Source organism: Pantoea sp. MBLJ3, assembly GCF_000816655.1.
Lineage (GTDB): Bacteria > Pseudomonadota > Gammaproteobacteria > Enterobacterales > Enterobacteriaceae > Pantoea > Pantoea eucalypti.
Genome location: NZ_JSUT01000001.1, coordinates 1 through 230,686, shown reverse-complemented (window position 1 = coordinate 230,686; position 230,686 = coordinate 1). Strand labels below are relative to the sequence as shown.

Sequence of the window (230,686 nt, the reverse complement as noted above, 5' to 3'; positions counted from 1 at the left end):
GCGTGACGGCAGGCAGGTGATGAATGATGGCGACAACGGCCGCTATCTGCCGTTTGAGGCGGAGCATCAGGGATTTCATGAAGGGCAGCTCACCAATGACGACGATAGCTGGCGATTTGTCTGGCTGACCACGCCCGATAAGCAGTTCCGGGTGGTGGTGGGACAGGAGTCGGAATACCGCGATGACATGACGCGGGATCTGATGAAGGCCAGCATGTTGCCCTGGCTAATCGCGCTGCCTTTAATGTTGCTTCTGCTTATCGGTCTGGTCTGGTCTGAACTGCGGCCGCTGAAGACGCTGGCAAAACAACTGGCGCAGCGTTCGGCCGATGATGATACGCCGCTAGAGGCAGACCGCGTGCCAAAAGAGGTGCAACCGCTGATGGTCGCGCTCAATGGTCTGTTCAGCCGCATTAGCGCCATGATGCAGCGTGAACGACGCTTTACCTCCGATGCCGCGCATGAACTGCGCAGTCCGCTGGCCGCGCTGCAGGTGCAAAGCGAAGTGATACAGCTGACAGCGGATGACGAAGTCATGCGAACCCATGCGCTGCAGCAGCTGGATGCCGGGATTGTCCGCGCAACGCGGCTGGTGGATCAGTTGCTGACGCTCTCGCGGGTTGAAGCCGATGATGTGCGCAGCGCCTTCGAACCTGTGTCGCTGAAACGCACGGTGCAGGAGACGCTCGCCGCACAGCTGCCTCTGGCGGACAAAAACGGTGTGACGCTGCGCCTTCTCGCAGAGGCCGATCCGCTGATTCAGGGGCATCCGCTGTTACTGTCACTGCTGGTGCGGAATCTGCTGGATAACGCCATTCGCTACACGCCAGCAGGCAGTGAAGTTGATGTGCGGTTGCAGGCAAACAGCCTGTCGGTGGAGGATAATGGCGAGGGTCTGAGTGCAGCGGATCTGCAACGGCTCGGAGAACGTTTCTGGCGACCGCCGGGCCAGGAGAAGAGTGGTAGCGGGCTGGGATTGTCGATAGTCCGCAACATTGCCCAGTTGCACGGAATGCAGGTCACCTTCAGCCAGCGATCCGGCGGCGGATTATGCGTCACGCTGCGCTGGTCAGCGCCCGCCCCGTAAGGCGGACGCTGCAGATCAAATCTCGACCTGAGTGCCCAGCTCGATCACCCGGTTTGGGGGGATCTCAAACTGGTCTGGCGCACGGAGCGCATTGCGCTGCAGCGCCAGGAAGAGTTTGCCGCGCAGGCGCAGATACCACGGACGTTTGCCGATAATCAGCGATTCATGTGACATGAAGAACGACGTCTCCATCATGCGGCAGTTAAGACCTTCCAGACCGCAGCGGTGGAAAATCTCCTCGACGTTTGGCGTTTCGCGCCAGCCGTAGCTCGCCACCACGCGCCAGAAAGTCGGCGACAGCTGCTCAATAGTGACGCGACGCACGTTGTGCACGTAAGGCGCATCTTCAGTTCGCAACGTCAGCAGCACCACCCGCTCATGCAACACTTTGTTATGCTTGAGGTTATGCAGCATGGCAAATGGAATCACATTCAGTGCACGTGACATATAGACCGCCGTGCCCGGTACGCGAACCGGCGGCGATTTCTCCAGTGACGCGATCATTGCCTCCAGGGAGTTGCCATGTTCGTGCATACGGCGCAGCAGGCGGAAACGCTCGCTTTTCCACGTCGTCATAATGATAAACATCACCAGGCCGAGACAGAGCGGCAACCAGCCACCGGAGAAGATTTTCACCAGGTTGGCGGTAAACAGCGGCACGTCAATGCAGAGCATCAATACCAGGATGACGGCAACCGCCAGCTTGTTCCAGTGCCAGTTTTTAACCGCCACGGTGCAGGAGAGCATCGCCGTCAGCACCATGGTGCCAGTCACCGCAATACCGTAGGCGGCAGCCAGATTACTTGAATGCTCAAAGCTGATAATCACAATCAGCACCGCGAAATAGAGCACCCAGTTGATTACCGGAATATAAATCTGACCCGATTCACGCTCAGAGGTGTGGATGATGCGCATACCTGGCAGATAGCCCAGTCGCACCGCCTGACGCGTCAGCGAGAAGACACCAGAGATCACCGCCTGCGAGGCGATAACGGTGGCCAGGGTCGCCAGAATCAGCATTGGGATCAGCGCCCATTCCGGCGCCAGCAGGAAGAAGGGGTTTTTAATCGCTTTAGGGTCGCTGAGTAACAGCGCACCCTGACCAAAATAGTTCAGTGCCAGCGACGGCAGTACCACCGAGAACCAGGCCAGTCGAATCGGCACTTTACCGAAGTGCCCCATATCGGCATAGAGCGCTTCAACCCCGGTAATCGCCAGCACCACCGCGCCAAGCGCGAAGAATGAGACAGATTTATAGTGCACGAAGAATTCGACCGCATAAGCGGGATTCAGCGCATGCAGCACTTCCGGATTTTTCATGATGCCGCTGACCCCAAGGATCGCCAGCACAAGGAACCAGACCAGCATCACCGGCGCGAAGAGTTTGCCCACCATGCCGGTGCCATGTTTCTGAATCGCAAACAGCAGCGTCAGCACCGCAATCGACATCGGCACGATAAAGGGATCCAGCGACGGCGCGGCAATCTCCAGGCCTTCAATAGCGGACATCACCGAAATGGCTGGCGTGATCACCACTTCCCCATAGAAGAAGCTGCCTCCAATCAGGCCCATGATCACCAGTACTGCCGTGGCCCGCGCACCGGTATGGCGTCCAGCCAGCGACATCAGTGTCAGTATCCCGCCTTCACCGGCGTTGTCGGCACGCATCACATAGCTGATGTATTTCAGTGAGACCACCAGCACCAGAAGCCAGAAAATCAGCGACAGAAAGCCAAACACCGCTTCCCGCTCAACGCCGAAGCCAAACTGTCCGGAGAGACATTCACGCAAGGTATACAGCGGACTGGTGCCGATATCCCCGTAAACAACACCAATGGCGGCCAGCGTTAATCCGCGAAGTGACTGCTTATTATCCGAGCTCATAGAGTTATCTTTTGTTGGAGTCTAAGAGGCGCGAAAACCCCTCGCTCAGGCCATCAAAAAGCGCACAGTATGCACGGTTTAGCGAAAATTCCTATACCCGCTTCGCCTCGCTGGCAGGGTAACGGGGTCACTTCTGGCGATAAAGCGTTAATTAGCGTTGCTTTTAATCCAGGCAAACCTTCTGAAACAAAAAAGCTGACAGCTATCAACGCTTTCACGCATGATGATCTATAGAGTAAAGCGCTTGCTTAAGCGCGGCGGCCCGACGATCGTAAGGACAGTGAAGTGATTATGGCTCAACCCCATCTTTTGGCAGAAAGAATTTCTCGCCTCAGCAATGCGTTAGAAAAAGGATTGTATGAGCGGCATCATGCCATACGCCTTTGCCTGCTCGCGGCGCTGAGTGGTGAAAGTGTGTTCCTGCTGGGACCGCCAGGCATCGCCAAGAGCCTGATTGCCCGTCGCCTCAAATATGCCTTTCAGCACGCCCGCGCTTTTGAATATCTGATGACCCGTTTCTCCACACCGGAAGAGGTGTTTGGTCCGCTCTCCATTCAGGCGCTGAAAGATGAAGGGCGCTATCAGCGTCTGACCAAAGGGTATCTGCCCGACGCCGAGATTGTTTTTCTGGATGAGATCTGGAAAGCGGGGCCGGCGATTCTCAATACGCTGCTGACAGCTATTAATGAGCGCCGCTTCCGCAATGGCGACAGCGAAGAGACCATCCCGATGCGGCTGCTGGTCACCGCCTCCAATGAACTGCCGGAAGCGGATAGCGGTCTTGAAGCGCTCTATGATCGGATGCTGATCCGCCTGTGGCTGGATAATGTGCATGAGAAACAGAACTTCCGCAGCATGCTGACGCACCAGCAGGATGAGCACACCAATCCGGTCGCGGAGTCCCTGCGCATCAGTGATGAAGAGTATGCACAGTGGCAGCTCGGCATCAGCCAGGTCAGTCTGCCCGATGCGGTGTTTGAGCTGATTTATCAGCTGCGTCAGCAGCTGGAGAGCCAGCCCGCCGCGCCTTACATTTCCGATCGTCGCTGGAAAAAAGCGATTCATCTGTTGCAGGCCAGCGCCTTCTATAGCGGTCGCAACACCATTGCACCGATAGACCTGATCCTGCTGAAAGATTGTCTCTGGCATGACGTGGCGTCCATGCAACTGCTGGAGCGCGAAATCGACCTGTTAATGACGCAGCACGCCTGGCAGCAGCAACCGATGCTGATGAAACTGCAGCAGATCAAAGCTCGCCGCATGGCCCTCCAGCAACAGCAGAGCATCGCGCAGGCAATCACCCTGGAAAAACACAGCGGCATGTTCAGCCGCAAACCCCATTACGATCTGCCAGAAAGCTTTACCGATGAGCAACTGACGCTGATGCTGCAAAAACCGCTGATGCTGCATGACATGCAGGTAAGTCATCTGGTGATCGCGCGTGATGCCCTGAATCAGTGGCTGCAAAAAGGCGGCGAGGTTCGCGGCAGGCTCAATGGGATTGGCTTTGCGCAGAGCCTGGATTTACACGTGGATGCACAGCATTGTCTGGCTATCCGTGATGTCAGCCTGCAATCGTCGCGCCTGACACTGCCAGGCGTCAGCAGCAGCGAGCCGCTGCCCGGTGAAATCACCGACGCGCTGGATGCACTGGAGAGTGAACTGCGGTCGCAGCGACATCAGTTCAGTCAGCATCAGCGCTGCCTGTTTATCAGTGATGACTGGCTGGCGCGGGTTGAAACCAGTCTGCAGGATGTGGCGGAACAGCTGAAACAGGCGCGTAAATGATCTCAGTGGAGACGCTCAGCACACTGCTCTCAGTGGGGGAAACCGAACTGATTGAAGAGCTGATCATTGCTCTGCTGGCGTCGCCCCAGCTTGCGCTGTTTTTTGAAAAGTTTCCCAGGCTGAAGAAAGCGCTGCTGCGCGATGTACCGCGCTGGCGAGCCGAAATCACAGCCGATCTCAAAGCCACACCGGTTCCGGCCACGCTGGCCGAAGAGTTTCAGCTGTTCCAGCGGGTACAACTTCTCAGCGATCGTGACTTCAGCCACCAGCTGAATGCCACACTTCAGGCACTTGAAAGCCTGCCGTCCCCCTTTCTGGATGAAGCTAACCGGCTGCTGCAACATACCGATATCGCTCATCTCAGCAGCGCGCAGCACCAACTTTTTCTGCAGCGCTGGCGGCTGAGCCTGACCTTACAGACGCTGACGCTGAATCAGCAGTTGCTGGAACAGCAGCGCGAACGTCTGCTGGCGGAACTGCAGCAGCGCATGGCACTGAGCGGCCAGCTGGCACCGATTCTGGGCGACGATGATGAAGCTGCCGCGGGTCGGTTGTGGGACATGAGTAAAGCGTCACTGCAGCCTGGCGACTATCAGTTGATGCTGCAATATGGTGACTTTCTGGCTCAGCAGCCGGAGCTGCTGAAACTGGCCCAGCAGCTGGGTCGCAGCCGCGAGGCAAAATCGGTGCCGTCGCAGGATGCGCCAATGGAAGCTTTTCACCATCTGGTGCAGGAGCCTGCGTCCGTGCCGGAAGAGGTCAGCGGCATTCATCAGAGCGATGACGTGCTGCGTCTGCTGCCGCCGGAGTTAGCCGCGCTGAGCATCAGCGAACTGGAGCTGGAATTTTACCGGCGGCTGGTCGAGAAACGGCTACTGACCTACAAGCTGCAGGGCGATGCCTGGCATGAAAAGGTGACGATGCGTCCGGCCAGCCACCAGCAACATGAAGAGCAGCCACGCGGGCCATTTATCGTCTGCGTTGATACCTCCGGTTCGATGGGTGGCTTCAATGAGCGCTGTGCCAAAGCGTTTTGTCTGGCGCTACTGAAGGTCGCGCTGGCCGACCGTCGTCGCTGCTACATCATGCTCTTTGCCCATGAGGTGATTGGCTATGAGCTGACCGGTGATGACGGGCTGGAACAGGCGATTCGTTTTCTCAGTCAACGTTTTCGCGGCGGCACCGATCTGGCTGCCTGTCTATCCTCTGTTGTCACCCGAATGGAAGGCGCACTGTGGCAGGAAGCCGATGCGGTGATCGTCTCCGATTTTATTGCCCAGCGTCTGCCGGAAGAGGTGATCGGGGCGATTAAAAAGCGTCAGCGACACAATCAGCAACGTTTTCATGCCGTGGCGATGTCGACCCACGGGAAACCAGGTATTCTGCGCATCTTTGACCATATCTGGCGCTTCGATACCGGCATGAAAAGCCGCCTGCTACGCCACTGGCGCCGTTAAGTCATCTGACAGAAAAGCTTCTTTGCTATAGTAAATTACCGTTTCACTTACTCAGCAATCTGGAGCTTCCTGTGACGCTTGCTCAACCTCACCGCGATTTGCCTGCCCCGACGCGGACGTTATTGCTCTCCGGCCAGAACATAGAACAAAAACGTGCCGAGTTGCTGGCCTATTTTCATCAGACCTGGGAACAGTATGAAAGTCTGTTCACCTGTCTGGCCGATTCAAAGGCCTGGTTTACGAAAGCCATTCCGCTGCGCCATCCGTTGATCTTCTATTTTGGCCACACCGCTACCTTTTACATTAATAAGCTGATGGCCGGACGCCTTATCGACGCGCGTCTGGACGATCGCATCGAAGCAATGATGGCGATTGGTGTGGATGAGATGAGCTGGGATGACCTCAACGATAGTCACTACGACTGGCCCACTATCGAAGAAGTCCGTGCATACCGCGGGCGCGTTAAAGCGCTGGTCAGCGATCTGATCCAGACCATGCCGATCACGCTGCCACTCAGCTGGGAGAGCCCGGCATGGGTGATCCTGATGGGGATTGAGCATGAGCGTATTCATCTGGAAACCTCCAGCGTGCTTATCCGCCAGCTACCCGTTGAGTGGGTCAGACCACAGGCCGCGTGGCCGGTATGTCCGATGGCACGCCACCAGCGCGAGGCTGTTCCGGCCAATACCCTGCTGCCGATGCCTGGTGGCACAATTACGCTGGGGAAAACCGACGACACCTACGGCTGGGATGTCGAGTATGGCCGCCAGCAGGTTACGCTGCAGCCGTTCCAGGCGAGCAAAATGCTGGTCAGCAACGCGGAATTTCTGGCGTTCATTGAGGCAGGCGGTTATCAGGATGCCCGCTGGTGGGATGACGAAGGCTGGGGCTGGTGTCAGTTTGCCAAAGCAGAAATGCCCACCTTCTGGGTCGGCACGCCTGCGATGCCCGATCAGCTTAAACTGCGTCTGATGTGTGAAGAGGTCGCGATGCCATGGGACTGGCCTGCCGAGGTCAATCAGCTGGAAGCGGCGGCCTTCTGCCGCTGGAAAGCGAATCAGACCGGCATGAGTGTTCAGCTCCCCTGTGAAGCGGAGTGGGCTCAGTTACGCGAACAGGTCGCGGGCGATCAGCCAGACTGGGATCGGGCGCCGGGCAACATCAACCTGGCGTACTGGGCTTCCTCCTCGCCGGTCGACCTCTTCGCCCAGGGCGAGTTCTTCGATATCGTCGGTAACGTCTGGCAGTGGACGACTACGCCGACCAATGGCTTTGAAGGCTTCAACGTTCACCCGCTGTACGATGATTTCTCCACTCCGACCTTTGATGGCAAACATTCGCTGATCAAAGGCGGCAGCTGGATCTCAACCGGCAACGAAGCGCTGAAATCAGCCCGCTATGCGTTCCGCCGCCACTTCTTCCAGCATGCCGGTTTCCGCTACGTGGTTTCCAGCCATCAGGAGACGATGGCGCCGAACCCGTATGAATCTGACGCGATGGTGTCGCAGTACCTCGACTTCCAGTATGGCCCGCGCTATTTCGGTGTGGACAACTATGCCGAAAGTCTGGTGAAGCTGGCGCTGGACTACACAACAGCACGTGGCGAAGCCCTTGATATCGGCTGTGCCACCGGACGCGCCAGTTTTGAGCTGGCTCGCCACTTTGAACGCGTCACCGGGATGGACTACTCGGCGCGCTTCATTGATGTGGCGCTGCAGCTGGCCAGCGGCGAAGACTTCCGTTATCTGCTGCCACAGGAAGGCGACCTGGTGGAGTATCGTCAGGTTCGCCTGAAAGATTTCGCACTGGAGAGCGAACTGGCGCAGCGGATTCAGTTTGTTCAGGGGGATGCCTGTAACCTCAAACCTCAGCCTGGCCGTTACGACCTGGTACTTGCCTCCAACCTGATTGATCGTCTGCGCCAGCCTGCGCGCTTCCTGCGTGATGTCACGCCGATGCTGCGTCAGGGCGGTATTCTGCTGCTCTCATCCCCTTATACCTGGCTGGAAGATTTCACACCGAAAGAGAACTGGCTGGGCGGTGTACGTGAGAACGGTGAGGCACTGACGACGCTGCAGGCACTGCAACGTCTGCTGGCGGCCGACTTCGACCTGGTCGATGAACCGCAGGATAAACCGTTTGTGATCCGCGAAACGGCCCGCAAGTTCCAGCATACGCTGGCGCAGGTCACCGTCTGGCGCAAACGCTAAGTGAACCGGCAGCGGCGCCCGTCGCTGCCGGGAGTTGCCTGAACCGTTATTTTGCTGCACATTCACCGTTGTTTACTTAAGCAGACCCATAACGAGGATGGCCATGGCCGAACATCTGCAGCTCGATAACCTGGATCGCGGCATTCTGAATGCCCTGCTGGATAATGCGCGCACCGCTTACGCCGAGCTGGCAAAACAGTTTAATGTCAGCCCGGGCACCATTCATGTGCGCGTGGAAAAAATGAAGCAGGCGGGCATCATCCTGGGAACACGGGTTGATATCGATCCGCGCCAGCTGGGGTTTGATGTCTGCTGCTTTATTGGCATTATCCTTAAGAGCGCGCGTGACTATCCGGCGGCGCTGAGCAAGCTGGATGCGCTGGATGAAGTGGTTGAAGCCTGGTACACCACCGGCCACTACAGCATTTTTATTAAAGTGATGTGCCGCTCAATTGACGCCCTGCAGCAGGTCCTGATCAATAAGATCCAGACCATCGATGAAATTCAGTCCACAGAAACGCTGATCTCACTGCAAAACCCGATCATGCGCACCATCAAGCCCTGATCCTCTATTCCTTGTGCATAATCTTATCCCTGACGAATGTGGCGGCTGACAACAGCTGCATTCGCTTCTTCTGATCTATTAACCCTGTTGTCCACAGGTGGATCACCGCTTGATCACAGCGTACAATGCTCGCCTTAATGTCCGGGAGAGCAAGATGGCCGATATTACCTTAATCAGTGGCAGTACTCTGGGTAGCGCAGAGTATGTGGCTGAACATCTCGAAGAAAAATTACAGGAAGCGGGCTTCTCAACCCAGATGCTGCATGGTCCGGCGCTGGATGAGGTGCCGCACGAGGGTATCTGGCTGGTGGTCTGCTCAACCCACGGTGCTGGCGATATTCCTGACAACCTTCTGCCCCTGTTCGAGGCCATCACGGAAAGCAAACCCGATCTCTCGCAGGTGCGGTTTGGTGCTGTCGGACTCGGCAATCATGAATATGATCTCTTTTGTGGCGCGATCCGCCAGATTACAGCGCTGTTAATTGCTCAGGGTGCCCGTCAGATCGGCGATCGCCTTGAGATTGACGTGCTGGAGCATGATATTCCTGAAGATCCCGCAGAAGCCTGGCTGGAAAGCTGGAAAAACGCGATCTGAAGGGGGCTGGGGATCGCGAAATAGTTACGATCCCCAGTGGAAGATGCTGATTTTATCCTTTTCCCTCCTTTTATTTTGTGGATAACTACCCTGTTTTGTTGCGTATAACCGGTAGTTATCCAGATAACATCGGGAGAACGATTTTTGAGCTGTGGATAACAGTCCATTTTGATCCCAGCTTATACGGATCAGGATCACCGATCACTCACAGGTAGTGATCCTCTCTATCCTGTTGTTTCTGAGGTGCTTCTGGCACATATCCACAGAAAAGCGGGATCCTAATAAGAGATCTAACAGAAAGATCATATACAGATCTAAGATCCTTTCTTTTAAAACCGGACGATCCCGCGGCTTTCACCCCAGACGGAATTTGAGTAGAATCCACGCCCCAGGACGACGATCCTGCAAGTTCATCAACCGAGGTACCACTTCATGTTTTATCAGGATCCTTTTGACGTCATCGTAATTGGTGGTGGTCATGCGGGCACCGAAGCCGCAATGGCGGCAGCCCGAATGGGTCAGCAAACCCTGTTACTCACCCATAACATTGATACGCTTGGACAAATGTCCTGTAACCCGGCGATTGGTGGTATTGGCAAAGGACATCTGGTGAAGGAAGTGGATGCCCTGGGTGGTCTGATGGCCAGCGCAATTGACCAGGCCGGTATCCAGTTTAGGATACTAAACGCCAGCAAAGGCCCGGCGGTACGGGCGACCCGTGCTCAGGCTGACCGCATGCTCTATCGGCAGGCGGTGCGAACGGCACTGGAGAACCAGCCTAATCTGATGATCTTCCAGCAGGCGGTTGACGATCTCATCGTGGAAAACGATCGTGTGGTCGGTGCCGTCACGCAAATGGGACTGAAGTTCCGTGCCAAAACGGTGGTCCTCACCGTCGGTACTTTCCTTGATGGCAAAATTCATATCGGTCTGGACAATTACAGTGGCGGTCGCGCTGGCGATCCCCCGTCCATTCCGCTGGCAAAACGACTGCGTGCGCTGCCGCTGCGGGTAAACCGCCTCAAGACCGGTACGCCACCGCGTATCGATGCGCGCACCATCGATTTTTCAGTGCTTAGCCCGCAGCATGGCGATGACCCCATGCCGGTGTTCTCGTTCATGGGCAATGCGTCTCAGCATCCACAGCAGGTGCCTTGCTGGATCACGCACACCAATGAGAAAACCCATGAAGTGATCCGCAATAACCTGGATCGCAGCCCGATGTATGCCGGGATCATCGAGGGAATCGGCCCACGCTACTGCCCGTCGATCGAAGACAAAGTTATGCGTTTTGCCGATCGTAACTCGCATCAGATCTTCCTGGAGCCGGAAGGGCTGACCAGTAATGAGATCTACCCGAACGGTATCTCAACCAGTCTGCCGTTTGATGTACAAATTCAGATCGTCCGATCGATGCAGGGCATGGAGAATGCAAAGATCGTGCGTCCGGGGTATGCCATTGAGTATGACTTCTTCGATCCGCGCGATCTAAAACCGACGCTGGAGAGCAAGTTTATTCATGGCCTGTTCTTTGCCGGACAGATCAACGGCACGACCGGTTACGAAGAAGCGGCAGCGCAGGGGATGCTGGCGGGTCTGAACGCGGCTCGTCAGTCTGCTGACAAAGAGGGCTGGGCACCGCGTCGCGATCAGGCTTATCTGGGCGTACTGGTTGACGATCTCTGCACGCTTGGCACTAAAGAGCCGTACCGGATGTTTACCTCCCGTGCTGAATACCGTCTGATGCTGCGCGAAGACAACGCCGATCTGCGTCTGACCGAAACCGGCCGTGAACTGGGTCTGGTGGATGATGCGCGCTGGGCGCGTTTCAACGAGAAGCTGGAAGCGATTGAACAGGAGCGTCAGCGTCTGCGGGATATCTGGGTTCATCCAAAGTCTGAGCACGTGACCGAAGTGAACACGGTTCTCAGCGCGCCGCTGACCAAAGAAGCCAGCGGTGAAGATCTGCTGCGCCGTCCTGAGCTGACCTATCTGAAGCTGATGACACTGGATGCCTTTGGTCCGGCTCTGGCTGATGAGCAGGCCGCTGAGCAGGTTGAGATTCAGGTCAAATATGAAGGTTATATTGCGCGTCAGCAGGAAGAGATTGATCGCCAGCTGCGTAATGAGAACACACTGTTGCCAGTGGAGCTCGACTACCGCCATGTGAACGGGCTGTCGAATGAGGTGATCGCCAAACTGAACGATCACAAACCCGTGTCAATTGGTCAGGCGACACGTATCTCCGGCATAACACCGGCGGCGATCTCAATTCTGCTTATTTATCTGAAAAAACAGGGTCTGCTGCGTAAAAGCGCCTGATCTGAAACGGGGCGTGGCGACACGCCCCCGCTGAATGGAATTATGTTGTGATCAACACACTCACATCGCTGCTAAAGGCAGCCAGTATTTCCCTCTCCGATCAACAAAAACAGCAGCTGGTTGCCTATGTCGGCCTGCTGGATAAGTGGAACAAAGCCTACAATCTGACATCTGTGCGCGATCCTGAGCAGATGCTGGTCCGTCATATCCTCGATAGCATCGTGGTGGCACCGCATCTGAAAGGCTCACGTTTTATTGATGTGGGAACCGGTCCCGGACTGCCGGGTATTCCGCTGGCAATCGTAATGCCTGATGCGCACTTTACGCTGCTCGACAGTCTGGGCAAACGGGTGCGCTTTCTGCGTCAGGTTCAGCATGAGTTAGGACTCACTAACATTACTCCGGTCCAGAGTCGGGTTGAAGCGTTCCCGGCTGAGCCGCCTTTTGATGGCGTTATCAGCCGTGCATTTGCGTCACTGACCGATATGGTGAACTGGTGTCATCACCTGCCAGGAAGGGAAGGGCGCTTCTTCGCGCTTAAAGGCGTGCGTCCGGACGATGAAATTGCGGAATTACCGGCTGGCTATGTTTCTGATGACGTCATTAAGCTGCAGGTGCCGCAGCTGGAAGGTGACCGTCATCTGGTCATCATTCGTCATCAGTAGCCCTTCAGTTAGCAGGGGCTTTTATCAGGGTTCTGATGAAAAAAGTGCAGATAATGCGCTATCGATAAAAGATTTTGTTTAAGCCCTGGCGGAATGAAGGTTAAAAACAGCGACGGAAATTATCCGAAAAGCTCTGTTACATTTAACGATTGGTTCACATTTAATTATCAGAAATATCACTTGTATAGGTGGGCCGCGGAATAAAAGTAGTCACGCCAGAAAATATATCGCGGTAATAACTTTGCGTGCGTAATATCAATTTCACGTTTCTTAAGCATACTTCGATGTCAATAGCGTGTTTTTGATGAAAATAGACTTGCACACGCAATTTTATAATTTCAAGACAATGATTTTTAAGGCTTAATCTGTTTTACAGATTGTTCTTAAATAGGTTGAAGATAAAACTCAGTGTAGTGTGAGTGCTTATTATGTGATCTAAAGCACGCTTTAAAAGCAAGTTGCGCGTGAAATTTCAGTCAGATTAGTGCGAATCTCCGCAGGGTAATCTTTGGAAAAATAGCCCTCCGGAAAGAAATTTAAATAATTGTTCACCTTTTCGCTACTTACCGATTGAAATCGCAGGTGCGGCCCGTATAATTTGCACGGCTTTTGCTGCTTGACTCAACTGCGCAAAGGCAGTCTTATACGACACGCGACATACCCCTAACGGGGCAGGAGAGTATCAGCGTCATGTCAGTGTCTCTTTACAGTTTAAAATTCGCCCGAACGGTGCTGATGATTCAGCTGGTGACGATAGTCATCATCGGCGCACTCTTTACTGTTAAAGATGTCACCTGGGGTGTCTCTGCTCTTGCGGGTGGAGCGGCAGCCTGGCTGCCAAACGTAATGTTTTTGTTTTTAGCCTGGCGCCTGCAGGGGCAATCCCCCACTTCGGGGCGAGTCGCGTGGAGCTTCGCTTTAGGTGAAATAGCTAAAGTGTTTGCGACCATCATTTTGCTCATTGTGGCGTTGGGTCTGTTCGGCGCGGTTTTCTGGCCGGTCGGAATAACCTGGTTATCGGTGCTGGTGGTACATATTCTGGCACCGGCGGTAATTAACAACAAAGGGTAAGAGGCATCATGGCTGCAGGAGAAATCTCTACTCCGCAAGAGTACATTGGTCACCACCTGACACATCTTCAGTTGGACCTGCGTACCTTCGAGTTAGTGAATCCGCACGACGCTCCCGCGACGTTCTGGGTATTAAATATCGATTCCATGTTTTTCTCTATGGTGCTGGGAATCATCTTCCTGGTGTTGTTCCGTAGCGTGGCGAAGTCTGCCACCAGCGGTGTGCCAGGGAAAATGCAGGCGGCTATCGAACTGGTTGTCGGTTTCGTTGATAGTAACGTGCGCGACATGTATCACGGTAAGAGCAAACTTATCGCCCCGCTGGCTCTGACAATTTTTGTCTGGGTCTTCCTGATGAACTTCATGGATCTGCTGCCAATCGACCTGCTGCCATATATTGGTGAGCATGTGTTGGGGTTACCGGCGCTGCGCGTCGTACCGTCTGCAGACGTGAACATCACGCTATCTATGGCGTTGGGCGTATTTATTTTGATTCTGTTCTACAGCATCAAAATGAAAGGCATTGGCGGCTTCACGAAAGAGCTGACGCTGCAGCCTTTTAACCACCCGATCTTCATCCCGATCAACCTGATTCTGGAAGGTGTGAGCCTTCTGTCTAAACCTGTATCACTGGGTTTACGACTGTTCGGTAACATGTATGCGGGTGAACTGATCTTTATCCTTATTGCCGGTCTGTTGCCGTGGTGGTCGCAGTGGGTGCTGAATGTGCCGTGGGCCATTTTCCACATCCTGATCATTTCGCTACAGGCTTTCATTTTCATGGTCCTCACGATCGTCTATCTGTCGATGGCATCTGAAGAGCATTGATTTTTTTCTCAACACTACTTTCCCGCTTGATTCCGGGTGGCAGCGCACCACGCTGAGGCCCGGAAGATTAAGGGAGCATTTAACTGAAACAAACTGGAGACTGTCATGGAAAACCTGAATATGGATCTGCTGTACATGGCTGCCGCTGTGATGATGGGCCTGGCGGCAATCGGTGCTGCGATCGGTATCGGCATCCTCGGAGGAAAATTCCTGGAAGGCGCTGCTCGTCAGCCTGACCTGATTCCTCTGCTGCGTACGCAGTTCTTTGTTGTAATGGGTCTGGTGGATGCAATCCCGATGATCGCTGTTGGTCTGGGTCTGTACGTGATGTTTGCTGTCGCCTAAAGCCCTGTGTTCACTCAGCGCACAATGTGCAAGGGTGAACGGATTCTGCCGCTTATCACGTTGATAACGGCAGAAAAGTTAAATACTCAATCTAGAGGCATTGTGCTGTGAACATTAATGCAACAATCCTCGGCCAGGCTATCGCGTTCATCCTGTTTGTCGCGTTCTGCATGAAGTACGTATGGCCGCCGCTGATGGCTGCTATCGAAAAGCGCCAGAAAGAAATTGCTGAAGGCCTTGCTTCTGCTGAACGTGCCAAGAAAGATTTGGATCTCGCGCAGGCTAATGCGACCGACCAGCTGAAAAAAGCCAAAGAAGACGCTCAGGTCATTATCGAGCAAGCGAACAAGCGTCGCGCGCAGATTCTGGATGAAGCCAAAACCGAAGCTGAAAACGAACGTAATCGCATCGTGACACAAGCGCAGGCTGAAATTGACGCCGAGCGTAAACGTGCACGTGAAGAACTGCGTAAGCAGGTTGCGTTGCTGGCTATGGCTGGCGCCGAGAAGATCATCGAACGCTCCGTGGATGAAGCTGCTAACAGCGACATCGTTGATAAACTGGTCGCTGAACTGTAAGGAGGGAGGGGCTGATGTCTGATCTGATTACTGTAGCTCGCCCCTACGCCAAAGCAGCTTTTGACTTTGCTGTTGAGCATCAAAGTATAGAACGCTGGCAACAGATGCTGGCGTTTGCCGCAGAAGTGGCTCGCAATGAACAGATGGCTGATCTTCTCTCAGGTGCATTAGCCCCTGAAGCGCTGGCAGCGTCGTTTAACGCAGTCTGTGGTGATCAACTGGATGAACCCGCACAGAACCTGATTAAGGTGATGGCGGAAAACGGACGTTTGACAGCGCTTCCGGCTGTACTGGCTCAGTATATCGAACTGCGTGACGCTCATGAAGCCACCGCTGAAGTCGATGTTATTTCCGCCAGTACGCTGAGTGACGACCAGCTGAATAAAATCAGCGCCGCGATGGAAAAACGTCTGTCACGCAAAGTTAAGCTGAATTGCAAAATTGATAAGTCTGTGATGGCAGGCGTGATCATCCGTTCGGGTGATCTGGTTATTGACGGCAGCGTACGCGGCCGTCTTGACCGTCTGGCTGACGTCTTGCAGTCTTAAGGGGACTGGAGCATATGCAACTGAATTCCACCGAAATCAGCGAACTGATCAAGCAGCGCATTGCTCAGTTCAATGTCGTGAGTGAAGCTCACAACGAAGGTACGATTGTTTCTGTAAGTGACGGTATCATCCGCGTACACGGCCTGGCCGATGTCATGCAGGGTGAGATGATTGCCCTGCCGGGTAACCGTTACGCTATCGCCCTGAACCTCGAGCGTGACTCGGTTGGTGCAGTGGTGATGGGTCCGTACGCTGACCTCGCCGAAGGCATGAAGGTTAAGTGTACTGGCCGTATTCTTGAAGTACCGGTAGGCCGTGGCCTGCTGGGCCGCGTCGTGAACACCCTGGGTGCACCTATCGACGGTAAAGGCGCAATCGACAACGACGGTTTCTCACCGGTCGAAGTGATTGCACCTGGCGTTATCGATCGTCAGTCAGTCGACCAGCCGGTTCAGACCGGTTATAAGTCGGTCGATGCGATGATTCCAATCGGCCGTGGCCAGCGTGAGCTGATCATCGGTGACCGTCAGACCGGTAAAACCGCGATGGCGATCGATGCGATCATCAACCAGCGTGACTCAGGCATCAAGTGTGTCTATGTTGCGATTGGTCAGAAAGCCTCAACCATCTCTAACGTGGTTCGTAAGCTGGAAGAGCATGGCGCACTGCAGAACACCATCGTTGTTGTGGCGTCTGCTTCTGAATCCGCTGCACTGCAGTATCTCTCTCCGTACGCAGGTTGTGCGATGGGCGAATACTTCCGTGACCGCGGTGAAGATGCGCTGATCGTATACGATGACCTCTCCAAGCAGGCTATCGCTTACCGTCAAATCTCTCTGCTGCTGCGCCGTCCACCAGGCCGTGAAGCATTCCCTGGCGACGTGTTCTATCTCCACTCTCGTCTGCTGGAACGTGCATCACGCGTAAGCGCTGATTATGTTGAGCGTTTCACTAATGGCGCAGTGACAGGTAAAACCGGTTCACTGACCGCGCTGCCGATCATCGAAACCCAGGCGGGCGACGTTTCTGCGTTCGTTCCGACCAACGTAATCTCGATTACTGATGGTCAGATCTTCCTGGAATCGAACCTGTTCAACTCCGGTATTCGTCCGGCTGTTAACCCAGGTATTTCGGTATCCCGCGTAGGTGGTGCTGCACAGACCAAGATCATCAAGAAACTGTCCGGTGGTATCCGTACCGCGCTGGCACAGTATCGTGAACTGGCGGCGTTCTCGCAGTTCGCCTCTGATCTGGACGATGCAACCCGCAAACAGCTGAGTCATGGTCAGAAAGTGACCGAGCTGCTGAAGCAGAAACAGTATGCGCCGATGTCTGTCGCGCAGCAGGGTCTGGTTCTGTTCGCTGCAGAGCGTGGCTACCTGAACGACGTTGAACTGGCAAAAATTGGCAGCTTCGAAGCTGCGCTGCTGGCCTTCGCCGATCGCGACCACGCTGAGCTGATGGCTGAAATCAACCAGTCGGGTAACTTTAACAACGATATCGAAGCGAAGCTGAAAGGCCTGATCGATACGTTTAAAGCAACCCAGTCCTGGTAATGTCTGGCGGCTTGTCTGAAAAGGCAGGCCGCAAGGCTTTGAGGAGAAGCTAATGGCCGGCGCAAAAGAGATACGAAGCAAGATTGGAAGCGTGAAAAACACGCAGAAGATCACCAAAGCGATGGAAATGGTCGCCGCCTCCAAGATGCGTAAAACGCAGGAACGCATGGCGGCCAGCCGTCCGTATGCAGACACCATGCGCAAAGTGATTGGTCACCTTGCGTTGGGTAATCTGGAATACAAGCACCCTTACCTGGAACAGCGCGACGTGAAGCGCGTCGGCTACCTGGTCGTTTCTACAGACCGCGGGCTTTGTGGTGGTTTGAACATTAACCTGTTCAAAAAATTACTGGCGGATATGAAGTCCTGGTCCGATAAAGGCGTGCAGAGCGATCTGTCGATTATCGGTTCAAAAGGGGCGTCATTCTTCAGTGCAGTAGGTGGCAACATCGTGGCGCAAGTCAGCGGCATGGGCGATAAACCTGCCCTGTCTGATCTGATTGGCCCGGTAAAAGTGATGTTGCAGGCGTATGATGAAGGCCGCATCGACAAACTGATGATCGTCAGTAACAAGTTCAATAACACCATGTCTCAGACTCCGACCATCACCCAACTGCTGCCGTTAGCGCCAGCGGAAGGTGAAGAAGAGATGAAGGCGAAGACCTGGGATTACCTGTACGAACCCGATCCGAAAGCGCTGCTGGATACCCTGCTGCGTCGTTATGTCGAATCGCAGGTTTATCAGGGTGTGGTGGAAAATCTGGCCAGTGAGCAGGCCGCACGTATGGTAGCGATGAAAGCCGCAACCGATAACGGCGGAAATCTGATCAAAGAGCTGCAGTTGGTTTACAACAAAGCTCGTCAGGCCAGCATCACCCAGGAACTTACCGAGATCGTCTCGGGGGCCTCCGCGGTTTAACCAGGTTTGGAATTAGGTAGAGGATTCAAGATGGCAACTGGAAAGATTGTCCAGATTATCGGCGCCGTTGTTGACGTCGAATTCCCTCAGGACGCGGTACCGCAAGTGTACAGCGCCCTCGAGGTTATGAATGGTGATGCGCGTCTGGTGCTGGAAGTACAGCAGCAGCTGGGCGGCGGCGTAGTACGTACCATCGCAATGGGTACGTCTGACGGCCTGAAGCGTGGTCTGAACGTCAACGACCTGCAGAAACCGATTCAGGTACCGGTCGGTAAAGCGACTCTGGGCCGTATCATGAACGTTCTCGGCGAGCCAATCGATATGAAAGGCGAGCTGAAAGAAGAAGATGGCAGCGCAGTAGAGATCGCCTCTATTCACCGCGCAGCGCCTTCTTATGAAGATCAGTCTAACTCGCAGGAACTGCTGGAAACCGGCATCAAGGTTATCGACCTGATGTGTCCGTTTGCCAAAGGCGGTAAAGTGGGTCTGTTCGGTGGTGCGGGTGTAGGTAAAACCGTCAACATGATGGAACTGATCCGTAACATCGCAGCTGAACACTCAGGTTACTCAGTGTTTGCTGGTGTGGGTGAGCGTACTCGTGAGGGTAACGACTTCTACCACGAAATGACTGACTCAAACGTTATCGACAAAGTTGCTCTGGTCTATGGCCAGATGAACGAGCCGCCGGGTAACCGTCTGCGCGTAGCCCTGACCGGTCTGACCATGGCGGAAAAATTCCGTGATGAAGGCCGCGACGTTCTGCTGTTCATCGATAACATCTACCGTTATACCCTGGCCGGTACAGAAGTCTCTGCACTGCTGGGTCGTATGCCATCTGCGGTAGGTTACCAGCCAACGCTGGCAGAAGAGATGGGTGTATTGCAGGAGCGTATTACCTCCACCAAGACCGGTTCAATCACTTCCGTACAGGCCGTTTACGTCCCTGCGGATGACCTGACTGACCCGTCACCAGCAACCACCTTTGCGCACTTAGACTCAACGGTAACGCTGAGCCGTCAGATCGCATCTCTGGGTATCTACCCGGCCGTTGACCCACTGGACTCTACCAGCCGTCAGCTGGATCCGCTGGTTGTTGGTCAGGAACACTATGATGTTGCGCGTGGCGTTCAGTCACTGCTGCAGCGTTATCAGGAACTGAAAGACATCATCGCCATCCTCGGTATGGATGAGCTGTCTGAAGAAGACAAACTGCTGGTGGCACGTGCGCGTAAGATTCAGCGCTTCCTGTCTCAGCCGTTCTTCGTTGCGGAAGTATTCACCGGTTCACCGGGTAAATACGTTACGCTGAAAGACACTATCCGTGGCTTTAAAGGCATCATGGAAGGTGAGTTTGACCACCTGCCAGAGCAGGCCTTCTACATGGTTGGCGCCATCGAAGAAGCCGTGGAAAAAGCGAAGAAACTGTAATAACGGTTTCCCGGGAGGAAGATTATGGCTATGACTTATCACCTGGATGTGGTCAGCGCAGAGGAGCAGTTGTTCTCTGGTCTGGTACAGAAGATTCAGGTGTCAGGTAGCGAAGGTGAACTGGGGATTTTCCCTGGCCATGCGCCGCTGCTGACTGCCATTAAGCCTGGAATGATCCGTATCGTGAAACAGCACGGCGAAGAGGAGTATATCTACCTCTCTGGCGGCGTGCTGGAAGTGCAACCAGGCAGCAGCACCGTTCTGGCCGATACCGCGATTCGCGGTACCGATCTGGACGAAGCGCGCGCGCTGGAAGCAAAACGCAAAGCAGAAGAGCACATGAACAGCAGCCATGGTGACGTGGACTATGCTCAGGCCTCTGCCGAGCTGGCGAAAGCCATTGCTAAACTGCGCGTGATCGAACTGACCAAAAAAGCGATGTAATCCAGCTTTATGCGTCACGAAATGCCAGCCCTCGGGCTGGCATTTTTTTTGCCTGCGGCGCCCGATCTGCCTGTCCGCCTAATTTCGGCCTGAGAAAAATGTAGTAATCTCAACCTCAAACCGTTTTACTTTCACCCGTAAAAATTCACTCAGGATAGTTATGTCTAACAGTGCGATGAGTGTGGTGATCCTTGCAGCTGGCAAGGGCACCCGTATGTATTCCGATCTGCCTAAAGTTCTGCATACGCTGGCAGGCAAACCGATGGTTCAGCACGTCATTGATGCCGCCAAAGGGCTGGGCGCACAGCATGTGCATCTGGTTTATGGTCATGGCGGCGATCGCCTGAAAGCGACCCTCACTGACAGCACGCTTAACTGGGTGCTGCAGGCCGAGCAGCTCGGCACCGGCCATGCTATGCAGCAGGCTGCACCTGCTTTTGCAGATGATGAAGATATCATGATGCTCTATGGCGACGTGCCGCTGATCACGCAGGCGACATTACAGCGTCTTCGCGAAGCAAAACCGCAGGGCGGCATCGGCTTACTCACCGTGGTACTGGATGACCCTACCGGCTATGGCCGCATTGTGCGTGAAAACGACACCATTACCGGTATTATCGAACAGAAAGATGCCAGCCCGGCGCAGCTCACTATTAAAGAGATCAACACAGGCATTCTGATCGCCAACGGGGGCGACTTAAAACGCTGGCTGGCGCAGCTCACTAACAATAATGCGCAGGGTGAGTATTACATCACCGATATTATCGCGCTGGCGCATCAGGAAGGCCGGGTGATCAACGCGGTCCATCCGGCACGCATCAGTGAAACGGATGGTGTCAATAACCGGCTGCAGCTGGCGACATTAGAACGCACTTACCAGGCTGAACAGGCGGAAAAACTGCTGCTGGCCGGTGTAATGCTGCGCGATCCGGCCCGTTTTGATCTGCGTGGAACGCTGACCCATGGACGGGATGTTGAAATCGACACCAACGTCATTATTGAAGGCCAGGTCACGCTGGGCTCGCGCGTCAAAATTGGCGCGGGCTGCATTATCAAAAACAGCGTGATTGGCGATGACTGTGAAATCAGCCCCTATACGGTGATCGAGGATGCTAATCTCGCCACCGCCTGTACCGTTGGGCCTTTTGCCCGTCTGCGTCCTGGCAGCGAGCTGGCGCAGGCCGCCCACGTGGGTAATTTCGTCGAAATGAAGAAAGCGCGTCTGGGTAAGGGTTCGAAAGCGGGTCACCTCTCCTACCTGGGTGATGCAGAGATTGGCGACAACGTGAATATCGGTGCAGGCACGATCACCTGTAACTACGATGGCGCGAATAAATTTAAAACTGTGATTGGCGATGACGTGTTTGTCGGCTCGGATACGCAGCTGGTGGCACCAGTCAATGTCGCGCCAGGCACCACCATCGCGGCAGGTACTACCGTTATGAGGGATGTGCCTCAGGCTGGTCTGGTTTACAACCGCAAAGAGCAGAATCACAAAGCGGACTGGCAGCGTCCGGTGAAGAAAAAATAAATTTTTAACGGCCCGCTGTATGCGGGCCGATGCAGTGCAGTGCCAAAACTATAATCCCCACTCTCTACAAGGCTCGGGGAACCGGCAAAGCCGGATATCAGGTCGCATGACAACAGAAGTGGCGAAAAGCCATGTAGTCAGGAAAACATCATTATGTGTGGAATTGTTGGTGCAGTAGCACAACGCGATATCGCAGAAATTCTGCTGGAAGGTCTGCGTCGTCTTGAATATCGCGGATATGATTCGGCCGGTCTGGCCGTGGTCGATCGTCAGGGACACGTCACGCGCCTGCGGCGGTTAGGAAAAGTGCAGAAACTGGCTGAAGCCGCTGAACAGCAGCCGCTGATTGGTGGCACCGGCATTGCGCACACGCGCTGGGCAACACACGGTGAGCCATCGGAAGCGAATGCGCATCCGCACATCTCAGAGCACATTATCATTGTGCACAACGGCATCATTGAAAACCATGAGCCGCTGCGCGCTGAGCTGATCGCGCGCGGCTACGTCTTTGCCTCTGAAACCGACACCGAAGTGGTGGCGCATCTGGTTCACTGGGAGCAGAAGCAGGGCGGTTCACTGCGCGAAGTGGTGTTGCGTGTGATTCCACAGCTGCGCGGTGCCTATGGCATGGTGATCATGGATAGCCGCGATCCCTCACTGCTGGTGGCGGCCCGTTCCGGCAGCCCGCTGGTTATTGGTCGTGGGATGGGTGAAAACTTTATCGCTTCGGATCAGCTGGCCCTGCTGCCAGTGACCCGCCGCTTTATCTATCTGGAAGAGGGTGATATCGCCGAGATCAGTCGTCGTGATGTCACGATTATTGACCGTGAAGGCAACACCGTGACGCGTGCCGAGATCGAATCAAACCTGCAATATGATGCCGGTGACAAAGGTATTTACCGTCACTACATGCAGAAAGAGATCTACGAACAGCCGATGGCGCTGAAAAGCACCCTCAGTGGCCGGTTCAGCCAGGGGCAGGTTGACCTCAGCGAGCTGGGCGCGGGCGCAGAAGCACTGCTGAGCCAGGTGGAGCATATCCAGATTATCGCCTGCGGCACCTCCTACAACTCCGGCATGGTATCACGCTACTGGTTTGAGTCGCTGGCTAACCTGCCCTGCGATGTGGAGATCGCCTCCGAGTTCCGCTATCGCAAGTCAGCAGTGCGCAAAAACAGCCTGCTGATCACCCTGTCGCAGTCGGGTGAAACGGCAGATACCCTGGCGGCGCTGCGTCTCTCTAAAGAACTGGGCTATCTGGGCTCGCTGGCGGTCTGTAACGTGGCCGGTTCGTCACTGGTGCGGGAATCTGACCTGGCATTGATGACCAAAGCGGGCACCGAAATTGGCGTCGCCTCCACCAAAGCATTCACTACCCAGTTAGCGGTGCTGCTGATGCTGGTGGCGAAACTGGGCCGTCTGAAAGGCATGTCTGCCGAGACTGAGCATGAGATCGTTCATGCACTGCAGGCATTGCCGAACCGGATTGAGCAGATGCTGGCGCAGGATAAGCTGATTGAGAATCTGGCAGAAGGCTTCTCTGACAAGCATCACGCGCTGTTCCTGGGACGTGGCGATCAATACCCGATTGCCATGGAAGGGGCGCTGAAGCTCAAGGAGATCTCCTACATTCATGCGGAAGCCTACGCGGCAGGCGAGCTGAAGCATGGCCCGCTGGCGCTGATTGATGCGGACATGCCGGTGATCGTGGTGGCACCTAACAATGAACTGCTGGAGAAGCTCAAATCCAACATCGAAGAGGTACGCGCTCGCGGCGGCCTGCTCTATGTGTTTGCGGATCAGGATGCGGGCTTCAGCGACAGTGACGGCATGAAGATTATTCCGTTACCGCACGTTGAAGAGGTGATTGCCCCCATCTTCTACACCGTGCCGTTGCAGTTACTCTCCTATCACGTTGCCCTGATCAAAGGGACCGACGTCGATCAGCCACGTAACCTGGCAAAATCGGTTACCGTGGAATAACCTGGTGGGCCCCGTCGCGGGCCCACTTCATTCCGGCTCTCTGTCATATAACTGTCATATTTCGTACATTTCACTGTCATCAAACTGTCCTATTTTCCCTCCTGCAGCAATCACAGACTCTTACTAAAACGGCCCCAAGCCTGACTTTTCTCCCCTGGAGGGAACATGACACTGATGCGTAGCACCGTAGCCCGAATCCTCGCCACCACCTTCGCCGTAAGCGCGGTATCTGCTTTTGCGGCCACCGATCTCACTGGCGCAGGCGGGACGTTCCCGGCGCCGGTTTATGCCAAGTGGGCAGCAGAATATCAGCAAGCCACCGGTAGCAAAATTAACTACCAGGGCATCGGTTCATCTGGCGGCGTTAAACAGATCATCGCCAAAACCGTTGATTTCGGTGCGTCCGATGCGCCAATGAAAGATGAAGATCTGCAGAAAAATGGCCTGTTCCAGTTCCCTACCGTGATCGGTGGTGTGGTACTGGCAGTTAACCTGCCCGGTATCAAGTCAGGCCAGCTGACGCTGGATGGCAAGACCGTTGGCGATATCTATCTCGGCACCATCAAAAAGTGGAACGACCCGGCGATCGCCAAACTTAACCCGGGCGTGAAACTGCCGGAAACCAACATCAACGTGGTGCGTCGCGCTGATGGTTCAGGCACCTCATTCGTCTTCACCAGCTATCTGGCGAAAGTGAACCAGGACTGGAACAGCAAAATTGGTAAAGGCAACACCGTTAACTGGCCAGTGGGTCTGGGCGGTAAAGGCAACGACGGCGTCGCCGCGTTTGTTCAGCGTCTGCCGGGTTCAATCGGTTATGTTGAATATGCCTACGCTAAACAGAACAACCTGACCTACACCAAACTGATGGATGCTGATGGTAAAGCGGTGGCACCAAGCGAAACCAGCTTCAGCAATGCCGCGAAAGGCGCAGACTGGAGCAAATCGTTCGCACAGGATTTGACCTTCCAGAAGGGCGCTGATGCCTGGCCAATCTCCTCAACCACCTTCATTCTGATCTACAAAGACCAGGCGAATGCGGCCAAAGGCGCTGAAGTACTGAAGTTCTTCGACTGGGCTTACAAGAAAGGCAGCAAAACCGCCACTGCGCTGGATTATGCTGCGCTGCCAGAGAGCGTGACCGAGCAGATTCGCGCCGCCTGGAAAGCCAACATCAAAGACAGTTCTGGTAAAGCGCTTTATCAGTAATTGACCGACCCTGACCGGGCAGCGGTCCGGTCAGACCCAACGGGCGGCTCATGCCGCCCTGATAACTTCTGAAGACTGAGACTTCTATGGCTGCAACGAAGCCGGCATTCAAAGCCCCGGGTAAACAAGGTGATAAGATTTTTGGCGCGCTGGTCAGACTGGCTGCGCTGATTGTACTGTTACTGATGGGCGGCATTATTGTTTCCCTGATCATCTCCTCGTGGCCCAGCATCCAGAAGTTTGGTTTCGCCTTTTTGTGGACCAAAACCTGGGATGCGCCCAACGAACAATTTGGTGCACTGGTACCGATCTACGGCACCCTTGTAACCTCCATCATTGCCCTGATTATTGCCGTGCCGGTGAGTTTCGGTATCGCGCTGTTCCTGACTGAACTCTCACCCGCCTGGCTGCGTCGCCCGCTGGGCACGGCTATTGAGCTGCTGGCGGCTATCCCGAGTATCGTTTACGGCATGTGGGGCCTGTTTGTTTTCGCGCCGCTGTTCGCCGAATATTTTCAGACGCCGGTTAATGACGTGATGTCGGGCATTCCGATTGTCGGCGAACTCTTCTCCGGCCCCGCTTTTGGTATCGGTATTCTTGCGGCAGGGGTGATTCTGGCAATCATGATCATCCCTTACATCGCTTCGGTGATGCGCGACGTGTTTGAACAGACCCCGGTGATGATGAAAGAGTCTGCTTACGGTATCGGCTGCACCACCTGGGAAGTGATCTGGCGCGTCGTACTGCCCTTTACCAAAAATGGCGTGATTGGTGGTGTGATGCTGGGACTGGGTCGTGCGCTGGGCGAGACCATGGCGGTCACCTTTATTATCGGCAACACCTACCAGCTCGACAGCCCGTCGCTGTTTATGCCGGGTAACAGCATTACCTCAGCACTGGCTAACGAGTTTGCAGAAGCGGAGTCGGGCGTGCATGTTGCCGCGCTGATGGAGCTGGGACTGATCCTGTTTGTGATTACCTTTATCGTGCTGGCGATTTCAAAGCTGATGATTATGCGACTGCAGAAAAGTGAAGGAGCGCGCTCATGACCACGATTGAAATTCAGGCGCGTGCCGAGCTGGACGCATCGCGCCGTAAAATGCAGTCCTGGCGCAGTACTAAAAATAAAATTGCGCTGACGCTGTCGCTGCTGACCATGGCATTTGGTCTGTTCTGGCTGGTGTGGATCCTGTTTACCACTGTCACGCGCGGCGTAGATGGGCTTTCCTGGTCCCTGTTCACTGAATCAACGCCACCGCCGAATACCGCGGGCGGCGGTCTGGCGAACGCCCTGGCGGGCAGTGGATTGCTGATTTTCTGGTCTACATTTTTTGGTACGCCGCTGGGCATCATGGCGGGTATTTACCTGGCTGAATATGGTCGCAAATCGGCGCTGTCAGAAGTGATTCGCTTTATTAACGACATTCTGCTTTCAGCACCCTCCATTGTGGTCGGCCTGTTCGTCTACACCCTGGTGGTGGCGAAGATGCAGCACTTCTCCGGCTGGGCCGGGGTGATTGCACTGGCGCTGCTGCAGGTGCCCATTGTGATTCGTACCACTGAAAACATGCTGCGTCTGGTGCCAGACAGCATGCGTGAAGCCGCTTATGCGCTCGGCACGCCCAAGTGGAAGATGATCTCGGCCATCACCCTGAAAGCCTCGGTCTCCGGCATCATTACTGGCGTGCTGCTGGCGATTGCCCGCATCGCAGGTGAAACAGCCCCGCTGCTGTTTACGGCACTGTCGAACCAGTTCTGGAGCACCGACATGATGCAGCCGCTGGCGAACCTGCCGGTCACCATCTTTAAATTCGCCATGAGCCCGTTTGCCGAATGGCAGAGCCTGGCCTGGGCGGGTGTGCTGATCATTACCCTTTGCGTGCTGTTGCTGAACATTGTCGCGCGGGTCATTTTCGCCAAAGGTAAACACGGTTAACTTCCGGCGCGGCCCTGAGCGGCGCCGTATAAGAGAGATGAATTATGAGTATCGCGACAGCATCAGCCGATAAAATTCAGGTCCGTAATCTGAACTTCTATTACGGCAAGTTTCATGCGCTGAAGAACATCAATCTGGATATCGCTAAGAATGAGGTGACCGCGTTTATCGGGCCCTCGGGCTGTGGTAAGTCTACCCTGCTGCGTACCTTCAATAAGATGTACTCACTCTATCCGGAGCAGCGGGCCGAAGGGGACATTCTGCTGGATGGCGAAAATATTCTGGCGACACAGCAGGATATCGCGCTGCTGCGCGCCCGCGTCGGCATGGTGTTTCAGAAGCCGACACCGTTCCCGATGTCGATCTATGACAACATCGCTTTCGGCGTGCGTCTGTTTGAAAAGCTGTCACGTGCCGATATGGATGAGCGCGTACAGTGGGCGCTGACCAAAGCGGCGCTGTGGAATGAAACCAAAGACAAGCTGCATCAGAGCGGTTACAGTCTTTCCGGCGGCCAGCAGCAGCGTCTGTGTATTGCCCGCGGCATCGCGATTCGTCCGGAAGTCCTGCTACTGGATGAACCCTGCTCCGCGCTGGACCCCATCTCCACCGGCCGTATCGAGGAGCTGATCACCGAGCTGAAGCAGGATTACACTGTGGTGATCGTGACGCACAACATGCAGCAGGCAGCACGCTGCTCTGACCATACCGCTTTCATGTACCTGGGCGAACTGATTGAGTTCAGCGACACCGACACGCTGTTCACCAAGCCCGCGCAGAAGCAAACCGAAGACTACATTACTGGCCGCTACGGCTGATCTGACAGGAGAACGACATGGATAATCTGAATCTGAATAAGCACATCTCCGGTCAGTTCAATGCCGAACTGGAGCATATCCGTACCCAGGTGATGATCATGGGCGGCATGGTCGAGCAGCAGCTGACTGATGCTATTACCGCGATGCATAATCTGGATGGCGAACTGGCGCAGCGGGTGATCGACGGCGACCAGAAGGTCAACATGATGGAAGTGGAGATTGATGAAGCCTGCGTGCGCATCATCGCCAAACGTCAGCCAACCGCGATCGATTTGCGTCTGGTGATGGCGATCATCAAAACGATCTCCGAGCTGGAGCGCATTGGCGATGTGGCGGAGAAGATCAGCCGCACGGCGCTGGAGAAGTTTGGTCAACAGCATCTTCCGCTGCTGGTGAGCCTTGAGTCGCTGGGACGTCACACCGTGCAGATGCTGCATGATGTGCTCGACGCCTTTGCACGTATGGATCTCAATGAAGCGATTACCATCTACCGCGAAGATAAGAAGGTGGATAAAGAGTATGAAGGCATTGTTCGTCAGCTGATGACCTACATGATGGAAGATCCGCGCACGATTCCCAGCGTGCTGACGGCACTGTTCTGCGCCCGCGCCATTGAGCGCATCGGTGATCGTTGCCAGAACATCTGCGAAATCATCTTCTATTTCGTCAAAGGTCAGGATTTTCGTCATGTGGGCGGGGATCGGCTCGATGAATTACTGTCGGGTGACGATGGCAGCAACAAACCTTCCTGATACACCTTATCCCTGTGCCAGACAGGCGCAGGGATAAGCCTTTCTGATTGGTCACCTCCTGAACTCTCTTTATAATTGCGGCACTTTACTCTCTGAGGTGCGCAATGATGTCTCCTTCTCCCCAATCAAAACCGGGCGTAACGCCGGGCAAAGCGATGCTGGCTGCGGTCAGCGGTTATGCCATGGATGGATTTGACCTGCTGATACTCGGGTTTATGCTGCCGGCTATCAGTGTTTCGCTGGCGCTCAATCCATCACAGGCAGGATCGCTGGTGACCTGGACGCTGATCGGCGCGGTCATCGGTGGCATCGTCTTTGGTCATCTCAGCGACCGTTATGGTCGCATCCGCATGCTGACCGTCACGATTCTGGTCTTCTCTATCTTTACCGGCCTGTGCGCGGTGGCGCAGGGCTACTGGGATCTGCTCGCCTGGCGAACGCTGGCAGGTGTGGGGCTGGGCGGCGAGTTTGGGATCGGTATGGCGCTGATTGCCGAAGCCTGGCCTGCGGAGAAGCGTAATCGTGCCTCAGCCTGGGTCGGTATCGGCTGGCAGCTGGGCGTGCTGATGGCGGCCTTTATCACGCCACCGCTACTGAATATTATCGGCTGGCGTGGCATGTTCCTGGTTGGTTTGTTGCCTGCGCTGGTCTCGTTCGCCATTCGTCGCGGGATGGGAGAACCTGAGGCGTATCAGCGACAGGTTAAACATGTGCCGTCACTCTCGTTTCCGGCACGCCTGAAGCTGCTGGTCCGCGATCGCGCTACCGCTAAAGCCAGCCTGGGCATTTTTATCCTCTGCTCCGTCCAGAATTTTGGCTACTACGGGCTGATGATCTGGATGCCGAGCTACCTCTCCTCCAGCTTTGGTTTCAGCCTGACAAAATCGGGCCTCTGGACCGCCGTGACCGTCGTCGGCATGACCTTTGGCATCTGGCTGTTTGGCGTGCTGGCCGATCGCTTTGCACGCTGGAAAATTTTCCTGCTCTATCAGTTTGGCGCTGTCGTGATGGTGGTGGTCTATGCGCAGCTGCGTGACCCGAACATCATGCTCTTTACCGGCGCCATCATGGGAATGTTTGTTAACGGCATGATTGGCGGCTATGGGGCGCTGATTTCAGATACCTTCCCGCCACAGGTACGTGCCACCGCGCAGAACGTCCTGTTCAACCTTGGGCGTGGCGTAGGCGGTTTTGGTCCGGTCGTGATTGGCCTGCTGGCGAGCCAGTTCTCGTTCACAGCGGCGATTACCCTGCTGGCGCTGATTTATCTGCTGGATATTGTGGCAACGCTGTTCCTGCTGCCGAAGAAACAGAGTCAGGAAGATACGCTGGGGGCCATTGGCTGATGCTCACCTGAAGCAGGAGCTGTGACTGTCATCTCAGCTATTCGGGTTCAGCAACAGGATTCACAATCGTCATCTCAGTAGATGATCAGCAAGATGAGAAAAAAATCCGCACTCTATTTCAGGATAGAGTGCGGTTGATAACATATATCAAGCGGATACAGAGGGATTTATTCAGAGAGCTTACACACTCAATTAATCTCACTGGCAATAAAATTGTCAGATTCCGATGAGATCAATTTTTGATCAGATTAATTTCTTTCTGGGTCTTGTCGCTTTTTTTAACACCAAATTTGCTTCTGACTTAACGGATTTTATATCAGACTTACTGGCACAGAATGGACATGCAATCACACCCGTATAGCTTATCCTGGCTACGCTAAGTGCCTGATTGATAGTATAGCAACTTCCTATAAACGCCCGCCTTGTCTCTGAAGGCAGCTGCGGACAATCCATCCGATGCAGCAGCAATCCTCCGGTTGAATGATCGCTGACGTAGAATTTCATGGCCTTATACATGCCATATCCTTTTGCTGTGTGTAACAAACGAAAATTTAAAAATGCGCTTTTTAAGGTTAGCCATAACCTGTAAAAGCAGCGTCTGAATCCATGTGAAATTAATATGATTGCGGTTTTCACATTAGCTCGTTTGCGTTAAATAAATTTAGCATTTAATTTTAAAGTTAAAAAACATTTTTATTTGGGCTAAATAAATACCTTGTACAGATAAATCTTTTTTTGCTTTAGAATCTAAGAAGGATAGTTCTGCTAAGTTACTGATTTATTGTTTCGTAAACACTAGTCCGTTTCATAAAACATTACGATGAGTAAGAATAAGGGCATAGAAAAAAAGCCATAAGAACCTGAGTTAAAAGAGTTCTTATTTTATACGCACTGAGGTTTGATTCAATAATTGTGATCTTAAATCGAAAATAAGATCAAAATATTTGATCAATATAACTTTGGCTGAGCCTGTAAATGTTACATTAAGGGTATGATTGATAAGCGTTATTATTACCTGTGGCAGTAAATCATTAAACAATTTTATCCAGGTCTTTTTTTTATCGTCAGATGAGCGTGGGTAATATCGTCATGCAGGGTGTGGATGTAATGCGCCGTTACCGCACAGCGTAATACCAAAAAAAAGCCGCAGGCGGAGTAATCTGCTTGCGGCATAAGTCAGCGACTTGCTTCAGGTACTTTATTCTGTTGTCAGGGGCTACTCACTCTGCCAGTGAAAGGGGGAATGTTGCACCGCAACAACCTGCAGGCCATTCTTTATCTTCACCACCCGTTGAGGACCCAATATCTGCTGGGGCTCAGGGTTTTTATTCAGCATCACCGTAGCATGTGTGATGCCAGATCTTTCAGCTAGCTGGCACGTATGGCCTGCTATCGCAGGCCTCTTCTTTGCTTTGGTCGCAGGCCTTCGAACCAGGGTGGTAGCTGGCTTCGTAAAAGATTTGATACTTCCTTCTTCTATTGCGTCAGCCTGACCATTATTGGGTTGTTTCAGGCATACCAGACATCGGCCAACTTCGTGGTGATGCTGTAAAGCTACGGTCATTGCCTGCAGCGCTGTATAAAGGGTGCCAATAAATGTCCGATCGTCGAGAGACTTCGGAATTAAATTACACCCTTCCCGATGTAACAACGTTCCGCTCTCATAATGATTGCTGATGTAGTATTTCATTGCTTTTAACATGCTAATTCCTTAAGCATTACTGGACCTGAATATATCAGGTGAAAGATAATGATATTGATTCTTATTATTATAGTTTCTATTGTCGGGCAGATAATGATTGCATAACTCGCCTGGAACTAAATGCGCGCGCCCAAAAAATCGTTTTAATTTGCGTGAAGGTATTTAACCGGTTTAACCCGCGCAATCTGAATCAACGCTGAATTTCACGTTACGTAAAACAGAAGCATTTTAGTGTAGCAGCGAAATAAGCTGGCAGTTAGCTGAGATACACTTTTCTGGTGTTGACTGATTAAGCGTCAGTGCAATGAATAGTGGGGCCAGGTGGTAAACAGTATCCGCCTGCTTCGCACACCGGCAGACAACATCGCCAGCCTGGCTTATCGGCATACGCCAGCATTAAACCTTATTATCGACGGGGGCCATTAATTGATACTGCGCCAGGAGACGCGTTAATACGGCAGCGGCTGAACAGTAAGAGGCAGTAGCAATAAGGAAGGTTGCCAGGCCAAACGGTTGCTAAACCGGGCATCCTGGACGGATTACTTCATGAGCGGCAGAAGTTGCTGATACAGAATTGAAAAGGTCTCCCGACGTGACTGGTAATGTACCCTTTTGTCCGGATCCGGTTGATGCCGCTGCACCAGAGTCGGCGTCGGGACGGTGACTTCCGGATTCAGCGCCTGCTGCGCCAGCCTTGCGGCGCCCAGAGCCGGACCCACTTCACCTCCGTGGCAATAGTCCAGCGTCTGGCCACTGATATCCGCCAGCATCTGACGCCACAGGGTGCTGCGTGCGCCGCCGCCGATCAACATAATACTCTTTGGCTGCACGCCACACTCATGCAGCACATCCATGCCCTGCGCCAGAGCAAATCCCACCCCTTCCAGCACCGATCGTGCCAGCTCAGGCCGGCCATGCTGGTGGGTAAAGCCAAAGAAGGCGCCCAGTGCATTCGGGTTGTTATGCGGCGTACGCTCACCGGAAAGATAGGGCAAAAACCATAACCCGGGTACGTCATCGCGTGCGCGCTCCGCTTCAGCCAGCAGCTCAGGAACATCTTTGCATCCGGTCAGCGTTGCTGCCCAGTCCAGACAGGAGGCTGCGCTGAGCATCACCGACATCAGATGCCAGCGCTGCGGTAACGCATGGCAGAAGCTGTGTACCGCGCGCGCCGGATTGCTGAGATAGCCGTCGCTTACCACAAAGTAGACGCCCGATGTCCCCAGCGACAGCATTCCCTGACCGGGTTCGGTCATGCCGACACCTATCGCACCTGCAGCATTGTCGCCACCGCCCGCAGCCAGCGGCACCGCGTTCATCTTCCACCGTGTTGCCAGTTCAGCATGCAGAGTGCCCGTCAGGGCATTGCCTTCATAGAGCGTCGGCATCTGCTCCCGGCGGAGATCGCAGGCGTGCAGCATCACATCGCTCCAGTCACGCTGCGCCACATCCAGCCACATTGTCCCTGCGGCATCAGACATATCAGTGGCGAAGTCGCCACTTAATCGCCAGCGCAGATAATCTTTGGGCAACAGCACGTGAGCAATCTGACTGAAGATGGCCGGTTCATGCTGCTGCACCCACAGCAGTTTGGGGGCTGTGAAGCCGGGCATCATCAGGTTGCCGGTGATAGCCCGTGAATCCGGCACCTTCCGTTCCAGCTCACGACACTGCGCCTCGCTGCGTCCGTCATTCCAGAGCATGGCCGGACGTAATACCTGGTTAGCACTGTCGAGCAGCGTGGCACCATGCATCTGTCCGCTCAGCCCGATGGCCTGCACTGCACGCAGGTCCTGCTTCGCGCTCAGCGCCTGCATAGCCAGCTCCAGCGCCTGCCACCAGCTTTCGGGATCCTGTTCACTCCACAAGGGCTGTGGACGCGAAACCTGCAGGGGCGACGTTTCTGTCGCCACCACGTTGCCCTGTGCATCCATCAGCACCACTTTGACGCCAGAGGTGCCTAAATCGATCCCGATAAACATGCTCTGCTCCTGAAGGGTTAGAAATCAAACAGGTAGTGATTCACCAGATTTTCCAGCTGCTCCTGACGTCCGCTCTGATGCTGCGGATTGAGTTGCTGCTGCTGAGCATGCGCCGCCAGTGCCTCCAGTGAAAACTCACCTTTCAAAATTTGCTGACCGAACTCACCATTCCAGCCGCTGTAGCGCTGTGCCACACGCTTATCAAGTTCACCATCGCTGATCATGCGAGCCGCCACTTTCAGCGCCAGCGCCATGGTATCCATCGCGCCAATATGACCGTAGAAGAGATCATATTTATCGGTGCTCTGACGACGCACTTTGGCATCAAAGTTTAAGCCGCCAGTGGTAAAGCCGCCCGCTTTAAGGATCTCATACATCACCAGTGCATTCTCTTCCACGCTGACCGGGAACTGATCGGTATCCCAGCCGCACTGCGGATCGCCGCGGTTGGCATCGACTGAACCAAAAATACCCAGCGCAATAGCGGTAGCGATTTCATGATGGAAAGAGTGGCCCGCCAGCGTGGCGTGGTTGGCCTCCACGTTAACCTTGATCTCTTTCTCCAGGCCGAACTGTTTCAGGAAGCCATACACCGTCGCGACATCATAATCATACTGATGCTTAGTCGGCTCCTGCGGTTTCGGTTCAATCAGCAGCGTGCCCTGGAAGCCAATTTTATGTTTGTGTTCGACCACCATTTGCATAAAGCGGCCAATCTGCTCGCGCTCCTGGCGCAGATCGGTATTCAGCAGCGTTTCATAGCCTTCCCGTCCGCCCCACAACACATAGTTTTCGCCGCCCAGGGTTTTGGTCGCCTGCATAGCACTGCAGACCTGCGTCGCGGCCCAGGCAAAGACTTCCGGATCGGGATTAGTGGCAGCGCCAGCCCCGTATCGCGGATGGGTAAAGCAGTTGGCCGTGCCCCACAACAGTTTCACGCCAGTCTCCTGCTGTTTCTCCAGCAGTTTATCGGTCATAGCGGCAAAGTTTTCTTTGTAGCTGTGCAGCGAATCACCTTCAGGTGAGACATCAACGTCATGGAAGCAGTACCACGGCACATTCAGTTTATGGAAAAACTCAAAGGCCACATCCGCCTTTAGTTTTGCCTGCTGTAGCGCATCCCCGCTTTTCTGCCATGGGCGATCAAAAGCCCCCACGCCAAACATATCTGCACCATTCCAGCAGAAGGTGTGCCAGTAACAGGCAGCAAAGCGCAGATGCTCCGCCATGGTCTTGCCGAGGATGACCTCATCGGGATTGTAGTGGCGGAAAGCAAGAGGATGCGTCGACTGGGTGCCTTCATAACGAACCCGATCGATCTGATCGAAATAAGCGTGCATGGTGTGCTCCTTAGCATCAGTACCCGAATGGTCTGCGTTGAAGCAATATTCAATAGGGGCTGTGGCTTCAGCTCAATTACGATATTTCATAACGGGCATCAGATAATTATTATTTGTGCGCTGTCTCGCAAAATAATGTTATTAACGGGATGATTTAACCTGTTCACTCTCTTGTCTTAAAAAGATGAAACCTCGATCGCGCTCATAAAAAATGAAATAAACCAAAAAACGTAATAGCCGGATAAAAATCAGTAATTGCTGTAACCGGAGAAGAAGGGCAACAATTCATCCGCCTGGTTTATAGGCCTGAAACGACAATAGCCTCAACCTACAGGATGATCACAATGAAGATGAAACATGCACTGCTCGCCGCCTGCGCGGCGCTGGCGCTGTTCAGCCAGACCAGCGTGGCAAAAGAAGTGAAGATCGGCATGGCGATTGACGATTTGCGCCTTGAGCGCTGGCAGAAAGACCGCAATATTTTCGTTAAACAGGCGGAAACACTGGGTGCTAAGGTGTTTGTTCAGTCAGCCAACGGCAACGAAGAGACACAGATGTCGCAGATTGAAAATATGATCAATCGCGGTGTCGATGTGCTGGTGATTATTCCCTACAACGGTCAGGTATTGAGTAACGTTGTCGCTGAAGCGAAACGGGAAGGCATTAAAGTGCTGGCCTATGACCGAATGATAAATAATGCCGATATCGATTTTTATATCTCTTTCGATAATGAAAAAGTGGGCGAGTTGCAGGCCGAAAGCATTGTGAAACAGGTGCCTAAGGGCAACTATTTTTTAATGGGCGGTTCGCCAGTGGATAATAACGCCCGCCTGTTCCGTGCCGGACAGATGAAAGTGTTAAAACCTTATATTGATAACGGCAGCATTAAAATTGTCGGCGATCAGTGGGTCGATGCCTGGCTGCCGGAAAACGCCCTGAAAATTATGGAAAATGCCCTGACCGCCAACAGTAACCACATTGATGCGGTCGTTGCCTCAAATGATGCCACCGCAGGCGGTGCCATTCAGGCCCTTAGCGCGCAGGGGCTGGCCGGAAAAGTGGCGATCTCCGGACAGGATGCCGATCTGGCCGCGATTAAACGTATCAAAGCGGGTACGCAGACCATGACGGTTTACAAACCGATCACGGAGCTGGCCACCGAAGCGGCGAAAATAGCCGTCGAACTGGGTGAGGGCAAAACACCCGCCAGCAACAGCACGCTGAACAATGGCCTGAAAGATGTGCCGTCACGGCTACTGAAGCCGATTCCGGTTAACAAAGACAATATCGAAAGCACCGTGGTGAAAGACGGTTTCCACAAACAGAGCGAACTCTGACCGCGCATAGCGTGAGGGAGAACAGTCGATGCTGCTGGAAATGAAAAACATCACCAAACGTTTCGGTGCTGTTAAGGCGCTGAATGATGTCAGCCTGCAACTTGAGGCGGGTGAAGTGATGTCGTTGTGCGGTGAGAATGGATCGGGCAAATCGACGCTGATGAAAATCCTGTGCGGACTCTATCCGCACGGCGATTTTGAGGGACAGATTCACTTCTCTGGCGACGACATTCAGGCACAGACCATTCGCGATACCGAACGTAAAGGCATTGTGATTATCCATCAGGAGCTGGCGCTGGTGCGGCAACTGACGGTGATGGAGAACATCTTCCTCGGCGCCGAACTGAGTCGTTTCGGCATGGTGGATGATGAAACCATGACCCTGCGCTGCCAGCAACTGCTGGCGCGGGTCGGGCTGAACGTCTCGCCTGCAACCCGCGTGGGCGAGTTAGGCCTGGGTCAGCAGCAGCTGGTGGAGATTGCCCGCGCCCTTAACAAACAGGTCCGGCTGCTGATTCTGGATGAGCCGACCTCTTCTCTGACGGAGCAGGAGACGGATGTGCTGCTGAGCATCATTCGTAATCTGCGTGAACACGGTATCGCCTGCATCTACATCTCGCACAAGCTGAACGAGGTCAAGGCGATCTCCGACACCATCTGCGTAATCCGTGACGGCCAGCATATTGCCACCCGTCCTGCGGCAGGCCTGAGCGAAGATGACATCATCACCATGATGGTCGGACGCGAGCTGACCGCGCTCTATCCCCATGCGCCGCATCAGATTGGCGATGTGATACTCAAAGTGGACAATCTCACCGCCTGGCATCCGGTTAACCGCCACATCCGCCGCGTCAACAACGTCTCGTTCACACTCAGACGCGGTGAAATCCTTGGCATTGCCGGGCTGGTCGGCGCAGGCAGGACTGAAACGGTGCAGTGCCTGTTTGGTGTCTGGCCTGGGCGCTGGCAGGGTGATATCTGGATCAACGACAAACAGGTCAACATCACTGATTGCCGTGCCGCGATTGCGCACGGCATTGCGATGGTGCCGGAAGATCGCAAAAAGGATGGCATCGTGCCGCTGATGGCGGTGGGCAAAAATATTACCCTGGCGGCACTGGATCAGTTCAGTCACCGACTCTCGACGCTGGATGAAGCGCAGGAGCAGCAAGCGATCAACGACGCGATCAGTCGGCTGCGCGTAAAAACCTCCTCATCGGAACTGCCGATTGGCCGTTTAAGCGGCGGCAACCAGCAGAAAGCGATTCTGGCGAAGTGCCTGCTGCTCAATCCAAAAATCCTGATCCTGGATGAACCGACACGCGGCATTGATGTGGGTGCCCGTCAGGAGATCTACCTGCTGATCAATGCGCTGGTTCAGCAGGGTATCGCGGTGATTGTGATTTCCTCTGAGCTGCCGGAAGTACTGGGCCTGAGCGATCGGGTTCTGGTGATGCATGAAGGGCAGATCAAAGCCGATTTGATTAACGATAATCTGACTCAGGAGCAGGTGATGGAAGCTGCCCTGCGGAGTGAACATTATGCTTAAAAGTGAAAGTACCCAAAGCCGCCTCTCAGGTACGCCGGGCAAACCGTCACCGGGCAGGTTCACGCTGCCCAACCTGCAGGTTCTGGTGATGCTGGGCGCGATTGTGCTGATTGCGCTGTTCTTTACCTGGACTACCGACGGCTCGTGGCTCAGTGCGCGTAACGTCTCCAACCTGCTGCGACAGACCGCTATCACCGGCATTCTGGCGGTCGGCATGGTGTTCGTGATTATCTCGGCGGAGATCGACCTGTCAGTGGGTTCTATGATGGGTCTGCTGGGCGGCGCGGCGGCAATCTTTGACGTCTGGCTCGGCTGGCCGCTGCCGCTGACCATCGTGGTCACACTGGTGATGGGACTGCTGCTCGGCACCTGGAATGGCTGGTGGGTGGCGTATCGCAAAGTGCCGTCGTTTATTGTGACACTGGCGGGGATGCTGGCGTTCCGCGGTATTCTGGTCGGCATTACCGATGGCACCACCGTTGCGCCGATTACACCGGGCATGTCGCAGATTGGACAGAGTTATCTGCCGGGCGGTGTCGGTTTCGGCTTTGGTGTTGCAGGTCTGGCGCTGTTTACACTCTGGCAATGGCGGCTGCGGCTGCGTCGTCAGCAACTCGGCCTGCCACAGGGCGCAGCAAGCGGCACCGTGGGGCGTCAGGCGATCACGGCTATCTTAGTGCTGGGTGCCATCTGGTTACTCAATGATTATCGTGGCGTACCTACGCCGGTGTTGTTGCTGGCTGTGCTGCTGCTGGCGGGCATGTTTATGGCAACCCGCACCGCATTCGGCCGTCGTATCTACGCTATCGGCGGCAACATAGATGCAGCCCGCCTCTCTGGCATTAACGTGGCGCGCACCAAGCTGGCGGTGTTTGCCATCAACGGTGTGATGGTGGCGATTGCCGGGCTGATCCTCAGCTCGCGGCTGGGTGCAGGCTCACCATCGGCGGGTAATATTGCGGAACTCGACGCGATTGCCGCCTGCGTCATTGGCGGCACCAGCCTGGCGGGCGGCGTGGGGTCGGTTGCGGGCGCGGTCATGGGGGCCTTTATCATGGCCTCGCTGGATAACGGCATGAGTATGATGGATGTGCCGACTTTCTGGCAGTACATCGTCAAAGGCGCGATTCTGCTGCTGGCGGTGTGGATGGATACCGCAACGCGGCGTCGGGTGTAATCGCGCGGGCGATCACATTGTGGCGCAAACAATTTTTTTGCCCCTTTCAGCCGTGTTATGCAATGCGCTGAGGATTTAAGGGAACGCGCCATCATGCATGATAAACGTTATCGTATTACGCTGTTGTTTAACGCCAATAAAGTGTATGACCGTCAGGTGGTTGAGGGCGTCGGTGAGTATTTACAGGCGTCGCAGACAGACTGGGATATCTTCATCGAAGAAGATTTTCGCTGCCGCATCGACAACATCCGTGAGTGGCTGGGTGATGGGGTGATCGCCGATTACGACGATCGCTCTATCGAAGCTCTGCTGTCGAATGTCTCTGTCCCCATTGTCGGCGTGGGTGGCTCTTATCATCGCCAGGAAGATTATCCTCCGGTGCATTACATCGCCACTGACAACGCCGCGCTGGTGGAGAAAGCTTTTCTGCATCTGAAAGAGAAGGGCATCAACCGCTTTGCCTTTTATGGTTTACCGGCCTCCAGTGGCAAGCGCTGGGCGCAGGAGCGGGAACAGGCATTTCGTCAGCTGGTAGGGCGTGAGCGTTACCAGGGCGTGGTCTATCAGGGCATGGAGACCGCGCCGGAAAACTGGCAGCACGCGCAGAACCGGCTCGCCGACTGGCTGCAGACACTGCCGCCGCAAACCGGCATTATCGCCGTGACTGACTCCCGGGCGCGACATCTGCTGCAAGCCTGTGAACACCTGAAAATACCTGTACCGGAAAAGTTAACGGTGATCGGGATTGATAATGAGGAGCTGACCCGCTATCTGTCACGCGTCGCGCTCTCGTCCGTGGCGCAGGGTTCACGGCAGATGGGTTATCAGGCGGCCAAACTGCTGCACCGGTTGCTGGATAATCAGCCTCTGCCCCTTCAGCGCATTCTGGTGCCGCCGGTGAAAGTCATCGCAAGGCGCTCAACCGACTTCCGCTCACTGCGCGATCCGGCGGTGATTCAGGCAATGCACTACATCCGCTTTAACGCCTGTAAGGGCATTAAGGTGGAACAGGTGCTGGATGCGGTCGGGCTGTCGCGATCTAATCTGGAAAAACGCTTTCGTGATGAGACCGGCGACACCATTCATGCCATGATTCATCGCGAAAAACTGGAAAAAGCGCGCGAACTGCTGGCTTCTTCATCGCTCAATATCAATGAGATCTCGCAAATGTGCGGTTACCCTTCGCTGCAATACTTCTATTCAGTGTTCCGCAAAAGCTACGACACCACTCCAAAAGAGTATCGCCAGCATTTTGGTGAGAATGTGTTGTAGCAGGAAAGGGTGAGTCTGGCGGGGATGGATATCGGGTAAAAAAGCACGGACCGGGGCACTAAAACACCCGCTGCTCCCTCTCCTCCAGCACCGCCAGTGCCAGCCCGTTAGCCGGGTCAATCCGGTTCTCCGGGAACTGCAGCTGAGTATGCGCGGCGGTAAAAGCCAGCGCGTTACCGTGTGCGGTATCGCGTACCGCCTTACAGAAGCGCTCACTGGCGTTCCACGGACAATCAATGATGATTGTGGCGGGATTGAGCAGCAGCATAATCTGACTCAGTGCCGCACCCAGATAGCCACCTGCCAGCGCCATCACCTCATCCACCACGCGTGGCGCGCTGTCGCGGTTCTGCCAGCTCAGCCCGGGCTGACGCTGTGCCAGCTGTTGTTTAATCGCAGGCTGACTGACCAGCGCTTCAAGGCAACCCCGACGACCACAACTGCAACGCGGCCCTTCGGGCTGGACAACCAGATGGCCGGCCTCGCCCGCCGTCCAGCTGTGGCCGGTAAAGACTTCGCCATGCTGTACCAGTGCGCCGCCAATCCCCTCTGAAATACGCAGATAAAAATGGCTGCTCTCCACCGATAATCCACGCTGATCAACAGCCAGCAGCGCGGCGGCTTTAACATTGTTCATAATGCGAATCGGCAGACGAACGTGCTTGCGTAGCGCGCTCAGCAGGTCAACATCCTGCCATTCAAGCGGCAATGAAATGTGCATCCAGCCGCGTCGCGGATCAACGATGCCGGGAAAGCCCAGGCCAATGCCGAGCAAATCGGGATAGTGCTCAGTCAGTTCACGGCACAGCATGGCCAGCTCAGCCAGCAGGCGGGTCGGATTACTGGTATCAGTACGTAGTGTCGCTTCAGCCAGTACCTGGGAAAAATAGTCGCAGACCCGCCAGTGGACCACGTTGCGTTCCACCATAATGCCTGCGCTCTTAAGTTTTTCTGGCCTGAGGGTAATCCCGATTTTAGGCCGTCCGGCGGCCGCCACGCTGACCGGGCCCAGCTCTTCGATCAGGCCTTGTTCAAGCAGGTCATCAATGATTAATGAGACGGTATTTTTGCTGAGTGTCAGCACCTCCGCCAGATCCTGACGCGACGTCACGCGCAGCTTACGCAGCTGACTCATCACCCGTTTCTGGTTATTCAGTCTCAGTAGTGCAGGGCCTTTGCCATTCGTTTTCATCACGGGTTCACTCAACAGAGGAGTAACAATTGAGTGTATCAGCCCATGCGGATTCTTCATCCCACACTTTGCGTGCTGTTTCACACAACCCAATCGACGGTGGCGGAGATCGTGATGATGATCGGATTGCCGGATTAACACGGGTGTTCTGTGGTACCGGCGGAGCGGGCGAGACTGCGGGTGCAGCACCGTTGTCTGCGCCGGGTAGGGGAGAAAGACAAAGCAAGGGTGGTGAATGGCAAGGATGCGGAACATCAGGCCCGATTAACGCAGTGACCCGGCACAGCCGGGTCACTGATTAATATTCGTCGCCGCGCACCCGACTGCGATAGCTTTCCCAGTCGAAACGCACCCACAGGCTGTTACCGAGCCGCATACGATCCATGACGCGTTCACCCAGCAGTGCATTCATACCTGCATGGTCGAGGTTAGATAACATGCCGGTCGGTCGTTTCGACGAAGAACGGCGATCAACTATCTGGTTGATGATCACTTTTTCGTAGCGCGATTCGCTCTGCATACCAATTTCATCAATCACCAGCAGATCAACGCTGCTGAGATCCTGAATCAGCCGTTCTTCGGTAATGCCGCTACTGCCGCTGAAGGTGCCCTTCATACTCGACATTAGATCGGCCACCGTCACGATCAGCACGCTTTTACCGCGCAGAATCAGGTCATTGCCAATCGCGGCAGCCAGATGGTTCTTACCGGTGCCGGGACGTCCTGAAAAGACAAAGCTGGCGATGCTGCCATCAAATTCGGCAGCGTACTGACGTGCCAGCTCCAGCGCTTTGCGCTGTCCCTCGTTCTCTACCCGGTAATTATCAAATGAGCAGTTCATGTGCAGCTCACGAATACCGGATCGGCCCATCACGCGCTGCATTTTCATTGCGCGGTTTTCACGCACAATCGCCTCTGAACGCAGGCGACCCTGCTCCTGATTCCACGCCAGCAGCTCTTCACCATTGGCAAATTTCGGCCGGGTGCCCTCAGGCATCATTCTTTTCAGACGGTTAAAGAGATCGTTGGGCGTTTTCATCATTCACCTCGGAAACCATCGGGAATGGTACGGTCAGGATCAGGCAACTGCGTAATATCACGCTTCGGTTGCCCGCCGTTTGCGGCGCGGTTCATCTGAATGCTGCGCGCCAGCTTTTGTTGCCACTGCACATGATGGAACATCCGGCCTTCGGCCTGCCAGTAGGCCACAAAGGCCGCCAGCTCGCTGGGCGTCACCGGTTCACTTAGCGCCACGCCCCAGATGGCGGCCTGACGGGTAAAGTCGGCATCCGGCTGCCAGCCCTGATACATGGCGAACTTGCCTGCCGGCGTATGAATCGCGGCGGGCGCGTCGTCATACAGGCTGTCATCCAGCGCCACATCATTTGGCTGCCGGGCGGCGGTTTCCAGCGCCAGCAGCTCAGCCAGACGCGTCGGTGTGATGGCGTACATCACCGGCGCATAGTTATCTAACACCGCCAGCGTGCCCTTTTCCGCCTGCTGCAGGGCAGTCAGCGGATCCTGTCGGAAGGCATCCAGGCCAATAAGCGTTGAAGTTAAGATTTTAGCTGACATGAAAAGACCTGAGGTTAACGAACACCTTGCGTCGGGAACCCATCACCGACGCAGAAGTGTTTATTGTACCTGTTTTAAGGGTGCGGATCGCTTAAAAAGCAACGCTGCGGATCAGTGTGAGGTGACCGTGGAGGTCGCGTGGCGGGCCGGTGCAGATTCGGTGATTTGTACCCGGACACCCGCAGCAGCCGGACGGGTCTGCCACAAATAGCGCACTGAGGCGAGCCAGCAGAGGCTGTATCCCAGAAGCTCGGTACCCTCTTCGGCCATGTTTTTCACCACGCGGTTGTAATCTCCCAGCATCAGATGCTGCCACAGCGCATGCACACCAAACAGGCGGGAGAAGACCAGCACCACTAAGAAGCCAGAGGCCATCACCGGCCAGCTGCGATGCAGCAGCAGATTCGCCAGCGCATGCACGGTTTTTTTTGGCGTCCGCAGCGCGACAGCCAGCGAACCCGCCGTAACGGCCAGAGCAAACCAGACCCAGCTGCCGTGCTGAAAAGTATCAAAAACAAAGTCGAGTTCGCGGATGAGCATGCAGCTGTAAAAGCCCGCCACTAAGGTCAGCGCCCCGCGCTGAGCGGGACGACGGCGAGCCGCAATAAAGAACAGTGCGGCGATCATCGCCAGCATGCATTCCTGGGTGGTTTCAGTAAAAGAGGTTTCGTGGAGCGCGTCGTTCATCCAGGCCACATCAATGTAGACAGGGACGATAGTCAACGCGAGAACCAGAGCTGCCAGAAGGAAAACCGCTATTTCGCGGCCAATAATTGTCAAATCGTTGCGCATAAGGTTACCGGTATAATGATTAGCGGACTCATTATATTTTAAACGCCCGATTCCCTTTCTCATTTTATGCCCCGCTAGAAGCTGGCACTGAATCCAAAGGTATAAAGTTGCTGCTCCTGATTATTCAGCGCCTCACTTTGTGAAAACGCAGCAAAAGCCGCCAGATTCGCGTTGAGTGGCATTTGTGCACCGATGCTCACATCAATGCCATCGGATTGATCAGAGCCGTTGGTTGCCTCGCGCCGGGGATTCTGCGATGTATCGGCCATCAGATAGTGATAACTCAGCTGCGCCCAGGGCGATATCCATCCCTGTTTCGAATCAATGCGCCAGCCGACGCTGGCGCTCTGCTCACGGCTCTGCTGATCGCTGTAATCGCATTGCAGACAGTTCATCTGCTGCGGATCGACCGCATACTGCGCCACGGGTCCGGTGGTGAGTGACGGGGCAATAGGCAGGTCAACGCCCGCCCGATAGCGTTTTCCCAGCGGCGTAGTGCCTACGCTGCCGGTTTCACTGTGCAGGGCAATGGGGGATGCGGTAGGCGAGTTAATGGCGGCTTCAAACAGGGCGCGGCTTTCATCGCTGAAGGCGAGTGGGTTCAGGGCGATCTTCTCCGCCAGGATCGTGTCGTAGTCGGGAGAGAAGACGGGATGTTGAGGCGCAGAGGTGCCACCGCGGGCAAAAGTCGGTTGCGTTAAGAGTAACAGGCATACAGCACAGCAGGTCCGCAGACCTTTCCAACCGCTTCTCGGCACCATCGCTTCTCCGGGCAAAACTGAAGTTATTATCCGGCGTCTTAATTAAATTTTCGGCCCGTCTCTGTTATTTAACCGGTGGTTGTTTAACTATCAACCGATAAATTCTAAGATCAAGCGGACCGCCAGAATTTTCACGTCATTAAAGGAAAAAAGTGATGCAACGATGTGGTTGGGTAACGCAGGATCCCCTCTATCTGGCCTATCACGACCGTGAATGGGGTGTGGTGCAAAGAGACAAGCGCGCGCTGTTTGAGATGCTTTGTCTGGAAGGGCAGCAGGCGGGATTATCCTGGATCACCGTGCTGAAAAAGCGGGAAAACTATCGGGCGGCCTTTCACCAGTTTGATCCGCAGGCCATAGCATTGATGGATTCCACAGATATTGACGCGCTGATGCTCAACAGCGGCATTATCCGCCACGCGGGTAAAATCGCGGCCATTATCGCTAACGCGCGTGCTTATCTTGAAATGGAGACGAAAGGCGAGGATTTCAGCCACTTCGTCTGGCAATTTGTCGATAACGTGCAAATCGTTCACGATTATCCTGATTACAGCCAGGCACCCACGACGTCAGAGCACGCCATTGCGCTCTCTAAGGCGTTAAAGCAGCGTGGTTTTAAATTCATCGGCCCCACAATTTGCTACTCCTTTATGCAGGCCTGTGGGCTGATAAATGATCATCAGAGCAACTGTTTTTGTCATCCTGACAATCAAAAGACGTGATTCCCGTTAAATCAGGATTTTTCCGCACTACATTCCCTGGCATCAGGCGGCATAATCGTGCCACTTATGGGAAAGGTTTTCCCCTGTGTGTCGAATGTAAGGGAACAAAAATGCAGAAAAAATTAATCGCCATCACTTTGTTATTAAGCGGCACCCTGGCCCTGCCAGGGTGTACGACCAATCCTTACACCGGCGAATCTCAGGCGGGTAAGTCAGGCGTGGGCGCGGGCCTGGGCGCACTCGTGGGTGCCGGTGTCGGCGTGCTCTCCTCGTCGAAAAAAGATCGTCGTAAAGGCGCACTGATTGGTGCCGCTGGCGGTGCTGCACTGGGCGGTGGCGTGGGCTACTACATGGATGTACAGGAAGCGAAACTGCGCGACAAAATGCGCGGCACGGGTGTCAGCGTGACCCGTAATGGCGATAACATCGTTCTGAATATGCCAAATAATGTCACCTTCGACTCTAATAGCAGCAATCTGAAACCGGCCGGTGCAAATACCCTGACCGGTGTTTCAATGGTGCTGAAAGAGTATCCGAAAACAGCGGTAAACGTCGTAGGTTACACCGACAGCACTGGCAGCCGTGCACTGAACATGCGCCTGTCTCAACAGCGTGCTGAAAGTGTTGCCAGCGCGTTGATCGTGCAGGGTGTTGCCAGCGATCGCCTGCGTACGCAGGGTGCAGGCCCGGATAATCCGGTTGCCACCAACAGCACCGAAGCAGGCAAAGCACAAAACCGTCGTGTTGAGATCACGCTCAGCCCACTGTAATAATCGCGCGCGCCCCCGACCTGGGGGCGTCTTTTTTCTGTAAAGCCTTCCGCTAAAAGAATCAGTAATGTTTCGGCGAATAGAGCCAGCAGACGCTTTATGGTAGCCTGATCAAAAATTGATCAGAGAATATTTCCTCATGTCTCTTAAAGCCATCGCTACGGTTTTAGGCCTTTCCGTGACGACGGTCAGTCGTGCCCTTAATGGTTATCAGGACGTTGCTCACGAAACGCGTAAGCGTATCGAAGAGGAAGCGCAGCGGCGCGGCTACCGACCCAATGCAGCGGCGCGGCGTCTGAAAACCGGTCGCGCTAACGCGGTGGGTCTTATCTACCCGATCAGTGCATCTTCTCTGAGTGGCAGCGACTTTAGCGACATGCTGCTGTCGCTGGATCATCACCTTGCCTGTCATGACATTAATCTGCTGTTACTGATGGATAAGCAGCAGAGTCAGTCGACACTGACACATCTGTTGCGCAGTGGGGCCGTGGATGCCCTTATCGTCGGTCACACTACGCCCGATGACAGCCGACTTCATGCGCTGCTTCAGGCTAATTTTCGCTTTCTGGCGCTGGGCCGCAGCGATCTGCCACCCACTTATGCCTGGTTTGATGTGGATCACTTCGCGGGTTCGCAGATGGCGGTGAGCTGGTCGCTGGCGCAGGGACGGCAGCGGATAGCCTGGCTCGGTAGCAACGAACACAGCACGCAGGTGCGTGAGCGTCGTCAGGGATATCTGACCGCGCTGGGCGATGTCGCACCTTATGCGATGGCGGCTGTGTCGCCGTCTCGCCGTGCCGGCTATCAGCAAACCAGGCAGTGGCTGGCAGAGGCGGCGGTACCGGAAGTGATTATCACCGACTGCGCTGTGCTGGCTGAAGGCGCAGCTCTGGCACTGCATCAGGCAGGACGGTCAGCAGGTGAGCGTGCCATTCTGCTGGCAGGCTGGGAGGGATTGCCGCGTGATGCGATTCTCGATCATCCCATTGTCGCTATTCGCCAGGCAACACCGCACCAGGCCGGAGAGCAGGTGGCTGAAATGGTCATCCAGCTGATCAATGGCGCACCACCGGAAACGTTACAGACCCTTTGGCAACCCTGGCTGCAATTACCGGTATAGCACTTTTTGCGGTGAGCTTTGCTTGTGCTAGTCTCTGCCTGGTTTCTCATTTCGCAGGATATCTCATGAAAATCAGGCCGCCTCGTGCCACCATCAGCGATGTTGCTCACGCGGCACGAACGGGCAAAACCAGCGTTTCACGCTATCTCAATGGCGAGCTGCATCTGCTTTCTGACGGTTTAAAAGCGCGGATTGAGCAGGCGATTGCCGATCTCAGCTATCGTCCAAGCCAGATGGCGCGCGGCCTGAAGCGCGGACGTACCCGCCTGATCGGGCTGATTATTGCCGATATCACCAATCCCTATTCCGTCGATGTGATGAGCGGTATTGAAGCCGCCTGCCGCGAGCAGGGTTTTACCCTGCTGATGTGTAACACCAATAATGAAGTGGATCTGGAGCAGCACTATCTGCAACTGCTTAGCAGCTATCAGGTAGAAGGCATCGTGGTTAACGCGGTCGGTATGCGTGAAGAGGTGCTGAATCATCTGCAACAATCCCTGCTGCCAATGGTGCTGATTGACCGAAAAATCCCCGATTTTCCCTGCGATGTAGTGGGACTGAATAACGCCGAAGCGGCTGAAACAGCCACGCGCCATCTGGTCGACAATGGCTATAACGCACTGCTGTTTCTGAGTGAGCCGCTGGGCAGCGTCAACACTCGCCGCGAGCGTCTGCAGGCTTTCCGCCAGCTGCTGGCAACGCATCCTCAGGTTGAGCATGAGAATACTGAAGTGGGGCTGCATCAGCCCGATGCGCTGGACCAGGCGTTGCTGGCCTTCCATCAGCGTCATACCGGCAAACGCTGCGCGGTGATGGTCGCCAACGGGGCGCTGACGCTGCAGGTGGCGCGATCGTTACAACGACTCAATCTGCACTGGGGTCGCGATATCGGCCTGCTCGGTTTTGATGAACTGGAGTGGGCGGCGCTGGCCGGTGTCGGTATCACCACGCTGAAACAACCCACCTGGCAGATTGGCTTCAGTGCACTGGAACGCCTGATTGCCCGTATTGAGGGCAGTGATGTGCCGGTTGGCGAGCAGGTCTTCTCTGGTGAACTGATTGTTCGCGGCTCAAGCCAGCCTCTGGGCTGAATTTCAGATTTAACCTTCCGTTTACGTGCTCGCTTCGTGAGCACGATCATAATTTCACAGTTTGCTCCTTTGCTTTGGAACCGGTTCCATTTAGGGTTTTTCTATTCGTTATGGGCAGAACCCTGCCATGGAGTAGAACATGAAACCTGACATCATCGTGGTGACCGCCGCTTATGGCCACGCGCAGATCGCCGCACTCGGGGGTCAGCGTGCGCTGCTGCCGATTATTCAGCAGGCGGGCGCTGACGGCGTTGAAATCCGCCGCGAACTGCTTGATGACACGGCGCTTACCGATCTGCCCGCGCTGGGCCGGGCGGTGGCGCAGCATCAGCTGCACGCCAGCTATTCGGTGCCCGATACGCTGTTTTGTGACGGCGGCGAAATCAATCCACGCCTGATCCACTACGTTGAAGAAGCACGCCAGTTAAACGCTCAGCGGCTGAAAGTGGCGCTGGGAGACTTTACCGGTGCACTCCCTCGCGAAACGTTGCAGGCGCTGCTGGCGGATCTGCCGTTTCAGCTGACCGTGGAAAATGACCAGACTGAGCATGGTCGACTGGCGCCGTCCGTCGCGTTTTTTACGGCGGTCAGGGAAGCCGATCTGCCGATCAGCATGACCTTTGATATGGGTAACTGGCGCTGGACCGGGGAAGATGCCGACCAGGCAGCGCAACAACTGGCCGCGCAGGTGGGTTATGTGCACGTCAAAGCGGCCGTGCCGCACCAGGATAGCTTCCGGGCGATTGCGCTGGATGAGGCGGATGACCACTGGCGCACGCTGCTGCAACAGCTGCCCGCACAGGCACCGCGCGGTATCGAATTTCCGCTGGAAGGCGACGATCTGACTGCGGTGACACGCCACTACGTGTCGCTGCTGCGTAACGTGTAAGGAACAGATATGACGCACATTAATCATCACAACGGTCAGCTTGATGTGGTCACCATCGGTGAAGCGATGGCGATGTTTATCGCCCGCGAGACTGGCGATCTGGCCGCAGCAGAGACCTTTGTTAAACGTTCTGCGGGCGCTGAACTCAATGTGGCGACCGGCCTGGCACGTCTTGGCCTGAAAGTGGGCTGGGTCAGCCGTATCGGCGATGACGCTTTCGGCCGGTTTATCTGCCAGCAGCTGGAAAAAGAGGGTATCGACCACGCCTGTGTGACGGTCGATAAACGCTATCCCACCGGTTTTCAGCTCAAGTCCAAAGTCGATGACGGTTCTGATCCGCTGGTGGAATATTTTCGTAAAGGCTCGGCGGCCAGCCATCTGTCGGTTGAGGATTTTGATGCAGACTATTTCGGCTCGGCGCGTCATCTGCACCTGAGCGGTGTGGCGGCGGCGCTGTCAGAGAGCTCGCTGGCGCTGCTGAAGCACACCGCCAAAGAAATGCGTGCACGCGGTAAAACTATTTCGTTTGACCCTAACCTGCGGCCGGTGTTGTGGCGCAGCGAAGAGGAGATGCGTAAGCAACTCAATCTGCTGGCGGAGTATGCCGACTGGGTGCTGCCGGGCGAAAAAGAGGGGCTGATTCTGACCGGTTATCGTCAGCCGGAAGCGATCGCCGATTTCTATCTCGACAAGGGTGTCAAAGCCGTGGTCATAAAAACCGGTTGTGACGGTGCCTGGTATAAAACGTCGCAGGGCGAAAAGGGTCAGGTTGAGGCGATAAAAGTCGATAACGTGGTGGATACCGTGGGTGCCGGTGACGGTTTTGCCGTTGGCGTTATCAGCGCCCTGCTGGAAGGTCAGTCGCTGCCGCAGGCGATTCGTCGCGGCAACAAAATTGGTTCGATGGCGATTCAGGTCATTGGTGACAGCGAAGGTCTGCCGACGCGTCAGCAACTGGGCGACGTGTAGTTCGCGCCCCTCTACAGTCACAGGAGTTCCCGATGAAAAAGCAGACAATCGCGCCAAAACGCTGGTGGTTCATCATGCCCATCGTGTTTATCACCTACAGCCTGGCGTATCTTGATCGTGCAAATTTTAGCTTCGCTTCTGCTGCCGGGATTAATGACGATCTCGGCATCACCAAAGGCATGTCCTCGCTGCTGGGTGCGCTGTTCTTCCTGGGTTACTTCTTCTTCCAGATCCCGGGTGCGATTTACGCCGAACGCCGCAGCGTCAAAAAACTGATCTTCGTTTGCCTGATTCTGTGGGGCGGCTGCGCCTCGCTGACCGGCGTGGTCAGCAACATTCCGATGCTGGCAGCCATTCGCTTTGTTCTGGGCGTGGTGGAAGCTGCGGTAATGCCTGCGATGCTGATTTATATCAGCAACTGGTTTACCAAATCGGAGCGTTCACGCGCCAACACCTTCCTGATCCTGGGGAATCCCGTCACGGTGCTGTGGATGTCGGTGGTGTCGGGCTATCTGATCGAATCCTTTGGCTGGCGTGAGATGTTTATCATCGAAGGGATTCCTGCGGTGATCTGGGCGATCGCCTGGTGGTTCCTGGTGCAGGATAAACCCGCACAGGCGCGCTGGATGAGCGATGCCGAGAAAGCGGCGTTGCAGGCTGAACTGCAGAAAGAGCAGGAAAATATCAAAGCGGTGCGCAACTACGGTGAAGCGTTCCGTAACCGCAACGTGATCATTCTCTGTCTGCAATATTTTGCCTGGAGCATCGGCGTGTATGGCTTTGTGCTGTGGCTGCCGTCGATTCTGCGTAACGGCACGCAGATGGGCATGGTCGAAGCGGGCTGGTTGTCAGCGGTGCCTTATCTGGCGGCAACCATTGCGATGGTGATTGTCTCCTGGGCGTCTGACAAAACCCAGAACCGCAAGCTGTTCGTCTGGCCACTGCTGCTGATCGGTGCGCTGGCTTTCCTCGGCTCGTACCTGGTGGGATCTAACCACTTCTGGATGTCCTACACCCTGTTGGTGATTGCCGGTGCCGCGATGTATGCGCCTTACGGACCGTTCTTTGCCATCATCCCTGAAATGCTGCCGCGTAATGTTGCCGGTGGTGCAATGGCGTTGATCAACAGCATGGGTGCGCTGGGATCGTTTATCGGTTCATGGATTGTCGGCTATCTTAATGGAGCAACCGGCAGCCCATCCGCCTCCTACATCTTTATGGGATCGGCCCTGCTGGTTTCGGTGTGGCTGACGCTGATTGTGAAGCCGGCGCAGAATAAAGCGCCACCGCTGCAGGGGGCGAAACCGGCCTGAAAGCGTAAACGTTAGCCTCTATTTCTCCGGGCGGCCTGCAAGCCGCCCGTAACTTATTGACCGGGAGCCACCGAATGAAACCCGCTGTAATTCTTTATAAAAAACTACCTGACGATCTTTATGCCCGCCTGGCTGAACAGTGTGACGTGACGGAAATCAGCGATCTCTCACCAGAGAGCCAGCAGAAGTATGCTGCGGATTTCCAGCAGGCAGAAGGTCTGCTGGGATCGGGCGGTAAAGTGAATGGCGAGCTGCTGGCGAAAATGCCCAATCTTCGCGTCTGCTCCAGCGTCTCTGTGGGCTACGATAATTTTGATGTAGACGCCCTGAATCAGCGTAACGTGGTGCTGATGCACACGCCGACCGTGCTGACCGAAACCGTGGCAGACACCATGATGGCGCTGGTGCTGAGCACGGCGCGCCGGGTGCCGGAACTGGATGCCTGGGTTAAAGCGGGTAACTGGCAGAAGAGCATCGGACCGGCGCAGTTCGGCATCGACGTACACCATAAAACGCTGGGTATTCTCGGCATGGGACGTATCGGGATGGCGCTTGCGCAGCGGGCGCACTTTGGTTTTGGCATGAAAATCCTCTATAACGCCCGCCGTGAGCATGAGGAGGCACAGTCACGCTTTGGCGCACAGCGCTGTGAACGGGAAGCGCTGCTGAAGCAGAGTGATTTCGTCTGCATTAGCCTGCCGCTGACTGAAGAGACACACCATCTGATTGGGGCCGCCGAGCTGGACCTGATGAAACCGGATGCGGTGCTGATCAACGCCGGGCGCGGACCGGTGGTGGATGAGAAGGCGCTGATCGCTGCCTTGCAGGCAGGCAAACTGCATGCCGCCGGACTGGATGTGTTTGAGCAGGAGCCGGTCTCTGCCGACTCCCCACTGCTGTCATTGCCCAATGTGGTGACGCTGCCGCACATCGGTTCTGCGACACACGAAACCCGTTACGGCATGATGCAGGATGCGGTAGAAAATCTCATCGCCGCACTTGGCGGAAGCGTCGAGAAGAACTGCGTTAACCCGCAGGCACTGAAGTAATCCCCACGCCTTCCCATTGCGCCCGCCGATGGCGGGCGTTATGGTGGACCCCCGATTCGTTATCACAAATATTTAACCGCTATGTCCTTTTCTCAGTTCGGCGACAAATTTACCCAACATTCCGGCATCTCACGTCTGATGGAAGATATGGGCGCGGGCCTCCGCACGCCCGGCACCATCATGCTGGGTGGCGGCAATCCGGCGCAAATTCCGGCCATGAACGACTACTTTCAGCAACTGCTGCAGCAGATGCACGAGGAAGGCAAACTCAGCGAAGCGCTGTGCAATTATGACGGTCCGCGTGGCAAAGCGACGCTGCTGGCGTCACTGGCTGAATTGCTGCGTGAACAGCTTGGCTGGCCGATCACCGCAGAGAATATCGCACTGACCAACGGCAGTCAGAGCGCTTTCTTCTATCTGTTTAACCTGTATGCCGGTCGCCGGGCCGATGGCAGCAAGAAGCGAGTGCTGTTCCCGCTGGCGCCTGAGTATCTTGGCTATGCGGATGCCGGTCTGGAAGAGGCGCTGTTTGTCTCGGCGAAGCCGAACATTGAGCTGCTGCCGGAAGGCCAGTTTAAATATCATGTCGATTTCGAGCATCTGCCGATGAACGATGAGGTCGGGCTGATCTGCGTCTCGCGCCCGACAAATCCTACCGGTAATGTGATCACTGATGATGAGCTGATGCAGCTCGATGCGCTGGCACAGCAGCATGACGTGCCGCTGCTGATCGACAATGCCTATGGTGTGCCGTTCCCCGGCATCATCTTCAGCGAGGTGCGCCCGCTGTGGAATCCCAACATCATTCTCTGCATGAGTCTGTCGAAGCTCGGCCTGCCGGGTGCGCGTTGCGGCATTATTATTGCTGACGAGAAGACGATTACTGCACTGAGCAACATGAACGGCATTATCAGTCTGGCACCGGGCAGCATCGGTCCGGCCATCGCCAATGAGATGATTCGTCGCGGCGATCTGTTGCGGCTCTCCGAAGAGGTGATCAAGCCGTTCTATCATCAGAAGGTGCAGCAGACCATTGCAATCCTGCGGCGCTATCTGCCGGAAGAGCGCTGTCTGATCCACAAGCCGGAAGGCGCGATTTTCCTCTGGCTCTGGTTCCGCGATCTGCCGATCACCACTGAATTGCTTTATCAGCGGCTGAAAGCGCGCGGCGTGCTGATGGTGCCGGGCCACTTCTTCTTCCCGGGCCTCGAACAGGCGTGGCCGCACACCCATCAGTGTATGCGGATGAACTACGTGCCGGATGCAGAGAATATCGAGCGGGCGGTGCAGATTCTGGCGGAAGAGGTTGAGATCGCCTGGCGCGACAGCTAATCCTGCTCTTCCTGTGGATCGGTTAATGACAGCTGGCACCACTGTGCCAGCTGCTTAATGGCCTGTTCCACCTCCGCATTCCAGCCGAAACCGGCATTCAGCCGGAAACAGTGATCGTAGCGATCATCGGTGGCAAAAATGTGGCCCGGTGCAATGCCGATACCCGCATTACGCGCTTTCAGAAACAGTTCGCGCACGTTCAGCGCCTTTCCCGGCATCTCAACCCACAGCACATAGCCTCCTTCCGGATCGGACACCCGCGTTCCCGCCGGAAATTCCCGCAGCACTGACTGACGCATTTCGCGAATTTGCCGTGCCAGCTCGCGACGCAGCTTGCGCAGATGCGCATCATAGCCGCCGCTGCGCAGCAACTCTGCCACTGCCGCCTGTGACAGCACCGAGGTGCCCATCGTCGAGGTATATTTTAGCGAGGCGATTTTGCGCATGTAGTTAACGCTGTGAACCCAGCCAATGCGAATGCCCGGTGCCACGGTTTTAGAGAAGCCGCTGCAGAGAATGGCGTTGGGGCTGAAGGCGCGCATCGGGAAGGGGCGACGCTCACCAAAGGCGGTATCGCCAAAAATATCATCCTCAATGATCACCACATCGTTTTCATCCGCCTGCCGCGCAATATAGGCTTTATGCTCGTTGGGAATGCTCTTGCCCAGCGGATTATTGACGTTGCACAGGGTCAGAAAAACCCGTACCGCCTTGCGCTGAAACAGACCGGTCAGCTTCGCCACATTCACATACCCTTCCGGCCCGGCTTCCACTTCAATCACCCGTAAATTGAGATTGTGCAGCATCTGCAGCAGCACGAAGTAGCAGGGCGACTCGACTGCCACCACATCGCCCGGCTGGGTGGTAGCACGCAGCGACAGCGAGATCGCCTCAATACAGCCGTTGGTGATCAGAATGTCGTCGGCGCTGATATTGCAGCCGTAATCGACCGCGCGACGGGCAATCTCAGTTTTCAGCGGCGCATAGCCGGTACCTTTGACCGTATTGCCGAGCAGAGCCGGTTTGCTGTAGCCCATCTGGCGCATCAGCAGGCCGATGCGCTTGACCGGATAAAGGGCGCTGTCGCCGTTAGCCAGATCGAGACGCACCCGGCAGTCTGAGCCGAGCATCGCCAGATGCAGTTCTGTCTGCTCATCCAGCGGCGCGATGGCGCGCGGCTGTTCGCTGACGGCGGGCAACTGACGCGAAGCGGGCCGCTGCGGGGCAACAAAAAAGCCCGATTTAGGGCGGGCGACGGCGTAGCGCTCATCTTCCAGCGTGCGCAGGGTTTTCAGGGCGGTGGTGAGGCTGACATTGTACTGCGTCGCCAGCGTCCGCACCGACGGCAGACGACTGTCGGGTGCCAGTGAACCGGCATGAATGGCCTGCTTAATCTGTTCTGCGATCTGGCGGTAACGACTGTTCTGACTCTCCTGTTCCCCGATAACATCGGCCATCTGTTCCACCCCATATCGCGCTGATCTGTGCATATTCAACAGAGTACATTCAAAGTACTTTAGGCTGCATCTCTTAATTATTCATGACGCTAAACGGCCCGGCTACCTCGTCAGCCGCCGGGCTTCAGGCCATAAAGTGATTCTGTTCACCTGAGGGAAACGTGAAAAATGAATAATCTGCCCGCCATGATGAAGGAGATTGAAGCGTATCTGTCACCCGCCATTATTGAGTCAGCTCAGCGCTGCTCTGGCCGCCTGATGGCGGCGTTGCCGGATCAGCAGCAACTGGAGAATAACCGTGTACTGCTCGCTTATGGCGGCGGAAAAGACAGCAGCTACATGGTGGCCTACGTGCGCTACATTCAGGGCCTCATCTGGCAGCAACAGGGCAGCACCTTTCATCTGCGGGTCAGCACCAACCGCCATGCAGCGATGAATCAGAGCGTGATGGAGAACATCCACCGCGTTTATCAGGCGCTGGCGATGCATGACGATGAACGGACAGAATGCCTGGTGGTAGATGGCCTGCTGATCCGACCGTTTGCCCGCGACCTGACGATTCCTGAGAGCGTACGGCAGCAGAACCGCAATGACGTGCTGATGAATGGCCACCGTTTTCGCGCTGATGCGCGCTCGACCTTCTGCAACGCCTGTAATCTCAGCATGGTGAACTCCTTTGGTCTGGCGGCAGACTACAACGGCGGCGTGGATCTGATTATCACCGGCGACTCGCCGCAGGAGCAGGCCGCCTATGTCGCCTGGGCGAGACACCTTTCCCGGCTGTTTGATGCGCCGGTAGCGGACAAAAGCCGGGGCTTCAGCGGATTTCTCCAGACGCTGGACGGTGTGGCAGAGCGCTACTTCTCTGACGTTTACGGGGCCGATCAGCTGACAGCCGCGCACCGCATCACCCATCAGCTCGCACGTGACCCGCTGTTTTTCAACATTTATCAGGACACCGCCTATGAAGCGGGCGCGCACTGGGCGCTGCTCAGCGAATTTATGCGCTTCCGTTTTGATGAACTGATGTTCAGCTTTTCCGAGTCCGACTGCGGTAATCCAACGCTGATGGCGCATCTGCGCGGACTGCGGGCTGAAACGCTGCTGCAGCGCCACTATGCCGAAGGGATCCGCGAGTATGTGCGCTTCGCGCTGGGGCTGATGGTGAAGAAAGATTTTCCGTCCGCGCTCATTAATGAGATGGCGGCGCGCTATCAGGACGACGACGCCATCCGGCAGCAGCGGCAGCGCGCGGCAGATTTCGCCATGCAGGCGTTTAACCTCAGTGAAGATCAGCTGATCTGCATGATTTACTCACCCTTCCTGGCGCACGGAGAGCAGCTGGGACACTGGCTGTCGCAGCAGCAGATTGCGCTGGAGGAAGCCGCTATTCGCGATCTGATTGAACAACGCAATAACGACGTCGAACTGGCTCAGCAGTTAACACAGCTCTCCGGCCTGACGCTGACGCAGATGCGCCACTGCTGGCAGAGCAGGCCGGTCAGTTCGCTGCTGGAGGGCAAAAGTACCGATCCGCTGTCGCGCGTCCTGCGTTTTGATCCTCACAAAGCGGTGATTCAGGTCAATAACGGTGTGCTCAATGACATCGTGACAGAAATCATTTCCGGGCGTTAACCCGGTAAGGCGAGGCGATGAAAAAGATTTTCCTGCAAATTGGCGCCACCCGCGACGGACAAAATCCTTATTGCGCTGTGGCGAAGCGCGACGGCTATTTTACCGTGCTGGCGGAAATGGGTGATTTTGTCGATTACCAGTCGCTCAGTCTGGCGTTGCCGTTTGATCTGATTATTCGCCTCGACCGTCCTGAGAATCCGTGGGAGCTCATGCAGGCTTATCTGCATGCCGGTTTACTGGCGCATCCGCTGGTGGTGCTGGCAGGCTTTGAAGCTTACAACGCCAGCGCCGGACGGCTGCGTGAGATGCTGGCCGGGCCAGACGCGCCTGCCGCCTTTATTCCCATGGATAAATATGCGCAGCGCATGGCGCTGAAAAAAGCCTGGCCGCGCTTCCCGCAGCCAGAGTTCCGCTTTTTCGCGTCACCGCTCAGCATTCTGGATGCGGAACAGGCGCTGATCTATCCGTGTGTCGTGAAACCAGTGGATGGCGGCGGCGGCCTGGGCATCTTTCTGATTGAACGCGCCGATCAACTGCGCAGTGTGGTGAAACAGCTGGTGCAGACCATGAACTATGGCGGTCGCGGCTTCAGCGGCTTTATTGTGGAAAGTGCGCTGACAGGCACTGAGTTTTCGTTGCAGGGTGTGGTGCATCAGGGGCATCCCCAGGCACTGACCTGCTGCCAGAAGGTGATTGAGCAGCACCGGGATAGCCAGGGATGCGTCAGTTTTTATGAGTCGGGGCATGTAGCAATGGCGGCAGCGGCCTTGCCGGCATCGTTCAGTAGCCTGATGACCTTCTGTTGTGAAACCTTTGGCTATCGTCAGGGCGCGTTTCATATCGATTTTATTGTGGTTAATGGCGTACCGCATTTCCTTGAGATGGGATTCCGGCTTTCCGGCATGGGGGTGGCAATGCTGGTGCAGGAGGCAACGGGCATCAACTGGGCGGATGTCACCTTCCGGCTGGAGGCGGGCGATCCACTGCCTGCTTTTGCTTTCACCGGATCCGGTGCGGTTGGACAGCTGCGGTTACGGCAACCGGCGCAGCTGCAGGCTGCCGAAAGCTGGATCGAACAGCATCAGCAGGGTGCGCTGTTGCCACCCCTCAGATTGCCTGCACTGCAGGTTTCGCCACGCTCCTCGCTCTATGCCGATCTGACCCGTCATGCGGGTATCCTCGCCACCTTCAGTCTGACAGATACAGCACGTGAGCCAATCATGACCACGTTTAAGCAGGTGATTGCCGCGCAATCAGTCACCGCCGGGAGAGACAAAGTATGTGCAGGATGATTCTGGCATATGGCCAGTTTGACAGCGCACAGATTCTGGAGGCAGCACGCGCCATGAGCTGCGGCGAAGGCGCCGAACACGATGGCCCGATCAAATCGCATCCCAATGGCTGGGGCTGTCTGTGGCTGGAACAGGGCGAGATTCACACCCTGCATGGCACCGGCCCGTTCGCAGACGCCCTGCCGGGTATTGACGTGGATCGTCTGCGCAGTCGGTTTCTGGCGGTTCATGTGCGTCACGCCACATTGAGCAAAAATCAGGGGATCGAGTTTTCGCATCCGCTGTGGCGCAACAGCGCCGGACATCAGTGGTACATGATGCATAACGGCTTTCTGCCGACCATTTACCGTCAGCTCGGCCTGGCGGAATCACGCTTCGATTCTGAAGAGTATCTGCGCTATTTAGTGGATCAGACCACCCCTGCTGATTTCACCCGGGACTATCTGCGCGCAAAGATGGCGCAGGTTGAGCCAGGCGGCAGCGCAGGCAATGCCATTTTCGTCACCCGCGACAAAGCCTGGGCGTGGCAGTGGTATCCGCACGACACCCCCTGGCCGGACTATTTTACGATGCATTTTCGGCAACAGGACGGTTGCACGCTGATCGCCTCTGAACCCGTGACAATACCAGGCAGCGCCGGCAGCTGGCGGCGAATGAATAATCATGAACTCTATGAAATACCGTTTAGGGAGTGATAAACATGGCAATTTTCAATCAGTTCCGCGTGATTAATCCCAACATGTTTGTGGAATCGACCTGGCTGGATGACATCGTCACTGCACGGGTGCCGCTACTGGTGCTGCGTAACTTTCTGACGCCAGACGTGCGGCAAGCGGTGGTGACTGACCTGCAGAGCTGCCGGGAAAAGATCCGTGTCTCTCACTATCCCAATGGCGCGCTGACCACGCTGGGTCCCTATCTGGCACGCCATACGGCGGCACCTGATAACTATTTCACTGAGCTGCGCGATATCCAGCCGGCGCTGCCGGCATCACTCAACACACTGCGCGAACAGATTTACCGCTGGGTGCAGCACGCGCTGCGGCTGGAGAGCTTAAACATCGCCCACGAACCGGGTTGTGGTGACTACGCCGGTTCTATCGTGCGCTTTCATGCTCATGGCGTCGCGAACCCGCTACATAACGACAATATCGTGCGCGATGCTGCAGGAACCTCCCTGGTTGTGACACAAATATTGCATCAGCTCAGCTGCGTGGTCTGCCTGCAGGAGTGCAGCGCGGGTGGTGCGCTGCGCATCTACAACAAAAAGTGGTCGCCGGAGGATGAGCAGTTCAAAACCGCAGGTGAGCTGGGCTATCGCAGTGGGGTCATTGATCACAGCGAGATCTGCGAATTTTCACCGCGCAGTGGCGATGTCTATCTGTTTAATCCCGCTTTTTATCATGAGATTGATCGGGTCGAAGGCGATACCCGTATCACGATGGGGTTCTTTTTCGGGCTGACCGATAAAAAGATGAAACATGCTATCGCCTGGAGCTAAGCCAGGTTGTGCCATTAAGTTGTGCCAGAAAAGGAGAAGGGAATGACGACGTTTGAAAAGATTACTGCGCTGCTGGATCAGCATCAGGCCAGCTACCGTGTGGTGGAGCATGAGGCGGTAGGGCAAACCGAGCAGATCAGCCAGATACGCGGCAACGCACTGGGTCAGGCGGCCAAAGCGATGGTGCTGGAGGTGAGCATGCCGGATGGTGCGCCCTCGCGACAGCTGCTGGCCATTGTGCCGGGCGACTGCCGGATCAATTTTAAAAATGCGGCGCGCGCGATCGGTGGCAAAAAATCCTCTTTCGCCGCGCCCGAGCTGGCACAGGCACTGACCGACTGTGTCATGGGCGCTGTGCCGCCATTTAGTTTTGATGACCGGCTGGCGCTGCGGGTGGATTCCCGGCTGCAACAGGTCGGCACATTATGGTTTAACGCGGGCGAACTGGAGAAGTCGATCGCGCTGGCTGCAGAGGATTATTTTCGCATCGTGGGGGACGCGTGTTGTGCTGATATCGCCACCCCGATTGCGGTCACCGCCTGACGGCGGCACAAGGAGTTTCTGATGTCGGTAAAAGATATGCTGTTAGCGCTGTGCGTGGTGGTGGCGTGGGGCGTGAATTTTGTGGTGATTAAGCTGGGGCTGCAGGGCATGCCGCCCTTTTTGCTCGCCGGACTGCGTTTCTCTCTGGTCGCCTTTCCCGCCATTTTCTTTGTGCGTCGCCCGCCGATCCCGCTGCGCTGGCTGGTCGTTTACGGCATGACCATCAGTTTTGGTCAGTTCGCGTTTCTGTTCCTGGCGATCAAACTTGGTATGCCAGCCGGTCTGGCCTCGCTGGTGCTGCAGGCGCAGGCCTTCTTTACCCTGTTGCTGGGCGCGCTGCTGCTGGCGGAAAAGCTGCGCTGGAATCATATTGTCGGGATTATCATCGCCACGCTGGGGATGTTTATGCTGGCAACAGCAGGCATGGAAGGGCAGACCAGCGCCGGTATTACGCTGACCACCATGATGCTGACACTCTCGGCGGCGCTGTCATGGGGGCTGGGCAATATCACTAATAAGATCATTATGCGGAACCGCAGTGTGCCGATCATGTCGCTGGTGGTCTGGAGTGCACTGGTACCGGTCATTCCCTTCTTTGCCTGCTCTCTGCTGTTTGATGGCGAGGCCGCCATCGTTAACAGCCTGCTGCATATCGGCCTGCAGACCGTGCTGGCGCTGTTCTATCTGGCGTTTGTCGCCACCATTGTGGGCTATGCCATCTGGGGGAATCTGCTAAGTCGCTATGAAACCTGGCGCGTCGCGCCGCTGTCGCTGCTGGTGCCGGTCGTGGGGATTGTTACCGCTGCACTGGTGCTGGATGAGCATCTCTCCGGGCAGCAGATGCTGGGCGCGGCAGTGATTATTCTGGGGTTGCTGGTCAATGTGTTTGGTGGCGTGCTGGGTCAGCGTTTAGCGATGAGAACGCAGCCGTAAAGTTAAAAAACGCCGCTGCCACGGCGTTAGAGGTTGTTGATAAAATCTGACCCGGTTAGCTGTGAGACCGAGCAAGCGCAGGAAGCACGGTCAGATCGGAAAGACGCAAAAACCGCCCTCCATGGCACGCTCGGCCCGCGCGATTACGCACCTCATCCCTGAGGTGCGCCCGTTGCCGGGCCAACGCTTCGCGTTGTTCAAAAACGCTCCCGACGTTTTTGTCCATGGCACGGGACGCTTTCCTCTTCTGCCCGTGTTTCCTGCGCGTTGAGTTTACTCGTTGCGGCCAGATTCACCCTGATTTGGGTATGCCAGCAGTCTGAAACGCCGCTGACGCTGCGTATGCTCCCTGAGCCTGCGCTCCCACTGACATCAAAAACAAAAAACGCCGCATAAGCGGCGTTTGTCATAGTTAATACAGAATCTCAATCTTACTTCAGAATCTCAATACGGCGTGGTTTCGCCTCTTCCGGCACCAGACGTTCAAGGTCGATGCTCAGCAGACCATTTTCGAGACGAGCATCGCGTACCACAATGTGGTCGGCGAGCTGGAATTTACGCTCGAAGTTGCGCTCGGCGATTCCCTGATACAGGTATTTACGCTCGGCCTGCTCTTCAGGATGGGCTCCCCGCACAATCAGCACGTTATCGTGCGCTGTAATATCCAGTTCGCTCTGAGAAAAACCGGCCACCGCAATCGTAATGCGATAGTGATTTTCATCGACCAGTTCTACGTTATAAGGAGGATAGCCGCCATTGCTCTGATTCTGATTAGATTCGAGCAGGTTAAACAGGCGATCAAAACCGATAGCAGAGCGATAAAGTGGGGTGAGATCAAAATTACGCATATTAAGACTCCTGAAGTTCAGCAAGTTTTGGCAACCTTCCACTAGTGGACAGGCTGGATACGGCACCTCACTGTCCCTTGCGGCAACCGTGAGTGCGTCCGTAAAGTAAAAATGGGTGTCAGAAGAGGATTTTCAAGAGGGTAAAATGCAATTTTTTTCGCCAATCTGAGGAAATGACATACACTCAGGACTACTTTTGCCAGACCAGAACGGACTTCGCCCCAGAGTGTTGACGTTGTCTGGCAAGCAAACTCAGCCAGGCTTATGCCATGACTGAAGGGATGATGATGATGAAATTAAAGACCTTACCTCTGGCTGGAATAGTGTGCTGCGCAATGGTGACAACCGGCTGTTCCAGCGTGATGTCTCACACCGGTGCGAGTCAGGGCTACTATCCCGGCACCCGTGCCAGCGCTGACATGCTGGCCGATGGTGATACCAGCTGGGCGCTGAAGCCGCTGGCGTTAATCGATCTTCCTTTCTCTGCCGTACTGGATACGTTGCTGCTGCCGTGGGACTACTACCGTAGCGACCAGGACAAAACTCTCGACTCCCCACGTGAACGCATCCTGCAGAGCGAAAGACTCGCGCATACCAACGAAAGCCTGGCACAGGCGCAGCCTATGCCTCCTGTGCGGTCGCAGCCGCAACCGTAAAGAGTTGCCGCCAGCCATTCACCTCACGCATATAAGCAATCTGTGTACCGTCCGGTGACCAGACCACCGTGTCACCTGACGGTGCTTCTTCCGTTCTGCCGGTCAGCCGCTGACACGCGCCGCTCTCAATGTCACATCGCATCACGCTGTTATCACAGATAAAGGCAATCGCCTGGCCCTCAGGATGCCAGCTAAAGGCGGACTGAATGCTGTGGCTGAGATGGGTGATCTGACGCGGTTCGCCGCCGTTGGGCGACACCATCCAGAGCTGGATCACCTCTCCTGCATCTGCCATCAGAAACGCGATCTGGCTGCCATCCGGTGCAGCACGCAGCCAGTGGCGCGGTTGCAGCGCCACGCCGCGGCTGTGCGTCAGGCGACGCTGCTGCACGCCAGCCGGTGGTGCAGGTAACTGCTGGCTGCTGCCCTCAAGCGGCTTCTCTCCGGCGCGGGCGTAATCCTCCAGCGCGTCAGGCAGATCAACAATAAAAACTTCAGGCCGTTTCTCGCTCTGTGCCGTCACGGTGTCGCCAATAAAAGCGATAGCCCAGCGCTGCCAGCTGCCGTCTGGTTTCTGATAACCGCGCTCACCGACCCAGCACTCCTCATAGGCACGATTGATCTGGTCGCTGCCGGGTTGTGGTTCCGCATGCGTCTGGCTCACCAGCACGCAGAAAAAAGTGCCGTCATATTCACGCGGATGCTGCTTTACAGGCGTGACAGCACACAGCGGCACGCCGACGCCGACGTTGCGCAGATCCAGACGGCTATCCAGTTCATGCATCACGTGGTCATTGTAGGTAAAACTCAGGCGTGAACCATCAGGACTAAAGACATGAACATGTGAACCGCCACGCAACGCGCCAGGGGTGAACGGCGGCGTGATATCGCAGGCATCCAGATTCACCGCCGTGCCGTTCTGAACGATCACACCGCGCCGGTGGTGGAAATCATACTGCCAGCTGGCATCAGGATGTTCCGGGCCATGAATGCAGACGTAGCGTGGCGGCAGGTCGGGACTGACCGTAACGACACCGACGTGGGCTCCGTGTCGGGCCTGATAGAGCACCTCTACCTCTCCGGTCATCACATTGACCCGCTCAATGGTCTGGCTGGTAAACGACGCGCCCGAGGGGCGGACGTCAAACGCCAGCCACTGACTGTCGGCAGTCCAGATATTGATATTGGTGAGCTGATGCTGACGGGCAGCAAAGGTGATCTGTTTTTCTGACATGATAAAACCCACGGAGACAGCGTTGCCCGACAAATTACGCGATTCTGTTTTGCGGTGCAGCTTTTTTGCCGGATGCAGGGAGCCGGGCCTGAACGACCCGGAGAAGATGACAGTCGTAGCAGACTATTAACCGACGCGTTTCACATCGCCGACCAGCAGGATGTAGGAGAGGGCACCGAGTAGGGCCACAACCGAAATATAGGTCAGCGCCGGGGCAAAACCGTAATCCTGAGCCAGATAGCCCACGACCAACGGCACGGTGATGCCGCCCAGTCCACCGACAAAGTTGAACACTCCACCGGTCAGCCCGATCAGGCGCACCGGTGCCAGTGAAGAGACCAGTGACCAGGTGATCGACGCAAATCCATTCCCAAAGAACGCCAGCCCCATCAGCACCATAATCCACACCGGATCATTAGTGTAGTTGGCACCCATGATGCAGGTTGATATCAGCAGGCCACAGATAATCGGCGTTTTACGGGCAAACCCTAGCGAACGGCCGCTGCGTACCAGACGGTCAGCCACAATGCCAGAGAGGATGACGCCAACAAAGGCAGCCAGGAAGGGCACCGTGGTCATAAAGCCTGCCGTTAGCGCGGCAATGTGCTTCTCCTGGGTGAGATAGTTAGGGAACCAGGTCAGGAAAAACCACAGAGTGGAGGTGACGGCAAACTGACCGAGATAGACGCCGCACAGCTTGCGATGAAACACCAGTTTCCAGTCGGCGGCAGTTAAACGCATCCGATCTTTTTTGGCCACCGGCGCATCGCCTTCCACCATAGCACCACCTTCACGGATATAGCTCAGCTCAGCCTGATTAATGCCTTTGCTTTTATTGGGTGCCTGATAAACTTTGATCCAGATGAATGACCAGACAATACCGACAGCGCCGGTAATGATGAAGACCCAGTGCCAGCTGAGTAGCTCCTGAACCCAAATCAGCAGCGGTGTCAGAAAAGCAAGGCCGACAAACTGACCCGACGTATAAAAGCCGACGGCTGAGGCGCGCTCCTGCTCCGGGAACCAGCTGGTTACCAGCCGGTTATTGGTCGGGAAAGCGGGGGCTTCAAAAATACCGGTAATGGCACGCAGACCGATCAGCGAGAGTAATCCGCTGGCAAAGCCCTGCAGCAATGTCGCCACTGACCAGCCGAAAATGGCAATAAAATAGGTTAATCGTGAACCGACCCGATCCAGAAACCAACCGCCGGGGATCTGGCAAAGCGTATATAACCAGGCAAAGGCAGAAAAGACATAACCCATTTGCGCTTTAGTAATACCAAATTCCTCCTGAATATGCGCAGACGCCACGGCTAAATTAGCGCGGTCCACATAACAGATCACCACAGTAATAAAGATCATTACCAGGGTTAAATAACGGCGGCGAGTCGGTTTTTCCTGTGTTGCTGAGAGATCCATAGTGCTTCTCCGTCTTCACGTAAGGAAAATTACGTGCTTTGTAGGGTATCGGACCGGCGCCAGACTGACTTTTTGGGCAAATCTGGCGCACAGAACACCACAGGCGTCTGCAAGACGCACTGGGGCGGAAGATAAGTTTTTTTATATTCCGGCTGACGCAGGCATGTGCTGACCCCTGCGCCTTATTTACCGGCACATTCTTTACAGATTTTTTTTATTTTACTCCGTCAGATAAATTACCATTCTGCGACCGAACCATCTGCTGATCGCCATAATGGATTACGCCAGTCAGGCGCATTTTTACTGCGTGCTATCACTAACTCTTCATTAATTTCCACACCCAGTCCTGGTTTATTAAGGGGATAGAAATGGCCATCATCCATTTTAAAATCATCTTTATTCAGTACATAATCGAGCAGCTCTGCGCCCTGATTGTAGTGAATGCCCATGCTCTGCTCCTGGAACACCGCATTACGTGACACAAAGTCGATGTGCAGACAGGCGGCCAGTGCAATCGGGCCCAGTGGGCAGTGCGGGGCCAGGGCCACATCATAGGATTCCGCCATTGCGGCAATTTTGTAGCATTCGGTAATGCCGCCTGCATGAGAGAGGTCAGGTTGCAGAATCGCCAGCCCGCCCGCTTCCAGCACACGCTTGAACTCAAAGCGTGAGAACATGCGCTCGCCCGCGGCAATCGGAATGTGAGTCTGTGCGGCAAGGCGCGGATAATATTCCGCCTGCTCAGCCAGTACCGGCTCTTCGATGAAGAGTGGGCGATAGGGTTCCAGCTCTTTGATCAGGACTTTTGCCATTGGTGCGCTGACGCGCCCGTGGAAATCCAGGCCAAATTCGATCTCTTTCCCAAAAGCTTCGCGGATTTGCGCCACGGTATTGACTGCGGCATCTACTTTCAGTGCGCTGTCGATAATGCCCATCTCTTCGCAGCCATTAAGCTTGAAAGTGTCAAAACCGATGGTCCGCAGTTTTGTGATGCCTTCAATCACATCAGCCGGACGATCGCCGCCTACCCAGCTGTAGGCTTTAATACGGTCACGCACCAGACCGCCCAGTAACTGATAAACCGGTACTCCCAGTGCTTTGCCTTTGATGTCCCACAGAGCCTGATCGATACCGGCAATGGCGCTCATCAGAATCGGGCCACCCCGGTAGAAGCCGCCGCGATACATTACCTGCCATAAATCATTGATGCGCGAGGGATCCTGGCCAATCAGGTACTCTGATAGTTCATGAACGGCGGCTTCCACGCTTCGCGCCCGGCCTTCAATAACCGGCTCGCCCCAGCCAACGATGCCTTCATCGGTTTCTATCTTCAGGAACATCCAGCGCGGCGGTAAGCGGTAAGTGGTCAGTCTGGTAATTTTCATCGTACAGCGTCCTTATATGCAGTAACAAAAGCCTGAGCCTTTTCTATCGTGCGTGACAGCGGCTGACCGGCGCGATAGAGATCGCTGCCTAATCCTGCGCCGACGCAGCCCGCAGCCAGAAATTCCTGCAGGTTTTCAGGTGTCACACCGCCCACGGCAAACACCGGAATGTCGGGTGGCAGCACCGCTTTCAGCGCTTTGATGTAACCGGGACCAAATGCCGAAGAGGGGAAAATTTTCAGCGCCTGCGCACCCGCCTGTAAAGCGGTAAAGGCTTCGCTGGCGGTAGCACAACCTGCCGCGACCGTCATGCCGTGAGAGACGGCCTGACGGATAACCGCCGGATCGGTATTGGGCGTGACCACCAGTTTGCTGTTGAGCTCTGCCAGCTGGTCAACCTGCTCAGGTGTCAGCACAGTACCTGCGCCAACCAGAGCCTGGTCACCAAAGGTTTTTACCATGGCGGCAATGCTGGTGGCCCAGTCTGGTGAGTTTAGCGGGATCTCGATAGCGTCAAATCCGGCCTCGATCAACGCACCAACGTGCGCCTCGGCTTCCGCCGGGGTAATGCCACGCAGAATGGCGATCAGCGGTAAGTTAGTTTGCCAGGACATTGGCGATACTCCTTATTCCATGCTGAAAGGCTCGATCGCCCTCCAGGGTGACAGATTCCAGACCGATGAACTGCAACGCCTGCTGATATCGACAGGCCAGTGCATCACCGGCAATGATAACAAGGGGCTGACGGGTGTCTGTTGTGCTCTGTTTCGTCATCAGCGCAACCTCATGTCCAATCAGGAGTCCGGAGAGAAACTCACTAACGTGGCGGCGATCGCGTGTGCCCAGAACATGGGCCGCGCGCACTTCAAATAGGCGCGACAGGATCGAAGCATCCTGAGCACCGCGTTCAATACCTTCCTGAAACGCCACGTTGTTCTCCTGCTGCTCCGGCAGGCCGGCTCCAATCAGAGAATGATTCAGCAGCAGATGATGCAGTTCGCCGGTCATCACGGTTCGGAAATCGCGCACCTCCAATCCCTCAACATCGACCCATTTTGCATGGGTGCCCGGCATGACATAAAGCGATGCTGCGTGCAGCGTGGTGGCACCTAACAGCTGTGTCTCTTCGCCGCGCATAACGTTATCGTTGTCGTCTCGTTCGATGCTCAGTCCCGGCACGATCCACGCTTTATCCGCGACGTGTGTGAGGTGGCTGGCAAGCTGGTCCAGCGCCATCGGACAGCCAAGATAGGGCACCGGTTGCCAGCCCGCGTTACTTCCCACCATGCCCGCCATGATTACCGGTACGCGGTCAACGGGCCAGCCAGCGGTGACATCGTCAAATACCTCAGCCGCAGTACGTCCGGCCAGACGCGTCACCCCCGCTTCAGACCGACGCTGGTCGACACATTCACCCTTATCGTAGTGCCAGGCACGCAGGTTGGTGGATCCCCAGTCGATGGCGATATAGCTGCTCACAAAATCTCCTTGAGTCGTGCGGTTGAACTGGCGATCATCGCTTTCGCTGCCTCTCCGGCGGCATCAGCATTCTGATGGCGAATCGCGTCAAATAATGCTTTATGCTCGGCCAGCGTACGCGGCATGTTCTCCTGATCCGGCATATAGGTGCGGGAGAAGACCGCTTTTTGCAGCTGACTGATCGCGACGTTAAGCTGCTGAAGCACCGGGTTGTGCACCGATGCCAGCACCGCTTCGTGATAGCGGATATCCGCCTCGTTAAACAGTTCGCGATCGGCATGATGTGTCACCATGTCGTTATAAGCCTGTTCGATGGCCGCCAGATCGTTGGAGGTGGCGCGCTCGGCTGACCAGCGGGCAATTTGCGGTTCAACCAGCACACGGACTTCATTCATCGCAGCGATCAGACGCGGATCCTGATCGTGCGACAGCGCCCATTGCAGCACGTCACTGTCGAGATAATTCCACTGGTTGCGGGCGGTGACGAATGCCCCCCGGTAGCGTTTCACCTCAATCAGCCTTTTTGCCATTAGCGCCCGAAAGACTTCGCGAATGATATTGCGTGAAGTAGAGAAGCGATCGCAGAGGTCGGATTCCGCCGGAAGTGCGGCGCCTGGCGCAAAGTGGCCGGCGACAATCTCCTCGCCCAGCGTCAGGATGATACGCTCCGTTTTGCTGATGTGCTGTTGCGTCATGATGATCCATTCAGTGAGAAAGCATGAGCTATCAGATTACTGCCTTCCGCTTTTCAGGCCTACAGATTGTCTTAACCTCTGCACATATTGTAGTACTTGATATTAATCTTGTACTACAATCAAGATCACAAAAACAACAATCCGCCCTTGCAGGTGGGTGGCGTTAAATCAATGGGAAAGGCGGATGGCAGGACGCCATCCGGGAAAGGCAATTAAAGCACTAACTCTTCAATGGCATGCGCCACACCATCTTCCATATTGGTTTTGGTGATAAACTGCGCGATTTTCTTAACAGAATCAATGGCATTACCCATTGCGACGCCGGTTCCGGCGTATTCAATCATCGCCAGGTCATTCTCCTGGTCGCCAATCGCCATCACCTCTTCCTGCTTAAGACCGAGCTTGTCAGCCAGCATTTTGACGCCCTGGCCTTTATTCACCCGACAATCGAGAATTTCCAGGTAGTAAGGCGCGCTCTTCAGGATGGTATAAGTCTGGTGAGCATGTTCGGGCAGACGGGCAATCGCCGCGTCGAGCAGGTCCGGGCGGTCAATCATCATCAGTTTCGGGAAGCGCATGGCGCGATCCATCTCTTCCACGGCGCGATAGCGCACCGGAATGCCGGTCAGGCTCGCTTCATGGATGGTGTATTCACTGATGTCTTTATTGGGTGTGTAGAGATGGGATTTGTCGAACGCCTGGAAATGCACGCCAAGCTCACGTGCCAGATTCTCGATGTAGAGGTAGTCGTCAAAGGTCAGCGTCACTTCCGCCACGCACTCACCATCTTCGGCCTGATGAACCAGCGCACCGTTGTTGCTTATCGCATACTGGCCGGGCGTCTGCATATCCAGCTCCATCAGATAGCGCTGGATACCCACAAATGGCCGGCCGGTGGTCAGCACAATCGACACACCTTTCTGGCGGGCGCGATCCAGGGCAGATTTCACCCCTGGTGTGATCTCATGTTGCGGGTTGAGCAGGGTGCCATCCATGTCGATAGCGATCAATTTAATAGCCATACAATCCTCGTAGCGTCTGGGTTTTATTCAATGCTAGCGCGATTCAGCGCACATTGACCAGCTTCATGGCAGGCAGGAACGGGCAGCAAACCGCTGGGTGCAGGCGATAAGGAGATCGCGGTGGATTTAAATCACGGCTTTTCGGATAGTTGCGGGTTCGCCTGGCGAACAGCAGGGGTGCGGCCTGATGGATTTCCGCCCGTACGGTACAAAAAAAAGGCCATCACCTGAGTGATGGCCTTTTACGTCCGCTGCCGGTTAGATATCGATATTGGCGGCTTTCAGCGCATTCTCTTCGATGAAGGCGCGACGCGGTTCCACCGCATCGCCCATCAACGTAGTGAACAGCTGGTCAGCGCCAATCGCATCTTTAATGGTGACGCGCAGCATACGACGGCTGTCTGGATCCATGGTGGTTTCCCACAGCTGATCCGGGTTCATCTCACCCAGACCTTTGTAGCGCTGGACGGAGAGGCCGCGACGCGACTCTTTCACCAGCCACTCAATCGCCTGTTCGAAACTTGCCACTGGCTGACGACGTTCGCCACGCTCAATGTAAGCATCTTCTTCCAGCAGACCACGCAGCTGGCTACCCAGCGCGCAGATTTTGCGATACTCAGGCCCCTGAATGAAATCCGCGTCCAGCGGATAGTCGGTATCCACACCGTGGGTACGGACGCGCAGCACCGGCTCGAACAGGTTCGTTTCGCGGTTTTCACGCACCTGTGCCAGATAGGTGCTGCCGTGCGCTTCGCGTTCGGTCAGATAGCTCACCAGACCGTTCAGCCAGGTGGTGACCTCTGCTTCGTTGCTCAGATCGCTCAGCGTGTCGTGATAAATCATCGCACGCAGCATCGCCATCGGATAACGGCGTTCCATACGCTTGATCATCTTCTGGGTACTGTTGAAGTCAGAGACCAGTGTCTCCAGCGGCTCACCGCCCAGCGCGGGTGCGCTGGCATTGGTGTGCAGCGTCGCACCATCAAGCGCGATAGCGATCTGGTATTGATCCATCGCCTCGTCATCTTTGATGTACTGCTCCTGCTTACCTTTCTTCACTTTGTAGAGTGGCGGCTGGGCGATATAAACATGGCCGCGTTCAATGATTTCAGGCATCTGACGATAGAAGAAGGTCAGCAGCAGGGTACGGATGTGGGAACCATCGACGTCGGCATCGGTCATGATGATGATGCTGTGATAACGCAGCTTGTCCGGGTTGTACTCATCGCGACCAATACCACAGCCCAGCGCGGTGATCAGCGTGGCAACTTCCTGGGAAGCAAGCATCTTGTCGAAACGCGCTTTCTCAACGTTAAGGATTTTACCTTTCAGCGGCAGAATCGCCTGGTTCTTACGGTTACGGCCCTGTTTAGCCGAGCCGCCTGCGGAGTCACCCTCCACCAGGTAGATTTCGGACAACGCCGGGTCGCGCTCCTGGCAATCCGCCAGTTTGCCTGGCAGACCTGCCAGATCCAGCGCGCCTTTACGGCGGGTCATTTCACGGGCGCGGCGGGCCGCTTCACGGGCACGGGCTGCGTCGATGATTTTGCCGACGACGATTTTGGCGTCTGATGGATTTTCCAGCAGGTATTCTGCCAGCAGCTCATTCATCTGCTGCTCAACCGCCGATTTCACCTCGGAGGAGACCAGTTTATCTTTGGTCTGCGAGGAGAATTTTGGATCCGGCACTTTCACCGACACTACGGCGATCAAACCTTCACGGGCATCATCACCGGTGGCGCTGACTTTGGCTTTCTTGCTGTAACCCTCTTTGTCCATGTAGGCATTCAGGGTACGGGTCATCGCCGCACGGAAACCGGCGAGGTGTGTACCACCGTCACGCTGCGGGATATTGTTGGTAAAGCAGTAGATGTTTTCCTGGAAACCGTCGTTCCACTGCAGTGCCACTTCCACACCGATGCCATCTTTCTCAGTAGAGAAATAGAACACGGTAGGGTGAATAGGGGTTTTGTTTTTGTTCAGGTACTCAACAAACGCCCGGATGCCGCCTTCGTAATGGAAGTGATCGTTTTTGCCATCGCGCTTATCTTCCAGACGAATAGACACGCCCGAGTTGAGGAATGAGAGTTCACGCAGGCGTTTCGCCAGAATGTCATACTCAAAATCGCGCACGTTGGTAAAGGTTTCGTGGCTCGGCCAGAAACGCACGCGGGTCCCGGTAATGTCGGTTTCACCCGTTACCGCCAGCGGTGCCTGCGGTACGCCATGGACGTAAACCTGCTGATGCACTTTGCCTTCGCGACGAATGGTCAGCTCCAGCTTCTGCGACAGGGCGTTAACCACGGAGACGCCCACGCCATGCAGGCCGCCGGAGACTTTATAGGAGTTATCATCGAACTTACCGCCAGCATGCAGCACGGTCATGATCACTTCAGCGGCAGAGATGCCCTCTTCTTCGTGAATACCGGTTGGAATGCCGCGTCCATCATCCTGCACCGAAACGGAGTTATCCGCGTGGATGGTGACCACAATGTCACTACAGTGACCAGCGAGCGCTTCGTCGATTGCGTTATCCACGACCTCGAATACCATGTGATGCAGACCGGTACCGTCATCGGTATCGCCGATATACATGCCCGGGCGTTTGCGTACCGCATCAAGTCCTTTCAGGACTTTAATACTTGAGGAGTCATAAGAATTCGACATCAACGTTTCTCGCTCATTTTAATCTTCAGGTTGAACCGCTATTTTACCCTGTTCCACGCGGAACATCTTGCCCTTTTCGTCAGTCATGTCGATTACATGCCCGGCAGAAATAGCGCTGACAAACACCTGCGCCTGAGTGGCTTTTAACCGGTCCGCCAGCAGGCGTCGTCGGCTCTCATCCAGCTCAGAAGCAAAGTCATCAATGAGGTAAATACAGCGGCGTCCGCTCTGGCTTGTCAGGAACTCGCCCTGTGCCAGACGCAATGCACACATCAGCAGTTTTAACTGCCCGCGTGAGAGTAAATCTTCCACCGGCGTCCCTTCAGCCCGAATACGAAAATCGGCTTTATGGGGGCCGCTGGCGGTATAAGTCAGCGCACGATCGCGCTCGAAGTTACGTTCCAGCAGTTCGCCGTAATCACTCTCTTTGTCCCAGCCACGCTGGAAGGAGAAGCGCAGTTCAAACTCTGGCAGAAACTGGCTACAGGTGGCGGTGATCTCTGCAGATATTGCCGCACTGTATTCCGCCCGCCACTGGCTAATCTGTTCAGCCAGCGGAACCAGCTCCTGATCCCAGGGACGAATCTGGCTGTAACGTGAGACCTGGCGAAGCGCCGCATTCCGCTGTTTAAGCAGGCGACGCATGTTGTTCCATGCGTTGAAAAAGCCGGGCGTGTTATGGAAACAGCCCCAGTCGACATAGGCCCGGCGGTATTTGGGACCGCCATTCAGCAGACTAAAACCTTCAGGCGTGATTAACTGCATCGGCAGCAGCTGCGCCAGCTCTGCGACTTTATGACCATCGCTGCCATCAATACGCACTTTGCTGTCACCGGCCCGGTTTTTGGTCAGCCCGACAGAAATTTCCCGCTCTGCGTTTTCCAGACGCCCGTGCAACACGAACGCCGCCTCGTCGTGACGAATGACGCGACCCGCCTGCAAACTGCGAAACGATCGACCATGCCCCAGCGTATGAATCGCCTCTAAAACGCTGGTTTTCCCACTGCCATTGGCACCCACCAGGAAATTAAATCCGGGGGCCAGTTGCAGGTCGGCCTGCTCGATATTACGAAAATCTTTGATAAGAAGGCGGGTTAAAGCCATGAATCAATCCAGCGTGAAGGGCAATAAAGTTTTTGGACCTGGCGATCAAGGTCGTCGGCGTCGCCGCTACGTTGCGCCTCGCCAGCGCACAGCCACCGGAGCGTACTGAAGTACGTGAGGATGGCGAGCACTGCCGGGGCACAACATAGCAAGTAAGCCAGGCCGATATATCACACCTACAAGCGCATGGGCATGACGACGTAAGCTGCTGCAGGACTCGCCACATCTTCGATCTGCACGCTCGACACTGAATCCGTCAGCAGCAGGCGGACGTTTTCGCACTTCAGCGCGTTCAGCACATCCAGCACGTAACTGACGTTAAAACCGATCTCCAGTTCCGTGCCGTTATAGCTGACATCCAGCATCTCTTCCGCTTCTTCCTGTTCAGGGTTATTGGCGGTAATTTTTAGCTGATTTTCGGTGATATAGAGGCGAACACCGCGGAACTTCTCGTTAGAAAGGATGGCAGCACGGGCAAAGGCCTGTTTGAGCAGATCGCAGCCCGCTTCCAGCACTTTATCGGGATTCTTCGGCAATACGCGGCGATAGTCAGGGAAGCGACCATCAACCAGCTTAGAGGTAAAGATATAGTCGCCGACGTGCGCGCGGATATTGCTGCCGCCAATCCGGACCTGCAGAGGCGTATCGCCGCCATCCAGCAGACGCAGCAGCTCAATGACGCCTTTACGTGGCACAATCACGGAATGACTCGGCAGTGCCTGGCCAATCGGCATGGAGCAAACGGCCAGACGGTGACCATCAGTGGCTACAGTGCGCAGCTCTTCCCCTTCGGTTTCAAACATCATGCCGTTGAGGTAGTAACGCACATCCTGATGGGCCATCGAGAACTGAGTCGCTTCGATCAGCCGTTTCAGGGTCGCCTGCGGCAGGGTGAATTCAACTTCACTCTGCCAGTCGTCGAGATTCGGGAAGTCACTGGCGGGCAGGGTCGACAGCGAAAAACGGCTGCGGCCAGAGCGAACCAGCATACGATCGCCTTCCAGCGCCAGCGTGATTTCTGCACCATCCGGCAATCCGCGACAGATATCCAAAAATTTTCGCGCCGGAACGGTGGTGGAGCCAGGCTCATGCGCCTGCGTCAGCGCCACACGTGCGACCATCTCCATTTCCAGATCGGTACCGGTCAGCAGCAGCGAACCTTCTGTAACCTGCAGCAGCAGGTTTCCGAGAATCGGCAGCGTCGGACGACCACCCAGTGGGCCACTAACTTGTTGCAGCGGCTTCAGCAGCTGCTCACGTTCAACAATAAATTTCATAGCGTCAGGAAGATAATGTTCTGATGAGATTAGAGAAATCTTCTTTGATATCGTGGCTCTCTTCACGCAGCTGCTCAATCTTGCGGCAGGCATGAAGCACCGTTGTGTGGTCGCGACCCCCAAAAGCGTCGCCAATTTCTGGCAAGCTGTGGTTCGTCAACTCTTTCGCCATCGCCATCGCCATCTGGCGCGGACGCGCTACCGAGCGCGAACGGCGTTTGGAAAGCAGATCTGCCACCTTAATCTTGTAGTACTCAGCCACGGTCTTCTGAATATTATCGATGGTGACCAGCTTTTCCTGCAGCGCCAGCAGATCGCGCAGCGCTTCACGCACGAAGTCGATGGTGATCGCCCGACCGGTAAAGTTAGCATTGGCGATGACGCGGTTCAGTGCACCTTCCAGTTCACGCACGTTAGAGCGCAAACGCTTGGCAATAAAGAAGGCAACTTCACCCGGCAGACGGATGTCGTTCTCATCCGCTTTTTTCATCAGGATCGCCACACGCGTTTCCAGCTCAGGCGGCTCGATCGCCACCGTTAAACCCCAGCCGAAGCGCGATTTAAGACGATCCTCTACACCGTTGATCTCTTTGGGATAGCGATCCGAGGTGAGGATGATCTGCTGATTGCCTTCTAATAAGGCATTAAAGGTATGGAAGAACTCTTCCTGTGAGCGCTCTTTATTCGCAAAGAACTGAATGTCATCGATCAATAGCGCATCCACAGAACGGTAGTAGCGTTTGAACTCTTCAATTGCATTGTTCTGCAGCGCTTTAACCATATCCTGTACAAAACGCTCGGAGTGCATGTAAACCACTTTTGCATTGGGTTTGCGGGCAATAATGCCGTTGCCCACCGCATGCAACAGGTGCGTTTTACCGAGACCCGTGCCGCCATACAGAAAAAGTGGGTTATAAGCGCCGCCTGGATTATCCGCCACCTGACGTGCCGCCGCGCGCGCCAGCTGGTTGGATTTACCTTCAACGAAGTTATCGAAGTTATGACGGTTATTCACATTCGAGCGGTAAGTGACGTCGGCCGGAGCCGGGACATTATCCCAGCTGGGACGCATGATCTGCGCCGGGGCCGGACGAATATGGCTCTGTACGGGCATCACGGGCGCGCTGACGCTGGCCATGACGGGCTGGCTGACCGCTGCCGCTTGCTGCTGAACCGGGCGCGTACCTACTTCAAAACGCAGTGCAGGCACGTTTGGACCACAAAATTCATTTAGCAGTGCGTTGATGCTATTAAGGTATTTGTCCCGAACCCAGTCGAGTACGAAGCGATTTGGAGCATACAAGGCAAGCGTATTGTCGTTTAACTCAGCCTGGAGTGGACGGATCCACATGCTGAATTCGGTGGCAGGAAGCTCATCCTGCAAACGGGCAAGACACTGTTGCCAAAGCGTAAGTGACACGGCGGACTCCACTCGTACAAATTCGAAAAGAATAGTAGGCGTTACTCTAAGAAACGTTCATTTTTGACACAGACACTAAGAAAGCGCCTGCGACCGCTATCAGCGGTTTTCCGTCCTGCAATCACCGGAGGATCGTCAGCGGAAGGGCGGATCATAGCGCAAAGCGAGGCAGAGATCTCCCCTTTCTACACAGTTTTGATCCTTTTTATCCACAGGCCAGAGGCGCGCAAAGAAGTTTACGCCAGTTGCGGGAAAAACCAGCAGAGATCTGACGCAATAGATGAAAATTTCGGACGTTATCTCATTTTATCCCCAGGATCCGGTGAGCCGATCGCAATAAGATCCCGCGCGATCCTTGCGCTTTAGTGCGGAGCCCGTATAATTCTCCACCCGACATTGAGCCATCAGGCGCAAAGTCGGGACTCTGCGGGCTGTATGCGGGTTTTCAGGCACTATGACACGCGAAGTAAATTGACTCGGGACTGTACAATTATTACAATCCCGCCTCTTTATTAAAGACACATTGAGGCGTAGGTCGATTTTCTGGCCCGAAACGCGTCACCCAGTGAAAATTTTCAAGTTTAGGTAGAAACCGCCATGAAACGCACTTTTCAACCGTCCGTACTGAAGCGCAACCGTTCACACGGTTTCCGTGCTCGTATGGCAACAAAAAATGGTCGTCAGGTTCTGGCACGTCGTCGTGCTAAAGGCCGTTCTCGTCTGACCGTTTCTAAGTAATAAAGCAAGCCCTGATGGGTAAGCTCGCATTTCCCAGGGAGTTACGTTTGTTAACTCCCACTCATTTCACTTTCGTCTTCCAGCAGCCACAACGGGCTGGCACGCCGCAAATTACTATTCTCGGCCGCCTTAACGCGCTGGGGCATCCCCGCATCGGTCTCACCGTCGCTAAAAAACATGTGAAACGCGCTCATGAACGCAACCGGATCAAGCGATTGACCCGCGAAAGCTTTCGTCTGCGTCAACATGAACTGCCGTCGATGGACTTCGTGGTGGTCGCGAAGAAGGGGGTTGCCGATCTGGATAACCGTATGCTGGCGGAAGCGTTGGAGAAATTATGGCGTCGTCACTGTCGCCTGGCGCGCGGCTCCTGATCGTCCTGATACGCGTCTATCAACGCGGTATCAGTCCATTACTGGGACCACACTGTCGGTTTCACCCGACCTGCTCTCATTACGGAATTGAGGCATTACGCAGGTTCGGCCTGATAAAAGGCAGTTGGTTGACATTAAAACGCGTATTAAAATGCCACCCCTTGAACCCGGGTGGTGACGATCCTGTGCCGCCAAAAACCTTTGATACCAGAGAACATTAACGATGGATTCGCAACGCAATCTCTTTCTCATCGCTTTTCTGTTCGTGACCTTTATGATCTGGCAAGCCTGGCAGACGGACCACGCTCCGCAGCCACAGCAGACGCAGACCACACAGGGCACCAACAGCGTAGCGGGTGATGCCGCCAGTCAGGGTGTACCGGCCAGCGGTCAGGGCCAGACGATCACCGTTAAGACTGATGTCCTGTCATTGAATATCAACACCCGAGGCGGTGATGTTGAACAAGCACAGCTGCTGACTTTCCCGGACAAACTGGGTTCAGACCAGCCGTTCCAGCTGCTTGAAACAACGCCAGCATTCCTTTATCAGGCTCAGAGCGGTTTAACCGGTCGTAATGGCCCGGATAACCCGAACAACGGTGCACGTCCGCTGTTCAACGCTGCACAGAATCACTTCGAGATGGCTGATGGCCAGTCCGAACTGCGTGTGCCGATGACCTATACCGCTGAAAATGGCGTGGTTTATACCAAAACCTTCATCTTCAAGCGTGGCGAATATGCCGTTAATGTCGATTATCATGTCAACAACACCACGCAGCAGCCGCTGGAAGTGTCGTTGTTTGGCCAGCTGAAGCAGACGATTGATCTGCCAAAGCATCGTGATACCGGCAGCAACAACTTTGCGCTGCACACCTTCCGTGGTGCGGCCTACTCCACCAGCGAGTCGAAATATGAGAAGTATAAATTCGACACTATCGCGGACAACGAGAACCTGAACGCGACCACCAGCAATGGCTGGGTGGCGATGCTGCAACAGTACTTTGCGACGGCATGGGTTCCGCGTACCGAAGGCACCAACACCCTTTACACCAGCAACCTGGGTAACGGCGTTGCGGCAATTGGCTATAAATCTGCACCGGTCACCATTGCCGCAGGCGCACAGCAGAATCTGGGTGCAACGCTGTGGGTCGGCCCGGAAATTCAGGACAAGATGGCCGCGATTGCGCCGCACCTTGATCTGACCGTGGATTACGGCTGGTTGTGGTTTATCTCTCAGCCGCTGTTCAAACTGCTGAAATTCATCCACAGCTTCATCGGTAACTGGGGCTTCTCCATTATCGTGATCACCTTCATCGTGCGCGGCATCATGTACCCGCTGACTAAAGCGCAGTACACCTCGATGGCCAAGATGCGCATGCTGCAGCCGAAAATTCAGGCGATGCGTGAGCGTCTGGGTGATGACAAGCAGAAGCAGAGCCAGGAAATGATGGCGCTGTATAAAGCAGAGAAAGTGAATCCGCTGGGTGGCTGTCTGCCGCTGGTGATTCAGATGCCAATCTTCCTGGCGCTCTACTATATGCTGTCAGGCTCGGTTGAACTGCGTCATGCCCCATTCGTTCTGTGGATCCATGACCTGTCAGCGCAGGACCCGTACTACATCCTGCCGATTCTGATGGGCATCACCATGTTCTTCATTCAGAAGATGTCACCGACCACCGTGACCGATCCGATGCAGCAGAAGATCATGACTTACATGCCGGTGATTTTCACCGTGTTCTTCCTGTGGTTCCCGTCAGGTCTGGTGCTGTACTACATCGTCAGCAACCTGGTCACCATTCTCCAGCAGCAGCTGATTTATCGCGGCCTGGAAAAACGTGGTCTGCATAGCCGCGACAAGAAGAAAGCGTAAGCGATTCAGCGCGGGAGTCATCCCGCCCTTAAATAGTCTATTCTCAGGCGGTCAAAGCGACCGCCTGTGTTTTTTGTAGCGAGAGAAAATTTATGAGCCACAGCGATACCATTGTTGCCCAGGCAACACCGCCTGGACGCGGCGGCGTAGGCATTCTGCGCGTCTCTGGCGCCCAGGCGGCAGAGGTTGCCCGCCAGCTGCTGGGTAAACTGCCTAAGCCGCGTTACGCCGATTATCTGCCGTTTACCGATAGTGACGGCAGCGTGCTGGATCAGGGCATTGCGCTGTGGTTTCCTGGCCCCAACTCCTTTACCGGCGAAGATGTGCTGGAGCTGCAGGGGCACGGCGGTCCGGTTATTCTTGACCTGCTGCTGAAGCGCATCGTGACGCTGCCTGGCGTGCGTATTGCCCAGCCGGGTGAGTTTTCTGAGCGGGCGTTTCTGAATGACAAGCTCGATCTGGCGCAGGCCGAAGCGATTGCCGACCTGATTGATGCCAGCTCTGAGCAGGCGGCACGGTCAGCGGTCAACTCGCTGCAGGGCGCGTTCTCCACCCGCATCAATCATCTTGTGGAAGCCCTTACTCATCTGCGGATTTATGTCGAAGCGGCTATCGACTTCCCGGATGAGGAGATCGATTTCCTTTCTGACGGCAGAATCGAAGCACAGCTGAATACGGTGATCGGCGACCTGGATGCGGTCCGCGCCGAAGCGCGTCAGGGCAGCCTGCTGCGTGAAGGGATGAAAGTGGTGATTGCGGGCCGGCCTAATGCGGGTAAATCGAGCCTGCTGAATGCGCTGGCGGGCCGTGATGCCGCCATCGTTACAGACATTGCGGGCACCACCCGCGACGTCTTACGTGAGCATATTCATATCGATGGCATGCCGCTGCATATCATCGACACCGCCGGTCTGCGTGAGGCCAGCGATGAAGTTGAACGTATCGGGATTGAGCGTGCCTGGCAGGAGATCGAGCAGGCTGACCGCGTGCTGTTTATGGTCGATGGCACCACCACCGATGCCACCGAAGCAGCGGCTATCTGGCCCGATTTTGTCTCCCGTCTGCCGCCGGAACTGCCGATTACCGTGGTCCGCAACAAAGCAGACGTCACCGGTGAGCCTCCCGGTCTGACAGAAATAAACGGTCATTCACTGATTCGTCTGTCGGCACGTACCAGTGAAGGCGTTGATGAACTGCGTGATCACCTGAAGCAGAGCATGGGATTTGCAGGCAACATGGAAGGCGGCTTCCTGGCACGCCGTCGTCATCTCCAGGCGCTGGAGCTGGCGGCAATGCACTTACAGCAGGGCCGAGCACAGCTGCTCGGTGCCCGGGCGGGTGAGTTACTGGCCGAAGAGCTGCGTGTTGCTCAGCAGGCGCTGAGTGAAATCACCGGCGAGTTCACCTCTGACGATCTGCTGGGTCGTATCTTCTCCAGCTTCTGTATTGGTAAATAGCCTCACTGGCCTGATGGCGATACGCTGTCAGGCCTGATTTCCCGCCTCGCGCTATCTTCTGCTATTCCCGCCTCTGCGTTCATTCTTGCTGATAAGTTATTTTGCGACGGCACCGCGTTGTCGTATAACGGTAGACGCGCCGATCTGACGGCGGCTACAGATTGCGGTGAATGATCCCCGCCTCATCCAGCCGCGTCGGGCCGGGCGCAAATCCACAACGTGAACACCCTTGGGCGAAGCTTTTCGCCTGTAACAGGAGAGTTACATGAGTACACCGCTCGACACTGCCGCACTGGACACGCTGTTTAATGACGCCCGCACTCACAGTTACTGGCAGGATAAGCCTGTCGATAACGCCCTGCTGGAACAGCTCTATGCCTTAACGGCACTGGGCCCGACCTCGGCGAACTGCTCGCCAGCGCGTTTTGTTTTCGTAACGTCTGCGGAAGGCAAAGAGAAGCTGAAACCGGCACTCTCTTCCGGCAATCTGGACAAAACCATGAGCGCGCCGGTCACGGTGATAGTGGCCTGGGATCGCGAGTTCTATGAACAACTGCCCGCGCTGTTCCCGCATGCGGATGCGCGTAGCTGGTTTACCGGCAGCCCGGAAGCGGCGAAAGAGACGGCTTTCCGTAACAGCAGCCTGCAGGCAGGTTATCTGATTCTGGCGGCTCGCTCGCTGGGTCTGGATGCCGGTCCGATGTCCGGTTTTGATCCGGCCAAAGTCAATGACGCGTTTTTCCCGGACGGTCAGTATCAGGTTAACCTGCTGATCAACCTCGGATATGGTGACGCATCAAAACTGCATCCGCGTCTGCCGCGACTGAGCTTTGATCAGGCGAGCCGCTTCGCCTGATGCTCTCCGCGTCGCGATTCAGTTCGTGACGCGGATCACCGCATTAACGGCGCAGCATTTTCTGCAGGCGCTTTTGCTGCCAGCGCTGCGTCAGACCATGAAACACAAAGGTCCGCATCGCCCGGACAATCAGCAGCGCTCCCCAGATTGCCGCAACCCAGAGCGACCAGTGATCATCCGGCGCCGTCACATGATTCAGGACGAACAGCAGTCCGCAAACCACCACCGCAGTAATCAGTGAACGGTAAAAGCGTGCTTCACCGGCGATCCTGCTGCGCGCATCAGTAATCCGCTGATCCAGCGCCAGATCCTCGCCGTTCTGCGGACCGGTCAGATCAGCAACGTTCACCTCAAAGACGGCAGCCAGCGCACTCAGGGTTTCCAGTCCCGGCCGCTCACCATTTTCAATACGCTGCACGGTGCGGGTGCTCAGTCCCGCCATTTCTGCCAGCTGTTCCTGTGACCACGCCCGTGCCAGGCGATGTTCTTTAAATCTGTTGATGCTGCTCATTCTTATTCTCCGAAGTAACAGACAGGAAGGAAAAGTGTGCGGCGGAACGTCCGGCAGTAACACGATCCTGACCCGACAGCAGCCTGACACCCGCATGACAGCAGTGTCGCAGCTACGCTGGCTGCCCGCGGGATGGCTAACCAGGCACGCGCATCAAACCCGGTTCTGCTGAGGGTGTCCCCTGATGAAACACCATTCGCCAGTTCTGACCCTCACGACGCCGCTCATCCTATTCTGAATTTAAACTAATGTTCGCGTTGACGGATGCAATGTGTTAAGAAAATTCCTACAATGCTTCTGATGATTATCTGACCATTTTCACGGAGCGACAGATGGCTGGTCATTTTGTACGCTGGACGGGCGACCCCGGCTTCCCGGCGAAAGATATGTGTATTCCCCAGGCGATTACCGACACGGCACAGCAGTTTGCTGACAAACGCCGTGGGCGATTTCTTGCCGCACGAACCCTGCTGGCACAGCTTATGCTGCGGGTTTATGGCATTCAGACACTGCCGCGCCTGATTATCCAGAGCAATGGACGTCCGGTGTTTGCTGACAGCGAACTGCCCGATTTCAGTATCGCCTATGCGGGAAATACGGTGGGCGTCCTGTTGGCCGAAGAAGGAGGACGTGCCGGTCTGGATATGGAGATCGTTCATGCGCGGAGCCGTCAGACGCAGGAGCAGCTGATTCAGGGATTCACCTCGGGCGAGATCGCCTGGATTAATGCCCAGCAGGATGCCATGGAAGCGGTGACGCAGATCTGGACGTTGCGGCAGAGCATTCTCAAGCTGACGGGAGAGGGTGATCGGGGACTGGATTCGCTGCGGCTGTTGCCGGGAGCGGGTCGGCTGCGATCGTCACTTTATCCTGATATCCAGGTGGTGTGCGATGCGGAGCCTGTGCTGGTCTGGTCGTGCGCGCTGTCGTCTGCGACCCAGCGTCTGCACCTGTGGGAGATGGATAGCGACTTTCAGTGGCGCGGATTACGCGAAATCGAGATGGGTAAGCCCAACATCGGGCCTCTTGCCCTGCGGCTGACCAGCCTGCCCAGCGAGCGCAGCCTGCATCCTGAAATGTAAAAAAGCCGCAACCCGAAGGTTGCGGCCCTGAATGTGCTTAGTGCCCGTCCACAAAAACAATCTTCAGAACAAACAGCAGCGCAACAATCACTACGCAGGGGCTGATTTCACGCCAGCGGCCGGTGCCGAGCTTCATTACGCAGTAAGCGATAAACCCCAGCGCAATGCCTTCGGTGATGGAAAAGCTGAAGGGCATCATGGCAGCGGTCACAAAGGCCGGAACGGCTTCGGTCAGATCATCCCAGCGCACGCGCGACAGGCTGGCGGTCATTAACACGCCTACATAAATCAGCGCGCCCGCAGCAGCGTAGGATGGCACCATTGCGGCCAGCGGTGACAGGAAGGTTACCAGCAGGAACAGCAGGCCGGTCACTACGGCCATCAGCCCGGTACGGCCCCCAATCGCCACGCCCGACGTGCTCTCGATATAGGCGGTCACGGATGAGGTGCCCGCCAGCGCGCCACTCACCGAACTAATGCTGTCGACATAAAGCGCCTGCTGCATGCGCGGGAAGGTGCCGGTTTCATCGGTCAGTCCCGCTTTATCGGTAACGCCGATCAGTGTGCCGGAGGAGTCGAACAGATTGACCAGCATAAAGGAGAAGATCACCCCCGCCATGCCAATGTTGAATGCGCCTTTAATATCGACCTGACCGACTACAGACGTTATCGATGGGGGTGCTGAAAACAGGCCGACAAACTTCACGTCGCCCAGCATCCAGCCGATGCCGGTGGTGATCACCATTGAGATCAACACCGCTGCGTGGATATTGCGTGATGCCAGAATGGCGATAATAAAGAAGCCGAGTGCGCCCAGCAGGACGCTGTGCGAGGTCAGATTCCCTACCGCCACCAGGGTATCGGGATTTGGTACGATAATGCCGGCATTTTTCAGCCCCATCATCGCGATAAACAGGCCGATACCGGCGGTGATGCCAACGCGCAGGCTCAGCGGGATATTGGCAATCATCCAGTAGCGCACCCGCAGCAGCGTCAGGATCAGCAGGCCAACCGCGCCCCAGAAAATCGCGCCCATACCGACCTGCCACGAATAGCCCATCGCCCCGACCACTACAAAGGCGAAGAAGGCATTCAGCCCCATTGCGGGTGCCAGCGCCACCGGCAGATTAGCAAACAGTCCCATCAGAATGCTGCCGAAGGCGGCGATCAGACAGGTGGTCACAAACACCGCCTGGGTATCCATGCCGGCGACGCCGAGGATCTGCGGATTGACGAAGACGATATAGACCATCGTCAGAAAAGTGGTGATACCCGCGATCACTTCGGTGCGCACCGTGGTGCCATGTTCCTGCAGCCTGAAGATGCGCTGCAAAACGCCTTGCTTGCTCATGCCATCCATCCAGAAGAAAAAATCATCGGCGCGTATCCTGGCGATTTTACCGGGGCAATACAATGATTTTTCGCAACCGATTGCCAGTCTCGCAATCTGCGCTGAGTGCGGTAGAGTGTGGAATACACCCCGAATCGAAGGATAGAGTCTGATGTCAGTAGAATGCGTCTTTTTTGATTGCGATGGCACGCTGGTCGACAGTGAGTTGCTCTGTACCCAGGCCTACGTTAACACCTTTGCCCGTTACGGCCTGGCGCTGTCGCTGCAGCAGATGTTTGAAAAGTATAAAGGCGTCAAACTCTACGACATCATTCGTGACGTGGGCGATGCGCATCAGGTAACGCTGCCGATGGAAGAGGTGGAAACAGCTTATCGCGCGGAAGTGGCAAGACTGTTTGATCTGCAACTGCAGCCCATCCCAGGCGCGAAAGCGCTGGTTGAGCAGATAAAAGTGCCGATGTGCGTAGTCTCAAACGGAACCGTAAAAAAGATGCAGCACTCGCTGGGCTTAACCGGCATGCTGCCGCTTTTCGAGGAGCACCTCTACAGCGGCTATGACATTCTGCACTGGAAGCCCGATCCGGAACTGATGTACCACGCCGCAGAACAGATGCAGGTGCCGATTGAGCGCTGCATTCTGGTGGATGACTCCGAAGCGGGCGCCCGCGCCGGTATCGCCGCTGGCATTCCTGTCTACTACTACTGCGCTGACCCACACAACCCTGAACTGGACCACCCGCTGGTGACCCGCTTCGACGATATGGCGCAACTGCCTGCGTTGTGGCGCGCCCGTGGCTGGGATCTGGCGTAGCGCTGGCCACAATATGACTCGTACCGTCTGGTTTTTAACCCTGCCTGGCGTGATGGCGCTGGATCTGACCGGCCCGGCTGAGACGCTGCAGCTGGCGGGCGATCGCTTTTCGCTGCGCTATATTGGTCCGCAGCCGGAGGTGGTCTGCTCCACCGGCATGACCATTGGCGGCATCGAATCCTTACCGGAACAGTTGCCAGCAGGGAGCCTTCTGGTGGTGCCGGGCGTCTATGATTCGCAAATCTGTTATGCCACACCTCAGGCCGCAGAAGCACGCGACTGGCTGAGGCGCCAGAACGCCGCGCTGTGCGCGCAGACCTTTATGCTGGTCTGCGTCTGTTCGGGTGCGCTGCTGGCGGCGCAGGCGGGCATGCTCGATGACGTACTCTGCACCACTCATCATGATGTGATTGCCCGGCTGAAAGCGGCGGCTCCACGTGCACGGGTGCAGGAGAATCGGGTGTTTGTCAGACATGAGAATATCTGGACCAGCGCGGGCATCACGGCCGGGATCGACCTGGCACTGCATCTGATCGCTCAGCTCTGTGATACCCCCACCGCGCTGGCGGTGGCGCGGGAAATGGTGGTCTGGTTTCGCCGCGCCGGTGACGACCCACAGCTTTCACCCTGGCTGCGTTATCGCAACCACATGCATCCGGCCATTCACCGCGCGCAGGATCTGATGATTGCCCATCCAGAGCATGGCTGGACGCTGACCGAGCTGGCCGGTCGCACGCACGTCAGCAGTCGTCATCTGGCGCGTCTGTTTCGTCAGCATCTGGGGATCAGCGTGCGGGAATACCATGAGCAGCTGCGGGTTGGCGTGGCGCGCCAGCGTCAGCAGCAGGGTGAGTCTGCCGAAAAAGCGGCGCTGGCGGCGGGGTTTTCATCAGCGCGCCAGCTACGACGCGCCCGCCAGCGTGAAGCCGATCAGCTGACGAAATGACGGGTATCGACGCGTTTCAGTGCCATTCCCAGCAGCAGGCTGCCGCCCAGCGTCAGCCCAAACACCCAGGGCAGGTCGAGCCAGGGACGCGACATATCATCGTAGTGATGCGTGCGCAGATAGTGAATGAAGAGCGCGTGAAAGCCGTAGATTGGCAGTGAATAACGGGCAATCAGCGTTAAACCGGGAAGAGTGCGCTGGTTCAGGCTGTTTTTAAACACGATCAGCAGGCTGATGGCGGCGATAAACACCAGCGGTCCGCAGTAAAGATACCAGGTATCGTTAAACGCGCCGTTGACGATCAGCGCCTTTTTCGTCCCCAGCGTAATACCAATCACACAGGCGATAAACAGTCCGGTAGCCAGCGGCGTCAGGCCGCGCCGGGTCGTATCCATGGTGCCAATCGCCCGTCCCAGCAGTGCATAGAGCAGGTAGTAAATGCTGTCACCGCTGACATAGAGGTTAACCGGCAGGAAATGAAACGGGCCCAGCGACTGACTGACCGTATTGGGGTTGGCGAGCACCGCCAGCACCAGCACCAGTAGCGCCACATAACGCGCCTGCACATTTTTTACCTGAATCAGCGGCGACATCAGATAGATGCCAATTAGCGCAAAGAAGAACCACAGGTGATAGAACACCGGCTTCTGCAGCATCTTCAGGATCGACCGTCCTTCGCTGATCGGCGTCAGCCAGGTGATATAGGCCAGCGAAACCGCGCTGTAGAACAGCAGACAGAGCACCAGCCTGACCATGTGGCGCGGCTGGGCGCTGCGTTCGCCGAAAAACAGATAGCCGGAGATCATAAAGAACAGCGGAACGCAGACGCGTGATGCCGAGTTCAGCAGATTTGCCACATCCCAGGTGGTGCCCGTCACCGCCATCGGCCCGGTGATATACCAGGTGGTGGTGTGAATCACGATCACCATCAGGCAGGCGACCGCGCGTAAATTGTCTATCCAGTAAATCTTCTGCGGCATGGCGTCCTCTTGCGCATCGCTCCGTGCGCCAAAGGGTAGTCAAATGCGACCAGAGCAACAACTGCTGCCAACAGGATTCAGAGGCATCTGTATGCCAGCGCCCTGAATCACTGCGAAAACGTGCCGGTTGCGCCTGGGATTTACGGCTGCACATCGCGCGGTCAAAGGGTATACTGTCGGCCTCTTTTTTTAATCTAACCGAAGCGCGTGCACACTCAACATGCAAAAGTTTGATACCAAAACCTTTCAGGGGCTGATCCTGACCTTGCAGGATTACTGGGCGCGTCAGGGCTGCACCATTGTCCAACCGCTGGACATGGAAGTGGGCGCTGGCACTTCACACCCGATGACCTGCCTGCGCGCACTCGGCCCGGAGCCGATCGCCGCCGCCTACGTGCAGCCATCACGCCGTCCAACCGATGGTCGCTACGGTGAAAACCCGAACCGTCTGCAGCACTATTACCAGTTCCAGGTGATCATCAAACCGTCACCGGACAACATTCAGGAGCTCTATCTCGGCTCGCTGAAAGAGCTGGGTATGGATCCGACGGTGCATGACATTCGCTTCGTGGAAGATAACTGGGAAAACCCGACGCTGGGTGCCTGGGGACTCGGCTGGGAAGTGTGGCTCAACGGCATGGAAGTGACGCAGTTCACCTACTTCCAGCAGGTTGGCGGCCTGGAGTGTAAGCCGGTGACCGGCGAGATTACCTACGGCCTGGAGCGTCTGGCGATGTATATCCAGGGCGTCGACAGCGTTTACGATCTGGTCTGGAGCGACGGCCCGCTGGGCAAAACCACCTACGGCGATGTGTTCCATCAGAACGAAGTGGAGCAATCCACCTATAACTTCGAATACGCCGACGTCGATTTCCTCTTTACCTGCTTCGAGCAGTACGAGAAAGAGGCGCAGCATCTGCTGGCGCTGGAAAAACCGCTGCCACTGCCCGCCTACGAACGCATTCTGAAAGCGGCACACAGCTTCAACCTGCTGGATGCCCGCAAAGCGATCTCGGTAACAGAGCGTCAGCGCTATATTCTGCGCATTCGTACCCTGACCAAAGCCGTGGCTGAAGCTTACTACGCCTCTCGCGAGGCAATGGGCTTCCCGATGTGCAATAACAAAAAGTAAGAGGCAGCCATGACTGAACAAACCTTCCTGGTGGAGATCGGCACCGAAGAGCTGCCACCAAAAGCCCTGCGCAGCCTGGCAGAAGCCTTTGCCGCGCAGGTCACCGCTGAACTGGATGCCGCCAACCTGAGCCACGGCGAGGTCAGCTGGTTTGCTGCACCGCGTCGTCTGGCACTGAAAGTGGCAAACCTGAGCGCCTCACAACCCGATCGGGAAGTGGAGAAGCGCGGTCCGGCTGTTTCCGCAGCGTTTGATGCTGATGGCAACGCCACCAAAGCCGCCGAAGGCTGGGCGCGTGGTAACGGCATTACTGTCGATCAGGCTGAACGCCTTGCCACCGATAAAGGCGAATGGCTGGTTTACCGCGCTCAGGTCAAAGGCGAAGCCGCTCAGGCGCTGCTCCCTGCGATGATTGCGACCGCACTCAGCAAGCTGCCAGTGCCCAAACTGATGCGCTGGGGCGACAGCGATGTGCAATTCGTTCGTCCGGTTCACACTGTGACGATGCTGCTGGGCGATGAACTGATCCCTGGCACCATTCTGGGCATTAAGTCAGACCGGGTTATTCGCGGTCACCGTTTTATGGGTGAAAGCGAAATCACGCTCGACAACGCCGATCAGTACCCTGATGTGCTGGAAAAACGCGGCCAGGTCATTGCAGACTATCAGGTTCGCAAAGCGATGATTAAAGCCGATGCAGAAGCAGCCGCACGTCGCTTAGGCGGCAACGCCGATATCAGTGACAGCCTGCTGGAAGAGGTGACGTCGCTGGTGGAGTGGCCGGTGGTCCTGACCGCGACCTTTGAAGAGAAATTCCTCAAGGTGCCTGCGGAAGCGCTGGTCTACACCATGAAAGGCGATCAGAAATATTTCCCGGTGTATGACAATGACGGCAATCTGATGCCGAACTTCATTTTCGTCACCAACATCGAGTCCAGCGAACCACGCCAGATCATCTCCGGCAACGAAAAAGTGGTACGTCCACGCCTGGCCGATGCGGAGTTCTTCTTTAACACCGACCGCAAAAAGCGTCTGGAAGATCATCTGCCGCGTCTGGAAACCGTCCTGTTCCAGAAAGAGCTGGGCACGCTGCGCGATAAAACCGACCGCATTCAGGCTCTGGCGGGCTGGATTGCCGGTGAAATTGGCGCCGATGTGAATCACGCCACCCGCGCAGGCCTGCTGTCGAAGTGTGACCTGATGACCAACATGGTCTTCGAGTTCACCGACACGCAGGGCGTGATGGGCATGCACTATGCGCGTCACGACGGCGAAGCAGAAGATGTGGCGGTCGCGCTGAACGAGCAGTACCAGCCGCGCTTTGCCGGTGATGATCTGCCGTCAAGCCCGGTTGCCTGTGCGCTGGCGATTGCTGACAAAATGGATACGCTGGCCGGTATTTTTGGCATCGGTCAGCATCCAAAAGGCGACAAAGATCCGTTCGCACTGCGTCGTGCGGCGCTGGGCGTGCTGCGTATCATCGTTGAGAAAAACCTGCCGCTCGATCTGCAAACGCTGACTGAAGAAGCGGTGCGTCTGTATGGCAGCAAGCTGAGCAACGCCCGCGTGGTCGATGATGTGATCGACTTTATGCTGGGTCGCTTCCGCACCTGGTATCAGGAAGAGGGTCACAGCATCGACACGCTGCAGGCCGTTCTGGCGCGTCGTCCGACTCGTCCGGCTGACTTTGATGCACGCATGAAAGCGGTGTCGCACTTCCGTACGCTGGAAGCAGCCTCAGCACTGGCGGCGGCGAACAAGCGCGTCTCTAACATTCTGGCGAAATCGACTGAAACGCTTAATGAGAGTGTGCAGGCGTCGCTGCTGAAAGAGAACGAAGAGATCCAGCTGGCGACCTTTGTTACCGCGCTGAGCAGCAAGCTGCAGCCTTACTTCGCGGAAGGTCGTTATCAGGATGCGCTGGTCGAACTGGCTCAGCTGCGTACTGCGGTAGATAACTTCTTCGATAAAGTGATGGTTAATGCCGACGATCAGGCGGTGCGGGTCAATCGCCTGACGCTGCTGTCAAAACTGCGAGAGCTGTTCCTGCAGGTCGCGGATATCTCGCTGCTGCAGTAATGTGATTAGCGGTGCGAAAAAGGGACGAGCAATCGTCCCTTTTTTTATGGAATTTTTTGGGCCGGGATAGCCTGAGTATACGTATGTTTTTTCGTAAATCCGGGGGTTAAGCGTGACGACCTGAGCGAAGAGCAGCGGCAGACGATCAGCGCTCTGGGGACGCTGGCGGCGGGACTTGCGGGTGGAGTCGTGGGTGACAGTACGGCGGATGTTGTGGCGAGTGCTCAGGCGGGGGAAAATGCGATTGAGAATAACTCGCTCAATGATGGCTGGAACAGCATGTTGTCATCAGGAACAAATGATTACGGACTGACCGTAGGCTCGTGGAATCAGTATGGCAAGGACAATAATCTGACACCAGAAAAAATTCAGGAAGGGATGAATCATATTGCTATTGGTGAAGGGCCTTCCTGGGGGACTGAATATAAGGTTAAACCTAATGGAAAAGTTGAAGTTTCAGGTGGCGTGGGACTTGCTTTGAAAAGAGGATATGAGATTAATAATGATTGCTTCTCTATTTCTACAGGATACACTAAAGAATTTGGTATTAAGGCTGGAGCTTCAATCGGTATTGACTTTGGTCCATATTTCCCGGGATTGTTTGGAGACTTAAATCGTGATTATTCAACTAGCGTCGGTTTTGGTCCCGGTTCTGTAGGAAATGTCTGGCGGGAAAGATGGCATTGGTGTTTCGTTTTCTACTGGACTGGGAATTGGTTTTACAGGTTCTGCTATTGATTCCTATGATAAAAAATAGATATGAACGGTGACTCCACTAAGGAAATATACCGCTATGATTTCGAATGATATTATTTTCAATGTTTCATCCTTTATGTTGTTATGTTTTTTATTGTTATGGGGTGGTTGTTTTTTTATTTTTGTTTATAAAAATCTTGGTGGCGCTAAGGTAGGTAAGGACTCCATGCTTTATTTCAATTATATGTTTTTTAAACGGGATGCTTTATCAAACTGTGCATTGGTTTTTCTTGTTCTTGGATATATGTCTGCAGCGATAGCGGAGTATCGAAGGGGGGCGGATGAATTATTGTTAATGTCTAATTTTTCCGGAGGACTTGCATTTTTTCTTTTTGCATTGTACGGGAAGTATCTCCACCAAGGATTTACTGATGATAAAAGCCCCTTTTATTTCATAAAGGTTTTTTTGACAAAAACAGATCTATCCTTTGGCTCGATTTTTCTCTGGCTATCAAGACTGGCTTATACAGCATGGTTAATTGTAGTTCTTTGCAATTAAAAAGTAATCTTGCATTAGTTGCACTACACTATATTCCTGCCGGAAAAAGGTCGCAGAGCAGTTGCTGGAAATCGGGGTAAAAGCAGGGCCTGCCGGACTGGCCATTAAAGATGTAGCTGATAAAATGCCCTCCAATGACTGGAGCGTCTTGTCACCCTGTAGATAATGGATAACGATGAGATTATTGGGAAGTATCTGAGTTCGTTGCAGGATTAGTATGCCCATTTAAATACTGGTGGTGCTCAACTTGCAGGCACAGAAAACATTGGCAAACTGGTAAATCCAGTTCAGGATGAAAATAAAGGGACGTCGTTAGTTACGCCAGCTAGATCTGGTGAGCAAGTAGCAAGCCATACGGAGAATATTGAAGGCGCGCTGAATACGGATGGAAGTATTACGGAAACACCGATTGCGGAGCAGAATACGGCTTATCTGGCTTATTTATTTGAAGACAGTAAATATGTTCCTGGCCCTAAAGATGCTATAGGCGGCTTGAGAACACCAATGGATTTAAGTGATTCTAAAGCTCAATATTTCTTTAATAAATCAATTCAATTAGGTGAGCAGCGTTAAGTTGGAATGATTTTTTTGCATCTTTCTTTAAATCTGGATAGGTCGGTGGCCTTATCCTGGGTATCAGAATCTGTATAAAAATGTGGTTAAAGAAAAGAAAAAAGCAGAAATTCCCACCTGAATAAACACTCAATCCCGGCCTTTAAATGCCGGGATTTTTTTACCTGCCGATCACTCCTTAGCCAGCCGGATAATCAGTTGGCCCTGTTCGGCGATAATGCTGACTGGCTGGCCTTGACGAATCCCCACTGCTCCAGCCATCGTCCTTTGATGGTCAGTTGAGGTAATGGATTCGGTCTGCCGCCGTTGGGGCGGTAACCGACGATGCTTTTACGTGCTTGGGGTACAGCGGGTTCTGACGTAGAATCTCTTCCAGCCATAATTAACTCCGATTCAGTTAGTTGTGGTCAGCGGGCTGTTGGTGTTCCACCACCTTCAGTCCGCGCTAAAAATCTCTCGTTACGTTCTTCCTTTACTGTTTTCTTCTGTTCACATATATATCGTCTGCTTCGTAAGTCTGCTGAACGCTAAGTAATAGATTGCGAGGCGTCTCTGGCAAACGAATTATTTTTCACTTTGCCATTTCGTTTACATCTTCTTCTCAATATTCTTTTCAGCAACTGCAATCAGCCGCTTATTCATAATAGCGTGGTGATTGTCGGCATCACTATAAGAGTGGAATGGGGATGACAGAGAAAGGGATGACAGGCATGATGACAACACAAATGACACCACACGAGAGTCCGGCCATGAGCACTATCCACTTCAGAATCGATGACGACGTTAAACGACTCGCCATGCGGGCAGCCGAGCGCCAGAAGAAGACGCTGACTGAGGTTATGCGTCAGCGAGCGGAAGAGCTGGCTGCTGAAGAGCGGCAATATCAGGAGGGTAAACATGATGCATGGCTGGAAGAGCAAATAACGGCGGCGTTCAGTCGTTATGATGCCGGTGAAAGTGAGTTCATCAGTAACGATGAAATGAATGCCCGCATGGAAGAGCTGAAAGCGCAGGCCGCGCGGGGAACATTGTGATATCAGCCGTTCAATGGGAAAAACAGGCGCAGGCGGACAGGGAGACGATATTTCGTTATCTGTATCGTGAGGCTGGCGTACGGGTAGCCAGTGCAACAGACGTTAAGTTTATCCGTATGCCCAGTCTGCTTAGCGAAAACCCCCTGGCGGGCACGAAAGTCAGCACAGAAAAACAGCGTAAGCTGGCAGTCCCACGCTTTCCCTTTATCATTCTCTATGTGGCTGAAACAGATGGGGTTCGTATTCTGCGTATACTGCATACATCCCAAAAAATAACAGGCCGCTATCAAAGATAGTCAGCCAGTTACTTGTGTCTCAGAAAGTCAGATATAAGGACGTCCTCAGAAAGAACGGCGCGCTTCAGAGCTGGATTAGACAATTAGCCCCAAAACCGCATCTTTGAATCCAGCCACCTGCCAGCTACAGCACCCATCACGCCGCAGGCGGCGTTGTCCGCGCAAAGCTCTCGCGCTGAAACAGCGTTTCCGCCAGCTTCACCAGCGCCGGTCGTTCGACACACCAGTTTGGCACCACGCGGCGGAAATTGAGATAGCCGATCATGCAGCCGGTGGCGATATCCGCCAGACTGAGCTGGCCGTTGTTCAGCCATTTTCCTTCAGCGGCCACGGCTTCCAGCATGTCGAGGCTGCGCTTAATCTTTTCACGGTTACGCAGCAGGACCTCTTCGGACTGCAAATTACCCGGACGCATCTGCTCGCGAACAATCACCAGCGCAGCATCGCTGACGCCATCTGCCAGCTTCTCCAGCTGACGGATGTTGAGCGACTTAAGCGGATCGGCAGGCAACAGGGCCGGCTCCTCACCGCGCAGTTCCAGAAATTCCGCGATGATGCTGGAGTCGAACCAGATTTGCTTATCGTCAGCGACCAGCGCCGGAACTTTGCCCAGCGGATTGTAGTGCGGCACGTGACTGTCATCGCTGTAAGGCGATGCATTAACGAATTCAAACGTGATGCCTTTTTCCAACAGGATAATCGAAATCTTACGCACAAACGGGCTGGTATAGCTGCCAATCAGTTTCATCAGGTTCTCCGGATTCAGTGACTATTCGCCAGGAAACATAAAAGGATTGAGACTGCTGCGCGCGAAGCCTTCCTGCTCCATTTTTGCATCCAGTATCAGCGACGCCAGGTCATCGGCCACCGGTTCAATGGCCGGATCGTTCTCCTGATAGAGCATCTTCAGATAGGTGCCGCAGTCGCCACAGCTTTCCGCCTTCACGGCTGCTTTCTCGCTGCTGAGCGACCAGTAGTGCAGGTCACGGGACTGTTCGCACTGGGTACATTTGCTGCCCACGACATGCCATTCACTTTCGCACAGATTGCAGTGCAGATAACGCGCGCTTTCATGACTGCCCATATGAACGATGCTGGCGACCGGCATACTGGCGCAGACCGGACAGAACTGACGCTGATTCCCCATTTCAGCGTGTGCCTTACCGGGTATCAGGGCTGCCATCTGCGCCCAGTAGAGCGAGAGTGCTGCCCAGATAAAGGGCGCTTTATCGTTGCTCACCTGTGCATACTCGCCGGTAAACAGCGCACCGGCCAGTGTCTCCAGCTCTGTGGCTGAGGCCTTCTCCAGATTCTCCAGCACCGCCAGCGCCTGACCGCTCATCTCCGGCTTCAGCTCAGCAATCAGCGAGTGCAGCAGCCGTTGCCAGTGTGGATCGCGCGGCAGAGTATGGATGTTCAGCGGTGGCTTGCCCTCGCTGGCGCTCTGCGTCAGTCGGGCATGCAGATCGAGATGCAGAGGATGGTCATACAGCACAATTTCCTGCGCTTCAGCGATCACCGCCGCAAAGCGCAGATAATCGCCGAGTGGATTTTTCGCCGCAAGATCGCGCAGTCGCGCGGCACGACGGCTGTATAAATTTTTCAACCGTGGAAAAAGTAACGGCGGAATCATCTCCTCCGTTGTTTTTTCGCCTTTCTCCAGCGGATCCTGCGGGATTATACGAATACTCATCAGGGGCGTTTTTCCTGTTTTATTGGCGAATTACGCCGCTCACGATATCCACAAGGATAATGCTGTCTGGCTCATTAAGAGCATATTCAGCTTTCTACCCTCGCGGCCAGTGTGCCTCTGACCCATAATGCGGCATAAGCGGGCACCATAATCACGATGATCAGCGTCACTGCCGAAACAGAATGCACAATCAGTGCCAGCCGACTCAGCGGAATGACAAAGGCATCTGAAAAGTACGGTCCCCGGATCACAATGCCGCTGGCAGGCGGCAGTACTAAGCTGATGATAGCAGTCCAGAACAGACTCTTCTGACCAAAGTTCTTTTTACGGGTGTCTCCTGCCTCTTTATTCACTGTAATCTGATGAATCTCTCTGGCCCGTTAAAGGGTAAGGCGACGGATTGGCATGTGTTTCGGGTTCCCCAAAACATCCGCATTAACACCCCAGTGATTTGCAGATTTTCCCGGCGTTAACACATGAAAAAGACCTTTTCTCATGGGGCCGCCAGCAGGCAGGGCGACAGTTATTTTCACTGAAGAAACCGCATCAATTGCCTCGCTGTTTATTTGCGCTCTCGGGGGCTAAAAGGCAGAATCAGGGCGCGTCTATGCTCTGCATTACCGGGCACCGAATGAGATCATCTCTTAACAACAGGTTATATTTTTGAAAGCTATCCAGCCTGATTCAGGCGAAGATTTAACAATTCAAACCGGCGTTAGCAGGACGCAGGTGTGGCAGCGCGCCAGTCTGACCGATGCACAGGATGACTGGCTGGCAGACGAAGTTCCGGTGGCGCTGGTCTATAACGGTATATCACACGTGGTGATGATGACCACGCCCAAAGACCTGGAGGCTTTTGCGCTGGGCTTTTCGCTATCAGAGGGCATTATCGACGCACCTGGCGACATTTTCGGCATGGATATTGTGCCGGGCTGTCACGGTATTGAGGTGCAGATTGAGCTGTCCAGCCGCCGCTTTATGGCGCTGAAAGAACAGCGTCGCGCGCTGGCAGGCCGGACCGGCTGCGGCGTGTGCGGTGTTGAACAGCTGGACCAGATTGGCAAGCCGCTCTCTCCGCTGCCGTTTACCCAGACCTTCGCGCTGGACCACCTGGATCGGGCGCTGGGCCAGCTGAAAGATTATCAGCCGGTCGGACAGAAAACGGGCTGCACCCATGCTGCTGCGTGGATCCAGCCTGATGGTCAACTGGCGGGTGGCTGTGAAGATGTAGGGCGCCATGTGGCACTGGATAAGTTGCTGGGTTATCGCAGTCAGGCTGCGTGGGGACCGGGCGCGGTGCTGGTCTCCAGCCGCGCCAGCTATGAAATGGTGCAGAAGTCTGCCATGTGCGGCGTGGAGATCCTGTTTGCGGTCTCGGCGGCGACCCGCCTGGCGGTTGAGGTGGCTGAGCGCTGCAACCTGACGCTGGTTGGATTCAGTAAACCTGGCCGCGCCACAGTCTACAGCCATCCTCAGCGTCTGCGTTAAACCACCATTACCGCTGGCAATGTCTGCTGCAACGCCTCAAGTGCGGCACCGTTGTCGCCGCCACTGTCAGTAATCAGCAGGGAGATCGCCTGCGGCGGCGCGTAAACCGTGCGGCTGACCACGCCGAGTTTGGTGTGATCGGCCAGCAGATAGCAGGCAGCGGATTGCTGCACCATTGCTCTGGCGATAGCCGCTTCGTGCGGGTGAAAACTGCTGCCACCGCACTCTGCGTCAATACCCACGGGCGACAGCAGCGCGACATCGGCTCGGTAGCGGATAATCTCGCCAACGGTGATTTCGCCGCGCGTCTGTTGCGCACCCGCCGACATCGTCCCACCCAGCAAAATAATCTGATTATTCAACGGCTGGTTTTCTTCTCCAGCGCTCAGTGCCAGCGCGGCCTGCAGGCTGTTGGTCACTATCGTCAGGCCGGAAAGGGCGTGTAACTCCTCTGCCAGCAGCGTGGTGGTGCTGCCCGCATCAAGAAACAGCGTCTGTCCGGGCTGCAGCAATTGCGCAGCGGCGCGGGCGATTGCGCGTTTCTCCCGGGTCTGGGTGCTGCGACGTTCCGTGAGCGGCGGTTCAGCCTGGGTTTCAATGGCCACCAGGCCACCGTGGACGCGGCGTGCCAGACCCAGCGCTTCCATCTCAATGATGTCGCGGCGCGCGGTTTCGCGTGATACCCCCAGCTCCCTGATAATGCGCTCGGTACTGACCTGGTTTAGCCGGGTCAGTAAGGCACGGATGCGATGAAGGCGCGTTTCCTGCAGCATAGAGAAATCCTTATAAAGCGCGAAGAGCATGGATGATACGCCAGTGACGCGAAAGATTCTGTCTGGATCAGAGAGCAAGCTTAGCGCGGCGGCTTGACGGCGTCATGTGTATTTTATTGCTTTTGTGTATTTTGTTGCATTTTAAATTCAGGCAGGCATGATACAGGAGTCCGCTCTTCTTCCTTCATCCTTGTAACGGGAGTCAATATGGCCACGCGTTCCACCATTATGGATACCAACAGTTTTCGTGCTGAACATGCCGATGCGCTCGACAGTGACACACGCAAACTGACCGATAAACGCAGCAAAGTGCTTTGCGAATCCTATCGCCTGTTCTATCGCAAACCGGTTCATCTGGTGCGGGGTGAAGGGCAATATCTGTGGGACGCAGCGGGCGATAAATATCTCGACGTTTACAACAACGTGGCGAGCATTGGTCATTGCCATCCGGCCGTGATTGAGGCGGTGACGCAGCAGATGAAAATGCTGAACACCCACACGCGTTACCTGCATGAAAAGATTCTGGATTACAGTGAAGCGCTGCTGGCAACGACACCTGCGGCGATCGATCGCGCGATGTACATGTGCACCGGATCGGAAGCCAACGATCTGGCGATTCGCGTGGCGCGCGCGTTCAGCGGCGGTACCGGAATTATCGTCAGTAAAGAGGCCTATCACGGCACCAGTGAGCTGACCTCCGGCGCGTCTCCGGCACTGGGCAGTGGACAGCCACTGGCACCGACCACGCGGCTGGTGATGCCGCCAGATGCCTACCGTGTGGATGCGCCCGACCTGGGTGACTGGTTCGCAGACCAGATTCAGCAGCAGATTGATGACATGGCGGCGCACGGCATTAAATTTGCCGGTTTCCTGGCGGACTCGATTTTCTCCTCGGACGGCGTTCTGCCCAATCCACGCGGCTTCCTGAAAAAAGCGATTGAGGTGGTGCATGCCAACGGCGGCATTTTTATTGCCGACGAAGTTCAGCCTGGCTTTGGCCGAACTGGCGACGCGTTCTGGGGCTTTGGTCGCCACGATGTGGTGCCTGATGTGATTACCACTGGCAAGCCGATGGGCAATGGCATTCCGGTTTCCGGACTGCTGGCAAAAAGTGATGTGCTGGCAGCCTTCAGCGATTCGATTCCCTACTTCAATACCTTTGGGGGGAATCCGGTCGCGATGGCGGCGGCGCAGGCGGTGCTGAACGTGATTACCGAAGAGGGATTACAGGAACACAGCCGCGTGGTCGGCGCGAAGCTTCTGGCTGAGCTGCGAACCCTGATGGATCGCTATGAGTGTGTGGGGGATGTGCGCGGTGCCGGACTGTTTATCGGCTTTGAACTGGTCACCGATCGTCACAGCAAAACGCCGGACAAAACGCTGGCGCTGGATTTGATTGAGAAGCTTCGTGAACATCGTGTGCTCACCTCGGTCGCCGGTCCGTATGGGAATGTGCTGAAACTGCGTCCACCACTGGCTTTCCAGGAGAGCGATATCGACTGGCTGGTTGGCGCACTCGACAGCGCCCTGCGCGAGCTGGGTCAGTAACGCGCAGAGCAGGGCCGACGCGGCGTTCAGGCGGGAGGCGTGCTGGCTGATAGCCTGGCATCAGCGTGCTGCTCTCCCTGCCTGGCACGTCTGAAAAGGCAGAGCCAGCATCAGCACACTGTAAAAACAACGGGTTGCTAATGCCGGCTTTCGCAAATCCTTAGGGTTAATAGGGCATTGATTACCCTTTTACGCTACATGAATTTAACTATAATGATTCGACTGCTTACGCGGCACGTCCCGAATTCGTCGTGCTGCTCAAACTAAATGGAGAGGAAGAACATGAGTTATTCACTGCCATCCCTGCCTTACGCATACGACGCACTGGAACCGCATTTCGACAAGCAGACGATGGAGATCCATCACACCAAACACCACCAGACCTATGTGAACAACGCTAACGCCGCGCTGGAAGGTACTGAATTTGCTAATCTGCCGGTAGAAGAGCTGATCACCAAACTGGATCAGCTGCCAGCAGACAAAAAAGGCCCACTGCGTAACAACGCAGGCGGTCACGCTAACCACAGCCTGTTCTGGAAAGGCCTGAAAACCGGTACCACGCTGCAGGGTGACCTGAAAGCGGCTATCGAGAAAGATTTCGGTAGCGTGGAAAAATTCCAGGAAGAGTTCGAGAAAGCCGCTGCGACCCGTTTCGGTTCTGGCTGGGCATGGCTGGTTAAGAAAGGCGACAAACTGGCTGTGGTTTCTACCGCAAACCAGGATAACCCGCTGATGGGTGAAGCGGTTGCCGGCGTTTCTGGCTTCCCGATCATCGGTCTGGATGTGTGGGAACACGCTTACTATCTGAAGTATCAGAACAAGCGTCCTGACTACATCAAAGCGTTCTGGAACGTGGTTAACTGGGACGAAGCGGCAGCCCGCTTCGCTGCTGCTCAGTAAGTTAACAAAGCGTAAACGCAATGAAGATAAACCGGTGAAATTTATTTCGCCGGTTTTTTTTATCTCTATTTTGTGTATTCCAGATTCGGACCCGAAGTCATCAGATATGAGTTTTAATGTTATTCCGCATTAACCTGCCGTTGATATTGACTATGTTATTTTCAGTGACATTCTTGTTTAACTCATTGTGTGTCGCTGACTATGTCAATTATAACTACTCAGGAAAATACGACCGAATCCTCTGCTTCTCTTTTTTTTCAGTTAATTAGCGGGAAATATGTTCCGGATAAACTCTGGAAAAGTAAACGTTTCCGCCTGAAATTTGTGTTAAGAACCTTAATATCGCCACTGACGACGCTGCATTATCTGGACGCGTTGTCGCATTTACCGCAACTCCCGCTGCTGATGAGCACGCAGGGATTGTTGCCCGCTAAGCTGCACCGGCCCTATCTGCGTTCAGGAATGAGCATTGCAGCACGTGCGCAGGCGATACTTGATCATTACAGCCTGATGAATAATCTGGAAAATCCTATGCTGCGCCAGCTGTTGCAAAGCGCTACGGATAATCCACTGGCCACACTGACCGGTAAAAATGGCGAAAACTTTATCCTCTCGTGCAGCTCTGGTTATTTCGACCGGGAAGGGGAAGTGACAATGGTATTGCGTTATAACGACGAAATTATTGCGTCGCTCTCATTTTCTATTCTCAACGAAAATAGCCAGCGCACCCTGTTAATTGGTGGACTACAGGGGCCGCGGAAACATATCAATAATGAGATGATCCGCGAGGCGACCAAAGCGGCTCACGGTCTCTTTCCAAAGCGTCTGTTAATGGAAGCGGTATTTATTGTTGCGAAGCAGTGCGGTGTGGAAAATATTCTGGCGGTAGGTGATGAGACACATGTCTTCCGCAGTCTGCGTTATCGCCATAGCAAAGGGGATAAGTTCTTTGCCAGCTACAGTGAATTCTGGCTGTCGCTGAGCGGTGAAGCGCGCAAAGATGGGATGTTTACTCTGCCGCTGAGCCTGCCGCGCAAGACACTGGAGGAGATCGCCAGTAAGAAGCGGGCAGAGTATCGCCGTCGCTATGAACTGCTGGATGCGCTGGCGGAGCAGGTGTACGCCGCCGCTTGCGAACGCAAAGCCGATGTCGATCAGGCAGCTGCCTGATCGACTCCGTCAGAATGCGCTTTTAGCGAAGCCGGTCATCGCTGTCAGACCCATCTCACGTCCCAGCGCGGTCATTGGATGCACCACCACCAGGCCGCGCACGCTTTTTTTCAGCGCGCCCAGATTTGCCTGCTCTTTCTTGGTAATTTCGCGGCTGAAGCCCATTTTCTGCAGCTTCTGCGCTTCGGCACTGAGTTTTTCAACCCGCTGACCGCGCAGGCGCTCAATCTCAATGACCAGCGCTTCTTTCTCTTTCAGCAACGCGCCCAGTTTCTCGACATCACCCGATTCAAGTAGCTGCGGTTCTTTGCGGTTCAATGCGTCCAGCTTATCGCTGAGAAGTTTGATTTCGTTCTTTTCTTGCTCTTTCATGACAACAACTCGTTGAGGAAAACAGGGCAAGGATACACCAAATCTGGCGCATATTCCCGTTCAGGTTAAGACGAAAAAGGCGCCGTGATGGCGCCTGACAGGATCAGCTACCGGACTTTTTAAACGCCTGCTTCATACTGATGCGCGCGATCAGCTCGGTGAGTGACAGGACCATGGTGGAGCGCACCATCTGCAGATAGCGCTGCTGCTGCATACTGCGCAGCTCGGGATCTTCAGTATTAAACACCGGCGCGGGTGGCCAGGCCGTGACACAGTGCAGTTCCCCAAACGGGCCGAGAATCTCGTCGTCAGTAAAACGATAATCGCCGTGGTCGTGATTCAGCTCTTCGCGCAGTGCCAGCAGCAGTTCACCATCTTCATATTCGTGCCGGCTGATGACGCCAAGTCCGTAAATCAGCTTCAGGCGAACCGAGAGTTCGCCCAAAGGGCCATTACCCAGCAGCAGCGGTTCTACGGCATATTTAACCGCATAGTCATCTTTGCGGAACACCTGCAGCACCAGCAGATTGACGGCTTCAGCCAATAGCTCAACGGCGGCGATCAGAAAGCTTCTCACCGAACGACCGGCGTTCAGGCGCTCAAGCACCCGGTTCTCAAAAGCCTGCTTCTCTTCCATTATTGCCTGCATGGGTTCAATACCGCCGTTGGGCGCAGGCGAACTGCGCCCGGCTTGCGTCACTAACACGTGCGCATTATGCCATAGCGTGCCAGGCGCTCACCACAGAAGCCACCACTTCGCTGTCGGCATCCAGTCCTGAAATCTCAGCCAGCGTAGCCTGCGGGCCTTTTTCTGCCAGCAGCGCGGCCAGTTCCTGTGCCTGCGGGTCCTGATCGCTGTGATAGTGCATGGCAGCAGCAATACCCTGCACCAGGCTGGCGTGCGGTAAACCATACTCCAGTGTGCCCAGCGTGGGCTTAATCAGGCGATCGCCCGCGCTGAGTTTACGCAGCGGCTGACGGCCTACGCGCTCAACATCATCTTTCAGATAAGGATTTTCAAAACGACCCAGAATTTTCTGGATATAGGCCGCATGTTTTTCCGCGTCAAAACCGTAACGTTTAATCAGTACCGCGCCACTCTCTTCCATTGCGCCTTTCACTACGGCCCGGATTTTTTCATCAAGGATGGCGTCACGAATGGTCTGGTGACCCGCCAGCTGGCCGAGGTAGGCGGTAATGGCGTGACCGGTGTTCAGGGTGAAGAGTTTACGCTCAACAAAGGCCATCAGATTGTCGGTCAGTTCCATGCCAGGAATGGCTGGCAGGTCACCTTTAAACTGGGTTTGATCGACGATCCATTCGCTGAAGGTTTCAACGGTCACTTCCAGTGGATCGGTGCTGCCTGCTTCAGAAGGGGGCACGATGCGATCGACAGCGGAATCCACAAAGCCGACATGCTCTTCCAGCCAGGCGTGATACTGCGCCGGCAGCGCCTTCAGCACATGCTGTTTTAGCTGGCTGGTGCCGCGCACCATATTCTCACAGGCGATGATATTTAATGGACGGGTGTTACCGTTGTCGCTGCGTTTTGCCAGACCTTTTGCCACACTGGCGGCAATACGCTCCAGAATCTGCGGACCCACGGCGGTGGTAACAAGATCGACGTCAGAGACCAGGGTGATGATCTCATCGCTGGTGCTGTTTACGGCACTGACGCCTTTAACGGTTTCCACTTTGGCCTGTTCGCCAACCACATGAACGGGATACTCATGACGCGCGTTCAGTGCATCCAGCACCGTCTGATTCACATCAGCAAAAACCAGTTCGATACCTGCATCAGCCAGTAATTTGCCGATAAAGCCGCGACCAATGTTTCCTGCTCCGAAATGTAACGCTTTCATAATTTTTGACCCATATCAAATGACGATGGGGCGGGCAAACCCGCCCCAGGAAATCGGGACGGGCATGACCGCCCCAGGGAAAGAATTGCTCTGAATTACGCGACGGCAGGCTTGCCTGACAGCAGATCCAGCACTTCCTGCACGCGGGTGGTGTTCGCCAGCTTCTCAATCACGCTGTCATCATCCAGCGCATTGGTCAGGCTGGTAATCACCTGAATGTGCTCGTTATTACGGGCAGCAATACCAATCACCAGGCGCGCGACGTCATCTGGCTCTTCGCCAAACAGGACGCCTGCCGGATACTGACAGAACACCACGCCAGTTTTCAGCACGCGATCTTTCGCTTCAACGGTCCCGTGCGGCACCGCAATCGACTCACCGAGGTAGGTCGGCGTCAGTTTTTCACGCGCCAGCATCGCGTCAACATATTCTGGCTCTACATAACCGCCTTTCACCAGCTGTTCACCAGCAAAACGAATCGCCTGTTCTTTGTTGCTGGCGGTCAGGCCGAGGAAGACGTTATCTGCACCCAGTTTAAACAGGTGTGCGTTGCCTTCATCGTAACTGTCAGAGAGCGCAGTGGTGACCGTTTGACGATGCACGTCGCTGCGATTAGCGGCAACCAGACGTTCGGTCAGCGTGCTGTAGAGCGCACTGTCGAGGAAGTTATTCAGCGAGATGTGCTGCGCATGCGGAGCCTGGCGAATAGCACGCTCGGTCAGATCACGATGGGTAATCACCAGATCGACATCGCCTGGCAGGGCATTGATCGCGGTATTCGTCACCGACACATTGCTCAGACCTGCATCCTGCACTTTCTTACGCAGAACACCTGCACCCATGGCGCTTGAGCCCATACCGGCATCACAGGCGACGATAATTTTGCGCACGTGATGCAGCTCGACGCTCATCGCATCGCTGGCGACGGGTGCACCCGCCACGCTCTGGCCTTTCGACTGCGCTTTCATCTCATGCATGCGCTGAGTCGCGGCTTCGATATCGTCATCTTCTTTAACCTTGCTGGTTTTCAGCAGGATAGCGGAAACTACGAAGGAGACGGCGAAAGCGGCAGCAATGGCAGCGATGTTCGCAAAGTAGGCACCCTTTGGTGTCATCGCCAGCACCGCCAGGATTGAACCCGGTGAAGCAGGCGAGACCAGGCCACCGTTCAGCACGGTCAGTGTGAAGACACCCGTCATGCCTCCCAGGATGACCGCCAGCAGCAGGCGAGGCGCCATCAGCACATACGGGAAGTAGATCTCATGGATGCCGCCAAGGAAGTGGATAATTGCCGCACCGCCTGCAGACTGTTTAGCACTACCACGACCAAAGAACATGTAGGCCATCAGCACGCCCATACCCGGACCCGGGTTGGCTTCGATCAGGAAGAAGATCGACTTGCCCGCCTCACTGGCTTGCTGGATACCCAGCGGTGAGAAGATCCCGTGGTTGATGGCGTTGTTCAGGAACAGGATTTTTGCCGGTTCCACGAAGATTGAGGTCAGCGGCAGCAGGTTGTTCTGCACCATCAGATTCACGCCTGCGGCGAGAATGTGTGACAGACCTTCTACCAGCGGACCAATCGCCAGGAACGCCAGCAGTGCCAGAATCATCCCGATAATACCGGCCGAGAAGTTGTTAACCAGCATCTCGAAGCCGCTTTTGATTTTGCCGTCAATCGCCCGGTCAAACGACTTAATTGCCCAGCCGCCCAGTGGACCGGCAATCATTGCACCGAGGAACATCGGCATATCCGCACCGACAATCACACCCATTGTCGTAATTGCACCGACCACACCGCCACGATCGCCGCCCACCAGACGCCCACCGGTAAAACCGATCAGCAGTGGCAGCAGGTAGGTGATCATTGGGCCAACCAGTTTGGCCAGCGTTTCGTTCGGGATCCAGCCAGTTGGAATAAACAGCGCGGTGATGATACCCCAGGCGATGAACGCCCCGATGTTTGGCATCACCATATTACTCAGAAAGCGACCAAAGCTCTGTACTTTGACCTTCACTGATGAGGACATAAACCCACCCCTTATTGAGACGCGCTGCAATAGGAGAGCGCGTTTGTTTTTGTTTAGCCACCCCGACTCGCAGCCGGTGGTATTACTGTATGCACGCGGACTCTATCACGCGAATTTGGCACTGCGTAGCACGTGGGAAAAGTGTGATCTACATCACTGATTAAGGGTGGTGGCAGGGGTGATTAGCGTGACATTGATCACATTTTTATAACGGTTACGTGTTGTTTTGCCTGGTTTTTACGCGTGATAGCTGATTATCTGTGAGTTTGATCACACTAAAAGGGCGGGGGTTTGTTATATAAATGTGACTCAGATCACAAACTATTTTTGGTCGAAAATGCGCCAGATCACACTTCATTCGACAGGCTATCGGATGAGATTAGAAAAGGCGTGGAGACGGGCAGGCGACCTACGCCTGCCCATAAAGCAGATTTACTGCAGGCCACCCTGAACGGCCGCTTGTGCCTGAGGAAGCGCCTGTGCATTCGCGGATAACGTGCTCATTATCGCGTTGTATTGTGAAGCCTGATCCTGCGTCGGGAACTGCACGCCGCCATCATTGAAGCTGACGCGGGTACCCTGAGTTTGCAGGAATTCGCCGGTCTGCACGGCAGCCTGGCTCAGCGCCTGAAGTTTAGGCAGCAGCGGAATCAGCTGATTGGCGGGTACCGTCACCACTTTGTTATAGGCGGTGTCGTAGACTTTTTTCAGATCATCCGTCTGCTTTAGGGCCGCTTTGCTGCTGTCCGCCTGCATTTTTGCGCTCTCAATCTGCTGGGTAACAATGACCAGTGCGCTCGTGGCCTGACGCAGGGAATCACGACGGCTGAGATAATCCTGCGGAACGCGAATGGCAGACAGTTCATCCACCACCGGACGCATCCCCTGTTCAACGGCTTTGTTCGCCTGCTGCGAAAAGCCGTACATGATGGCGTAATCGCTGGCGAAGTTGCCAAAGCTTTGCTTCTGGTTTTCGCTGAGACTAGGGAGATGCTCGCCACTGCGCATCACGGTATTCTGGAGGAAATCAATAAATGCTTTACGCTGCTCGCCTTCTTTGTCACCGCATGCGGTGAGTTGCAGCACGATGAGCGCGCCAGCGAGCATAATGCCGCCGCGTGCCATAAGGCGTGTAAGTCCTGAAGCCATTGGGTCAACTCCTGTCGGTAGTACTGTCTGATGTCCAGGTGGGAATGGCCTAAAGAATAGAACAAACCGCCGTCACGGCACAATGTGAAACCGCCTGTGAAGCAGAGGCTTTCTTAAACGCCGGTGATACAACGGGATCGCCCGCACGTCAGAGCGCGATACGTTTCCTGCCATCATGCGTTAACCTGAACGTCAGTTTAGCGGTATGGCGATCACGGCTGCAGCCTTAAAACACCACCGCCTGACCATCTTTGCGACTCTCGCTGGCTGCAATATAGAAACCCTGCGGATCGCGCACTATCGCCTGCGCGCCACCAAAGTTGTAATTGCTCAGGGGATCTTCCAGTACCACATTGTGCCCCATGCGGCGCAGCGTGCTCAGGGTATTGCGATCGAGTGTCGATTCAAACACCACCTCGCGTCCCTGTACCACCCGCCAGCGCGGCGCATCAATCGCAGCCTGCGGATTCTGGCGGTGCAGCATAATTCGCAGCGCCAGCTGGACATGACCCTGCGCCTGCATCGGGCCACCCATCACACCAAACGCCATCAGCGGCTGACCCTGCTCATCCAGCGCAAAGGCCGGGATGATGGTGTGAAAAGGGCGCTTACCGCCTGCCACCACGTTAGGATGGTCTGGATCGAGTGAAAAGCCCGCCCCACGGTTCTGCAGGCTGATGCCGGTGTCGGGCACCACCACGCCGGAGCCAAAGCCCATGTAGTTAGACTGAATGAATGAGACCATCATACCGCTGGCATCAGCCGTCGCAACATACACCGTGCCGCTCTGCTGCGGTGATCCAAAGCGGAAGTCTCCCGCTTTGTCAGGATCAATCAACGCTGCCCGCTGGCGGATATACTCTTTACTCAGCAGTAACGCTGCCGGGAACTCGAGATGATCTTCATCGGTGACATAACGCTCCAGATCAACCAGTGCCAGTTTCATCGCCTCAATGGAAAGATGCAGCCACTGCGGCGAATCAGGCGCATAACGGTTGATCTCCCACGCTTCCAGAATGCCGAGCGCAATCAATGTCGCAATGCCCTGACCGTTAGGCGGCAACTCCTGCACCGATCCCCCGGCAAACGGATGTGACAGCAGGGTAACCCAGTCGGCGCGATGGTTTTTCAAATCGTCCAGCGTCAGCGCCGCGCCATGTTCACGGGCAAAGGCTGTCATCTTCTGCGCCAGTGCACCGCGATAAAAACTTTCACCCTGTGTCTCAGCGATCGTCTGCAGGGTCCGGGCCTGAGCCGGATTGCGGAATAACTCGCCCGCACGGGGTGGACGGCCCTGCGGCGCAAAGCAGTCGATGAAGCCAGGCTGATCCCGCAGCTTGTCATAGCCTCGCTGCCACAGCTGACCAATCAGCGGTGATACCGGAAAACCGTTGCGCGCATAGTCAATTGCGGGTTGCGCCAGTGTGGTCAGCGGTAGGGTCCCGAAGCGCTGCGCCAGCGTGACCCACGCCGAGACGGCACCCGGGACGGTAACGGACTCCCAGCCGGTTTCTGGCATTGCACTCAAACCGGCGAAGCGCTCAGGATGCCACGCGGCGGGCGAACGGCCTGAGGCGTTTAATCCATGCAGCTCGCTGCCGTCCCAGACAATGGCAAACGCATCGCTGCCGATGCCGTTTCCGGTTGGCTCCAGCACAGTTAAGGCGATGGCGGTAGCGACAGCGGCATCTACAGCATTTCCGCCCTGATGCAGCATCCGTAAGCCCGCCTGCGCCGCCAGCGGTTGTGAGGTCGCCACGGCATTGCGTCCCATCATCGGTACTCGATGAGAAGGGTATCCGACGTCAAAATCTGTTTCACGCATCGCTCTTCATCCTTTCAGGTGGCAGGTCTCTTTTTACCCGTCATGAGTGCGCAATCACAAGGCTGCACTTTTAGCGCGCATCAGCGCGATTAAGGACCGGTGACTGCACCGGCATGAGGCATCTGCCGTTTCGTTAGAGTGACTGTTGATTTCGCTGACGATATGGCGGCGTTCAGAATAAAAGATTTCTCCGCACGTCGCTGTGAGCCGCCGCGCGCCAGGGCTCAGGGGCAAACCAGGACTATTCTTAAATTAATCAGAACTGTGAATATAAGTGTTCATGAAGTAAACCATTGGCGTATATTTTGCAATCACTACCTGAAGAGGTGTAATGCCTCACAGAAATGAGAATGTGCCCGCCAAAAGCTTGATGGCATCCACATAAATAGCAAACACCATTTGATTTTTTTGCCCGCTGTGCAGGCGCAAAAATCAACCGCCTCAGCAGGTTAGAAGCGCTGGAGCGTTTTCGGCACACGTTAGTTAAAAAAATAATTATAAATTGCGCGGCAAATAGTCAGGTCTCTATCCATACTTAGTCTCCCGGCATTTGTTGCATTGTTCTGACACCTTTATAAGCAGTGCACCGCAGGCTGTGTCCCGTAATGGTTTTTCTCATAACAAAAACAAACCCTTGCGGGATCCAGCCTGAACAGGCCCGGTTTCAGAGTCCTGACTTCAGGCTCGTACCTCTCTACTTTCACGTGCTTCATAGTGAGTTTTTAAGGAGTTCTCTATGGAATTAAAAGACCCGATGTTTGAATTGCTCAGCAGCCTTGAGCAGATTGTTTTGACACGTGATGATCGCGCCGCCGAGTTACTTATTCAGCGTCAGCAACCCGCCCAGCCAGAGCCACAGCGTCTGCGCGAAATGACCGGCATGCAGGTTGATGAGTTTGCTAAAGTGATGGGCGTGAGCGTATCTTCCGTGAAAAGCTGGGAAGCCCGGCGTACCCGTCCATCCGCGACGGCGCAGAAACTGATGAAGTTATTACAGGCCAATCCCTATCTGGGACGCCAGTTGCTTGAATAATCAGGCATCATGAAAACACCCGCCGCTGGCGGGTTTTTTTATGCGTGTTTTATGCTGTATTTAGCGGCCTGTTTGACAAACCAGCTCTCCGGCACGCTGTAGGGCGGCTCCCGCAACCGGGCAAGCCCGCTTTCTATGATCGTCGAAGCCTGCTGCCACAACTGTGCATCGCCCTGCTTCAGCAACGCAATCTGTATCTGCTTTTCCACCAGGTAGACCCGCGCAAAGTCAGGATCAAAACGTACAATCGCGCGGGTATTGTCGATGATGTCCGCCAGCTTGATAGTCTGGGCCTCAGGACTGGCGCTGGCCGTATGGCGAAAGTGCGCAAGCTTCCGGGCCGCCCGATTTTTCGCCGTAGCCGGTGCGCTATCGGTCAGCATCTCCACCAGGCTGGCCACGCGCGCGCCAAAGTGGGCTTCGATATCGCTCTGGGTCGTGGAGGTATCTTCTACGGTATCGTGCAGCCAGGCTGCCGCTAACAATGCCTCGTCATGGCTGACGCTGCGCACCAGTTCCACCACCGCGGCCGGATGAACAATATAAGGCTCATCGGTATATTTGCGGCGCTGACCGGCACTGGCATGTGCCTCGGTGGCGAATCGACGCGCCTGTTCTTCCAGTGAATCCAGCATGCTTTTACCCCTGACTAAAAGTTTGCTTGCAATTATCTAGCGCGCTATATATATTGAACACCATGAACTGTGATCAAGATGACAAAAAAGTGAAAACGATGCCACTGTTGGTCGATCAGCAACTCTGCTTTGCGCTTTATTCTGCCAATCTGGCAATGAATAAAGTGTATCGCCAGTTGCTGAGCCAGCTCGACATTACCTATCCACAATATCTGGTGATGCTGGTGTTGTGGCAGAAAGATGATGTTACGGTGTCAGAGATTGGCGAGCAGCTTTTTTTAGACTCGGCAACATTAACGCCACTGCTGAAGCGACTGGAAAGCGCGGGTCTGATTAACCGGCAGCGTACCCGTCAGGATGAACGGCAGGTTGCAGTAACACTGACCGAGGCTGGCCGTGCGCTGCGCGTTAAGGCTGAAGCCATTCCTGAAGCGGTTAAATGTGCCACTGCCTGTGACGATGATGCCCTGCTGGCGCTGAAATTACAGCTTGATGGATTGCGTGATAACCTGATTCAGTCACGATAAATATTGCCGACGGGTGCATTGCACCCGTTGAACCTCACCGCCTGATTACGGTTAAATAAGTAGCAGGCGATTAAATAGTGTAACGGAGAAATGTCATGTCTTTAGAACAAGTGGTTTACTGCGCCAAAGCCAAAGCTACCGGTGGTCGTGATGGTCGTGCAACCTCTTCTGACGGTGTACTGGACGTTAAACTGGGCGTGCCAAAAGAGATGGGCGGTGCAGGCGGCGAAGTGACCAACCCTGAGCAGCTGTTTGCGGCGGGCTATTCTGCCTGCTTCATCGGTGCGATGAAGTTTGTTGCGGGTCGCGACAAAATCGCGATGCCAAAAGATGCGTGGATTGAAGGTGAAGTAGGTATCGGCCCGATCCCCAACGGCTTTGGCATCGAAGCGACGCTGAATATTCACCTGCCGGGAATGGATGAAGCAGAAGCGCAGAAGCTGGTGGATGCGGCACACATCGTGTGTCCTTACTCAAACGCCACTCGCAACAACATCGACGTGACGCTGAACATCATTCGCTAAGCATGCTGCGGGCCTGAATTATCAGGCCCGCACTTTTGCCTGTTATTCAATCTCACACTTCCGTCTCACTGCGTCAGCATGTCCGGTTAATCCTCCGCGCTGTGTACAAAAAATGTGCTAATCAGGTCGACAGCGATTATTATCTGGTCTATAAAACGCCCTCATGCTTTACTGAGCCACCTCGCGTTATAGCCTATAAATCCGTTCAGAATTTTCCTTCATCTTGTCCGGTCCGCTTATTCAGCGAACTCTGCCGCGTTTCGGCAGTCACATAAAAGATTTGGTTAAGCGCTTCACACCGGAGAAACACCTTTTTTCATGAATTATATTAAAACCCTGACTCAGCAGAAGTTATCGTTACTGCTGGCGCTCTACCTCGGTATCTTACTGAATTTACCAATTTTCTATCGTCGTTTTGATGGTTTTCTTTCGCACTCTACGATAACGAACTGGCTGACTGCCGTCACTGAAGTGGTGGCCATTGTGCTGCTGACTTTCTTCCTGATGCGGCTGCTGTCGCTGGGTGGAAAGTGGTTTTATCGCGTGCTGGCCACGCTGATAGTGCTGATTTCCGTTGCCGCTGCTTATTACATGGCATTTTTTAACGTCGTAATTGGCTACGGCATTGTGGCTTCGGTGATGACCACTGATACCGATCTTTCTAAAGAGGTGGTTGGCTACCATTTCATTCTGTGGATGGTGCTGGTCAGCGCGCTGCCGCTGCTGATGATCTGGCGTAATAAGCTGAGCATGACGTTGAATGAGCAGCTGCGCACGCCGGGACAGCGTCTTAAACCCTCCGTGATCATGCTGCTTTGCGTGGCGCTGGTCTGGTTGCCGATTCGCTTTCTGGACAAACTGCAGAAGCAAAACGAAGAGATTACCAACGTCGATCTACCGAGCTACGGCGGTGTCGTGGCACACTCTTATCTTCCTTCAAACTGGCTTGCAGCTGTAGGACTCTTTGCCTGGACCCGCGTGGATGAGACGCTGAATAGCGAGGAATTGCTGGATCCGGCGAAGAAGTTTACCTACGTCGCGCCTGCCGGACTGGACGACACCTATGTGGTGTTTGTGATTGGTGAGACCACCCGCTGGGATCACATGGGGATGCTGGGCTACGAGCGTGACACCACGCCAAAGTTGTCGAAAGAGAAGAATCTTGTGGCGTTCCGGGGCGAATCCTGTGATACCGCGACCAAGCTGTCATTGCGCTGCATGTTCGTACGCGAAGGCGGCACCATGGATAACCCAGGTCGTACGCTGAAAGAGCAGAACGTGTTTGCGGTGATGAAAGAGCTGGGCTTCACGTCTGAGTTGTTTGCGATGCAGAGCGAAGTCTGGTTCTACGACAACATCAATGCCAACAACTTTGCTTTCCGTGAGCAGATTGGTTCAGAGAAGCGTAATCAGGGCAAAGCGGTGGATGACATGCTGCTGGTGCCGGAGATGAAAGCGTCACTGGATCGTTTCCCGAAAGGTAAGCATCTGATCGTGTTGCACACTAAAGGGTCGCACTACCTCTATTCACAGCGTTATCCGCGCAGTTTCGCGAAATATCAGCCGGAATGTATGGGCGTGGATGAGACCTGCAGCAAAGCGCAGTTGATTAACGCTTATGACAACTCGGTGCTGTATGTCGATAGTATGCTGGATAGCGTGCTGGATCAGCTGCGTGATAAGAAGGCGATCGTTTTCTATGCCTCTGATCACGGTGAGTCGATTAGCGAGAATATGCATTTGCACGGCACGCCGCGCGAGATGGCGCCACCTGAGCAGTTCCGCGTACCGATGATGGTCTGGGCCTCCGATAAGTATCTGGAAGACAGCCAGAACCGCAGCAATTTTGAGCGTTTGCAGGCGCAGCAGCGCGTAGGCCGCACTCATCGCCATGTTGAGTTGTTCGACACCATTCTGGGCTGTCTGGGTTATACCTCGCCAGATGGCGGTATTAACCCCGCCAACAACTGGTGTCAGGCACCGGCAAAAGGTCAGGCTAAAGCGCTGTAATAGTGAGCGAAAAGGGCAGGGCAGGTGGTTAATTACGGGTAACCGCGTGCTTTCCAGGCGATTGGCGGCAAAAGCATAAAAAGCGGTTGACGCTGATCGGGGGTAGCAGTAACATGCGCCCCCATCGGCGAGTAGCGCAGCTTGGTAGCGCAACTGGTTTGGGACCAGTGGGTCGGAGGTTCGAATCCTCTCTCGCCGACCATATTTAAGAAAACCTGTCTGAAAAGACAGGTTTTTTTTCGTCTGTAATAAATGAGGATGAGAACCTCCGAAGGAGGTTTGAGCCGAGCGTAGCGAGACAACGTTGCTTCAGCAACGGCCCGAAGGGCGCTGCTCGAAGAGCAGAGTAATCCTCTCTCGCCGACCATATTTAAGAAAACCTGTCTGAAAAGACAGGTTTTTTTTCGTCTGTAGAAAAGTGATTTGCAGGCAAAGAATTAGCGCTGTGCGGGGTTCAGACGGCTGAAAGATCTAAACCCGAGTGAATCTGACAGCAGCGCATAAATTCAAGGCGGAGGGAACACGGGCAGAGGAGGAAAGCGTCCCACGCCATGGACGGCGTGGGCCGAGCGTCCATGGATGGTTTAAGCGACTTTCCGATCTGCCCGTGTTCCTGAGGCAGATCTCAATCTGACCGCTAAGCATTCACACTCTTATCAGCTGAGCGGGCTTCAGGGAGCATACGCCTTCCGCAAAGACGCAAAAGACGCCATCCCTGGCATGCTCAGCGCGGCCGATTACGCACCTCATCCCTGAGGTGCGCCCGTGGCCGGGCCAACGCATTGCGTTGCTCAAAAACGCTCCCGGCGTTTTTGTCCCTGGCCCGCGATGCTTTGCTACAGGCGTATGCTCCCTTCGCTTCACGTCTGGCAAACGCATCAGGTACTTACATGGGCGCTTCAGAACGCCTGAGAAATCCAAATCATTTTTGTTACCTTCCAAAAAGTTCCAGTAAACCCCATCTTCCGCGCGTTCCACTTACTGACAATAATTATCCCTTCTTTCCCGCTGGCAGGCCTTACCCCATAAGCGATGCGATCATAATTCGCGACACATTCTTCTTATGACCGAAAGCGGCAACATGCTGATTTCTTATGCTTCTTTACCAGCATATTCCGCTGGATGAACGTCATAACGCACGGTGAATCGTTCAGTTATTCAACATTTGCCGGTAAAAGTTTTAAGTTTTTTAGCGGTGAGAATCACTAGCGATAGAGCAGGCTTCCAGCACAATACACGGAATTCAGGTCAGCTCTGCTGTGCATTGTATGGCATTTGGACAGAAACGGTTTTTATTACCGTTGCATGCGATTCCTCACACTCTGTGTAAATAAGTAACCGTTGTATTGACGTTCTTTGCAACTGTTGACAAATTGATGCGTCAATAAATGCGCAGTTACGGAATTTTCTGAATGCATAACCTGCATCTGAAAAAACAAAAAATCGTAGCGCGCGTTAACCACCTGTTCGGTGGTACGCCTGAACCGCATAAAAAAATCAGAGGTCAGGCAATACACACAACATCACATCACAATGGAGCAAACGCATGATCAACTCCCTGGCTAAATCCGGGATGCTGAAGGTCGGTCTGAGCCTGATTGCTATGACTGTCGCCGCCGGTGTTCAGGCAAAAACCCTCGTTTACTGTTCTGAAGGTTCTCCGGAAGGCTTTAACCCGCAGTTGTTCACTTCGGGCACCACCTACGATGCCAGCTCACGTCAGATCTACAACCGACTGGTTGAGTTCACCATCGGCACCACCGAACTGCACGCTGCACTGGCAGAGAAGTGGGATGTCAGCGAAGACGGTAAAACTTACACCTTCCACCTGCGCAAAGGCGTGAAGTGGCAGACCACTAAAGATTTCAAACCGACGCGTGACTTCAACGCGGATGATGTGGTGTTCACCTTTGAGCGTCAGCTGGATAAAAACAACGCCTATCACGGCGTCTCCGGCGGCAGCTACGAATATTTCGAAGGCATGGATATGCCTAAGCTGATCAGCAAAATTGAGAAAGTGGACGACAACACCGTTCGCTTCGTGCTGACCCGTCCTGAATCGCCGTTCCTCGCCGACCTCGGCATGGATTTCGCCTCGATTCTGTCGAAAGAGTACGCAGACAACATGCTGAAAGCGGGTACCCCGCAAAACGTCGACCTGAACCCGGTCGGTACCGGTCCGTTCCAGCTGCTGCAGTACCAGAAAGATTCGCGCATCCTTTACAAAGCTAACCCGAATTACTGGGGCACCAAGCCAAAAATCGATCGCTTAGTCTTCTCCATTACCCCGGATGCTTCAGTGCGTTACGCCAAACTGCAGAAGGGCGAATGCCAGGTCATGCCTTATCCAAATCCGGCTGACATTGCGCGTATGAAGCAGGACAAGAACATCAACCTGTATGAGCAGGCGGGCCTGAACGTCGGCTATCTGTCATACAACGTTGAGAAAAAACCGCTGGATAACCTGAAAGTACGTCAGGCACTGACCATGGCGGTCAACAAAAAGGCGATTATCGACGCCGTTTATCAGGGTGCAGGTCAGCCTGCTAAAAACCTGATCCCACCAACAATGTGGGGCTATAACGACGCGGTGAAAGACTACGCATACGATCCTGAGAAAGCCAAAGCGCTGTTGAAAGAAGCGGGCATGGCAGACGGTTTCTCAATCGACCTGTGGGCAATGCCGGTTCAGCGTCCTTACAACCCGAACGCACGCCGCATGGCTGAAATGATTCAGAGTGACTGGGCGAAGATTGGCGTCAAAGCCAAAATCGTCACCTACGAGTGGGGCGAATATCTGAAGCGCGCCAAAGCGGGCGAGCACCAGACCGTCATGATGGGCTGGACCGGTGACAATGGGGATCCGGATAACTTCCTGGCTACCCTGTTCAGCTGTTCAGCGGCTAAAGATGGCTCTAACTACTCGCGCTGGTGTGATAAGTCCTTCGAGGACCAGATCCAGCCCGCTCGTGCGACTGCCGATCAGGCGAAGCGCATCGAGTACTACAAACAGGCTCAGGTTGTGATGCATGACCAGGTACCGGCGCTGATGATCGCGCACTCAACGGTATACGAACCGGTCAGCAAGAAAGTCTCCGGGTACAAAGTCGATCCGCTGGGCGGACACTACTTTGCTCAGGTAGACATTAAAGAATAATTGTCGCCTTTTCCGGGGCGGCTGCGCGTCGCCCCGGCTTTATCTCCCTGTTTTACTGGAAACGGTAGAGGCGCAGCCAGTCTGCGTCGCGGTCGGGCCTACCCGATCGTCAGATGTAAGCAATAACAACCCTCGCGGCGACGGTCGCGCGGACAAGAGAGAACCCGGATTATGCTGCAGTTCATACTCCGACGTCTGGGCCTTGTTATCCCAACGTTTATCGGCATTACATTACTCACCTTCGCGTTTGTTCACATGATCCCCGGCGATCCGGTGCTGATCATGGCGGGCGAGCGCGGTATTTCTCCTGAACGTCATGCACAGTTAATGGCACTGTTAGGGCTGGATCAGCCGCTGTGGAAACAGTACCTGCACTACATTAACGGCGTATTACATGGCGACCTGGGCATTTCACTTAAAAGCCGCATCCCGGTCTGGGATGAGTTTGTTCCGCGCTTCAAAGCGACGCTGGAACTCGGTATCTGCGCCATGATATTTGCCGTGGCCATTGGCATCCCGGTAGGGGTTCTGGCGGCGGTGAAGCGCGGTTCGATTTTCGATCACACCGCTGTGGGAATCTCACTGACCGGCTACTCCATGCCGATCTTCTGGTGGGGCATCATGCTGATCATGCTGGTTTCGGTTCAGTTCAACCTGACACCCGTTTCCGGGCGGGTCGGCGACACCGTCTTCCTGGATGACAGCATGCCACTGACCGGCTTTATGCTCATCGACACCTTCTTCTGGGGTGAGCCGGGCGACTTCCACGATGCGGTCATGCACATGATTCTGCCTGCCATCGTGCTCGGTACCATTCCGCTGGCGGTGATTGTGCGTATGACGCGGTCGGCGATGCTTGAAGTACTGGGTGAAGATTACATCCGTACGGCGCGCGCTAAAGGCCTGACGCGGATGCGTGTGATCGTGGTGCATGCGCTGCGAAACGCCATGCTGCCGGTGGTCACGGTAATTGGTCTGCAGGTCGGCACGCTGCTGGCCGGGGCGATTCTTACCGAAACCATCTTCTCATGGCCGGGTCTGGGTCGCTGGCTGATTGAAGCGTTGCAGCGCCGTGACTATCCGGTGGTGCAGGGCGGCGTGCTGCTGACCGCAGTACTGATCATCGTGGTCAACCTGCTGGTTGATCTGCTGTATGGCGTGGTTAACCCGCGCATACGTCACAAGAAATAAGGGGGCATCATGTCTGTTGTTGATCCCGGCAGCGTTACCGTTGCACCCACGCCGATGACCCCGTTCCAGGAATTCTGGCACTACTTTAAACGTAACAAAGGCGCCGTTGTGGGCCTGGTCTACATCATCATTGTATTGCTGTGCGCTATCTTTGCCGATGTACTGGCCCCGCATGCACCTGCTGAGCAGTTCCGCGATGCGCTGCTGCATCCGCCGGTCTGGCAGGAAGGCGGTAACTGGAGCTACATCCTGGGCACCGACGACGTGGGCCGCGATGTGCTGTCGCGTCTGATGTACGGTGCGCGCCTGTCACTGCTGGTGGGCTGTCTGGTCGTGGTGCTGTCACTGATTTTCGGCGTGATATTTGGCCTGCTGGCCGGTTATCTCGGCGGCGTGGTCGATGCCATCATCATGCGTGTAGTCGATATCATGCTGGCGCTGCCAAGTCTGCTGCTGGCGCTGGTGCTGGTCGCCATCTTTGGCCCCTCAATCGTCAACGCCTCCATCGCGCTGACCTTTGTGGCACTGCCGCACTATATCCGTCTGACCCGCGCGGCGGTGCTGGTCGAAGTGAACCGCGACTATGTCACCGCTTCCGGCGTGGCCGGTGCGGGTATGCTGCGCCAGATGTTCGTGAATATTCTGCCTAACTGCCTTGCACCGCTGATCGTGCAGGCGTCATTAGGTTTCTCCAACGCCATTCTCGATATGGCGGCGTTGGGCTTTCTCGGTATGGGTGCGCAACCGCCAACGCCGGAGTGGGGCACCATGCTCTCCGACGTTCTGCAGTATGCGCAAAGTGCCTGGTGGGTAGTGACCTTCCCTGGATTGGTCATTCTGCTTACCGTACTGGCATTTAACCTGATGGGCGATGGTTTGCGTGATGCCCTCGACCCGAAACTCAAGCAGTAAAGAGGCACCGAGATGGCGTTATTAAATGTAGACAAACTATCGGTGCATTTCGGCGACGATAAAGCACCGTTCCGTGCGGTTGACCGCATCAGTTATCAGGTAGAGCAGGGCCAGGTTGTGGGTATCGTGGGCGAGTCTGGCTCCGGTAAATCAGTCAGTTCGCTGGCGATCATGGGGCTGATCGATTTCCCCGGCAAAGTGATGGCTGAGAAGCTGGAGTTCAACCAGCGCGACCTGCAACACATCTCCGAACGCGAGCGCCGCCAGCTAGTGGGTGCAGAAGTGGCGATGATTTTTCAGGACCCGATGACCAGCCTGAATCCCTGCTACACCGTGGGTTTCCAGATTATGGAAGCGATCAAGGTGCATCAGGGCGGCAATAAACGCACGCGGCGTCAGCGGGCAATCGACCTGCTGAATCAGGTCGGTATTCCCGATCCTGCGTCACGTCTCGATGTCTATCCGCACCAGCTGTCGGGCGGCATGAGCCAGCGTGTGATGATTGCGATGGCGATCGCCTGCCGGCCAAAGCTGCTCATCGCCGATGAGCCGACCACAGCGCTCGACGTGACTATCCAGGCACAGATCATCGAACTGCTTCTGGAGTTACAGCGGCAGGAGAACATGGCGCTGATTCTGATTACGCACGATCTGGCGTTAGTGGCAGAAGCGGCTCACCACATTATCGTGATGTATGCCGGTCAGGTGGTGGAGAGCGGCAAAGCGACCGATATTTTCAAAGCGCCGCGCCATCCCTATACGCAGGCGCTGCTGCGTGCGTTGCCAGAGTTTGCGGCTGATAAAGCGCGTCTGGCCTCGCTGCCGGGCGTCGTGCCGGGTAAATATGATCGCCCGGTTGGCTGTCTGCTGAATCCACGCTGCCCTTATGCGACTGACCTATGTCGTCAGGAAGAACCTGAACTGCGCACTATTCCAGGACGCCAGTCCAAGTGTCACTATCCGCTGGACGATGCCGGGAGACCCACTTATGAGTCATGAAATTAAGAAAGATCAGTTTCTGTTACAGGCGATTGATCTGAAGAAGCACTACCCGGTGAAGAAGGGACTGTTTGGTCAGGAGCGTCTGGTCAAGGCACTTGATGGCGTCTCTTTTGATCTGGAACGCGGTAAAACGCTGGCAGTGGTTGGCGAGTCAGGCTGTGGTAAATCCACGCTGGGCCGACTGCTGACCATGATTGAAACCCCGACCGAAGGGCAGCTCTACTGGCACGGTCAGGATCTGCTGAAACACGATCCTCAGGCGCAGAAGCTGCGTCGTCAGAAAATCCAGATCGTGTTCCAGAACCCGTATGGCTCACTCAATCCGCGTAAAAAAGTGAGCCAGATTCTGGAAGAGCCATTGGTCATCAATACCACGCTTACCAAAGCGGAACGTCGCGAGAAGACGCTGGAGATGATGGCGAAAGTCGGCCTGAAAACTGAACATTATGACCGCTATCCACACATGTTCTCCGGTGGACAGCGCCAGCGTATCGCGATTGCGCGCGGGCTGATGCTCGATCCGGACGTGCTGATTGCTGATGAGCCGGTTTCGGCGCTCGACGTGTCGGTGCGTGCTCAGGTGCTGAACCTGATGATGGATCTGCAGCAGGATATGGGCCTCTCATACGTCTTTATCTCGCACGATTTATCCGTGGTAGAACACATAGCCGATGAGGTAATGGTGATGTACCTCGGCCGTTGCGTAGAAAAGGGCAGTAAAGAGGCGATTTTCGCTAATCCGCGCCATCCTTATACCCAGGCTTTACTGTCAGCGACACCGCGTCTTAATCCTGACGACCGTCGTGAGCGTATTAAGCTGACCGGCGAGCTGCCAAGCCCGCTGAATCCGCCACCAGGCTGTGCCTTTAATGCACGCTGCCATCGGCGTTTCAGCACCTGTGTACAGCTGCAGCCAAAGTTGAAAAACTATGGCGGGCAGGAAATTGCCTGCTTCGCGGTTGATCAGGATGAGAATCAGCCGGTTGGGGTGGCAGAAAACGTCAGCTGAGCAATCACCTTGCCTCCAGCCGAAGGCTCCTTTCTGGAGCCTTTTTTTATCTCAATTCAGTGGCAAGCCGTGCCGCTGGCGGTTCCGCACTCATATTCTGATTATTTACCTCCTTTTTTCTTTACCACTTTTAACCTGTTTTTTTCTGGTGATATTTTCAGCGGAAAAAGATAAATGCCATCAATCCCTCATGGCAGCGAGCGGCTTTTTGCTGCACCTGAAATGGCCTTGTCGCTGTTAAATACGCTGTGTGGTATGAGTCCTTCTGGCTGGGCCATTCGTTGCCACAGCGGCTATTTCCGAAAAATTCTAAAAAATATCCAGACAATTTAACTTAAATTTAATTTATTAATTATCTGGGGTTATACGCTGAGAATGGCTTTTAGTCGGCAGGGTTTAATCTTTATGATTAAACTATTTTATTGAATTTGCTCTTTTTGTAATCAGGTTTTTCTGACTGACATTCAAGGGATGTGTTATATTCCAGGAAAATTCCCCCCTTGTGGCAGGCCACGGTCAATGAAGAATAATTACGATGATTTGCAGCGTTTTAAAGAGAAAACGCAAACGCTCGACATCGACTTTAAAGATATGTCTGGCCAGACGCAGGAAGCGGCGGAACACAGTAAATGGGCATTGATTCGTCAGCTGGCGAAAGAAGAACAGCAGACGCCATTGGGCAGCGGTCAGCGTATCGACCTGCCTCAACCTCAGCCGCTGCGCGGTGATGAGTTCACTGCTCCTCTGCCTGACGCTCCTGCACGACCTGCGACCCTGAATGTGCAACCGGCAATGGCTGCCCGCACGTCGATTCTCGATAGCCTGTCAGGCAGCAGCCTGACAGCAACCAGTGCCGCTGAACGCGGTCCTTCGTCGCTTTTTCCGCTACCGCCGCCACCACGACCACAAGTGGCTGAGCCTGTTGCTGCCCTTCGTGCAGAGCCCGTCCTGCGCGCCCCGGTGGCGGATCGACAGCCTGTCATCTCGCCCTCCGCCCCCCATTCTGAACCCGAACGGTTTGGCGCGCTGTTCCGCTCGCGCGATGTGACTCTGCCGAAAGAAACCTTACTCAAACCGTTACTGGAGAAGATTGCGTTATGCCGTTAGTTTGTGTGTGCTCGCCGAAGGGAGGCGTGGGAAAAACGACGCTGGCGGCGAATCTGGCCTGGAGTCTGGCACGTTCCGGTAGCAAAGTTCTGGCGATTGATTTTGATGTGCAGAATGCATTGCGTCTGCACTTTGGCGTGCCGCTTCATGATGGTCGTGGATTTGTAGCGCGCTCAGAAGAGCAGGCGGACTGGAGCCAGTCAATTCTCACCACCGGCGGCAATATTTTTGTCCTGCCTTATGGCGACGTCACCGAGCCCCAACGTGAACGGTTCGAAGAGAACCTGATGAAAGATCCCCACTTTATTAAACGCGGTCTGGATACGGTGCTCAATTATCCCGGCCTGGTAATTGTGGCTGATTTTCCGCCTGGTCCCGGTCCTGCCCTTAAAGCAATGACGGCGCTGGCCGATATGCATTTAGTGGTGATGTTAGCGGATACCGCGTCAGTGTCGTTACTACCGCAGATTGAAGAGAACCGGATGACCGGTAAACCGCTCAATAATAAGCAGGGTCACTATTTTATCCTGAACCAGTGCGACAACCGCCGGAATATTAATCGCGATGTCACCGCATTTATGCAGCAGCGTCTGGGCGATAACTTACTGGGCGTGGTTCACCGTGATGAAAGCGTGGGTGAAGCCAATGCTTCCCAGCAGTCTGTTTATGATTTCAGCCCGGCTTCGGCAGCGGCATTTGATATTGAACTGATCGCGAAGCGTGTCAGCAGCATTCTGAATATCACCGTGGGTAATGGCGAAGTTCAGGCTCCCATCCGCACAAACCACTATTAGCCGACTTCTGCAGGCGACTATCTAACACAGCTCTTCTCAGGGTGAATCATGAGTAAAATCGGGTTTTACCTGCTGCTGCTGGTGCTTGCACCCGTTGCCGCGGTGATCATCATTACGCCAATGGACAGCCAGAAACAGTATATTTTTGGTCTGATCAGCATTGGCATGATGTTTTTATTGGGTTTCAGCAAGAGCCGCAAAATAACTGTGGTGATGGTGATTCTCTCTGCCTTGATGTCCAGCCGCTATATCTGGTGGCGCACTACTGAGACGCTGCACTTTAATTCCGAAGTTGAGGCTATTTTAGGGATTGGCTTATATCTGGCGGAGCTTTACGTCTGGCTGATCTTAATTCTCGGCTTCCTGCAAACCACGTGGCCCTTAAAACGCACGATTGAACCTTTGCCAGACGATACCAGTCTGTGGCCGACGGTTGATATTTATGTGCCTTCCTATAATGAAAGTCTGGATGTGGTGCGCGACACTGTACTGGCCGCGCAATGTATCGACTACCCGCGTGACAAACTTAAAGTTTATCTGCTGGATGATGGTAAGCGCAGCGAATTTGCCCGTTTTGCGGCAGATGTCGGGGTAGGGTACATCACCCGAGACGACAACAAACATGCTAAAGCGGGTAACCTCAACCATGCGATGAAGATCACCAAAGGTGAGCTGATTTGCATCTTTGACTGCGACCACGTGGCGACCCGTACCTTTCTGCAGGCAACGGTGGGGCCGTTCCTGAAAGATTCGAAGCTGGCGCTGCTGCAGACACCACACTATTTCTATTCTCCCGATCCCTTTGAGCGTAACCTGCGCGCCGCGCGCAGCATTCCAAACGAAGGCTCACTCTTTTATGGCCCGGTTCAGCAGGGCAACGACAACTGGAATGCCACCTTCTTCTGTGGCTCCTGTGCGGTGATCCGTCGTTCAGCGCTGGAAGAGATTGGCGGCTTTGCTGTTGAAACTGTCACCGAAGATGCGCATACCGCCCTGAAAATGCAGCGCCTGGGCTGGGGCTCCGCCTTTCTGGCCATTCCGCTGGCTGCCGGTCTGGCAACCGAGCGTCTGGGCCTGCATATCATTCAGCGTACCCGCTGGGCGCGCGGCATGACGCAGATTTTCCGCGTTGATAACCCGCTGTTTGGTCGTGGCCTGAAATGGCAGCAGCGTCTTTGCTACCTTAATGCCATGCTGCACTTCCAGTTTGGTCTGCCACGTGTTGCCTTCCTGACTGCGCCGCTGGCCTACCTGCTGTTTAACCTGAATATTATTCATTCCTCGGCGTCGCTGATCTTCGCCTACGTGCTGCCGCACCTGGTCATGTCGCTCTATGTTAACTCCCGCATGAATGGCCGTTTCCGTTACACCTTCTGGGGTGAGATTTATGAAACGGTGATGTGCTTCCATCTGGTGATCCCGACCCTCCTGACCCTGCTGTCGCCAAAGCATGGGAAGTTCAACGTCACCGATAAAGGCGGCGTGCTGGATCAGGGGTTCTTCGATTTCCATATCGTGCGTCCGCACGTGATTGTGGCGCTGCTGCTGGGCATCGGTATTGTGGCGGGTGTGGTGCGTGCCGTGATGCATGACTACTTTGGCGTCGATCCTTATGTCATCGCACTCAACGTCGGCTGGGCGATCTTCAGCCTGATCATTCTGATGGCGGCGATTGCCGTGGCCCGCGAAACCAAGCAGGTGCGTAAAACTATCCGCGTAGATGTGCAAATCCCGGCGATTATTCACTACGCCAGCGGCATTTCCTCACGCACCCAGACCAGCAACCTTTCGATGGGCGGTGCGCAACTCGACGCGCCAGATGGACGCCATGAAACGGATGAGATTGAAGAGATTGATCTGATGCTGAAATCCGGCGCGATCACCATTCCGGTCAGTAAGATTTCCGGTGATGAGGAGAGCATTCGTCTGCGCTTTGAGGCGATGCCGCTGGCGCGTCGCCGCGAACTGGTCCGTGTGGTACTGGCGCGTGCGGATGCCTGGATTCAGCCGGAGTATAAGCAGGACAACCCACTGATTTCGCTGGGCACCATTATCCGTACCGTATTTGAGCTGTTCTGGCTGACCTGGAAGGGCCGCCACGATAAACGTAAAAATGTCGATCCGGTGGCTGCGGCGGCGAAAGAGGATGGCGTGGCATGAAGATCCTGACGCAAACTTTGCTGGCCAGTTCACTGACCGCAGCGTTATGGCTGACGCCCGCTGGCGCGGAAACGCCGGCTGCGGGTGATAACAGCACTGCCCCGTTAAACAGTTCTGCGCCGATGCCGTCTGGTGCCGTTTCTGCTACGCAGCCAGCCGATGCAGCAGCCAGTGCGCCGGTAAACAGTTCAGCGCCGACACCGCCTGATGCCGTTTCTGCTTCGCAGCCAGCTAATGCAGCGGGCAGTGCGCCAGTGACAAATCAGGCGCCGGTCAGTGATGCCGCGCCTGCGGCACCGATGAATAATAGTGTCACGCCGACAGCCGGTTCAGCCCAGGTGACGGCCCCGGTCAGCGGTGGCGAGTCTGCCACGCAGTCAGTGCCATCAGCGGCCCCGGCTACCCAGGCTACAGAATCGGCTTCGGCTTCTGCGCCACAGAGTGCCGCACCGGATGCGACACCAGCAGCCACGACCCCATCCTATGCACCCGCTGGTGATACAACATCAGCATCTCAGGCGTCAGCGACCGGTGAGGCTTCTGCGCCGGCCGCCGCACCCGTGACGAGCACCGGTGCCGTGACCCAGGACAGCAGCGCGTTGTCCGCGGTGCCACTGCCACAGGGACTGAGCAACGCCGATCCGGCGCTGGAAGCGGCTGCCAGTGCGCTGCCCTACGCGCCAGGCCAGGCGACGATGCCGGTTGCAGAACCGCAGCTGCCGATTACCGCAGCCATCAATCAGCCCATCAGCAGCACGATCTCAGTGGCTCAGATGGGCCAGTCACGTGGCATTACGCTGACCGGCGGCCAGTTACAGTCGGGCATCACCTTTACCCTGCCCAGCGATGAAGTCATTACCAATGCACGACTGAATCTGACGCTGCGCGTCTCTGCCGCCCTGGCCGCACGCAATACGTCGCTGCAGTTGATGCTGAATGGTCAGCCACTCGGCACACTGCCGCTGGGAGCCACTGACAGCGACGTCAGTGACTATGAGCTGGATGTTCCCGCGGCGATGGTGGTGTCGAGCAACAACCTGAGTTTTAAAATTAACGATGCGGACAAATTGCTGTGTGAGAAAGAGAGCGCGCAGCAGTACCAGGTCACCATTCTGCCGAAGACCTCGCTGCACCTTGAGGGGCAGCAGCTTAATATCGGTACCAGTCTGCGCAATTTTCCGCGTCCCTTCCTGGATCCTCAGCGGATGACGGCGTCCACTATCACGATGGGCTTTGCCAGTAACCTCTCACCCGATGCGGTCAGCGCGGCGGCACTGGTCGCTTCCTGGCTCGGTATTCAGAGTGATTATCGTGGCATCCGCTTCCCGGTAGTACGCGGCGAACTGCCGGAAAACAACGGTATCCTGTTTGGTCATCCTGGCGATCGGATCGGTACCCTGACGTTCCCGGCCAGTAATGGCCCGATGTTGCAGGTGGTGGATAATCCCAACAACCCGGTTTACAAATTGCTGCTGGTGAGTGGCAACAATGAGGAGCAGTTGCGTCAGGCAGCGAACCGGCTGACGACGCAGCCATTCGCGACCGATGAGAGCCAGCTGCAGGTTCCTGTACAGACCATTGGCAACCGCAAACCTTACGATGCACCACGCTGGATTAACACCGACCGACCGGTACGTCTGAGCGAACTGCTGCGTAAGGATCAGAGTCTGACCAGCAGTGGCATCTGGCATGATGCGCTACGCGTTAACTTCCGCGCTGCACCTGACCTGTTCCTGTGGGATGGAAAAACGGTGCCGGTCAACCTGCACTATCGCTTCCCGTCGGAAAGCTGGATTGATGAGGACAACTCGTTTCTCAACGTCATGCTTAACGGTATGTTCCTGCGCAACCTGACGGTGAATAAAGTCGGGCTGCTGGAAAACGTCTGGCATCGTTTAGGCGGTGACGCGCGTCAGGAGCAGTATCAGCTGAATCTCGAACCCTATCTGATTTATGGCGACAACCAGCTTGCACTCTACTTCAATATCAAACCGCGAGCCGATGCGCCCTGCGGTGTACTCCTGAACAACAACATTAAGAGCCGGATTGAAGAGGACTCATGGATCGATCTGAGCCATACCCGTCACTTCAGCATGCTGCCAAACCTCTCTTACTTTGTGGGTGCCTCGTTCCCGTTCTCGCGTCTGGCCGATTTCGGCCAGACCACGCTCCTGCTGCCGGAAACGCCCAGCAATGCCGAGCTATCGACGTTGCTGGATCTGGCGGCGCGTGCCGGTAACGCTACGGGGGTGGCACTGACGCAGAATCAGGTGCTGTTTGGTCTGCCCAACGGCGGCACCAACATGGCGCGCTTACAACAGAGCGATCTGCTGGCGGTCAGTACGACCGGCAACAGCGCCTTTAATCAGGCGATGCTGGCAGCATCACCGTATGACGCCACGAGCAGCACTTTTGGTGTGAAAGAGCCCGATACGCTGGAAAAATTACGCGGCTGGCTGACGGGCGACTGGAGTCTCCAGCAGCTGGATGCCGACCGTTATTTCTCCTCCAACGAGGCGTGGCGAGGCTTCCTCAGCTACCGATCGCCGTGGAATCGCGATCGGCTGGTGGTGATGACGGTGGCAACCAGCGACGATCAGCTGCTGCGACTGCATAACGATTTGAGTTCGGCGCAGATTAACGCCGGAATTCGGGGCGATACCGCGATTATTACCGATGAAAACGGTATTCGCAGTTTCCGCGTCGGGGCGCAATTCCCCAGCGGCGAAATGCCCTGGTACATGATGGTGGTGTGGTATGCCAACCAGCATTCGGTGCTGCTGGCGCTGACGGCGATGCTGCTCTCTGCGCTGGTGGGCAGTGCGGCCTGGGTGATGCTGAAGCGTCATGCGTGGCGGCGTCTGAACCCAAAGCAAGATCGTGATTCCGGCAGGAAGTAAGGATAATAATGAAAAATAATCTGTTGAGTGCCGGTATTCGTAAGGCGTTGCTGCTGGGCAGCGCGCTGGCTCTGTCACCGCCGCTTCTGGCGGCGGAAAGCACCAATCCGGCGCTGCAGGCGCTGTTCGATCAGGCCTCTTACTGGCATCAGAAAGCGCATGATGATCTGGCGAAAGCCTCGCTGCAAAAGGTGCTGATGGTTGAACCCGGCAATACCCAGGCACTTTATCTGCTGGCACTTTATTCACAGCAGGGCGGCGATAATGCCGCCGCGGCGCAGTATCGCGCCCGGCTTAGTCAGGTCTCTCCCAACGATCCGCACCTCGGCGAACTGGACAGTGCACGCCAGCTGCAGACCATTCCACAGGCGCAGCTTTCGTTGGCGCGTCAGCAAGCGCGCAGCGGCAATATTCCGGCGGCGTTACAGACCTGGCGCAATACCTTTACCGGCAATGAGCCACCACCCAGCGTCGCGGCAGAATATTATCTCACTATGGCGGGTGACCGGACGCTGCTGCCGCAGGCGGTTGAGGCGCTGCGCCAGTTTGCGGCTCAGCACCCGCAGGATACGGGGGCGAAGCTGGCGCTGGGTAAGGCGCTGACTTATCAGGAACAGACCCGTCGCGAAGGCATTGAGATGCTGAGCGCGCTGGCGAGTGGTAATCAGGATGCCGATCGCTCACTGCGTCAGGCACTGCTATGGCTTGGCCCTCAGCCGTCAGATGCGGCACTCTATCAGACCTGGCAGCAGCGTCACCCGCAGGACTCAGCGGTAATCGACTACTACCGTAAAAATGTCGGTGGCGCAGAAAAAGGGGCCGGATTCAGCGCGCTGAACAGCGGTGACGTTGGCGGAGCGCAGGCCAGTTTTGAAAAAGTGCTGGGCGCCAACCCGCAGGATGCTGATGCGTTAGCGGGTATGGGCTATGTGGCCCAGCGTGCCGGACATTATCAGGAAGCGGCAGATTATCTGCAGCGCGCTGCACAGCTCGGCGGCGATCAGGGTGCTTCACGTCAGCAGCAGGCGGACGATGCGCGCTTTTATGCACAACTGGCCAGCGCCCAGCAGGCGCTGAAAAGCGGGGACACTGCGCAGGCGCTGACCTTAAGTGAACCGCTGGTGCAGGCTGACGGTGAGAAAGGGCTGGCCGCCAGGTTGTTTCGCGCCGACGTGCTGCGCCGCACCAATCAACCGCAGCAGGCAGAGCAAATTTACCGCAGCATTCTGCAAAGCGATACGAATAACCGCAGCGCCAAAGAAGGGCTTTTCTACGTTCTGCGTCAGCAGAATCGGAATGCCGAAGCCAGTACGCTGCTGGGCGCGCTGCCGGACAGCGTGCGTCAGAGCGTTACGCCACGGGCCAATGAAGCCGATGCGTTGCGTCTGCAGGCGAAGCGCCAGCTTGCCGCTGGCAATAACGCCGCGGCCATCGCGACGTTGCAGCAGGGCGTTCAGCGCTATCCCTCGGATGGCTGGCTGCGGCTCGATTTAGCGCGGCTTTATCGTCAGCAGGGCGATATGCTGCTGGCGGCCAACGTAATGCAACCGGTGATGCGCAATGGGGCCAGCACCAGCGAGCTGTATGCCGGTGCGCTTAATGCCAGCGAAAGCGGCGGCTGGCAGCAGTCCAGCGCCTTGCTGTCACGCATTCCCGCTAATGCTAAAACCGCGCCGATGCGCGAACTGGCGCAGCGGGTGAATTTTAATCTGCAGATGAGCACGGCCGATCAATATCTGGCGCAGGGCGCGACGGCAGCGGCTGCCAATACCCTGAAAGCGCTCGCGGTCACGCCACCGACCAATCCGGTTGATGCCGGAAACCTGGCGCAGAAGCTGGCGCAGGCGGGCGATCTCACCAGCGCCGTTTCGGTGGTGCGGACTAACCTGCAGCGCGGCGTGCAGGGCAACGCCGGCGATTATGCTGCGCAGATGGCAGTGCTGAATCAGGCGGGCCTCGGCAGTGAGGCGCAGCGCTTCCTCAGTAACCCGGAACTGCAGGCGCGCAGTACGCCGACGCAGCTGGCGGGTATTCGCAACGGCTATCTCATTAACGAAGTGGATCGCCTGCGGCAGCAGCGCCAGTACGCGGTGGCGTATGACAAGCTGATTGGCGCACTACAGCAGGATCCGCAGAACCGTGATCTGATGTTTGCGATGGCCCGTCTTTACCAGGACGGCAAGATGAACCGGGATGCGGGTGTGGTCTATGACTACCTGATGACCCAGGATACACCGACGCAGGATGCGCGCGTCGGGGCCATCAACGTCGCGCTGGCGCAGAACAATCTGCAACGCGCTAACGAGCTGAGTCGCGGCCTCAACACCACCATGCAGACGCCGGATCGACTGCTGCTGCTGGCGCGAGTCGCGGAAGCCAATGGCGACCATTCGCAGGCGATGGCATATCTGCGTTCAGCACGCGGGCAGCTGATTGGCCTGCAGGGTGCACAGCCTGGCAGCGTGCCGACTGTGGGCGGCCTGGCGCTGGCGGATAATCCGTTTATCAACCGTAATACCTCACCAGTGGGACGTTCGCCGTCCAGCTACGGCACTGTGCTGCCGTGGCAGGCGGCACCGGCGGGCGTTGCCGCTGGCGTGACAACGCGGGGCGAACCGGCTGCGGGCAGCGAAATCCTTTCTCAGCAGTCACAGGTTCTGCACGACGTCGACACCATGATGGATTCGCTGCAGGAGAAAACCGGCACCTGGAGTCAGGGCATGGTGCAGGTGCGCGGGCGTGATGGCGAGTCAGGCCTCAGTAAGCTGACAGAAGCCAAAGCGCCGCTGACCTTCTCAACCGTGCCGTTTGAAACGGCGCGTCTCGACTTTACCGCCACGCCGGTCTCACTCACGGCGGGTAGTGGCGCAGCCGATGCCTGGCGTCGTTTCGGCACCAATGCACTGAGTCAGGGCCGGGTTGTCGCCGCAGGCGGTGCGACGGTGAATGATCTGCCGAACGGCGTTACCGATTCGCAAACCGCCTCTGGCGTGGAGCTGAATCTGGCACTGAAGGGCGACAGTTATAAAGTGGACATTGGCAGCACGCCACTGGGCCAGGATCTCAGTACACTGGTCGGTGGCGTGCAGTGGTCACCGAAACTCACTGACTTCCTGACGCTGATCCTCACCGGTGAGCGTCGTGCGATTACTGATAGCCTGCTCTCCTACGTCGGCGCAGAAGATAAAACCAGCGGCAAACGCTGGGGACGCGTCACGAAGAACGGCGCGAACGCCCTGTTAAGCTATGACAATGGCGATGCAGGCTTCTATGCTGGCGCGGGCGCGTACAGCTACCTTGGCGAGAATGTCGCCAGCAATAACAATCTGCAGGCAACCGCTGGCGCTTATGTCCGTCCGTTCCACAGTGACGATCGCGAGCTGAAAGTAGGCATGAGCCTGTCGTGGATGGATTTCTCGAAAAACCTCAGCTACTTCAGTTACGGTCAGGGCGGCTACTTCAGCCCGCAGAACTACGCGTCGGTCTCATTCCCGATAGAGTTCTCACGTAAATTTGACGATCTCAACGTGAATATTGGCGGTGCGGCCGGTTATCAGACCTACAGTCAGGATAAGAGCGCGTACTTCCCTGCAAATGCCAGCCTGCAATCTGAGCTGGAAGCCCTTGCCGCAAGAGGCAGTGTAAAAGACGCTTACTATTCTGGTGGCAGCAAAAACGGCATCGGCTACAACCTGCACGCCGGGGCGGACTACAAACTCAACAAAGATGTGACGATTGGCGGCCAGCTGAGCTATGACACCTTTGGTGACTACAACGAAAGCAGCGCGCAGCTCTATGTCCGTTATCTGTTTGGAGAGAAGTAATGAGTGAACATTCTGGGGTATCACATCCACATCAGCCGGGCTGGTTTGACCTGGTCAGCGTGATGATTGACGGGATGGTGGCCAACGCGGGTCAGCGGGAGGCGGAGGCCTTTCTCTATAAAATGGGTGAATCACTGGCGACCCGCTATCCTTTGCCAGCGTCACGCACCGTGCAGGATCTGGAGCGCGAGGCCAACTTACAGCTGGCGCGATTTAACTGGGGCTTTGTGCAGCTTCAGCCGGAAGAGACGGCGCTGCTGATGACGTATCACGCCTTACCGGCTGGCGACAATACCCATTCTCCGGCTGACTGGCAGGCAGTATTTGGCGCAGTCATAGCCGGACTGTTTTCAGGCTGGTTACAGGGCCAGGGCGGCAGCAGGATTGTGCCGGTTACACTTGAACTCAATGATGGCAGCACGCTGCACTATCGATATCAATAGGATCGGAAATGAAACGTAAGCCATTCTGGATGGGCTGGATCTGCTCTGTTTTACTGCTGGTCTGCAGTGCGCAGGCGAGTGCCAGCGGCTGGGACACGTTTAAAGGTCGTTTTCTGACGGCGGAAGGGCGGATCACGGACACCGCCAATAACAATGTCAGTCACACCGAAGGTCAGGGTTATGGCATGTTGCTGGCGGTAGCCAACAATGATCGCGCCACGTTTGACAGGTTGTGGCAGTGGACACGCACCCAGTTAGGTAATCCGCAGACCGATCTCTTCTACTGGCGCTATGTGCCAGGCAGTGACAATCCGGTTGCTGATAAGAACAACGCCTCGGATGGTGATGTGCTGCTGGCCTGGGCGCTGCAGCGTGCTGCTCAGAAATGGCAGGTGGAGAGCTACCAGCAGGCATCTGACCGTATTCAGCGCGCCATCATCAAGCTGGATGTCACGAACTTTGGCGGCTATACCGTCCTGCTGCCGGGCGCGCAGGGTTTCAATAAAACCAGTTACGTGGTGCTTAACCCTTCCTATTTCCTGTTTCAGGCGTGGCGTGAGTTTGGCGAGCGCAGTCATCTGCAGGTCTGGGATAAGCTGATTAATGATGGTTTTACGCTGCTGGGTAAGCTGAGTTTTGGCAAAACCGGTCTGCCGCTGGACTGGGTTGCGCTGAATGCCGACGGTTCGGTTGCCCCGGCTGTCGGTTACTCAAACCGCTTCAGTTATGACGCGATTCGCGTACCGCTGAACATCTGGTGGTATGACCCGCACAGTCTGGCGCTGGTGCCGTTTCAGCGCGTCTGGCAGGGTTACAGCCGTATGCTGACTCCCGCCTGGTTCGACGTGCTGGCAAATGCACCTGCACCTTATCATCTTGAGGGCGGTCTGCTGGCGGTGCGCGACCTCACGCTGAATGAGACCGGCTATCTGAGCGATAAGCTGGCTGCGGATCAGAACTACTTTTCCGCCAGTCTGCAGCTGCTGACCTGGCAGGCGTTTCAGGAGAAGCGCTGATAACAGGCAGAACGGCGGCGCTGGCCGCTATTCTGCTGCCGACAGTAACACGATAAAAATGGGTCAGGCGCTAAGCGGCGGCTGACCCGCACTTCTGCTTTACGGCAGTGATGCGTTACTCCGGATAGGGCACCCAGTCTCCGCCATTTAGCCTGATCCAGGGCTTGCCCTGATACATCATCACCACTGCACCGTCGTTTTCCGACACCACTGGCGTCTGCGGCAGCTTGTCAGTCAGCACCGACATATTGACATTGGGCGCATTAAATACCTGCCCATCCACCACGCGAGACACAATCTCTGAGACTGCCAGCAGACTGGTTGGCGCATCAATATTGAGTGGCTGTCCCTGATGCGGGGCTTTCATGCCGACAAACTTAATCCCGACCGGCACATGCGTAATACCCGGGCTGGGAATGTCGCGCAGCCCTGACATCTGCATCTTATCGCCCTGCAGGGCGGCCCCATGCTCCGGCACCACCAGCACCATCACCCGACGGCCTGACTTCTCCAGCTGAGTAAGGAAGGCGTCGATCTGATCAAACAGCAACTGAGCGCGCGGCTTCCATGGGGCTGTCTGGGTGCTGCCCAGTTCGCGGGTGCCGTCGTGCAGCGGGATCAGGTTATAGAAGGTGGCGCTGCGGGCATCGCTGCTCTTGCTGCGATCGTCGAGCCAGCGCTGCATCAGTTGGGCATCATTGAACACCGGCGTGCTGTCGAATGAAGTCACCTCCGGCGCAATACCCGCCTGCGACATCAGCGGTGCCTGAATATCCCCGCCTTCGCGCAGTTCTTTGAGATAGTTACCAAACACGCCGGTGTGGTCCATCATCAGCTGCTCTTTAAAGCCCAGCTTCGCCAGATTATCGAACAGATAGCAGCGTGAATCAGTGGGTTTGTAGAGATCGCTGTGCGAGGTCTGACCGCAGCTGGCACGCAGCAGACGAATCCCTGCCGGTCCGCTGTAGCTCGTGGCGGAGTTGTAGTTGGTCAGCATGATGTCGAAGTGATGCCACAGCGGATGATTACGCAGTTGCGAGGCATCCATATCTGACCAGGCGAGCGAACAGATGTTGATCACCAGAATGTCGAATGGCTGTGAATCGGCAGGCAGGCTGTCGGGGAAGTGGGTAACGCGCTTGCGCTCACTCTCATAGAAACGGTTGAGCCAGGCGGTCAGATTCGTACTGGTCGCGGGTGCAGACTGATCGAGCCCATCCGGCGTAGCGGCTGGCTGGCTGGCGGCTGGCGTCTGATTCAGGACCACCTGCGGAGTGGCTGCGCGGGTCGGTAGCAGCGACATCGCCGGGCCAGCGATAGTGAGTACGTTGAGCCAGATCAGCATCAATGAAACCAGCACGGTGATACGAATCCACTGCGCAACAAAGAGATAGAGAACCAGCAGGACAAAGAGCGCACCTATCATTTGCCAGTTGATAAAGCGGTCTGCCAGATCGAGAAGATAGGCTGCGGAGAAGCCCGCCAGCTGATCGCCCTGGCTCATGATGCTGCTGAGTCCGGGCAGCCAGGTGTCATGCCAGAACAGCCCGACACCAATGGGGATCGAGACCCAGTGGCGCAGGCGATGCAGGCGTACCGTCGGCAGCGGGAAGAGCAGCCAGGCGAGAAACACCAGGTTGCTCAGCGCGTGAAAGTTGAGATAGCCATACCACAGCAGGGCGAACTTCACTAAAAAGTAGAAATTCCAGCCGCCCAGTCCGCGCCAGCAGGACCACAAACCGGAAGAGTGGGCCGCAGCGGGTTGATCATTTTTCATTAATTTTTGCATCCGTTTTTGGAGATTGACGCTGCCAGTCACCTTCAGACTTTAGCGCACGCGCAGGCAACAGCCGATTCAGCAGGCCGTTCCAGCGACGCGGCAGCCAGCGTTGCCAGACAGGCTTTAGAATCAGCAGGATAAAAATAGCCAGCAGCGCAATCTGTACCCAGTCCATCAGGTTCATCGGGATTCTTTCTCCGGCAGTAAAGTGATGGGCTGCGGTGCCGAACGTACAGGCGCATCCACTGGCTTGAGGGTGGATTCGAGCAGAGATTCTGAAACCGGCGTCAGTTCCTGAATCGCCATCGGCGTCAGTTTTTTAATATTGCTGACTTCCGCAAGAATATGATTATCCTCGAACCAGACCATCCGGTTTGCAAATAGCTCATCGTGAGGCAATGAAAATATATATTTCAAGGCCTTATCGAGATCGTTGTAGCGGCAGGAGGAGAGAAACAGTATGACGCGATCTTCCAGCACCGTGACCAGGTCGCCGAAGCGACGCGGTTTACAGAGCGTCAGAATCTGCTGGGGTTGAAGCTGCGGCACTGGCCGCAATGCCACCAACAGGCCCTTATCATTTTCCGGCAGTAAGGTATTACTGATCAACTGGCTGACTGATTGACAGAAGGCGTCAAGCCGCAGGTAGCCTTTCTCATGCAGCGGCTGCAATGAGGCGGTTAACGCCTCAAGACTGGCGGGAACGCGACGGTTAAACACCTGTCCCTGAAGACCTTCCAGCGTGGTCAGAAAGCGCGACATAGCTGCGTTAGCCGGCACGATGGTGTTGACTCCGCAGGCCAGCAGCAGCCGCTCGTCGCTATAACGCAGGCTGGCCCCCATCTCACGTACCACAATTTTCATTCCGTTGCCGCGAGCACGACGCAGGCTGTGAACCATCTTCGCCAGTTCGCCGATATAGTCGCTGCGGGTCAGACTAAAAATAACTGTCGCGGCATTAGCCTGCTGTGCCTGGAACCAGACCTGCTCATTATCATCAAAGAGCTGCCACTGGCGTGAAAGCGGCGGCGCGCCCTCAAGCACGATTTTGTCCGCGAGATAATGTTGTTCGTCATTAAGGCTCAACGGTTCCTGCTTTTCATTTAAGGCAAAGAAACGATCTTCTTCACAGCCCAGACGTATTGCACGATCGGCGAGCAGGCGTTCCGCGGCATACCACCAGTTAATTCGATACTGCCAGCTGTCCTGCTGAAAGCTCAAATGGGCAACGCCATCCAGCTGACGAAAATAACGCTGAAGATTATTACTCAGGTTTATTATGGTGGTGCCGGAGGTAATGATTAAAAGTGTGAGTTTGCTTTTATGTAGCGTGCGGCGCATACCCTTTATCCACCGGGTTAATTCGGCGTCATCGAGCTTATCCCATTGCGCTGCGCTGCTGTTAAATATCACCAGTCCGTTTTTACTGCCAAGCGTACGCAGAAAATCATTTTCCAGCAGCAAAAGACTCCGTTTGCTTTTGGAAAGAGAAAATAGCGGGATACGGTCGGGGCCGCCGATCGGGTCGGGCGTCAGGAGATCACGAGGCGGTTGATCAGCGCTGATGAGCGTGACGGCCTGCTGATGTGAAATCACCTGTCGAATCAACATGCGGGCGTCATCCTGCCGTGCACACGTCACCCAATAACAGCCAGGCGTTTGCAATGCCGTTAATTCAGGCTGAACATGCAACAGCCCTAGCGAAAAAGAATTTTTCATATTGAATTCGTTATTTTTCCAGTCCAGGCTAGCTTATTATAGACAGGCCAGGATGTAACCTGAGAAATTTAAACATTGCCAATGACAAACTGGCTCACAATGTCTGGCAAATGCAGCGTTGCTGAAAATCTTTTTGAACCTCCTTTTTATGCGCAGGCGACTATTCTGAGTCTGACAGTGTTTTATCTTTGGCGAACAGTAATGAAAAATCCAAATCTTCATACCCCTGAGGCCGCCGATGGCGATCGTCAGGATGATATTAGTGCTTTGCGTGACGCCTTTTCTTTGCACGCTTTTCGCTATGTCGATATTGCGCGCGAAGAGCGTCTGAAAGAGATTTTGTCACGCTGGACGCTGTTAGCCGAAACGGTCCCCAGCCAGCCTGAGCAACCTCACTGATGCCGCAGATAGCGCTTCAGGGCGTGCGGGGCGGTGTCGGCACAACGTCTCTTTGTGCCGGACTGGGCTGGGCGCTGGCGGCTCTCGGCGAGCGGGTGTTGCTGATCGACGGCTCGCCGGTTAGTCAGCTCGGCATGCATTTCAATCTGCCCGCTCAGCAGGAGAATGGCTGGATGAAAGCCCTGTGCGAAGGGGGAGACTGGCAGCACAGCGCGCTGTGCTATCCCCATGGGCCTGACTTGCTGCCACATGGTGTGCTTTCTCATCAGCATTCTTTGACTATCACCCGTCAGAATGAGTCTGTCGCCGCACCGCTGCTCCAGGTATTGCCGGACCTGCAGGCGCGCTATCAGTGGATTATTTTTGATCTGCCTGCCGACTCCCTGCCGTGGCATGAAACACTCTATCAACAGCTGGACGGCATACTCTGTGTCATCCAGCCTGACGCCAATTGTCATTTGCGCCTTAGCCAGCGCCGCTTTCCGGCGCGCACCCGCTTTGTTATCAATCAGTTTAATGCTAACAGCCGTCTGCAGCAGGATCTGCATCAGCTTTGGATGGCTTCACTGGCGCAGCTGATACCGCTGCTGATTCATCGCGATGAGGCGCTGGCAGAGGCGCTGATGATGAAGCAGCCGGTCGGTGAATATCGGCCACATGCGTTAGCCAGCGAGGAGATCATCACGCTGGCTAACTGGCTGTTACTCAATCTGAAGGGAGTAAGTTCTTGAATCCGTTGCGCTGGCTGTTGACTGCGCCCGCCTGGCAATCGCTGCATCGGGGCTATACCACTGCGCGAGGCAATGGTGCCTCCCGCTTCGCCAGCGCACTTCATCTTTTCTGGTCTGTTCTGGGCCTGATGCTGCTCCGCTTCGAAAGCCCGGGCTGGCAGAGTGTGATTCAGCAGCGCCGCCGCCTCTATCCGCACATCTCACCGGAGCGTCCGCGTCCGCTGGATATCCTGCGCTATCTGATCCAGACACTGTGGCTGATTATGATCCGGCTCCCCCAGGCGAGCGCCCGCGATGGCGTTAAGGGCCTGAGCGCACTTTCTGGCTGGCGGCAGCACGGCTATCGCTGGCTGGACAACGTTATTGCCCGCTCGCAAACCCAGGGCATTGATACGCGCATCGAACAGCGACTGAAGCGCCTGTCGCCGCCGATGCGACGCAGCCTCTTTGTCGTGACGGCTCTCTTTGCCTCACTGCTGGCGCTGCTCTGTATCAGCCAGCCCTTTGGTCTGATGACGCAGTTTATTTTTGTCGTACTGCTCTGGGGTCTGGCGATGCTGGTCCGGCGCATTCCGGGTCGTTTTCCTACCATGATGCTGATCGTGCTGTCGTTGACCGTGTCGTGCCGCTACCTCTGGTGGCGCTATACCTCGACGCTGAACTGGGACGATCCGCTGAGCCTGATCTTTGGTTTGCTGCTTATTGCAGCAGAGACCTACGCCTGGGTGGTGCTGGTGCTGGGCTATTTCCAGACGCTGTGGCCGCTTAACCGGCAACCCGTCTCCATGCCGGCTGACCGTTCGCAGTGGCCATCGGTGGACCTGCTGGTGCCGACCTATAACGAAGCTCTTAGCGTTGTCAGACCGACGCTCTATGCTGCGCTGGGTATCGACTGGCCGAAAGATCGCCTGAATATCTATCTCCTTGACGACGGCAACCGGCCGGAATTCCGCGAGTTTGCCACCAGCATTGGCATTAACTATGTGGCGCGTCCCTCTAACGAACATGCCAAGGCGGGGAACATCAACCACGCGCTGAAAAACTACTGCCGCAGCGACTTCGTGTCGATCTTTGACTGCGACCATGTGCCGACACGCGCTTTTTTACAGATGGCCATGGGCTGGTTTATCAAAGATCCCCGGCTGGCGATGCTGCAGACGCCGCATCACTTCTTTTCGCCCGATCCGTTTGAGCGCAATCTCGGGCGGTTTCGCCGTACGCCGAATGAGGGTTCGCTCTTTTATGGGCTGGTGCAGGACGGTAACGATACCTGGGACGCCACCTTCTTCTGTGGCTCCTGCGCCATTCTGCGCCGCACTGCGCTGGAAGAGATTGGCGGTATTGCCGTAGAAACCGTCACTGAAGATGCCCATACGTCGCTGCGTCTGCACCGGCGTGGCTACACCTCGGCCTACATCCGCATTCCTCAGGCGGCCGGGCTGGCGACCGAAAGTCTGTCAGCGCATATCGGGCAGCGTATTCGCTGGGCACGCGGGATGGTGCAGATTTTCCGCCTTGATAACCCGTTGTTTGGTAAGGGGTTGAAGTGGGTACAGCGGCTCTGTTATGCCAACGCTATGCTGCACTTTTTGTCCGGTATTCCGCGGCTGATCTTCCTGCTGGCACCGCTGGCGTTTTTACTCTGCCATGCCTACATCATCTATGCGCCTGCCCTGGCGATCGCTATCTATGTTTTACCTCACATGCTGCACACCAGCCTGACCAACTCGCGTATTCAGGGGCGCTGGCGTCACTCTTTCTGGAGCGAAGTTTACGAGACGGTGCTGGCCTGGTATATCGCCCGGCCTACTACCGTGGCGCTGTTCAATCCTCACAAGGGTAAGTTTAACGTCACGGCGAAAGGCGGACTGGTCGAGGAGCAGCATCTGGACTGGGTGATAACCAAACCCTATATGTTGCTGGTGTTGCTTAATGTGGCGGGCGTGTTGATGGCGTTCTGGCGCATGCAGCACGGTCCGGCCAACGAGATACTGACCGTCTGCGTAAGTCTGATTTGGGTGCTCTATAACATGATTATTCTTGGCGGTGCGGTGGCGGTTTCCGTTGAAGCCCGGCAGATCCGCGAGGCGCACCGTGTAGAGATCGCCATGCCGGCCGCCATCGCACGCGAAGATGGTCATATGCTGCCCTGCACGCTGCGTGACTACTCGGATGGCGGCGTCGGGCTGGAGATGCGCGAGCCGGATGCGCTGCGGGAGAATGAAAAAGTGTGGCTGCTGCTGCGTCGTGGACAGCAGGAGTTCAGCTTCCCCTGCCAGGTGCAGCGTGTCTTTGGCCACCGGGCTGGCGTGCGTCTCCATCAGCTGACCACCCAGCAGCATATTGAATTTATCCAGTGTACCTTCGCTCGCGCCGATACCTGGGCACTGTGGCAGGACGGTTTTCCGGAAGATAAGCCGGTGCAAAGCCTCGCCGATATCATGATCCTCGGTTTCAAAGGTTACCTGCGCCTGGCGGAATATGGCCCGCCGCAGTTACGTCGGCTGTTTAACCTGCTTACCGTTGGGGTGAGCTGGCTGGCTTCGCTGTTGCCGCAAGGCATCCGTGCGCTAGCTTCAAAAAACGCATTGAGTTGATGATATGACGATAACGAGAGTAAACAGGTGGGTCGCTGCGCTGCTGTTGGGTTCCACAACACTAAGCTGCGCCCTGGCGCAGGAAAATATGGCGGTCACTCCCGGAGAAACCGCGGTGCAATCTTTGCCGCCACAGCCTGCTGCACCGCTGCGTAACAGTCAGCTGAGCTTTGTTAAGCTGGCACCAGCGCCGGGTAGCATGACGCTGAGCGGAACACGTACCAGCGGGCAGATCGAGTTCGGTGTGCGCAGTGATGAGGTGGTGACGCGTGCGCTGCTTAATCTTACCTATCGGCCCTCGCCTGCGCTGCTACCTGTGCTGTCGCAGCTGAAGGTTTATCTCAACGATGAGCTGATCGGCCTGATCACCATTACCCCGGACCAGCCGGGTAAAGAGATTCAGACGCAGCTGGCAATCGATCCTCACTATATTGCTGACTTTAACCGCGTGCGCTTTGAGCTGGTTGGTCACTACGCCAACATCTGTGAAAATCCGGCCAACAGCACCATCTGGCTTGATATCGGCAAAGAGAGCGGCATCGATCTGACGCTGCAAAAACTGCCGCTGAAAAATGACCTCTCCCATTTTCCTGAACCCTTTTTTGATACCCGCGACACGCGACCGCTGACCTTGCCGATGGTGTTTGCTGCCCAGCCGGACATAAAGCAGCAGCGGGCTGCCGCGATTCTCGCCTCCTGGTTCGGCAGCAAAGCTGCCTGGCGCGGACAGCGCTTTCAGGTGCTCTACAATCAGCTGCCGCAACAGCAGCATGCTGTGGTGTTTGCCACCAACGATGCGCGCCCGGATTTTCTGAAAGATTTGCCGCCGGTTGTAAAGCCGACCGTGGAGATAGTGAGTCAGCCTGACAGTCTCTATGAAAAAATGCTGCTCATCCTGGGACGCAACGACGACGATTTGCTGACGGCGGTGCAGGGGATTGCGCAGGGTGAGTTGCTGTTACGCGGGGACACCTCGACCATCGACCGCGTTACGCTGCTGGCACCGCGCCAGCCCTATGATGCGCCAAACTGGGTGCGCACCGATCGCCGCACCACCTTTGCTGAACTGACTCAGTATGAAAACCAGCTGCAGTCTGACGGCCTGCAGCCCAATCCCATCAGCCTGACGCTGAATCTGCCGCCCGATCTCTTCCTGGTTCGCGCGCGCGGCATCGACATGGATCTGAGCTATCGCTATACCGCGCCTTTCCAGTCGGATGGCTCGCGGCTGGCAGTGAACCTGAATAATCAGTTCATCCAGGATTATCCGCTACCGCCTAAAAACACGGCCGGTCAGCAGTTGCTGCATATTCCCCTGATTCAGGGAATGCTGGACAAAAACCATGAACTGCTGATTCCGGCGTTACGCCTGGGTGTGGTTAACCAGCTGCGCTTCGATTTTGACTATGCCAACACCTTTATTGGTGGCAATGCTGACGGGCGTTGTGAAACCGTGACGCCAGTCGGTCATCATGTGGTGGTGGACGACAGTTCCAGCATCGATTTTTCTGGCTATCGCCACTACATCGAAATGCCATCACTGCGTGCCTGGGCAAATGCGGGCTTCCCGTTCAGCCGTTATGCCGATCTGGCGCAAACCCTGGTGCTGATGCCGCCAAAACCAGACGTCCAGCAGGTCAGCACACTGTTGAATGCGATGGGCAATAGTGGTGCACAGACTGGCTATCCGGCACTGCGCGTTCAGTTGACCGACGACTGGGCCACGGCGAAAAAGCAGGATGTGGATCTGCTGATGATCGGTGTCATCCCCAAAGATCTTCAGAATGACCTGCGGATCCCGGCGCTGGTCGACGCCACCGCCAGCTGGCTGAAAGAACCCGTGCGACGGGTCACGCCACAGATGAATCCGCAAAGCGGTCGCGATCAGACGGCAGAAAGCACCACTGCCATCAGCTCCCGCGGCCCGCTGGCAACGGTGATTGGCTTCCAGTCGCCGTTTTACGATCAGCGCAGCGTGGTTGCGCTGCTCGCCGATGGCACGCCGCGTGGCTGGCAACTGCTCAACGAGGCAATGAGTGACAGCGATAAGCGTGGCGCAATGTCTGGCTCCACCGCGATTATCCGCGAGTCAGGGGTTAACAGTCTGCGGGTTGGCGAGAGCTACTACGTTGGTCATCTGCCGTGGTGGGAGCGTCTCTGGTCGCTACTCTCGACCCATCCCTTCTGGCTGGCACTCTGCACACTCTTTGTGGTGGTGCTGTTCGCGCTAATGACGTGGCGTCTGATGCGAATTATTACCCGTCGTCGTTTACTGGATGAAGATGAATAACGCTCAGGTACTGCGGGCGGGCATGCTGCTTGGTGCGCTAAGTGCGCTGCCGGGGCTGGCCGCACCGACTGACGGACCGGAAGTCTCGCCAGTCGAGTGGCTGCTGGCACAGGTCCGCACCGGCGAGTCGACTAACAAATACGATCTGGTACAGCAATCGCTCTACCGGCTGGAGAAGATGGACCCGGATAATCCGCAGGTGCTTGCGGCGCGTCTGCGTCTGGCGCTGCATCAGGGCGATATCACCGCAGCGCAGGCGTTGCTGGATCAGCTCAACAGGCTGGCGCCCGGCTCGACGGCGGCGCGTGAGTCTGCCGCAGGCCTGCGCATGATGTCGCCAGAGGGGCGGCAGCAACTGCAGCAGGCGCGATTGCTTGCTACCTCAGGGCGGCTGGCGGAAGCAAAAAGCGCGTACGATGCGCTGTTCAACGGCGTGTTTCCCGATCCCAACATCGCCCTGGAGTACTGGCGGCTGATGGCGCGCCTTCCTGGCCAGGAAGAGGTCGTATGGCAGCAGCTGCAGGCGATGGAACAGCGCTATCCGGGCAACGTTGGCGTCGGATTGCAGATTGCCCGCATGGCATTTGCCCGGCAGCAGTCGGCGCAGGCGATAGTCCAGCTGAAGCGGCTGGCGGAAAGCAGCGGCGGGCGTGATGCCGCGGCTGATCTCTGGCTGAAACAGATTAACGATCAACCGGTCAGCGACAGTAGCGTCGCGCAGTTGAAAGAGTATCTCACCGTCTTCACCGAGGGCGATGCGCATCAGCAGGGCCTGGAGGCGCTCTCGAAGCAGCAGACGACGCTGGCCGATCCCGCTTATCGCGAACGGATGCGCGCGCTGGCGCTGGTCGACGCAGGCAATGTGAATAACGCGATGGCGATCCTGAACCGGGCACTGAAAGCGAATCCCGATAATGCCGAATTAATGGGGGCGATGGGGCAGACCCAGGCCCGCGCGGGCCATCGTGATGCCGCCATTCTCTGGCTGGAACGCGCCATCAAAGCGGGACAGCAGAGCACGCTGATCGGCAAATGGCAGTCGCTGCTGCAGAGCAATCGCTACTGGCTGGCGATTGAGCAGGGCGATAAAGCGCTGGCGCAGCATGATATTGAAGGGGCCGGACAGCACTATCGTGCGGCCCAGAAGTATGACAGCAGCGACAGCTATGCCCTGATTGGCTTGGGTGATGTGGCGATGGCGCGTAAAGATGCGGCGGGCGCAGAACAGTTCTGGCAGCGCGCGCGACGGCTGGATGGCACCAATATCACCGCAGTGCGTCGGCTGGCGGGGCTTTATCAGGCTGTGTCGCCTGCACGCGAGCTGGAATTTATTACTACCTTACCCGCCGGGCAGCAGCGCGCCCTGGCTGACACGCTGCGCCTGCTGCGCAGCGATAGCCTGCGCACGGAAGCAGATGCTCTGGCGCAGCAGGCTCGCTGGCCGCAGGCGGCAGAGAAATATCGCCAGGCACGGGAGCTGGCTCCGGATGACGTCTGGCTCAGTTACCGGCTGGCTGGCGCGCTGCGTAACAGTGGTGACGTGCAGCAGGCGCAGACGATAATGCGCGCGGTCGCGCAGCAACATCCGCAGGATGCGACTGCACTTTACGCGACCGCACTCTGGTTCTCGGGCAACGATAACGACAGCGAGGCACTGGCCACGCTGCATCGTCTGCCCGATGCGCAGTGGAGCAGCGATATGCGTCAGCTGGCTGACCGCCTGAAACAGAATCAGATCTATGCCCAGTCCGAGGCGCTGCGCGCCGCCGGGCGGGAGCCGGCAGCCGTAACGCTGCTTGAGCAGCAGCCAGTTTCCAGCCGACGTGACCTGACGCTGGCCGACTGGGCACTGGCACGCGGTGACGCGCTGCAGGCGCTGGCAGGCTATCAGCAGGTACTGTCTCGCGAGCCGGAAAACGGCGATGCGGCGCTGGGACGAATCGAAGCGCTGGTTGCCCTGCAGCGCAACAGCGAAGCCCTACAGGCGCTTGAGCAACAGCCGCCGATTCAGGCGAGTGTCAATGCGGACAGGCGTGCTGCGCTGGCGTGGCAGGCGGTGGGTGAAACCACGCGGGCTGCCGTGCTGTTTAGCGATCTGAAACAGCGCGCCGCCTCGCTGCCACCTTCTCAGGATAAGGCGCTGGTGTTTCGTGATGCGGCACGACTTGAACGTTCGCAGCAGCAGCCTGAACAGGCACTGGCCGATTATCGTCAGGCGATGACGGCCAGCGGTATTGATAGCAGTGGCAATATCAGCCGCGCCACCCGCAACGATCCGCAGGATGAGTGGCTGAAGCGCAGCCTGCGCAGCGACACGGCCGATCTCTATCGTCAGCAGCAAACCACGCTGACAGTGCAGCAGGACTATTCACGCAACAGCGGTACGGGCGGCATCTCTGACTTTACGGCGCACACCACCATGCTGCAGGCGGAACATCCGTTTGCCGATGGGCGCGGCTTTTTCCGGCTCGACCGGGTGGACGTTTCCGCAGGGACCTTTACCACCCGAAACGGTAGCTTTAATGATTTATTTGGCAGCTGTGACGATGTGAATTCCGGCGGCTGCACTTCTCAGACTCACCAGCGTGACAGTGGCACGGCGCTGGCCGCTGGCTGGCATAATGCGATCTGGTCGGCCGACCTCGGCACCACGCCGCTGGGTTTTGAAGTCACTAACTGGACCGGCGGCCTGAGCTGGAAAACCGATGTGAAGCAGCTCGGTGTGACGCTGACCGCTTCACGCAGGCCAATTGCCAGTTCGCTGCTCTCCTATGCCGGGACGCGCGATCCGGCAGTCAACGGCAGTGAAAGCTGGGGCGGTGTGGTGGCAACGGGCGGCAGCATCGGGCTGAGTTACGATCAGGGCGGTGCGCATGGTGTCTGGGGCGACATCAGTGCGCATCAGATCACCGGCAAGAATGTCGCTGATAACAGCCGCGAGCGCCTGATGGGCGGCTATTACTACAAGCTGATCACCACCGACAATCGCCGTGCGACCATCGGGCTGAACAGCATGCTCTGGCACTATCAGAAGGATCTCAGTGATTACACCTTCGGCCAGGGCGGCTACTACAGTCCACAGCAATATCTCTCCTTTGCTGTGCCGGTCACCTGGCGGCAGCGTACGGAGAACTGGTCATTTGATCTGGGCGGTTCAGTTTCGTGGTCACATTCGAAAACGGATGCGCAGCAGCGTTATCCGGTTAATCCTGGCTTCACCCTTGCCAGCAATCCCTCTTCCGCCAGCAGCGCCGGCGGGGGGATCGGCTACACGCTGCAGGCAGTAGTTGAGCGGCGGCTGACGTCGGCGTGGTTTGTAGGAGCAGGTGTCGATATTCAGCAGGCGAAAGATTACACCCCGAGCCACGGCCTGATCTATGTACGCTATGCTGCCGGGGGCTGGGAAGGGGATCTGGATATGCCGCCACAGCCGCTGGTTCCCTACGCAGATTTTAAATAATCCCGATCGGGAAAAAGCCGGACTTTTCAGACGGTAAAAAAGTCAGTTTATGGGATATACTGGCGGGCATTGTACTGTCTGCTATCTGGGCTTTTTTCATCGTCAGGAGAGAATTTTTGCGCGTAAGCCGGTCACTTACGATAAAGCAGATGGCGACAGTTTCGCTGGTTGCGATTATCACCATCAGTATCTTTATCGTCATCCAACTGTTTCATTTTGTGCAGCAGCGCAGGATTGACTACGCCCAGCAGATGGAGAATATCGCGCACACCGTCCGTCAGCCGCTGTCGGAAGCGGTGCTGCGCGCCGATATTCCTCAGGCCGAACGTATTCTTCACTCCCTGAAACCGGCCGGTATTTTATCGCGCGCCGATGTGGTGCTGCCGAATGCGTTCCAGGCTCTGCATGCAGATTTCGAGGTGGAAAAACCGGTGCCGCGTCTGGTCGCCCGCCTGTTTGAGCTGCCGGTGCAGATTACCCTGCCGCTCTATTCAGTCGAAAATACCGGGATGCCGAAGCCGCTGGCCTATCTGGTGTTGCAGGCTAACTCGACGCGCGTCTACCAGTTTATCCTCAGCACGCTCTCGACCATGATTATCACCTATCTGTTGCTGGCGCTGATTCTTTCCGTGGCGATCAGCTGGTGCATTAACCGGCTGGTGGTGCATCCGCTGCGCAATCTCTCTCGCGAACTGCAGGAGCTGCCGCCCCAGTCGATTCTGACGCACAAGCTGTCGCTACCGCAGAGCCACCGTGATGATGAAATCGGTATGCTGGTCCGTAGCTACAACCGCAATCAGCAGGTGCTGGAGTCGATCCATGATGAGATGAGCCGGCTGACGACCCATTTTCCCGTCACCGATTTGCCCAATCGCACTCTGTTTCTGGCGCTGGTCGATCAGTGCATGCGCATGCCTGAACAGTCACTGGGTCTGATGGTCATCCGCATTGAAACCCTCCAGGAAGCTAACGGCGTACTCAGCGATGAGCAGCGCGATACACTGATGCTGACGCTGGTGGAGAAGATCCGTAATACCCTGGACGACCATACTTTGCTGGCGCAGACCGGAACCAGCGATTTTGTTCTGTTAATGAAGCGCGCAAGCAATCCGTTCCGCGCACTGCGTCTGGCGCGCAACCTGATGATTCGCCTGAATCAGCCGGTTAACCTCCATCAGCTGCAGTTGCGCCCTAATCTCAGTATCGGTCTGGCGCTGCGTGAGGATCAGCCGCTGAGCGCGAATGAGCTGCTTGACCGCGCGACGTCGGCGATGATGTCGGCCCGTCATCAGGGCAAAAATCAGATCCTGTTCTTTGACGCCGCACTGACCGAGCGCGCGCAGAAGCGCCTGACTCAGGAGCATGACATCCTGCAGGGTCTGCATGATGATCAGTTCGCGCTTTACCTGCAACCGCAGGTCGATATGCGGACCGGCGCGTTAACCGGCGCCGAAGCCCTGTTGCGCATGCGCCAGCCAGACGGCAGTTATGGTCTTACCGAAGAATTTATTGCCAGCGCCGAAGAGATTGGCGTGATTAGCGCGATAGGTCGCTGGGTGTTTGAAGAGGCGTGCCGCATTCTGGCTGGCTGGCAGCGGCAGGGCATTATGCTGCCGCTGAGTGTGAATATTTCCGCTGTGCAACTGCGGGACACCGGCGTGGTCTCTCATCTGCAAGCCCTGCTGACGCGCCACCGCATCGCACCCGACACGCTGGTGCTGGAAGTGACAGAGACCGCTCAGCTTGATGATGCAGAACAGGCGATGTCGATGCTGCGCCTGTTGCAGCAGACCGGCGTCGCCGTGGCCCTGGATGATTTTGGCATGGGCTACTCCAACCTGAACTATCTGCATCAGCTGAAAGCGTTGCCGGTAAACAAGCTGAAGATGGATCGCAGCTTCGTGGCGGCGCTACCGCATGACGACACAATGGTCCGTATCGTCGCGGCTATCGCCGAGATTATCCACCTTGAAGTGATTGCCGAAGGCGTGGAAACAGCCGAGCAGCGCGACTGGCTTCTGGCGCGCGGTATCGCTATCGGGCAGGGCTATCTCTACGCTGAAGCCCTGCCTCTGACCCGATTTAATCAGGCGTGGATTGAAAACTCCTCACTGCCGCAATAATTGCCTGATTCATTGATTTTGCGAGAATTTTAGTTACAAAACCCCTTGCTGAAGCGTTTCAGTTCAGAATTACGATCCCAGGGTTTCCTGGGCGTTTGTCACCCTGTATTAATCACGTAAACAGAGTGTTATTTTCGGGTTACTGTCAGGCGCTACCTCTGTTGCCTGACAGTCACAATAACGAATCCGACAACATCACCTCACGGCGTTAGTGGACACCTGTTTATGAAAACCTCACTTTTTAAAAGCCTTTATTTCCAGGTGCTGATGGCGATTGGCATCGGCGTTTTGTTAGGCCATTTTTACCCGGAGTTAGGGACCCAGATGAAGCCGCTGGGAGATGCCTTTGTTAAGTTAATCAAGATGATTATCGCCCCGGTCATTTTCTGTACCGTGGTGACCGGCATCGCTGGCATGGAAAGCATGAAAGCGGTAGGACGGACCGGTGCGGTTGCGCTGCTCTATTTTGAAATTGTCAGCACCATCGCGCTGCTTATCGGCCTGATCGTGGTGAACGTGGTGCAGCCAGGTGCCGGGATGAACGTTGATCCTGCCACGCTGGATGCCAAAGCTGTGGCGATGTACGCGCAGCAGGCAGAGCAACAGGGTGTCGTCGCTTTCCTGCTGGATATTATCCCCAACAGCGTGATTGGCGCCTTTGCCAGCGGCAACATTCTGCAGGTACTGCTGTTTGCCATTCTGTTTGGTTTTGCCCTGCATCGTCTGGGTAACACCGGCACGCTGATTTTCAACGTGATTGAAAATTTCTCAAAAGTGATTTTCGGCATTATCAATATGATCATGCGTCTGGCACCGATAGGGGCATTCGGCGCAATGGCGTTCACCATCGGTAAATACGGCGTGGGTTCACTGGTGCAACTCGGCCAGCTGATTATCTGTTTCTATATCACCTGTATTCTGTTTGTGGTGATTGTGCTGGGGCTGATTGCGCGTCTGTTTGCCGGGTTCAGCATCTTCAAGTTTATCGCCTACATAAAAGAAGAGCTGCTGATTGTGCTGGGGACTTCCTCTTCCGAATCTGCGCTGCCGCGCATGCTGGATAAGATGGAGAAGCTGGGCTGCAAGAAATCGGTGGTCGGGCTGGTGATTCCCACCGGCTATTCCTTTAACCTGGACGGCACCTCGATTTACCTGACCATGGCGGCGGTATTTATTGCTCAGGCGACCAATGCGCACATGGATATCTTCCATCAGATTACGCTGCTGGTGGTGCTGCTGCTCTCTTCCAAAGGTGCGGCGGGGGTAACCGGTAGTGGATTCATCGTGCTGGCGGCGACGCTCTCTGCGGTGGGCCATCTGCCGGTGGCGGGTCTGGCGTTGATTCTCGGTATTGACCGCTTTATGTCCGAAGCCCGTGCGCTGACTAACCTGATTGGTAACGGTGTAGCGACCGTGGTGGTGGCGAAATGGGTCGACCAGCTGGATCATAAACAGCTGACCGATACGCTGGCAGGCCGAAATAAAGAGAATAAAGCGACTGAATCTTCAATTTAATCATTGAATTTAACTTAAATCCCCACAAATGCCCGCTGTCGCTTGCCCTGACAGCGGGCATTTGCATAATAAACCCCACTTGTTTTTTTTGACGTTTTTCACTTCGTTACGCGACATCCTGAGCTTCCTGTGGTCAAACACTTTGTTGTTGGATAACAGCGCGATTCGGCGCCAGCCGATTCGTTAATAACAGCGGCAATATGCGCCAGTGATAACAATATTTGAATTATTTGAGTAGGGGTTCACATGCAGGGCACCAGAATTCGGCTTTTGGTTGGTGGATTAGTGCTGGCAAGCAGCTTTGGTCTCCAGGCAGAAACGCTGCAACCGGATCCGGCCTGGCAGGAAGGCAAGCTGGATAATGGATTTAACTGGCAGTTACTGGCCACACCGCAACGCCCCAGCGACCGCATTGAACTGCGGCTGGTGGTGAATACCGGTTCGCTGGTAGAGAGTGCGCAACAGACGGGCTTCAGTCATCTGCTGTCGCGCCTGGCGATGGTGCATAACACCGCGCTTGATAACAACCAGCAACGCGCGCTATGGCAACAGGCGATGGATCCACAGCGTCCGCTGCCGCCTGTCATTACCTCCTATGACTCCACCCAATATAATCTGAGTCTGCCGAATAACCGTCCCGAACTGCTGAAAGAAGCACTGAACTGGCTGGCGGCCACGGCGGGCAATATGGCTATCACCGAACAGGTGGTCAACACTGCGCTGGCCGCCTCCGATCCGGTGGCGACCTGGCCGAAAGATTCGCAGGATGTCTGGTGGCGCTACCGCCTGAAAGGCTCTGCGCTGCTGGCGCACGATCCCGCCGCGCAACCGCGCGCACCTGTCGATTTAACCCAGCTCAACGATTTTTATCATCAGTGGTACACCCCGGATGCGATGACGCTCTACGTTGTTGGCAATGTTGATAGCCGGAACCTTTCTGAGCAGATCAACAAAACCTTCTCGGCGCTAACCGGAAAACGTGAAACGCCTGCACCTCTGCCCACCCTGTCGCCGCTGCCGCACGAGCCGGTGAATCTGGTGAGCAGCAACATGACGCAGGATCGTCTCTCACTGGTGTGGGATACGCCGTGGCAACCGATTCGGGACTCCCAGAATCTGCAACGTTACTGGCAGGGCGACCTGGCCCGTGAAGCGCTGTTCTGGCATGTCCAGCGTGCGCTCAGCGACAGCAAGGCGCAGGGCATCCAGGTGGGATTTGATTGCCGCGTGCTCTATCAGCGTGCGCAGTGCTCGATCAACATGGACGGTCGCAACGACAACCTGGCACAGAATATGAATCTGGTGGCGCGCGAGCTGGCGAACGTGCGTGATAAAGGCATTCCGCAGGAGGAGTTTGATGCGCTGATGGCGCAGAAGCTGCTGGAGCTGAATAAGCTCTTTACCACCTATGCCCGCACCGATACCGATGTGCTGATGAGCCAGCGCCTGCGATCTCAGCAGAACGCCGTGGTCGATATTGCGCCTGAGCAGTATCAGAAGCTGCGTCAGACTTTCCTGGCCGGCCTGACCCGTGAACAGTTGAACCAGGAGCTGCGCCAGCAGCTGACGCAGGAACTGATGATGGTTCTGATTCAGCCGGAAGGCGAAGCGGAAACTAACGTGAAGAGCCTGCAGGAGAGCTGGGACAAAGTAATGTCACCGGCAACGGCACCGGCGACCAGCAATGAAGCCAGCCCGCCGGATAGCAACGTCAAAGACGTTCCGCCCGCCGCTTAACGTCAGGTTTTTGCCCTGAGCCACTCGGTCACTAACATCGGCCAGCTGGCGAGGGGCAAATCTGCCACGCCACGGATACCAAATCCGTGCCCGCCTTTCTGATAGAAATGCACCTCTGCCGGCACCTTATGCTCACGCAGCGCGCCAAAAAACGCCATGCTGTGATTCACCGAGACATCATCATCGTCGGCGGCGTGGATCAACAGTGTCGGTGGCACCAGCGGATGAACACGGGTTTCCATTGAATAGGCTTCAATGGTTTTCTGATCCGGCCACGCACCCAGCAGGCGGGTTCTGGCACCCTCATGGGCAATGCCATCACGCATGCTGATCAGCGGATAAACCAGTACCATCGCATCCGGACGCGGCGAGAAGTTTTCTGCGCCATCCTGCACCGGATAGAGTTTCTCTGCGAAACGCGTTCCCAGACTGGCTGCCACGTGGCCGCCCGCCGAAAAGCCCATCATCACAATGTATTTACCGTTCAGGCCACGCTGTGCCCGTTCACGCAGGACGCGAACCGCACGCTGCGCATCGGCCAATGGCGCGTCGGGACCTTCATGATGTCCATCATAGGGCAGGCGATAGGTCATGACCGCCAGGGTGTAACCCATCGATGTAAAGAAGGTGGCCAGGGCGCTGCCTTCACGATCGATCATCACGCGCTGATAGCCACCACCCGGTGCAACCAGCAGGGTAATCCCGTTTGATTCTACCGGATGCCAGATCGCCATCTCCGGGCAACGTACGCCGGTCGCTGCGCGATCGTAAGGCTCATACTCTTTTGCCATATCGACGATCTGCGGCTCTGCGCGCGAATCGCTGGCGCCTGGCGCATCACCGTGTGGCCAGATATTAATAATTTCTGTGTGCATAAATAGATCCTGATGCGGGGAATATTTTAATTGTTTTGTTCGCGGCCGGAGAGAACAGCGTCCTGCTGTCTTTTGATTAAAAGATGGTCTTTTTTCAGGCGGTCGTCCATCCGAAAAGGGCAAATCTGACCAGATTCGGACTATGCCTGGTGGTGGATCCATTTATATAAATGATTAATTTTAATCAATAAATTATAAGGCGGGTTGAAGAGGGATGCCGCTGGAAGTCCGTCATTAACCACGAATTTGCAGCTTAAGGTAAATGGCTGGCATGGCTCGCTTTGTTAGCCAAAATTTACCGGATATCACGCTGTGTGCTGTTCAGACAGCATAATGATTTTACCGCCAGAATCACGTTCACTTCGCTGCAGGGGCTTAAGTGCCAGTCTCATTTGGGAATGTTCAGCGTCGGGCAGTTTCCTGTTGGTTGATGAGGTTTAACATAACATCAGCCGTTCATTCACAACGGTAAGATGAATTCCATGTTTGATAACGATCTCTCTACCCGGCAAACCTTCTCTCGTTTGTGGCCGACGATTTCTCCCTTCAGACTGGGGCTGGTGGTTGCGGGTGTCGCCCTGATCGTCAACGCTGCAATCGATCCATTGATGCTGACGTTGCTGAAGACGCTGCTTGACGATGTGATTGGCAGGAATAACCACGGCATTCTGATCTGGATGCCGCTGGTGATTATCGGGCTGATCCTGGTCCGCGGTGTGAGCGGCTATATCTCCAGTTACTGTATCTCCTGGGTGTCAGGCAAAGTGGTCATGGCCCTGCGTTGTCGACTGTTCAGCCATATGATGGGCATGCCGGTGGCTTTTTTTGATCAGCAATCAACCGGCACGTTGCTCTCCCGTATCAGCTACGACTGCGAACAGGTCGCCTCCTCTTCGTCCGGTTCGCTGGTGACGGTGGTCCGTGAGGGAGCCTCTATTCTTGGCCTGTTTGTGATGATGTTCTACTACAGCTGGCAGCTTTCCCTGATCCTGCTGGTGCTGGCACCCATTGTGTCGCTGGCGATTCGCATCGTCTCCAGGCGCTTTCGCGGTATTAGCAAGAACATGCAGAACACCATGGGGCAGGTAACGTCTCATGCAGAGCAGATGCTGAAAGGTCATAAAGAGGTACTGATGTTCGGCGGCCAGCAGGTCGAGACGACCCGCTTCGAACAGGTCAGCAACAACATGCGTCGTCAGGGGATGAAAATGGTCTCAGCGACCTCGCTCTCCGATCCCATTATTCAGCTGCTCGCCTCCTCTGCGCTCGCCTTTGTGCTCTATGCGGCGAGTTTTCCCTCTGTGATGGCCACACTGACGGCGGGTTCTATCAGTGCGGTGTTTTCCGCCATGCTGATGCTGATGCGTCCGTTAAAGTCACTGACTAACGTTAACGCCCAGTTCCAGCGCGGTATGGCTGCCTGTCAGACACTGTTTGCCATCCTGGATACTGAACAGGAAAAAGATGAAGGAACATACGTGGTTGAACGCGCGACCGGCAATATAGAATTTCGCGATGTCACCTTTACCTATCCGGGATCGGAAACGCCCGCGCTGGAGCATATTAACCTGACCATTCCCGCCGGTAAAACTGTGGCGCTGGTGGGCCGTTCCGGTTCGGGTAAATCGACTCTCGCCAGCCTGCTGACACGCTTTTACGACATCGACAGCGGAGAGATTTTGCTGGATGGTCATGCGCTGCGTGACTACACCCTGGCCTCGCTGCGTGAGCAGGTGGCACTGGTCTCTCAGCTCGTTCACCTCTTCAACGACACGGTCGCCAACAACATCGCTTATGCCCGTACCGACGTCTTCAGCCGTGAAGCAATCGAAAAGGCGGCACAGATGGCCCATGCTATGGAATTCATTAATAAAATGGATAACGGACTGGATACAGTGATTGGGGAGAACGGGGTGCTGTTGTCGGGTGGGCAGCGCCAGCGCATCGCGATTGCCCGCGCCCTGCTGCGCGACAGTCCAATTCTGATCCTCGACGAGGCGACCTCGGCGCTGGATACCGAATCTGAACGCGCCATTCAGTCTGCGCTGGAGACGCTGCAGCAGAACCGGACCACGCTGATCATCGCTCACCGGCTCTCAACCATTGAAAAGGCCGATGAAATTCTGCTGGTAGAAGAGGGGAGGATTGTGGAGCGCGGCTCGCATCAGCAGCTCCTGCAGAAGAACGGCGCGTATACACGGCTCTATAAGATGCAGTTCAGCCAGCCGCTGTGTGCGTAAGAGGTGTGAATGCCAGAAGCTAAAAAATGCGCCTCCGGGCGCATTTTCGTCATCACCATTCGCTGATCGATCTTCACGACGCTAACGGCTACAGCATCATTCAGGCATCGCCGCTGCCGGAATTATCGCGCCACGATGCTGAATCACGGTACTGGCTGTCAGATGCCCACGCTGCGCGGCTTCCTCCGCAGAAGCCCCGGTCAGACGGCGCGCCAGATACCCGGCACTGAATGAATCACCGGCAGCAGTCGTATCGATCACTTTCTCTTTCGCCAGACGCACCGCAGGCACATCAATCAGCGGCGCATCGCCGGTGACCACCAGACAGGAGTCGGCACCGCGCTTAATCACGATTTCGCTGGCGCCCGCCTGACGGGTTCGTGCGATAACCTCTTCCAGCGGCGCTTCGCCCCACAGCAGATGCTCATCATCCAGTGTCAGGAAGGCGATATCGGTACAGTTCAGCATGGCGCGATATGCAGCCTGCGCACTGGCGCGATCGGCCCATAAACGCGGGCGGTAGTTATTATCAAAAATCACCTTGCCGCCATTTGCCCGGCAACGGGCCAGTAGCGTCATTAGCTTCTCACGGCTGGACGGCGGCAGAATAGCCAGACTGATGCCGCTGAGATAGAGATAATCGTAGTGCGACAATTGCCCGGCTATCTCCTCAGATTGCGGGCTATCAAGCCAGTAACGCGCCGCAGCATCGCTGCGCCAGTACCAGAAAGTACGCTCGCCATCGGCATCCGTTTCAATCACATACAGGCCCGGCATCTTATTATCGAGGCGCTGGATCAGGTCCGTATTCACCTTCTCCTGCTGCCAGGCGGCGATCATCTGATCGCTGAACGAATCCGTTCCCAGCGCAGTGACATAATCGACCCGCAACTGCTGCTCATCGACCTGGCGGGCGAGATAAACTGCCGTGTTAAGCGTATCGCCGCCAAAGCCCCGTTTGATGTTCTCACCCTTTTCGGACAGCTCAATCATGCATTCGCCAATAATGGCGATTTTCTTGTGCGTCATGGTTTCAGACCTGTAGTGAAATATCGTCCTAGTCTCGCGTCTGGTATGGCAGACGTCAATGATTTTAAAACGCCGTTTTAATTTAACTTAAGGCATGAAACAGCCTCGATCTGGCAGATAAACGCGGCTAACGTCGGCTTGTTTAGCCGATTATGTTAGCGAGACGGCTGATAAACTCGCCGTTTTATATTGCCATGCCGTTCATCTTAATATCACAGGCACTTTTGATAATCGCTCAGTCACCCATTTTGGGGACTTGTTACCACTCAGGGAAATAGCATGGTGATGGAGAGTATTAGCCAATGGCTGCCGTCTTCAAACGACCTTAAACTCCACCCGGAAACCCCGCTCTTCTGGCAACAATGTCATCGACGCTATCGGTTTCAGCCCATCTACCGGGTTACCGGTCAATTACTTGCCATTGAACTCCTGACTGCCGTGTCGCATCCTTCTGAACCGGAACGGAATCTTTCGCCTGAAGCCTGGTTTGCCGGACTCGATATTGCCCGGCGCCTGGATGTCGTGCATGAGCAGCTTGAACTGCTGGCAGAATGGAGCGAATTTTTTAAGCGCAGTGATATGGTCGCTTCGGTCAACATAGACGGTCCTTCACTGCTCGCCATTCAGCAACGACCCGCCATTCGCCGCCTGATTGCCCAGCTGCCCTGGATACGGTTTGAGCTCACCGAGCATCAGGCGCTGCCGCAGGAGGAGAAAGTGGCGAAAATACCGGAACTGGGGCCGCTGTGGCTGGATGATTTTGGTTCAGGTATGGCAAATTTCTCAGCGCTGACTGAACTGAAATATGATTACATCAAGCTGTCGCGCGACCTGTTTATTATGCTGGGCACGACGGATGAAGGGCGGAGTCTCTTTTCGATGCTGCTTGCGCTGATTAATCGTTACTGTAACGGTGTCATTGTTGAAGGGGTGGAAACGGAAGCGCAGTGGCAGCAGGTCAAAGCGTCGCCTGCGATTGCTGCACAGGGCTATTACTTTTCGCGTCCCGTCCCCTTTTCTGAATTGAATCACCTCACTCTCCAGCTTCCCTGATGCCGTTGCTCGTGGTCTCGACTATCTTTAACGCAGACCGTGAATGTGCAAGGAGAAAGCGTAATGTCGCGTACCGGGAAAATCGTCAGCTGGGTAGCAGGTATTCTGGTGCTGTTGATTGTGGTGATTATCGTTGTGATCGCTACCTTTGACTGGAACCGCCTGAAGCCCAACATTAATCAGAAAGTCTCAACAGAATTAAACCGTCCCTTTGCGATACGCGGGGATCTGGGCATCGACTGGGCACGAAATCGCGACGAGGCAGGCTGGCGGCGCTGGGTGCCGTGGCCGCAGATCCATGCGGAAGATATTATGCTGGGCAACCCGCCTGACATTTCTGACGTCACCATGGTGCATCTGCAGCGTGTCGACGCCACGCTGTCACCCCTGTCGTTACTGCATAAAGAGCTGTTCATCCCGTGGATTAAGCTGCAGCGACCCGATGCGCGACTGATCCAGACCGCCGATAAAAAGAACAACTGGACCTTTACCCTTGCTGACAGCGACAAGGATGAGAAGAATGCCGCGCCATCGGCCTGGTCCTTCCGTCTGGATAATATTCTGTTTGATCAGGGCCAGATTCGTTATCGCGACGCCATTAACCGCGCCGATGTCACGGTACAGGTCAATCCACTGGGCAAACCGGTGCCGTATACGCAGATCGCCGGAGGCGATGACCAGCAGAAAGGCGCAGGCGACTTTGTCTTTGGCTGGCAGGCCAGCGGCACCTACAACAACGAGAAACTCACTGGCGACGGCAAGATTGGGGGCATGCTGTCATTGCGAAGCCAGAACACCCCCTTCCCGATTCAGGCCGATGTGCGCAACGGCACCACGCGGGTTCAGGTGACTGGCGGTTTGCAGGATCCAATGAACCTCGGCGGGCTTAACGTGCGACTACGCTTCTCGGGCGATACGCTGGCTAATCTTTATGGCCTGACCGGTGTTCTGTTGCCTGACACACCGCCTTATGAAACTGACGGCCATCTGATAGCGAAATTCAATGGTAAAAAGGGCGCGGTCTACCGCTATGAGAAATTCAATGGTCACATTGGTGACAGCGATATTCATGGCTCGCTGATCTACAGCCAGGTCAAACCTCGCCCGACGCTCAGCGGCGAAATGACCTCTGAGCAACTGCGTATGGCCGATCTGGGTCCACTCATTGGCGTGGACTCCGGTAAAGGCAGTGAAAAAACCGCGCAGGCCAAAGCGCGTCGCGGTGAGAAATCGAACCAGCCTGCTGATCGCGTGCTGCCGCATGATAAATTCGAGACCAAAAACTGGGATGTGATGGATGCCGACGTGAAGTTCAGCGGCAAACGGATCGAACACAGTAATTCACTGCCGTTAAGCGATCTCTATACCCACTTACAGATGAAAAACGGCGATCTGCTGCTGGATCCGCTGCGCTTTGGTGTAGCGGGCGGCAATCTCAACAGCACTATCCGACTGGAGGGTGACCACTCGCCAATGCGCGGTCGGGTTGACCTTCATGTTCGTAAGCTGCAACTGCGTCAGCTCTTCCCGACGGTGGAGGCGATGAAGAACAGCCGTGGCCAGCTCAATGGCGATGCCAGCTTTACCGGCACCGGTAACTCAGTGGCCGACCTGCTGGGAACCAGTAACGGTCAACTCAAACTGCTGATGAATGACGGTCTGATCAGCCGCAGCCTGATGGAAATTGCTGGTCTCAATGTCGGTAACTATGTGGTGGGTAAACTGTTTGGCGATGACCAGGTGCGCATCAACTGCGCCGCCACCGATCTCAAACTGCAGAATGGTGTGGCAACGCCCAACCTGTTTGTGTTTGACACCGAGAACGCGATTATCAATGTCTCCGGCAACGCAAACTTCGCCAGCGAGCGGCTTGATTTGTCGGTGAATCCGGAGAGTAAAGGCATTCGCATCGTGACGCTGCGCTCGCCGCTCTATGTGCGCGGCACCTTTAAAAATCCTGATGCGGGCGTGAAAACGGGGCCACTGCTGGCGCGTGGTGCCGCTGCCGTGGCGCTGGGCGCGGTCGTAGGTCCTGCAGCGGCGCTGCTGGCACTGATCTCTCCAAGTGATAACGAAGATAACCAGTGCAGCACCGTCCTGCAGCAGATGAAGCAGAAGAAGTAACTAGTTGCGGTAGAGCACTTTGATAATGTGATAACCAAAGCCGGTCTTTACCGGCCCGTAAGGCGTCAGCAGCGGGCAGGTAAAGACCGCTTTATCAAAGGCCGGTACCATCTGTCCCTGCCGGAACTCGCCCAGATCGCCACCCTTCCGGCCGGAAGGACAGGTTGAGTGCTTCTTTGCCAGCTCCTGAAAATTGCCGCCTTTCGCCAGTTTCGCCAGAATCTCTTTTGCCAGCGCTTCCTCTTTAACGAGGATGTGTAAAGCCGCCGCGGTTTTCGCCATGTTGATATCTCGGTTGTGTATAATTGCCGCCCAGTATAAACCCCTTTCTTTTGATCTAATCAGGCGATTTCTCCTATGCGTTTAAACCCCAGCCAACAACGTGCCGTCGAATTTGTTACCGGTCCCTGTCTGGTGCTGGCGGGCGCGGGATCGGGCAAAACCCGCGTGATTACCAATAAAATCGCCCACCTGATTCGTGAATGCGGCTATCAGGCGCGCCATATCGCTGCGGTGACCTTTACCAATAAGGCCTCGCGCGAAATGAAAGAGCGTGTGGCGCAAACCCTGGGCCGCAAAGAGGCACGCGGCCTGCTGATTTCGACCTTCCATACGCTGGGACTGGAGATCATCAAACGCGAAACCGCGGCGCTGGGCATGAAGTCCAACTTCTCCCTGTTCGACGATCAGGATCAGCTTGCGCTGCTGAAAGAGCTGACCAAAGAGTGGCTGGAAGAGGATAAGACGCTGTTACAGCAACTCATTTCCACCATCTCGAACTGGAAGAATGATCTGATCGATCCGCAGGGTGCCGCCGCGCTGGCGCGTTCGCAACAGGATAATATTTTTGCTCACTGCTATGCCCTTTACAGCCAGCATCTTAAGTCGTGCAACGTGCTCGATTTCGATGACCTGATTCTGCTGCCGACGCTGCTGCTGCAGCGTAATCAGGAGGTGCGTGAACGCTGGCAGCAGCGTATCCGCTATCTGCTGGTGGATGAGTATCAGGACACCAACACCAGTCAGTATGAGCTGGTTAAACTGCTGGTTGGCGCACGGGCGCGCTTCACGGTGGTCGGCGATGACGATCAGTCCATCTACTCCTGGCGTGGTGCGCGGCCGCAGAATCTGGTGCTGCTGAATCAGGACTTCCCTGCGCTGGAGGTCGTGAAGCTGGAGCAGAACTACCGCTCTTCGCAGCGCATCCTGAAGGCGGCGAATATCCTGATTGCTAACAACCCGCACGTCTTTGAAAAAAAATTGTTTTCGGAACTGGGGCAGGGCAGCGAGCTGAAAGTGCTGACCGCTAACAGCGAAGAGCATGAGGCGGAACGGGTGACCGGCGAACTGATCGCACATCACTTTATCAACCGGACGCAGTATAAAGATTACGCGATCCTCTATCGCGGCAATCATCAGTCACGGACCTTTGAAAAGTTTCTGATGCAGAACCGCATCCCTTATCGCATCTCTGGTGGCACTTCGTTCTTCTCGCGACCCGAGATCAAAGATCTGCTCGCCTATTTGCGCGTGCTGACCAATCCTGAAGATGACAGCGCGTTCCTGCGTATCGTCAATACGCCGCGCCGTGAGATTGGCCCGGCTACGCTGCAGAAGCTCGGTGAGTGGGCCAATCTGCGCAGCAAGAGCCTGTTTAATGCCAGTTTTGATGTCGGCCTGGGGCAGACGCTAAGTGGCCGTGGTCTGGAGCATCTGCAGCGCTTCACCCACTGGCTGAATGAGATTATCCAGCTCACTGAACGTGAACCCGTGAATGCGGTGCGCGATTTGATCCGCGGCATCGACTACGAAAGCTGGCTGTTCGAAACCTCCGGCAGTCCGAAAGCCGCCGAAATGCGGATGAAGAACGTCAACACGCTGTTTCAGTGGATGACAGAAATGCTGGAAGGCACTGATATTGATGAGCCGATGACGCTGGCGCAGGTGGTAACGCGCTTTACTCTGCGCGACATGATGGAACGCGGTGAAAGTGATGAAGAGCTGGATCAGGTACAGCTGATGACGTTGCACGCCTCTAAAGGACTGGAGTTCCCCTATGTGTTCCTGGTGGGCATGGAAGAGGGGCTGTTGCCGCATCAGAGCAGCATTGATGAGAACAATATCGAAGAGGAGCGACGGCTGGCTTACGTCGGGATCACCAGGGCGCAGAAAGAGCTGACCTTTACCCTGTGTCGTGAACGCCGGCAATATGGCGAGTTAATCCGGCCTGAACCCAGCCGTTTTCTGCTGGAGCTGCCGCAGGACGATTTGCAATGGGAGACCGAGCGCAAAGTGGTCAGCGCGGAAGAGCGGATGAAAACCGGACAGAGCCGTGTCGCCGGTCTGAGAGCGATGCTGGATAAGGCGAAAAAGAGTTAAATCGGTGCAGGAGGCGAAGGCACTTCGCCTCACACGGGTACCATTACGACAGGGTTAACAACCAGTGGACGTAAGACTGATAGTGGCTTTCCTGCTCCAGCAGTTCGCTGCGCAGCGGATGCGCTTCCAGCCAGCCTGCGGGCAGGGTCAGATGCAGGGCATCGTCGTCTGCCTGTAGCCGCACAGCAGGCAGGGTGTCGTCGCGACGGCGGGTGGAGAAAATAATCGCCAGTCGCAGCAGACGGCACATCCTTTCCGCCAGACGCGGCGGCAGGGCGTTTTGCTGGGTCAGCAACGCCAGGTCGATGCTGCCGCTCTGGTTTTGCAGCAAACAGGCCAGCAGCTTCTTCTGCGCCGGTGTGAAGCCGGGAAGGTCGAGGTGACGGACCAGATACGCCGCGTGCTGTGGCGCATGACGGAAGTCGACGCTCAGGCCGATTTCGTGGATCGCGCAGGCGCTGAGTAACAGCTCACGGCAGCGCTGATCCAGCTTCCACGGCGCAGAAACCTGACGGAAGAAACTTTCTGCCAGTTGACGCACGCGGTCTGCCTGTTCGACATCGATGCTGAAACGGCGCTGGACGTTGTGCAGCGTGCGGGTGCGGATATCGCGGTCAATAGGCAGATGCAGCATGCCGTAGACCAGTCCTTCCCGCAGTGCGCCGCCCGCCAGTGTCATGCTATCAATGCTGAGTTCCTGGAAGATGGCGATCAGGATCGACAGGCCACTGGGGAAGACCAGCGCCCGCTCCAGCGTCAGCCCTTCGATTTCCAGCTCTTCCAGTTTGCCGCACTGAATAGCGCGCTGCTTCAACTGCTGCAGTTTATTCAGCGTGATGCGCTCATCCATGCCCTGCGCCACCATGATCTCCTGCAGTGCCTGAACCGTGCCGGATGCCCCGACACAGGCCTGCCAGCCCTGTTCACGCAGTTGCGCTGCCACGGGCTGGATCATCTCACGCGCCGCCAGTTCGGCCTGATCAAAGTTCTCTTTGGCCAGGTGACGATCGCTGAAGAAGCGCTCCAGCCACGTCACACAGCCCATCGACAGACTAAACAACACCGAAGCATGTGAGCCATCGCCGGTGGCCAGCTCGGTGCTGCCGCCGCCGATATCGACCACTAAACGCTGGTCGGACCCGCCCGTGGTGTGGGCCACGCCCTGATAGATCAGGCGCGCCTCTTCTTCACCGCTGATAACGTTGATAGTACAGCCGAGAATCTGTTGAGCCGTATCAAGAAAGGTCTGCGCATTGGCAGCCAGACGCAATGTGGCGGTCGCCACCACGCGAATCTGATCGGGGGGAATATCCTGCAGTTGTTCAGAGAAGAGTCTGAGGCATTGCCAGCCACGCGACATCGCATCGGCTGACAGCAGGTTATTTTTATCCAGGCCGGCAGCAAGGCGAACCTTGCGCTTTATTTTTGCGATGGTCTGAATACTGCCAGAGACCTCGCGCACCACCAACATATGAAAGCTGTTAGATCCTAAATCAATCGCTGCATAAAGTGACGATGCGCTTAGCATGGTGCCCTAACCTGAACGTTTACGGTTGTTGTTGCGAGGCGCGCCGCGACGATTGGCGTTATTTCCCCCGCGACGCGGGCCGTTGCCGGAACGACTGCGTTGCAGACGCTTAGGCGGCGGTAAATCAGTTAACAACGCTTCACTGCTGTACTTGCTGACCGGGATGCTATGGCCAATGTACTCTTCAATCGAAGGCAGGTTCAGCGCGTACTCTTCACAGGCCAGGCTGATAGAGTGTCCGCTGGCGCCCGCACGACCGGTACGGCCAATACGGTGAACATAATCTTCACAGTCGTCTGGCAGATCGTAGTTAAAGACGTGGGTTACCGCCGGGATGTGCAGGCCGCGAGCTGCAACATCAGTTGCGACCAGAATATCTACATCGCCTTTGGTGAAGTCATCCAGAATACGCAGACGCTTCTTCTGAGCAACGTCGCCGGTCAGCAGGCCGACGCGGTGTCCATCAGCAGCCAGGTGGCCCCAGACATCTTCACAGCGGTGCTTGGTGTTGGCAAAAATAATGGCGCGATCGGGCCACTCTTCTTCCAGCAGGGTCTGCAGCAGGCGCATTTTCTCTTCGTTAGACGGATAGAAAAGCTCTTCCTGAATGCGATGGCCGGTTTTTTGTTCCGGTTCCACTTCCACATATTCAGCACTGTTCATGTGCTCAAATGCCAGTTCACGGACGCGATAAGAAAGGGTGGCCGAGAACAGCATGCTCAGACGCTGGGTAGCCGGCGGCATGCGACGGAACAGCCAGCGAATATCTTTAATAAAGCCGAGATCGAACATGCGATCGGCTTCGTCCAGCACCATAACCTGAATAGCACCGAGATTAACGTGATTCTGTTTCGCGTAGTCGATCAGGCGACCGGTGGTTGCCACCAGAATATCAACGCCCTGCTCAAGCACTTTCAGCTGTTTGTCATACCCGTCTCCGCCATAGGCGAGACCCAGTTTCAGGCCGGTTGAGGCGGTAAGGGGTTCGGCATCTGCATGAATCTGCACAGCAAGTTCACGCGTCGGCGCAAGAATTAATGCCCGTGGCTGGTTAACCTGACGGCCTTCCGCCGCAGGATGAGAGAGAAGATGATGAAACGTTGACGTCATAAACGCCATCGTTTTGCCGGTACCGGTTTGCGCCTGGCCTGCAACATCACGCCCTGAAAGCGTAAAAGGCAGAGCTAACGCCTGAATCGGCGTGCAGTATTGAAAGCCTTTAGTATCAAGGGCTTCCACGACTTTTGGGTGCAGGGCGAAGTCGGAAAACTTCTGTTCAGTTAAGTGTGTTTTGCTCATAGTGTGGTAGAATATCAGCTTACTATCGCTTTACGAAAGCGTATCCGATGAAATAAAGTCAACCAACATTGGTATATTTTACGCCAATTCGCCAGGCATAATCTTGTGGAGTAAAACATGAGCAGCGATAAAATCGTTCATCTGACTGATGACAGTTTCGACACCGACGTGCTGAAAGCCGACGGCGTTACACTGGTAGATTTCTGGGCTGAATGGTGTGGTCCTTGCAAAATGATCGCGCCAATCCTTGATGAAGTTGCAGAAGAGTATGATGGCAAGCTGACCATCGCTAAGCTGAATATTGACGATAACCCAGGCACGGCACCGAAGTATGGCATTCGTGGTATCCCGACGCTGCTGCTGTTTAAAAATGGCGAAGTCGCCGCAACCAAAGTGGGCGCGTTGTCTAAAGGCCAGCTGAAAGAGTTCCTGAACGCCAATCTGGCGTAATGCAGGACTGAATGTCTGGCAGTGGTGAATTTATCTCCTGCTGCTGGACGTTCACTTTCAGGCGTGCTAAGTTACCAATACTGCATTACGAACTTACCTTGTAGTTAGCATCTAAAGTTTTCCCTTGTTGAACCCTGTCGCCCTGTACCTTATAAAGATAGAACGGTTCAGCAATCTTACGGTTAGCTCCAACTCTGGCATCACATTCGGACACCTTCTTGCATACCGATCGCCATTCCATACGATGATCGTCGGGAAGAGCCGAAAAGAGCCATTAACGGCATGGATTAATTGCCATACCACTCACGACAAACATTCCGAGTATTACCCCGAGTTTAAGAACCCATCACTATGAATCTTACCGAATTAAAGAATACGCCGGTTGCTGAGCTGATTACTCTCGGCGAAAATATGGGACTGGAAAACCAGGCTCGTATGCGCAAGCAGGACATTATCTTTTCAATCCTGAAGCAACACGCAAAAAGCGGCGAAGACATCTTCGGTGATGGCGTGCTGGAGATCCTTCAGGATGGATTTGGATTCCTCCGTTCCGGAGACAGCTCCTACCTCGCCGGCCCTGATGATATCTACGTTTCTCCCAGCCAAATCCGCCGTTTTAACCTCCGCACGGGTGACACCATCTCTGGCAAAATCCGTCCACCAAAAGAAGGTGAACGTTATTTTGCGCTGCTGAAAGTTAACGAAGTTAACTACGACAAGCCGGAAAACGCGCGTAATAAGATTCTGTTCGAAAACCTCACGCCGCTGCACGCAAATAAACGTCTGCGTATGGAGCGGGGTAATGGCTCAACGGAAGATTTAACCGCACGCGTACTCGATCTGGCTTCACCGATCGGTCGTGGTCAGCGTGGTCTGATTGTGGCACCGCCGAAAGCCGGTAAAACCATGCTGCTGCAGAATATCGCGCAGAGCCTGGCGTATAACTACCCGGATTGCGTGCTGATGGTGCTGCTGATCGATGAGCGTCCGGAAGAAGTGACCGAGATGCAGCGTCTGGTGAAAGGCGAAGTTATCGCTTCAACCTTCGATGAGCCAGCTTCACGCCACGTTCAGGTTGCTGAAATGGTGATCGAAAAGGCCAAGCGTCTGGTTGAACACAAGAAAGATGTCATCATCCTGCTCGACTCAATCACACGTCTGGCGCGTGCCTACAACACCGTGGTTCCTGCTTCAGGTAAAGTCCTGACCGGTGGTGTGGATGCCAACGCCCTGCATCGTCCAAAGCGTTTCTTTGGTGCTGCACGTAACGTGGAAGAGGGCGGTAGCCTGACCATCATCGCGACCGCGCTGGTTGATACCGGTTCTAAGATGGACGAAGTGATTTACGAAGAGTTTAAAGGTACCGGTAACATGGAACTGCATCTCGCCCGTAAAATTGCTGAAAAACGCGTCTTCCCGGCGATTGATTACAACCGCTCTGGTACGCGTAAAGAAGAGCTGCTGACCTCTCAGGAAGAGCTGCAGAAGATGTGGATCCTGCGTAAGATTATTCACCCAATGGGCGAAATCGACGCAATGGAGTTCCTCATCAACAAGCTGGCGATGACCAAAACCAATGATGAATTCTTCGACATGATGAAGCGTTCTTAATCCGGGATTGCCAGGCCGAAGCACAGATTCGGCTTTTTTAGTCCAGATGCGCAGAAAATCGACCTTACGCCACGTCTCAACGTGGCGTTTTTCATTTGTGAGCTATAGGATTGAACACTGGCAGGAGCATTTATAATGACTGTGGTAGTGATGGCGAACTTTTGACCGTTCGTCTGTCTCTTAATGCAGAATTCGGAATCCGACACAGCGACCGGCGCGTTTTTTCGCGTATTGTTGTGCGGGATGTTAGCTGAGAGCGTTTAACGTGAATTTACTCACTATGAGTACTGAGCTTGGATTAATTTTTCTCTTTTCCCTGGCTTTCCTCTTTTTTGCTCGAAAAGCAGCTAAAAAAATTGGTTTAGTTGATAAGCCTAACTCACGTAAACGCCATCATGGCGCGATTCCGTTGGTGGGCGGCATTTCTGTGTTCGCAGGTATCTGCTTTACGTTTGCCATCACCAACTATTACTTGCCTCATGCGATGCTCTATCTGGGCTGCGCAGGGGTGCTGGTGCTGGTTGGCGCACTGGATGACCGTTTCGATATCAGCGTCAAATTCCGCGCGGTCGTGCAGGCCATTGTCGCGCTGGTGATGATGTTTGGCGCAAAACTTTATCTGCTCAGCCTGGGCTTTATCGTCGGCCCGTTCGAGCTTATCGTTGGCCCCTTTGGCTATGTGCTGACACTGTTTGCCGTCTGGGCTGCAATCAACGCCTTTAATATGGTGGATGGCATCGATGGTCTGCTGGGCGGCCTCTCCTCCGTCACCTTTGCCGCCATGGGAATCATCCTCTACTTCGATGGCCAGACCAGCCTTGCGATGTGGTGTTTTGCGATGATTGCCGCCACGCTGCCCTATATTCTGCTTAATCTTGGCTTCCTTGGCCGCCGCTTCAAAGTCTTTATGGGTGATGCCGGCAGTACCATGATCGGTTTCACCATTATCTGGATTCTGCTGGAAACAACGCAGGGCCTGAGCCATCCCATTACCCCCGTCACCGCACTCTGGCTTATTGCCATTCCGCTGATGGATATGGTGGCGATTATGTATCGTCGTCTGCGTAAAGGCATGAGCCCGTTCTCGGCTGACCGTCAGCACATCCACCATCTGATCATGCGCGCCGGTTTCACCTCACGTCAGGCCTTTGTGCTGATCACTGTTGCTGCGGCCATCCTTGCCGGGATCGGTGTGCTGGGCGAATATCTGGCGTTCATTCCGGAGTGGGTGATGCTGCTGTTGTTCCTTGGCGCTTTCATGGTTTACGGCTACTGCCTGAAACATGCGTGGCGCGTGGCGCGACGTATCCGGCGCATTAAGCGCCGCCTGAGCCATTACCGCGAAGCAAAAAATAAATGAACCCGATGCTGATTAAAGGATACTTCTTCCATGCCCTCTGACGTTGTGGACAACGAACTGGATATTCGCGGCCTGAGCGGCCGTTTATGGCGTGGCAAACGCTGGATCATCGGGCTGGCACTGCTGTTTGCTCTGGTCGCCTGGCTGGTCACGCTGCTGCTGAAACAGGTCTGGAGCACCACCGCGATCACCGATCGTCCCACGGTGAACATGCTCGGTTCATACTATTCGCAGCAGCAATTCCTGACCAATCTGGATGCGCGCAGCAACACCTTAACCCTGTCAGCACCGTCACCGACAGTGATGGATCAGGTTTATCAGGAGTTCATCATGCAACTCGCGTCGTGGGATACGCGTCGTGAGTTCTGGCAACAGACGGATTACTTCAAGAGCCGCAAAACCGGCAATGCGCATAACGATGCTGCGCTGCTCGACGATATGATCGGCAATATCCTGTTTACGCCTGCTGACGCGGCCCATAACCTGCCCGATAACGTCAAACTCAAAGCGGAAACGGCGGGTGACGCCAATAATTTGCTGCGTCAGTACATTGCCTACGCCAGTGAGCGCGCCGCGCGTCATCTGAACGATGAGTTAAAAGGTGCCTGGCGGGTACGTACCGATCAGCTGCAGGCGCAGGTGAAACGTCAGGAAGATGTGGCTAACGCGGTGTTCCAGCGCCAGCAGCATCGGCTGGAGCAGGCGCTGAAGATCGCCAGCCAGCAGGGCATTAATGAGAAGCAGACGCGCGAAGTGGGTGAGAATCTGGCAGACAGCGATCTGTTCCTGCTGGGTCAGCCGGTTTTACAGGGCCAGCTGGATACCCTGCGCGCAACGGGGCCGAGCTTTGATATCAGCTATGATCAGAACAGAGCAATGCTGACCACGCTGCAGGCCGGACCAAAACTGAACAGCAAGTTTCAGACCTACCGTTATCTGCGCACACCGGAAGAGCCGGTATCACGTGACAGTCCGCGACGTCTGTTCATGATGATTATGTGGGGTGCCGTTGGGGCATTAACAGGCGCTGGAGTGGCGCTGGCACGTCGTCCGCGTCTGATGTCAGACACGCATGAGTGAGAGAAACAGTGTGAAAGTTCTGACCGTATTTGGTACTCGTCCCGAAGCGATTAAAATGGCGCCACTGGTTCAGGCGCTGTCGCAGGATCCTGCTTTTGAATCGCGCCTGTGCGTCACCGCACAGCATCGCGAAATGCTCGATCAGGTGTTGCGTCTGTTTAAGCTCGAACCGGATTATGACCTTAATATTATGCGCCCTGAGCAGGGACTGACTGAGATTACCTGTCGCATTTTAGAGGGCATGAAAACCGTCCTGCTCGATTTCAAACCAGACATTGTGCTGGTGCATGGTGACACCACCACAACACTGGCTGCGAGCCTGGCCGCCTTTTATCAGCAAATTCCGGTCGGGCATGTCGAAGCCGGTCTGCGTACCGGCGATCTCGCTTCGCCGTGGCCGGAAGAGGGCAACCGCAAACTCACCGGCCATCTTGCCCGTCTGCACTTCACCCCTACCACCCGCTCGCGTCAGAACCTGTTGCAGGAAAACCTGCCCGATTCGCGCATCATTGTGACCGGCAATACGGTCATTGATGCGCTGCTGTGGGTTCGCGATCGGGTGCTGGATGACTGCAATCTGAATGCACAATTAGCGGCGCGCTATCCCTTTATCAACCCGGATAAGAAACTGGTGCTGGTTACCGGTCACCGGCGTGAAAGCTTTGGCGGCGGTTTTGAGCGTATCTGCAGCGCGCTGGCGCAGATTGCCCGCCAGCACCCTGAGGCGCAGATCGTCTATCCGGTGCACCTCAATCCGAATGTCAGCGAGCCGGTTAATCGGATTCTCAGCGGCATTGAGAATATCATTCTGATTGAACCGCAGGAGTATCTGCCTTTTGTCTGGCTGATGAACCGTGCCTGGCTGATTCTGACCGATTCCGGCGGCATTCAGGAGGAAGCGCCTTCACTGGGTAAACCGGTGCTGGTCATGCGTGACACGACCGAGCGTCCGGAAGCGGTTGATGCGGGTACCGTTAAACTGGTAGGGACGGATATCGACAGGATCGTGGCAAGTGTCAGTGAATTGCTGAGCGACGACGATGCCTGGCAGGCGATGAGCCATGCCCATAATCCGTATGGCGATGGCAAAGCCTGTGGCCGAATTTTACAAGCCTTAAAAGATAACAGAGCTGAATTATGAGTTTTGAAACCATCTCCGTGATTGGACTGGGATACATTGGGCTGCCGACGGCAGCCGTTTTTGCCTCAAAGGGAAAAAAAGTGGTGGGCGTGGATATCAACGCGCGTGCCGTTGAAACCATCAATCGTGGCGCAATCCACATCGTAGAACCCGATTTAGATGAAGTGGTGCATGCGGCTGTTACGCGTGGCGACCTGCGCGCCACCACGCAGCCTGAACCCGCTGACGCTTTTCTGATCGCCGTACCGACGCCGTTCAAAGATGAATATCAGCCCGATCTGCGCTTTGTGAAAGCCGCAGCGGAGTCGATCGCACCGGTTCTGAAGAAGGGCGATCTGGTCATCCTGGAGTCCACCTCACCGGTGGGCAGTACAGAACAGATGGCCGAGTGGCTGGCTGCGGCGCGTCCTGACCTGCGCTTTCCGCAGCACGGTGAGACGCCCGATATTTTTGTCGCCTACTGCCCGGAGCGCGTACTGCCTGGCAAGGTAATGGTTGAGCTGATTAACAACGACCGGGTGATTGGCGGCATGACGCCTGCCTGTTCCGCCCGCGCCAGCGCGTTATACCGGCTGTTTCTGAAAGGTGAATGCGTTGAGACCAACGCCCGCACCGCCGAGATGTGCAAGCTGACTGAAAACAGCTTCCGTGACGTCAATATCGCCTTTGCCAATGAGCTGTCGCTGATTTGTGCCGAACAGGGAATTAACGTCTGGGAACTGATTGCGCTGGCGAATCGTCATCCGCGCGTCAATATTCTGCAACCCGGTCCCGGCGTGGGTGGTCACTGTATCGCCGTCGATCCCTGGTTTATCGTGGCGCAGAATCCTGAACTGGCACGCCTGATCCGCACCGCGCGTGAGGTCAATGACGCCAAGCCGCAGTGGGTGCTGGACCAGGTGAAAACCGCGCTGGCGGATTGCCTGACCCAAACCGGCAAGCGCGCCAGCGAGGTCACTATCGCCTGCTTTGGTCTGGCCTTTAAACCTGACATTGACGACCTGCGCGAGAGCCCGGCCGTGGGCGTGACTCAGAAAATCGCAGAGTGGCACAGTGGCAAGACCTGGGTGGTTGAACCTCACATTGAGCAGCTTGCGGACTCGCTGGCTGTCAACGCCGAACTGGTCTCCTGCGAGCAGGCGCTGGCTCAGGCCGATATTCTGGTGATGCTGGTCGATCACCGTGCCTTCCGCGCGATTAACGCCGCCGATGTTCAGCAGAACTGGATTGTCGATACCAAAGGCGTGTGGCGATGAAGCGCTTTTTGATCACGGGCGGTGCCGGTTTTATCGGTTCGGCTCTGGTGCGCTTTATACTGTAGACGGCTGGTAAAACTGGTCCCTGTCGTAACAGCTGGCTCAGCGATGACCAGTTGCGCGCCGCGGGTGAAGCGCTGACAAAAACTGGCTATGGCCAATACCTGCTGGATTTATTACATGCCCGTCCACGTCAATATTAATCCCCTTAGCTGGGAGAGCACATTCTTCGGTGTTGATACCGTGCGGCTGGAGCCGCAGGGCGAGACGCCGCTGGAGCAGGCGCTGCGGCATCCCTGTGCACTGATACAGATGAAAGTCGCTGCCAGCGAGACGGCACTGATTGATACGCTGCAGCAGCATCAGTTTCAGCTGGCAGAAGGCGAAGCAGACCTGACGCTGGCGGTTAAAGAGACGGAACGTCAGGCGGGGATTCGCATTGCGCGTGACGCACAAATTCCGCCACTGCGCGATGCCGCATCTCAGCTCTTCAGCCAGAGCCGTTTTCGCGCGCCCTGGTATGCGCCGGACGCCAGCGGTCGCTTCTATGCGCAGTGGATTGAAAATGCGGTGCGCGGCACATTTGACGACCAGTGCCTGGTAGCCAGTGACGCCACCGGTCAGTTGCAGGGTTTTGTTTCGCTGCGCGCGGCAGACGGCGATGCGCGAATCGGTTTGCTGGGCGTGCTGCCTGACGCGCAGGGCCAGGGCGTGGGTCAGCGACTGCTGCTGGCGGCGGCGGACTGGGCGCGGGTAAGACAGCTGGCTCAGCTTCGGGTTGCCACCCAGATGAGTAATCTCACGGCGATGCGCCTCTATTTACGCAGCGGTGCCCGGCTCGACAGCACCGCCTACTGGTTTTACAGGAAAGGTCATGATTCCATTTAATGCGCCCCCGATTGTGGGCACAGAAATTGACTATATGCAGTCGGCAATGAACAGCGGCAAGCTGTGCGGTGACGGCGGATTTACCCGTCGCTGTCAGCAGTGGATGGAGCAGCGTTTCGGTAGCAAAAAAGTGCTGCTCACTCCCTCCTGTACCGCTTCGCTGGAGATGGCGGCGCTGTTAATCGATCTGCAGCCCGGCGATGAAGTGATCATGCCGAGCTACACCTTTGTCTCGACCGCTAATGCCTTTGTGCTGCGCGGCGCGCGCATCGTGTTTGTCGATGTACGCCCGGACACCATGAACATTGATGAAACGCTGATCGAAGCCGCTATCACTGAAAAAACCCGCGCCATTGTGCCGGTGCATTACGCAGGCGTGGCCTGTGAAATGGACACCATTATGGCGCTGGCGGCAAAGCATAAGTTGTTTGTGATTGAAGATGCGGCGCAGGGCGTGATGTCACGCTACAAAGGGCGCGCCCTGGGCACCATTGGTCATATTGGCTGCTTCAGTTTTCACGAAACCAAGAACTACACCGCCGGTGGCGAAGGTGGCGCGACACTCATTAACGACGCCAGCCTGGTCGAGCGCGCCGAGATCGTGCGGGAAAAAGGCACCAACCGCAGCCAGTTCTTCCGGGGTCAGGTCGATAAATACACCTGGCGCGATATGGGGTCGAGCTACCTGATGGCCGATCTGCAGGCGGCCTATCTCTGGGCGCAGCTGGAAGCCGCTGAGCGCATCAACCAGCAGCGGTTACGCATCTGGCAGCGCTATTACGACGCACTCCAGCCGCTGGCGGCCCAGGGACGTATCAGCCTGCCGGTGATCCCCGCCAGCTGTGAACACAATGCGCACATGTTTTATATCAAACTGCGCGATCAGGACGATCGCCAGGCGCTGATCAACTGGATGAAAGAAGCTGAGATACTGACGGTGTTCCACTATATTCCGCTGCACAGTTCGCCAGCCGGTGAGCGTTTCTCGCAGTTTGTCGGCGACGATCGCTATACCACGCAGGAAAGTGAACGTCTGCTGCGCCTGCCGCTGTTCTATAACCTGTCCGATAATAATCAGAGCACGGTTATCAGCTCACTGCTGAGCTTCTTTTCCTGATGTCATTGGCCAGAGCCTCAGTGTGGACCGCATCGTCCACGCTGGTAAAAATTGTGGCTGGTCTGCTGGTGGTCAAACTGCTGGCGGTGAGTTTCGGACCCGAGGGTGTCGGCCAGGCGGGGAACTTTCGTCAGCTGATCACCGTGCTGGGTGTGCTGGCGGGCGCGGGCATCTTCAATGGCGTCACCACCTATGTGGCGCAGTATCAACAGCAGCCCGGACAACTGCGCGCGATGGTGGGCACGGCATCGGCAATGGTGCTGGGCTTTTCCGGTGTGCTGGCGCTGCTGTTTCTGCTGGCGGCGGCACCCATCAGCACCGCGCTGTTTGGTCATGATCGCTATCAGGGCGTCATCCGCGTCGTCGCCTTTCTTCAGCTCGGTATCGCCTGGGCCAACTTTACCCTGGCGCTGCTGAAGGGTTATCGCGATGCGCGCGGTAATGCGCTGGCACTGATTCTCGGCAGCCTGACTGGCGTGGCGGGCTATCTGCTCTGCTGGTGGCTGGGTGGCTATCAGGGGGCGCTGATTGGCCTGGCACTGGTGCCGGCCTTGCTGCTGCTGCCGGCGCTGCTGATGCTGAAACGCCGCGCACCGCTGCCGCTCAGCTGGCTGCGTCCGCAATGGCACCCTGAGCTGGCGCGTAATCTGGCAAAATATACCCTGATGGCGCTGATCACGGCTGTGACCCTGCCGGTCGCCTGGGTGTTGATGCGTAACCTGCTGGCAGAGCAGGAAGGGTGGGCGCAGGTCGGACTGTGGCAGGGTGTCACCAGCATTTCGGATGCCTATCTGCAGTTTATCACCGCAACCTTTAGCGTCTGGCTGCTGCCGACGCTGGCGCGGCTCGAGAGCAAACGCGACATTGCACGCGAGATTGGCCGTGCACTGCGTTTTGTACTGCCCGCCGTAGCGGTTGCCAGTTTTGGTGTCTGGGTGCTGCGCGATTTCGCCATCAGCCTGTTGTTCTCTGAGGCTTTTCGCGGGATGCGCGATCTTTTCGTCTGGCAGCTGTGCGGTGATGTTTTTAAAGTCGGTGCCTATGTTTTCGGATATCTGGTTATCGCCAAAGCCTCGCTGCGCTTTTATGTTCTCACTGAGATCAGCCAGTTTCTGTTGCTGACGCTGTTCTCACGCTGGTTGATCCCGTTACATGGCGCGACGGGTGCGGCGCAGGCCTATATGTTTACCTATGTGGCTTACTTTGCCCTGTGTTGTGGCGCTTTTATTGTTTACTGCCGGAAAAAATGACTTTAATTCACGTTTTGGGATCGGACATTCCCCACCACAATCTTACGGTGCTGCGCTTTTTCAACGATGTACTCAGCGTTGAGCAGCCCGTGGCTTCGCCACGCCATTTTATGGTAGTAACGCAGCAGCCAGAGAGCCTGGCACCGTTCAGTGCATTGCAGATTGAGTGCTTTACCAGCAAGAAAGCGCTGGCGCAGGCGGTGCTGCAGCGGGCCAGACATCGTCAGCAGCGCTTTTTCTGCCACGGTCAGTTTAACCCGTGGATCTGGCTGGCATTACTCAGTGGCAAGTTGCGCCGTTCCCAAATCTTCTGGCATGTCTGGGGTGCCGATCTCTATGAAGATTCACGCAGCCTTAAGTTTCGCCTGTTCTATCTGGTTCGCCGGCTAGCACAGGGACGCGTTGCTCAGGTTTTTGCGACCCGTGGCGACCTGCATCACTACCAGCAGCGTCATCGCAGGGTGCCGGGTTCACTGCTCTATTTCCCGACCCGAATGCCCGCCGCCGCTGTTGAGTCTGATCTCGCAGAGCCGTTTACGCTGCTGCTGGGCAACTCCGGCGATCCGAGTAACCGGCACATTGAAGGCTTAAAAGCGATTCGCGCGCAGTTTGGCACACAGGTGCGTATCGAGGTGCCGCTGGGCTATCCGCCAGGCAACGAGGCGTACATCAGTGAGATTCAGGCTGCAGCAGAGACACTGTTCCCGGACGGGCAGGTGAATCTGATGCGTGAAAATCTGGCGTTTGATGATTATTTAGCGCTCCTGGCGCGCTGTCATGTCGGCTATTTTATGTTTGAACGTCAGCAGGGAGTGGGAACACTTTGTCTGCTGATCCAGGCCAACGTGCCGTTTATCCTGACCCGCAAAAATCCGTTCTGGCGTGATGTGGCTGAGCAGCAGCTTCCGGTATTGTTCAGCGAAGATACGCTGTCGCCTGCGGTGATTGCCGAGGCACGCCGCCAGCTGATGAGCTGTGATAAACAGGCGATCGCCTTTTTTGCGCCGGGGTATCTCGCAGGCTGGCGGGCCGCGTTACAGCTCAGCGAAGGGGAGTTGTCATGAGTCTTATGCAGTTTGGCGGCCTGCTGGTGGTCTATCTGCTGTCGCTGGTTTTTATTCTGACGCTGACCTGGCGGGAGTTTAAGCGCGTCCGTTTTAACTTCCATCTGTTCTTCACACTGCTGTTCTTACTGACCTTTTACTTCGGCTTCCCACTGACCTCGGTGCTGGTGTTTCGCTTTAATGTTGAGGTGGTGCCGGTCGAGAATCTGCTGGAGGCGTTGCTGTCAGCGACGGCGTTTTACGCCATTTATTACGTCAGTTATAAAGTGCGGCTGAAGCCCGCCAGTGCGCCACCGGCGAAGCCCTGGCTGCAGATGAATCGGGTTGAAACGCACCTGACCTGCGTGATTCTGGCGCTGGTGGCGCTGGGAACCGTCACTGTGTTTTTCATTCACAACGGTTTTCTGCTGTTCCGCCTGACTGCCTATAACCAGATCTTCTCCAGTGAAGTCTCGGGGGTGGCGCTCAAGCGCTTCTTCTACTTCTTTATTCCGGCGATGTTGATCCCCTATTTTCTGAGCCCGACGCGCCGCAACTGGCTGCTGTTCCTGGTGGTAACAGTGGCCTTTGGTTTGCTGACCTACGCACTGGTGGGCGGCACCCGCGCCAATATCATTATTGCTTTTGCCCTGTTCCTGTTCATCGGGATCACCCGTGGCTGGATCACTCTGTGGATGCTGGCAACAGCGGGCGTACTGGCAATTGCGGGGATGTTCTGGCTGGCGCTGCGCCGCTATAACCTCGACGTAATGGGCGATGAAGCGTTTTATACCTTCCTCTATCTGACGCGTGATACGTTCTCACCGTGGGAGAATCTGGCTCTTCTGCTGGATAACTACGCCCGCATTGAGTTCCAGGGTCTGGCGCCGCTGTGGCGTGATTTCTACGTTTTCATTCCGACCTGGCTCTGGCCGGATCGGCCGCTGGCGGTGTTAAACAGTGCGAACTACTTCACCTGGGAAGTGCTGAATAACCATTCTGGCCTGGCGATTTCCCCCACATTAATTGGATCGCTGGTGGTGATGGGCGGCGTCTGGGCGATTCCAGTTGGTGCTGTCGCGGTAGGGATGATTATCAAAGCCTTTGATGCGATCTATCAGCGTGGCTGCCTTGAGACCAACCGGTACACCGGCGCCATCCTGCAAAGCTTCTGTTTTGGCGCGGTGTTTAACATGATTGTGCTGGCCCGCGAAGGTCTTGATGCGTTCGGTTCTCGCGTGGTGTTTTTCTGCATCATTTTTGCTGCCTGTCTGGGCATAGCTAAATTACTTTTCTGGTTACTGGATCGCGCAGGTTTGATTCGCGACCGCAGCAGGCGGGTGTTACACAGCACGCTCTGATTAACCTCTGGGATTGACGGAAGATATGACAACGTTAACTGAGACGCCGCAGTACCGGATTCGCGGCGTTGATTTGTATGGCTTCGAAAACATGCCGTCGGCGGTGAATTTTTTGATGCCGCCGCAGCGCGTTCGCAGCGGTATTTTAGTGGCGATCAATGCAGAGAAGATTCTGACCGCTGAGCGGGATGAGGGATTACGCACGCTGTTAGCGCAGGCTGAATATGCGTATGCCGATGGCATCAGTATTGTGCGGTCGATTCGTAAAAAATATCCGCAGGCGTCGGTGCAGCGCATTGCGGGAGCAGATTTATGGGAAGCGTTGATGGAGCGCGCCGGGCGTGAAGGGACGCCGGTGTTTCTTATCGGTGGTCGCCAGCGGGTGCTGGATGAAACCTGTGATAAGTTACGCCGCCAGTGGAATGTGAATATTGTTGGCGCGCAGGATGGCTATTTTGCGCCAGCCGATCAGGATGCGCTGTTTGCCCGGATTGCGGCTAGCGGTGCGAAGCTCGTCACTGTAGCGCTGGGATCGCCACGTCAGGAGCTGCTGATGCTGGCGTGCCGTGCGCACTGTCCTGATGCGCTCTACATGGGCGTAGGCGGAACCTACGATGTTTTTACCGGTCATGTGAAGCGCGCCCCTAAAATCTGGCAGCGACTGGGGCTGGAGTGGCTCTATCGTCTGATTCGACAACCGAGCCGCCTGCGCAGGCAATTAAAACTGCTTAAATATTTGCGCTACCACTTGCGCGGCGATCTCTGATATTGCTGATAAATGCCGCATTTTTAGGCATTGTGAGAGAGGAAATGCACTATTTGTCGAGAAAGTGCACAAAGCGTAATCAAACGCGTCTTTTTATTTAAAAAGCACTAGACACGATGGGCGCTTATCTCTAGTATGCACATCCGCAACGGCGCTACGCGCCCGTAGCTCAGCTGGATAGAGCGCTGCCCTCCGGAGGCAGAGGTCTCAGGTTCGAATCCTGTCGGGCGCGCCATATCGTTTGTGCGCATGAGCTTCGGTGGTTGATTTACCGCGGTTGGCAGTAGAGATTTAAATGCTGCAGGTTTTAAATCTGTGACATTAAGAATTGTGGTGGCTATAGCTCAGTTGGTAGAGCCCTGGATTGTGATTCCAGTTGTCGTGGGTTCGAGTCCCATTAGCCACCCCAGATTTTGCTGGGAAACGCGAAGGTGGCGGAATTGGTAGACGCGCTAGCTTCAGGTGTTAGTGTCTTAACGGACGTGAGGGTTCAAGTCCCTCTCTTCGCACCAGGCAAAACAGTTAAAAAAATCGGCGAGTAGCGCAGCTTGGTAGCGCAACTGGTTTGGGACCAGTGGGTCGGAGGTTCGAATCCTCTCTCGCCGACCATTTTTAGAAACCTGTCTGAAAAGACAGGTTTTTTTTCGTCTGTATAAAAGAGGATGAGGACCTCCGAAGGAGGTTTGAGCCGAGCGAAGCGAGACAACGTTGCTTCAGCAACGGCCCGCAGGGCGCTGCTCATAGAGCAGTGTAATCCTCTCTCGCCGACCATTTTTAGAAACCTGTCTGAAAAGACAGGTTTTTTTTCGTCTGTAGAAAGAGGATGCAAATTTCTGCGAGAGATTAGGGGCGTAGGCTGCGGAACAATGTTGCGGTGAGTGCGAGCCTGCGAAGGGAACACCGTCAGATGAATCCGGCTTTAGATCTCTCACCAGTCTGAAGCGTCCATGTAAGTTCCCGATGCGTCTGCCAGACTTGAAGCGAAGGGAGCATACGCCTGTAGCAAAGCATCGCGGGCCACGGACGGCCCGCGCTGAGGCCGCCAGGGATGGCGTCTTTTGCGTCTTTGCGAAAGGCGTATGCTCCCTGAAGCCGGCACAGCGGTGAGAACGGGCTGCTGTTTGCTAATCTTCGATGCCAGCTCTCCCGCTTTGATTTCGCCAGTTGTCAGTTAAAGTTGCTTAAGCAGGAGTAGCAGCGTCGTGAATCGCCGACAAATAAGTCATTGTTATTGTTAAGTTCACAGAGAGATTGGCCTCGCTGTCTCTATTAAGAGACAGAGAAAATGCAAGCTGTCGCCGGATACCGACACTTAACATCGGACATGGCTAAGAACAGATTTGGCACTGTGATTAAGTTATTGATTTATAATTACTTTAAATATAAACCTTAACCTGGCACGGCTTGTGCAATAATTCTGCTGTAGATGCTCATTCCACCTCTTATGTCTGCTTATGCTACATAAACCTGGGAATGATGCAGAGCCAATTTTCGGTACCTGTTGTCTGCCTGCCTGTATCGCGTAAGCCTTACAGGGTTAACAGACACCACGTTGAGTCAGGTACCTCCCGGTTGTCTTACCGACCTGATCTTACACCTGCCACTGGCAGGTGTTTTTTTTTGCCTGCGAGAACCGGATGGCAGATTTTGGGCACAAAAAAGCCGGGCGAGCCCGGCTTTATCCTGTCTGACAATCGCATCAGGCGTTTGGGTTATTCTTCAGCGTCAGCAACAACCCTTCACGGCGCATTTTTGCAGCCTCTTCCGGGCGATGCAGACGGTCATAAACATCTGCCAGCCATGCATAATCGAACGCATCCGGCCGCTGCGCCAGCGCCTGCTGCAGCGCGTCAGCTGCCTGCTGCCATTCCCCATGACGCATCAGCAACTGCCCCAGCGTACTGTGCAGCAACGGCGTTGCGCCATGCTGTTTAATCTGCTGACGTAATGCTTTCTCCAGTGCTTCGGGATTGCCGCTTTTGATACGTGGCATCAGCAGTACCAGACGATCGTCATAATGACGTTTCAGGCCTTCCAGCACGATAGACTGTGCGGTGTCGTGATCGTCACACTCAATCAGATGATCCGCCATGGCGACCTGCAACGTCGTATCCTGACGGGTCTTGCGACTCAGTGTGCTCCACCATCGCTTCAGCCCATCACTGCCCTGATCAGCCATCGCCTGATTCATCAGACCCAGCCAGGCCTGCTGCTGCAAGGCATCGCGATGCAGCTCATCGCCGACCTGTGACTTCTGCATCGACGGCAGAATATCCAGCAGCGCACTCCAGGCTCCTGTGCGGATATACGCCTGTTCGGCCAGGCGCAGTACTTCCGGGTGACGCGGTGCCACTTCCAGCAGGCGGTCGATGCTATGACGCGCAGCGTGATCTTCGTTACGTGCCAGCTGAATACGTGCGCGGGCGATTTCCACCGGAATGGTATTGTTTTCCGACAGCTCTGCAGCACGCTCAAGATGCTGATTAGCACGGGCTTCATCACCACGCTGTTGTGCAGCTTCTGCAGCCAGCAGATAGTTGGCTACAGGCACATCAGCGTGATCGGCATCTTTAGAGAGCAGTTTCTCAACCTGACGGTGGTCGCCTTCTGCCAGCTTCATCAGCGCCGACTGGGTATGGCGCTGGGCGCGACGGCGTTTACGTCCGGTAAACCAGCCACGGGTTCGCGCGCCGGTGTGCAGCACGCGGCGCAGCAGCCACTCTACGGCCAGAATCACCAGCAGGCTGAGAATAAGGATAATGACCAGGCCTGTGACGCTGGTTTCGATATTCCAGTTATCAGTCTGAATCAGCACGTAGCCCTGATGACCGGCAATCATCGGTCCCAGCACCACGCCCGCAATCAGCAGGATAAAGAGGATAAATACCTTAAGCATGCTTAGCCCCCCTGCTGATTAGCAGCGGCAGAAGGTTGCGCTAACAGGTTGCGCACCCGCGTCTGCATCAGCTGTTCCAGCAATGGCTGACTTTCCAGGTTATCCGGCAGATCCATATTGATGTTCTGCTGACTCAGCTCATCCAGCTGGGCAAGGAAAGCTTTGGTGGCGGCATCATTGGTGTCGTACCAGGCGCGAACCCAGGCGGACACGGTATCGATAGATTGTTTATAAATCTCATCCTGATGACGCGGAACAGCCTGAGCAGCGATCAGCAGACGCGAGCGGATATTCTCACGCAGATATACATCCTGATTCGGTGCCAGCAGCGGCTGTGCGGTGTTATCGCGACGACGGATGGTAATAAAATCATCCATAAAATTATGCCAGCTTTTCACCAGATTCTGACGCCATTCGCGCACCGAACCTGAGAGTTCGCCGCCATCGCTGTCCATCGGCGCATCATCGCTGTCGTTATCGGCCAGGCGCAGATTATCAACGTTATTCGACAACTGATTCAGCTTGAGGATCACCCCGTCGTAGTCGACCTGCGTAACGGAAGAGAGGTTGCTGATATCCTGGGTCAGTGCACGACGCACATTCATCACGCTGGGATCGTTCATGTCGGCCAGGCTGGCATCGGCGCTTTTCAGCAGTGCCGCGGCTGTCGTGACATCCTGATCGCTCCAGAGTTTGCGGCCCGCCAGTTTCACCAGATAGTCCGCCTGTGCCAGCAGCCAGCTGCGCACGTCGTTGCCAGAGATCACGGCTACTTTTTCACGCAGGGTTTCCAGCTCTTTTGCTGAGGCATTCTGCTGCTGTTGCGCAGTCTGCAACGCCTTTTCAGCGCTACTTAATTGCTGTGTCAGCTGCTGTTTATCGCTGCCGGCCTGCTGCTGCAACGCGCTTAACTGGTCGCTCAGCTTTTGATTGGTTTGTGCCTGTAAATCAGCCTGATGTTTCCCGTTAAGGTATAAACCCGCACCCATCGCCAGCGCGATGACAATCGCAACGGCACCCAACACCATGCCACCCTTTTTCGCATTACGCGGTGGTGTGCTGTTGCTGGAAGAGGAGCGGTCAACCGCTGGGGTGGTTTCTTCAACCATGGCGGAGGAGTCTTTTTGTTCCGTCATATGTGGCACATCCCATTGTTAAAGTTCAGCGTAACGCGCGCAGCAGCGCATCGTTATCGGCACCATCGGCTACCTGAATATCCTGCCAACCTAATCCAGCGGCCAGGGTAGCCAAACGTTCACTGACGACAATCAGTCGGCAGTGGAGCAGCCATTCCTCACGATCAACTGCGGGGAACAGCGAAAAGAGCTGTTGTAACATTTCACCGCTGGTCACCACCAGCACCGAGACGCCGCGATCGCGCCAGCGGCGGCCTTCAACGGGTCCATCATAATGCTTCTGGCAGCGCTGGTAGCAGGCAGCAAACGTCACCTCAGCACCTCGCCGGGTTAAGGTCTCTGCCAGCAACTCGCGTCCGGGATCGCCTCGCAGGATCAGCGCACGTTTACCGGAAATCTGCTGAAGCGTGTTTATCTGGATCAATTCCTCACTGGTTTCATGAGCATGTGGCCAGGTCACCTGCTGGCCACTGACGGTGTGAAACGCCAGTGCGGTGCTGCGACCAATTGCATAATAGTCCAGCTCAGTGGGCCATGCTTTGATCGCATGCTGCGCGTAGTGAATAACCTGCTGAGAAAGGATAAAGACGAGGTCGCCAGCATGAAGTCCGGCGAGCTTCTGGGGCAGAGAGGCGAGGTCAGCGCCCGGTGCGAACTCGATCAGCGGCAGGCTCCACGCCTGTTTGCCAAGGGCATGCAGGCGCGATACCAGCTCTGCCGCTGCGGGTTCCGGGCGCGTCACCAGGATGGTCATGCCGGCGGCTGCCCCTGGTAAACTTCTTTCAGGATTTCACGTGCGCCGCCATTCAGCAGTTCATCGGCCAGTGAAATGCCCATCTGTTCTGCCTGCGCGCGTGGACCCCGGCGTTCGCCGCTGACCATCACCCGGCCATCTGGTGCGCCGACCATGCCGCGCAGCCAGAGGTCATTGCCTTCCAGCACCGCGAAACTGCCGATGGGCACCTGGCAGCCACCTTCTAAGCGGGTATTCATGGCGCGTTCCGCTCTGACGCAGACTTCGGTGTCATCGTGGTTCAGTGCCCGTAACAGGTCAATTAAGACGCTGTCGTCCAGACGGCATTCAATGCCGACCGCACCCTGACCCACGGCGGGCAGGGAAACTTCGGCAGGCATTGCCTGGCGAATGCGATCTTCCAGTCCCAGGCGTTTCAGCCCGGCAACGGCCAGAATGATCGCGTCATACTCTCCGGCATCGAGCTTGCCGAGACGGGTGCCCACATTACCCCGCAGCGAACGGATCACCAGATCCGGACGGCGCGCACTAATCTGGCACTGACGACGCAGGCTGGAGGTGCCGACAATGGCTCCCTGTGGCAGCGCGTCAATAGAGTCATAATGATGGGAAACGAACGCATCGCGCGGATCGTCGCGCTCGCAGATGGTCACCAGGCCCAGACCTTCAGGGAAACTGACCGGCACATCTTTCATGGAGTGCACAGCCATATCGGCACGGCCATCCTGCATCGCCAGCTCAAGCTCTTTGACAAACAGTCCTTTGCCACCCACTTTTGCCAGCGGCGTATCAAGAATAATGTCACCTTTCGTGACCATAGGCACCAGCTCAACGCGCAGTCCCGGATGGGCACTCATGAGGCGTTGCTGTACATAATGTGCCTGCCATAATGCGAGCGGGCTTTGTCTTGTAGCAATTCTGAAAATTTTGTCTAACATGCTGTTAACCATTTTTATCGTTCACTGAATATCCTATCATCTCTGGATGAATACTGTCAGTTTCAACGGATTGAAAAGGGCCTGCGCACGGTTTCAGGCCCGGATTATCAAGCCATAACGTGGGAACCAGCGCTGAAAAGGCGGGAAGCTGGTAAGAACGTGCTAAACTGTTAAGTAGCGCAACTTTCTTTACGGTCAATCTGGCGAGTGTTAGATTGATCACGTTTCCAGCAATTATCTGCCCACTTTTTACTTTAATAAGCGGCAGAGCGTGGAAACAGGGTGCTTAAACACTGGGACAATCAGGCGAAACGTCTTGTACCTCTACATTGAGACACTGAAACAGAGACTGGATGCAATCAACCAGCTGCGCGTTGATCGTGCGCTGGCTGCTATGGGACCCGCTTTTCAGCGCGTCTACAGTCTGCTGCCAACCTTATTACATTATCAACATCCTCAGATGCCGGGTTACCTTGAAGGTAGCGTTCCATATGGCATCAGCTTCTACACGCCTGATGAAAATCAGCGCCAGCTGCTGGCCGATCTCACCGGCGACAGCGACCTGCGCCATGCCGATGCGCCGAAAGGCGAGATGCCAATCACCGCCATTTACTCCATGGGCAGCACCTCGTCTGTCGGCCAGAATAGCGTCTCGGATCTCGATATCTGGGTCTGCCATCAATCCTGGCTTGATAATGAAGAGCGCCTGAATCTGCAGCGCAAATGTACGTTATTGCAGAAGTGGTGCGTCTCAATGGGTGTGGAAGTCAGTTTCTTCCTGATTGATGAGAACCGCTTCCGTCACAATGAAAGCGGCAGCCTGGGCGGTGAAGATTGCGGCTCAACCCAACACATTTTGCTGCTGGATGAGTTTTACCGTACTGCGGTTCGTATGGCGGGCAAACGTCTCCTGTGGAATATGGTACCGGGTGAAGAAGAGCATCACTATGACGATTACGTGATGTCGCTGTACGCGAAAGGCGTGCTGACCCCCAATGAGTGGCTCGATCTGGGTGGCCTCGGTACGCTGTCTGCTGAAGAGTATTTTGGTGCCAGTCTGTGGCAGCTCTATAAAAGCATCGACTCGCCTTATAAAGCCGTACTGAAAACGTTGCTGCTGGAAGCCTATAGCTGGGAATACCCGAACACGCAGCTGCTGGCGATGGATATCAAACAGCGCCTGCACGACGGCGAAATCATCTGCTTCGGACTCGATCCTTACTGCATGATGCTGGAACGCGTAACGCACTATCTCACCAGCGTTGACGATCAGCCGCGTCTTGATCTGGTTCGTCGCTGCTTCTATCTCAAAGTATGTGAAAAGCTCAGCACCGAAGATCATCATCATCGCACCGGCTGGCGTCGCGAGATTTTATCGCAGCTGGTCAAAGAGTGGGGCTGGAACGAAGAGAAGATTGCCGTTCTGGACAACCGCGCCGAGTGGAAAATTGAGCGGGTGCGCGAAGCCCATAACGAATTACTGGATGCGATGATGCAAAGCTATCGCAACCTGATCCGCTTTGCCCGCCGCAATAACTTAAGCGTTAGCGCCAGCCCGCAGGATATCGGTGTATTAACCCGTAAACTGTATGCCGCGTTTGAAGCGCTGCCGGGCAAAGTGACGCTGGTGAACCCGCAGATTTCGCCCGATCTCTCTGAACCGAATCTGACCTTTATTCATGTCCCACCTGGCCGTGCCAACCGTTCCGGCTGGTATCTCTATAACCAGGCACCGGATATGGATTCGATCATCAGCCATCAGCCGCTGGAATATAACCGCTACCTGAACAAGCTGGTGGCGTGGGCGTGGTTTAATGGTCTGCTGACCCGCAAAACCCGGCTGCATATTAAAGGCAATGAGATTTGCGATCTGGCGCGTCTGCAGGAGCTGGTTAACGATGTTTCCAGCCACTTCCCGCTGCGTCTGCCTTCGCCGACACCAAAAGCGCTCTACAGCCCGTGTGAAATTCGTCACCTGGCGATTATTGTTAACCTTGAGCATGACCCGACAGCGGCCTTCCGCAACCAGGTGGTGCACTTCGACTTCCGCAAGCTGGATGTTTTTAGCTTTGGTCAGCAGCAGCAGTGCCTGATTGGCAGTATCGATCTGCTCTATCGCAACTCCTGGAATGAGGTGCGTACACTGCATTTCAGCGGCGAACAGGCGATGATCGAAGGACTGAAAACCATTCTTGGCAAGATGCATCAGGATGCCGCACCGCCGGATACGGTGGAAGTGTTCTGCTACAGCCAGCACCTGCGCGGTCTCATCCGCACGCGCGTGCAGCAGCTGGTCTCAGAGTGCATTGAGCTGCGCCTTTCCAGCACACGTCAGGAGCCGGGCCGCTTTAAAGCGCTGCGCATGGCAGGCCAGACCTGGGGTCTGTTCTTTGAACGTATGAGTGTTTCTGTGCAGAAGCTGGAAAATGCCGTTGAGTTTTATGGCGCGATCTCCAACAACAAGCTGCATGGACTCTCTATTAAAGTCGAAACGAATCAGACGCCGCTGCCACCCGTTGTTAACGGCTATGCCAGCGAAGGCATCATTCAGTTCTTCTTTGAAAACACCACGGATGAGCGCGGCTTCAATATCTACATTCTCGATGAGACCAATCGGGTTGAGGTCTATCATCACTGTGAAGGCAGCAAAGAGGAGCTGGTGCGCGACGTCAGTCGGTTCTACTCCTCATCGCACGATCGCTTCACCTATGGGTCGAGCTTTATCAACTTTAACCTGCCGCAGTTCTATCAGATTGTGAACACGGGTGAGCGATTCCAGGTGATTCCGTTCCGTAGTCAGACGCTGACGCAACTGTGTACGACGCAGCCTGACAACGACAACAGCGACTATCAACCGCGCTATCAGGTGCATTGATGCTGACGGCCTGCCTGCGCTCTGCAGGTGGCCGCTATCTTTCTGGCTTGTCACCCGGTTCACGCTATTAGCGGGGATTTCCTGTTGCTTTTCCACCTTCAACTGCGATGATAAGCATCCAGGTAAAGGACATGAAGAGCATAAAGAATGAAGAAAGTAATAAGCCTGTTGGCCGTGACACTGGCTGTAACCAGCCTTGCAGGTTGTGGTCTGAAAGGACCGCTTTACTTCCCGCCGAAGGATCAGCCGAAGAAACAACAATCGCCGACCGAACGCCAGAAAGCGGATGCCAAAAAAGCCGATGTGGGCGGACTGGTTACCGGCAACTCAGGCGTACAAGCGAACTAATCTGATGGCTTATCCGGCGGAGCAAAAAATGCAGTTCTCCAAAATGCACGGTCTCGGCAACGATTTTATGGTTGTGGATGCAGTGACACAAAACGTCTTTTTTTCGCCGGAGTTGATCCGCCGGCTGGCCGATCGTCATCTGGGGATCGGATTTGATCAGCTGCTGATTGTTGAACCCCCTTACGATCCCGATCTCGATTTCCACTATCGCATTTTCAACGCCGACGGCAGTGAAGTGGCTCAGTGCGGTAACGGTGCGCGCTGTTTTGCCCGCTTTGTTCAGCTCAAAGGGCTGACCAACAAGACCGATATCCGGGTCAGTACGCAAAATGGCCGTATGGTCCTGACCGTGACGCCGGATGACCAGGTGCGCGTGAACATGGGCGAGCCCAACTTTGAGCCTCAGCAGGTGCCGTTCCGCGCCAACAAAGCCGAAAACCTCTATCTGCTGCGCGTTGCCGAACAGACGGTAATGCTGGGTGCGGTGTCGATGGGTAATCCTCACTGCGTCATCCAGGTTGAAAGTGTGAAAACCGCGCAGGTTGAACTGCTGGGCCCGATTCTGGAGAGCCATGAGCGTTTCCCGGATCGCGTCAATGTGGGTTTTATGGAGATCATCAATCCCGAACATATCCGCCTGCGCGTCTATGAACGCGGCGCGGGTGAAACACAGGCGTGCGGCAGTGGCGCCTGTGCTGCCGTTGCATGCGGCATTCAGCAGGGCATTCTGGCACCTAACGTCCGTGTCGATCTGCCTGGTGGAACGCTGCATATCTCCTGGAAAGGTGCCGGTCAGCCGCTCTATATGACCGGGCCTGCGACACACGTCTACGATGGGTTTATTCATCTATGAAAAATATCGAAGAGCAGACTGACAGTTCGGTTCTGCTGGACGATCAGGCCGTCAGTGATTATCTGCGGCAGAATCCCGATTTCTTTATCCGCAATGCCCGCGCAGTTGAACAGATGGCGGTGCCGCATCCGGTGCGCGGCAGCGTGTCGCTGGTTGAGTGGCACATGGCGCGGCAACGCAACCACATTCAGCGGCTGGAAGAAGAGATCACGCTGCTGATGGAGCAGGCCAGCGCTAACCACGAACTGTTTGACCGTCTGCTGTCGCTGGAAAGTCATCTGGCAGCGGCTGATTCGCTGCAGGATATGCTCAACCGATTGCACCGCTGGGCACGTGAATTGGGCCTGGCAGGTGCCAATGTGCGGCTGTTTAGTGACAAATGGCTGCTGGGCGCGCCTTCCGATTTCTTTCAGCTGAGCCTGTCGCGTCAGGCGTTTGAACCGCTGCGTATTCAGCGCTTCGGTAACCAGCATCACTATCTCGGCAACATTAATGGCCCGGAACTGCTGCTGCTGCTGCCGCAGGCAAAAGCGATCGGTTCGGTGGCCATGTCGCTGATGGGCGAAGAGGGCGATCTCGGCGTGCTGGTGTTCAGCAGTCGCGACAGCCAGCACTACCAGTCGGGTATGGGGACACTGCTGTTGCAGCACCTGTCGCAGATGATGCCTGATCTGCTTTCCCGCTGGGTCGAGCGCGCATGAGTAGCACGCTGCTGGAGGCTGTCGACGGATTCCTGCGCTACCTGAAAGTGGAGCGCCAGCTGAGTCCGTTAACCCAGAGCAGTTATGCGCGACAGCTTGCCGCGCTGGTGGCGATTGCTGACGAGATGAAGCTCAGCAGCTGGGCACAGCTGGAACCCGCGCAGGTGCGCAGCATGGCGGCGCGTAGCCGTCGTGCCGGACTCTCTGCCAGCAGCCTGGCGCTGCGCCTCTCTGCGCTGCGCAGTTTCCTCGACTGGCAGGTGAGTCAGGGTTTGCTCTCCGCTAATCCTGCCAAAGGGGTAATGACGCCACGTAAAGCACGGCATCTGCCCAAAAATATTGATGTTGATGAAGTGAATCAGCTGCTGGAGATCGACCTTGACGATCCGCTGGCGGTGCGCGACCGGGCGATGCTGGAAGTGATGTATGGCGGCGGTCTGCGTCTCTCCGAACTGGTCAATATGGATTGCCGCCATGTCGATCTCGATTCCGGTGAAGTGTGGGTCGTGGGTAAGGGCAGCAAAGAGCGCCGGGTTCCGATTGGCCGCACGGCCGTCACCTGGATCCAGCACTGGCTGCCGCTGCGTGAAACGTTCGGTGCCCAGGATGATGCGCTGTTTCTGTCGACGCGCGGCAACCGCATTTCGCCCCGCAACGTACAGAAGCGCTTTGCCGAATGGGGCATCAGACAGGGTCTGGCGAGCCATATCCATCCGCATAAGTTGCGCCACTCTTTTGCCACGCATCTGCTGGAGTCCAGCGGCGACCTGCGCGCCGTGCAGGAGTTACTGGGGCATGCGAATCTGTCGACGACCCAGATCTACACCCATCTCGACTTCCAGCATCTGGCTTCGGTGTATGACGCTGCGCATCCCCGCGCCAAACGAGGAAAGAACGAATGAAGTTTTATCGTCCGCTGTCGGCCATAAAAGCTATGAGCTTCGACCTTGATGACACGCTCTACGATAACTACCCGGTGATTCGTCGTACCACGCTGGAGTCCCATGCGGCGTTGCAGGCTTTTCATCCGGCGCTGCGTGACTTCACGCCGCAGGATTATCAGCAGTTACGTGACGAACTGCTGCAGCGTGAGCCTGAAATCTATCATGATGTATCGGAGTGGCGACGCCGTTCGGTAGAGCTGGCGATGCTGAATGTCGGCCTCTCGGCCGCTGAAGCGACAGCGGGCGCGGCAGATGTCATGGCGGTCTTTCATCAGTGGCGGAGTCAGGTCGAGATGCCGGATGAGACGCATCAGACGCTAAAAGCGCTGGCGGAAAAAATCCCGCTGGTGGCGGTCACCAACGGTAACGCCTGCCCGGAAAAAATGGGCATTGCGCACTACTTTCAGTTTACGCTGCGGGCCGGGCCGGATGGGCGCGCCAAGCCGTGGCAGGATATGTATCAGCTTGCCGCGCAACGCCTTGATATCGCACCACATCATATTCTGCATGTCGGTGATGACCTCACAACCGATGTCGCGGGCTCACTGCGCTGCGGACTGCAGGCCTGCTGGATTAACCTGCGGCAGGGCAACCTGATGCATATCCCGGATGCGCGCCTGTTGCCGCATGTCGAAATTTCGCGGTTGGCATCACTCACCTCACTGCTATAATGGCTGTAAATTTATCCAGTCGTCTCCTCTTTTCTGCTTTGCCGCCGTCGCTAATCTGGCATCTGTGTCGCCGCCTGACGGGCAGCGATACTGTCTTGCGGCAGGCGGAATAATCAGCGCGACGACGACGCTTTTTCTCTGGTAAACGGTGCTTATGGACGTTTCTGAACTGCTCGATGGTTTGAATGACAATCAGCGCGCTGCCGTTGCGGCTCCGCGCAGTAACCTGCTGGTGCTGGCAGGCGCGGGCAGTGGTAAAACGCGGGTGCTGGTGCATCGCATTGCCTGGCTGATGTCGGTGGAGAATTGCTCTCCCTATTCAATTATGGCGGTGACCTTTACCAACAAAGCGGCCGCGGAGATGCGTCACCGTATCGAGCATCTGATCGGCACCAGTCAGGGCGGGATGTGGATCGGCACCTTCCACGGCCTGGCGCACCGTTTACTGCGCGCTCACCATCTTGATGCCGGTCTGCCGCAGGATTTTCAGATCCTCGACAGTGAAGATCAGCTGCGTCTGCTTAAGCGCCTGATTAAATCCATGAACCTTGATGACAAGCAGTGGCCTGCGCGTCAGGGCATGTGGTACATCAACGGCAAAAAAGATGAAGGCCTGCGGCCAAAGCATATTGAAAGCTACGGCAATCCGATTGAGCAGACCTGGCTGCGCATTTATCAGGCCTATCAGGAAGCCTGTGATCGCGCCGGTTTAGTTGACTTCGCCGAGCTGCTTCTGCGCGCCCATGAGCTGTGGCTCAACAAGCCGCACATTCTTAATCACTACCGCGAACGTTTTACCAACGTGCTGGTAGATGAGTTTCAGGATACCAACAACATTCAGTACGCCTGGATTCGGATGCTGGCGGGCGACAGCGGCCGGGTGATCATCGTGGGCGATGATGATCAGTCGATCTACGGCTGGCGCGGCGCGCAGGTCGAGAATATTCAGCGCTTCCTGCAGGATTTCCCAGGCGCGGAAACCATTCGTCTGGAGCAGAACTATCGCTCAACCAATAACATCCTGAAAGCCGCCAATGCCCTGATCGCCAACAACAATGGCCGCCTGGGTAAAGAGCTCTGGACTGAAGGCAGCGATGGTGAGCCAATCTCTATCTATTGCGCCTTTAATGAGCTGGATGAAGCACGCTTTGTGGTTAACCGCATCAAGGTCTGGATGGAGAACGGCGGCGCGCTCAACGACTGCGCCATTCTCTATCGCAGCAACGCCCAGTCGCGTGTGCTGGAAGAGGCGCTGCTGCAAAGCAGCATGCCGTACCGTATTTATGGCGGCATGCGCTTCTTCGAACGCCAGGAGATCAAAGATGCGCTCTCCTATCTGCGTCTGATGGCGAACCGCAATGACGACGCGGCCTTTGAGCGCGTGGTAAATACCCCGACACGTGGCGTGGGCGATCGCACGCTCGACGTGGTGCGTCAGACCGCCCGTGAGCGTCAGATGACGTTGTGGCAGGCCACGCGCGAACTGCTGCAAAGCCGCGCGCTGGCTGGCCGTGCCGCGTCTGCGCTGCAACGCTTCTGTGAGCTGGTCGATTCACTGGCTACCGAAACCGCCGATTTACCGCTGCATGTTCAGACTGACCGGGTCATTAAAGACTCAGGCCTGTGGCTGATGTATGAGCAGGAAAAAGGTGAGAAGGGCCAGGCGCGTATCGAAAACCTTGAGGAGCTGGTGACGGCAACACGCCAGTTCAGCTATCAGGACGAAGATGAAGATCTGATGCCGCTGCAGGCCTTCTTGTCCCATGCCGCCCTTGAAGCGGGTGAAGGTCAGGCGGACAAGTGGCAGGATGCGGTTCAGCTGATGACGCTGCACTCGGCGAAAGGGCTGGAGTTCAGCCAGGTCTTTATTGTCGGCATGGAAGAGGGGATGTTCCCGAGCCAGATGTCGCTGGATGAAGGCGGCCGTCTGGAAGAGGAGCGTCGTCTGGCTTATGTCGGCGTAACCCGTGCCATGATGAAACTGACACTGACCTACGCTGAAACCCGCCGACTCTATGGTAAGGAAGTGTATCACCGGCCTTCCCGTTTCATCGGCGAACTGCCCGAAGCGTGCATCGAAGAAGTGCGTCTGCGCGCCAGCGTGAGCCGTCCGGTAAACCATCAGCGGATGGGTGCCCCGGTGACCAAAAATGACAGCGGATTCGCGCTGGGTCAGCGTGTTCATCACGCGAAATTTGGCGAAGGCACCATCATTAATCTGGAAGGCAGCGGTGAACACAGCCGCCTGCAGGTGGCGTTTCAGGGGCAGGGAATCAAGTGGCTGGTGGCGGCTTACGCAAAGCTGGAAACGCTTTAGCGTGCGGTTGACGGCTTTTTCGTCTCAGCGTAACATGCGCCCACTATTATCATGAGAGGACAATGCCTTGGACACGCCCAGTCGATGCTGGCTCAATGACCTGGATACCAGGAATAACATCTAAGGCTACCTCTTTACGCGGGTAGCCTTAGCGGTTATCAGCGACCTCCCTTTTTGATTCCGTCGCACGAGTCAGCACTGATTTATCTCTGAAACTCTGTTTCCGTGTTCAGGCCGCACGTTCCATGTTGAGGAACGGCGGACTGCCTTGTCCCATTTAGTCTGCAATGGGGAGTATTGCTATGCTGAGCGCATTTAAACTGGATCACAGCCGCCTGACGCGACTGGAGCTGGAAGACGAAAACGACAAACTGACCACCTCCGTCTGGGTCGATCTTATTGAACCGGAAGAGGGCGAACGTGATCGGGTGCAGTCAGAACTGGGTCAGAGCCTGGCAACACGGCCTGAGCTGGAAGACATTGAGGCCTCAGCACGTTTCTTCGAAGATGAAGATGGTCTGCATATTCACTCCTTCTTCTTCTATGAAGATGCTGACGATCACGCCGGTAACTCTACTGTGGCGTTCACCATCCGTGAAGGCCGCCTCTATACACTGCGCGAACGCGAACTGCCCGCTTTTCGCCTCTATCGTATGCGCGCCCGTAACCAGACGCTGATCGACGGCAATGCCTTTGAGCTGCTGCTCGACCTGTTTGAAACCAAAATCGAACAGCTTGCCGATGAAATCGAGAACATCTACAGCGCGCTGGAGAAACTCAGCCGGGTGATCATGGAAGGTCAGCAGGGCGAAGAGTACGATCAGGCGCTGTCGCGGCTCGCGGAACTGGAAGATATCGGCTGGAAGGTGCGTCTCTGTCTGATGGATACTCAGCGCGCCCTGAACTTCCTGGTGCGTAAAGCGCGTCTGCCGGGCAATCAGCTGGAGCAGGCGCGGGAAATTCTGCGCGATATCGAATCGCTGCTGCCGCATAACGAATCACTGTTCCAGAAGGTCAACTTCCTGATGCAGGCGGCGATGGGCTTTATCAACATCGAACAGAACCGCATCATCAAGATCTTCTCGGTGGTCTCCGTGGTGTTTCTGCCGCCAACGCTGGTGGCTTCCAGCTACGGGATGAACTTCGAGTTTATGCCGGAACTGAAGTGGAGCTTTGGTTATCCTGCGGCTATCGGCCTGATGATTCTTGCCGGACTGGCACCTTATCTCTACTTCAAGCGTAAAAACTGGCTTTAAAACAGCCACGGGCCATCTCAGATGGCCCGTTTTGCTGGCTCTCATCCCCGTTTCTGCGTACTCTGATCCTCCTGTTTTTACAAATAATTAACTTCTTATGGACGCTTTTTCGTTGCGCGCGCAGTGGACGCTGCTGTTGCTGGTCTCAGTGTTGCTGGGTGCGGTGCTGCACTATTTTCATGTGCCTGCCGCGCTGTTACTGGGACCGATGATCGTGGGCGTGGTGATGGGGCTATCAGGTGCCACGCTGCGCATTGATAAACGGTTCTTCCTGGTTGCTCAGGCCGTTCTGGGCTGCATGATTGCGCAAAGCCTGTCACCTTCGATTCTGACACCGCTGATTCAGGACTGGCCGATCGTACTGGCGGTGCTGTTGCTGACGCTGGCGGCCAGTGGCTTGTCCGGTTTTCTGCTGGTGCGCTTCAGTCATCTGCCTGGCCCGACCGGCGCATGGGGATCGTCGCCGGGGGGAGCATCGGCCATGGTGGCGATGGCGGGTGACTTTGGCGCTGACGTCCGGCTGGTGGCGTTTATGCAGTATCTGCGGGTACTGTTTGTCGCCTCGGCGGCCGCGCTGGTGGCGCGCATCGGGCTGGGCGATGAAGCACACAGCGTGTCGCTGCTCTGGTTTCCGGCGCTGAATCGCGGTTTTGCCATTACCCTGGTCGTCATGCTGCTGGGTGCATGGCTGGGCACACGACTGCGCATTCCTTCTGGCGCGTTGCTGCTGCCCGCACTGGCGGGTGCGGCACTGAACAGCAGTCATATCGCGATATTACAGGTGCCGGAATGGTTGCTGGCCGTGGCCTATGCGCTGATTGGCTGGAGCGTGGGACTGCGTTTCACCCGCCCGATTTTTCTGCTGGCACTGCGCACGCTGCCGCAAATGCTGGCCTCGATCTTCGGGTTGATGTTGTTGTGTGGCGGGCTGGCGTGGATGCTGACCCGAATGCTGGATATCGATCTGATGACGGCTTATCTCGCCACCAGTCCAGGCGGACTGGACACGGTGGCGATTATTGCTGCAGGCACGCAGGTCAATATGGCGTTTGTGATGGCGATGCAGACGTTGCGTCTCTTTACCATCCTGCTGACCGGCCCGGCTTTAGCGCGCTTTATTTCACGCTACGCGCGCACGGGAACGGGAGCGGAATGAAAACGCCACCGCATCGCAGACAAACACCAGCAGCGCCAGCCAGATGAAGGCAAAGGTCACCAGCTTGTCTGGCGTGATGGTTTCACCGTAAAACACCACCGCCAGGACAAACATCAGCGTCGGGCCGAGGTACTGGAAGAAGCCCACGGTGGAGAGTCGCAGTCGGCTGCAGGCCGCCGCAAACAGCATCAGTGGAATGGTGGTAACAATGCCGGCCGCAATCAGCTTCAGGTTGAGGCTCAGCGGGTTAGCCGATAAATGGCTGGTGGCGCTGTCGGCAAAGCCAAACAGGTAAATCGCCGCCAGCGGGAACAGCCACAGGGTTTCAATCAGCATACCGCTCTGCGCATCGACCTGAATCTTTTTGCGCAAAAGACCGTACAGGGCAAAGCTCAGCGCCAGGCCCAGCGCGATAATCGGTAACGATCCAAACTGCCACAGCTGCACCAGCACGCCGACGGCTGCCAGCAGTACGGCCAGCCACTGCAGGCGACGAAAGCGTTCGCGCAGAAACAGCATGCCGAACACCACGTTAATCAGCGGGTTAATAAAGTAACCGAGGCTGGCTTCCAGCATATGCTGATTGTTGACCGCCCAGATGAACAGCAGCCAGTTGCCGCCGATCGTCACTGCTGTCAGCGCCAGCATCAGCACTTTTCGGGGCTGGCGCAATACGCTGCGTACACCGGGCCAGCTGCGGCTCAGGGTAATCAGCAACAGCATAAAGAGCGCAGACCAGATCACGCGATGCGTCATGATTTCTGTCGCGGGAACCTGTTTCACTAGCTTGAAATAGGCGGGCGCAATGCCCCAGATAAAGTAAGCGCCCAGTGCAAAGCCAACGCCCTGCCGGGTTTGTTGCGTATCCATATGCGATCCATTCAATGTCGTGGTTAGCCGATAAGATAGGTGGCAGTCGCCGTAGCGATGTAGTCGCCATGTTGATTGTGCAGCTCCACCCGAGCCACGCCGACTTTGTTACCGGCACGCAGCAGGCTGCTGGTGGCGATGAAGCGTTCACCGCGTCCGGGACGTAAATAGTCGACACGCATATCAATGGTGCCCATGCGCGACAGACGCTGGCGCAGCTCCTCCTCAGTGATGCTCTCCTGACGGGTTAGCGCATTACTGACGCACACCATGCCCGCAGCCACATCCAGTACCGAGGCGATAACACCGCCGTGCAGGATCTGCTGTGCCTGATTACCTACCAGCATGGTTTTGTTATTGAAACTGATCTCTGCGTAGTCTGCGTCAAGGCGCAGCAGCTCCAGGCCCAGCGCCTGATTAAACGGCATGTGATAAACGAAAATTTCGCCGACCAGCTTACGAGCGTCCTGCTGTGTCAGCACGGGTGATGACATGATGATGTGTCCTGAAAAAATCGGGCCAGAGGGGCGCGGAACGTTAATGAGTTGTGTATTCTATGACGCCTGCGAGGGTGTTTCCAGTTTAAGAAATCAGCACTCATGCTCGCTGCCATTTGTGTGTAGAATGGCCTGCTTTTTACGACACCCTTTCAGTTATTCTGATACGCAGTTGCTCACCGGAGAATTCTATGCGTAAGCATCGCGCCTTGCTGGCGGCAATGTTGATATTTCCTGCGCTGGCGCAGGCGGATGAAGCCCAGATTAAAGAGGTTCATGACGCGCCACAGGTCCAGGGCAGCATTATTGCTAACCTGCTGGAGAAGCACGACAACCCGTTTGTTCTCTATCCTTACGAGAACAACTATCTGCTCTACACCTATACCAGCGATCTGAATAAAGAGGCGATCTCATCTTATAACTGGGGAGAAAATGCCCGTAAAGATGAAGTGAAATTCCAGCTCAGTCTGGCATTTCCGTTATGGCGCGGTATTCTGGGCGACAACTCCGTCCTGGCGGCCTCTTATACACAGCGTTCCTGGTGGCAGCTGTCGAATAGCGCGGAGTCTTCGCCATTCCGCGAAACCAACTATGAACCTCAGATCTTCCTCGGCTGGGCAACCGACTATTCACTGGCGGGCTGGACCTTACGGGATGTTGAAGTGGGTCTGAATCATCAGTCCAATGGACGAAGCGATCCGACTTCACGCAGCTGGAACCGTGTTTATGCGCGTCTGATGGCGGAGAACGGTAACTTCCTGGCGGAAATCAAACCCTGGTATCGCATCCCGGAAGGGGAGAGCAGCGATGATAATCCTGATATCACCAAATACATGGGTTATTACCGTGCCAAAGTGGGCTACCGGCTAGGCGACAGTATTTTCAGCGTTGAGGGCAACTATAACTGGAACAGCGGTTATGGCGGCGCGACAATGGGCTGGAGCTACCCTATCAGTGAGCATGTCCGCTTCTATACTCAGGTATTTAGCGGTTACGGTGAATCACTGATCGATTACAACCATCGCCAGACGCGTCTGGGTGTGGGTGTAACGCTTAACGACTTGTTCTAATCTCAAACGTAAGACAGGAATCGCGTGGCAACCTCGGCAGTTCTCAATCAGGAAGCGCTGGCGCAGCAGGTATTGCAGGATACCTTCGGCTATCAGCATTTTCGTCCCGGTCAGCAGACGATCATTCATCAGGCGCTAAGCGGGCGCGATTGCCTGGTGGTGATGCCCACTGGCGGAGGGAAATCGCTTTGTTATCAGATTCCGGCGCTGGTGCGCGAGGGACTGACGCTGGTGGTGTCACCGCTGATCTCTCTGATGAAAGATCAGGTCGATCAGCTGCTGGCGAATGGCGTGGCGGCGGCGTATCTCAACTCCACCATGACGCGCGATCAGCAGCAGACGGTGATGGCAGACTGCCGTACCGGTCGGGTTAAGCTACTTTATATCGCTCCCGAACGCCTGATGATGGATAACTTCCTGGAAAGTCTGGCGCACTGGCAGCCCGCGATGCTGGCCGTGGACGAAGCGCACTGCATTTCCCAGTGGGGCCACGATTTCCGTCCGGAATATGGCGCACTCGGAAAGATGCGTCAGCGCTTCCCGGAATTACCGGTGATGGCACTGACCGCGACGGCGGATGAAACCACCCGCAATGACATCGTTAACCTGCTGCACATGCAGGATCCGCTGATCCAGATCAGCAGCTTTGACCGTCCTAATATCCGTTACACGCTGGTGGAGAAATTTAAACCCACCGATCAGCTGCTGCGCTACGTTCAGGATCAGCGCGGTAAGTGCGGCATTATCTACTGCAACAGCCGGGCGAAGGTGGAAGACACCGCCGCGCGTCTGCAAAGCCGTGGATTCAGCGTGGGCGCCTATCATGCCGGAATCGATAGCGAACAGCGTGGCCGGGTGCAGGAAGCGTTTCAACGTGACGATCTGCAAATCGTGGTGGCGACGGTGGCCTTTGGCATGGGTATCAACAAACCCAACGTCCGTTTTGTCGTTCACTTCGATATTCCGCGTAATATTGAGTCCTATTATCAGGAAACCGGCCGGGCCGGACGTGATGGTCTGCCCGCCGAAGCGATGATGCTCTACGATCCGGCCGATATGGCCTGGTTGCGTAAATGCCTCGAAGAGAAAGTGCCAGGGCAGCTGCAGGATATTGAACGCCACAAGCTCAATGCGATGGGCGCGTTTGCGGAAGCGCAGACCTGCCGGCGTCTGGTGCTGCTGAACTATTTTGGCGAGGGTCGCCAGCAGCCATGCGGCAACTGCGATATCTGTCTCGATCCGCCTAAACGCTATGACGGTCTGGTTGAAGCGCAAAAAGCGCTTTCCGGTATCTACCGTGTTGGTCAGCGTTTTGGCATGGGCTATATCGTTGAGGTGCTACGCGGGTCTAATAATCAGCGTATTCGTGAACAGGGTCATGACAAACTGCCGGTTTATGGGCTGGGCAAAGACCAGAGTCACGAACACTGGGTCAGTGTGTTACGTCAGTTAATCCATCTGGGGCTGGTGACGCAGAATATCGCTATGCATTCGGCGTTGCAGTTGACCGAAGCAGCGCGCCCGGTGCTGCGCGGTGAAGTGCCTTTGATGCTGGCAGTGCCGCGATTGATTACTGCGAAAACAAAAAGCAGCAGTCCGGCGAAGTTTCTCGGTGGCAATTACGACCGCAAGCTGTTCGCCAAGCTGCGTAAGCTGCGAAAAGCGATCGCCGACGAAGAGAATATTCCCCCCTATGTGGTGTTCAATGACGCCACACTGATAGAGATGGCAGAACAGATGCCGGTCAGCGCGTCGGAGATGCTCAGCGTCAACGGCGTGGGCCACCGCAAACTGGAGCGCTTTGGCAAACCTTTCCTGGTGATGATCAAAGAGCATCTTGATGATGAAGAATAAAGGACACTGATTATGCTGATGTTATTCGCAACGGTTGCGCTGGTTCATCTGGTGGCATTGATGAGCCCCGGCCCTGATTTCTTTTTCGTATCGCAAACCGCCGCCAGCCGCTCGCGTAAAGAGGCGATGATGGGGGTACTGGGTATTACACTGGGTATCGTTGTCTGGGCGGGCGTGGCGCTGATGGGACTGCACCTGATCCTGGAAAAAATGGCGTGGCTGCATCAGGTCATCATGGTCGGTGGTGGACTCTATCTGTTGTGGATGGGCTGGCAGCTGATGTGTTCGGCACGTCAGCGACACAAACAGCCGCAGCAGGATGAGCCCGTAGTTGAGCTGCCGAAACGCGGAATGAGCTTTCTCAAAGGCCTGCTGACGAACCTGTCGAATCCTAAAGCGATTATTTACTTCGGTAGCGTCTTCTCGCTGTTCGTCGGTGATGATGTGGGTTCGGCAGAGCGCTGGGGCCTGTTCCTGTTGATTATTGGTGAAACCTTTGCCTGGTTTGCTCTGGTCGCGGCTATCTTTGCGCTACCGTGGATCCGCGCAAAATATCAGCGCCTGGCAAAGTGGGTCGATGGCATGGCAGGCGTCCTGTTTGCCGGTTTTGGTATCCACCTGATTATTTCACGTTAAGCGCTGCAATCCCTTTATGCCGGAGAGCGCATTGCGCATCCGGCAAAACTTCATTGCCTGTGGTATCTCTCTGAACTTCACGTGCGTGACGACTGTCACAAACTGCACCTGTTAACGCCCCACTGTTACAACCGCGTATAAATCGTCACCCTTCTTTGATTAATGAAACCTTCACCTCCGGTATGGTCGTATCGACGGACTCTGTTTTCATGGAGATGATAATGAACACAAAACCCCTGTTAGTGTTGTTAATCGCGTTCTGCATCAGCGCCTGCGCCGCGCCTGAGGCTGTCCATTATCGCGTTCCTGACCAGGTGAAGGGAGACAGGGTATCGGCCATCCTGGCGCAGTTGCCTCCGGTGTCTGAGCAGCAGCAGGGCGAAAGAATTAACCAGATCTCCGCTGCGTTTCTCGGTACGCCTTATCAGGCGGATACGCTGATCGGCTCACCCGAAACACCAGAAGCGCTGGTGATCAATTTCAACGGAGTGGATTGTTTCACGCTGCTTGATTACGTTCAGGCGCTAAGCCGCAGTCAGGATCGCGCCAGCTTTGAGGCTAACCTGGTTCGCACCCGTTACGCGGGTGGAGAAGTCAGCTACCTGAAACGGCGTCACTTTTTTTCCGACTGGTTTGCTGAAAGCCCGCGTAATGCCACTGACATAACCCGCACACTCAGCCCGGATGCGGTGACGGTGGTGAAGCAACTGAATCGTGAGGTCAGCGGAAAAGAAAGGCTGCCCGGTCTGGGTGTGGTTCCCCGACGCATAACTTACATCCCAGCTCGCGCGATCACATCGCTGGTACTGAAGCAGATTCAGACCGGCGATTACATTGGCGTTTATACCAACGCTCAGGGGCTGGATGTGTCGCACGTTGGGATTGCCGTCTGGCATGATGGACGGTTGTGGTTCAGGAACGCCTCTTCGCTGGCGATTAATCGCAAAGTGGTCGATACGCCATTCAGGGAATATATGCGATCAAAACCGGGCATTATTGTGTTGCGTGCGGTGCCATTGACCGCGCCGTAGCGTCGCCAGGGAGAGGGGATGTGATGCAGGGCAGGATCGCGCCGACCTCAGCGTGTCGGCGCGTAAAGCCTTACGCGATCTTTCTGGCGCTGGCCAGCAGCGCGCCCACTGCCATAAACAGACCACCGAAAATGCGGTTCATTAACTTCATCTGTTTTGGTCCTTTAATCCAGCCAGCAATGCGCGTTGCCAATGTGGCGTAACCAATCATCACGATGATATCGACCACCACGGTGGTGACACCCAGCACCAGATACTGCATAAACAGCGGCTGATGTGGCTGGATAAATTGCGGAAAGAGTGCAGCAAGAAAGACGATACTTTTCGGGTTGGTCAGGTTAACCAGCACGGCGCGTTTGAAAAGGCGACGGCGCGGCATCGCTTTGGCGACAGCATCCAGGTCGATGCCACCTGCTGAGCGCCACTGCTGGATACCCAGCCAGACCAGATAGGCTGCACCGGCCCATTTCAGAATTTCAAACGCCAGCAACGACTGTGAAAACAGCGCGCCCAGTCCGATACCGACCAGCACGATGTGCAGCATGAGTCCGACCTGCAAACCGGAGATCGAGGCCACCGTGCCACGGTAGCCATGGCTGATACCGGTACTCATGGTGTTGATTGCCCCGGAGCCAGGCGACAGGCTGAGAATTGTGGTGGTAAGCAGATAGGTCAGCCACCATTCGATGGTCATGGGTCAGGCTCTCTTTAGTAACGGAATTGTGACACAATACGCCAGAAATAAGCGCGACGCTACGGCCTGCGCATGGCATTCATGACTCAGTATCCGGTCATCAGGAGGGCGAATGAATCAACACAAAGCCAGTTGGCTGCGACGTGAAAAAGCCTTTGCTGCCTTCGCCACCGGGCCGCTGCTCGATTTCTGGCACAGTCGTGAAGAACGGGAGTTTACCGGCGTAGGAAATCTGACACTGCGCTATGTCCGCTTCACATCGCCGCAACATAAGCGTGTGATCCTGATTGTGCCGGGACGCATCGAGAGTTACATAAAATATCCTGAGCTGGCGTACGATCTGTTTCACTGCGGATTTGATGTGGTGATCCTGGACCATCGCGGTCAGGGGCGTTCCGATCGCCTGCTGGAAGATTCACACCGCGGTCACGTGGCAGAATTTACCCATTACGTCGACGATCTTGAAACGCTCTATCTTAAAGAGATTGTCAGCGGTCACTATCAGCAGCGCTATGCGCTGGCTCACTCGATGGGTGGCGCAATCTTAACGCTGTTCCTGGCGCGTCAGCCGCAGGCGTTTCATGCGGCAGCGTTAGTGGCGCCGATGTTTGGCATTGCCTTGCCGCTGCCCTCATTTCTGGCCCATCGGCTTCTTGACTGGGCGGAGAAACGTCCGGCTATGCGCGATGGCTATGCGCTCGGCACCGGACGCTGGCGCGCGCACCCGTTTGGCATTAACCGGCTGACGCACAGCACCGAGCGTTACCGGCGAAACCTGCGATTTTATGCGGACGATCCGGCAATTCGCGTCGGCGGGCCAACCTACCACTGGGTGCGTGAAGGCATCCATGCCGGTCGCAATATTATCAGTCAGGTCGATAAGATCACCACGCCGCTACTGCTGTTACAGGCCAGCGACGATCGGGTGGTCGACAATCGTTCACAGGATCTGTTTTGTGCCGCAATGGCCGCGGCGGGTCATCCGTGTGAGGGCAATAAGCCACGGGTGATCGAGGGTGCGCGTCATGAGATCCTGTTTGAAAAGGATGAGATGCGCGCCGAAGCACTCAATGCAGTGGTCGACTTTTTTTCATCGCACCACTGACGTTTTTTATCCGACCGGTTAAACCGGCAGAACCAGATACCCGAGGTTTTCATGTATCACATCGTTGCATCCGATCTGGATGGCACGCTGCTTTCTCCCGAACATCGTCTGACCCCTTTTGCGCGTGAAACACTGCAGCAGCTGGTCGCGAAAGATATTCACTTTGTGTTCGCCACTGGCCGTCATCATATTGATGTCGGACAGATGCGCGACAGCCTGGCCATTCCTGCCTATATGATCACCTCAAACGGCGCGCGCGTGCACAACGCACAGGGCGAACTGGTGTTCAGTCATAATCTGGATGAGGACATCGCCAGCGATCTGTTTGGTCTGCAGTATCATCACAGCGATATTCTGACGCACGTCTACCGCGACGATGAGTGGTTTGTCAGCCGTTCAAGCCCGGCGGAGCAGGACTATTTCCGCGAGTCGGTCTTCAACTATCAGGTCTATGAGCCAGGGCTGCTGCCTACTGATAACATCAGCAAGGTTTTCTTCACCTGCGAAAATCCTGAGCATCTGATTCCGATGGAGCAGGCGATTGAAGCGCGCTGGGGCGACCGGGTTAATGTCAGTTTCTCGCTGCCCACCTGTCTGGAAGTGATGGCGGGTGGCGTGTCGAAAGGACATGCGCTGGAGGCGGTCGCGAAGACGCTGGGCCACACGCTGAAAAGCTGTATCGCTTTTGGCGACGGCATGAATGATGTGGAGATGCTGAGCATGGCGGGTAAAGGCTTTATCATGCAGAACGCCCATCAGCGGTTGAAAGATACGCTGCCAGCGCTGGATGTGATTGGGTCGAATGCCGATGATGCGGTGCCGCAGATGCTTCGCACGCTCTATCTGGCTTAAGCCGTCAGCGTAAAACAGGGCCGTATAACCGGCCCTGTTTTTATGGCCGTCAGGCGAGGGTCTTTTTGTGTTTGTGTTCGCTGACCATGGTCAGTAACAGCAGAATAACCGCCAGCACACAGCCCGCAATCATGACCATGAAGCCGCCGTCCCAGCCGAAATAATCGACGGTGTAACCGACAATGGCGCTGGCCGCCACCGATCCGCCCAGATAGCCGAACAGGCCGGTGAAGCCCGCTGCCGTGCCCGCCGCTTTTTTCGGTGCCAGTTCCAGCGCGTGCAGACCAATCAGCATCACCGGGCCGTAGATCAGGAAGCCAATCACGATCATGCAGGCCATGTCGACACCAGGATTGCCCGCCGGGTTGAGCCAGTAGATCACAGTTGCAATGGTCACCAGCGTCATAAAGAACACCCCGGTTGCACCGCGATTGCCGCGGAACACTTTGTCCGACATCCAGCCACACAGCAGCGTGCCCGGAATCCCCGCATATTCATACAGGAAGTAGGCCCACGACGATTTATCCAGCGTGAAGTGTTTTACTTCGCGCAGATAGGTCGGCGACCAGTCGAGAATGCCGTAGCGCAGCAGATAAACAAAGACGTTGGCCAGTGCGATGTACCACAGCAACTTGTTTGGCAGCACATACTTCATGAAGATCTGTTTTGCCGTCAGCTCCTCTTCGTGGCTGGCATCGTAATCAGGCGGATAGTCGTTTTTGTACTCTTCAATCGGCGGCAGACCACAGGATTGTGGGGTGTCGCGCATCAGCGCAAAGGCCAGAATCGCAATAGCAATCGCGCCAAACGCTGGCATGTAAAGTGCTGCTTTCCAGTCGTTGAACCAGGCCATGCCGAGCAGGAACAGCAGAGGCGGAATACCGCCGCCCACGTTATGCGCACAGTTCCAGACCGAGACAATCCTGCCGCGCTCCTTCTGCGACCACCAGTGAACCATGGTACGTCCACAGGGTGGCCAGCCCATCCCCTGGAACCAGCCGCAGACAAACAGCAGCACGAACATCACCATGATGCTGGACGTCGCCCAGGGGACAAATCCCATAATCAGCATCACTGCTGCTGCCAGAATCAGGCCAGCCGGTAAGAAGACGCGCGGGTTTGATCGGTCAGAGACCGAGCCCATGATGAATTTTGAAAAGCCGTAGGCAATGGAGATGCCGGATAAGGCAAAACCGAGATCGCCACGTGAAAAACCCTGCTCCACCAGATAGGGCATGGCGAGTGCGAAGTTTTTCCTGACCAGATAGTAGGCCGCGTAACCAAAGAAGATCCCGATGAAAATTTGCCAGCGCAGGCGACGGTAGAGCGGATCGACATGATCCTCCGCCACCTGCGGCTGACGTGGTGCAGGTTTAAAAATGCTCAGCATCAGTGAGGCCCTCCAGGGCACATTATGGTTTTTTATTCCCAGCAGGTTGGGGCAGGAAAAGAGCAGAAAAAAATGGACGCAGGATGTTCCATTTCGCGCAAAGAATAGTGTTAGTTGCGCAACGTTACTGTGATGAGTGACACATTTGTTACAGTTTTATTACAGTTGAGAGCGAATATGATCATCCGATGGATCATTTCGCGCATTTTATCTGGCATAAAACCCATTCCGGCACCGCTTATGTCAGTAAGTGTAAACAAGTCATTTTTCGGGCGTTTTAATCGCCTGGTTAGTAATCAGATGTCAACCAGATTTAACAGCCTGAGGGCTGCACATTGTTTACACTGACGGCCTGTTTATTTCGGGATCGTCACCGTGTTTTTATTGATTATTACCACCATTCTGTGGGCCTTTTCGTTCAGCCTGATTGGCGAGTATCTTGCCGGTCAGGTAGACAGCTGGTTCTCTGTGCTCATGCGTCTGGCGCTTGCTGCGCTGGTGTTTCTCCCTTTCCTGCGCTGGCGCGGCCATCGCCCTTCGACATTGCTGCTTTATATGCTGGTGGGGATGTTGCAGCTGGGCGTGATGTATCTGCTGAGCTTCGAAGCCTATCTCTACCTGAGCGTGTCGGAGTTCCTGCTGTTTACGGTGATGACCCCGCTCTACGTGACGCTGATTTATGATCTGATCAGCCGTCGTCCGTTGCGCATCGGCTATATCTTCAGTGCGTTGCTGGCGGTGGCAGGCGCGGCCATTATTCGCTATGACAAAGTCAGCGATCATTTCTGGTTTGGCCTGCTGTTAGTGCAGCTGGCAAACATCTGCTTTGCGGCGGGAATGGTAGGTTATAAGCGTCTGCAGGAGACCCGACCCATGCCGCAGCATACCGCTTTCTCCTGGTTCTATCTGGGGGCAGTGTTGATTGCGGTGATCGCCTGGTGTGCCTGGGGTAACCCGCAGAAGTTGCCGACGACTTCATTGCAGTGGGGCATTCTGGTCTGGCTGGGGGTGGCAGCTTCCGGTCTCGGCTATTTTATGTGGAATTACGGTGCGACGCAGGTCGATGCCGGTACGCTGGGCATTATGAATAACATGCACGTTCCCGCCGGGCTGCTGGTAAATCTGGCTATCTGGCAGGAGAAGCCGCACTGGCCGAGCTTTATTGCGGGCGCGCTGGTGATCCTCGCCTCGCTGTGGGTGCATAAGCGGTGGGTGGTGGGGCGTAGTGACCGGTAATCATTAGGTGCTGGGACAAACCGTTGCTGTAGCCGGACTGCGGCCTCCCGGGCTGGCGCGTCCGATCGCGAAGGAATCTCACCTCCCTGTGGATCGGCCGGGCCATCCCTGGCCCGGACGCTTCGCTCTTCAGACGCGCCAGCCCTGGAGACTTAACAGCATCATCGCAGTTGAACAAAGGACTCAGAGCGAATATGAAGGAGGGGATGGCGGGTTGAGAAGTAAAGCGTCCGCCGCAGGGACAAAAACGTCGGGAGCGTTTTTGAACAACGCACAGCGTCGGCCCGCTTGCGGGCGAGCCTCACGGATGAGGCGAGTAAACCGGCGGTCGAGGCTCCAGGGATGGATTTACGCCGTCTTTACGCAGCAACCCGCCATTTCCGACTGGATGGCGCCATATCAGGCAGGCTGCTCACTCTTAGGACGCTGAATCATCGCCAGCCCTTTCAGGAAGTTGCGCAGAATCTGGTCGCCACACTCGCGATAGTTCTTATGATCCGGTTTGCGGAAAATCGCGCCAATCTCAGCCTGTGAAACAGTAAAATTCACGCGCTTCAGGACATCAGGAATGTCGGTGGTTTTCAGATCAAAAGCGATGCGCAGCTTTCTCATGAAGATATTGTTAGTCATCTTGCGTTCTATGGACGGCGCGGGCGCATCTTCACTTTTGCCACGACGGTAAAAGATCAGGCCATTCAGAAAATAACCCATCAGCACATCCGGGCAGGGACGAAACGCGGCATCGTCATCTTTTTTCAGCCACGCCTGAATATCCGCTACCGGCACGTCACATTGCGCCAGCGCAAAAATCTCCACCATTTTGGCATCGCTCAGATTGAGCATGTAGCGCACGCTGCGCAGAATATCATTGTTAGTCATGGTGAGATCTTCTCATCTTCAGTCGACAGGCTGCGCATTATAGGGGATTTCGACCGCGTTCGCGCAGGTTTGTGCCCGCCGGATTACCGCTGTAATACTGCACCGGGCAGCGCGGCGTCGCGCACAAATGGCAGATGCTCGCAGGCGTGCTGACGGGCAAAGCGGATAAAGGCCTCCAGCACAGGCTGCCGCTGCTCGCCTTCGCGCACGGCGGCATAAAGACGGCTCCAGAGGCCATCGCCCAGCGTGCGGGTAACGACCAGACCCTGCTTCTCAAAACTCTCCACCACCCAGTGCGGCAGTGCGGCAATCCCCATGCGCGCCGACACCATCTGAATCATCAGCAGGGTGTTATCCACACTTTTCAGAGCCGGACTCACGCCCGCTGGCTGCAGGAAGTGACGCCAGATATCCAGACGCTGACGCTGAACCGGATAGATCATTAACACTTCATCGGCCAAATCTTCTGGCGAAATCTGCTCAACCTGCGCCAGCGGGTGGTCCGTCGCCAGTACCAGCCGGACTTCATAATCAAACATCGGCGAGTAGAACAGGCCCGAGCGCGCCAGAATGTCGGAGGTCAGCACCACATCCAGCTCACCCTGTTGCAGAGCGGGCTGCGGATCAAAGGTCACGCCTGATTTGAAATCCATCACCACCTGCGGCCAGCTCTGGCGGAACTTGTCCAGCGCGGGAGTCAGCCACTGAATGCAGCTGTGACACTCAATCGCCACCCGCAGCGTGGTCTGATGCGGCTCATGACAGGCCTGCAACGCCTGCTGAATCTGCGGCAGCACCTGCTCAGCCAGCTGCAGCAGAATATCCCCCTGCGGCGTAAAGCGTAGCGGCTGACTTTTACGCACGAACAGGCGGAATCCCAGCCGCTGCTCCAGATCGCTGAACTGATGAGACAACGCCGATTGCGTCTGATGAAGCTGGGCCGCCGCCGCCGCCAGCGATCCCGTATTGCGCAGAGCCTGAAGCGTCCGCAGGTGCTTGAGTTCGATCATGAGAGTCCTTCACATCGAAAATGAACATATTGCGCTTGAGAGACATACAGTACCCGCAGATTATAGCAGTGTAAACATCTGGACGGCTAAACATCTTTGGCTGCCCATTTTAGCCAAAGTGAAAGATTATCTGGAGAACAGCACATGACTATCCTCAACCATACCCTCGGCTTTCCCCGCATTGGTCTGCGCCGTGAACTGAAAAAAGCACTCGAGAGTTACTGGGCAGGCGACAGCACGCAGCAGGCACTACTGGCGACGGGCCGCGAGCTGCGGGCGCGACACTGGCAACAGCAGAAAGAGGCGGGCGTCGATCTGCTGCCGGTCGGCGATTTCGCCTGGTATGATCATGTGCTGACCACCAGCCTGCTGCTGGGCAATGTGCCTGCACGTCATCAGAACACAGAGGGCACCGTTGATCTGGATACGCTGTTTCGCGTGGGGCGCGGGCGTGCGCCGACCGGCGAACCCGCGGCGGCGGCAGAAATGACCAAATGGTTTAACACCAACTATCACTACATCGTGCCGGAATTTACTCAGGGCCAGACATTTAAACTGAGCTGGACTCAGCTGCTGGACGAGGTTGATGAGGCGCTGGCGCTGGGCCATAACATTAAGCCGGTGCTGCTCGGGCCGGTGACGTATCTGTGGCTGGGTAAAGTCAAAGGTGAACCCTTTGAACGTCTGTCGCTGCTGGCGGCGATTTTGCCGGTCTATCAGCAGGTGCTGGCGGAACTGGCAAAGCGCGGCATCGAATGGGTACAGATTGATGAACCCGCCCTGGCGCTGGAGCTGCCGCAGACCTGGCGCGACGCCTTTCAGCTGGCGTATGACGCTCTGCAGGGCCACAGCAAGCTGCTGCTGACCACCTATTTTGACAGCATCGGCCAGAACATTGATGTGATTCGTGCGCTGCCGGTGCAGGGCCTGCATGTCGATCTGGTCCATGGCAATGATGATATTAAGCAGCTGAATCAGCAACTCCCCGCCAGCTGGCTGCTGTCGCTGGGCGTGATCAACGGACGTAACGTCTGGCGCGCCGATCTGAGCCGCTGGTTCAGTCGCCTGCAACCGCTGACCAGAGAGCGTGAGCAGCTGTGGATTGGATCTTCCTGCTCACTGCTGCACAGCCCGATCGACCTGAGTGTCGAGACCCGCCTGGATGACGAAGTCAAAAGCTGGTTCGCCTTTGCGCTGCAGAAATGTGCTGAGCTCTTGCTGCTGAGTCAGGCTCTGAACAACAATGATGCGGCGGCGCTGGACGCCTGGAGCGCGCCGGTGCAGGCCCGTGCTCACTCCCGACGGGTGCATAATGCGGCGGTGGGGCAGCGTCTGGAGGCCATCACGCCACAGCACAGTGAGCGGCAGAGTGCTTACCCGGTTCGCGCCGTCCTGCAGCGTCAGCGTTTCAATCTGCCCGCCTGGCCCACCACCACCATTGGCTCTTTTCCACAGACCACTGAAATTCGCGGCCTGCGTCTCGACTTTAAACAGGGCCGTCTTGACAGCAGTCATTACCGCACCGGCATCGCGGAGCACATTAAACAGGCGATTACCGAGCAGGAGCGGCTGGGGCTGGATGTGCTGGTGCATGGCGAAGCAGAACGTAACGATATGGTTGAGTACTTCGGCGAGCATCTGGACGGCTTTGTCTTTACCCAGAACGGCTGGGTGCAGAGCTACGGTTCTCGCTGTGTGAAACCGCCTGTCATTATTGGCGATATCAGTCGCCCGGAGGCGATCACTGTGGAGTGGGCCCACTATGCCCAGTCGCTGACGGACAAGCCGGTAAAAGGGATGCTGACCGGTCCGGTGACGATTCTCTGCTGGTCATTCCCGCGTGAAGATGTGTCACGTGAAATCATCGCTAAGCAGATCGCGCTGGCGCTGCGTGATGAAGTGGAAGATCTGGAGAAGGCGGGCATCGGGATTATTCAGATTGATGAGCCTGCGCTGCGTGAAGGTCTGCCCCTGCATCAGTCTGAGTGGGCGACCTATCTGAACTGGGCCGTTGAAGCGTTCCGGCTGAATGCGGCGGTGGCGCGGGATGAAACCCAGATTCACACGCATATGTGTTACTGCGAGTTTAACGACATTATGGACGCCATCGCAGCCCTGGATGCGGATGTCATCACGATCGAAACTTCGCGTTCTGACATGGACCTGCTGGAGTCGTTTGAAGATTTCGAGTATCCGAATGAAATCGGGCCCGGCGTCTATGATATTCACTCCCCCAATGTTCCCAGCGTGGAGTGGATAGAAGCACTGTTGCGGAAGGCGGCGAAACGGATTCCGGAAACACGTCTTTGGGTAAACCCGGACTGCGGTCTTAAGACGCGTGGCTGGACGGAGACGCGTCAGGCGCTGGCGAATATGGTGACGGCGGCGAAGAAACTGCGTGGTGAGACGGCGTAGGAATGGGGCCGGTGGGTAAAATCAGGGGCGCAGAAGCGCCCCTTTTTCATTTATTTTGATGCCACACCATACTGCCTGAACCAGGCCAGCATGCGTTGCCAGCCATCATTCGCTGATTCAGCATGATAGCTCGGACGGTAATCAGCATTAAACGCATGTCCCGCTTCGGGATAGACGATGATCTCGGCGGTTGCATTGGCGGCATGCAGCGCCTGACGCATCTGCTCGACGCTCTCCAGTGGAATGCCGTCATCCTGACCACCATACAAACCTAACACCGGGGCACTCAAGTCGACCGCAATATCAATAGGATGCTTCTGCTGCTTCAGCGTGCGCTCACCGGTCAGTCGCCCGTACCAGGCAACCGCGGCGCGCAGCTGTGGGTTATGCGCGGCGTAGAGCCAGCTGATGCGGCCACCCCAGCAAAAACCGGTGATGCCCATGCGACGGATATCGCCGCCATTGCGCGCCGCCCAGTTTGCGGCATGATCGAGGTCAGCCAGCACCTGAGTGTCAGGGACTTTACTGACCAGCTCGCTGAATAGCGTCGGGATATCATTGTATTCAGAAGGATCGCCCTCGCGGAAATAGAGCTCGGGCGCGATCGCCAGATAGCCTTCCAGCGCAAGACGACGGCAGATATCCCGGATGTGTTCATGCACACCAAAGATTTCCTGCACCACCAGGACAACAGGCAACGGGCCTTCCGCTGAGTGAGGCTTTGCAAAAAATGCCGGCATGTTTTCGCCCTGGCTGGGAACCGAGGTTTCACCTGCGTGAATGGCCGGGCTTTCGGTAATGATGGTCGTAGAGGCGGTGGGCTGCACGGCAGGGGCAAAGCCGCCCGTCGCCGGTTTTTGTGCCATATTATCACTGGGTTTCATTATTCTCTCCGTGCAAGCATTTGCGCAATCACGTAACTATAGCCTGGCGACAAAGCATATGCGCCAGGTGTCGGGTAACAGAATCAGCAGCGAATAAAATCATCCTCCTCTTTAACATTGCGCTGACCCGGACACAGCCTCGCGAAGAGCTATCGGGACCAGGAAGATGTTATTGTGTGATATCAATCACATTTAATCTGGCTGGAAATGTAACTTTCATTTTCTTAAGTGAATGCTGTCACATATTTATCGGGCGTGCTGGCGTAGAGTGGCGCGATACCTTCCCTTAACAGGAGTCTGAAAAATGACACAGTCTGACGTTTTCCATCTTGGCCTGACTAAAGCCGATCTGCAGGGCGCCACCCTGGCGATTGTGCCGGGCGATCCGGAGCGTGTGAAGAAAATTGCCGGACTGATGGAAGATGCCACGCATCTCGCCTCACACCGTGAATTTACTTCATGGCTGGCAAAAATTGATGGTAAACCCGTTGTGGTCTGCTCAACCGGTATTGGCGGTCCTTCAACGTCGATTGCGGTGGAAGAGCTGGCACAGCTCGGCGTGCGCACCTTCCTGCGTGTCGGGACCACTGGCGCGATCCAGCCACATATCAATGTTGGCGATGTACTGGTGACCACCGCATCGGTTCGTCTGGACGGGGCCAGCCTGCATTTTGCGCCGATGGAGTTCCCGGCAGTGGCAGATTTTGCCTGTACCACCGCACTGGTTGCTGCCGCAGAAGCCTGTGGCGCGAAGACCCATATCGGTATCACCGCCTCATCTGACACCTTCTATCCGGGCCAGGAGCGTTACGACACTGTTTCAGGCCGCGTCGTCAGCCGCTTTAAAGGTTCGATGAAAGAGTGGCAGGAGATGGGTGTACTTAACTATGAGATGGAATCCGCTACACTGTTAACCATGTGCGCCAGCCAGGGTCTGCGAGCCGGCATGGTGGCGGGCGTGATTGTGAACCGCACGCAGAAAGAGATCCCGGATGCGGTCACCATGAAACAGACAGAAAGTGACGCAGTGAAGATTGTGGTCGAAGCGGCGCGTCGCTTGCTGTAGGCCGCGTCAGGCAGCAGGTTTTTGTCCAGACTCAAAACCTGCTGCCGGTCGTTAATGGCGCGTAACGTCAGTGAAACCTGAGAGTGTTTATGCGCAACACCATTCCTGTCCGACGTCCTCTCCCCGGCGCGAATCCTGCCGCACTCAATGCCCGCCTGGAACGCAGTGCCGAACGTTTCCGTGCCGCCATGCAACAGGGCGACTATGCGCTGGCAGCCCAGTGCTGCGAAGAGGTGCTGCGCTCAATGCCCAACCAGATGCAGGTGCTGAGCGACTACGCCCTTTGTCTGCTGCGTCTGGGTCAGCACAATAAAGCGTACAAAATCTATCAGAAGATTTATCAGTCACCGCCCGCTGTGCAGGCTACAGCTTCTGAAACCTGGCTGGATGGCCTGACCGAAGTGTGTGGCTGGCTGGATAAAAAGGACGAAGTCGCACGTTACGGTCTGGCGTCGCTGATGCGTTCTGATGCACGTTTCAGTCAGGAGCAGCGCATGGCCTTTCCCGCTCCGCAACCTGAGCCTGTTGATCTCCGTCAGCCGCAGCAGAATGTCATTGCTTTCTGCCTGTATGGCGATCAGCCACGTTACTGCGAAACCTTAATCAAAAACGTTGAAGTCGCGCCTGAGTTTTATCCCGGCTGGGTCTGTCGCATCTATCTTGATGACAGCGTGCCGCAGCATGTCTGGCAGCGCCTTGACCAGTCGCACGTCCAGCTGGTCGATATGTCTCATGAAAAAACTTTGTATCCAACCCTGTGGCGTTTTCTGGTGCTCGACGATCCCGCGGTGAAGCGCTTTATCGTGCGCGATGCCGACTCGTTGCTCTCGGAGCGCGAAGCGGCGGCGGTTAATGCCTGGCTGGCGTCGCCTTACTGGTTCCACCATATGCGTGACTACTTCTCTCATACCGAACTGCTGCTGGCAGGGATGTGGGGCGGCTGTCACGGCGTCTTCCGGGGTGTGGAACAGGCGATGCGTGATTTCATCGCGCAGTATCAGGGTAGTGAACGCTTCACCGACCAGTATTTCCTCAAGGTAGCGCTGTGGCCAACTGTGCGCGAAAGCCTCCTGAGCCATGATGAGTTGTTTCATTTCCATCAGGCCCAGCCGTGGCCTGACCATAGGCCTGTGCGCTGGAATACGCCGCATTTTCACGTTGGTAGTAATGCGGGATTTGCCAGTATGACCGGTAAAACCAGCGCCGCTGACGGTAGCCGGCAGCGCGTCGCGATCACCTCCGGCGAGACAACCTGGCACTATCTGGCGCAGGTCAAAAACGGTGAATGGCTGCTGCCGATGCCGTTTTTCCTGATTGATGCGTGGCAGGCTGGAAAGCTGACGGTGGCGGCTCTGTAAGCCGCTGAGTCTGGCTAAAATTGTCTGGACATTCATACAGTGCGACTCTACCTTTTCCCTCAGCAGCCTGAGTCGCGGGGAAATCATGGATCAGCACATCATCATCAGCGCCTGTCTGGCGCTTGCCGGGTTAGGGATTGGCTGGATGCTGGCACAGTTACGTGCCGGTCATCAGGTCGCCAGTTTCCAGACCGAGCGCCGTCTGCAGGAAGAGGCGCAACAGCGCCAGCAGCAGCAAATCGAACAGCTTCAGCAGCAGACGCAGCAGCGTGAGCAGGAACTGCGTCAGCTTCACGGCGCACTAAGCGGTGCCAATGAGCGACTGCAACAGCTTGATTACTGGCGCAATGAAAGCGAACAGCTCAATCGTGAACTGCGTAATCAGCTGGAGGTTAACAGCGCGCAGGAAGCAGAACTGCGTGAAGTGACCATCCGCCTGGAAGAGACCCGCTTCGCAGCTGAAGAGAAACAGCGCCTGCTGACCAACAGCGAACAACGCCTCAGCGCCCAGTTTGAAAACCTCGCCAACCGTATTTTCGAAAACAGCGGCCGTCGCGTCGATGAACAAAACCGCCAGAGTCTGGATGGGCTGATTGGCCCGCTGCGTGAGCAGCTTGATGGCTTTCGTCGTCAGGTTCATGAGAGCTTTGGCGCAGAGGCGCGTGAACGCCACACCCTGACCCATGAAATCCGGCAGTTACAGCAGCTGAATGCGCAGATGGCGCAGGAGGCATTAAACCTGACCAAAGCGCTGAAGGGCGACAACAAAATTCAGGGTAACTGGGGTGAAGTTGTATTGGGCCGCGTGCTGGAAGCCTCCGGACTGCGTGAAGGTTATGAATATGAAACCCAGGTGAGCATTCAGTCAGAACAACAGGGCAGGATGCAGCCGGATGTAATAGTGCGTCTGCCGCAGGGCAAAGATGTCGTCGTGGATGCCAAGATGACGCTGGTGGCTTATGAGCGCTACTTCAATGCAGAAGATGAAATTGAACGTGAGCAGGCGATTCAGGAGCATGTCGCTGCCATGCGGGCGCACATCCGTCTGCTGGGCCGAAAAGATTATCAACAGTTGCCCGGTTTACGATCGCTGGATTATGTGTTGATGTTTATCCCGGTTGAGCCCGCCTTTTTGCTGGCCATTGATCGCCAGCCTGAGCTGATTGGCGAGGCACTGCAGCAGAACATCATGCTGGTCAGCCCCACCACACTGCTGGTGGCGTTGCGAACCATTAATAATCTCTGGCGCTATGAGCATCAGAGCCGCAATGCACAGCGTATTGCCGATCGGGCAACCCGGCTTTATGACAAGATGCGGCTGTTTGCCGATGACATGACCGGCATTGGTCACAGTCTTGATAAGGCGCAAAACAGCTATCGCGAGGCGATGAAAAAGCTGTCAGAGGGGCGCGGCAACCTGATTGCGCAGATAGAGGGATTTCGGGCGCTGGGCGTGGAGATCAAACGGCCCATCAACCCGCAACTGGCCGAACGCGCCATGCCGGAAAACCGGGCGGATGAGGATGCAGATGACGACAGGGATGCGGATGAGAGTGAGCCGCGTGTGAGACGCCTCCACGAATAGTATGGGCGCAGCGTGCCTGACTTCCGTGACTCTGATACACTTCGGGAAGTATTGTTTGTGGAGCAGGTAAAACCGATGGCAGATGAATCACAGCAGGAAACCACCCATTTTGGCTTTCAGACGGTCGCCAAAAGCGAAAAAGCTGACAAAGTCGCGGACGTGTTTCACTCCGTAGCGGCAAAATATGACCTGATGAACGATTTGATGTCGTTTGGCGTCCATCGTATCTGGAAGCGTTTTACCATTGACAGCAGCGGCGTACGTCGCGGTCAGCGCGTGTTAGATTTGGCCGGCGGTACGGGCGATTTGACCGCAAAATTCTCTCGCCTGGTGGGCGAAACCGGTCAGGTTGTCCTGGCCGATATCAACAGCTCCATGCTGAAGATGGGCCGCGAAAAGCTGCGCAATCAGGGTGTGGTTGGCAATGTGAGTTACGTACAGGCCAACGCAGAAGCTCTGCCTTTCCCCGATAACTATTTCGACTGCATCACCATCTCCTTTGGTCTGCGCAACGTCACGGAAAAAGAGAAAGCGCTGGCCTCGATGTTCCGTGTCCTTAAGCCGGGCGGACGTCTGCTGGTTCTGGAGTTCTCTAAGCCGGTGCTGGATCCGCTGAGCAAGGCGTATGACGCTTACTCATTCCACATTCTGCCGCGTATCGGACAGCTGGTGGCGCAGGATGCAGAGAGCTATCGCTATCTGGCCGAATCGATACGTATGCATCCCGATCAGGAGACCCTGAAAGCGATGATGAACGATGTCGGTTTTGAAAATACCACTTACTCCAATATGACCGGCGGCATTGTCGCGCTGCATCGTGGATTTAAGTTCTGAGTGAGATGGTAATGAACCTGATGCCCTTGATTACCGCGGGCCTGGAAACGGCGCTGAACCGTATTCTCTATCGCGATCGCGGCCTGAAACCGGCGCGGCAACGTCTGAATGGCAAAGTGCTGACGCTGCGCCTGACTGAGTTCTCTTATCCGCTGGTGCTGGTTTTCAGTGAACAGCAACTGGACGTGTTATCGGACTGGCAGGATAGCAGTGACTGCACGGTGATCACCTCGCTGAAAACGCTGACGAAGCTGCGCGATCGCCAGCAGCTGACGCCGCTGATTCGCAGCGGTGAGCTGCAGGTTGATGGCGACCTGCAGGTAGTGCAGCAGTTCTCCGCGCTGATGGATCTGGCTGAGCTGGACCCGGCAGAATATCTGGCTCCCTGGGTAGGCGATATCGCCGCACAGGGCATCAGTCAGCGCTCGCAACAGGCATTCCGCTTTTTCACAGGCGAAGTGCAGCGTCGCCAGGATTATCTCGGACAGGCTATCACCGAAGAGTGGCGTGTTGCGCCTGGCTCGCTGGAATTAGCCTGGTTTTCTGAGGAGGTCGACGCGATGGAACGTTCGCTTGAGGCGCTTGATGCGCGTCTGGCGCAGCTGGAGGCAAAATGAGTTTTGGAGAGATCCGCCGCTTATATCTGATCATGAAGGTGTTTCTGACCTATGGCCTTGATGAACTGATACCTCAGACACGCCTCACATTCCTGTTTCGCCTGTGGCGTCGCTCTGTTTTCTGGATCCCGAATCTGCATCAGCATGAACCCATCGGCGCACGTATGCGCATGGCGATGGAGCAACTGGGTCCGGTCTGGATCAAGTTCGGGCAGATGCTCTCGACCCGTCGGGATCTCTTCCCGCCGCTGATCGCCGATCAACTCGCGATCCTGCAGGACCGCGTAGCGCCCTTCGATGGCGTCAAAGCGAAAGCGCAGATTGAAGCCTCAATGGGCGCGCCGATTGAAACCTGGTTTGATGATTTTGATATCAAGCCACTGGCGTCAGCATCCATTGCACAGGTGCACACCGCCACGCTGAAATCGACCGGCAAGAAAGTGGTGATCAAAGTGATCCGCCCCGATATTTTGCCGGTGATCAAAGCGGACATGAAGCTGATCTATCGCCTGGCCCGCTGGGTTCCGCGTCTGCTGCCGGATGGCCGCCGTCTGCGTCCGGTCGAGGTGGTGCGCGATTATGAGAAAACCCTGCTTGATGAGCTGAACCTGTTACGTGAAGCAGCCAACGCCATTCAGCTGCGCCGGAATTTTGAAGACAGCCGCATGCTCTACGTACCGGAAGTCTATTCAGATTACTGCAGCGAAACCATGATGGTGATGGAGCGTATCTACGGCATTCCGATTTCTGACGTTGCTACGCTGGAACGCCATGGCGTGAATATGAAGCTGCTGGCTGAACGTGGCGTGCAGGTCTTTTTCACCCAGGTCTTTCGCGACAGCTTCTTCCATGCGGATATGCATCCGGGCAACATCTTTGTCAGCTATGACCATCCGGAAGATCCACAATATATCGGCATTGACTGCGGTATCGTGGGTTCACTGAACAAAGAAGATAAGCGTTATCTGGCGGAAAACTTTATCGCGTTCTTTAACCGTGATTACCGTAAGGTCGCGGAACTGCACGTAGACTCCGGCTGGGTGCCGCCCGATACCAATGTCGAAGATTTCGAGTTTGCGATTCGTACGGTCTGCGAACCGATTTTTGAAAAGCCGCTGGCTGAGATCTCCTTCGGACATGTGCTCCTGAACCTGTTTAACACCGCACGCCGCTTTAACATGGAAGTGCAGCCGCAGCTGGTCCTGCTGCAAAAAACGCTGCTTTATGTGGAAGGGATTGGCCGTCAGCTCTATCCTCAGCTCGATCTGTGGAAGACAGCCAAGCCGTTCCTGGAAGAGTGGATTAAGGATCAGGTCGGTCTGCCGGCCATTATCCGTGCGGTGAAAGAGAAAGCGCCATTCTGGGCTGAAAAGTTACCCGAGCTGCCCGAGCTGTTTTACGACAGCCTGCGCCAGCACAAGCTGCTACGGCATAGCGTCGATAAATTGGTGGGTGATATGCACGCACAGCGCGTTCGTCACCATCAGGCGCGCTACCTGTTTGGCGTCGGGGCAACGTTGCTGTTAAGCGGAACGGCTGTACTACTCACCCGACCGGACTGGGACTTCTTCCCGGCGGTGTTAATGGCGGCGGGAATCGTCTCCTGGTTAATCGGCTGGCGTAAGACAAACTGATTGTCACGTCCGTCTAAAAAAAGGTAATGTCGCTGGCTCAGGCCCGGTTGAAAAGGGCACTCTGTGGTGCATTACCTCATCGTTTTCACAGAATATTAGAGGCTATCTCATGGGCGGTATCAGTATCTGGCAATTGGTAATCATTGCCGTCATTGTTGTACTTCTGTTCGGTACCAACAAATTACGTAATCTGGGTTCGGATTTAGGTTCTTCGATTCGTGGCTTCAAAAAAGCCATGAGTGACGAGGACGATAAAAAGGATCAACCGAAAGAGCAGGATGCTGACTTCGCGGCCAAAACGCTGGCTGATAAACAGCACACTTCGGCTACCAAAGAAGACACCAAGAACGACAAGCAGGTGTAAACCGTGTTCGATATTGGTTTTAGTGAACTGGTATTAGTATTCGTTATCGGGCTGATTGTACTCGGCCCGCAACGTTTACCGGTTGCGGTGAAAACCGTAGTCGGCTGGATCAGGGCGATTCGTTCGCTGGCAGCCAATGTGCAACATGAACTGGCGCAGGAGCTCAAGCTGCAGGAGCTGCAGGACAGCCTGAAAAAGGTGGAAGAAGCGAGCCGCGGCACGCTCTCACCTGAGCTGAAAGAGTCGATGGAAGAGCTGCGTAAAACGGCGGATTCAATGAAACGCTCGGTCAGTCAGAGCATCGACATTGAAAAAGAAGAAGACGAGGCAAACACCATTCACTCGGCCCAGCACAGGCCCGTGTCTCATCCTGCTTCAGAAGCAGGAGACGCATCTGAGTCTGGCACGGCGGAACTTTCGGCGACACCGGCTACCGCAGAACATCAGGCCAGCGCGCCAGCACAGGCCCCCGCTCCGGTTTCAGACGCTGTCACGGCTGTGCAACCTGCTGCGGCACCTTCCGCTGTTGCCACTGCCCCGGCACAGGCTCCGTCAGCCGTTTCATCCGCGCCGGCTGTGCAATCTTCTGCCGCACCTGCCGCCGTGGCCAGCGCCCCGGCACAGGCGCCTGCGGATGAAGCCGCCAGACCGGCCAATGCTGCGCGACATTCCGCTCCACCCTCTTCTGCAAGTGATGAACGATAATGGCCGTTGAAGATACTCAACCGCTCATCAGTCATCTGATTGAGCTGCGTAAGCGACTACTGAATTGCATGATCGCAGTATTAGCGATTTTTCTGGTGCTGGTTTTCTTCGCCAATGATATTTACCAGCTGGTCGCGGCACCTCTGATTAGCCAGATGCCGGTTGGATCGAGCATGATCGCGACTGATGTCGCCTCACCGTTTTTCACCCCGATTAAGCTGACTATCATTGTGTCGGTGTTTCTTGCGGTGCCAGTGATCCTCTATCAGGTCTGGGCATTTGTCGCTCCGGCGCTATACCGGCATGAGCGCAGGCTGGTTATGCCACTGCTCTTTTCCAGCACTTTCCTGTTCTATTTCGGCGTAGCGTTTGCCTATTTTGTGGTCTTTCCGCTGGCATTCGGTTTTTTCACCAAAACCGCGCCGATCGGCGTCACCGTTGCGACAGATATTGCCAAATACCTCGATTTTGTCATGACGCTGTTTATGGCATTTGGCGTGGCGTTTGAAGTGCCGGTGGCGATTGTGCTGCTGTGCTGGACCGGCATCACCAGTCCGGACGATCTGAAGAAGAAACGTCCTTATATTCTGGTGGGTGCCTTCGTCGTCGGGATGTTGCTCACACCGCCGGATGTTTTTTCCCAAACTTTGCTCGCTATTCCGATGTACTGCCTGTTTGAAGTCGGCGTATTCTTTTCCCGTTACTACGTGGGTAAAGGCCGCCGGTCACAGGATGAGGACGAGAACATCGACTCCTGATGCCGACCGCGTTACCGTTACCCGCACAGGCGGGAAGCGATCAATCCAAACCGCCCTGATGGGCGGTTTTTGTTTATAAACTGTGGGAAAAATTATGTTTGATATCGGTGTAAACCTGACCAGCACGCAATTCGCCTCCGACCGGCAAAAGGTGGTTAAACGCGCGCGTGATGCGGGCGTCACCGGCATGCTTATTACCGGCACTAATGCGCTGGAGAGCCAGCAGGCTCAGCGGCTGGCTGAAGCGCAACCCGATTTCTGCTGGTCTACCGCGGGCGTTCATCCTCATCATGCCAGCGAATGGTCCACGGACATTGCCAGTACCCTGCGTCGACTGGCTGAAAAACCGGAAGTGGTGGCTATCGGTGAGTGCGGGCTCGATTTTAATCGCAACCTGTCGGCGCATGAGCAGCAGGAGTATGCGTTTGATGCACAGCTGGCACTGGCGGCGGAACTCAACATGCCGGTGTTCCTTCACTGCCGTGAAGCCCATGCACGTTTCGCCGCGGTGCTTGAACCCTGGCTGCCAAAATTGCCGGGTGCGGTGATTCACTGCTTTACCGGCACGCGTGATGAACTTGAAGGCTGTCTGGCCATGGGATTATCCGTGGGGATCACGGGCTGGGTGTGCGATGAGCGTCGTGGTCTGGAACTGCGAGAGCTGCTGCCACTGATTCCGGCCGATCGTCTGCTGCTGGAAACCGATGCGCCGTATCTGCTGCCACGCGACATGCGTCCGCGCCCGACTTCACGCCGGAACGAACCCTGCTTTTTACCGCATATTGTGCATCAGGTGGCGACATGGCGTGGGGAGAATGCTGAGGAACTGGCGGTCCGCATTGATCAGAATGCGCGGACGTTGTTCAGACTGGCTTAAAGCTTGCGGAACTGCTTGTTATCCACACTGCGCATCACCTGCTTGTTCAGCAGATTAAGCAACAGAATCGAGCGTGTTTCACCATCCGGCTCGGCAAAGATGGCGCGCAGCCCCTCAAAGGTCCCTTCAGTGATAACCACTTCGTCGCCGCTTTGAGGGGTTTCCGGATCAAGCAGGATTTGCGGGACATCAGTCTCCAGCGCTTCAATCACGGCCGATGGCACGGTCGCAGGTGTGGTGCCGAAGCGCACAAAGTGGCTGACACCGCGCGTGCTGCTGATGGTCGTGGTGTGAATCGCTTCCGGATCGAATTCAATAAACAGATAATTTGGAAACAGTGGCTCACTCACCGTGGTACGTTTTCCGCGCACGATCTTTTCCAGAGCGATCATCGGACTCAGGCAATGCACTTCCTGCCGCTCCAGATGCTCCTTCGCGCGCAATAGCTGTCCACGTTTGCAATAGAGTAAGTACCAGGATTCCATAACTGCTCCCATTGAATGGACGCTAAGAATAGCAAACCTGCTGCCAGAGTTATAGCGCAGGGGCAGGGTAAAGCGTCCTGCAAAGAAAATAAACTGAGACTTTTCTTAACAGGCCGGCTGGCAGGTGAAAAGGTAACTGAAAATTGACGTCTGCTTAAGAGGCTGCACTATAAACCTCAGCATATCCGCTTAATCAGACCTATAATGGCCGATTCACTCTGGCCGGAAAGCTAAAGCCGCATGAAATATCACGATTTAAGAGACTTTCTCGCGCTGCTCGAACAGCGCGGTGAGCTAAAGCGCATTACCCAGTCGATCGATCCCGAACTGGAAATGACCGAAATTGCCGACCGTACACTGCGCGCCGGTGGTCCCGCCTTGCTGTTTGAAAACCCGAAAGGGTACGACATGCCGGTACTGTGCAATCTGTTCGGCACGCCAAAGCGCGTGGCAATGGGCATGGGCCAGGAGGAGGTCAGCGCACTGCGTGAAGTGGGTAAACTGCTGGCCTTCCTGAAAGAACCGGAGCCGCCAAAAGGCTTCCGCGATCTGTTCGATAAAATGCCGCAGTTTAAGCAGGTTCTGAACATGCCGACCAAACGGCTGCGTAATGCACCCTGTCAGGAGGTGGTGTTCAGTGGCGATGACGTTGATCTGACGCGCATTCCGGTGATGAAGTGCTGGCCCGGTGATGCGGCACCGCTGATTACCTGGGGCCTGACTGTGACGCGTGGTCCCCATAAAGAGCGGCAGAATCTTGGTATCTATCGGCAGCAGGTGATCGGCAAAAATCGTCTGATTATGCGCTGGCTGTCGCACCGTGGCGGAGCGCTTGATTATCTGGAGTGGACGAAAGCACATCCGGGTGAGCGTTTTCCGGTGTCGGTGGCGCTGGGTGCCGATCCTGCCACCATTCTTGGTGCCGTGACGCCGGTACCTGATACGCTGTCAGAATATGCGTTTGCCGGTTTGCTGCGCGGCAATAAAACAGAAGTGGTGAAGTGTCTCTCGAACAATCTCGAGGTGCCTGCCAGCGCTGAAATCGTGCTGGAAGGGTATATCGAAGCGGGCGATATGGCGCCGGAAGGCCCTTACGGTGACCACACGGGCTACTACAATGAAGTAGATAGCTTCCCGGTGTTTACTGTGACGCATATTACGCAGCGCCATAAGCCTATCTATCACTCTACCTACACTGGCCGTCCACCAGATGAACCTGCGGTACTGGGTGTGGCGCTGAATGAAGTGCTGGTGCCGATTCTGGTGAAGCAGTTCCCGGAGATCGTGGACTTCTATCTGCCGCCAGAGGGTTGCTCATACCGCCTCGCGGTTGTGACAATTAAAAAGCAGTACGCAGGGCATGCCAAACGTGTCATGTTTGGCGTCTGGTCGTTTTTACGGCAGTTCATGTACACCAAATTTGTTATTGTGTGTGACGATGACGTTAATGCGCGTGACTGGAACGATGTGATCTGGGCGATCACCACGCGTATGGATCCGGCTCGCGATACGGTATTAGTGGAAAATACCCCGATCGATTATCTCGATTTCGCCTCGCCTGTGTCCGGGCTGGGATCGAAGATGGGGATGGATGCGACCAACAAGTGGCCGGGTGAAACGCAGCGCGAATGGGGTACACCCATTGTGAAAGACCCTGCGGTCACCGCGCGCATTGATGCCATCTGGGATGAGCTAGGTATTTTTGATCAGCCGCCACAGCGTTGATGGCGAGCACAACCATAAAGACGACCCGACAGAGGGAACGCATGACAACGTTAAGCTGTAAAGTAACTTCAGTTGAGGCGATTACCGACACGGTCTATCGCGTTCGCCTGATCCCTGAAGCGGAATTCAGTTTTCGCGCGGGACAGTATCTGATGGTAGTGATGGATGAGCGCGACAAGCGTCCGTTCTCACTGGCTTCAACACCGATGGAAAAAGATATCATTGAGCTGCATATCGGCGCGTCCGATCTGAACCTCTATGCCATGGCCGTTATGGATCGCATCCGTAACGATCGCCAGATCACGGTTGATATGCCGCACGGCGACGCCTGGTTGCGCGAAGAGAGCACTAAGCCGCTGATTCTGATTGCGGGCGGCACCGGTTTCTCCTATGCCCGTTCAATTCTGCTTACCGCGCTGGCGGAACAGCCAGAGCGCGATATCGCCATTTACTGGGGCGGACGTGAGCTCAAGCATCTGTACGATATGGACGAGCTGGATGCGCTGGCAGTCAAGCACCCGAACCTGAAGGTGATCCCGGTCGTCGAGCAGCCCGAAGCGGGCTGGCAGGGTCGGTCAGGCACGGTCCTGACAGCCGTGATGCAGGACTTCAGCACGCTGAGCGAGCATGAGATCTACATCGCCGGACGGTTTGAGATGGCGAAGATTGCCCGCGATCGTTTCTGTGCCGAGCGTGGCGCCGTAGAGTCACAGATGTATGGCGATGCGTTTGCCTTTATCTGATTCCCGGTAGCAGGCTGTAGCAGACAGAAAAAACCCGCCGGTTAACGGCGGGTAAATCTGACAAAGTAAGACTCAACGTATTACAGACGCTCGAATACGGTCGCAATCCCCTGACCCAGTCCGATGCACATGGTAGCGAGTCCGAAACGGGCATCGCGTCGTTCCATAATATTCAGCAGTGTGGTGCTGATGCGCGCGCCGGAACAGCCCAGCGGATGGCCTAAAGCAATCGCACCGCCATTCAGATTCACCTTGTCATCCATCAGCTCCAGCAAACCTAAGTCCTTGATGCAGGGCAACGTCTGCGCGGCAAAGGCTTCGTTCAGTTCAAACACGTCGATATCACTGACGCTTAACCCCGCCCGTTTCAATGCCAGTTTACTGGCCGGAACCGGTCCATAGCCCATGATCGACGGATCACAGCCGACCACTGCCATGCTGCGGATGCGGGCGCGTGGCGTCAGCCCCAGTTCACGGGCGCGTGATTCACTCATGACCAGCATGGCGGCTGCACCATCTGACAACGCCGACGACGTGCCCGCCGTGACGGTGCCATTCACCGGATCGAAGGCGGGTTTGAGCGCCGCCAGTCCTTCGGCGCTGGTCTCCTCGCGGATCACTTCATCAAAGTCATAGCGTTTAAGAATGCCGTCGCTGTCGTGTCCATAAGTGGCGACAATCTCAGTGGCGAAGTCGCCGCGCTGGGTGGCCTGCCATGCGCGCTGGTGCGAACGCAGGGCAAACGCATCCTGCTGCTCACGGCTGATATGATGCATACGTGCCAGCATCTCGGCAGTTAAGCCCATCATGCCTGCGGCTTTGGCGACGGTGCGTCCCAGGCCGGGATGAAAATCCACACCGTGATTCATCGGCACGTGCCCCATGTGCTCCACGCCACCGATCAGGCAGCACTGTGCATCGCCCACCATAATGGTGCGGGCCGCATCGTGCAGCGCCTGCATTGACGAACCGCACAGCCGGTTAACGGTAGTGGCCGGTACAGAGTGCGGGATTTCGGCCAGCAGCGCGGCGTTACGCGCGATATTAAATCCCTGTTCCAGCGTCTGCTGTACGCAGCCCCAGACGATATCGTCGAGCGAACTCGGATCCACTGCCGGGTTGCGGCTCAGAATTTCGCGCATCAGGTGCGCAGAGAGGTCTTCAGCGCGCACGTTCCGAAAGGCTCCGCCTTTTGAACGTCCCATTGGCGTGCGCACCGCATCAACAATCACCACATTTTCCATCTTTTTGCCCTCAGGCGCTTTTCAGCGCGGCTTCATCAATCGGTTTAGCGGCGGGATACCAGCTTTCATGCTGATGGGCTTTCTGCACCAGCAGCGCAGGCAAGGCATAGAGCCCACCGAGCGCGCTATAGCGGCGTGCCTGATCGACCACATTACTGTTGCCAAGGGTATCGAGATAGCGGAATGCGCCGCCACGGAACGGCGGGAAGCCAAGGCCGTATACCAGCGCCATATCTGCTTCAGCGGGTGAGGCGATAATCTTCTCTTCAAGGCAGCGCACCACTTCATTCAGCATCGGCAGCATCATGCGGTTCAGGATCTCTTCGTCACTGAAGACCCGCGCGGGCTGACAGACCTGTTGCAGCAGTGTGTCCACCTCTGCATCGGGCACTTTCTTCAGCTTGCCTTTTTTATCCTCTTCCCAGCGCCAGAAACCTTTGCCATTTTTCTGGCCAAAACGACCGGCATCAAACAGCAGGTCAATCGCATCACGATAGTCATGCTTCATACGATCCGCGAAACCGTCCGCCATGACGCTTTGCGCGTGATGTGCGGTATCGATGCCTACCACATCCAGCAGCCAGGAGGGACCCATCGGCCAGCCGAACTGTTTTTCCATTACTTTATCAATCTGGCGGAAATCAGCGCCGTCGCGGAGCAGCAGGCTGAAAGCGGCGAAGTAGGGGAACAGCACCCGGTTAACAAAGAAGCCGGGACAATCATTCACCACGATAGGGGTTTTGCCCATTTTGCTGGCCCAGGCCACCACTTTACTCAGCGTGGCTTCACTGGTTTTCTCGCCACGAACCACTTCAACCAGCGGCATACGTGGCACCGGATTGAAGAAGTGCATGCCACAGAAGTTTTCCGGGCGTTGCAGCGCCTGCGCCAGCTGGCTGATAGGAATGGTCGAGGTATTGGAGGCCAGAATCGCGTCTTCACGCAGATGCTGTTCGGTTTCAGCCAGCACTTTGGCCTTGATCAGCGGGTTTTCAACCACGGCCTCCACCACCACATCGGCCTGATCAAAACCGGCATAATCGAGTGTGGGCTGGATAGTGGCGATCACACTGGCGAGTTTGTTGCCGTCGATTTTGCCGCGTTCTAACAGCTTATTAAGTAACTTACTGGCTTCGTTCATCCCCAGGGTTAGCGCCTGTGGGTTGATATCTTTCATTCTGACCGGCACGCCTTTCCACGCAGACTGGTAGCTGATGCCGCCACCCATAATGCCTGCGCCCAGTACTGCCGCCTGAGCGGGGGCGCCGCTTTCGCTGCCACGCTTTTTCGCCAGGCCTTTGACGTACTGGTCGTTAAGGAAGATGCCGACCAGAGCGCGAGCTTCATCAGACTGCGCCAGCGGCACAAACGCCGCGGTTTCAAGTTTCAATGCATCGTCACGGCCAAGGCTGGCCGCCGCTTCAATGGTTTTCACTGCCATCAGCGGGGCGGGATAGTGTTTACCTGCAGTCTGCAGCACCATCGCTTTCGCAATAGAAAAGCTCATGGCTGCTTCAATCGGGCTGAGTTTCAGCGGAGCCAGTTTCGGTGCCCGGCGCGCGCGCCAGCTGCCATCAGTGGCGGCGGCTTTGAGCATGGTGATCCCCGCCTCGCGCAGTTTTTCGCGAGCGACCACGGCATCGACCAGACCGAGTTTCAGGGCGGCATTGCCATCAACATCTTTGCCCGCCGCAATAATTTCCATTGCACTGTCGGCACCCAGCAAGCGTGGCAACCGCACGCTGCCACCAAAGCCAGGCATGATGCCAAGTTTGGTTTCCGGCAGGCCAATGCGGGCGTCCGCAGTAGCAATACGCAGATCGGTTGCCAGCACACACTCACATCCGCCACCCAGCGCATAGCCGTCAATGGCGGCCAGGGTCGGCACGGGTAAATCTTCCAGACGATTGAAGATGCTGTTGGCATAGCTCAGCCACTGGCTCAGCTTTTCGGTGGGTGCATTAAACAGTGAAAGGAACTCGGTGATATCCGCACCCACAATAAAAGCAGGTTTAGCGGAGCTCAACAGCAGGCCGCGAAGATCTGGCTGCTGCTCCAGCACTGCAATTGCCTCGCCCAGACTGGCGACAGTTTGCGTATCAAGCTTGTTGACTGAGCCTGCAGCGTCAAAAACCAGCTCGGCGATACCATCGTCCAGCCAGTGAAGTGTAAGGTTAGCGCCTTGGTAGAGCATGTGCGTCTCCTGAAACCGCGAAAGGTGATCTGGTCATACCAGATGATCGTGAGTGTGGGAGGGATGTTAATTATTTGCAAACTGCTCTTTGCTTATTTGCTAACAAGATCACAGCCGTGTCGACATCAGCAACTGCGCAAGGGGTATGCTAAACTTGCGGCCATTTCGCGACACTGGAGAGACGTCAATGGATTCACTGAAGACCTTGTATCACGCGCACATCGCCACGTTGCAACAACGGGCGCAGCAGGTGCTGGCACGCAATAAACTGGATGCGATGTTGATCCATTCCGGTGAGTTGTTGACGGTGTTTCTGGATGACCACACCTATCCGTTTAAGGTGAATCCGCAGTTCAAGGCCTGGGTGCCGGTGACACAGGTTCCCAACTGCTGGCTATGGATTGATGGCGTGAACAAACCGAAACTGTGGTTCTACTCTCCGGTGGATTACTGGCATAACGTTGAACCTCTGCCGGATAGCTTCTGGACTGAAGATGTCGAGGTTATCGGCCTGAAAAATGCGGATGAGATTGCGCAGTTGCTGCCTGCACAGCGTGATAATGTCGCTTATATCGGCCCGATCAACGCACGGGCAGCACAGCTTGGTATCGCCTCCGGCAATATCAATCCTAAAGCGGTGATCGACTTCCTGCATTTCCATCGCAGTATCAAAACAGATTATGAACTCGCCTGTCTGCGCCAGGCGCAGAAGCTGGCAGTGGCGGGTCATCGCGCAGCGAAAGAGGCGTTCTCGGCGGGCTTAAGCGAGTTCGATATCAACCAGGCGTATCTGACCGCGACCGGTCATCGCGATACCGATGTGCCGTACGGCAATATCATTGCGCTGAATGAACACGCTGCGGTGCTGCACTACACCCGGCTGGATCATCAGCCGCCGGCGAAACGCCACAGCTTTTTGATTGATGCGGGCGCTGAGTATCTTGGCTACGCCGCCGACCTGACCCGCAGCTATGCGGCGCAGAGCAGTTCGCTCTATGCCAGAATGGTTGAGGCGATGAACGCGGAAGAGCTGGCGCTGATCGCCACGCTGAAAGCGGGCGTGCGCTACACCGATTATCATCTTCAGATGCATCAGCGTATTGCGAAGATGTTGCTGAAGTTTGAGCTGGTGCAGGGCATCAGCGAAGAAGCGCTGGTGGCTGAAGATCTGACCGGGCCGTTTATGCCACATGGGCTGGGGCACCCACTGGGTCTGCAGGTGCATGACGTAGCGGGTTTTATGCAGGATGATCAGGGCACGCATCTGGCCGCGCCTGCGCAATATCCTTATCTTCGCTGCACCCGCGTGCTGCAACCGGGCATGGTATTAACCATCGAGCCAGGCTTCTATATTATTGACTCATTACTGGCACCACTGCGTGCAGGCCGTTTCAGTCAGCACTTTAACTGGCAGGCTATCGATGCACTTCGGCCTTATGGCGGAATTCGTATCGAGGATAACGTGGTGATCCATGCGCATCGCGTTGAGAACATGACCCGCGATCTGCATCTGGCCTGATGGAAGCCTTTGATATTCCCGCGGTGCCCGTGAGCAGCAGTGAGGAGACGATCAAAAAGAGTCGCTTCATTACGCTGCTGGCGCACACCGAGGGGGCAGAGGCGGCGCGCGCCTTTGTCCAGCAGGTCAAAAACGAGCATCCGGCTGCCCGGCATCACTGCTGGGCATGGGTCGCGGGCGCGCCGAATGATTCTCAACAGCTCGGCTTCTCTGATGATGGTGAACCTTCGGGTACAGCAGGGAAACCGATGCTGGCGCAGCTGATGGGCGCGGATATTGGCGAGATTACTGCCGTGGTGGTGCGTTACTACGGCGGCATCATGCTGGGAACCGGCGGCTTAGTGAAAGCCTATGGTGGTGGCGTTCAGCAGGGGCTTAAGCTGCTGCCACGACAGCGCAAAGTGCCGATGAAGCTGTTCACTCTGCAATGTGACTATCCACAGCTCAGTGATGTTGAACGGCTGGTACAGCGTTTTGACGGTAAGGTGACCGACAGTCAGTTTCAGGATCGCATTGCGCTGACGCTGGCTGTACCTTACGGACAAATCGACGGTTTTAAAAAAAATCTGTCAGACTTTAGTCGGGGTGCATTATCGCTGATCCCGCTCACACCCTGATGTTCATCTCTATTATTTAAAGGAACGGCTGAATGCACTTTCGCGCCATTACCCGCATAGTCGGTCTGCTGGTGATCCTCTTTTCAGTGACGATGATTTTGCCCGGCCTGGTCGCATTGATTTATCGCGATGGCGCGGGGCGGGCGTTTAGCCAGACCTTTATGATGGCGCTGGTGATCGGCTCGCTGCTGTGGTGGCCGAATCGCAAAAAGAAAACCGAACTCAAACCGCGGGAAGGGTTTCTGATTGTCGTGCTGTTCTGGACGGTGCTGGGCAGCGTAGGGGCCATGCCCTTTATCTTTGCCGAACAGCCCCATCTTTCCGTGACGGATGCGTTCTTTGAATCTTTCTCTGGCCTGACAACGACCGGGGCCACTACGCTGGTGGGGCTGGACTCGCTGCCTAAAGCCATTCTCTTCTATCGACAGATGCTGCAGTGGCTGGGCGGTATGGGAATCATCGTGTTAGCGGTGGCGATATTGCCGATTCTGGGCGTCGGAGGTATGCAGCTCTATCGCGCTGAAATGCCGGGGCCGCTGAAAGATAATAAAATGCGGCCGCGTATTGCCGAAACAGCGAAAACACTCTGGCTGATCTATGTTCTGCTGACGGTGGCCTGTGCGCTGGCATTGTGGCTGGCAGGCATGCCGGCCTTTGATGCTATTGGTCACAGCTTCTCGACCATCGCGATTGGCGGCTTCTCAACCCATGATGCCAGCATCGGCTATTTTCACAGCGGCACTATCAATACTATCGTGGCGGTGTTTTTGCTGATCTCAGGCTGTAACTACGGCCTTCACTTTGCCATGTTAAGCGGGCGCAATCTGCGCGTGTACTGGCGCGATCCTGAATTCCGCATGTTTATAGGCGTTCAGCTGACGCTGGTGTTGATCTGCACGCTGGTGCTCTGGTTCCACAATGTTTACGACAGTGGCTGGCAAACGCTAAACCAGGCCTTTTTCCAGGTCGTTTCCATGGCCACCACGGCAGGATTCACGACCGACAGCATCTCACGCTGGCCCTTGTTCCTGCCGGTGCTGCTGTTGTGCTCCGCCTTTATCGGCGGCTGTGCCGGTTCAACCGGCGGTGGCCTGAAGGTTATCCGCATCCTGCTATTATGCAAGCAGGGTAACCGTGAGCTTAAGCGTCTGGTTCACCCGAATGCGGTCTACACCATTAAGCTGGGGAATCGGGCGTTGCCTGAGCGTATCCTTGAGGCCGTATGGGGATTCTTCTCGGCTTATGCGCTGGTGTTCCTGGTCAGCATGCTGGCGATCATTGCCACCGGTGTCGATGACTTCTCGGCATTTGCTGCCGTTGCCGCGACGCTGAATAACCTCGGGCCCGGTTTAGGGGTTGTGGCCGATAACTTCGCTTCAATGAATGACGTGGCGAAATGGATTCTTATCTCCACCATGTTGTTCGGGCGTCTCGAGGTATTTACCTTGCTGGTGCTGTTCACGCCTACTTTCTGGCGTGAATAATTAATAAGGATGCTGATATGAAAGCGCTGATTCTCTATTCCACCCGCGACGGACAAACAAAGAAGATTGCCTCTTCTATAGCCGAGATGATCCGTCAGCACCAGCCATGCGATGTGCTGGATATTCAGGATGCCGCTCTGCCTGACTGGGCGCAGTATGATCGCGTGCTGATTGGCGCCTCTATTCGCTACGGTCATTTCCAGCCGGTCGTCGATAAGTTCGTAAAGCTTCATCTCCCTGCATTGCAGCAGCGTACCAGTGGTTTCTTTTCGGTAAACCTCACGGCGCGCAAACCTGAGAAGCGTTCTCCTGAAACGAATGCTTATACGCAGAAGTTCCTTGCCAGCTCGCCGTGGCAACCTGATTGCTGTGCCGTGTTTGCGGGCGCGCTCTATTATCCGCGCTATCGCTGGTTTGATCGCGTCATGATTCAGTTGATTATGCGTATGACTGGCGGTGAGACCGATTCCACAAAAGAAGTGGAGTACACGGACTGGCAGCAGGTACGCACTTTTGCTAATGATTTTGCACAGTTACCAGGCAAATCGTAGCGAAATAGCGCGATTTGATGAAAATTACTGCGAACAGTAATCTTTTCGCAATAAACACTTGTCAGTCCGCGCGAACTCCCTATAATGCGCCTC

The 230,686-nt window shown here is 55.6% G+C and carries 194 protein-coding genes, 5 tRNA genes, 2 other RNA genes and 5 pseudogenes (1 of these 206 cut by a window edge); 147 read left to right on the top strand and 59 right to left on the bottom strand.

Features of this window, described 5'->3' with window-relative positions; genetic code table 11:
* Positions 1-1,087 carry the 3' portion of a quorum sensing histidine kinase QseC gene (gene qseC, locus NP77_RS00990; RefSeq protein ID WP_082040824.1) on the top strand. The gene continues 269 nt to the left of window position 1, outside the view, so the window shows 1,087 of its 1,356 coding nt (coding positions 270-1,356); the start codon falls outside the window, past its left edge; its stop codon occupies positions 1,085-1,087.
* Positions 1,088-1,102: 15 nt separating this feature from the next.
* Here the strand turns inward: qseC and kup are convergent, their stop codons facing one another.
* Positions 1,103-2,971 carry a low affinity potassium transporter Kup gene (gene kup / locus NP77_RS00985; protein WP_003849489.1) on the bottom strand — a complete coding sequence of 623 codons (1,869 nt, stop codon included), beginning with the start codon at positions 2,969-2,971 and terminating at the stop codon, positions 1,103-1,105.
* A 291-nt stretch (positions 2,972-3,262) separates the two neighbouring features.
* Between kup and ravA the strand changes: the two genes are divergently transcribed.
* From ravA to NP77_RS00865, 24 genes are all read left to right on the top strand, one after another.
* A complete protein-coding gene (gene ravA, locus NP77_RS00980; protein WP_033743354.1) occupies positions 3,263-4,759 on the top strand; it encodes an ATPase RavA in 1,497 nt (498 codons plus the stop codon).
* Positions 4,756-6,216 (top strand): ATPase RavA stimulator ViaA, encoded by a 1,461-nt coding sequence (gene viaA, locus NP77_RS00975; RefSeq protein WP_039658683.1) that lies wholly within the window; start codon positions 4,756-4,758, stop codon positions 6,214-6,216. The genes ravA and viaA overlap by 4 nt, the downstream gene beginning before the upstream one ends.
* A gap of 71 nt (positions 6,217-6,287) precedes the next feature.
* On the top strand, positions 6,288-8,426 hold the full coding sequence (gene ovoA, locus NP77_RS00970; protein WP_039658681.1) for a 5-histidylcysteine sulfoxide synthase: 2,139 nt from the start codon (positions 6,288-6,290) through the stop codon (positions 8,424-8,426).
* Between the two features lie 103 nt (positions 8,427-8,529).
* Positions 8,530-8,991 carry a transcriptional regulator AsnC gene (asnC, locus tag NP77_RS00965; protein WP_003849496.1) on the top strand — a complete coding sequence of 154 codons (462 nt, stop codon included), beginning with the start codon at positions 8,530-8,532 and terminating at the stop codon, positions 8,989-8,991.
* A gap of 154 nt (positions 8,992-9,145) precedes the next feature.
* Positions 9,146-9,586, top strand: coding sequence for an FMN-binding protein MioC (gene mioC, locus NP77_RS00960; RefSeq protein WP_039658680.1), 441 nt, complete (start codon positions 9,146-9,148; stop codon positions 9,584-9,586).
* Positions 9,587-10,018: 432 nt separating this feature from the next.
* On the top strand, positions 10,019-11,908 hold the full coding sequence (gene mnmG, locus NP77_RS00955) for a tRNA uridine-5-carboxymethylaminomethyl(34) synthesis enzyme MnmG (protein WP_039658678.1): 1,890 nt from the start codon (positions 10,019-10,021) through the stop codon (positions 11,906-11,908).
* Between the two features lie 47 nt (positions 11,909-11,955).
* Positions 11,956-12,573 carry a 16S rRNA (guanine(527)-N(7))-methyltransferase RsmG gene (gene rsmG / locus NP77_RS00950; RefSeq protein WP_003849501.1) on the top strand — a complete coding sequence of 206 codons (618 nt, stop codon included), beginning with the start codon at positions 11,956-11,958 and terminating at the stop codon, positions 12,571-12,573.
* 690 nt (positions 12,574-13,263) lie between these two features.
* Entirely contained in the window at positions 13,264-13,644 is a 381-nt protein-coding gene (gene atpI / locus NP77_RS00945; RefSeq protein WP_003849503.1) for a F0F1 ATP synthase subunit I, read from the top strand.
* A gap of 8 nt (positions 13,645-13,652) precedes the next feature.
* The gene (atpB, locus tag NP77_RS00940) at positions 13,653-14,471 is read left to right on the top strand and encodes a F0F1 ATP synthase subunit A (protein WP_003849506.1); all 819 of its coding nucleotides are present in this window, start codon (positions 13,653-13,655) and stop codon (positions 14,469-14,471) included.
* Between the two features lie 105 nt (positions 14,472-14,576).
* The gene (gene atpE, locus NP77_RS00935; RefSeq protein ID WP_003849523.1) at positions 14,577-14,816 is read left to right on the top strand and encodes a F0F1 ATP synthase subunit C; all 240 of its coding nucleotides are present in this window, start codon (positions 14,577-14,579) and stop codon (positions 14,814-14,816) included.
* A 107-nt stretch (positions 14,817-14,923) separates the two neighbouring features.
* Positions 14,924-15,394 (top strand): F0F1 ATP synthase subunit B, encoded by a 471-nt coding sequence (atpF, locus tag NP77_RS00930; RefSeq protein WP_003849528.1) that lies wholly within the window; start codon positions 14,924-14,926, stop codon positions 15,392-15,394.
* Between the two features lie 14 nt (positions 15,395-15,408).
* The gene (gene atpH / locus NP77_RS00925; protein WP_003849530.1) at positions 15,409-15,942 is read left to right on the top strand and encodes a F0F1 ATP synthase subunit delta; all 534 of its coding nucleotides are present in this window, start codon (positions 15,409-15,411) and stop codon (positions 15,940-15,942) included.
* 14 nt (positions 15,943-15,956) lie between these two features.
* A complete protein-coding gene (gene atpA / locus NP77_RS00920; RefSeq protein WP_003849532.1) occupies positions 15,957-17,498 on the top strand; it encodes a F0F1 ATP synthase subunit alpha in 1,542 nt (513 codons plus the stop codon).
* Between the two features lie 52 nt (positions 17,499-17,550).
* On the top strand, positions 17,551-18,417 hold the full coding sequence (gene atpG, locus NP77_RS00915) for a F0F1 ATP synthase subunit gamma (protein WP_003849534.1): 867 nt from the start codon (positions 17,551-17,553) through the stop codon (positions 18,415-18,417).
* Positions 18,418-18,447: 30 nt separating this feature from the next.
* The gene (gene atpD, locus NP77_RS00910) at positions 18,448-19,845 is read left to right on the top strand and encodes a F0F1 ATP synthase subunit beta (RefSeq protein WP_008926373.1); all 1,398 of its coding nucleotides are present in this window, start codon (positions 18,448-18,450) and stop codon (positions 19,843-19,845) included.
* A 24-nt stretch (positions 19,846-19,869) separates the two neighbouring features.
* A complete protein-coding gene (locus NP77_RS00905; protein ID WP_008926374.1) occupies positions 19,870-20,289 on the top strand; it encodes a F0F1 ATP synthase subunit epsilon in 420 nt (139 codons plus the stop codon).
* A 160-nt stretch (positions 20,290-20,449) separates the two neighbouring features.
* Positions 20,450-21,820, top strand: a complete 1,371-nt coding sequence (gene glmU / locus NP77_RS00900) for a bifunctional UDP-N-acetylglucosamine diphosphorylase/glucosamine-1-phosphate N-acetyltransferase GlmU (RefSeq protein ID WP_039658676.1) — start codon at positions 20,450-20,452, stop codon at positions 21,818-21,820.
* Positions 21,821-21,973: 153 nt separating this feature from the next.
* Positions 21,974-23,803 (top strand): glutamine--fructose-6-phosphate transaminase (isomerizing), encoded by a 1,830-nt coding sequence (glmS, locus tag NP77_RS00895; RefSeq protein ID WP_039658675.1) that lies wholly within the window; start codon positions 21,974-21,976, stop codon positions 23,801-23,803.
* 165 nt (positions 23,804-23,968) lie between these two features.
* Positions 23,969-25,012 (top strand): phosphate ABC transporter substrate-binding protein PstS, encoded by a 1,044-nt coding sequence (gene pstS, locus NP77_RS00890; RefSeq protein WP_003849544.1) that lies wholly within the window; start codon positions 23,969-23,971, stop codon positions 25,010-25,012.
* Positions 25,013-25,098: 86 nt separating this feature from the next.
* Complete coding sequence (gene pstC, locus NP77_RS00885; protein ID WP_003849546.1) at positions 25,099-26,061, top strand: phosphate ABC transporter permease PstC; 963 nt, start codon at positions 25,099-25,101, stop codon at positions 26,059-26,061.
* Complete coding sequence (gene pstA, locus NP77_RS00880) at positions 26,058-26,948, top strand: phosphate ABC transporter permease PstA (RefSeq protein WP_003849548.1); 891 nt, start codon at positions 26,058-26,060, stop codon at positions 26,946-26,948. Before pstC ends, pstA begins: the two co-directional genes overlap by 4 nt.
* 44 nt (positions 26,949-26,992) lie before the next feature.
* Positions 26,993-27,766 carry a phosphate ABC transporter ATP-binding protein PstB gene (gene pstB / locus NP77_RS00875; RefSeq protein ID WP_003849550.1) on the top strand — a complete coding sequence of 258 codons (774 nt, stop codon included), beginning with the start codon at positions 26,993-26,995 and terminating at the stop codon, positions 27,764-27,766.
* Positions 27,767-27,783: 17 nt separating this feature from the next.
* On the top strand, positions 27,784-28,518 hold the full coding sequence (gene phoU, locus NP77_RS00870) for a phosphate signaling complex protein PhoU (protein WP_003849553.1): 735 nt from the start codon (positions 27,784-27,786) through the stop codon (positions 28,516-28,518).
* 104 nt (positions 28,519-28,622) lie between these two features.
* Positions 28,623-29,864 (top strand): MFS transporter, encoded by a 1,242-nt coding sequence (locus NP77_RS00865; protein WP_003849555.1) that lies wholly within the window; start codon positions 28,623-28,625, stop codon positions 29,862-29,864.
* 1,216 nt (positions 29,865-31,080) lie between these two features.
* Here the strand turns inward: NP77_RS00865 and NP77_RS00860 are convergent.
* The 3 genes from NP77_RS00860 to xylA form a co-directional block, all read right to left on the bottom strand.
* Positions 31,081-31,566: a hypothetical protein gene (locus tag NP77_RS00860; RefSeq protein WP_039658673.1), complete on the bottom strand. Its 486-nt coding sequence runs from the start codon at positions 31,564-31,566 to the stop codon at positions 31,081-31,083.
* A 539-nt stretch (positions 31,567-32,105) separates the two neighbouring features.
* Positions 32,106-33,548 carry a xylulokinase gene (gene xylB, locus NP77_RS00855; RefSeq protein ID WP_039658671.1) on the bottom strand — a complete coding sequence of 481 codons (1,443 nt, stop codon included), beginning with the start codon at positions 33,546-33,548 and terminating at the stop codon, positions 32,106-32,108.
* Positions 33,549-33,565: 17 nt separating this feature from the next.
* Entirely contained in the window at positions 33,566-34,888 is a 1,323-nt protein-coding gene (xylA, locus tag NP77_RS00850; RefSeq protein ID WP_003849568.1) for a xylose isomerase, read from the bottom strand.
* A gap of 344 nt (positions 34,889-35,232) precedes the next feature.
* Between xylA and xylF the strand changes: the two genes are divergently transcribed.
* From xylF to xylR, 4 genes are all read left to right on the top strand, one after another.
* Positions 35,233-36,225: a D-xylose ABC transporter substrate-binding protein gene (gene xylF / locus NP77_RS00845; RefSeq protein WP_003849571.1), complete on the top strand. Its 993-nt coding sequence runs from the start codon at positions 35,233-35,235 to the stop codon at positions 36,223-36,225.
* Positions 36,226-36,253: 28 nt separating this feature from the next.
* Positions 36,254-37,774: a xylose ABC transporter ATP-binding protein gene (locus NP77_RS00840; RefSeq protein WP_003849573.1), complete on the top strand. Its 1,521-nt coding sequence runs from the start codon at positions 36,254-36,256 to the stop codon at positions 37,772-37,774.
* Positions 37,767-38,951 carry a xylose ABC transporter permease XylH gene (xylH, locus tag NP77_RS00835; protein WP_003849574.1) on the top strand — a complete coding sequence of 395 codons (1,185 nt, stop codon included), beginning with the start codon at positions 37,767-37,769 and terminating at the stop codon, positions 38,949-38,951. The genes NP77_RS00840 and xylH overlap by 8 nt, the downstream gene beginning before the upstream one ends.
* Positions 38,952-39,044: 93 nt before the next feature.
* A complete protein-coding gene (gene xylR / locus NP77_RS00830; protein WP_003849577.1) occupies positions 39,045-40,223 on the top strand; it encodes a D-xylose utilization transcriptional activator XylR in 1,179 nt (392 codons plus the stop codon).
* 58 nt (positions 40,224-40,281) lie between these two features.
* Here the strand turns inward: xylR and NP77_RS00825 are convergent, their stop codons facing one another.
* From NP77_RS00825 to NP77_RS00805, 5 genes are all read right to left on the bottom strand, one after another.
* Positions 40,282-41,415, bottom strand: a complete 1,134-nt coding sequence (locus NP77_RS00825; RefSeq protein ID WP_003849580.1) for an ROK family protein — start codon at positions 41,413-41,415, stop codon at positions 40,282-40,284.
* Positions 41,416-41,713: 298 nt separating this feature from the next.
* Positions 41,714-42,454, bottom strand: a complete 741-nt coding sequence (gene dnaC, locus NP77_RS00820) for a DNA replication protein DnaC (protein WP_003849584.1) — start codon at positions 42,452-42,454, stop codon at positions 41,714-41,716.
* Entirely contained in the window at positions 42,454-42,990 is a 537-nt protein-coding gene (gene dnaT, locus NP77_RS00815) for a primosomal protein DnaT (protein WP_008926380.1), read from the bottom strand. Before dnaT ends, dnaC begins: the two co-directional genes overlap by 1 nt.
* Positions 42,991-43,101: 111 nt before the next feature.
* Positions 43,102-43,782 (bottom strand): hypothetical protein, encoded by a 681-nt coding sequence (locus NP77_RS00810; protein WP_033743345.1) that lies wholly within the window; start codon positions 43,780-43,782, stop codon positions 43,102-43,104.
* A gap of 74 nt (positions 43,783-43,856) precedes the next feature.
* On the bottom strand, positions 43,857-44,543 hold the full coding sequence (locus tag NP77_RS00805) for a hypothetical protein (protein ID WP_003849591.1): 687 nt from the start codon (positions 44,541-44,543) through the stop codon (positions 43,857-43,859).
* A gap of 155 nt (positions 44,544-44,698) precedes the next feature.
* Here NP77_RS00805 and NP77_RS00800 point away from each other — a divergent pair, with 155 nt between their 5' ends.
* The 9 genes from NP77_RS00800 (at position 44,699) to NP77_RS00760 (ending at position 53,798) form a co-directional block, all read left to right on the top strand.
* Positions 44,699-45,265, top strand: coding sequence for a DNA-3-methyladenine glycosylase I (locus NP77_RS00800; RefSeq protein WP_003849593.1), 567 nt, complete (start codon positions 44,699-44,701; stop codon positions 45,263-45,265).
* Positions 45,266-45,375: 110 nt separating this feature from the next.
* On the top strand, positions 45,376-46,035 hold the full coding sequence (locus tag NP77_RS00795; protein WP_003849594.1) for an OmpA family lipoprotein: 660 nt from the start codon (positions 45,376-45,378) through the stop codon (positions 46,033-46,035).
* Between the two features lie 139 nt (positions 46,036-46,174).
* Positions 46,175-47,155, top strand: coding sequence for a LacI family DNA-binding transcriptional regulator (locus tag NP77_RS00790; protein WP_003849595.1), 981 nt, complete (start codon positions 46,175-46,177; stop codon positions 47,153-47,155).
* A gap of 65 nt (positions 47,156-47,220) precedes the next feature.
* Positions 47,221-48,246: a LacI family DNA-binding transcriptional regulator gene (locus tag NP77_RS00785; protein WP_003849597.1), complete on the top strand. Its 1,026-nt coding sequence runs from the start codon at positions 47,221-47,223 to the stop codon at positions 48,244-48,246.
* A gap of 139 nt (positions 48,247-48,385) precedes the next feature.
* Positions 48,386-49,135, top strand: a complete 750-nt coding sequence (locus NP77_RS00780) for a sugar phosphate isomerase/epimerase (protein WP_008926383.1) — start codon at positions 48,386-48,388, stop codon at positions 49,133-49,135.
* A 9-nt stretch (positions 49,136-49,144) separates the two neighbouring features.
* The gene (locus NP77_RS00775) at positions 49,145-50,104 is read left to right on the top strand and encodes a sugar kinase (protein ID WP_008926384.1); all 960 of its coding nucleotides are present in this window, start codon (positions 49,145-49,147) and stop codon (positions 50,102-50,104) included.
* A 32-nt stretch (positions 50,105-50,136) separates the two neighbouring features.
* Positions 50,137-51,417, top strand: coding sequence for an MFS transporter (locus tag NP77_RS00770; RefSeq protein ID WP_003849602.1), 1,281 nt, complete (start codon positions 50,137-50,139; stop codon positions 51,415-51,417).
* A gap of 74 nt (positions 51,418-51,491) precedes the next feature.
* The gene (gene ghrB, locus NP77_RS00765; RefSeq protein WP_008926385.1) at positions 51,492-52,466 is read left to right on the top strand and encodes a glyoxylate/hydroxypyruvate reductase GhrB; all 975 of its coding nucleotides are present in this window, start codon (positions 51,492-51,494) and stop codon (positions 52,464-52,466) included.
* An 81-nt stretch (positions 52,467-52,547) separates the two neighbouring features.
* Positions 52,548-53,798: a valine--pyruvate transaminase gene (locus NP77_RS00760; protein WP_039658666.1), complete on the top strand. Its 1,251-nt coding sequence runs from the start codon at positions 52,548-52,550 to the stop codon at positions 53,796-53,798.
* On the opposite strand, the gene NP77_RS00755 is transcribed toward NP77_RS00760, so the two are convergent.
* Positions 53,795-55,255: a PLP-dependent aminotransferase family protein gene (locus NP77_RS00755; RefSeq protein WP_039658665.1), complete on the bottom strand. Its 1,461-nt coding sequence runs from the start codon at positions 55,253-55,255 to the stop codon at positions 53,795-53,797. The two genes, NP77_RS00760 and NP77_RS00755, sit on opposite strands and share 4 nt — an antisense overlap.
* A 168-nt stretch (positions 55,256-55,423) precedes the next feature.
* Here NP77_RS00755 and NP77_RS00750 point away from each other — a divergent pair, with 168 nt between their 5' ends.
* Genes NP77_RS00750 through NP77_RS00725 form a run of 6 tightly spaced genes read left to right on the top strand, consistent with a single transcriptional unit; the run spans position 55,424 to position 61,159 of the window.
* Complete coding sequence (locus tag NP77_RS00750) at positions 55,424-56,890, top strand: hypothetical protein (RefSeq protein ID WP_039658663.1); 1,467 nt, start codon at positions 55,424-55,426, stop codon at positions 56,888-56,890.
* 17 nt (positions 56,891-56,907) lie between these two features.
* Positions 56,908-58,182 (top strand): acetyl-CoA carboxylase biotin carboxylase subunit family protein, encoded by a 1,275-nt coding sequence (locus tag NP77_RS00745; RefSeq protein ID WP_039658662.1) that lies wholly within the window; start codon positions 56,908-56,910, stop codon positions 58,180-58,182.
* The gene (locus NP77_RS00740; protein ID WP_008926389.1) at positions 58,170-58,877 is read left to right on the top strand and encodes a class II glutamine amidotransferase; all 708 of its coding nucleotides are present in this window, start codon (positions 58,170-58,172) and stop codon (positions 58,875-58,877) included. The genes NP77_RS00745 and NP77_RS00740 overlap by 13 nt, the downstream gene beginning before the upstream one ends.
* 5 nt (positions 58,878-58,882) lie before the next feature.
* Positions 58,883-59,683, top strand: a complete 801-nt coding sequence (locus NP77_RS00735; protein WP_039658661.1) for a hypothetical protein — start codon at positions 58,883-58,885, stop codon at positions 59,681-59,683.
* Between the two features lie 42 nt (positions 59,684-59,725).
* Entirely contained in the window at positions 59,726-60,226 is a 501-nt protein-coding gene (locus tag NP77_RS00730; RefSeq protein WP_003849620.1) for a YbaK/EbsC family protein, read from the top strand.
* A 21-nt stretch (positions 60,227-60,247) separates the two neighbouring features.
* A complete protein-coding gene (locus NP77_RS00725) occupies positions 60,248-61,159 on the top strand; it encodes an O-acetylserine/cysteine exporter (protein WP_003849621.1) in 912 nt (303 codons plus the stop codon).
* Positions 61,160-61,590: 431 nt separating this feature from the next.
* Here NP77_RS00725 and ibpA read toward each other — a convergent pair whose 3' ends face one another.
* Positions 61,591-62,007: a small heat shock chaperone IbpA gene (gene ibpA / locus NP77_RS00720; RefSeq protein ID WP_003849623.1), complete on the bottom strand. Its 417-nt coding sequence runs from the start codon at positions 62,005-62,007 to the stop codon at positions 61,591-61,593.
* A gap of 287 nt (positions 62,008-62,294) precedes the next feature.
* Here ibpA and NP77_RS00715 point away from each other — a divergent pair, with 287 nt between their 5' ends.
* Positions 62,295-62,663, top strand: a complete 369-nt coding sequence (locus NP77_RS00715) for a YceK/YidQ family lipoprotein (protein WP_283543753.1) — start codon at positions 62,295-62,297, stop codon at positions 62,661-62,663.
* Here the strand turns inward: NP77_RS00715 and NP77_RS00710 are convergent.
* The 11 genes from NP77_RS00710 to dnaA all read right to left on the bottom strand — a co-directional run bounded on the left by NP77_RS00710 (position 62,629) and on the right by dnaA (position 76,365).
* On the bottom strand, positions 62,629-63,897 hold the full coding sequence (locus NP77_RS00710; RefSeq protein WP_039658695.1) for a DUF3748 domain-containing protein: 1,269 nt from the start codon (positions 63,895-63,897) through the stop codon (positions 62,629-62,631). The genes NP77_RS00715 and NP77_RS00710 overlap by 35 nt on opposite strands.
* A 126-nt stretch (positions 63,898-64,023) precedes the next feature.
* Positions 64,024-65,316, bottom strand: a complete 1,293-nt coding sequence (locus NP77_RS00705; RefSeq protein ID WP_003849629.1) for an MFS transporter — start codon at positions 65,314-65,316, stop codon at positions 64,024-64,026.
* A gap of 236 nt (positions 65,317-65,552) precedes the next feature.
* Positions 65,553-66,701 carry a galactonate dehydratase gene (dgoD, locus tag NP77_RS00700; RefSeq protein WP_003849631.1) on the bottom strand — a complete coding sequence of 383 codons (1,149 nt, stop codon included), beginning with the start codon at positions 66,699-66,701 and terminating at the stop codon, positions 65,553-65,555.
* A complete protein-coding gene (locus NP77_RS00695; RefSeq protein ID WP_003849633.1) occupies positions 66,698-67,315 on the bottom strand; it encodes a 2-dehydro-3-deoxy-6-phosphogalactonate aldolase in 618 nt (205 codons plus the stop codon). The genes dgoD and NP77_RS00695 overlap by 4 nt, the downstream gene beginning before the upstream one ends.
* Complete coding sequence (locus NP77_RS00690) at positions 67,299-68,180, bottom strand: 2-dehydro-3-deoxygalactonokinase (protein ID WP_003849635.1); 882 nt, start codon at positions 68,178-68,180, stop codon at positions 67,299-67,301. Before NP77_RS00690 ends, NP77_RS00695 begins: the two co-directional genes overlap by 17 nt.
* Positions 68,177-68,875 carry a FadR/GntR family transcriptional regulator gene (locus NP77_RS00685; RefSeq protein ID WP_003849638.1) on the bottom strand — a complete coding sequence of 233 codons (699 nt, stop codon included), beginning with the start codon at positions 68,873-68,875 and terminating at the stop codon, positions 68,177-68,179. The genes NP77_RS00690 and NP77_RS00685 overlap by 4 nt, the downstream gene beginning before the upstream one ends.
* Before the next feature lie 212 nt (positions 68,876-69,087).
* Positions 69,088-69,897: a sugar-phosphatase gene (gene yidA / locus NP77_RS00680; RefSeq protein ID WP_039658658.1), complete on the bottom strand. Its 810-nt coding sequence runs from the start codon at positions 69,895-69,897 to the stop codon at positions 69,088-69,090.
* A 258-nt stretch (positions 69,898-70,155) separates the two neighbouring features.
* Positions 70,156-72,564 (bottom strand): DNA topoisomerase (ATP-hydrolyzing) subunit B, encoded by a 2,409-nt coding sequence (gyrB, locus tag NP77_RS00675; protein WP_039658656.1) that lies wholly within the window; start codon positions 72,562-72,564, stop codon positions 70,156-70,158.
* 18 nt (positions 72,565-72,582) lie between these two features.
* Positions 72,583-73,668, bottom strand: coding sequence for a DNA replication/repair protein RecF (recF, locus tag NP77_RS00670; protein ID WP_003849644.1), 1,086 nt, complete (start codon positions 73,666-73,668; stop codon positions 72,583-72,585).
* Positions 73,669-73,844: 176 nt separating this feature from the next.
* On the bottom strand, positions 73,845-74,945 hold the full coding sequence (dnaN, locus tag NP77_RS00665; protein WP_003849646.1) for a DNA polymerase III subunit beta: 1,101 nt from the start codon (positions 74,943-74,945) through the stop codon (positions 73,845-73,847).
* Between the two features lie 4 nt (positions 74,946-74,949).
* Positions 74,950-76,365 carry a chromosomal replication initiator protein DnaA gene (gene dnaA / locus NP77_RS00660; protein ID WP_003849649.1) on the bottom strand — a complete coding sequence of 472 codons (1,416 nt, stop codon included), beginning with the start codon at positions 76,363-76,365 and terminating at the stop codon, positions 74,950-74,952.
* Positions 76,366-76,962: 597 nt separating this feature from the next.
* On the opposite strand from dnaA, the gene rpmH reads away from it, so the two are divergent.
* The 6 genes from rpmH to NP77_RS00640 all read left to right on the top strand — a co-directional run bounded on the left by rpmH (position 76,963) and on the right by NP77_RS00640 (position 81,660).
* On the top strand, positions 76,963-77,103 hold the full coding sequence (gene rpmH, locus NP77_RS22710; RefSeq protein WP_003849659.1) for a 50S ribosomal protein L34: 141 nt from the start codon (positions 76,963-76,965) through the stop codon (positions 77,101-77,103).
* Between the two features lie 14 nt (positions 77,104-77,117).
* The gene (gene rnpA / locus NP77_RS00655) at positions 77,118-77,477 is read left to right on the top strand and encodes a ribonuclease P protein component (RefSeq protein ID WP_008926396.1); all 360 of its coding nucleotides are present in this window, start codon (positions 77,118-77,120) and stop codon (positions 77,475-77,477) included.
* Positions 77,441-77,698 carry a membrane protein insertion efficiency factor YidD gene (gene yidD, locus NP77_RS22705; RefSeq protein WP_008926397.1) on the top strand — a complete coding sequence of 86 codons (258 nt, stop codon included), beginning with the start codon at positions 77,441-77,443 and terminating at the stop codon, positions 77,696-77,698. Before rnpA ends, yidD begins: the two co-directional genes overlap by 37 nt.
* A gap of 2 nt (positions 77,699-77,700) precedes the next feature.
* A complete protein-coding gene (yidC, locus tag NP77_RS00650; protein WP_003849663.1) occupies positions 77,701-79,347 on the top strand; it encodes a membrane protein insertase YidC in 1,647 nt (548 codons plus the stop codon).
* A 92-nt stretch (positions 79,348-79,439) separates the two neighbouring features.
* A complete protein-coding gene (gene mnmE / locus NP77_RS00645; RefSeq protein ID WP_039658654.1) occupies positions 79,440-80,804 on the top strand; it encodes a tRNA uridine-5-carboxymethylaminomethyl(34) synthesis GTPase MnmE in 1,365 nt (454 codons plus the stop codon).
* 265 nt (positions 80,805-81,069) lie between these two features.
* Positions 81,070-81,660: a malonic semialdehyde reductase gene (locus tag NP77_RS00640; RefSeq protein WP_003849667.1), complete on the top strand. Its 591-nt coding sequence runs from the start codon at positions 81,070-81,072 to the stop codon at positions 81,658-81,660.
* Positions 81,661-81,703: 43 nt separating this feature from the next.
* Here the strand turns inward: NP77_RS00640 and NP77_RS00635 are convergent, their stop codons facing one another.
* Positions 81,704-82,171 carry a helix-turn-helix domain-containing protein gene (locus NP77_RS00635; protein ID WP_039658651.1) on the bottom strand — a complete coding sequence of 156 codons (468 nt, stop codon included), beginning with the start codon at positions 82,169-82,171 and terminating at the stop codon, positions 81,704-81,706.
* Positions 82,172-82,503: 332 nt separating this feature from the next.
* Here NP77_RS00635 and NP77_RS00630 point away from each other — a divergent pair, with 332 nt between their 5' ends.
* On the top strand, positions 82,504-83,253 hold the full coding sequence (locus tag NP77_RS00630; protein WP_003849671.1) for a 4'-phosphopantetheinyl transferase superfamily protein: 750 nt from the start codon (positions 82,504-82,506) through the stop codon (positions 83,251-83,253).
* Between the two features lie 37 nt (positions 83,254-83,290).
* Here the strand turns inward: NP77_RS00630 and NP77_RS00625 are convergent, their stop codons facing one another.
* Positions 83,291-84,604 carry an NCS2 family permease gene (locus NP77_RS00625; protein ID WP_008926398.1) on the bottom strand — a complete coding sequence of 438 codons (1,314 nt, stop codon included), beginning with the start codon at positions 84,602-84,604 and terminating at the stop codon, positions 83,291-83,293.
* Between the two features lie 151 nt (positions 84,605-84,755).
* Between NP77_RS00625 and yieH the strand changes: the two genes are divergently transcribed.
* A complete protein-coding gene (gene yieH / locus NP77_RS00620) occupies positions 84,756-85,415 on the top strand; it encodes a 6-phosphogluconate phosphatase (protein ID WP_039658648.1) in 660 nt (219 codons plus the stop codon).
* Between the two features lie 13 nt (positions 85,416-85,428).
* Positions 85,429-86,361, top strand: coding sequence for a GlxA family transcriptional regulator (locus NP77_RS00615; RefSeq protein ID WP_039658645.1), 933 nt, complete (start codon positions 85,429-85,431; stop codon positions 86,359-86,361).
* On the opposite strand, the gene NP77_RS00610 is transcribed toward NP77_RS00615, so the two are convergent.
* Positions 86,346-87,341, bottom strand: coding sequence for an acyltransferase (locus NP77_RS00610; protein WP_003849679.1), 996 nt, complete (start codon positions 87,339-87,341; stop codon positions 86,346-86,348). The genes NP77_RS00615 and NP77_RS00610 overlap by 16 nt on opposite strands.
* A gap of 220 nt (positions 87,342-87,561) precedes the next feature.
* On the opposite strand from NP77_RS00610, the gene glyQ reads away from it, so the two are divergent.
* The 5 genes and pseudogenes from glyQ to NP77_RS24025 all read left to right on the top strand — a co-directional run.
* A complete protein-coding gene (gene glyQ / locus NP77_RS00605; RefSeq protein WP_003849680.1) occupies positions 87,562-88,473 on the top strand; it encodes a glycine--tRNA ligase subunit alpha in 912 nt (303 codons plus the stop codon).
* A gap of 9 nt (positions 88,474-88,482) precedes the next feature.
* The gene (gene glyS / locus NP77_RS00600) at positions 88,483-90,552 is read left to right on the top strand and encodes a glycine--tRNA ligase subunit beta (protein ID WP_039658644.1); all 2,070 of its coding nucleotides are present in this window, start codon (positions 88,483-88,485) and stop codon (positions 90,550-90,552) included.
* A 99-nt stretch (positions 90,553-90,651) separates the two neighbouring features.
* A pseudogene (locus NP77_RS00595) lies at positions 90,652-91,359 on the top strand (polymorphic toxin type 25 domain-containing protein); the annotation flags it as partial.
* Positions 91,346-91,807: a hypothetical protein gene (locus tag NP77_RS00590; RefSeq protein WP_033761724.1), complete on the top strand. Its 462-nt coding sequence runs from the start codon at positions 91,346-91,348 to the stop codon at positions 91,805-91,807. The pseudogene NP77_RS00595 and the gene NP77_RS00590, both read left to right, overlap by 14 nt.
* 37 nt (positions 91,808-91,844) lie before the next feature.
* Positions 91,845-91,966, top strand: a pseudogene (locus NP77_RS24025) (hemagglutinin); the annotation flags it as partial.
* 585 nt (positions 91,967-92,551) lie between these two features.
* Here the strand turns inward: NP77_RS24025 and NP77_RS22700 are convergent.
* Positions 92,552-92,760: pseudogene (locus NP77_RS22700) on the bottom strand (SymE family type I addiction module toxin).
* Positions 92,761-93,129: 369 nt separating this feature from the next.
* Here NP77_RS22700 and NP77_RS00585 point away from each other — a divergent pair.
* Together NP77_RS00585 and NP77_RS00580 are read left to right on the top strand one after the other, a co-directional pair.
* A complete protein-coding gene (locus NP77_RS00585) occupies positions 93,130-93,414 on the top strand; it encodes a damage-inducible protein J (protein WP_033743358.1) in 285 nt (94 codons plus the stop codon).
* Positions 93,411-93,710, top strand: a complete 300-nt coding sequence (locus NP77_RS00580; RefSeq protein ID WP_039658643.1) for a type II toxin-antitoxin system RelE/ParE family toxin — start codon at positions 93,411-93,413, stop codon at positions 93,708-93,710. Before NP77_RS00585 ends, NP77_RS00580 begins: the two co-directional genes overlap by 4 nt.
* A gap of 136 nt (positions 93,711-93,846) precedes the next feature.
* Here NP77_RS00580 and NP77_RS00575 read toward each other — a convergent pair whose 3' ends face one another.
* From NP77_RS00575 to NP77_RS00565, 3 genes and pseudogenes are all read right to left on the bottom strand, one after another.
* Positions 93,847-94,458 carry a glutathione S-transferase gene (locus tag NP77_RS00575; RefSeq protein WP_003849694.1) on the bottom strand — a complete coding sequence of 204 codons (612 nt, stop codon included), beginning with the start codon at positions 94,456-94,458 and terminating at the stop codon, positions 93,847-93,849.
* Positions 94,459-94,479: 21 nt separating this feature from the next.
* Entirely contained in the window at positions 94,480-95,403 is a 924-nt protein-coding gene (gene fdhE / locus NP77_RS00570; RefSeq protein ID WP_003849696.1) for a formate dehydrogenase accessory protein FdhE, read from the bottom strand.
* Positions 95,403-95,780, bottom strand: a pseudogene (locus NP77_RS00565) (formate dehydrogenase cytochrome b556 subunit); the annotation flags it as partial. The gene fdhE and the pseudogene NP77_RS00565, both read right to left, overlap by 1 nt.
* A 286-nt stretch (positions 95,781-96,066) precedes the next feature.
* Between NP77_RS00565 and fdhD the strand changes: the two are divergent.
* Positions 96,067-96,891, top strand: coding sequence for a formate dehydrogenase accessory sulfurtransferase FdhD (gene fdhD / locus NP77_RS00560; protein WP_039658642.1), 825 nt, complete (start codon positions 96,067-96,069; stop codon positions 96,889-96,891).
* Here fdhD and NP77_RS00555 read toward each other — a convergent pair.
* Positions 96,888-97,664, bottom strand: a complete 777-nt coding sequence (locus NP77_RS00555; protein ID WP_003849703.1) for a DeoR/GlpR family DNA-binding transcription regulator — start codon at positions 97,662-97,664, stop codon at positions 96,888-96,890. The two genes, fdhD and NP77_RS00555, sit on opposite strands and share 4 nt — an antisense overlap.
* Before the next feature lie 207 nt (positions 97,665-97,871).
* Here NP77_RS00555 and NP77_RS00550 point away from each other — a divergent pair, with 207 nt between their 5' ends.
* The 3 genes from NP77_RS00550 to NP77_RS00540 all read left to right on the top strand — a co-directional run bounded on the left by NP77_RS00550 (position 97,872) and on the right by NP77_RS00540 (position 101,282).
* Positions 97,872-99,212 (top strand): aspartate aminotransferase family protein, encoded by a 1,341-nt coding sequence (locus NP77_RS00550; RefSeq protein ID WP_039658641.1) that lies wholly within the window; start codon positions 97,872-97,874, stop codon positions 99,210-99,212.
* Positions 99,213-99,494: 282 nt separating this feature from the next.
* Positions 99,495-100,112, top strand: coding sequence for a superoxide dismutase [Mn] (sodA, locus tag NP77_RS00545; protein WP_008926407.1), 618 nt, complete (start codon positions 99,495-99,497; stop codon positions 100,110-100,112).
* A gap of 201 nt (positions 100,113-100,313) precedes the next feature.
* Entirely contained in the window at positions 100,314-101,282 is a 969-nt protein-coding gene (locus NP77_RS00540; RefSeq protein WP_039658640.1) for a VirK/YbjX family protein, read from the top strand.
* A gap of 9 nt (positions 101,283-101,291) precedes the next feature.
* Here the strand turns inward: NP77_RS00540 and NP77_RS00535 are convergent, their stop codons facing one another.
* The 6 genes from NP77_RS00535 to NP77_RS00510 form a co-directional block, all read right to left on the bottom strand.
* Entirely contained in the window at positions 101,292-101,654 is a 363-nt protein-coding gene (locus tag NP77_RS00535; protein WP_008926409.1) for a YibL family ribosome-associated protein, read from the bottom strand.
* A gap of 103 nt (positions 101,655-101,757) precedes the next feature.
* A complete protein-coding gene (gene mtlR / locus NP77_RS00530) occupies positions 101,758-102,303 on the bottom strand; it encodes a mannitol operon repressor MtlR (protein ID WP_181162247.1) in 546 nt (181 codons plus the stop codon).
* 64 nt (positions 102,304-102,367) lie between these two features.
* On the bottom strand, positions 102,368-103,516 hold the full coding sequence (mtlD, locus tag NP77_RS00525; RefSeq protein ID WP_003848038.1) for a mannitol-1-phosphate 5-dehydrogenase: 1,149 nt from the start codon (positions 103,514-103,516) through the stop codon (positions 102,368-102,370).
* Positions 103,517-103,611: 95 nt separating this feature from the next.
* Complete coding sequence (locus NP77_RS00520; protein ID WP_003848039.1) at positions 103,612-105,546, bottom strand: PTS mannitol transporter subunit IICBA; 1,935 nt, start codon at positions 105,544-105,546, stop codon at positions 103,612-103,614.
* 432 nt (positions 105,547-105,978) lie between these two features.
* The gene (locus tag NP77_RS00515) at positions 105,979-106,695 is read right to left on the bottom strand and encodes a DUF3053 domain-containing protein (protein WP_008926411.1); all 717 of its coding nucleotides are present in this window, start codon (positions 106,693-106,695) and stop codon (positions 105,979-105,981) included.
* Between the two features lie 226 nt (positions 106,696-106,921).
* Entirely contained in the window at positions 106,922-108,520 is a 1,599-nt protein-coding gene (locus NP77_RS00510) for a gamma-glutamyltransferase family protein (RefSeq protein WP_039658639.1), read from the bottom strand.
* Between the two features lie 736 nt (positions 108,521-109,256).
* On the opposite strand from NP77_RS00510, the gene NP77_RS00505 reads away from it, so the two are divergent.
* On the top strand, positions 109,257-109,553 hold the full coding sequence (locus NP77_RS00505) for an HTH-type transcriptional regulator (RefSeq protein WP_003848045.1): 297 nt from the start codon (positions 109,257-109,259) through the stop codon (positions 109,551-109,553).
* A gap of 38 nt (positions 109,554-109,591) precedes the next feature.
* On the opposite strand, the gene NP77_RS00500 is transcribed toward NP77_RS00505, so the two are convergent.
* Complete coding sequence (locus NP77_RS00500; protein WP_008926412.1) at positions 109,592-110,188, bottom strand: HD domain-containing protein; 597 nt, start codon at positions 110,186-110,188, stop codon at positions 109,592-109,594.
* A 62-nt stretch (positions 110,189-110,250) separates the two neighbouring features.
* On the opposite strand from NP77_RS00500, the gene NP77_RS00495 reads away from it, so the two are divergent.
* The 17 genes from NP77_RS00495 to NP77_RS00420 all read left to right on the top strand — a co-directional run bounded on the left by NP77_RS00495 (position 110,251) and on the right by NP77_RS00420 (position 132,764).
* The gene (locus NP77_RS00495) at positions 110,251-110,715 is read left to right on the top strand and encodes a MarR family winged helix-turn-helix transcriptional regulator (protein WP_003848049.1); all 465 of its coding nucleotides are present in this window, start codon (positions 110,251-110,253) and stop codon (positions 110,713-110,715) included.
* 95 nt (positions 110,716-110,810) lie between these two features.
* On the top strand, positions 110,811-111,239 hold the full coding sequence (locus tag NP77_RS00490) for an organic hydroperoxide resistance protein (protein WP_039658638.1): 429 nt from the start codon (positions 110,811-110,813) through the stop codon (positions 111,237-111,239).
* Positions 111,240-111,557: 318 nt separating this feature from the next.
* The gene (gene eptB / locus NP77_RS00485; protein ID WP_008926413.1) at positions 111,558-113,249 is read left to right on the top strand and encodes a kdo(2)-lipid A phosphoethanolamine 7''-transferase; all 1,692 of its coding nucleotides are present in this window, start codon (positions 111,558-111,560) and stop codon (positions 113,247-113,249) included.
* A 125-nt stretch (positions 113,250-113,374) separates the two neighbouring features.
* Positions 113,375-113,451 (top strand) — tRNA-Pro (locus NP77_RS00480).
* Between the two features lie 35 nt (positions 113,452-113,486).
* A non-coding RNA gene (locus NP77_RS22695) (RtT sRNA) lies at positions 113,487-113,616 on the top strand.
* A gap of 1,179 nt (positions 113,617-114,795) precedes the next feature.
* Positions 114,796-116,406, top strand: coding sequence for a dipeptide ABC transporter periplasmic-binding protein DppA (dppA, locus tag NP77_RS00475; RefSeq protein WP_003852001.1), 1,611 nt, complete (start codon positions 114,796-114,798; stop codon positions 116,404-116,406).
* 171 nt (positions 116,407-116,577) lie between these two features.
* Positions 116,578-117,597 carry a dipeptide ABC transporter permease DppB gene (gene dppB / locus NP77_RS00470; RefSeq protein ID WP_003852000.1) on the top strand — a complete coding sequence of 340 codons (1,020 nt, stop codon included), beginning with the start codon at positions 116,578-116,580 and terminating at the stop codon, positions 117,595-117,597.
* 9 nt (positions 117,598-117,606) lie between these two features.
* Complete coding sequence (dppC, locus tag NP77_RS00465) at positions 117,607-118,509, top strand: dipeptide ABC transporter permease DppC (protein ID WP_003851999.1); 903 nt, start codon at positions 117,607-117,609, stop codon at positions 118,507-118,509.
* A 12-nt stretch (positions 118,510-118,521) separates the two neighbouring features.
* Positions 118,522-119,508 (top strand): dipeptide ABC transporter ATP-binding protein, encoded by a 987-nt coding sequence (gene dppD, locus NP77_RS00460; protein WP_003851998.1) that lies wholly within the window; start codon positions 118,522-118,524, stop codon positions 119,506-119,508.
* On the top strand, positions 119,498-120,520 hold the full coding sequence (dppF, locus tag NP77_RS00455; RefSeq protein WP_003851997.1) for a dipeptide ABC transporter ATP-binding subunit DppF: 1,023 nt from the start codon (positions 119,498-119,500) through the stop codon (positions 120,518-120,520). Before dppD ends, dppF begins: the two co-directional genes overlap by 11 nt.
* A 519-nt stretch (positions 120,521-121,039) precedes the next feature.
* Positions 121,040-121,627, top strand: coding sequence for a cellulose biosynthesis protein BcsO (bcsO, locus tag NP77_RS00450; RefSeq protein ID WP_039658637.1), 588 nt, complete (start codon positions 121,040-121,042; stop codon positions 121,625-121,627).
* Complete coding sequence (gene bcsQ / locus NP77_RS00445) at positions 121,618-122,421, top strand: cellulose biosynthesis protein BcsQ (RefSeq protein ID WP_039658636.1); 804 nt, start codon at positions 121,618-121,620, stop codon at positions 122,419-122,421. Before bcsO ends, bcsQ (NP77_RS00445) begins: the two co-directional genes overlap by 10 nt.
* 48 nt (positions 122,422-122,469) lie before the next feature.
* A complete protein-coding gene (bcsA, locus tag NP77_RS00440) occupies positions 122,470-124,581 on the top strand; it encodes a UDP-forming cellulose synthase catalytic subunit (protein ID WP_052250627.1) in 2,112 nt (703 codons plus the stop codon).
* Complete coding sequence (gene bcsB, locus NP77_RS00435) at positions 124,578-127,481, top strand: cellulose biosynthesis cyclic di-GMP-binding regulatory protein BcsB (RefSeq protein WP_039658635.1); 2,904 nt, start codon at positions 124,578-124,580, stop codon at positions 127,479-127,481. The genes bcsA (NP77_RS00440) and bcsB (NP77_RS00435) overlap by 4 nt, the downstream gene beginning before the upstream one ends.
* Positions 127,482-127,489: 8 nt before the next feature.
* Entirely contained in the window at positions 127,490-131,305 is a 3,816-nt protein-coding gene (locus NP77_RS00430) for a cellulose biosynthesis protein BcsC (protein WP_039658634.1), read from the top strand.
* Positions 131,305-131,748 (top strand): cellulose biosynthesis protein BcsD, encoded by a 444-nt coding sequence (gene bcsD, locus NP77_RS00425; protein ID WP_039658633.1) that lies wholly within the window; start codon positions 131,305-131,307, stop codon positions 131,746-131,748. Before NP77_RS00430 ends, bcsD begins: the two co-directional genes overlap by 1 nt.
* Positions 131,749-131,756: 8 nt before the next feature.
* Entirely contained in the window at positions 131,757-132,764 is a 1,008-nt protein-coding gene (locus tag NP77_RS00420; RefSeq protein WP_039658632.1) for a glycosyl hydrolase family 8, read from the top strand.
* Between the two features lie 115 nt (positions 132,765-132,879).
* On the opposite strand, the gene bcsG is transcribed toward NP77_RS00420, so the two are convergent.
* The 3 genes from bcsG to bcsE are packed head-to-tail and all read right to left on the bottom strand — an operon-like array spanning position 132,880 to position 136,263.
* A complete protein-coding gene (gene bcsG, locus NP77_RS00415; RefSeq protein ID WP_039658631.1) occupies positions 132,880-134,541 on the bottom strand; it encodes a cellulose biosynthesis protein BcsG in 1,662 nt (553 codons plus the stop codon).
* Entirely contained in the window at positions 134,531-134,728 is a 198-nt protein-coding gene (bcsF, locus tag NP77_RS00410) for a cellulose biosynthesis protein BcsF (protein ID WP_039658630.1), read from the bottom strand. The genes bcsG and bcsF overlap by 11 nt, the downstream gene beginning before the upstream one ends.
* The gene (gene bcsE, locus NP77_RS00405) at positions 134,725-136,263 is read right to left on the bottom strand and encodes a cellulose biosynthesis protein BcsE (protein ID WP_039658629.1); all 1,539 of its coding nucleotides are present in this window, start codon (positions 136,261-136,263) and stop codon (positions 134,725-134,727) included. Before bcsE ends, bcsF begins: the two co-directional genes overlap by 4 nt.
* A gap of 201 nt (positions 136,264-136,464) precedes the next feature.
* Between bcsE and bcsR the strand changes: the two genes are divergently transcribed.
* The 8 genes from bcsR to NP77_RS00365 all read left to right on the top strand — a co-directional run bounded on the left by bcsR (position 136,465) and on the right by NP77_RS00365 (position 151,115).
* Complete coding sequence (gene bcsR, locus NP77_RS00400) at positions 136,465-136,662, top strand: cellulose biosynthesis protein BcsR (RefSeq protein ID WP_039658691.1); 198 nt, start codon at positions 136,465-136,467, stop codon at positions 136,660-136,662.
* Positions 136,662-137,393 (top strand): cellulose biosynthesis protein BcsQ, encoded by a 732-nt coding sequence (gene bcsQ / locus NP77_RS00395; RefSeq protein WP_039658628.1) that lies wholly within the window; start codon positions 136,662-136,664, stop codon positions 137,391-137,393. Before bcsR ends, bcsQ (NP77_RS00395) begins: the two co-directional genes overlap by 1 nt.
* Complete coding sequence (gene bcsA / locus NP77_RS00390; RefSeq protein WP_039658627.1) at positions 137,390-139,990, top strand: UDP-forming cellulose synthase catalytic subunit; 2,601 nt, start codon at positions 137,390-137,392, stop codon at positions 139,988-139,990. The genes bcsQ (NP77_RS00395) and bcsA (NP77_RS00390) overlap by 4 nt, the downstream gene beginning before the upstream one ends.
* 4 nt (positions 139,991-139,994) lie before the next feature.
* On the top strand, positions 139,995-142,280 hold the full coding sequence (gene bcsB / locus NP77_RS00385; protein WP_039658626.1) for a cellulose biosynthesis cyclic di-GMP-binding regulatory protein BcsB: 2,286 nt from the start codon (positions 139,995-139,997) through the stop codon (positions 142,278-142,280).
* The gene (bcsC, locus tag NP77_RS00380) at positions 142,273-145,740 is read left to right on the top strand and encodes a cellulose synthase complex outer membrane protein BcsC (protein WP_039658625.1); all 3,468 of its coding nucleotides are present in this window, start codon (positions 142,273-142,275) and stop codon (positions 145,738-145,740) included. The genes bcsB (NP77_RS00385) and bcsC overlap by 8 nt, the downstream gene beginning before the upstream one ends.
* A 116-nt stretch (positions 145,741-145,856) precedes the next feature.
* Positions 145,857-147,863 (top strand): biofilm formation regulator HmsP, encoded by a 2,007-nt coding sequence (hmsP, locus tag NP77_RS00375; protein WP_039658624.1) that lies wholly within the window; start codon positions 145,857-145,859, stop codon positions 147,861-147,863.
* A 225-nt stretch (positions 147,864-148,088) separates the two neighbouring features.
* Entirely contained in the window at positions 148,089-149,378 is a 1,290-nt protein-coding gene (locus NP77_RS00370; protein ID WP_003851983.1) for a dicarboxylate/amino acid:cation symporter, read from the top strand.
* Between the two features lie 246 nt (positions 149,379-149,624).
* Positions 149,625-151,115 (top strand): pitrilysin family protein, encoded by a 1,491-nt coding sequence (locus tag NP77_RS00365; RefSeq protein WP_008926420.1) that lies wholly within the window; start codon positions 149,625-149,627, stop codon positions 151,113-151,115.
* A 2-nt stretch (positions 151,116-151,117) separates the two neighbouring features.
* On the opposite strand, the gene NP77_RS00360 is transcribed toward NP77_RS00365, so the two are convergent.
* Positions 151,118-151,990, bottom strand: a complete 873-nt coding sequence (locus tag NP77_RS00360) for an alpha/beta hydrolase (RefSeq protein ID WP_003851978.1) — start codon at positions 151,988-151,990, stop codon at positions 151,118-151,120.
* Between the two features lie 482 nt (positions 151,991-152,472).
* On the opposite strand from NP77_RS00360, the gene msbA reads away from it, so the two are divergent.
* Positions 152,473-154,230, top strand: coding sequence for a lipid A ABC transporter ATP-binding protein/permease MsbA (gene msbA, locus NP77_RS00355; protein ID WP_039658623.1), 1,758 nt, complete (start codon positions 152,473-152,475; stop codon positions 154,228-154,230).
* 96 nt (positions 154,231-154,326) lie between these two features.
* Here the strand turns inward: msbA and NP77_RS00350 are convergent, their stop codons facing one another.
* Entirely contained in the window at positions 154,327-155,259 is a 933-nt protein-coding gene (locus NP77_RS00350; RefSeq protein ID WP_039658622.1) for a sugar kinase, read from the bottom strand.
* Positions 155,260-155,538: 279 nt separating this feature from the next.
* Between NP77_RS00350 and pdeH the strand changes: the two genes are divergently transcribed.
* Both pdeH and NP77_RS00340 read left to right on the top strand, forming a co-directional pair.
* On the top strand, positions 155,539-156,312 hold the full coding sequence (gene pdeH, locus NP77_RS00345; RefSeq protein WP_003851972.1) for a cyclic-guanylate-specific phosphodiesterase: 774 nt from the start codon (positions 155,539-155,541) through the stop codon (positions 156,310-156,312).
* A 63-nt stretch (positions 156,313-156,375) separates the two neighbouring features.
* Positions 156,376-158,436, top strand: coding sequence for an AsmA family protein (locus NP77_RS00340; protein WP_039658621.1), 2,061 nt, complete (start codon positions 156,376-156,378; stop codon positions 158,434-158,436).
* Here the strand turns inward: NP77_RS00340 and ppiC are convergent, their stop codons facing one another.
* Positions 158,437-158,718 (bottom strand): peptidylprolyl isomerase PpiC, encoded by a 282-nt coding sequence (ppiC, locus tag NP77_RS00335; protein WP_008926423.1) that lies wholly within the window; start codon positions 158,716-158,718, stop codon positions 158,437-158,439.
* Positions 158,719-158,793: 75 nt separating this feature from the next.
* Here ppiC and rep point away from each other — a divergent pair, with 75 nt between their 5' ends.
* Positions 158,794-160,815 carry a DNA helicase Rep gene (gene rep / locus NP77_RS00330; protein WP_003851968.1) on the top strand — a complete coding sequence of 674 codons (2,022 nt, stop codon included), beginning with the start codon at positions 158,794-158,796 and terminating at the stop codon, positions 160,813-160,815.
* Between the two features lie 43 nt (positions 160,816-160,858).
* Here the strand turns inward: rep and gppA are convergent, their stop codons facing one another.
* Together gppA and rhlB are read right to left on the bottom strand one after the other, a co-directional pair.
* Positions 160,859-162,343: a guanosine-5'-triphosphate,3'-diphosphate diphosphatase gene (gene gppA / locus NP77_RS00325; protein ID WP_003851967.1), complete on the bottom strand. Its 1,485-nt coding sequence runs from the start codon at positions 162,341-162,343 to the stop codon at positions 160,859-160,861.
* Between the two features lie 6 nt (positions 162,344-162,349).
* Positions 162,350-163,642: an ATP-dependent RNA helicase RhlB gene (rhlB, locus tag NP77_RS00320; RefSeq protein ID WP_039658620.1), complete on the bottom strand. Its 1,293-nt coding sequence runs from the start codon at positions 163,640-163,642 to the stop codon at positions 162,350-162,352.
* A gap of 117 nt (positions 163,643-163,759) precedes the next feature.
* On the opposite strand from rhlB, the gene trxA reads away from it, so the two are divergent.
* The 18 genes and pseudogenes from trxA (at position 163,760) to NP77_RS22685 (ending at position 177,736) form a co-directional block, all read left to right on the top strand.
* The gene (gene trxA / locus NP77_RS00315; protein ID WP_003851963.1) at positions 163,760-164,092 is read left to right on the top strand and encodes a thioredoxin TrxA; all 333 of its coding nucleotides are present in this window, start codon (positions 163,760-163,762) and stop codon (positions 164,090-164,092) included.
* A gap of 351 nt (positions 164,093-164,443) precedes the next feature.
* Positions 164,444-165,703 carry a transcription termination factor Rho gene (gene rho, locus NP77_RS00310; RefSeq protein WP_003851960.1) on the top strand — a complete coding sequence of 420 codons (1,260 nt, stop codon included), beginning with the start codon at positions 164,444-164,446 and terminating at the stop codon, positions 165,701-165,703.
* A gap of 280 nt (positions 165,704-165,983) precedes the next feature.
* Positions 165,984-167,063, top strand: coding sequence for a UDP-N-acetylglucosamine--undecaprenyl-phosphate N-acetylglucosaminephosphotransferase (gene wecA / locus NP77_RS00305; RefSeq protein ID WP_003851958.1), 1,080 nt, complete (start codon positions 165,984-165,986; stop codon positions 167,061-167,063).
* A gap of 30 nt (positions 167,064-167,093) precedes the next feature.
* Positions 167,094-168,143: an ECA polysaccharide chain length modulation protein gene (gene wzzE / locus NP77_RS00300; RefSeq protein ID WP_003851956.1), complete on the top strand. Its 1,050-nt coding sequence runs from the start codon at positions 167,094-167,096 to the stop codon at positions 168,141-168,143.
* A 10-nt stretch (positions 168,144-168,153) separates the two neighbouring features.
* On the top strand, positions 168,154-169,284 hold the full coding sequence (wecB, locus tag NP77_RS00295) for a non-hydrolyzing UDP-N-acetylglucosamine 2-epimerase (protein WP_003851955.1): 1,131 nt from the start codon (positions 168,154-168,156) through the stop codon (positions 169,282-169,284).
* Positions 169,281-170,540: a UDP-N-acetyl-D-mannosamine dehydrogenase gene (gene wecC / locus NP77_RS00290; protein WP_039658619.1), complete on the top strand. Its 1,260-nt coding sequence runs from the start codon at positions 169,281-169,283 to the stop codon at positions 170,538-170,540. The genes wecB and wecC overlap by 4 nt, the downstream gene beginning before the upstream one ends.
* A gap of 89 nt (positions 170,541-170,629) precedes the next feature.
* Positions 170,630-170,743: pseudogene (locus NP77_RS23755) on the top strand (glucose-1-phosphate thymidylyltransferase 2 RmlA2); the annotation flags it as partial.
* Positions 170,721-171,428 carry a dTDP-4-amino-4,6-dideoxy-D-galactose acyltransferase gene (gene rffC, locus NP77_RS00285; RefSeq protein WP_039658618.1) on the top strand — a complete coding sequence of 236 codons (708 nt, stop codon included), beginning with the start codon at positions 170,721-170,723 and terminating at the stop codon, positions 171,426-171,428. The pseudogene NP77_RS23755 and the gene rffC, both read left to right, overlap by 23 nt.
* Positions 171,415-172,545, top strand: coding sequence for a dTDP-4-amino-4,6-dideoxygalactose transaminase (rffA, locus tag NP77_RS00280; RefSeq protein WP_039658617.1), 1,131 nt, complete (start codon positions 171,415-171,417; stop codon positions 172,543-172,545). Before rffC ends, rffA begins: the two co-directional genes overlap by 14 nt.
* Positions 172,545-173,795, top strand: a complete 1,251-nt coding sequence (gene wzxE, locus NP77_RS00275) for a lipid III flippase WzxE (RefSeq protein ID WP_039658616.1) — start codon at positions 172,545-172,547, stop codon at positions 173,793-173,795. The genes rffA and wzxE overlap by 1 nt, the downstream gene beginning before the upstream one ends.
* Positions 173,792-174,859 (top strand): TDP-N-acetylfucosamine:lipid II N-acetylfucosaminyltransferase, encoded by a 1,068-nt coding sequence (locus NP77_RS00270; protein ID WP_039658615.1) that lies wholly within the window; start codon positions 173,792-173,794, stop codon positions 174,857-174,859. The genes wzxE and NP77_RS00270 overlap by 4 nt, the downstream gene beginning before the upstream one ends.
* Positions 174,856-176,199, top strand: a complete 1,344-nt coding sequence (gene wzyE, locus NP77_RS00265) for an ECA oligosaccharide polymerase (RefSeq protein WP_039658614.1) — start codon at positions 174,856-174,858, stop codon at positions 176,197-176,199. Before NP77_RS00270 ends, wzyE begins: the two co-directional genes overlap by 4 nt.
* Positions 176,200-176,224: 25 nt before the next feature.
* Positions 176,225-176,965: a lipopolysaccharide N-acetylmannosaminouronosyltransferase gene (wecG, locus tag NP77_RS00260; RefSeq protein ID WP_039658613.1), complete on the top strand. Its 741-nt coding sequence runs from the start codon at positions 176,225-176,227 to the stop codon at positions 176,963-176,965.
* 158 nt (positions 176,966-177,123) lie between these two features.
* Positions 177,124-177,200, top strand: a tRNA-Arg gene (locus NP77_RS00255).
* 98 nt (positions 177,201-177,298) lie between these two features.
* Positions 177,299-177,374: transfer RNA gene (locus NP77_RS00250), tRNA-His, on the top strand.
* A gap of 16 nt (positions 177,375-177,390) precedes the next feature.
* Positions 177,391-177,477, top strand: a tRNA-Leu gene (locus NP77_RS00245).
* 20 nt (positions 177,478-177,497) lie between these two features.
* A tRNA-Pro gene (locus tag NP77_RS00240) sits at positions 177,498-177,574 on the top strand.
* Between the two features lie 32 nt (positions 177,575-177,606).
* Positions 177,607-177,736, top strand: a non-coding RNA gene (locus NP77_RS22685) — RtT sRNA.
* 928 nt (positions 177,737-178,664) lie between these two features.
* Here the strand turns inward: NP77_RS22685 and hemY are convergent.
* The 4 genes from hemY to hemC are packed head-to-tail and all read right to left on the bottom strand — an operon-like array spanning position 178,665 to position 182,689.
* Entirely contained in the window at positions 178,665-179,861 is a 1,197-nt protein-coding gene (gene hemY / locus NP77_RS00235; protein ID WP_008926434.1) for a protoheme IX biogenesis protein HemY, read from the bottom strand.
* Positions 179,862-179,863: 2 nt separating this feature from the next.
* Positions 179,864-180,997 (bottom strand): uroporphyrinogen-III C-methyltransferase, encoded by a 1,134-nt coding sequence (gene hemX, locus NP77_RS00230; RefSeq protein WP_003854351.1) that lies wholly within the window; start codon positions 180,995-180,997, stop codon positions 179,864-179,866.
* Between the two features lie 25 nt (positions 180,998-181,022).
* Positions 181,023-181,751 (bottom strand): uroporphyrinogen-III synthase, encoded by a 729-nt coding sequence (gene hemD, locus NP77_RS00225; protein ID WP_003854352.1) that lies wholly within the window; start codon positions 181,749-181,751, stop codon positions 181,023-181,025.
* Positions 181,748-182,689: a hydroxymethylbilane synthase gene (hemC, locus tag NP77_RS00220; RefSeq protein ID WP_033743361.1), complete on the bottom strand. Its 942-nt coding sequence runs from the start codon at positions 182,687-182,689 to the stop codon at positions 181,748-181,750. Before hemC ends, hemD begins: the two co-directional genes overlap by 4 nt.
* 316 nt (positions 182,690-183,005) lie before the next feature.
* Here hemC and NP77_RS00215 point away from each other — a divergent pair, with 316 nt between their 5' ends.
* The 10 genes from NP77_RS00215 (at position 183,006) to NP77_RS00175 (ending at position 193,810) form a co-directional block, all read left to right on the top strand.
* A complete protein-coding gene (locus tag NP77_RS00215; RefSeq protein ID WP_003854355.1) occupies positions 183,006-185,564 on the top strand; it encodes a class I adenylate cyclase in 2,559 nt (852 codons plus the stop codon).
* A 147-nt stretch (positions 185,565-185,711) separates the two neighbouring features.
* Positions 185,712-185,912 (top strand): lipoprotein, encoded by a 201-nt coding sequence (locus NP77_RS00210; protein ID WP_008926437.1) that lies wholly within the window; start codon positions 185,712-185,714, stop codon positions 185,910-185,912.
* A gap of 28 nt (positions 185,913-185,940) precedes the next feature.
* Positions 185,941-186,765, top strand: a complete 825-nt coding sequence (gene dapF, locus NP77_RS00205; RefSeq protein WP_008926438.1) for a diaminopimelate epimerase — start codon at positions 185,941-185,943, stop codon at positions 186,763-186,765.
* Positions 186,762-187,466 carry a DUF484 domain-containing protein gene (locus NP77_RS00200; RefSeq protein WP_003854361.1) on the top strand — a complete coding sequence of 235 codons (705 nt, stop codon included), beginning with the start codon at positions 186,762-186,764 and terminating at the stop codon, positions 187,464-187,466. Before dapF ends, NP77_RS00200 begins: the two co-directional genes overlap by 4 nt.
* Positions 187,463-188,368, top strand: a complete 906-nt coding sequence (gene xerC / locus NP77_RS00195) for a tyrosine recombinase XerC (RefSeq protein WP_008926439.1) — start codon at positions 187,463-187,465, stop codon at positions 188,366-188,368. The genes NP77_RS00200 and xerC overlap by 4 nt, the downstream gene beginning before the upstream one ends.
* Positions 188,365-189,081, top strand: coding sequence for a 5-amino-6-(5-phospho-D-ribitylamino)uracil phosphatase YigB (gene yigB / locus NP77_RS00190; RefSeq protein ID WP_039658612.1), 717 nt, complete (start codon positions 188,365-188,367; stop codon positions 189,079-189,081). Before xerC ends, yigB begins: the two co-directional genes overlap by 4 nt.
* Before the next feature lie 154 nt (positions 189,082-189,235).
* Positions 189,236-191,398, top strand: a complete 2,163-nt coding sequence (gene uvrD, locus NP77_RS00185) for a DNA helicase II (RefSeq protein WP_003854368.1) — start codon at positions 189,236-189,238, stop codon at positions 191,396-191,398.
* Positions 191,399-191,465: 67 nt separating this feature from the next.
* Positions 191,466-191,522: a YsgD/CorL family protein gene (ysgD, locus tag NP77_RS24020; protein ID WP_369690086.1), complete on the top strand. Its 57-nt coding sequence runs from the start codon at positions 191,466-191,468 to the stop codon at positions 191,520-191,522.
* A gap of 178 nt (positions 191,523-191,700) precedes the next feature.
* On the top strand, positions 191,701-192,654 hold the full coding sequence (gene corA / locus NP77_RS00180; protein ID WP_003854370.1) for a magnesium/cobalt transporter CorA: 954 nt from the start codon (positions 191,701-191,703) through the stop codon (positions 192,652-192,654).
* 97 nt (positions 192,655-192,751) lie between these two features.
* Entirely contained in the window at positions 192,752-193,810 is a 1,059-nt protein-coding gene (locus NP77_RS00175) for an AbrB family transcriptional regulator (protein WP_003854372.1), read from the top strand.
* Here the strand turns inward: NP77_RS00175 and rarD are convergent.
* The gene (gene rarD, locus NP77_RS00170) at positions 193,775-194,680 is read right to left on the bottom strand and encodes an EamA family transporter RarD (protein ID WP_003854374.1); all 906 of its coding nucleotides are present in this window, start codon (positions 194,678-194,680) and stop codon (positions 193,775-193,777) included. The genes NP77_RS00175 and rarD overlap by 36 nt on opposite strands.
* Before the next feature lie 23 nt (positions 194,681-194,703).
* A complete protein-coding gene (locus NP77_RS00165) occupies positions 194,704-195,174 on the bottom strand; it encodes a thioesterase family protein (RefSeq protein WP_003854376.1) in 471 nt (156 codons plus the stop codon).
* 194 nt (positions 195,175-195,368) lie between these two features.
* Between NP77_RS00165 and pldA the strand changes: the two genes are divergently transcribed.
* From pldA to NP77_RS00145, 4 genes are all read left to right on the top strand, one after another.
* On the top strand, positions 195,369-196,247 hold the full coding sequence (gene pldA, locus NP77_RS00160) for a phospholipase A (RefSeq protein ID WP_003854378.1): 879 nt from the start codon (positions 195,369-195,371) through the stop codon (positions 196,245-196,247).
* Positions 196,248-196,271: 24 nt separating this feature from the next.
* Positions 196,272-198,101 (top strand): ATP-dependent DNA helicase RecQ, encoded by a 1,830-nt coding sequence (gene recQ, locus NP77_RS00155; protein ID WP_039658611.1) that lies wholly within the window; start codon positions 196,272-196,274, stop codon positions 198,099-198,101.
* Positions 198,102-198,113: 12 nt separating this feature from the next.
* Positions 198,114-198,737 (top strand): threonine export protein RhtC, encoded by a 624-nt coding sequence (gene rhtC, locus NP77_RS00150; RefSeq protein WP_003854380.1) that lies wholly within the window; start codon positions 198,114-198,116, stop codon positions 198,735-198,737.
* A 221-nt stretch (positions 198,738-198,958) separates the two neighbouring features.
* Complete coding sequence (locus NP77_RS00145; protein WP_039658610.1) at positions 198,959-199,768, top strand: DUF1460 domain-containing protein; 810 nt, start codon at positions 198,959-198,961, stop codon at positions 199,766-199,768.
* A gap of 70 nt (positions 199,769-199,838) precedes the next feature.
* On the opposite strand, the gene rhtB is transcribed toward NP77_RS00145, so the two are convergent.
* On the bottom strand, positions 199,839-200,462 hold the full coding sequence (rhtB, locus tag NP77_RS00140) for a homoserine/homoserine lactone efflux protein (protein WP_039658609.1): 624 nt from the start codon (positions 200,460-200,462) through the stop codon (positions 199,839-199,841).
* Positions 200,463-200,574: 112 nt separating this feature from the next.
* Here rhtB and pldB point away from each other — a divergent pair, with 112 nt between their 5' ends.
* Both pldB and yigL read left to right on the top strand, forming a co-directional pair.
* Positions 200,575-201,567 (top strand): lysophospholipase L2, encoded by a 993-nt coding sequence (pldB, locus tag NP77_RS00135; RefSeq protein ID WP_003854390.1) that lies wholly within the window; start codon positions 200,575-200,577, stop codon positions 201,565-201,567.
* A 51-nt stretch (positions 201,568-201,618) separates the two neighbouring features.
* Complete coding sequence (gene yigL, locus NP77_RS00130; protein WP_003854392.1) at positions 201,619-202,419, top strand: sugar/pyridoxal phosphate phosphatase YigL; 801 nt, start codon at positions 201,619-201,621, stop codon at positions 202,417-202,419.
* Between the two features lie 49 nt (positions 202,420-202,468).
* Here yigL and glpT read toward each other — a convergent pair whose 3' ends face one another.
* Positions 202,469-203,809 (bottom strand): glycerol-3-phosphate transporter, encoded by a 1,341-nt coding sequence (glpT, locus tag NP77_RS00125; RefSeq protein ID WP_003854394.1) that lies wholly within the window; start codon positions 203,807-203,809, stop codon positions 202,469-202,471.
* A 375-nt stretch (positions 203,810-204,184) separates the two neighbouring features.
* Between glpT and NP77_RS00120 the strand changes: the two genes are divergently transcribed.
* Entirely contained in the window at positions 204,185-205,045 is an 861-nt protein-coding gene (locus tag NP77_RS00120) for a carboxylate/amino acid/amine transporter (RefSeq protein WP_003854395.1), read from the top strand.
* A gap of 399 nt (positions 205,046-205,444) precedes the next feature.
* On the opposite strand, the gene NP77_RS00115 is transcribed toward NP77_RS00120, so the two are convergent.
* Positions 205,445-205,924 (bottom strand): DUF1456 family protein, encoded by a 480-nt coding sequence (locus NP77_RS00115; protein ID WP_039658608.1) that lies wholly within the window; start codon positions 205,922-205,924, stop codon positions 205,445-205,447.
* Between the two features lie 83 nt (positions 205,925-206,007).
* The gene (metR, locus tag NP77_RS00110; RefSeq protein ID WP_003854400.1) at positions 206,008-206,934 is read right to left on the bottom strand and encodes an HTH-type transcriptional regulator MetR; all 927 of its coding nucleotides are present in this window, start codon (positions 206,932-206,934) and stop codon (positions 206,008-206,010) included.
* Between the two features lie 144 nt (positions 206,935-207,078).
* Between metR and metE the strand changes: the two genes are divergently transcribed.
* Positions 207,079-209,349, top strand: a complete 2,271-nt coding sequence (gene metE / locus NP77_RS00105; protein WP_039658607.1) for a 5-methyltetrahydropteroyltriglutamate--homocysteine S-methyltransferase — start codon at positions 207,079-207,081, stop codon at positions 209,347-209,349.
* A 50-nt stretch (positions 209,350-209,399) separates the two neighbouring features.
* On the opposite strand, the gene NP77_RS00100 is transcribed toward metE, so the two are convergent.
* Positions 209,400-210,233: a dienelactone hydrolase family protein gene (locus NP77_RS00100; protein WP_008926448.1), complete on the bottom strand. Its 834-nt coding sequence runs from the start codon at positions 210,231-210,233 to the stop codon at positions 209,400-209,402.
* A gap of 304 nt (positions 210,234-210,537) precedes the next feature.
* On the opposite strand from NP77_RS00100, the gene udp reads away from it, so the two are divergent.
* The 10 genes from udp (at position 210,538) to tatD (ending at position 220,031) form a co-directional block, all read left to right on the top strand.
* Positions 210,538-211,299 carry a uridine phosphorylase gene (gene udp, locus NP77_RS00095; protein WP_008926449.1) on the top strand — a complete coding sequence of 254 codons (762 nt, stop codon included), beginning with the start codon at positions 210,538-210,540 and terminating at the stop codon, positions 211,297-211,299.
* A gap of 89 nt (positions 211,300-211,388) precedes the next feature.
* Positions 211,389-212,657, top strand: coding sequence for a tetratricopeptide repeat protein (locus NP77_RS00090; protein WP_039658606.1), 1,269 nt, complete (start codon positions 211,389-211,391; stop codon positions 212,655-212,657).
* An 85-nt stretch (positions 212,658-212,742) separates the two neighbouring features.
* Positions 212,743-214,242, top strand: a complete 1,500-nt coding sequence (gene rmuC / locus NP77_RS00085) for a DNA recombination protein RmuC (protein WP_039658605.1) — start codon at positions 212,743-212,745, stop codon at positions 214,240-214,242.
* 75 nt (positions 214,243-214,317) lie between these two features.
* Positions 214,318-215,076, top strand: a complete 759-nt coding sequence (ubiE, locus tag NP77_RS00080; RefSeq protein ID WP_008926452.1) for a bifunctional demethylmenaquinone methyltransferase/2-methoxy-6-polyprenyl-1,4-benzoquinol methylase UbiE — start codon at positions 214,318-214,320, stop codon at positions 215,074-215,076.
* Between the two features lie 11 nt (positions 215,077-215,087).
* On the top strand, positions 215,088-215,693 hold the full coding sequence (locus NP77_RS00075; protein ID WP_008926453.1) for an SCP2 domain-containing protein: 606 nt from the start codon (positions 215,088-215,090) through the stop codon (positions 215,691-215,693).
* Entirely contained in the window at positions 215,690-217,327 is a 1,638-nt protein-coding gene (gene ubiB / locus NP77_RS00070) for a ubiquinone biosynthesis regulatory protein kinase UbiB (RefSeq protein WP_008926454.1), read from the top strand. Before NP77_RS00075 ends, ubiB begins: the two co-directional genes overlap by 4 nt.
* Before the next feature lie 109 nt (positions 217,328-217,436).
* Positions 217,437-217,691: a twin-arginine translocase TatA/TatE family subunit gene (gene tatA, locus NP77_RS00065; protein WP_008926455.1), complete on the top strand. Its 255-nt coding sequence runs from the start codon at positions 217,437-217,439 to the stop codon at positions 217,689-217,691.
* Between the two features lie 3 nt (positions 217,692-217,694).
* Positions 217,695-218,396, top strand: a complete 702-nt coding sequence (gene tatB / locus NP77_RS00060) for a Sec-independent protein translocase protein TatB (protein ID WP_039658604.1) — start codon at positions 217,695-217,697, stop codon at positions 218,394-218,396.
* The gene (tatC, locus tag NP77_RS00055) at positions 218,396-219,154 is read left to right on the top strand and encodes a Sec-independent protein translocase subunit TatC (RefSeq protein WP_008926457.1); all 759 of its coding nucleotides are present in this window, start codon (positions 218,396-218,398) and stop codon (positions 219,152-219,154) included. Before tatB ends, tatC begins: the two co-directional genes overlap by 1 nt.
* Positions 219,155-219,248: 94 nt before the next feature.
* Positions 219,249-220,031, top strand: a complete 783-nt coding sequence (tatD, locus tag NP77_RS00050; protein ID WP_039658603.1) for a 3'-5' ssDNA/RNA exonuclease TatD — start codon at positions 219,249-219,251, stop codon at positions 220,029-220,031.
* On the opposite strand, the gene rfaH is transcribed toward tatD, so the two are convergent.
* Positions 220,028-220,516 carry a transcription/translation regulatory transformer protein RfaH gene (gene rfaH, locus NP77_RS00045; RefSeq protein WP_008926459.1) on the bottom strand — a complete coding sequence of 163 codons (489 nt, stop codon included), beginning with the start codon at positions 220,514-220,516 and terminating at the stop codon, positions 220,028-220,030. The genes tatD and rfaH overlap by 4 nt on opposite strands.
* 240 nt (positions 220,517-220,756) lie before the next feature.
* Between rfaH and ubiD the strand changes: the two genes are divergently transcribed.
* Entirely contained in the window at positions 220,757-222,241 is a 1,485-nt protein-coding gene (gene ubiD, locus NP77_RS00040) for a 4-hydroxy-3-polyprenylbenzoate decarboxylase (protein ID WP_008926460.1), read from the top strand.
* A gap of 41 nt (positions 222,242-222,282) precedes the next feature.
* Positions 222,283-222,984: an NAD(P)H-flavin reductase gene (fre, locus tag NP77_RS00035; protein ID WP_008926461.1), complete on the top strand. Its 702-nt coding sequence runs from the start codon at positions 222,283-222,285 to the stop codon at positions 222,982-222,984.
* A gap of 80 nt (positions 222,985-223,064) precedes the next feature.
* On the opposite strand, the gene fadA is transcribed toward fre, so the two are convergent.
* Both fadA and fadB read right to left on the bottom strand, forming a co-directional pair.
* Positions 223,065-224,228 (bottom strand): acetyl-CoA C-acyltransferase FadA, encoded by a 1,164-nt coding sequence (gene fadA / locus NP77_RS00030; protein WP_039658602.1) that lies wholly within the window; start codon positions 224,226-224,228, stop codon positions 223,065-223,067.
* A gap of 10 nt (positions 224,229-224,238) precedes the next feature.
* Positions 224,239-226,422: a fatty acid oxidation complex subunit alpha FadB gene (fadB, locus tag NP77_RS00025; protein ID WP_039658601.1), complete on the bottom strand. Its 2,184-nt coding sequence runs from the start codon at positions 226,420-226,422 to the stop codon at positions 224,239-224,241.
* A gap of 187 nt (positions 226,423-226,609) precedes the next feature.
* On the opposite strand from fadB, the gene pepQ reads away from it, so the two are divergent.
* From pepQ to hemG, 4 genes are read left to right on the top strand one after another with little or no spacing between them, the layout of a single operon-like run.
* Positions 226,610-227,941: a Xaa-Pro dipeptidase gene (gene pepQ, locus NP77_RS00020; RefSeq protein WP_004571217.1), complete on the top strand. Its 1,332-nt coding sequence runs from the start codon at positions 226,610-226,612 to the stop codon at positions 227,939-227,941.
* Positions 227,941-228,558 (top strand): IMPACT family protein, encoded by a 618-nt coding sequence (locus tag NP77_RS00015; protein WP_008926464.1) that lies wholly within the window; start codon positions 227,941-227,943, stop codon positions 228,556-228,558. The genes pepQ and NP77_RS00015 overlap by 1 nt, the downstream gene beginning before the upstream one ends.
* Positions 228,559-228,590: 32 nt before the next feature.
* On the top strand, positions 228,591-230,042 hold the full coding sequence (gene trkH, locus NP77_RS00010; RefSeq protein WP_039658600.1) for a Trk system potassium transporter TrkH: 1,452 nt from the start codon (positions 228,591-228,593) through the stop codon (positions 230,040-230,042).
* Positions 230,043-230,059: 17 nt separating this feature from the next.
* On the top strand, positions 230,060-230,593 hold the full coding sequence (gene hemG / locus NP77_RS00005) for a menaquinone-dependent protoporphyrinogen IX dehydrogenase (RefSeq protein WP_039658599.1): 534 nt from the start codon (positions 230,060-230,062) through the stop codon (positions 230,591-230,593).
* Positions 230,594-230,686: the final 93 nt, after the last annotated feature.

What these genes read in the sequence shown, in the direction of transcription:
- mioC (WP_039658680.1), top strand. Translation starts at nt 9,146, where the DNA reads ATGGCCGATATTACCTTAATCAGTGGCAGTACTCTGGGTAGCGCAGAG.
- rhtC (WP_003854380.1), top strand. Translation starts at nt 198,114, where the DNA reads ATGCTGATGTTATTCGCAACGGTTGCGCTGGTTCATCTGGTGGCATTG.
- atpE (WP_003849523.1), top strand. Translation starts at nt 14,577, where the DNA reads ATGGAAAACCTGAATATGGATCTGCTGTACATGGCTGCCGCTGTGATG.
- dnaT (WP_008926380.1), bottom strand. Translation starts at nt 42,990, where the DNA reads ATGTCAGCTAAAATCTTAACTTCAACGCTTATTGGCCTGGATGCCTTC.
- dnaC (WP_003849584.1), bottom strand. Translation starts at nt 42,454, where the DNA reads ATGAAAACGCCCAACGATCTCTTTAACCGTCTGAAAAGAATGATGCCT.
- yigL (WP_003854392.1), top strand. Translation starts at nt 201,619, where the DNA reads ATGTATCACATCGTTGCATCCGATCTGGATGGCACGCTGCTTTCTCCC.
- ubiB (WP_008926454.1), top strand. Translation starts at nt 215,690, where the DNA reads ATGAGTTTTGGAGAGATCCGCCGCTTATATCTGATCATGAAGGTGTTT.
- hemG (WP_039658599.1), top strand. Translation starts at nt 230,060, where the DNA reads ATGAAAGCGCTGATTCTCTATTCCACCCGCGACGGACAAACAAAGAAG.
- gppA (WP_003851967.1), bottom strand. Translation starts at nt 162,343, where the DNA reads ATGCTAAGCGCATCGTCACTTTATGCAGCGATTGATTTAGGATCTAAC.
- NP77_RS00685 (WP_003849638.1), bottom strand. Translation starts at nt 68,875, where the DNA reads ATGACGCAACAGCACATCAGCAAAACGGAGCGTATCATCCTGACGCTG.
- dppB (WP_003852000.1), top strand. Translation starts at nt 116,578, where the DNA reads ATGCTGCAGTTCATACTCCGACGTCTGGGCCTTGTTATCCCAACGTTT.
- xylA (WP_003849568.1), bottom strand. Translation starts at nt 34,888, where the DNA reads ATGCACGCTTATTTCGATCAGATCGATCGGGTTCGTTATGAAGGCACC.
- NP77_RS00905 (WP_008926374.1), top strand. Translation starts at nt 19,870, where the DNA reads ATGGCTATGACTTATCACCTGGATGTGGTCAGCGCAGAGGAGCAGTTG.
- NP77_RS00785 (WP_003849597.1), top strand. Translation starts at nt 47,221, where the DNA reads ATGAAAATCAGGCCGCCTCGTGCCACCATCAGCGATGTTGCTCACGCG.
- rfaH (WP_008926459.1), bottom strand. Translation starts at nt 220,516, where the DNA reads ATGGAATCCTGGTACTTACTCTATTGCAAACGTGGACAGCTATTGCGC.
- pepQ (WP_004571217.1), top strand. Translation starts at nt 226,610, where the DNA reads ATGGATTCACTGAAGACCTTGTATCACGCGCACATCGCCACGTTGCAA.
- hemX (WP_003854351.1), bottom strand. Translation starts at nt 180,997, where the DNA reads ATGACGGAACAAAAAGACTCCTCCGCCATGGTTGAAGAAACCACCCCA.
- dnaN (WP_003849646.1), bottom strand. Translation starts at nt 74,945, where the DNA reads ATGAAATTTATTGTTGAACGTGAGCAGCTGCTGAAGCCGCTGCAACAA.
- mtlR (WP_181162247.1), bottom strand. Translation starts at nt 102,303, where the DNA reads ATGCAGGCAATAATGGAAGAGAAGCAGGCTTTTGAGAACCGGGTGCTT.
- fadB (WP_039658601.1), bottom strand. Translation starts at nt 226,422, where the DNA reads ATGCTCTACCAAGGCGCTAACCTTACACTTCACTGGCTGGACGATGGT.
- NP77_RS00515 (WP_008926411.1), bottom strand. Translation starts at nt 106,695, where the DNA reads ATGGCTTCAGGACTTACACGCCTTATGGCACGCGGCGGCATTATGCTC.
- NP77_RS00510 (WP_039658639.1), bottom strand. Translation starts at nt 108,520, where the DNA reads ATGCGTGAAACAGATTTTGACGTCGGATACCCTTCTCATCGAGTACCG.
- fdhE (WP_003849696.1), bottom strand. Translation starts at nt 95,403, where the DNA reads ATGAGTATTCGTATAATCCCGCAGGATCCGCTGGAGAAAGGCGAAAAA.
- trkH (WP_039658600.1), top strand. Translation starts at nt 228,591, where the DNA reads ATGCACTTTCGCGCCATTACCCGCATAGTCGGTCTGCTGGTGATCCTC.
- NP77_RS00540 (WP_039658640.1), top strand. Translation starts at nt 100,314, where the DNA reads ATGTCAATTATAACTACTCAGGAAAATACGACCGAATCCTCTGCTTCT.
- NP77_RS00145 (WP_039658610.1), top strand. Translation starts at nt 198,959, where the DNA reads ATGAACACAAAACCCCTGTTAGTGTTGTTAATCGCGTTCTGCATCAGC.
- NP77_RS00075 (WP_008926453.1), top strand. Translation starts at nt 215,088, where the DNA reads ATGAACCTGATGCCCTTGATTACCGCGGGCCTGGAAACGGCGCTGAAC.
- trxA (WP_003851963.1), top strand. Translation starts at nt 163,760, where the DNA reads ATGAGCAGCGATAAAATCGTTCATCTGACTGATGACAGTTTCGACACC.
- NP77_RS00710 (WP_039658695.1), bottom strand. Translation starts at nt 63,897, where the DNA reads ATGTCAGAAAAACAGATCACCTTTGCTGCCCGTCAGCATCAGCTCACC.
- NP77_RS00735 (WP_039658661.1), top strand. Translation starts at nt 58,883, where the DNA reads ATGGCAATTTTCAATCAGTTCCGCGTGATTAATCCCAACATGTTTGTG.
- NP77_RS00760 (WP_039658666.1), top strand. Translation starts at nt 52,548, where the DNA reads ATGTCCTTTTCTCAGTTCGGCGACAAATTTACCCAACATTCCGGCATC.
- glyQ (WP_003849680.1), top strand. Translation starts at nt 87,562, where the DNA reads ATGCAAAAGTTTGATACCAAAACCTTTCAGGGGCTGATCCTGACCTTG.
- bcsB (WP_039658635.1), top strand. Translation starts at nt 124,578, where the DNA reads ATGAAGATCCTGACGCAAACTTTGCTGGCCAGTTCACTGACCGCAGCG.
- corA (WP_003854370.1), top strand. Translation starts at nt 191,701, where the DNA reads ATGCTGAGCGCATTTAAACTGGATCACAGCCGCCTGACGCGACTGGAG.
- NP77_RS00500 (WP_008926412.1), bottom strand. Translation starts at nt 110,188, where the DNA reads ATGCTGGATTCACTGGAAGAACAGGCGCGTCGATTCGCCACCGAGGCA.
- NP77_RS00630 (WP_003849671.1), top strand. Translation starts at nt 82,504, where the DNA reads ATGGCTGGTCATTTTGTACGCTGGACGGGCGACCCCGGCTTCCCGGCG.
- hemY (WP_008926434.1), bottom strand. Translation starts at nt 179,861, where the DNA reads ATGCTTAAGGTATTTATCCTCTTTATCCTGCTGATTGCGGGCGTGGTG.
- wzxE (WP_039658616.1), top strand. Translation starts at nt 172,545, where the DNA reads ATGTCATTGGCCAGAGCCTCAGTGTGGACCGCATCGTCCACGCTGGTA.
- pstS (WP_003849544.1), top strand. Translation starts at nt 23,969, where the DNA reads ATGACACTGATGCGTAGCACCGTAGCCCGAATCCTCGCCACCACCTTC.
- sodA (WP_008926407.1), top strand. Translation starts at nt 99,495, where the DNA reads ATGAGTTATTCACTGCCATCCCTGCCTTACGCATACGACGCACTGGAA.
- ppiC (WP_008926423.1), bottom strand. Translation starts at nt 158,718, where the DNA reads ATGGCGAAAACCGCGGCGGCTTTACACATCCTCGTTAAAGAGGAAGCG.
- dppD (WP_003851998.1), top strand. Translation starts at nt 118,522, where the DNA reads ATGGCGTTATTAAATGTAGACAAACTATCGGTGCATTTCGGCGACGAT.
- atpH (WP_003849530.1), top strand. Translation starts at nt 15,409, where the DNA reads ATGTCTGATCTGATTACTGTAGCTCGCCCCTACGCCAAAGCAGCTTTT.
- atpB (WP_003849506.1), top strand. Translation starts at nt 13,653, where the DNA reads ATGGCTGCAGGAGAAATCTCTACTCCGCAAGAGTACATTGGTCACCAC.
- dppC (WP_003851999.1), top strand. Translation starts at nt 117,607, where the DNA reads ATGTCTGTTGTTGATCCCGGCAGCGTTACCGTTGCACCCACGCCGATG.
- phoU (WP_003849553.1), top strand. Translation starts at nt 27,784, where the DNA reads ATGGATAATCTGAATCTGAATAAGCACATCTCCGGTCAGTTCAATGCC.
- NP77_RS00550 (WP_039658641.1), top strand. Translation starts at nt 97,872, where the DNA reads ATGGCCACGCGTTCCACCATTATGGATACCAACAGTTTTCGTGCTGAA.
- dgoD (WP_003849631.1), bottom strand. Translation starts at nt 66,701, where the DNA reads ATGAAAATTACCAGACTGACCACTTACCGCTTACCGCCGCGCTGGATG.
- NP77_RS00115 (WP_039658608.1), bottom strand. Translation starts at nt 205,924, where the DNA reads ATGACTAACAATGATATTCTGCGCAGCGTGCGCTACATGCTCAATCTG.
- rmuC (WP_039658605.1), top strand. Translation starts at nt 212,743, where the DNA reads ATGGATCAGCACATCATCATCAGCGCCTGTCTGGCGCTTGCCGGGTTA.
- glpT (WP_003854394.1), bottom strand. Translation starts at nt 203,809, where the DNA reads ATGCTGAGCATTTTTAAACCTGCACCACGTCAGCCGCAGGTGGCGGAG.
- NP77_RS00825 (WP_003849580.1), bottom strand. Translation starts at nt 41,415, where the DNA reads ATGAAAACGAATGGCAAAGGCCCTGCACTACTGAGACTGAATAACCAG.
- NP77_RS00575 (WP_003849694.1), bottom strand. Translation starts at nt 94,458, where the DNA reads ATGAAACTGATTGGCAGCTATACCAGCCCGTTTGTGCGTAAGATTTCG.
- NP77_RS00750 (WP_039658663.1), top strand. Translation starts at nt 55,424, where the DNA reads ATGAATAATCTGCCCGCCATGATGAAGGAGATTGAAGCGTATCTGTCA.
- atpA (WP_003849532.1), top strand. Translation starts at nt 15,957, where the DNA reads ATGCAACTGAATTCCACCGAAATCAGCGAACTGATCAAGCAGCGCATT.
- wecA (WP_003851958.1), top strand. Translation starts at nt 165,984, where the DNA reads ATGAGTACTGAGCTTGGATTAATTTTTCTCTTTTCCCTGGCTTTCCTC.
- NP77_RS00840 (WP_003849573.1), top strand. Translation starts at nt 36,254, where the DNA reads ATGCTGCTGGAAATGAAAAACATCACCAAACGTTTCGGTGCTGTTAAG.
- NP77_RS00770 (WP_003849602.1), top strand. Translation starts at nt 50,137, where the DNA reads ATGAAAAAGCAGACAATCGCGCCAAAACGCTGGTGGTTCATCATGCCC.
- NP77_RS00270 (WP_039658615.1), top strand. Translation starts at nt 173,792, where the DNA reads ATGACTTTAATTCACGTTTTGGGATCGGACATTCCCCACCACAATCTT.
- rffA (WP_039658617.1), top strand. Translation starts at nt 171,415, where the DNA reads ATGATTCCATTTAATGCGCCCCCGATTGTGGGCACAGAAATTGACTAT.
- tatC (WP_008926457.1), top strand. Translation starts at nt 218,396, where the DNA reads ATGGCCGTTGAAGATACTCAACCGCTCATCAGTCATCTGATTGAGCTG.
- dapF (WP_008926438.1), top strand. Translation starts at nt 185,941, where the DNA reads ATGCAGTTCTCCAAAATGCACGGTCTCGGCAACGATTTTATGGTTGTG.
- kup (WP_003849489.1), bottom strand. Translation starts at nt 2,971, where the DNA reads ATGAGCTCGGATAATAAGCAGTCACTTCGCGGATTAACGCTGGCCGCC.
- bcsF (WP_039658630.1), bottom strand. Translation starts at nt 134,728, where the DNA reads ATGAACCTGATGGACTGGGTACAGATTGCGCTGCTGGCTATTTTTATC.
- pstB (WP_003849550.1), top strand. Translation starts at nt 26,993, where the DNA reads ATGAGTATCGCGACAGCATCAGCCGATAAAATTCAGGTCCGTAATCTG.
- glyS (WP_039658644.1), top strand. Translation starts at nt 88,483, where the DNA reads ATGACTGAACAAACCTTCCTGGTGGAGATCGGCACCGAAGAGCTGCCA.
- rpmH (WP_003849659.1), top strand. Translation starts at nt 76,963, where the DNA reads ATGAAACGCACTTTTCAACCGTCCGTACTGAAGCGCAACCGTTCACAC.
- hemD (WP_003854352.1), bottom strand. Translation starts at nt 181,751, where the DNA reads ATGACCATCCTGGTGACGCGCCCGGAACCCGCAGCGGCAGAGCTGGTA.
- bcsA (WP_052250627.1), top strand. Translation starts at nt 122,470, where the DNA reads ATGAGTAAAATCGGGTTTTACCTGCTGCTGCTGGTGCTTGCACCCGTT.
- glmS (WP_039658675.1), top strand. Translation starts at nt 21,974, where the DNA reads ATGTGTGGAATTGTTGGTGCAGTAGCACAACGCGATATCGCAGAAATT.
- bcsR (WP_039658691.1), top strand. Translation starts at nt 136,465, where the DNA reads ATGAAAAATCCAAATCTTCATACCCCTGAGGCCGCCGATGGCGATCGT.
- bcsC (WP_039658625.1), top strand. Translation starts at nt 142,273, where the DNA reads ATGAATAACGCTCAGGTACTGCGGGCGGGCATGCTGCTTGGTGCGCTA.
- NP77_RS00635 (WP_039658651.1), bottom strand. Translation starts at nt 82,171, where the DNA reads ATGAGCAGCATCAACAGATTTAAAGAACATCGCCTGGCACGGGCGTGG.
- NP77_RS00705 (WP_003849629.1), bottom strand. Translation starts at nt 65,316, where the DNA reads ATGGATCTCTCAGCAACACAGGAAAAACCGACTCGCCGCCGTTATTTA.
- xylH (WP_003849574.1), top strand. Translation starts at nt 37,767, where the DNA reads ATGCTTAAAAGTGAAAGTACCCAAAGCCGCCTCTCAGGTACGCCGGGC.
- NP77_RS00610 (WP_003849679.1), bottom strand. Translation starts at nt 87,341, where the DNA reads ATGCCGCAGAAGATTTACTGGATAGACAATTTACGCGCGGTCGCCTGC.
- NP77_RS00810 (WP_033743345.1), bottom strand. Translation starts at nt 43,782, where the DNA reads ATGCGCAACGATTTGACAATTATTGGCCGCGAAATAGCGGTTTTCCTT.
- recF (WP_003849644.1), bottom strand. Translation starts at nt 73,668, where the DNA reads ATGGCTTTAACCCGCCTTCTTATCAAAGATTTTCGTAATATCGAGCAG.
- NP77_RS00755 (WP_039658665.1), bottom strand. Translation starts at nt 55,255, where the DNA reads ATGGCCGATGTTATCGGGGAACAGGAGAGTCAGAACAGTCGTTACCGC.
- bcsG (WP_039658631.1), bottom strand. Translation starts at nt 134,541, where the DNA reads ATGAAAAATGATCAACCCGCTGCGGCCCACTCTTCCGGTTTGTGGTCC.
- fadA (WP_039658602.1), bottom strand. Translation starts at nt 224,228, where the DNA reads ATGGAAAATGTGGTGATTGTTGATGCGGTGCGCACGCCAATGGGACGT.
- NP77_RS00805 (WP_003849591.1), bottom strand. Translation starts at nt 44,543, where the DNA reads ATGGTGCCGAGAAGCGGTTGGAAAGGTCTGCGGACCTGCTGTGCTGTA.
- NP77_RS00350 (WP_039658622.1), bottom strand. Translation starts at nt 155,259, where the DNA reads ATGACGCACAAGAAAATCGCCATTATTGGCGAATGCATGATTGAGCTG.
- pldB (WP_003854390.1), top strand. Translation starts at nt 200,575, where the DNA reads ATGAATCAACACAAAGCCAGTTGGCTGCGACGTGAAAAAGCCTTTGCT.
- NP77_RS00430 (WP_039658634.1), top strand. Translation starts at nt 127,490, where the DNA reads ATGAAAAATAATCTGTTGAGTGCCGGTATTCGTAAGGCGTTGCTGCTG.
- mnmG (WP_039658678.1), top strand. Translation starts at nt 10,019, where the DNA reads ATGTTTTATCAGGATCCTTTTGACGTCATCGTAATTGGTGGTGGTCAT.
- wecC (WP_039658619.1), top strand. Translation starts at nt 169,281, where the DNA reads ATGAGTTTTGAAACCATCTCCGTGATTGGACTGGGATACATTGGGCTG.
- bcsQ (WP_039658628.1), top strand. Translation starts at nt 136,662, where the DNA reads ATGCCGCAGATAGCGCTTCAGGGCGTGCGGGGCGGTGTCGGCACAACG.
- ibpA (WP_003849623.1), bottom strand. Translation starts at nt 62,007, where the DNA reads ATGCGTAATTTTGATCTCACCCCACTTTATCGCTCTGCTATCGGTTTT.
- NP77_RS00555 (WP_003849703.1), bottom strand. Translation starts at nt 97,664, where the DNA reads ATGCTGCAGGAAACGCGCCTTCATCGCATCCGTGCCTTACTGACCCGG.
- NP77_RS00175 (WP_003854372.1), top strand. Translation starts at nt 192,752, where the DNA reads ATGGACGCTTTTTCGTTGCGCGCGCAGTGGACGCTGCTGTTGCTGGTC.
- NP77_RS00625 (WP_008926398.1), bottom strand. Translation starts at nt 84,604, where the DNA reads ATGAGCAAGCAAGGCGTTTTGCAGCGCATCTTCAGGCTGCAGGAACAT.
- wzyE (WP_039658614.1), top strand. Translation starts at nt 174,856, where the DNA reads ATGAGTCTTATGCAGTTTGGCGGCCTGCTGGTGGTCTATCTGCTGTCG.
- dppA (WP_003852001.1), top strand. Translation starts at nt 114,796, where the DNA reads ATGATCAACTCCCTGGCTAAATCCGGGATGCTGAAGGTCGGTCTGAGC.
- bcsD (WP_039658633.1), top strand. Translation starts at nt 131,305, where the DNA reads ATGAGTGAACATTCTGGGGTATCACATCCACATCAGCCGGGCTGGTTT.
- NP77_RS00640 (WP_003849667.1), top strand. Translation starts at nt 81,070, where the DNA reads ATGAGTACACCGCTCGACACTGCCGCACTGGACACGCTGTTTAATGAC.
- rhtB (WP_039658609.1), bottom strand. Translation starts at nt 200,462, where the DNA reads ATGACCATCGAATGGTGGCTGACCTATCTGCTTACCACCACAATTCTC.
- glmU (WP_039658676.1), top strand. Translation starts at nt 20,450, where the DNA reads ATGTCTAACAGTGCGATGAGTGTGGTGATCCTTGCAGCTGGCAAGGGC.
- NP77_RS00745 (WP_039658662.1), top strand. Translation starts at nt 56,908, where the DNA reads ATGAAAAAGATTTTCCTGCAAATTGGCGCCACCCGCGACGGACAAAAT.
- xerC (WP_008926439.1), top strand. Translation starts at nt 187,463, where the DNA reads ATGAGTAGCACGCTGCTGGAGGCTGTCGACGGATTCCTGCGCTACCTG.
- dppF (WP_003851997.1), top strand. Translation starts at nt 119,498, where the DNA reads ATGAGTCATGAAATTAAGAAAGATCAGTTTCTGTTACAGGCGATTGAT.
- metE (WP_039658607.1), top strand. Translation starts at nt 207,079, where the DNA reads ATGACTATCCTCAACCATACCCTCGGCTTTCCCCGCATTGGTCTGCGC.
- udp (WP_008926449.1), top strand. Translation starts at nt 210,538, where the DNA reads ATGACACAGTCTGACGTTTTCCATCTTGGCCTGACTAAAGCCGATCTG.
- rep (WP_003851968.1), top strand. Translation starts at nt 158,794, where the DNA reads ATGCGTTTAAACCCCAGCCAACAACGTGCCGTCGAATTTGTTACCGGT.
- bcsO (WP_039658637.1), top strand. Translation starts at nt 121,040, where the DNA reads ATGAAGAATAATTACGATGATTTGCAGCGTTTTAAAGAGAAAACGCAA.
- mtlD (WP_003848038.1), bottom strand. Translation starts at nt 103,516, where the DNA reads ATGAAAGCGTTACATTTCGGAGCAGGAAACATTGGTCGCGGCTTTATC.
- NP77_RS00615 (WP_039658645.1), top strand. Translation starts at nt 85,429, where the DNA reads ATGACTCGTACCGTCTGGTTTTTAACCCTGCCTGGCGTGATGGCGCTG.
- pstC (WP_003849546.1), top strand. Translation starts at nt 25,099, where the DNA reads ATGGCTGCAACGAAGCCGGCATTCAAAGCCCCGGGTAAACAAGGTGAT.
- rffC (WP_039658618.1), top strand. Translation starts at nt 170,721, where the DNA reads ATGCCCGTCCACGTCAATATTAATCCCCTTAGCTGGGAGAGCACATTC.
- uvrD (WP_003854368.1), top strand. Translation starts at nt 189,236, where the DNA reads ATGGACGTTTCTGAACTGCTCGATGGTTTGAATGACAATCAGCGCGCT.
- NP77_RS00165 (WP_003854376.1), bottom strand. Translation starts at nt 195,174, where the DNA reads ATGTCATCACCCGTGCTGACACAGCAGGACGCTCGTAAGCTGGTCGGC.
- wzzE (WP_003851956.1), top strand. Translation starts at nt 167,094, where the DNA reads ATGCCCTCTGACGTTGTGGACAACGAACTGGATATTCGCGGCCTGAGC.
- bcsE (WP_039658629.1), bottom strand. Translation starts at nt 136,263, where the DNA reads ATGAAAAATTCTTTTTCGCTAGGGCTGTTGCATGTTCAGCCTGAATTA.
- metR (WP_003854400.1), bottom strand. Translation starts at nt 206,934, where the DNA reads ATGATCGAACTCAAGCACCTGCGGACGCTTCAGGCTCTGCGCAATACG.
- atpG (WP_003849534.1), top strand. Translation starts at nt 17,551, where the DNA reads ATGGCCGGCGCAAAAGAGATACGAAGCAAGATTGGAAGCGTGAAAAAC.
- ubiE (WP_008926452.1), top strand. Translation starts at nt 214,318, where the DNA reads ATGGCAGATGAATCACAGCAGGAAACCACCCATTTTGGCTTTCAGACG.
- NP77_RS00015 (WP_008926464.1), top strand. Translation starts at nt 227,941, where the DNA reads ATGGAAGCCTTTGATATTCCCGCGGTGCCCGTGAGCAGCAGTGAGGAG.
- asnC (WP_003849496.1), top strand. Translation starts at nt 8,530, where the DNA reads ATGGCCGAACATCTGCAGCTCGATAACCTGGATCGCGGCATTCTGAAT.
- yigB (WP_039658612.1), top strand. Translation starts at nt 188,365, where the DNA reads ATGAAGTTTTATCGTCCGCTGTCGGCCATAAAAGCTATGAGCTTCGAC.
- atpD (WP_008926373.1), top strand. Translation starts at nt 18,448, where the DNA reads ATGGCAACTGGAAAGATTGTCCAGATTATCGGCGCCGTTGTTGACGTC.
- eptB (WP_008926413.1), top strand. Translation starts at nt 111,558, where the DNA reads ATGAATTATATTAAAACCCTGACTCAGCAGAAGTTATCGTTACTGCTG.
- yieH (WP_039658648.1), top strand. Translation starts at nt 84,756, where the DNA reads ATGTCAGTAGAATGCGTCTTTTTTGATTGCGATGGCACGCTGGTCGAC.
- ghrB (WP_008926385.1), top strand. Translation starts at nt 51,492, where the DNA reads ATGAAACCCGCTGTAATTCTTTATAAAAAACTACCTGACGATCTTTAT.
- ubiD (WP_008926460.1), top strand. Translation starts at nt 220,757, where the DNA reads ATGAAATATCACGATTTAAGAGACTTTCTCGCGCTGCTCGAACAGCGC.
- NP77_RS00495 (WP_003848049.1), top strand. Translation starts at nt 110,251, where the DNA reads ATGAACTGTGATCAAGATGACAAAAAAGTGAAAACGATGCCACTGTTG.
- NP77_RS00520 (WP_003848039.1), bottom strand. Translation starts at nt 105,546, where the DNA reads ATGTCCTCATCAGTGAAGGTCAAAGTACAGAGCTTTGGTCGCTTTCTG.
- pldA (WP_003854378.1), top strand. Translation starts at nt 195,369, where the DNA reads ATGCGTAAGCATCGCGCCTTGCTGGCGGCAATGTTGATATTTCCTGCG.
- bcsB (WP_039658626.1), top strand. Translation starts at nt 139,995, where the DNA reads ATGACGATAACGAGAGTAAACAGGTGGGTCGCTGCGCTGCTGTTGGGT.
- rarD (WP_003854374.1), bottom strand. Translation starts at nt 194,680, where the DNA reads ATGGATACGCAACAAACCCGGCAGGGCGTTGGCTTTGCACTGGGCGCT.
- ravA (WP_033743354.1), top strand. Translation starts at nt 3,263, where the DNA reads ATGGCTCAACCCCATCTTTTGGCAGAAAGAATTTCTCGCCTCAGCAAT.
- wecG (WP_039658613.1), top strand. Translation starts at nt 176,225, where the DNA reads ATGACAACGTTAACTGAGACGCCGCAGTACCGGATTCGCGGCGTTGAT.
- NP77_RS00200 (WP_003854361.1), top strand. Translation starts at nt 186,762, where the DNA reads ATGAAAAATATCGAAGAGCAGACTGACAGTTCGGTTCTGCTGGACGAT.
- viaA (WP_039658683.1), top strand. Translation starts at nt 4,756, where the DNA reads ATGATCTCAGTGGAGACGCTCAGCACACTGCTCTCAGTGGGGGAAACC.
- gyrB (WP_039658656.1), bottom strand. Translation starts at nt 72,564, where the DNA reads ATGTCGAATTCTTATGACTCCTCAAGTATTAAAGTCCTGAAAGGACTT.
- NP77_RS00695 (WP_003849633.1), bottom strand. Translation starts at nt 67,315, where the DNA reads ATGTCCTGGCAAACTAACTTACCGCTGATCGCCATTCTGCGTGGCATT.
- yidD (WP_008926397.1), top strand. Translation starts at nt 77,441, where the DNA reads ATGGCGTCGTCACTGTCGCCTGGCGCGCGGCTCCTGATCGTCCTGATA.
- NP77_RS00590 (WP_033761724.1), top strand. Translation starts at nt 91,346, where the DNA reads ATGATTTCGAATGATATTATTTTCAATGTTTCATCCTTTATGTTGTTA.
- NP77_RS00585 (WP_033743358.1), top strand. Translation starts at nt 93,130, where the DNA reads ATGAGCACTATCCACTTCAGAATCGATGACGACGTTAAACGACTCGCC.
- rnpA (WP_008926396.1), top strand. Translation starts at nt 77,118, where the DNA reads ATGGGTAAGCTCGCATTTCCCAGGGAGTTACGTTTGTTAACTCCCACT.
- msbA (WP_039658623.1), top strand. Translation starts at nt 152,473, where the DNA reads ATGTTTGATAACGATCTCTCTACCCGGCAAACCTTCTCTCGTTTGTGG.
- yidC (WP_003849663.1), top strand. Translation starts at nt 77,701, where the DNA reads ATGGATTCGCAACGCAATCTCTTTCTCATCGCTTTTCTGTTCGTGACC.
- bcsQ (WP_039658636.1), top strand. Translation starts at nt 121,618, where the DNA reads ATGCCGTTAGTTTGTGTGTGCTCGCCGAAGGGAGGCGTGGGAAAAACG.
- NP77_RS00100 (WP_008926448.1), bottom strand. Translation starts at nt 210,233, where the DNA reads ATGAAACCCAGTGATAATATGGCACAAAAACCGGCGACGGGCGGCTTT.
- NP77_RS00420 (WP_039658632.1), top strand. Translation starts at nt 131,757, where the DNA reads ATGAAACGTAAGCCATTCTGGATGGGCTGGATCTGCTCTGTTTTACTG.
- pstA (WP_003849548.1), top strand. Translation starts at nt 26,058, where the DNA reads ATGACCACGATTGAAATTCAGGCGCGTGCCGAGCTGGACGCATCGCGC.
- NP77_RS00800 (WP_003849593.1), top strand. Translation starts at nt 44,699, where the DNA reads ATGCAACGATGTGGTTGGGTAACGCAGGATCCCCTCTATCTGGCCTAT.
- xylF (WP_003849571.1), top strand. Translation starts at nt 35,233, where the DNA reads ATGAAGATGAAACATGCACTGCTCGCCGCCTGCGCGGCGCTGGCGCTG.
- NP77_RS00740 (WP_008926389.1), top strand. Translation starts at nt 58,170, where the DNA reads ATGTGCAGGATGATTCTGGCATATGGCCAGTTTGACAGCGCACAGATT.
- NP77_RS00090 (WP_039658606.1), top strand. Translation starts at nt 211,389, where the DNA reads ATGCGCAACACCATTCCTGTCCGACGTCCTCTCCCCGGCGCGAATCCT.
- yidA (WP_039658658.1), bottom strand. Translation starts at nt 69,897, where the DNA reads ATGGCTATTAAATTGATCGCTATCGACATGGATGGCACCCTGCTCAAC.
- NP77_RS00370 (WP_003851983.1), top strand. Translation starts at nt 148,089, where the DNA reads ATGAAAACCTCACTTTTTAAAAGCCTTTATTTCCAGGTGCTGATGGCG.
- xylR (WP_003849577.1), top strand. Translation starts at nt 39,045, where the DNA reads ATGCATGATAAACGTTATCGTATTACGCTGTTGTTTAACGCCAATAAA.
- atpI (WP_003849503.1), top strand. Translation starts at nt 13,264, where the DNA reads ATGTCAGTGTCTCTTTACAGTTTAAAATTCGCCCGAACGGTGCTGATG.
- NP77_RS00365 (WP_008926420.1), top strand. Translation starts at nt 149,625, where the DNA reads ATGCAGGGCACCAGAATTCGGCTTTTGGTTGGTGGATTAGTGCTGGCA.
- NP77_RS00360 (WP_003851978.1), bottom strand. Translation starts at nt 151,990, where the DNA reads ATGCACACAGAAATTATTAATATCTGGCCACACGGTGATGCGCCAGGC.
- rhlB (WP_039658620.1), bottom strand. Translation starts at nt 163,642, where the DNA reads ATGAGCAAAACACACTTAACTGAACAGAAGTTTTCCGACTTCGCCCTG.
- NP77_RS00505 (WP_003848045.1), top strand. Translation starts at nt 109,257, where the DNA reads ATGGAATTAAAAGACCCGATGTTTGAATTGCTCAGCAGCCTTGAGCAG.
- NP77_RS00210 (WP_008926437.1), top strand. Translation starts at nt 185,712, where the DNA reads ATGAAGAAAGTAATAAGCCTGTTGGCCGTGACACTGGCTGTAACCAGC.
- NP77_RS00865 (WP_003849555.1), top strand. Translation starts at nt 28,623, where the DNA reads ATGATGTCTCCTTCTCCCCAATCAAAACCGGGCGTAACGCCGGGCAAA.
- hemC (WP_033743361.1), bottom strand. Translation starts at nt 182,689, where the DNA reads ATGTTAGACAAAATTTTCAGAATTGCTACAAGACAAAGCCCGCTCGCA.
- NP77_RS00340 (WP_039658621.1), top strand. Translation starts at nt 156,376, where the DNA reads ATGTCGCGTACCGGGAAAATCGTCAGCTGGGTAGCAGGTATTCTGGTG.
- xylB (WP_039658671.1), bottom strand. Translation starts at nt 33,548, where the DNA reads ATGTTTATCGGGATCGATTTAGGCACCTCTGGCGTCAAAGTGGTGCTG.
- NP77_RS00795 (WP_003849594.1), top strand. Translation starts at nt 45,376, where the DNA reads ATGCAGAAAAAATTAATCGCCATCACTTTGTTATTAAGCGGCACCCTG.
- NP77_RS00725 (WP_003849621.1), top strand. Translation starts at nt 60,248, where the DNA reads ATGTCGGTAAAAGATATGCTGTTAGCGCTGTGCGTGGTGGTGGCGTGG.
- mnmE (WP_039658654.1), top strand. Translation starts at nt 79,440, where the DNA reads ATGAGCCACAGCGATACCATTGTTGCCCAGGCAACACCGCCTGGACGC.
- NP77_RS00715 (WP_283543753.1), top strand. Translation starts at nt 62,295, where the DNA reads ATGATGAAATTAAAGACCTTACCTCTGGCTGGAATAGTGTGCTGCGCA.
- NP77_RS00535 (WP_008926409.1), bottom strand. Translation starts at nt 101,654, where the DNA reads ATGAAAGAGCAAGAAAAGAACGAAATCAAACTTCTCAGCGATAAGCTG.
- pdeH (WP_003851972.1), top strand. Translation starts at nt 155,539, where the DNA reads ATGGTGATGGAGAGTATTAGCCAATGGCTGCCGTCTTCAAACGACCTT.
- NP77_RS00780 (WP_008926383.1), top strand. Translation starts at nt 48,386, where the DNA reads ATGAAACCTGACATCATCGTGGTGACCGCCGCTTATGGCCACGCGCAG.
- tatD (WP_039658603.1), top strand. Translation starts at nt 219,249, where the DNA reads ATGTTTGATATCGGTGTAAACCTGACCAGCACGCAATTCGCCTCCGAC.
- NP77_RS00730 (WP_003849620.1), top strand. Translation starts at nt 59,726, where the DNA reads ATGACGACGTTTGAAAAGATTACTGCGCTGCTGGATCAGCATCAGGCC.
- NP77_RS00490 (WP_039658638.1), top strand. Translation starts at nt 110,811, where the DNA reads ATGTCTTTAGAACAAGTGGTTTACTGCGCCAAAGCCAAAGCTACCGGT.
- fre (WP_008926461.1), top strand. Translation starts at nt 222,283, where the DNA reads ATGACAACGTTAAGCTGTAAAGTAACTTCAGTTGAGGCGATTACCGAC.
- tatA (WP_008926455.1), top strand. Translation starts at nt 217,437, where the DNA reads ATGGGCGGTATCAGTATCTGGCAATTGGTAATCATTGCCGTCATTGTT.
- rho (WP_003851960.1), top strand. Translation starts at nt 164,444, where the DNA reads ATGAATCTTACCGAATTAAAGAATACGCCGGTTGCTGAGCTGATTACT.
- NP77_RS00790 (WP_003849595.1), top strand. Translation starts at nt 46,175, where the DNA reads ATGTCTCTTAAAGCCATCGCTACGGTTTTAGGCCTTTCCGTGACGACG.
- NP77_RS00860 (WP_039658673.1), bottom strand. Translation starts at nt 31,566, where the DNA reads ATGTTAAAAGCAATGAAATACTACATCAGCAATCATTATGAGAGCGGA.
- NP77_RS00775 (WP_008926384.1), top strand. Translation starts at nt 49,145, where the DNA reads ATGACGCACATTAATCATCACAACGGTCAGCTTGATGTGGTCACCATC.